This window comes from Frankia sp. BMG5.60, from assembly GCF_059428125.1.
Genome location: NZ_CM182091.1, coordinates 4086640 through 4317325, shown reverse-complemented (window position 1 = coordinate 4317325; position 230686 = coordinate 4086640). Strand labels below are relative to the sequence as shown.

The window sequence follows — 230686 nt, the reverse complement described above, 5'->3', positions numbered from 1 at the left end:
CGAGGGCGTTCAGCGTCCAAGCGCGACCGGGGTCGGCGTGCAGCGCGGTGAGGGCCGCGCTGACCGTGGGATCGTTCAACGCCCGCAGCCAGGAGCCTGCCGGCGCCGTGGGCTCGGTCCGCAGCCAGACCCGGAGAACCTGGATGAGCAGCACGTCAACGAGTCGGTCGAGCAGTGTGGTGGTGGCCGGACCGGGTTCGGCGAGCTCGCCCGAGAGCAGTCGGACGGTATCGGCGAGCGGACCAGCCCCGGCCGCCCCGGCGGGGACGTGAACCAACTCGGGCAGCACGGTGAAAAGCGGGGTGCTGACCGCGGGATCGTGCCGGTAGGAGGCGCACAGGATACTGGTCCGCGCTGGCGGGGGCCCGACGTCGAGCCGGCCGTCTGTGGCGAGCGCCCGTTTCGACGCGGCGTGATCGAACGGTTCCAGCGGGCCGTCCGGATCTCCGGCCAGTCCGTGCGCGGACCCGGTGGGCAGGAGGACGACGTCGCCGGGCATGAGTCGCACCGGGGGCTGGCCGGGCAGGCGTAGCCAGGCGGTGCCGGCGGTCACGGCGTGGAAGGCCGCCGCGGAGATCCGGAACAGCTGTAGCCCCCACGGATCGCCGGCATGGACCGTCGCCGCTACGGTTCCGCGCACGCCGGCGACGCTCAGCACGTCGGCAAGCAGATCCATGGCCGCAGCTTACCGATGAACATACAACGGGTCGGTAGCTGAGACGAACAGACAAGATTCTGAGACTATTCGGCATCGATTTTCGCACATGTGCGTCATACGGTTGATCTACTGAACGCGTCAACCGGAAGGCGAACCATGAATGTCAACGGCAGCATCGCTCTGGTGACCGGTGGAAATCGGGGTCTTGGCGCCCGCCTCGTGGACAATCTCCTCGACGCCGGTGCCGGCAAGGTCTACGTCACGGCCCGGGATCCCCATGGCGTCGCCTCGACGGTGAGCGCCGACCCGCGAGTGAGCGTCCTCGCACTGGATGTCACCGACCAGGCGAGCGTGGACGCCGCGGCCAAGGCGGCGAACGATGTCACCCTGCTGGTCAACAATGCCGGTGTGCTCGGGTTCGGCAGTGCCCTCGAAGGTGATCTGGACCTGTTCCAGCGCGACATGCTGACGAACCAGATTGGCCTGCTGCGGGTGAGCCGGGCCTTCGTCCCGGTCCTGACGGCGAACGCCCCGGGCGCGATCGTCAACGTACTCACCCTGATCGCGTTGGCGCCGGTGGTGGGAATGGCGGGGTACTGCGCATCAAAGGCCGCGGCGCATTCGGTCACTCAGTCCTTGCGGGCGGAGTTGCGTGACAAGGGCATCGAGGTCCTCGGTGCCTATCCCGGCGGTATCGACACCGACATGCTTGCCGGGGTCGACGCCGACAAGGCCGCCCCGGAGGTCGTCGCCGAGCGGATCGTCGCCGGCGTCGCCGCCGGACAGGCGGTCATCTGGCCAGACGACGCCTCCGCCGGTGCGAGTTCGGTGTACCTCGCCGATCCGGTGGGCCTCGAGCGCATGCTCGCGGGCTGAGCGATGGCCGCCACCGGCCCGGTGACCACGGCCCCTACCGGCGACGGCGAGTTGATCCACCGCCTGCTCGCGGCCGCGGGGAGTGGGAAGTGGGAGGAGCTGCCCGACATCCTGCACCCGGACTTCACCATCATTGAACCCCGGTCGCTGCCTTGGGGTGGGACGCACGTTGGCATCGACTCCTACGTCACGCTGATGACCACCATCGCAGCGACGTTCGCACTCGACTTCCGGACCGAATGGATTGTCCGGGACGGCGATCATCTCGCGCTGAGGGCTACCGTCACCTTCACCGATCGGGCAACGGGAAATGGGGTGGTGATGCCGACCGTGGAGCTGTTCACGGTCGCGGACGGTCGTCTACGCACTAGCGAGGTGTATTTCGCGGACCCGATGGCACTGCTCGCTGCCCTGCCGGCGGCGTGCTGACGGTGTGCTGACGGCGGGTCCATGTGCCCGGCGGGTCTCTCTGGACCCGCCGGGCACGCGTCAATCCTGCTGTCCGGCGGCGGCTGCGCCGGCGCGATGAGCGACGGGGAACGCGGGTCGGCGGGGAGACCAGCGGCGGGGCGTCCGCCGCTCCAGGCTGGATACGGTGTTCGCGTGGCACTTGACCTGAGCCAGATCGACGAGGCGGACGAGCTGCTGACGAACGATCCGTTGGCGCTGTTGATCGGTATGGTCCTGGACCAGCGGATAGCGGATATTCGGAAAGGACGAGTGAGACGTCAGCGTTCGGGCGTGGCCAGGATCTTGAAAAGCATGGTGTTGGCGTTGGTGAGCGTCTGGATGTCGACCTGGCGCAGGCACTTGTCTAGAGTGGCCTTGGCTACAAACGTGATCAGGCCCATCACGGCCCACTGACCCTCGCCGAGCCTGACACAGAATCCCTCGTCGGTGGCATGTTCCACGACCAGCGCGACCAGTACGGTCGGCTCGTCGGCGATCTCGTTGTAGACCGTGGAGCTGATGACCAGCACCGCCTGGGGGGCCGGTCCGGTGCGGGTGGTCCAGATCTCGCCGCGCCGCGGCGATCTCATTCTGCGGTGCCCGCCAGGTTGGGCAGCCCGGCTGTCCTAAGCGCCTGCTGGTTGGCCTCACCGAAGGCGAGGGCCGCGTGGGCGACCGCCGGGTTCGCTCGCACCCAGGTGGCGTGGGCGGCGCAGCGTCGGCGCATGTCCTCGGCGTCGAGCACGCCCTCGACCCAGGCGTTCATCGACGTGTCCTCGGCCTCGGCATACCGCTTGACCGCCTCGTAGGCCTCGTTCGAAAGCCGAAGCGTGATCGTCCGAGTCATGCACAACATGCTAGCAAGATCTGATAGCAGAACCAGCGGCAGGCCGGAACGCGTCTGGCTGCGCACCGGCGGTCAGCCACTCCTGCCCGGGTGGTTCGCATGGACCTGCTTGCGCGGTTCGACCGCCGCACCGCCCGAGCTGCTTGCCTGCCGCCGCGACGCGCTCGGTCCCGGCGATGCCACGCCTCCATCGACCAGCCGAATGGACGGTCGAGTGAGCCGTGCAGGTGCATCGTGCGGTTGGGGCGGGACTTGTTGCGTCGGGACGCCTATCCTCAGATGAAATCCGATGCGCAGGAGAAGGGCATCGACGTCGCGCTTGCCGTGGATTTCGTGCGTCTTGCCTGCGAGGGCGCGTACAAGGTCGGTGTCCTGTTCAGCCGCGACACGAATCTTGTGCCCGCGCTTGGACCGTTCGCGATCTCGGTGTTCAGGTGGAGATCGCGAGCTGGAAGGGCGCGGGCCGACTCCGCTTCCCCGACTCGCAGCTTCCGTGGTGCCGCTACCTGGACACCGGCGACTACGAAGCCTGCCGGGACTACACCGACTACACCGCAGTCTGACCGCCGGCCACGGCGGCCGGCCAACGCAGTCGGCTACGGTGATGGCGTGGGACCGCACCTGAGCCAGATCGCTGAGGCGGACGAGCTGCTGACGAACGATCCGTTGGCGTTGTTGATCGGGATGGTTCTGGACCAGCAAATCGGATAAACAAGGAACAAAGTCGGGCGTCTCGTCTTGCTGCTGGTGGTTCCGCTGCTGCAGGTCTGGTCAGAGTGTGCCGAATCCTTGTTGCAGCCGGGCCAGGGCGTCGTCGACCGCGGCGGCCGGGTCCCGATCCGGCGAGGACGGCGAGGGTCGCCTGGACAGGTCGAGTTGGGTGATCATCATGATGCCGATGATGGCGCCGCTGACCGCGACGATGTCAGGGTCGTCCGCGCTGCGCCCGGCACGTTCTGCCACGGCCAGAGTGAAGTCGTGCGCGGCGGACGTGAGGTGGTCCAGGTGCGCCGCGCGTACTTCGGGTATCGCGGCCATGAGCTCGGTGCGGTGCTGCTCCAGGGCGCGCTGCTCGGGACTCAGGGTGGCGTAGCCGGCGCGCAGCGCCTCGCGGAAGGCCGTGATGACGCCCTCGCCTGCCGGGCGGGCGCGGAAGTGGGCCAACATGTCGTAGTCGGCGGCGTCCCACAGGACCATGTCGGGCTTGGTCGGGAAGTGGCGGAAGCAGGTCCGCGTAGCCACGCCAACCTCTTCGGCGATCATGCTGACCGTAGTCTCGGCGTACCCCCGTTCGGTGAACAACCGCAGCGCGGTCGACTGGATCGCCTGCTTGAGCGCGATGGTCTGCGTCTGACTCCACGATGGCCGCTCCGGCGACAATTACTCGCTCCCTCCGACAACGGTGTCAGTGCGTGCTGTGTCGATCATTGCCTCGCCACCCGCCTGGCTGACAGGCGACGGCCGCGAGGCGCCCGCGGCAATGCTGTCGGTTTCAACAGCGTCGCCTTCATCGCCGGCGTCGGTCGTGTCTGGCAAGGCGATGGTTGCTCGGCGTGGGAACAGCGTCAGCGCCAGAAGCGCCCCGGTGAACGCTATCCCGCCGCAGACGAGCAAGGCGGTGTCGATGCCGTCGACGAACGCCGAGCGGACGTCGGCAAGCAGGGCTGGTGAGTGGAGCTGGTGGGCCAGCGCGGTGCCGTCGAAGACCCCGCCGCGCGCGACACCGGCCTGGGCCGGGGTGAGTCCGGTCATCGCCAGGGTGATATCGAGGTTGGCACGGTAGCTGGCGAGTGCGGCGGTGCCGAGTACCGCGGCACCGAACGGGCTACCGGCATCCTGCAACGCCTGGATGAGGGCCGAGGCGACACCGGCCCGGGCGACGGGGATGCGCCCGAGCGCGGCGGCGGTGGCCGTGGCGAGGACCGCACCGATCCCGGCGCCGGTGATCAAGGTCCAGACGGAGACGAACCCGAAACCGCTGCCGGTGCTCGTCTCGGACCCGAGTATCAGGCCGGCGCCCAGCACGGCGAAGCCGCCGACGAGTACCACCTTCGCGCCGATCGCCTTCGTGAGTGGTTCGGCACCGATCGCGCCGACGGCGAGCCCGCCGAGCAGCGGGAGGAGGCGTAGGCCGGAGCCGATGGTGTCCACGCCGAGCACGGCCTGGAAATACTGCGGCAGGGTGAATACCACCCCGATCATCACCAGCGAGCACAGGAAGGCCAGGACCGTGCCCCAGACGTAGGCGGGGATGCGGAACAGGCCGACGTCGACCAGCGGTTCCCGCGCCCGATTCGACATCGGCGTCGCGGGCAGGTCACGGCCGAGGCGACGTTGCCAGAGCGCGAAAACGATCAGCAGTAGGGCGCCGGCCAGCAGCGCGGAGATTACGACCGCCGAACCCCAACCACGGGTGCCCGCCTCGGCGAACCCGTAGACCAGCCCGGCCAGTCCGGCACCGAACAGAGTCATCCCCACGAGATCGAGCCGGCCCCGGTGTGACCCCCGGGACTCTGGCACGAGCGCCACCACCGCGACCAGCGCGATGACCACGACCGGCACGTTGATGAGGAAGACCCAGCCCCACCAGAACCGGTCGAGCAGCCAGCCGCCCAGGATCGGTCCGGTCGGCAGGGCCAGGAAGTTCACGGCCGCCCACACGCCAACCGCCCGGGAACGCTCGTCCTCGGCGAACATCACCGTGACCGCCGACATGGCCATCACCACGATGCCGGCCCCGGCGATTCCACCCACTGCGCGTGCGGCGATGAACATGCCCGCCGAATCCGACCAAGCGGCCCAGGCCGAGGCGGCACCAAAGGCGGCGAGGGAGGCGGTCATCACCCGGCGCCGCCCGTACCGGTCGCCCAGCGACCCCAGCGGCAGCATCGCCGCGGCCCAGGTCAGCAGATACGCCGAGGAGAACCACACCAGATCCGTGGCCGAGGCATGCAGCTTCGGCGCAAGCGTCGGCAGCGCCACCGCCAGCACCGTCCCGTCCACGCCGACGGCGAAGACGGCCACCGCGACGCCGGCCAGCGCCAACCACCTCCGATCCATCCCGACCCCCTTTGTCACTCGATGCGTGTATGTCAGCGAGTGACACTAACACAGTGAATGAAAGACGGGCAGAGGATGACGAATGATCATCTGTGATCGCGGCAGTCTGACCGGCGGCTTTCCGGCCGCCGCGATGCGGTCGGCTACGGTGATGCCGTGGGACTGCACCTGAGCCAGATCGACGAGGCGGACGAGCTGCTGACCGACGACCCGCTTGCGCTGCTGATCGGGATGGTGCTGGACCAGCAGATCCCGCTGGAGCGGGCGTTCGCGGCGCCGTTGGAGCTGACGCGTCGGCTTGGGCATGGGCTGGACGCGGCCGACTTGGCGGCGATGGACCCGGATGAGCTGGCGGGGGTCTTCTCGGTCCAGCCTGCGCTGCACCGGTTCCCGGCGGCGATGGCGCAGCGGACGCAGAAGCTGTGCCAGATCGTGCTTGACAGCTACGGCGGTGACGCTGCTGGGGTGTGGACGACCGCCGCCGACGGCCGGCAGCTGTTGAAGCAGGTCGCGGCGCTGCCCGGTTTCGGCACGCAGAAGGCCAAGATCTTCGTGGCGCTGCTTGGCAAGCAACTCGGCGTCACCCCACCCGGCTGGCGGGAGGCATGCGAGCCGTTTGGTGAGGACGGCAGCTACCGTTCCGTGGCCGACATCGTGAGCCCCGATTCCCGGGTCAAGGTCCGCGACTACAAGAAGGCGATGAAGGCCGCCGCCAAGGTAGCTTCACCCTGATCCGGGAGCGCCGGGGGCCGTGGGGTCGCGCGGGCGCGTCCGCCCATCCTCGCGACTTCCTCTCGACCAGACCGATCATCCATCACTGATCGACGCCATTTCGATGGCCGAACGGCGGTTTCTGTTATCGTCAGGCCCTGATGGACAAGATGGAAATCGGTCCTTTCTGGGTCGGGGTCGGCCTCGTCTGGAAGATGCTGGCGGCCGGAATGTTCTGCCTCGCCTGCGCGGGATATCTTTTCTCCGTGAACGTCGCGTTCACGGAACATGGGATCAGGGCCACCGCCGAGGTGCTGGACGCCGGCGGCCCACATGAGCAGCCGACAGCCCGTTTCATCACGCGCACCGGCGTGCCGACTGTCGCAAAGATCACCACCGACGGCAAGGACCTGCGGGTCGGGGAACGCCTGACGGTGGAGTACGACGAGCGTGACCCGAACCGGGCGCGTCAGCGCGGAAGTCGGTGGTACTGGGAACTTCCCGTGGGTGTGACTGTGCTTGGTCTCGGGATGCCTGGCGTCGCCGTCTGGACGTTCTTCCGGCGTCGTCGCGAGTATCCCGGCTGGGAGCCCTTGGCGACCGCCGAGGTCACCGACAGATTCGCCGGTCTTTCGGTGCCGTGGTGGCTGGCGCCGTTGTCCTCTGGTGCGGCCGGTGAGTCGCGGGATCGCGAGGAACGCCGTGTCCTGATGTTGCGCCGGGACCAGCAGGCGATCCATCGGGTGCTTCCGGGATGGGATCTCTGGGGAGTGGGCCCGGAGAGGGAACGTGTCCACTGGAAGTCCGGTCAACGGCTGAGCATGACGATCGACGAGGTGTGGTGCCGGCGTCGCCGAGGTGAACGGTGGCGGGTAAAGGTCGGCCTGCTGGAACAGCCGCCTCCTCCCGGGACGGGCAGCGTCGGCCGGCGCACGCCGTCGTCGGAATCGCGCTGATCCTGACCAGGAGCGGCGACCTCCTGCGGCGGTGGGCGGTGGGCGGTGGGCGTCCGGCGGCGGACGGAGACGATGGGCATCCGGCGGCGGACGGAGGCGACGGGCATCCGGATTTCGCCCAAAGTGGTTTCGATAGTTCGGGGTGACGTGATTAGCGTGGGCGACATGATCCCGATCGGGCTCGTCCTCGCGCCACCCGGACCCGAGGCGTCGAACGCCATCGACGTGTTGGTCGCCCAGGCCAGAGACGCCGCGGCGGCCGGCATCGGCTCGGTCTGGCTGGGCCAGTTGTACGACCTCGACGCGCTCACCGCCCTCGCCGTGCTGGCCGTCCATGTGCCCGGGATCGGGCTCGGCACCGCCGTCACCGTCACCCACAGCCGGCATCCGATCACCATGTCCAGCCAGGCGCAGACCGTTCAGGCGGCAAGTGCTGGTCGGCTCACCCTCGGCCTCGGCGTGCTGCACCGGCGGCAGGTCGCGCGGCGCTTCGGGATCGATCTCGACGGCCCCGCAACGTACATGCGGGAGTACCTCCGCGCCCTGCAGCCGCTGCTGCGCGACGGCACGGTCGCCTTCGAGGGAGACATGATTACCGCCGACACCAGCGGATTCTCCGGTCACGTCGCAGGGAGCACCCCGCCCGTCGTCCTTGTCGCCGCACTCGGCACGGCCATGTTGCGCGTCGCCGGCGAACTCGCCGACGGAGCAATGACCTGGATGGCCGGGCCCCGGACGATCGAGCACCACATCGTGCCCGCCATCACGGCCGCCGCTGCCGCAGGGGCGCCGCAGGTCGCGGTCAGCCTGCCGGTCTGCGTCACCGACCACCCCGAGGAGGCCCGCCGGCGCGCCGCCGCCCATCTCGCCTGCTATGCCGAGCTGCCCTCCTACCGGGCCATGCTCGACCACGAAGGCGCCGCCAACCCCGCCGAGGTCGCGATCATCGGCGACGAGCGACACCTCGAAGCGCAGCTCCGCCGCCTCGCCGCCGCCGGCGCCACCCGCTTCATCGCCAATCCCACGGGGGTCACCACCGCCGCCGAGCGCCATCGCACCCTCCAGGCCCTGGGCGGCCTGACAGGGTGAGCTCGACGGGCGACCGTGGCCGTCGGCAATCCGGATGCCTGCCATTGCTCACTGCCAGGCCGCCGAGAATCGGAGCGAGGCCAGGGGCGACCGGGGCAGGATACGAAGGGTCAGGGCTGGCCGCCTGGCCGGGTGTCCACTCCGCCGCGCAGGATGTGCAGCAACCGGATGGCGTCCGCGGAGTCGGCGCCGGCCAGAGCGGTGGCGTTGACGAGAGCCATCAGGTCGGCGGCGCTGAGGTCGCGGCGCACCGCGCCGACTTCCTGCGCCGGGGCCAGAAGAGCCGCCGCCGTCGAGCGCATCGCCGCGTGCCAGCCTCTCGCCAGTTCCCCGCGCCGTTCGTCGGGCTCCTGCGAGATCGCGGCCAGGGCGAGGGCGCGCCTGGTCGCGGCGTGCACGACGAACAGGTCCAGCCACGCGAACAGGGCCTCGCCTGGAGTGGCCGTCTCAAGGAGGGCGACGCCGCGCTCGCACAGGGCGTCGACCTCTTCGGAGTAGACGGCGACGAGCAGGTCGCCCCTCGTCGGGAAGTTGCGGTACAGGGTGGCGTTGCCGACGCCGGCGCGGCGGGCGATCTCGTCGAGGGGTACCTCGGTACCGCGTTCGTCGAACAACGCCCGCGCCGCCGTCACCAGCAACTCGACGTTGCGTGCCGCGTCCGACCGGAGCCGTCGCCCGGCCGCGCGCGTTCCCGAGGTGCGCGGCGGCAGGTCTTGCGTCACGGCGGCTCCTTGCGGACCAGGGGTGGCTCCCATTATCGTCGAGTGATAAGTGGGGACTCCACCACTTATCGAACGCCGGGTGCAAAGAGACGTGGGAGCCGACCGATGACGTTGACCGTTGAGGACCGGAATGCCGTCACCGACCTGATACACCGGTACGGCCATCTCGTTGACGCCGGAGAGCTCGACCGGTTGGAGGAGCTGTTCACCCGCGACGTGACCTATGACCTCGCCGACTTCGGGCAGGGGACGCTGGCCGGGGTGGCGGCCATCCGATCCGCGGCCGTCGCCCTCGGCGACGCGAACCCCGTCGGCCACCACGTCACCAACGTCGTGCTCACCGAGGGGGCCGACGGTCGGGTCCACGCCCGGTCGAAGGGCATCGGGATCATGGCCGACGGCACCTGCGGCAGCGTGGTCTACGACGACGTGATCGTCCGCGACGGTGACCGCTGGCGTATCGGCCACCGGAAGATCGTCGCCCGCCGTGCGCCGCTCGGCCGTGTGCCCCGCTGACAGCACGTCCACGGGTAGGGCCATCTCGTCGGGATTCGACTCCTGTGCGTCATGGCGTCGAACCTGCTTGTTCACCCTGATGGGTGAGGCTTACGCCGGCGTCGCCAACCGGATTCGCCGCCGCGGTGGTCTCCCTGAGTTCCCTGGAGGAAACGTGGTCGCCTCGTCGGTCGTCATTACGGGAGCGGCGTCCGGCATCGGGCGAGCGTGCGTGGAGTTGTTCGCTGCCCGGGGGTTCGGGGTCGTCGCGGTCGACCTGGACGAGGCCGGGCTGTCCGCCCTGATCGAACGGCCGGCATCGGAGCAGGTCGTGCCGCTCGTCGGGGACGTCTCCCGCGAGGAGACCGGCACGGCCATGGCACAGCTCGCGCTTGATCGGTTCGGGCGGCTGGACGTCGCGGTCCTCAACGCCGGGATCGGCGGGACCCTGCCGTGGGAGGACGCAGATGCGATCGATCGGCTCGACCGGATCTTCGCCGTCAATGTGCGAGGCGTCGCGATCGGGATACGTTCGGTCGTTCCGGCCATGCGCGCCGCCGGCGGTGGCGCGATCGTCGTGACCGCGTCCAGTGCTGGGCTTCAGGGTGAGCCGGGGAACTGGGCGTACAACGCATCCAAGGCGGCGGTGATCAACATGGTGCGCGCCGCGGCACTCGATCACGCGGCCCAGCACATCCGGATCAACGCGGTGGCGCCGGGCCTCAGCGAGACCCCTTTGACGGCGCGGCACCGGACCGAGCCGGAGTCCGCGGCGGCGGTAGGCCGGCGGATCCCGATGCAGCGCTGGGGACAGGCGCATGAGCACGCGGCGGCCATCTGGTTCCTCGCCTCGGCCGAGGCGTCCTACATCACCGGGACGACGCTGGTCGCCGACGGAGGGCTCACCGCCCACCACGGCGCGGCGCCCCTGCCGTCTCGCCCACAGCCCTGACCGGGGAATCCGGCCGGAACGGGCGGCGATCGGCGGCCTGAACGACAAGGTCCTCACCGAGGCGCTGCGCCGGCTGTGCGCCCACGGTCTGGTGGACCGTCGCTCCTTCGCGCAGGCCCCGCCCCGGGTCGAGTACGCGCTGACCCCGCTGGGGCACAGCCTGGTCGAGGGCCCGCTGAAGGCGCTCGGCGACTGGACCCGTGAGCACGGCGACGAGCTGCTCGACGCCCAGGAACACGCGGCCCGGACGCTGCCGGCGGCGCCCCGCCTTCGCTGAGTCAGGACGCGATCGCGCCGTCCTTCCTGCGGTGGCCGCCCGTTCGCCGTGCCGCGTCGCCCCTGTGCTCAGGACCGACGTTCGGCCTCCTGCCTGGCGAGCTCGGCGCGCAGCAGCGCAGCACCCGCGAGGATCGTCAGCGCGCACCACAACCTCCTGGTACGGCGCAGCCGACCGTCGACGTCCCCGAGCGTCGCCTCGAACTCCTCCGCGTAGCGCTCCTGCTGGCCGTCGGACGCCGCGATCGCGGCCGCCAGCCCGACCAGGCCGTGCGCGAACGTACCCGGCCGCAGCAGGCGCACCAGGCGGACCACCTGCCTCGCCGGCAACGACGACCGGAGTGCGGTGCTCCCGGCTGACGGGGCGTACGACGGTCCGAGTCCGCCGGCGGCCACGGCCGCTCCGACTGCTGCGCTGAGGACGAGCAGGAGGGCCGGAGAGACACCGAACAGCATCGCCGGGACCGGCGCCCCCGCGAAGACCCCCGCGAGCGCACCCAGCACGCGCCGCCCCTGGCGCGGCCAGCGTGCCGTGAGACCTGCCAGCAGGCCAAGCACGGCACCGGCGACGACGGCGGCGCAGACGTTGACGTAGACGGACATGGCGTCCGGTGGGTGCCAGTTCCCCTCAAGAAGGCCGTAGGCGTAGTCAGAACCGACGGTGAAACCCGCGAGGGCACCGAGAGCCAGCCCCAGCAAAGGGCGCGCGAGCCGGGATCGGTGGTTGGCGAGCGCGCCGAGCACCAGCCCTGCCGCGGCACCGGCCAGCAGACCCACGACCTCCGCCCAGCGGCTGTCAGATGGGTGGTTGTACGTGTAGTCGACGGCGAACAGGTACGTGTCCGCGGCCACGCCGGCTGCCGTTTGGCCGACGAGGGCGCCGAACACCAGGCCCAGCGTCGGCCTGACGAACCGGGGATACCGATCAGCGAACATGCCGGCGCCCAGCCCGACGACCACGCAGGCCAGCGCGAGGACAGCAATCCTGGTTCCAGGAACGTCGTCGCTTGGATACGAGGGCGCGCTGCCGAGCACGACGAAGTTGTAGTAGCCGGCGCTGACCGCGGAACCGGTCGAGATGGCCAGCGCCAGACCCGCCAGGGGCTTGAGGAGCCGAAGGCGACGGCCGGCGAGCAGGCCGGCGACGCCGCCCAGCACGACGCCGCCCAGCATGGCGACGACCTGGCCGTTGCCGTAGCTGAACCCGAACGACGTGGCCGTGCCGACGGGCTCGCTCCCTCCCGACCAGGTGAGCGAGTTGGGCCAGTCGGAGGACGTGCCGTAGGTGGCCCTCAACCCAGCACCGGCGATATGACCGACCACACCACCGACCGCAACTCCGAGCAGCGGTGACGCAAGCCGGTGCCAGCGCTCGGCGAGCAGGCCGAGCAGCAGGCCCATCGCCGCACCACCTGCCACGAGGGCCAGCCCGTGGCCAAGGTCAAGGTCGCCGAGATAGCCGACGCCGACGAACTTTCCGACGGAGTCGGGAGATCCCGTGCCGTCGATGATGATCGGGCTGGTGAACGCGGCGTACATGCTCCGGCCCGCGGCGACGCCGAGGCCGCCGAGGAGGGCGCCGAGCGCCAGCCCCAGCGCTGGGCGCGCGAGCCCACGACGACGCTCGGCCACCAGGCCGAGGAGCAACCCCAGCACCGCGCCACCCGCCACGAACACGGCCGAGGCGTATCCGTGGGCAAACCCGTACCCGGAGACGAGTACGTCGGCGTGACCGGCACCGTCGAGGAGGTCGAGACGCGGCCCGGTGCTGTCGGCGACGAAGCGACCCTCACCGGTCTTCGCGGCAAGACTGGCGAAGTGCCCGCCCAGGGCGCCCAGCGCCAGACCCGACACGGGCTTCGTGAACCGCGGACGGCGTTCGACGAGCTGGCCGAGGGCCGCCCCGAGCGCCGCGAGGGACACCAGGGTCACGACCGGCTGGTAGCCGTAGTCGACGGTCTCTGCGCTGAAGGAGGTCTGGGCGACCGCGACGGGGACGACGGGGTTGGCGACCAGGCTTGCGACCGCGCCCGCCGCCAGGCCCAGCGACGCCGGCGCGAGTCCGCGGCGGCGGACCGTCAGCAAGCCGAGGAGCAGCCCGAATAGCGAGCCGGCAGCGATCACCGGGTAGGCGGGGCTGCCGGGGAAGAACGCGGACAGGGCGTCGCCGAGATACGTCCCGATGACGATGCCGAGACCGATGCGGGCAGCGACCCGTCGCGGCGAGCCGGCCACGCGGGCACCGCCGGCGACTGCCGCACCTGTCGTCGGGGCGTTCACCACGCTCCCTCGGGCGCGATGAACGTGCCATGGCCCTGCCCGTACCCGCGACGTGGCCTGCGCTCGGCGAGCAGCGCGCGGGCGCCGGCCATCCCCTCGGGGGTGAACTGGTACAGCCGGCGGCGGGGGCCGGGGCGGTCGGACTCCTCCCAGTAGGAGTTCGCCCATGCGATGCGTTCCAGGCGGGCCAGGATCGGGAACACGCTGCCGGTCGCCAGTCCGGCCTTCTTGGCGATCGCCAGGCCGTACGGCTCGACATCGCCCTCGATGAGCACCTCGAGGACGTCGAGCGTCGCTGGCGTCACGCGGGACAAACCTGCCATGCGCCTAAATTATATATGTAGATTTAGACCGTCAAAGTCGATCATCCTGGCTCAAAAAATCAGATGGTGCCGCCGCCGCTGCCGAGATCATCGCGGCAACCGCCCGTCACCGGTCACCGCTCGCGAGTCAGCGTGCCGGTCGGGTTACCGGTGCCGGGGGCGTCGGCGGCGAAGCGGACCATGCCGTCGGCCTGCAGGAGCAGCGAGATCCGGCCGCCGTGGGAGCACGCGGAGATGCCAAGGATCTTCGGGTCCGAGCCCGTGCCGGGGATGTCCTGCAGGGTCAGGCCGGCGGAGACGCCGACGAGCCGCAGATCGGCGGTGCAGCGGATGAGCTGCCCGTCGGGCTGGGTCAGCCCGTCGACGGTGATCTCGGAATGTGCCACGGCCTGCCCGGTCAGCCCCGCACGCACCGTGACGACGGCGTTCTGCGCCAGGCCCGACGGGGTGGTGATCTCGCCGCGCCAGGTGCCGACGTAACCGACCGGCACGGCCGCTCCGGCGGTCGCGGCCGGGCTCGGCGACGAGTTCGTCCCGGTGAGCCGTTCGGCGCCGACTGATCCCGATCCCGACGTCGCGCCCGCGGTTGCGCCGGACGCGCTACCCGAGCGGGCACCGCCGGCAGTGGCGGTGCCGCCGTCGGAGCTGCCGCCGGAGCCACGATTGACGATCAGCACCATGGCCAGGGCGACCAAGACCAGACCGACGCCGGCCGCGCCCGCGAGGACCGCGAGAACGCGAGACCGCCGGTGTGGCGTCGCCGGCTGCCTGGGCGTGGCCGGCGGCCATGGCAGGTCCTGCCCCGGCCGGGGCCCGGGCGTCGAGTCGGTGCCGGGTGGCGGTAGGGCGCCGGGTGGTGGGAGGGCGCCGGGCGGTGGAAAGGCATCGGGCGGCGGGGTGGTGCCGAGCGGTCGGTACGCATCGGGTGGCGGGGTTGCGCCAGGAGGCGGATACGCGCGTGGGTCGGAGGGGACGTTCCGGGTGCGGCCGTGATCCGGCCGCGGTCCGTGGCTCGCGTCCGGGCCGGTGGTGGTGGTCGGCGGCTCGGGGTGGTTCGGAGCGCCAGCCTGCGGCGACCTGGTTCCGGACAGGTCCTGCGCAGGGGGCGGGCGGGTCGGGGCATCGAGGTCGAGCAGGGCGACGGCACGGCGGCTCAGGGCGGTGACGAGCGTCGCGGGCAGCCAGCCGGCGGCGATCAGCTCGGCCGCGCCACCGGCGGGCGCCAGCGCCGCCAGCACCGCGGTAGGGGAGGGACGCTCGCCGGGGGTCTTGCGCAGGCAGGCGCCGATCAACTCGCGCAGGTCGGCCGGCACGGCGGCCAGGTCCGGCTCCCGGGACAGGACGGCGTACATCATCGCCGGCACGGTGGGCGCCCGGAACGGGCCGGCGCCGCTCGCGGCGTGCACGAGCACCGCGCCGAGCGCGAAGATGTCGGTTGCCGGGCCGACCTCGCCGGCGGCGATCTGCTCCGGCGCCATGAACGCCGGTGAGCCGACCGCCGCCCCGGTGTGCGTCAGCGCGGTCGCGTCGACCGCCCGTGAGATGCCGAAGTCGATGACTCGCGGGCCGTCCAGGCTCAGCAGCACGTTGGACGGCTTGAGATCGCGGTGCACGAGGCCCGCGCCGTGCACGGCGATCAACGCCTCGGCCAGGCCCGCGCCGAGGGCCCGGACGGTACCGGCCGGCAGCGGGCCGTGGGTGCGGACGGCCTCGTGCAGCGACGGACCCGGCACGAAGGCGGTGACCAGCCAGGGCCGGTCGGCGTCGGGGTCGGCGTCGAGCACCGGGGCGGTCCACATCCCGCCCACCCGACGGGCCGCGTCGACCTCGCGCCGGAACCGCTGGCGGAACTGCGGGTCGTCGGCGAGCTCGGACCGGATCACCTTGATCGCCACGGTGCGTCCGCCCGGGCTGCGGCCGAGGTACACCCGGCCCATGCCGCCGGCGCCGAGCCGCTGCAACAGCCGGTAGTGGCCGATCAGCTCCGGATCGTCGGGACGCAGGGGTAACACCGCCGTGGCCCTCCCGATCCTGGTTCGACCCGCACTGAGGATACGGGCGTGCCCCGGCTCGGATCCCGGCCGGGCCGGCGACACCGGTTCGGGGGGCGGAAACTCCGTTGCCGGTTCGGACCGGCCGGCCTAGCCTGGCTCGCAGACCCGTCGGGCAACGGCCCGATGGCGAACATGGAGGATGCCATGGCTGCCCCGGGCCCCGTCCCGGGTCACCGGTGATCGCCCGGCCACCCCGGTCCGGCGGCGGTCACGCGCAGCACCGCGCCGGCCTCGGGCCGTTCCGCGGCGCACAGCCCGTCCGCGGCGTACTGCCGTCCGCGGAGCACTGCCCGTCCGCGGAGCACTGCCGTCCGCCGTCGGGCTGACCGTGCGCGGCTGTCCTTCTCCCGGTGCCCCGAGACAGCAACGTCCTGTCGAGGTACCTCATTCGGGAGCATCCTGCGTTGTCCGAGCACATCTCGTCCGAGCACATCTCGTCCGAGCACATCCCGTCCGCGTGGTACGCGGACTTCTTCACCGACCTTCCCAACGAGTTCTGGCGGCGCGCCGCCTCACCGGAATGGACCGCGGCCGACATCGACTTCGTCGAGGCCAGGCTCGGTCTGCCGGACGATTCGCGGATCCTGGACGTCCCGTGCGGCAGCGGCCGGCACAGCCTCGCCCTCGCCGCGCGCGGCCACCGGGTGACCGGGGTCGACCTGTCCACGGAGGCCATCGCCCACGCCCGGCGTGCGGCGCGGGTCGCCAGGCAGGCTGTGGCGTTCGAACACGGCGATATGCGTGACATCGGCCGGTTCGGCGTCTTCGACGCCGCGGTCTGCCTGGGCAACAGCTTCGGCTACCTGGACCTGGCCGGCACCCGCGCCTTCGCTGCAGCGCTCGGCCGGGCTGTCCGCCCGGGTGGCGGGCTGGTCGTCGACTTCGGTGCAACGGCCGAGTCGATCCTGCCCGGCTTCACCGGGGCGCCGCGCACCATGCGGACCGGCGACATCACCGTGGAGACGACCACCGAGTACGACGTCGCGGCGAGCCGGCTGATCAGCCGCTACCGCTTCAGCCAGGGGGCCCGGCGGCTCGACGCCACCGCCCTGCACCACATCTACACGAGCGCCCATCTGGGCGACCTGCTGACGGACGCCGGGTTCACCGACGTCCGACGCTACGCCGGCCCGGACGGCACGCCCTACACCCTGGGCGCCGACCGCCTCCTGCTCACGGCCCGGCGCGAGCCGGAGTGACGCCGATCGGCCCGGTGGTCGGGGCGGTCGGGGCCGTATAGCGGTGGGGAAGTGCTGGAGGTTGGTGACGGTCCCACGGGCTTGCCATCGTCATCAGCCTCCAGCAACTCCCCGTGCTTCGCCGATCTCGTCGCGGCGGACAGGACCGGCGGCGGCGCAGGTACATCGCGAGACCGTTGCAGTAGGCTAAATATTGTTGCGTTACAACTATCTGGGGCGTGGTCAGGCTCGGGCGCCGCGCAGTGCCGTCGGTGCCGGCCACGCCGCTCGCTGGGGAGCTGCCGATGTCCGACCTGACCCGGGGACGGCGACTACTCGTCCTGGCGATCTGCTGCATGAGCCTGTTCATCGTCGGGCTCGACAACACGATCGTGAACGTCGCGCTGCCGTCGTTGCGCCGTGACCTGCACGCCTCCGCCTCCGGTCTGCAATGGACGATCGACGCCTATACGCTGGTTCTGGCCAGCCTGCTCATGCTCGGCGGGTCGACGGGCGACCGGCTCGGCCGGCGCCGGGTCTTCCAGACCGGGCTGGTCCTGTTCACCATCGGGTCGCTGCTGTGCAGCCTCGCGCCGAGCCTGACCTGGCTGATCGTCTTCCGGATGGTGCAGGCGGTCGGCGGGTCGATGCTCAATCCGGTCGCCATGTCCATCATCAGCAACACCTTCACCGACTCGCGGGAACGGGCCCGGGCGATCGGGGTGTGGGGCGCGGTGATCGGCGTCAGCATGGCGCTGGGACCGGTGCTCGGCGGGACGCTCGTCGAGTCGGTGAGCTGGCGGGCGATCTTCTGGGTCAACGTCCCCGTCGGCGTCGCGGCCCTGGTGCTCGCGGGCCTGTTCGTCCCGGAGTCGCGGGCGGCCCGGGCCCGCCGGTTCGACCCGGTGGGGCAGGCCCTGGTGATCCTTGTCCTGGCCTCGCTCACCTACGGGATCATCGAGGCTCCGTCGGCGGGCTGGCTCGCCGCCCGGACGCTGGCACTGTTCGCGGTGTCGGCGGTGGCGGCGACGGTGCTCGTCCGCTACGAGGGCCGCCGCGCCGAGCCGTTGCTGGACGTCCGCTTCTTCCGGGCGGCGCCGTTCGCCGGGGCGACCGGCATCGCCGTGTTCGCCTTCGCCGCGCTGGCCGGCTTCCTGTTCCTCAACACGTTGTACCTGCAGGAGGTCCGGGGCTACTCGCCGCTGCTCGCCGGGATCACCACCCTGCCGATGGCGGGGATGACGGTGGTGTCCGCGCCGATCGCCGGGCGGCTCGTGGCAAGCCGTGGGGCCCGCACGCCGCTGCTCATCGCGGGCGTGACGATGACGGCTGGCAGCGTGATGCTGACCGAGCTGGGTGTGAGTACCTCGATACCCTGGCTCGTGTCGGCGTATGTGCTCGTCGGGCTAGGATTCGGCATGGTCAACGCGCCGATCACCAACACGGCCGTGACCGGCATGCCGCAGTCCCAGGCCGGGGTGGCCGCCGGCATCGCCTCGACGAGCCGCCAGGTCGGGCAGTCCCTCGGCGTCGCGGTCATCGGGTCGCTCGCCGCGGCGCGCGTCGCCGGCCGCGCCGGGGTCGTCGACCCGACCAGCGCCGTCGCCTGGTGGACCATCGCGCTGTGCGGAGCGGGCGTGCTGCTGCTCGGAGCCGCGAGCACCGGCACCTGGGCGCGCGGCACCGCGCAGCGCACCGCCGCCCGGCTCGCCGCCGACGCCGCCGACGCCGACGGTGCCGATGCCGATGCCGACGCCAGCCGGACCCCAGCCGCCCGGGCCGCCGCGTCGACGAGGCGGGCAGAGGGCGGCGGACCGGCCGCGGCCGGCGCGCGCCCCGGGGACACGGAGGGGGGCGGGCGGCACCGGCGATCGGTGCGGCCTGCGGCGGCAGGGATTGCCGCGCGCGACGAACACCGTGCCGGCCGCCCCGACGGGCGGCGGGGCGCTTTCCGGCGGCGGTCTGGGGCGGGGCGCGCCGGCGCCGCGGCCCGGTCTCGGTCCCACGGTTCCTCCGGGCAGGATGGTCACGATGAGTTCGCTCCCACGCGCTGACCGGCGCGATTCCACGCCGACCGCCACGGCGGTGGCCGACCCGCCGGAGCCCGTCGGCGTCCCCGGCGGGCAACCCGAGCCGGCTGTACCGGCCGACATGGTCGGGCCGTTCGATGCGCCCCAGCCGGCCCATGCACCCGGGCCGGCCGATACGCCTGGGCCGGCCAGCGCACCCGGGCCGGCCGATGCACCCGGACTCGCCGATGCAGCCGGACCCGCCGACGCGGGCGTGCGTTCCGCCGCGCCGGTGCTGTCCGGGCGGGCGGAGAGGTCGGCGCGAGCGGCTCGGGTGTGGCGGCGGATCCGGGCGGTCGTGGTCGATCGCAACGAGCGCCGGCGGGAGGTCTGCGAGGCGCTGGACCTCAGCTTCATCCGGGTCAAGGCGCTCCTGGCGCTACAGGCCGGGCCGCTGACGCTGGGCGAACTCGCCGCCGCCCTGTCGATCGACCGCCCCTACACCACCCTGACCGTGCACGAGCTGGAACGGCGCGGCCTGGCCGAACGCACCGTGCACCCGGACGACCGGCGCTCGAAGCTCGTCGAGCTGACCGCCTCGGGCCGGACGGCGGCCCGACTCGCCGACGACATGCTCAACCGGCCGCCCGCGGCACTCGTCGCGCTCAACGCGGCCGACCTCGCCACGCTCGATCGGATCACCGCGCTGTTGGCCGGAGAGGACGCCGGGCTGACGAACTGACCGGATGCTGGGACGGTAGCTCCATCTTCGTACTCGCCAGCTCTTCGCCGCGGTGGCCCAGCCGGCTGCTTCTGCACCTGGCCTGTGACGTCGGCAGCGTGGAGTCATGAGCTGCTGATCAGCATCCAGGGTCGATTGTTCGTGGAAACATGTAAAATCGAGAAGAACCTGTGCGAGTAGGGGATCCCGTGTCGTGGGTCCGGGCACCGGTAGGTCCTGTCGTGCTTTGGTGTCCGCCTCGGGTCCGGTCGGCGGCCGGAACCCGAGTGTGTCGATCCTGTCATAGGATCAGCGCGTGCCGCGGTCAACGGAGGATCACTTCGCCAGTGCTGGACGCCGTCACCATGAGGACGCTCTCTACCTCCACGACGACGGCCGGCTGGCCAACGCCTCCTATCACTATGGCTTCGCGGTGGAGTGCGCGCTCAAGAGCATCCTGCTGAGACATTTGCAGGCGACAGTCTCACATACTGCTCCCGATGGATCGTCGATAGGGAAGCCTACGATATCCGGGGTGGTCGGCAAGCAGAAGGCTTTTGGTCACCTTCCCGAGCTGTGGACGGAAGTGGCGCTGCTACTACATGGCCGTTCAGGTAGCAAGCTGCTTGGTCTGTTGAGTGGCGCGACGCCGTTCGGTGACTGGTCGGTCAGCCACCGGTACAACGATGGCAGCGTCATCACCGCGGCCGCGGTCGCCAGCCATCGTGAGGCGGCGGGCCGGATTCTGGCCTTGCACCAGCAGGCTGTTATGTCTGGGATTCTCCAATGACGACGCCGCAGGAGCGGGTCCGCTTCGACGCCGCTCACCCGCGGGCTCTCAGCGTCGCCCTTGACGTGGTTCGCACCGGCATCGACGTGCTGCTGGTGCGGGATATTCTCGGCCGGTTGTCACTGGTGCTCGATGATCGGCATTTCTCTGCTGATCGGCGCGACGCTCTCAGGTCAGACGCAATTGGCGGCTGGCGTAAACAAATGATCACACTTCTTGGGCGGTATGCCGCTGAACAACCCGTCCTCCTTGGATCCGACCTGTATCTTTCCGACGTTCTGCTTGCCTCGCCGCAGGTGATCGACGAGTTCGGCCATGTACCCGGTCGCGGTGAAGGGCGCCTTCGTTGGCTTGACAACGCTGTTGTGGGTGAGGATTGGGCGCGGGTACGAGTTCCAGATCCGCAGGGCGAAAGTACTGCGCGACGGGTGGCACTGTACGGATTCAAAGGCGGAGTAGGTCGCTCGACCGCAACCCTGTTGCTGGCCAAACATCTTGCCGACCTCGGCCGATGCGTTCTGGTGGTCGACCTCGATCTTGAATCGCCAGGTGCTGGGACGATGCTTCTCCCCTCCGACCGGCTTCCCCGATTCGGTCTAGTGGATCAATTTGTTGAATCGGCGGTGAACAATGACGCCGGTCTCGATCTGGTGGCTCGCGTGACCGATATGGTGCAACGCGGCAACGGTGAGCTCTGGGTGGCTCCCGCGCGTGGCCGTGGCTTGGACGATCTTCCGTACTCCTACGTGGAAAAACTCAACCGGGTCTATGTGCAGCATCCTGATGGGCGAGACTTCGGTGATCGGCTGCAGGCGGCGGTGGATGCGGGGGAACAGGCAGTAGGCCGGCTCAGCAGGCGCCCTGACGTCGTGCTTCTTGATAGCCGGGCAGGCATACATGATCTCGCGGCAGTCACGATTTCACGGATCAGCGATCTAGTCCTGCTTTTCGGAGTCAATAATCACTCGACCTGGACGGGCTATGGAGATCTCTTCTCGACATGGAGATTGACCGGGCAGGCTGCGAAAATCCGAGAGAAATTGCATATGGTGGCGGCAATGGTTCCTGATGCTGGTGGCAGGCCACGGAATACTTATTTGGATTCTTTTCGGGAACAGGCATGGAACTGCTTCTCGGTACTCTATGACGACCTCACTTCGGACGATCCTGAGGGTTTCAACCCCGGTCCGGAAGATGATGCTGCTCCGCACACTCCGATCCCTATTCTTTTCACACAAGAGCTCGTAGGTCTGGACGTCACCACAAGCTCGGGATGGTACGATCGGACCTTCATCCAGGCTGCATACCGCAATTTTCTTGACATCTCTACCAGACTGATCGTCGAGGGTTGATGATGGCCGACCGGGCATTTGGGGTCGAGGACTACAGGGGCCTGTTGGCCACCGCTTTGCCTCCGGCCGAGGATGCTGACACGGTACAGCCGTCGCTGAGTAGGCTGTTTACTCCAGATAGTCACCGTCTGGCATTGGACGTCGATGCGACCGTCGTGCGGGGCGGCCGTGGGGTCGGCAAGACCTTCTGGTACCTTTCCCTCCTCAAGTCCGAACTGCGCCTAGTGGCAGCGACGGAGTACCGCATGGACCAACTTGGCCGGGCGGACGTCGCCGCCGGATTCGGGGCCAAGCTCGATACCAGCCGATATCCAGGGGCCGGCGAACTTCGTCAGCTCATCGATGCGGGTACTGACCCCTACGACCTCTGGAACGCTGTTCTTCTCGCCGCACTGAAGCAGCCAGATCTTCAACGCATTCGGACCTGGGCCGACCGCGTCTCGTGGATTCGAGGCCATGCCGCCATTCGGGACCAATGGATCGAGCAGGAGGATCAGCGGGCGGGGCGAGACGGCCTCGTCCGACTCATCCTCTTCGACGCGCTGGAACACCTGCATGCCGACCGCCGTCTCGCGGATCGCTGGGTGGCGGGAATTCTTCAGCTTGCCCTGGAACTCCGCCTCCGCACCAACAATATCAGGTTCAAGATCTTTATTCGTCCCGACATGTTCGACGGGGCCGTACTCCGCTTCCCTGACGCATCCAAGCTCGGAGCGAACGCGGCCAGTCTCAAGTGGTCGACCACAAATCTGTACGGTCTGTTCTTCCATTATCTGGGCAACTCTTCCGGCGAGGCCGCTAAGAACTTCCGCGAACTGCATGCAGGTTGGGGAGAGCCGACGCCGAGGCGTTATCTTCCACCGCCGTCGCTACTTGGAGATGCCGCTGTGCAGACGGAGGCATTCAAGGCGATTGCGGGCCCATACATGGGCGGCAACTATCGCAAGGGAATAACCTACACCTGGCTTCCTAACCATCTGATGGACGGCGCCGAACAGGTTAGTCCCCGAAGTTTTCTCAATGCGCTGCGCAAGGCTCTACAGGAGACCGTCGAGGAGTATGCGACGCATACCTATCCACTCCACCACGAGGGAATACGCCGTGGTGTCCAGTCTGCCTCACTTACGAGGGTAGCGGAGATCAAAGAAGACCTTCCATGGGTGGACACCGCCATCAGGCCGCTGGCCGGCCTGCAAGTCCCGATGGAGGAGAGCGTAGTGCTCGAGCGATGGGAAGACCAATCCCTCACAGCACAGCTCCAGCGGATGGCCGACCGCATCGGTATCGGGGACGAGACAGATGTCCGGACAGGTCCACGGTATGCGGACGACTATCCTCGGCTCATGGAGGAACTCGTCGAACTCGGTGTCATGCGGCGTCGCAGGGACAAACGCATAGACCTGCCTGACGTCTACCGCATTGCATTCTCAATCGGTCGACGAGGTGGGGTTCCCAAGGTCACGGTCTGAAATTTCGGAGCCCTGCCGAGACGGCCCTTCGGCCCTTCGGCCCTTCGGCCCTTCGGCCCTTCGGGCCTGACGGCACTGTCGCGGGACTGCCGCCGCGCGGGTGCACGACGGCAATCTCCGTTATGGCATCAGACCGAGTGAACCGGGCCTGCCGCCGATCAGGTCAGCGCGCGGAGAAGGACATCGCGTTGATCGGTGGAGAGCCGGCGGGCGAAGGACCGCAGGACGCTGTCGGGATTCTCGCCGCGAAGCAGGAAGTCGAGCATCTGCCCCGCCGCGTGGTCGGCGGCTCGCCGCAGGGGGCGGTAGGCGAAGCCCCTTCCGCGCGGCGACCGCTGGACCATCCCCTTGTTCACCAGCCGCAACAGGGTCGTCGCGATCGTGCTCTGCGCGAGACCGGCGCCGAGGCGTTGCTGGACCTGGAAGGGCATCAACGGCTCGGCGGCCGACCACAGCAGGGTCAGGACGGCCCGTTCCAGATCCCCGGCGGCCCTCTTGGGCTGGGGCATGGCGGAGGTGGCCGGCGCTGCCATGACCGTTCCAGCCGTCCTGGCGGTCCGCCGCGCCATGGTGGGGGCGACGGTCGATCTGACCGCTCCTACCGTCGCCTGGACGGCTGTGCCTGCTGTGCCTGCTGTGGTCGCTGGATCGAAGGTGGGTGCCGGGCCGATTGTGGTCGCCGGGCTGATCGTGGTTGCCCGGCCGATGCGGCTCATCGGGGGGCGTGCCGCCGGCAGTGGCGGATTCGATGCGGAAAGTGCCGGAAATGAGCGTGACATAGTTGCTCCGAGTCCTGGAGACCGGTGCTACGAATCGGATCCTCTGCGCCGCGACGGGCGGCGGTTCGTCAGGCCGCGAAGCGTGGCGGCCCGCGCCGCACCACCACATGCCGAAGCCACAGCGAGCACGCCGTGTCGGGCGGCCCGGAGGTGGCGGGAAACCGCCGACTCGCGACCGTCGCGGGCACACCGCCGGCCGAGCGAGGGCGGTGCAGCCGGTCCACCGCGCGGCGGGCCACCCGTGCCGCGCCACGAGCGGCCTGCCAGACCAGGCGCTCGCCGAGTGCCAGCCACCCGGCGAGGAGCAGCGCGGCGGCCAGGTGCAGGCCGAGCATCGCCGCACCGCCGGGCACCAGGTCCGCCGGCGACGCCGCCGCGAGCCCCGCGTGGCCTCCCCCGCCCGTCATGCCGGCATGGCCGGCGGGAGCGGACAGCCCGAAGGCCACGTGCAGGCATCCCTGGACGGCGAGCACCAGTCCGACCAGCCGGGGCATTGACACCCTGCGTTCCGACACGCCCCAGCAGATGCGCATCACCAGGACGATCCCCACCAGCGCGACCGCGACGGCCGGCGCCCTGCCGCAGGCGAGGACATGCGCGGCCACCGCCAACCCGACGGTCAGCAGTGATGCCACCGCGGTCCGGGCGATCCGTCCGCTGCGGGTCGTGGCCCATCCGGCCGGCGGGCGTGGCACGGCGCCCGCGCAGGCGGCGGTGCCGGCGCCGGTCGTGGGGTTGAGGTCCTCGGGCGGTGGCATGGCCGCCGGAGCCCCTCCCGTACCCCGCGGACCGACCTGACCCGTCACGGCATCAAAGTCTAGTGCGGGGACGGCGATGATCCGCCGCATTCGGAGCCGCCTCGTACCCGTCTGATCACTCGGACGGCGCGGCGGCCGATCGTCCGGCCGATCCATCATCCGGGCGATTCGCCCGATGGTGGTTTCTGCGCGGGCGGCCGTAGAGAAGGCGGCGTGGTGCGGGCCGGGCGCACGGCACCGTCAGTGGGTGCCCGCCGCGAGGCCGTCCACGCCCAGCTCGGCGAGCAGTGTGGCGCGCAGCCGGTCGAAGGCTGGGTCGGTCCGGCGGGGTGAAGCCACGTCCACCGGGACGTCCAGGGAGAACCGGCCCTCGGTGAGCACGAGCACCCGGTCGGCGAGCAGGATCGCCTCGTCGACGTCGTGCGTCACGAACAGCACCGCCGGCTGGTGGCGCCGGCACAGGTGCTGGAGCAGGGCATGCATCCGGATCCGGGTCAGGGCGTCGAGGGCGCCGAACGGCTCGTCGAGCATGAGCAGCTCCGGTTCCCGCACCAGCGCCCGCGCCAGCGCCACCCGCTGCGCCTCGCCACCGGACAGCGCCGCCGGCCACGACCGCTCCCGGCCGGCCAGACCGACCTCCGCGAGCGCCACGCGGCCGCGTTCGGCGACGTCCCGGCCGGACAGGCCGAGCGTGACGTTCGGCAGGACCCGCTTCCACGGCAGCAGCCGCGCCTCCTGGAAGACGACCGAGCGCCGCCGGGCGGCCAGCACCTCGCCCTCGACACCGCCGTCGAAGCCGCCCAGAATCCGGATCAGCGTGCTCTTCCCCGACCCGCTGCGGCCGAGCAGGGCGACGAACTCGCCCGGTGTGATCGTCAGATCGAGCCCGTCGAGCACCACGTGCTCGCCGAAGGCGCGTCGCAGCCCGCGGACGCGTACCGCGGCCCCGGCTGCGGCCACGCCGACGGCGTCATCGGTGCCGGCTCGAGCGAGGACGGCGACCCCGCCACCCACTCCCGGCGCCGGGTCCGCCCCCGCCGCAGACGCCGGGTGCTGCGGGTCCTGCGTGCTCACGTTCCGTCGAAGCCGCGACGCCATGACAGCAGTGTCCTTTCCAGGAGGCGGACCAGGCCGTCGCTGACCAGCCCGAGGATTCCGTAGACGACCAGGCAGAGCACGATGATGTCGGTGCGGTTCCAGGACTGCGCGCTGTTGAGCAGGTAGCCGAGGCCGGAGTCGGTGTTGACCTGCTCGGCGAACACCAGCAGCAGCCAGGCGACGCCGAGCGCCCAGCGCAGCCCGACGAGGAAGCCCGGCGCGGCCCCCGGGACGATGACCGAGCGCACCAGCCCGAACCGGCCCAGTCCGAAGGTCTGCCCGGCCTCCACGAGCCTGGCGTCGACGCCGCGGATCGCCGCGTAGGTGTTCATATAGATGGGGAACGCGACGCCGACGGTAATGAGGAAGATCTTGGCGCTCTCGCCGATCCCGATCCACACGATGATCAGCGGCAACAGGGCGACGACCGGAATCGTGCGCAGAAAGTTCATCGCCGAGTCGACGACGTCCGAGGCCGCCCGGAAGAAGCCGGCGACTACGGCGAGTGCCAGCCCGATGCCGACGCCGAACAGCACGCCGGCCCCCACCCGGTACAGGGAGGCACCGAGACTGTCGAGGAGGTCGCCGCTGCGCCACAGCTCACGGGCCGCGTCGAGGACGGCCGCGGGCGAGGCCAGCGCGCGATCGCTGACGAGGCCGAGCCCCGTCACGGCCCACCACAGCGCGAACAGCAGCGCCGGGCCGAGGAAGCGGCGCACCTCCGGCGGCACCCGACGCCGCCTGGTGGTGCGGCGCCGCCCGGCGGTGGGGTCCACCAGGACGACCGGGGGCCGCCCCGGCGTCGTGACCACGGCCGCCGCCGGCTCGGCCGCAAGCGGACCTGGGGACGCCGTGCGCGACCGGGCGACATCGCGGTGCGAGATCAGTTCGGTCATGTCGATCCTTCCGTCGCGGGCGGGCCCGCTCAGGTCGCCGGGAACGCCTTCGCGAAGGCCGCGGTCAGCTCGCCGTTGAACGCGGGGTCGAGCTCGTTGTCGACGTCGAGGGACTTCGGCAGCTCACCGACGCCGCCCAGCAGCCGGGCCTGTCCCCGCTGGCTGTCCACGAAGGCGGGGGAGACCGGCCGGTAGCGGGTCTCAGGCAGCGAGTCGAAGTACTTCCGCGAGGCGACCGGATCCTGTTTGAGCTGGTCGACGTAGTACTGCTGGACCCAGGTGGCGGCGTTCGCCTTCGGCCAGGACGACGCCCGCGCCAGCCGCAGGACGAAGTCGCGCACCGCGGTGCGCTTCGCCGGGTCCTTCAACGCCGACTTCGAGGCGAGCAGCACCGAGTACTGCGGCAGCGGACGGGTCTGGATCTCGTAGGAGCCGGGGGTCTGCCTGGCGACGGTGGCCGCGTTCTGCCGGACATAGACGATCGCGTCGACCTTGCCGGAGGCCAGCGTCGAGGTCAGGCTGGTGACGGGCACGTTGACCGTGCTGACGTCCCCCTGGCCCAGGCCGACGAGGTCGAGCTGGTTGAGCAGGTAGCCGTGCAGCGACGTGCCGAGGGTGAACGCGACCCGTTTGCCGCGCAGATCGGCCGGCGTCCGGATCCCGGAGCCGGCTCTCGCAATGATCGTCTGGCCGTTCACGGGGTTCTCGGCGACGGAGATCGCCACGACACCGGCGTTCGCGGCGTTCGCGAACAGCACCGGCGTGTCACCCATGTAGCCGACGTCGAGCCGCCCCGCGCTGAAGGCGGCATTCATGTGCGGCCCGTCGGCGAACGTGCTGTAGGTCAGGCCGTACGGGGCGCCCCTGGCCGCACCGGACAGCGTCAGCGGCAGCTCGAGGGTCTTGCTCTGGTCACCGATCCGCAGCGTCACCCGCCGGTCGCCAGCCGCCGCCCGCGCGCCGTCCCCGCCGCCGCTGCCGCAGGCGGCCAGGAGCACCGCGATGAGCGCGGCGAGTCCGGCGGTCAGGAGGGAAGGACGCCGCGCCCACGGTTGTCGATGATGCATCGAAGATCTCCCTGTTGGTCATGGAATCTCGGCCGCTGGTGCGATTCCGGCCGGTGGTCGGCGGCCGTCCGGCGTGCGCCGAGAGCCGCGAGGGAGATGGCCCTCGCGGCTCTCGGCGGATTTCTCGGCCCTCGGTTCGGGGCCGTCGGTGGGGCTCTGCGGGCCCGCTGGGCGGGATCCCGTCAGGTCCCGAGGAAGGGCTCGCCGGTGACGAGTTCCGACTCCCGACCGTCCACGCCGACCGGGATGTCGCCCTCAATGGTCACCCGGTACAGCACCCGATCGAAGTCGAGGTGGCCGAGGTCGGACGGCCCCAGATGAGCGGTCGCCCGGTTGTCCCAGAACGCGATGTCGCCCGGGTTCCACTTGAACCGCACGGTGAACTCGGAGCGGGAGATCTGGTCGTAGAAGACGTCGAGGATCTGCCGGCTCTGCTTCGGCGAGAAGCCGATGATCTCGCCGTCCTTCGCGGTGAAGCTCGGGCTGACGAACAGCGCCCGCTCGCCGGTCTCGGGGTGCACCCGCACCACCGGGTGGATCGCCACCAGCGGGTTGGCAGCCACCCTGCGGCCGTACTCGCTGTCGCTGGGGAAGTTCCCGAAACTGTGCCGGGCGCGCAGGCCGTCCGCCAGGTTCCGCAGCGGCTCGGGCAGCCCCTGGTAGGCCGCCACCAGATTCGTCCACGCCGTGTCCCCGCCGTACGGGGGGATGACCTCGCCGCGCAGGATCGACGCGGTGGGCGGGTTCACCAGGGCGGTGACGTCGGTGTGCCAGCCGTTGTCATAGGTGGCCTTCCGCCTGCCGAAGACTTTCGCGTACCGGCGGCTGTCGATCGGCAGGATCTCGGGGAAGCCGGCCGGCGGCGCCTCCTCGTGCGGGTGCGCCGGCGTCAGCCGGCCGAACCGGCGCCCGAAGGCGACCTGCTGGGCGTGGTCGATGTTCTGGTCCCGGAAGAAGACCACCTTCCACTGGTGCAGCGCCGAGCGGATCTCCGCCACGGTCGCGTCGTCGAGCTCCTCGCGCAGGTCGATCCCGTGGATCTCGGCCCCCGTGTGGCCGGAGAGCGGGCGGACGTCGATGCCCAGGGCGGTGGGCGTGGTGCTGGTCATCCTGCAGTTCCTCCAAGGGACGGAAAAAGGGATGGGTGGAGCCGGAAAGGGGGTGTCCGATGCTTTCGCGCACTGCCGCGTCAGGCTTTTGGCCGCATGCCGTCAGTGCAGCCGGGATCAGTCGGGATCAGTCGGGATCGCCGACGGTCGAGTTGGCAGCCTTGGCCCAGGGTCAGCCGAGGGTGCAGCCTGGAATGCGGGCGAGAATGGCAGGATCGGCGACTTCGCCGCGTGCATGCCTCTTTTTCCGCTCGGCGGGGATGCGGCGTAGAGAGGGCTTCAGCCCGCCGAGACGTGGCGGTGGATATCCCGCATCAACATCGACGACAACACCGGTCGTGAGGCGGAGAAATACCCTCGCCGTCGCGTCCGGTGTTGTTCACAGATCAATCTTCGGTGATGACCGGTGGGCCGTCAATATTTTGCGTTCCGTTGAAATTAATTGCGTCGGCGGGCGAGCGGGGTGGCCGGTTGGCGAGTAGAGGCCGCCCCCGCGGCCGGGGCGGGCCGGGGCGGCGCCAGGTCGGCGGGCAGGCTGTGCGGGCGGCGGTGCACCGCGTCGAGCACCGTCGCGCCCGCGGCGACCGCGAGCACGTCGGGGCCGAAGCTGCTTGGCAGCACCATCCGTTCGGGTTCGGCACATACCCGGGAGTGCGCGGAGATCTCGGCGAACAGGTCGCCCCGCAGGGCTGGCAGGAACAGGGTGGCGGCCTCGGTGAGAACGACGATCTCCGGATCCATCATGTCGACGAGCAGGGCGATCAGGCGTCCCACCACCCGCAGCCGGTCGCGGAAGAGCGCCACGGCGCGACGGTCGCCGCCGAGGGCGGCGGCCAGCAGGTTCTGCAGGTCCGGCCGGGAGATGATCCCCTCGCTGGCGGCGTGCCGCAGCAGCGTGCGCTCGGACAGGGTGGCCTGCACGCAACCGGACCGGCCGCACCGGCAGGGCGCGTCGCTGTCGGCGAGCCGCAGGTGGGCGATGCCGCCGGCGGCGGAGTTCGGGCCGATGTGCACCGAGCCGTCAGTGGCGAACGCGGCGTCGGCGACGTTGCCCACGAACAGGTGCAGCAGGCTGCGCCGGGCCCGCGGGTCGCCGAAGAGGATCTCCGCCTGTGCCAGTGCCCGGGCGTGCCCGTCGACGTGCACCGGCAACCCGGTGGCCGCGGCCAGCACGTCGCGCACCGGGACGTCCCGCCAGTCCAGCGGCTCGTGCTCGACCACCAGGCCGAGCTCGGGGTCGACCCGACCACCGGTGACCACGCCCAGCCCCAGCACCCGGCTTCCGCCGGCGTGCCGAGCGAGGAACCCGGGTAGGTGCCGGATGATCATCTGGAGGACGGCCGTGGCGTCTCCCTCACGCGGCCGCTGCTCCCGCGCGACCACCTGGCCGCGAAGGTCGACCACGCTGAAGGTCACGAACGGGACCGCGATGTGCACGCCGCAGGCGAGATGGCGCCGGGTGTCGACGTCGAGCGGCACGTGCGGGCGCCCCGCCCGCGGGGACAGCGAGCTCGCCGGGAGCTCGCGCAGCAGGCCCAGCGAGATCAGCCCCGCGGTCTGCCGCGACACCGCCGCCGGGCTGAGCCCCGTGGCCCGGCCGATCGCCGTGCGGGCGACCGGCCCGTGGTCGAGCACCGTCCGCAGGATCGCCGCCGCGGCGCCGGAGCCGACGCCACCACCGCCGGTCGAACCGGCCCCTGCCGGGCCGGCTGGCGGCGCTGTGGCCAATCCGGGGGCGCCCCCGCGTCCGGGGGGACGGGTGCGCGGGGGGCGGGTCGTCGGCGGCTCGCCGCGCAGACCTACCTCGTTGCGGACTGACACGCTGTGCTGGACGGACACGCTGTGCTGTACGGACACGGGGAACCTCCTCGCGTCACAGCCGGGCCACGTGCGGCTGCTCCGCGGCGCGGGCGTGAGGCGTGCCGAGGCGCACGCCGTGGCGGCGTCTCGGGTGGATGACCGGGGCGGGATCCCACTGGCAGCCCGGGGGTGCCATGACCGGACACGTCGTGACCGCGGCGCGTGGCGGTGACCGTGGTCGCCGGCCATGATCGGCGGACCGGGTGGGAGGGGAGTCGTACCGGACCTCGTGCCCCGCGACGGTAGCCGGATCGGTGGGAGCGCCCCCGACCAGCGCGGCGATCGGCGACGCTCGGACCGGTCGGGCTGCCTCAACGGCAGGAGCCGCCCCGCCCTTCCCGACTGTTCCGGCTCACGCGGCCGACCCCGGCGCGCGGCGTTGCCCTGAGACTCGGAAGGATCAGCGGCCAGGTCGACAGAGCGCGCTTGCGACGCGATGGAGGTCGATGTGGGCACGGCATACCAGGAGAAGGCGCCGGCTCATGCATCCGACGGTAGATAGGGTCCAACAGTTTGTCAACCAAGACAATTGAGAAGCTGTGAAAGGGCGGTCCGGTCCGGTTCGGCGGCCGGCCTACGGATGGTCAGCCGGTGTTGCGCAGGCCGGCGGCGATGCCGTTGATCGTCAGCAGCAGCGCCCGGCGCAGCAGGGGATCGGCGCCCTCCCCGGCGGCCCGGGCGCGCGCGAGCAGGGAGACCTGCAGGGCGTGCAGCGGGGCGAGGTAGGCGTCGCGGACCTCGAGGGTGTGGCGCAGCGTCGGGGCGTTCTCCAGCAGCTCGGCCTGGCCGGTGACCGCGAGGACCTCGGCGACCGTGCGGGCGTGTTCGGCGCGGATCGCCTCGAAGATCGAGCCACCGTCGTCGCCGGCGAGGGTCGAGACGTACCGCTGGGCGATCGTGAGGTCCGACTTGGCCAGGGTCATCTGCACGTTGCCGAGGAAGGTCCGGAAGAAGTGCCACGACCGGTACATCTCGGCGAGGGTGTCGCCGGCCCCCGCGGCCCGGGCCGCGGCCAGGCCGGTGCCCACGCCGAACCAGCCGGGCAGGATGATCCGCGACTGCGTCCAGCCGAACACCCAGGGGATCGCGCGCAGATCGGCGAGCCCGCCGGTTCCGCCGGGCCGCCGAGACGGCCGTGAGCCGATGTTGAGGTTGCCGAGCTCCTCCACCGGGGTGGCGGCGAGGAAGAACGGCACGAGCGCCGGATCGCCGACGAACGCCTGGTAGGCGATTCGGGCCGAGTCCGCGACGGCCTGCATGGTCTCGTTCCACCCGGCGAGGACGGTCGGGCTCAGCCGGGAGGATCGGTGCAGGATCGACGCCTCGACCACGGCCGCGAGGGTGATCTCCAGGTTGTGCCGGGCGAGCTGGGGCAGCGTGTACTTGTCCGAGATCACCTCGCCCTGCTCGGTGACCTTGATCGAGCCGTCCAGCGTGCCGAACGGCTGCGCCATGATCGCTTCGCCGCTCGGGCCGCCGCCGCGGCCGACGGAGCCGCCGCGGCCGTGGAACAGCCGCAGCACGACGCCGTGGCGGCGGGCGACGTCGCGTAGTTCCCGCTGTGCCTTGTGGATCTCCCACTGGGACGCGGTGATCCCTGCGTCCTTGGACGAGTCCGAGTAGCCGAGCATGACTTCCTGCACGTCGGCGCGGGCACGCACCAGCGAGCGGTAGGAGGGGTCGGACAGCATGCCGTCGAGCAGCGAGCCGGCCGCGCGCAGCTCGGCCACCGTCTCGAACAGCGGGACGAAGCCGATGCGAGCCCAGGCGGGGCGGTCGGCGAAGCCGAGCCCGACCAGGCCGGCCTCCCGAGCGAGTACCACCACGGCCAGGATGTCGTCGACGTCGCGGGTCATCGAGACGATGTAGCTCTCGATGACATCCCCGCCGAAGCGGTCCAGCGCCTCCCGGACGGTGCGCATCAGCTCCAGCGTGCCCAGCACCGCCGGGGGCAGCGGCGGCGGCCCGGCGCCGAGCAGCGGCCGACGACGGGCGAGCTCCGCGGACAACAGGGTGCGCCGCCCGGGCCGGTCGAGCTGGGCGTAGGGGACGTCGAGCTCCCCGACCTGGTCATACACCGCGGCCAGGGCCGCATGGTGCTTGTCGGCATGCTCGCGGATGTCGAGGGTGGCCAACGACAGCCCCATCGCGCGCGCGGTGCGGATGACGCGCAGCAGCGGGCCGTCCGCGACGAGAGTTCCGTCGCCGGCAGCGAGCGAGGCGCGCATCACCTCCAGGTCGTCGAGCACCTCGGCGACGCCGCCGTAGTCCCGCCCGGGCACGTGCGGCGCGCCGGCGGCCAGCCGTTCCCGGGTGCCGGCGAGCCTCGCGAGGATGTAGCTGCACTTGAGCCGGTACGGCTCCTCGGCGTTGAGCCGGATGTAGCGGTCGTGGACCTCGGGCAGCGCCTGGCGGTCCGCGGCCAGCGAGGACAGCAGCTCGTCGCCGACCCCCACCACCCGGGTGGACGCCGTCAGCTCCTGGATGAGCCGTTCGACCTGGGAGGTCAGCAACCGGATACCGAACTCGTGCTGGAGGGTGAGCACCTCCAGGGTGACCGCCGGGGTCACGTTCGGGTTGCCGTCCCGGTCGCCGCCCGCCCACGAGCCGAACCGCAACGGGTGCGCCCCGGCCGGCAGCGCGAGCCCCACCCGGGCGAGCGCCAGGTCGAGTTCCTCCAGCAGGTCGGGCAGGACCTCGGTGGCGATCAGCTCCAGGTAGTAGGCCGCCGAGCGGGCCTCGTCCGCCGGCTTCGGCCGCTCCACCCGCAGCTCGTCGGTCTGCCACAGCACGTCGACCATCTCGGCGAGGCGCCGCTGGGTGCGGTCCCGGTCGGCGGCCGGCGCCGCGCCGTCCGGGCTGTCCGCGTCGAGCAGGTCGGCGATGCGGCGCAGCGTGTCGAGCACCGAGCGGCGGCTGGCCTCGGTCGGATGGGCGGTGAAGACCGGGCGCAGCTCCAGGCGCCGCGCGATCGACTCGGCCAGCGACCGGTCGAGGGTGCCGGTGTCGAGCGCGGCGGCCATCCGGTCGAAGGTCTCCGCCAGCGGGCCCTTCGCCCGGTCGGACAGCTCCCGGGACCGGTGTAGCTGCTCGGTGATGTTGGCGAGCTGGAAGTAGGCGGTGAAGGCGCGGGCGAGCACGATGGCCGTCTGGTCGTCCACGGTGGCGAGCAGCCGACCGAGTTCGGCGCCGTTGTCGGGCCGGCGGGCCAGCGCGCGGACCTGCTCGACGAGCGCGAGCGTCGCCGCGCCCTCGTGCCGGGTCAGGGCCTGGCCGAGCAGATCCCCGAGACGGCGGACCCCCGCCCGCACGGCCGCGTGGCGGGCGTCGGAGGAGACCCCACCGGCGAAGGCGCCGGGATCCGCGGCCAGCTCGTCGAGGGCCGTACTCGCGCTCCGCTCGGTCGTCACGCCGCCTCCGGTGGTTCGCCTGGGTCTGCCGTCTGCCTTGGCCCGAATGGGTCTGCCTGGGTTCGCCGAGATGCCGGACACGGCGACTGCGATGTCGCCGGGGGCCGGCGAGACCGTTCTGCGCCGACGCGGCCTAGTCTGCCGACTTGCCTGCGCCTTGCCTATGGGCGAGATGGCGGGAGAGAGATAAATCGTCTCTTGCGTGCTCCGCCGGCCCTTGCCGAGCCGGCGCCTACGGTCGCGAACCGCCGGTGACCTGCGCGATCAGCCGATGAGGACGATCATCGGGGGGGCCGCGAGGACGGCCGCGGCGGCCAGGTAGGCCCCGGCGGGCAGCCACCAACGGACCCCCGGCGGGTCGAGCAGCCGGGCGATGCGCGAGATGACCGGATTGGCCGTCCCGAGCCGGAGGCCGGGGGTGTCCGGTGCCGCCGCGGCGGCACCGGCCCCCGGGCTGCCACCAAGGCCGCCACCCGGGCCGCCGCCGAACCGGACTGCCGCCCGGGCCGCCGTGGCCGGCAGCGGATCCTCGGCGCCGAGGGCGGGCAGCACGGCGGCCGGGTGCCCGGTGATGCTGAGCGCCCCCGCGGGGACCGGGGCCCGCGCCACGCCGAGTCGGGCCAGCGCCCGGGCGAGCGAGCGGCGGCTGGTCTCGCGGGCGGCGGCGTCGTCGGCAAGCATCTCGACGAGTAAAGACACGGCCGCCGTCGCCTCCCGGGCCGGCCGTAGGAAGGGGAAGGTGCGCTCCCAGGCGACGAACGGCTGGATCACCAGATCGTGCCGCCCGGCGACGTGCGCCGCCTCGTGGGCGAGCACCGCGTCCAGCTCGGCGGCGTCGAGGGTGTTCAGCAGACCCTTGGAGACCACCACCCGGGCGTGGCGGACCCCCGGGACGCAGTAGGCGACCGCGATCGGATGATCGAGGATCCGCAGCAGGATGCCGGCCCGGTCGCGGTGTTCGCACAGGCAGCAGGTGGTGGGATCGGCGCTGCTTTCGCCAACGCCGCTCCCGCCAACGCTGCTCCCACCGCCGCCGCTTGGGCTCAGGCCGTCGCCGTCGCCGTCGCCGTCGCCGGGGTCGGCGTCGCCGTCGGCGGCAGTGGTGGGCGGGTGGAGGTGCGTGTGGTCGGCCGACTCCCGCGCGCCGTGCCCGCGATGGCGGCGGCCGGCGAGGTCGACCAGGTGCCGGTGCCGGTGCCGCTCGCGCAGGGTCGCCGCGGTGGAGGCGCAGAGCACCCCGAACAGCCGGCAGGCCAGGGCCGTCGCCGTGGCGAGCCCGACGAGGTTGACCCAGCGCAGGCCGGTGAGGGGGGATCCGGCCGCGATGTTGCCGAGATGGTCGTTGATCGCGGTCGGGGTGTTCGACGACAGCGGGGAGACGGTGAACGCGATCGCGGCCAGCAGCGCCGAGACGCCACCAGCCAGCCCGATCGCCTGCCACAGCACGATCGCCGCCCGCGGGCAGCGGTGCGGCCAGCGCGCGGCGGCCAGCAGGCGTGGTACCGGCCAGGCCAGCACGCCCGCGAACAGGGCGAGGAGGGCCGCGGTCGTCATCTCGCCGGCAACGCTACCGCCCGTCCGGTGGAATCTGAACCGTTCGATCCGAGTCGGTGGTCACCGCGTCCGGTCCGTCCGGCCCGTCGGTGGCCGTCTCGAGTGGGGGCGGGATGGCTGGATCCGGGGCCTCGGCGGCCGGATCGCCGCCCAGAGGTTCCAGCGCCCTACGTAGGATCTCCGCTTCCTCGGCCGAGACCGATCCGACGAAGCGGACCAGCGCCGAACCGCGGTCGTCCGCGGTGCCCAGCGCCTCCATCATCGCCTCGGCGACGACGGCCTCCCGGCTGTCGGACGCGGCGTAGCGGTGGGCCCGCGCGGCCCGCTGCCGGCGGACGAAACCCTTGCGTTCCAGTCGTTCGAGCACGGTCAGCACGGTGGTGTACGCGAGATCGCGCTCGTGGTCGAGGCGGGCCGCGACCTCGCGGGCCGTGAGCCAGCCGTCGCTCGACCACAACACGTCCATGACCGACCGTTCGAGGTCACCCAGGCGCGCCATACGTCGATCCTACGTCCCGTAGAAGTTCAGGGCGGCGGAACGCTCTCGTTCGCGTCGCCTCCTACGTCACACAGCCGCGCGACCTCGGCGTTCGCCTCGCGACGGCGGGTGCGGGCGGCCTCGCACCGCCGGCAGCCGGCCCGGGCCGGCGCCGCGGACGTCACAACTCGCCCGTGGCCCGAAGGTCGCACCGCCCGGCCGGCCGCCGGCCGGCGCCGCCCACGCGGCGTCGGGACCTTCTTCCCGGCCCGATTCGGCGCGACGCCGGCACATTCCTCCCACGCCGCCCCCGGCCGGGCGCACCTCGGGGACCGTCCCGGCGCACCCGCGTCCGGCCGGGCCCGACGGCGGCGTCGGCAATTGCATTCGCCGCCGTTCCCGGCGGCCTTGTCGCGGGTTACCCGCTTGGCGGCGTCGATGTGTTATCCGAAAGTTATTTTTTCGGTGGAGCCGACCGGCCCGGCCCGGGGGTGAACTTGTTCCGGCCCGCCATGACCAGTTGCGCGGAATGCGCGGGACGGGCCCTTTGGTGCCGCGGTGAACGCGGCGAATGCCAAGGTCCGCGGCTGACGGGCACGTCACACGGTGTTTGCGGGGGGGAAGTGGCCGGAAGACGGCGTATGCAGGTGAAGGGGACGCGCGATGCACCGCCCCGCCGGCCGGCGTCGCGCATGTCGTGGACCTCACGGAGGCCCGACCGCCGACCGGATCACCCCGCTACGTACCTTAGGACCTTCTACTTTGGGTAGAAGGTCGACTGAATCCCGGTCGATTTCTTCCCGCGGTCCTTCGAAGGAGCCGTGCGCATGGTTCTCGCCGCCGACGCCGTCGACCTCGCTCGTGCCCAGACGGCGTTCTCCCTCGCGTTCCACATCTGCTTCGCCGTGTTCGGTGTCGGTTTGCCATGGCTGCTGATCTACACCGAGCGACGTTGGCTCAAGACCGGCGATCCGGTCTGGCTGGCGCTGACGAAGAAGTGGTCGCGTGCCTTCGCCGTTCTCTTCGCGGTGGGGGCCGTCTCGGGAACAGTGTTGTCGTTCGAGTTCGGGCTGCTCTGGCCCGCGTTCATGTCCAAATACGGGGGCGCCCTCGGGCTGTCGTTCACCCTGGAGGGCTTTGCGTTCTTCACCGAGGCGATCTTCGTCGGCATGTACCTGTACGGCTGGAAGCGCCTCTCGCCGCGGGCCCACTGGCTGACGCTGTGGCCGATCGCGATCTCCGGCACCCTGTCGACGGCGTTCATCATCACGGTCAACGCCTGGATGAACGTGCCGCGGGGGATCGTGGAGCAGAACGGCAAGCTCCTCGAGGCCAAGCCGTACGCCCCGTTCATCAGCCCAGGTACCCCGCCGCAGCTCGTCCACATGCTGCTCGCGGCACTGATGTGTGCCGGCGGCGTGGTCGCCGCCATCTACGCGGTGGGCATGCTGCGCGGCCGTCGCGACACCTACCACCAGCGCGGCCTGAAGATCGGGCTCGCGGTCGTGCTGGCCTGCGCGCCCCTGCAGCTCATCGTCGGGGACTGGGCGGCCCGCGTCGCCGGCGCCAACCAGCCGTTCAAGCTCGCGGCGATGGAGGGTCTGTACCACACCGGGTCGCATGCCCCCTTCGCCCTCGGCGGGATCTACGACAACAAGACCGGCGAGATCCGCTACGGCCTGGAGATCCCCGGCGGGCTGTCCCTGCTCGAGGGCTTCAGCACCGGCCATGTGATCAAGGGCCTGGACGGTGCGCCGCCGGACGAGCGACCGAACGGCACGCTGGTGCACGGTGCGTTCACCACAATGGTCGGGGCGGGTTCCGCCCTGATCGGCCTGTCGTTGATCACGGGCCTCGTCGTCCTGCGGCGGCGCCGTCGCGGGGAGCGCCCGCTGCTACCCACCAGCAGGCCGTGGCTGATCGCCGCGGCGTGCACCGGGCCGGCGGCGATGCTGGCGATGCTCACCGGCTGGGAGGTCACCGAGGGCGGCCGCCAGCCGTGGATCGTCGGCGACCACATGCGGGTCGTCGAGGGCGTCACCGGCGGCGACGCGGTCGCGCCGATGTTCGCCGGCACCCTGGTGCTGTACCTGGGGCTCGCCGGCGCCCTGCTGCTCATCCTGCGGCGGATGGCCACCGGCGGCCCCAGCGGCGAGCAGCTTCGCCCCGGCCAGCCCGCCGGTCCCTCGGCCCCCACCGCCCCCCGGCCGCGCGACGGCGGGTCCGGTAGCGGCGGCTCGGGCCCGGCCGGCTCCGGACCGGAGCAGGGCAGCGGCGGCGACGAGTCCGGCTCGAAGGAGTCCGTCCCCGCCGCGCAGCACGTCCCCGCCGCGCAGTACGTCCCGGCCGCGCAGTACGTCCCAGCAGCCAGGGGAGTACACGCCGGCGAGGGAGTGCCGCCCGCCAGGTCCTTTCCTGCCGCCGAGTCCGTCCCTGCGGTCAGGTACGTTCCGGCCGCCAGGTCCTTCCCTGCGGCCGAGTCCGTCCCTGCGGTCAGGTACGTTCCGGCCGCCAAGCACGTTCTCGCCGCCCGGTACGTTCCGGCCGCCGAGTACGACCCGGCCGCCGAGCCGGTCGCCTGGTACACGCCCCGGACGGACCTGCTCTCTGAGCGTGACCAGACGGGCATGCCGGTGGCGGTGCTCCTCCCCGGCCGCCTCCCCATGACCTCCGCCGGCGCACCCGCTCCCGCCGGCGGCACCATGGTCACCGGGGTCCGCGACCCGTCCGATGGATCCGACCCGGCCAAGGGGCCCGACCCGGCCAAGGGGCCCGATCCATCCATTGGGCCCGATCCATCCATTGGGCCCGATCCATCCAGGGGGCCGGAACCATCCAGTGGGTCCGAACCGTCCACCGGGTCCGAACCGCCGACCGAAACTGAGCCGTCCCCAGAGGCCGAGCCGTTGACCGGCGCCGAGCCCGGCGTGGACCCGAGCCTCAACCCGCCGCCGACCATCAGCCCGCGGCCGGGCGGCGCCGAGCCGCCCGCGCCGTCCGCGACGCCGGCTCCCGCGTCGCCCACCATCCCGCGGCCCCGGCCCGAGCCGCACCCCACCGGATCCTTCGGGGGCGGGCGGCCCGCGCCGTCGAACCGGCGTGGCGCGCCCGGCTGGTACAGCCTGCTGGGCCGGCGCTCCACCGGGGGCCGGCACGCCTCCACCAGCCGCCGTCCCGACACCGGCGCGCGCACCGCCGGCCGCACCGACCGGGGAGAGACCCGATGACCTCCGCCGACCTGCTCCTCGTCGTCATGGTGATCGGCCTGACCGCCTACGCGCTGCTCGGCGGCGCGGACTTCGGCGGCGGCGTGTGGGATCTGCTCGCCCGAGGACGGGACGCGCGGGCCCAGCGCAAGCTGATCTCGAACGCGATCGGGCCGGTGTGGGAGGCCAACCACGTCTGGCTCGTGTTCATCGTCGTCGCCCTGTTCAGCGGGTTCCCGCCCGCCTACGGGGTGGTTGGCTCCTCGTTGGAGGTCCCGCTGTCGGCCGCGCTGGTCGGCATCGTGCTGCGTGGCGCGGCCTACGTCTACCGCGCGTACGGCGCCGGCGCGGCGGGTCCCGACCACTGGTGGGGGCACGTCTTCGCGGTGTCGTCCACGATCACCCCGTTCGCGCTCGGGGTGGCCGGGGCGGCGCTGGCCACCGGGGACATGTCGCCCGACGACCCGTTCGCCCCGGTCCGCAGCTCGTTCGGCCTCGTCTGCGGGCTGTTCGCGGTGGCCGCGACGGCCTTTCTCGCCGCGGTCTACCTGTGCAAGGACGCGGCGGCCTCGCCGGCCACCGAGCACCTGGTGGCCGACTTCCGCCGCCGCGCCGTCGGCGGGGCCGTGGTCTGCGGCATCCTCGCGCTGATCCTGCTGCCGCTGTTCTGGGACCAGGCTCCCGTGGTGGCTCACCGGTTCGCCGACCGTTCGCTGCTGCTGGTGGTGCTCTCCGCGGTCGGCGGGATCGGCTCGCTGGTCGCGCTGGCGCGTAACCAGTTCGTCGCCGCCCGGCTGGCGGCGGGTCTCGCGGTCGCCGCCATGCTCTGGGGCTGGGCGATCGCCCAGTACCCCGACCTGATCGTGGGGCAGGTGACGGTCGACGACGCCGCGGCCCCGTCGACCAACATCCACGCGATGCTCTACGCGGTCGTCGGTGGTCTCGTGATCGTGCTGCCGCCGATGATCGTGCTGTACCGGCTGTTCACCCGGCCCGAGCCGGTGGACTGACCGGACGATCCGATCGGCGGCCCTGGATCGGCCCGGCGGTGCGTCACCGCCGGGCCGATCCGTGGTCGTACCGCCCATCCGGGTGGGCTACGGTCGACCGGTGACGGATGCCCCCGCGCAGGCGCCGGTCACGGCCGAACCGCTCACCCGGCGGGTTCTGGCCACCGAGGTCTGGCTCGTGCTCGGGGTCTCCTTCGCCGCCTCCGCGCTCTACGCGCTCATCCGCTACGTCGGCGTGCTCACCCGGCCGGGACCGGTCCGTTCCCAGGTCGCCCGGCTGAACACCTCGGCCGCGCCGGGCCGCCCGTGGCTCGACCTCGCCCTGCAACTGGCCGACGTCGCCACCGGCGTGGTACCCGTGCTGCTGGCCGTGCACCTGCTGGCCCGCCACGGCGGCGGGCGGCGCGTGATCGGCCTCGACGGCCGGCGACCCGGCCCGGATCTCGCCCAGGGCGCCCTGCTCGCGGCCGGGATCGGCGGTCTCGGCCTCGGTTTCTACCTGCTGGCCTGGCACAGCGGCGCCAACCTCACCGTCGCGCCGTCGAGCCTGCCCGACGTGTGGTGGCGGGTGCCGGTCCTCGTCCTGAGCGCCTGCCAGAACGGCCTCGCCGAGGAGGTCATCGTCACCGGCTACCTGCTGGTGCGGCTGCGCGAGCTCGACGTCACGCCGGGGCGGGCGCTGGCGGCCGGCGCGCTGCTGCGCGGTTCCTACCACCTCTACCAGGGCCTGGGCGGGTTCGCGGGCAACCTCGCGATGGGGCTGCTGTTCGCCCGGCTGTTCCAGCGCAACGGCCGGGTGCTGCCGCTGGTGATCGCCCACTCGCTCATCGACACGGTGGCCTTCGTCGGCTATGTGCTCCTGGTCGGGAAGGTCTCCTGGATTCCCGCCCCGCGCTAAGGTTAACGGCAGGGAAACACAAATCGTCCATCAGGTGTCCGAAGCTATCCTTCCCGGTGCTCCGACGGACCATCGGACAACCACGGGGGACTGCACCGGCTGCCCGGGTGCGCCGCGGGCGGTGTGAGTGAAGTGACGGTGTGAGCGAAGTGACGGTGTGGGCGAGTGACGAGGAGGGCGGGGCGGATGGCCACCGGGGTCCGTGAGATCGAACGCAAGTACGCTGTCGAGCCGACCTTCGTGCTGCCGAAGCTGGGCGGCGTGCCCGGGGTCGCGACCGCGCGGACCCGCCGCGCGATCAGCCTCGAGGCCGTGTACTTCGACACCGACGATCTGCGCCTTGCCCGCAACCGGATCACGCTGCGCCGGCGCACCGGCGGCTCCGACGCCGGCTGGCACCTGAAGCTGCCGGTCCGCGTCGGTGAGCGCGACGAGCTGCAGCTCCCGCTCGACGCCGCCGACGGCGTGGTCGACGTGGCCGCGGGCGCGCGGCACACCCCGCCGGCGGAGTTCGTCGACCTGGTGACGGTGCACCTACGCGGTGGCGAGCTGCGTCCGGTCGCCCGGCTGCGCACCCTGCGCACCGCCCGGCGGCTGCGCGACGCCGCCGGAGTCGATCTTGCGGAGGTCGTCGACGACCAGGTCTCCGCCCAGACGCTCGGCGAGGCGACGGTCGTGAGCACTTGGCGGGAGATCGAGGTCGAGCTCGTCGACGGCAAGCGCGGCCTGCTCGACGACGTCGGCGAGCTGCTGCTGGCGGCCGGCGCGGTCGCGGCGGCGGACTCCTCGAAGCTCGGCCGGCTGCTCGGGCCCGCGCTCGCCGCCGGACCTGGGCCGGACGTGCCCCCGCTGCCGCGCCGCCCGCGCCGGCGGGCCCCGGCCGGCGAGGTCGTGCGCGCCTACCTCATCGAGCAGGTCCGCGCCCTGCTCGCCGCCGATCCGCGGGTGCGTCTCGACGAGCCCGAGGCCGTCCACCGGATGCGGGTGGCCTGCCGGCGGGCCCGCAGCACGCTGCGGACCTTCGCGCCGCTGTTCCCGGCCGACACGGTGACGCTGCTCGACGGGGAGCTGCGCGACCTGGCCGGCGCGCTGTCCGGTGCCCGCGACGCCGAGGTGCAGATCGCCTACTTCGACGGCCGGCTGGCCGAGCTGCCCGCGGACCTGGTCGCCGGGCCGGTCCACGAGACGGTCAGCGCCCACCTCTCCACCGGGATGGCCGCCGCCCGCGAGGAGGCGCTGGCGATGCTGCGCAGCGACCGGTACTTCGCCCTCGTGGCCAGCCTGCTCACCCTGGTCCGCGCGCCGCTGACCGGCGCGGCGCGGCGCCCGGCCGGCAAGGTCCTGCCCGACCTCGTCCGCGGCGCCGACCGGCGGCTGGCCAAGAAGGTGACCGCCGCAGCCGGGCTTCCGGTCGGCCACGACCGGGACGAGCTGCTGCACTCCGCGCGCAAGCAGGCCAAGCGGCTGCGGTACGCCGTCGAGGCGGTGACCCCGCTGTACGGCCAGGACGCGACGGCACTCGTCGGCCAGGCGGAGCGGGCGCAGGAGCTGCTCGGCACCCATCAGGACGCCACCGTCGCGCGCGACCTCCTGCGTGGCTGGGGCGTCGCCGCCCAGGCCCAGGGCGAGCCCACCGCGTTCACGCTCGGGGTGCTGCTCGGGCTGGAGGAGTGCCGCGGGCGGCTGGCCGAACGGGACTTCTTCGACGCCTGGCCACGGATCTCCGCCGCGAAGTACCGCCGCTGGCTCGACTGAGCGGCCGCCGCGCGCCGGGGCGTCGGCCGGCCGGGGGAGGGTAGCCTCCGGTCGACTCCGCCTTCGTCCCCGGTGCCGCAGGAGGCTCGCGATGACCACCTCGACCACGCTCCCGACGACGCCGCTGGGCCCGACGGGCATGCAGATCACCCGGGTGGGTTTCGGCGCCTGGGCGATCGGCGGAGCAGGCTGGGCCTTCGGCTGGGGTGCCCAGGACGACGCCGAGGCGGTCGCGGCGATCCGCCACGCGGTCGCGGCGGGGATCAACTGGATCGACACCGCCGCCGTCTACGGGCTCGGGCATTCCGAGGAACTCGTCGCCCGGGCGCTCGCCGACATCCCCGCGGCGGAGCGGCCCTACGTGTTCACCAAATGCGGCCTGGTCTGGGATGACGCCGACCGGACCGTCCCGCCGGCCCGGGTGGGCGCCCCGGCCTCGATCCGGGCCGAGGTCGACGCCTCGCTGCGCCGGCTCGGCGTCGAGCGCATCGACCTGTACCAGCTCCACTGGCCGCCGCAGGACGGCACGCCGATCGCCGACGCCGTCGGGACGCTGCACGAGCTGCGCGCCGCCGGCAAGATCCGTTCGGTGGGCGTGTCCAACTTCTCCGTCGACCAGCTCGACCAGGCCGCGACGGCCGGCGGGGTGGACGTGCTGCAGCCACCCTTCTCCCTGATCGACCGTGCCGTCGCGGCCGAGATCCTGCCGTATGCCGCCGCCCACGGCATCGGCACGATCGTCTACAGCCCGATGCAGTCCGGGTTGCTCTCCGGGCGCTGGAGCGCGACGCGGACCGCCGAACTGCCGGCCGACGACTGGCGGCGCCAGGCCCCGGAGTTCAACCCGCCGGCCTTGGAGCGCAACCTCGCGCTCGTCGACGTGCTCACCGAGGTGGCCCGTCGGCACGCGACCACGGTCGCCGCCGTCGCGGTCGCCTGGACGCTGGCCTTCCCCGGGGTGAGCGGCGCCATCGTCGGGGCCCGCCGCCCGGATCAGCTCGACGGCTGGCTGCCAGCCGGCTCGCTGACCCTCACCGGCGCCGATCTCGGCGAGATCGCCGCGGCGGCCGAGCGGCTCTCGGCCGGCCGCGGTCCGCTGCGGCCTGCCGGCTGACCTCACCCTGCGACCGCTCACCGGCAGCGGCCGGTGGCGGGGGGCGTTGCGGTGCGATGTGCACGGTGCTCGGCTGGGAGCCGGACCGGCCATCGGCGGTGTGGGCCCGATTGTGGGCCGAGATGTGGTCTAGGGCGTGGTCGGATCGAAAGGCCCGTCGGTCACCCGTCCGAGTTGCCACGTCTGGGCCATCTACCGCCCGGTCGGCGCCGCACGCTGCCCACGCTGGGAAATCCCTGTCAGCGCGACGGATTGCGGGACGGCCCGGGCGTACTAGCCCGTGGTCGGACCAGCGGTGTTGTTCTGTTACCGGGGCATGAAGTGGACTTCCTTGCTCGGAGGACTCCCGCGAAGCCCTCCGTCCGTGTAGCGTCGTCCCTGGCCGGAGTTCGCCGGTTCGCGTCTCAACCGAGACGCGGCGGAACAGCGCCAGGAACTCTTGTGGCTTCCTGGCGTTCGGTCCGGGGCCCGCGCGGTGCGGGTCCTGACTGCACCAGCAGGGAGAACGGCACGTGGCTCAGGGCACGGTGAAGTGGTTCAACTCGGAGAAGGGCTTCGGCTTCATCTCCGTGGACGGCGGCGGCTCCGACGTCTTCGTTCACTACAGCGCGATTGACATGGACGGCTACAAGGCACTAGAGGAGGGCCAGCGGGTCGAGTTCCAGGTGACCCAGGGTCAGAAGGGTCCGCAGGCCGACGCCGTCCGCGTCGTCTGAGCCACGAGAGACTTCACGGTCAGCCCGCCCATCGGGTGCTCCGCCGGGCGGGCTGACCGCTTCTCCGCGTCGTTCGTCACGTGGCGGAGTCGATTGCACGACTGCCCGATCGTGCCGGAGGGCTTCGTTTCCCCGGCCCTGTCGGGTGTGTCGCCTCGGTCGGAGCCTCGATCGGACAGTTCTCCAGAAGGCGCCTTTCCCCTGGCCCAGCGGGAATGGAACGGCCTTCGGCGTCCCACCCTCGGGACCGGTTGATCCGCGTTCCAGTGGGTCGTCGCACTTTTGCCGATCGGCGTGATTTCGGTGACGGATCGCCGCCGGGGCGATGGCTGTTCGTGCAAAGCCGGGTAACCGCATCCCGGTTCTCCGACCGCTCGTTCTCGGTCTTCGCTTGCGGCTCCTCTCGGCGACCAAAGCTTAAAGGTTGCTGAGAAACGCACGGAAAGCGAATGTATCGCTGTCGCGACCCGACCAATCACGGCTCGGCGCGGATGGCGTGCGGGGTTCGTGACAGGCCGGCCGCGCGTCAGCGCGCCGGCCGGCCCACCACTCGCGGAGTCCGGCCCCGCTTCAGCCGGTCGTCAGCCGGTCGTCGACGCCGCCTGCTCGGCCTGCCCGGCGACGAGCAGTTCGGCGATCTGCAGCGTGTTCAGCGCCGCTCCCTTGCGCAGGTTGTCGCCGCAGAGGAACAGCGCGATCTCGTGCGGGTCGTCCGGCGACTGCCGAATCCGTCCGACCCAGGTGGGATCGGTGCCCACCACGTCCGAAGGGGTGGGGAACTCGCCGGCGGCCGGGTCGTCCACCACCGCGACCCCGGGGGCGCCGAGCAGCACCGCGCGGGCCTCGTCGCCGGTGACGGGACGCGCGAAGCGGGCGTGCACCGCGACGGCATGGGTGGTGATCACCGGCACCCGCACGCAGGTCGCGGACACCCGCAGGTCCGGCAGGCCCAGGATCTTGCGGGACTCGTTGCGGACCTTGAACTCCTCGGACGACCAGCCGCCGTCGCGCAGCGACCCGGCCCACGGCACGACGTTGAGAGCCAGCGGCGCGGGGAACGGGCCGAGGCCCTCCTCGCCGATCGCCTTGCGCACGTCGCCGGCGGTCTGGCCGAGCTCCCGCGTCCCACCGACCGTGGCGAGCTGGTCGTAGAGGGTGTCGATGCCGGCCTGCCCGGCGCCGCTGGCGGCCTGGTAGGAGGCGGCGAACATCGACTCCAGGCCGAACGCCCGGTGCAGCGCGCCGAGCGCGACGATCATCGACAGCGTCGTGCAGTTCGGGTTGGCGATGATGCCCCGCGGGCGGGCGGCGATTTGGTCGGCGTTGACCTCGGGGACGACCAGCGGCACGTCGTCGTCCATCCGGAAGGCGCCCGAGTTGTCGACCGCGACCGCGCCGCGCGCCGCCGCGACCGGCGCCCACTGCGCCGACACGTCGTCGGGGACGTCGAACACGGCGACGTCGACGCCGTCGAAGACCTCCGGCGAGAGCACCTGCACGGCGACGTCCGCGCCGCGCACCCGCACGGTGCGCCCGGCCGAGCGGGCCGAGGCCACGGGCCGGATCTCCCCCCAGACGTCCGGACGCTCGGCGAGCATCGACAGCATCACCGTGCCGACCGCGCCGGTCGCGCCCACCACCGCGAGCGTCGGCCGCCGGCCGGCCTCGTTGCCCGTCATGCCCCATCCTCCAGGTGAGCCGTGATCAGTGCCGCGCGTTCTGCGATCGGAGCCGTGCTGTCCGCGATCAGTGCCGCGCTGCCGGCGGTCGGTGTGCTCATCGGCCGGTGCCCGCGTAGACGACCGCCCCGCCGTCGGGGTCGCCGAGCTCGAAGGCGCCGTGCACGGCGCGCACCGCGCCCGGCAGGTCGGTGTCGCGGACCACCACCGAGATCCGGATCTCCGAGGTGGAGATGATCTCCACGTTGACGCCGGCGTCGGCGAGCGCGCCGAAGAACCGCGCCGACACCCCGGGGTGCGACTTCATCCCGGCGCCGATCAGCGACAGCTTGCCGATGTGGTCGTCGTAGAGGGTCCGCTCGAAGCCGATCTCGCCCTGCACCTTCGCCAGCGCGGTCAGCGCGGTCCGCCCGTCGGCCTTGGGCAGGGTGAAGGAGATGTCGGTGCGGCCGGAACCCGCGACCGAGCCGACCTGGACGATCATGTCGAGGTTGACGTCCGCGTCCGCGACGGCCCGGAACACCGCCGCCGCCACCCCCGGCTTGTCCGGGCAGCCGACGACCGTCACCTTCGCCTCGCTGACGTCGTGCGCGACGCCGCGGATGATGGCCTGTTCCACGAGCTGTGCCTCCGGAATCTCGGTGACCCACGTGCCCGGCTTCGAGGAGAACGACGAGCGGACATGCACGGGGACGCTGTAGCGGCGCGCGTACTCGACGCAGCGCAGCATGAGGACCTTCGCGCCGCAGGCCGCCATCTCCAGCATCTCCTCGTAGGAGATCGTGTCGATGCGGCGGGCGTCGGGGACGATGCGCGGATCGGCGCTGAACACGCCGTCGACGTCGGTGTAGATCTCGCACGCGTCGGCGTGCAGCGCCGCGGCGAGCGCGACCGCGGTCGTGTCCGAGCCGCCCCGACCCAGGGTGGTGATGTCCTTGGTGTCCTGGCTGACGCCCTGGAAGCCGGCGACGATCGCGATCGCGCCCTCGTCCAGGGCCGCCCGGATCCGGCCCGGCGTGACGTCGATGATGCGGGCCTTGCCGTGCACCGAGTCGGTGATGACGCCGGCCTGGGAGCCGGTGAACGACCGGGCCTCGGCGCCGAGAGTGGTGATCGCCATCGCCAGCAGGGCCATCGAGATCCGCTCGCCGGCGGTGAGGAGCATGTCGAGCTCGCGGGCCGGCGGCAGCGGTGACACCTGCTCGGCGAGGTCGAGCAGCTCGTCGGTCGTGTCACCCATGGCGCTCACCACGACCACCACGTCGTTGCCGTCGCGCCGCGCCTCGACGACCCGCTCGGCGACTCGTTTGATGCGGTCCGCGTCGGCAACGGAGGATCCACCGAACTTCGCGACCAGGAGCGCCATGGCAGCCAGGTTACCGAGCGCCGACACCTGCCCGCTCCGCTCGCCGGGGATTGCTCCGATGTGACCTGGGCGCACGTCTGCGCAGCGTGCCCGGGGTCCGACCGGAGGCGACCCCGCCCCGACGCAACGCTGTCGTCCCGCCGACGGCACGCTGGGCGGATCCGATCCGTTGTGCCAGGGTGACGGCACCGACCGCGTCATATCGACCGCGTCCCGCGCGGTTTCATGCGATGGTCCCCGACGCATCAGTCCAGGAAGGACGATCCGCAATGGCAGTCAGCCTCGCCAAGGGTGGCAACGTAAGCCTCACGAAGCAGGCCGCGGAGGCCGGCACCGCCCAGCTCACCGCGCTGAACGTCGGGCTCGGCTGGGATGCCCGCACCACCACCGGCACCGACTTCGACCTCGACGCCTCGGCCATCGGCCTGCGGGCGGACGGCAAGGCCCTCAACGACAGCTACTTCATCTTCTTCAACAACCTCGCCTCGCCCGAGGGTGCGATCACCCTGACCGGCGACAACAAGACCGGCCAGGGCGAGGGTGACGACGAGTCCATCATCATCAACCTGCCCGCGGTGCCCGCCGAGATCGACCGGATCGTCGTCCCGGTCTCCATCTACGACGCGGTGAGCCGCAGCCAGAACTTCGGCCAGGTGCGCAACGCCTACATCCGGGTCGTCGACCAGGGCGGCAACGAGCTGGTTCGGTACGACCTGTCCGAGGACTACTCCACCGAGACGGTCGTGATCTTCGGTGAGGTCTACCGCAACGGCGCCGACTGGAAGTTCCGGGCCGTGGGCCAGGGCCACAACGACCTCGGCGGCCTGGCCCGCGACCACGGCGTCAGCGTCTGAGCCGCGGGCCAGGGCGGGGCGGGCCATGCGGGCCTGGCAGGTCGTGACGCCGGGACCGATGGGCACCGGGCCGCTGCGCGCGGCCGAGCTGCCCGTGCCCGAACCGGGGCCCGGGCAGGTCCGGCTGCGCGTCGACGCGTGCGGCGTGTGCCGGACCGACCTGCATCTCGCCGAGGGTGACCTCGTGCCGCACCGGCCGCGCACCGTGCCGGGGCACGAGGTCGTCGGCCGGGTCGACGCGATCGGCCCCGGGGTGGCGCTGGCCCCGGACACGGATGCCGCCACACTCCCGAGCGCCGAGCCCGGCGACGAGGGGCCGGGCGGTGCCGTCGGCGTCGGAGTCGGAGTCGGCGTCGGCGTCGGGCCGCGCGGGGTTCGCCTGGGTGACCGGCTGGGCGTGGCCTGGCTTGCCTCGACCGACGGGACCTGCGTCTACTGCGCCCGCGGCGCGGAGAATCTCTGCCCCGCGTCGACCTACACCGGCTGGGATGCCGACGGCGGGTACGCCGAGTACGTCTGCGTCCGCGCCGACTACGCCTACCGGCTGCCCGCCGGCTACAGCGACGCGGAGCTCGCCCCGCTGCTGTGTGCCGGCATCGTCGGCTACCGGGCGCTGCGGCGCGCGGAGCTGCCCCCCGGTGGCCGGCTGGGCATCTACGGCTTCGGCGCGTCCGCCCATCTCGCCGCCCAGGTGGCGATCGCCCAGGGCGCGCGGGTTCATGTGCTGACCCGCTCGGCCCGTGCTCAGGCCCTGGCCCTCGACCTCGGCGCCGCATCCGCGACCGGGGCGTACGACGCGCCGCCCGAGCCGCTGGACGCGGCGGTGCTGTTCGCGCCGGTGGGCGAGCTGGTGCCGGTGGCGCTCGCGGCGCTCGACCGCGGCGGCACCCTGTCCGTGGCGGGCATCCACCTCAGCGACATCCCGCCCCTCGTCTACGCCGACCACCTGTTCCAGGAACGCGACCTGCGCAGCACGACCGCGAACACCCGGGCCGACGGCGCGGAGTTCCTCGCGATCGCCGCCGAGCACCGGCTGGCGGTGACGGTGTCGCCCTACCCGCTCGCCGCGGCCGACCGGGCCCTCCGCGACCTCGCCGCCGACCGGGTCACCGGAGCGGCCGTCCTGCTGCCCTGACGGCGCGGCCGAGCCGGGACCGGCCGGTCAGGACGCGCGGGCGGGCAGCCGGCGCAGCAGCACCGTGCCCGCGACGGTGAGGGCCGCGGCCGTAGCCACCTCGCGGGGCAGCCGGTGGCGGGCCTCGTTCTGGATCTTCTCGTGGAAGCGGTCGAACCGGCTCGGCCAGGGACTGGAGCCGACGAAGTATCGGCCCACCTTGTCGGTGTCGGGCAGGCAGGCACCGGTCATGCCGGCGAGGACGGCCAGGCGCCGCCCGGCCGGGGCCGACGCGGTCAGCAGGGCCATGGCGGCGAGCCCGGCGACCCCGTCCCGGCGCGCGATCGGCAGCCACTCCGACTCGGTGTTCGGGCCGGTGCCCCAGTGCGGCAGTGCGTCCATGGCGAGATGCGAGAGGAATCCCGCGGCCAGGGCGGGTACGGGATGCCGGATCGCCATACCCACGAAGGCGCCCGCGCCGACATGCGAGCTGATGATCATACGAAGGACCTCCTGGTGGACGGTGCGGACCGGCCGGCGATGCCGGTCGGTCCCGGTGGTCGGCGAGCGGCGTGTCGGGTGCGGCGTGCGGGCCGTGCGGGCCGTGCGGGGTGTGCGGGGTGTGCGGGGTGTGGGCGGGGCCATGCCACAGCCGACCGCCTCTAACCATGCCGCCCGGCTCCGCGTCCGCTGACCGCGGGGGTCGCATCGGGCCTGGCGACGGCCCTTGCCGTGGTCGTTGCGTGGTCCGTGGAAGCGGTCGGACAGGCGGACGTATCGGGCATATGCACGTGCGAACGCTCCGCTGGATGAACGTTCCAAGGCGATCGCCGACGCCCGTTCGGACGCCGGTGCCGACGCGCGTCCGAAAGCGTAGGCGGACGGGATCGCGAAAGCGCGCGCACATGCTCGCGCGAGTGCACATGATGGGCACATGGGCGCGCGGCGTAGCATCTGGGCGCATAGCGCAGCGAGGCGTTGCAGATCCACGCATGGTCGGCTGTCGGCAGCCGGGTCGGATAGCGGAACGTGACCGTATGTGCGGACGGTGACCGGGGGCAGTGGGGAGGTGTCGGATGATCTCCAGGGGGAAGCTCGGTCCACCCGGAGGCGGGCTGGGCCCCAGGGGGGCGGCCCCGGGGCGTGCGCGGGCGCGACGGCACCTGAGCGGCCTGGATGGATAGGTGGATCCGAGGCGTGCGGACCTGTCCCTTACGTCATGCCGGTGATCTCGGCGCCGCGCTGCCACCGGGCGTCGTCATCTCGGTGGCCTGGCGGTTGGACGGCGCCGGACGGATCATCGGGGGAATGCTGCCCCGCGGGCATCCGCAGGGCGGCCCGCAGGGCAAGCGGGTCCTGCACGGGGAGGGCGTCTGGGCGGCCGAGATGTTCCCCCAGGACCGGGAGATCACCACGGAGCTTGACCTGGTCGAGCCCGGTTCCGCGGCCCGCCCCGCCCGGCTCGTCGTGCATGGCCCGGAGCGGGACATCGTCGGCTACGTGGACCAGCCGCGGCTGCCCGTGGACCGGTTCACCCGGGTGACGACCGGAATGCGGCGCGACGCCCGCCAGATCCGGGTCCGGGCCGCCGGCCGGATCTGGTGGATCAGGGCGACGAAGGTCTTCGGCGTGCGGGTCATCCGCGACCACGGTGTGGACGTCTACCGCACCCGTGGCCTGCACGCCGTGTTCAGCGCCGAGGCGGACCACCTCGATGTCAGCGTCGTCCTGCTGACCCTCGCCTCGATCCCCAGCTCGACGTACGCGCCCATCCTCGGCTTCTGACCGGCCGGCCCCCGCCCGGTGGGTCAGGCGTTGACGACCCGGCGTCCCTCGAAGGCGCGGCCGAGGGTCACCTCGTCGGCCCACTCCAGGTCGCCGCCCATCGGCAGGCCGCTGGCCAGCCGGGTGACCCGCAGCCCCATCGGCCCGATCTGGCGGGCGAGGTAGGAGGCGGTGACCTCACCCTCGGTGTTCGGGTCGGTGGCGAGGATCAGCTCGGTCACGGTGCCGTCGGCCAGCCGCGCGACGAGTTCGCGGATGTGCAGGTCGTCGGGCCCGACCCCGCCGATCGGGTTGATCGCCCCGCCGAGCACGTGGTACCGCCCGCGGAACTCCCGCGTGCGCTCGATCGCGACGACGTCCTTGGGCTCCTCGACCACGCAGATCAGGGCCTGGTCGCGGCGGGGATCGGCGCAGATCCGGCACAGCTCCGACTGGGCGACGTTGAAGCAGCTCCGGCAGAACCGGACCTTGTCCTTGACCTCGGTCAGCGCGGTCGCCAGCCGGCGGACGTCCACCGGGTCGGCGGCCAGCAGGTGGAACGCGATCCGCTGGGCACTCTTGGGGCCGATGCCGGGCAGCCGCCCGAGTTCGTCGATCAGGTCCTGGACAATGCCCTCATACATCGGTGCTCCCGCCCGTCAGCCCAGTCCGGGACGACCGGGACCGCGCGGCGCCGCGCCGCCGCCGGCCAGCAGGCCACCGAGATCACCCAGCCCGCCGAGCGCCCCACCGGCAGCGGCGGCCCCACCAAGCCCGCCGGCGCCCAGCCCGCCGGCGCCCAGCCCACCCGCGCCCAGCCCACCCGCGCCCAGCCCACCCGTGAGCGAGCCCATCCGTTCCGCGGCTAGCCGGTGCGCGTTGGTGGTCGCGTCGCGGACCGCCGCGAGGATCAGATCGGCGAGCGTCTCGGTGTCCTCCGGATCGACCGCCTCCGGGCTGATCGTGAGGTCGACGAGCTCGCCGCCACCGTTGACGGTGGCCCTGACCAGGCCGCCGCCGGCCGTGCCGTCCACCCGGGCGGAGGCGAGCTCCTCCTGGGCCGACAGGAGCGCGGCCTGCATCTTCTGCGCCTGCTGGAGGATCTGCCCCAGGTGGGCCCCACCCCCGGCGGGCAGTCCACCGCCGGCCGGGGTCCCATCGCCGGCGGAGGTCTGCGAGTTCGACATATCGACGAGCCTACTTTCCCGTCAGCTTGTCGGGATCTGTTCGATGACCGTGGCGCCGAGCCCGGTTCGCAGCAGGGACATCGCCGCCTCCGCACCGCCGCGGGCTCCGCCCGCCTGCCCCGGGGCATCGTCGTCGTCGAGGGACGGCTCGTCGTTGACCGGCGGTGCAGCGGCCGTGCCACCACTACCCGGCGTGCCGCCACTACCCCCCGTGCCACTGCCCGCCGAATCGCGCCCACCGGCTCCGGCCGGGCCGGTGCTGTTCTGCCCGGTGCTGTTCTGCCCGGCGTTGTACTGCCCGGCGTTGTCCGGGCCGGCGTTGTTCTGGTCGGCGGCGTGCGCACCGGCGTCGCGCTGTCCGACGATGCCGTGGGCAGCGCCGGACCCCTGGCTGCGGTCGCCGAAGTGGGTACCGCTGCCGCCGTCCCCGATCTGATCGTGGGTTGGCGTGGTGGGCTCGGGGAATCGGGGGTTGTCGCCCCCACGGCCCGGGTGATGATCATCGCCCGGCCCCCCGCCGGGGCCGCGCCAGCCGCCGTCGACTCCGCCTCGCCCGGGCCCGCCCGCGGGACCGTATGCGCCTGCCGCCCGGCCGGCGCCCCCATCGTCGGCGCGCGGCACGGGACCGCCCGGACCGGGTGCCCAGCCCGCCGTGGCGGGCGGCCGACCGCCGCCGTCCACGCCGCCAGGTCCCTCACCGTTGGGCGCATAACCCGAATGGTCCTGGTGGTCGGGGTAATTTGCGCCGCCCGGCCCCTGCCAGTGTCCCGCCACGGGTTGCCCTGGGCCGGATTGCCCTGGGCCGGATTGGCCTGGTGTGGGCCCGCCGGCTCGGCCGCCCGCCGCCGGGGCCGGCCTACCGCCACCGGCGCGCTGATCAGGACCGGCCCAGGCTGGTCCTGATCCCGGCTGGCCAGCGAAGCCACCGCCGGGCGGTGGCGGTCCCCCGGCCGGCCGGCCGCCGCCACCACCCCGCCCAGGACCGGAGCCTCCCGCGGGTCCCACGCTGACCCGCCAGGTCCCGCCGATCTTCTCCGCCAACGCGGTGCAGAATATTTCGGCGTTGTTGCCCTGCCCGAACATCCGTCCCATCGTCGGGCTGGCGAAGGCGAGCACCACCTCGTCACCGCGCACGTCGGCGACGGTCGCATGGTCCTTCAGGATCGCGTGCGTCTTGCGACTGCGACGGCCGGCGAGCACGAGGACCTCGTCCCACAGCATCCGCAGGCCAGCGGCGTCGATCCGCCCACCGCCCGGCCCGGCCCCGCCGCGTTGCCCAGCCCCACCGCCTTGCCCAGCTCGGGGGCCTTGCCCAGCTCCGGCGCCCTGCCCGGCTCCCGGGCCCTGCCTGGCTCCGGGGCCGCCGCCGGCTCCCGGCTGCGGCCCGAAGCCGGCGCCTGCCTGCGGCGGCCCGTAGCCGACACCACCGGTCGGGGCACCCGCTCCCATTCCGGCGGCCGCCGGGGCCGCGTCCCACGATCCGCCGGCCGGACCCTGGGACGTGGGAGCCGCGGCGGCGCGCGCCGGGTGGGCGGGTGCCGACCGGGCGGGCGCCGCTTCCCGCGCGCGACCCGCCGCATCGTCGGGGCCATGCGGGCCATCCGGGTCCTCGGCACCGCCGAACGGGGAACTGCCCGCCACCGGGCCCGCGCCGAAGCCGGGCGCCGAGGCCGGGTGACCGGCGGCCGGATCGGGAGCGGCGAGCACGGAACGCCGTTCCAGTCGTTCCAGCCGGGTCAGCAGCGCCGCCGGGTCCGCCGAGGCCGCGGGCAGCAGCGCGCGGGCGAGGATCAGCTCGAGCATCAGCCGTGGGCTCGTCGTGCCCCGCATCTCGACCAGGCCGCCGTGCAGCACGTCCGCCGTGCGGGACAGCTCCGCGGGGCCGACCGCGGCGGCCTGCGCGCGCATCCGGTCGATCTGGTCGGGGGAGAAGGACTCCAGCAGGCCGCGGGCGTCGGCGTCCGGGACGGCCGCCATGATGATCAGGTCGCGGAACCGGTCAAGGAGGTCGGTGGCGAACCGCCGCGGGTCGTGCCCGGCGGAGACGACCTTGTCGACGACGGTGAACAGGGCGGCGCCGTCGCGCTGCGCGAGCGCGTCGACGGTCTCGTCGAGCAGGACCCCGTCGGTCACGCCGAGAAGGGCCACCGCGCGGTCGTAGTGCAGGCCGTCGTCGTCCGCCCCGGCGAGGAGCTGGTCGAGGACGGACAGCGAGTCCCGGACCGATCCCGCTCCGGCCCGCACGACCAGCGGCAGCACCGCCGGATCGACGGTGACGCCCTCCTGCTCGCAGATCGACGCCAGGTGCGTGCGCAGCACGCCCGGCGGGACGAGCCGGAAGGCGTAGTGGTGGGTGCGGGACCGGATCGTCGGGATGACCTTGTCCGGCTCGGTGGTGGCGAAGACGAACTTCAGGTACGGCGGCGGCTCCTCGACGACCTTCAGCAGGGCGTTGAACGCCGCGGCCGTCACCATGTGCGCCTCGTCGACCACGAACACCTTGAAGCGGGCCGACGCGGGGGCGAAGAAGGCCCGTTCGCGCAGGTCCCGGGCATCGTCGACGAGGCCGTGCGAGGCCGCGTCGATCTCGGTGACGTCCATCGAGGCGCCGGTGCGGATGCCGACGCACTCGTCGCACACGCCGCAGGGCTCGGGGGTGGGCCCCCGCTCGCAGTTCAGCGAGGCGGCGAGGATCCGGGCCGAGGACGTCTTGCCGCAGCCCCGCGGGCCGCTGAACAGGTACGCGTGGTGCAGCCGGCCGGTTCGCAGAGCCTTGCGCAGCGCGTCGGTCACGTGTTCCTGGCCGACGACCTGGGCGAAAGTCGCAGGACGGTACCGGTTGTACAACGCTGCGCTCACTGGCCTGCTCCGCGTGCTCGACGAGACGATCGGCGAAACGAGAGGACCCCCCGCACACCCGTCAGAGCCCGCTTACCCTTGCTGCCTTCCGGCCCTGGGGGGTTTCACGAGGGTAACGCCGCACGAGGGGTCTGCTCCGCAGTCTAGCCCGTCCCGGACGATCATGAATCCGGAGGTCCGCCGCCCCGCCCGAACCGGCCGCCACCCCGCCCCGGCGGTCGTCCGCACCCGACCGCCCTCCGCGCTGGCGCCGGGCCAGTGTCGCTCCCCCTTCAGGCCCGACCCACGCCGGTTACGGCAGCACGGGACGGTCCGGCGGCCGATGCCCCAACGGCCGGGGCCGGTACGGGCCGAGCCCAGGCGGACCAGAGTGACCCGAGGGGCGCGCTGGGCCTGACTGCGCGCGGCTGGGCGACCCCGCGTCCACGGACCGGCGACGATCAGATAGTCTCATCGACGGAGGATTCGCCTAGTGGCCTAGGGCGCACGCTTGGAAAGCGTGTTGGGGGCAACCCCTCGAGAGTTCGAATCTCTCATCCTCCGCCGTGATCGCTTCAGGCGCTTCCCTTCGCTACCAGCGGGAATCTCGCCCTTGTCAGCCGAAACGACCCCCTCCGCGGGTTCGGTGCCCACTTGGTGCCCGCGGCGCGCGGAGCGGGGCACCGCCGCCGCCACCGCTTCGGCCGCCTTCTGGCCGGACGAGCGCAGCAGGTGGACGTACAGGTTCCCGGTGATCGACGTCGAGCTGTGCCGCATCCGCTTCGACACGAGAGCGAGATCCATGCCTTCGGCGAGCTGAATCGACGCCGACGAGTGCCGCAGATCGTGCAGCCGGCGGCGGGACAGCAACGACCAGCCGAGCTCCGCACCCACCCCGACGTCGACCGGCAGGGGAGCGGAGAGCGTCAGCCGGGCCCGGGTGCCGCTCATCCGGACGGCGGACACGACCGTGACCTCTCCGACCGGTTCCCGGTCGACGTACAGCGTCCAGGTCCCCACCGGCTCCCGGTAGCGCATCCCGACCACGATCTCGACGGCACCGGCCGCCGCTGGCGCCCGCACCGTCGTGCACAACCCCGCGCGGCGGGCGATCTGCCACATGCGACGAGCGACCCACTGCGGATCGAGGTACCGCCCATCCGGGCGGGTGAACATCAGCTCCTTGAGCTGCACTGGCTTGCCGTGCTCGTTGGGCAGGATGCCGTTGTCCCACCCGGCGCCGACCTCTTCCCGCTCGGTGTCCTGCGCGAGCTTGTGCGCGAGCAGCGAACCGAGCGTGGTCCCGTCCAAGTCCAGCTTCGCCTTACTGCTCGACGTCTTCGGAGGCCACACCCCGGCCGTGTCGCCGACTTCGGTGATCTGCTGGGTGATCCTGAGAACCGCCTGTTCTTCATCCAGGGCCGGCCAGGACGCGCCGCACGCCTCACCGCGGCGAAGACCGTGCAGGGCGATCAGCTCCCACATCGCGGCGAGCCGGTCGGCCGCCGCCGCCTCGTCCAGGAACACGCCGACGTCCTCGGCTGCCCACGGCTCCACCTCGGGCCGGTTGTACGAGGGCAGTTCGACGCCGTCAGCCGGGTTGAACGGTCATCCGCTGCCTGACCGCGTCGCCGAGTGCGCTCTTGAGCGTCGCGTGGGCGTCGGCGATCGTCGACAGGCCGACCTTGCGCCGCCGGGTGGCGCTGTCGGCCTGGACGCGTTGGTACGCCTGGCTGATCTGGTGGGCCCGCAGGGAGGCGAGCGGGATTTCGCCGAGGTAGGACCGCACGGTCAGGCCGCCGATGTCCTGCTGTCCGGCGTGGACGCGGGCGACGGCCTTCTCCGCCTCATCTTCGGCGAGCTTCTTCGTAGTGAACCCGGAGTCGCTGATCTCCGTCTTCCCGACCAGGGGGACGAGCGCCTGTGTCGACGACCTTCCGGGTCCACGGTGACCATGAGCCGGTGGCGCAGGCTGGGCTTTGTGGCTGGACGTTTCCCGAGTTCGGGAGCCGGCCGCTGCTCCTGCCGCTTCGAGGTGTGCGCAGTCCGAGTAGTCCCTCGGCGAAGACTTCGGCGTGTATGGGACGACTCGGCGTTCCCAGTTGGCTTGATGATCTTGGAGACGTTTACATTGTTACCGTCTTCGGTCATCTCTGTAGAACCCGGCAGAGCCTGATCGAACAGGTCGCGGAGGCGGCGCGCCGCAGTACATCCAGCCGAACGCCAACCGCCGCCCCACCCGGAACCCCGGGCAGGACGGCGGCACACCCTGGCCGGCTAACCCTTGGCCGCCACCGTCCACGCACACTCGGAGATGATCTGCAGGTGGAAGGTGCCCTTGTCGTAGAAATGCTCGGTGGACGCGCCCTTCGCACCCAGTTGGTTCACATTGTCCGTGGTCAGCTTGTCACCGGAGTCCTTGGTGACGATAACCGCGAAGTTCCCCTGGCTGCCGAACGCCGAGCAGTCGTAGGTCCAGTCGAACGTCCACGCCCCGCCCGTCGTGAACTGCGCGGTCGTCTTGGTGCCGTTGCCCTGTTCCTGCAGGAGAACAGCCGGCGCGGCGGCGGTGGTCGCCGGGGCCTGCTGCGCTGCTGCCCCCGCAGTGCTGCCCGCCGCACCGCCGGTGCCTGCTGCCGTGCCTCCGCCCGAGCTGGTGTTGCAGCCGGCGAGGGCCGCGGCTGCGGTCAGCATCAGGGCAGGGATGATCCGCTTGTGCATAGTGTTCCCCCCATGTTCTGTTCCGTGAGGGATGCACCTTATCGTGCTGTCACACAGTGGATCGGGTGGCCTGTCGTCTAGCGACGCGGCCGGTCAGCCAGCCGACTGCCAGCCGGTCAGATCCTCCCCGGCTGCGGCGATCGCCTTCACCGCCGCCACGCGCAGCGGGCGTTCCGCGCTCATCGGGTCCTATCTCTGAACCAGCGTCTACCATCACGCCCTCGACACAGAGATGGCCGCGGAACATGCCCGGATTCGGCCGCTGTAGACCTCGCCGGGAATCCCCTACGACACGGCCGACTGCGCCGGACAGCTCTACGGGGTGGAGGCCATCCCCTCCCCGGCCTCGCCGGACAAACCGGGAGACGACCGCTACGCGCACATCGCTCGTTGGGTCCGCGACTATCGTTCGTGGCTGAGCGGTTTCCCGGCTCGCGCCGCCACCCATCTTATGCGGATCAGGATCCGATGGTTGATGCTGCTCGTGAGACCCACTCGGCGCGGGTGATCGCGTAGATCGAGTACTCGCCGCCCTGGATCGTCTCGGTGCGGTCGAACGTGAAGCCGAGTTTCGTGGCGACGCTGATTGAAGCGGTGTTCTCCGCGGTCATGATGGAGATCAGGTCGTCTCGTTTGACGACGTCGAACGCGAACTCCAGCGCGGCGCGGCCCGCCTCGGTCGCCAACCCCTGGTTCCACCGGTCGCGGCGGATGGTCCAGGCGATCTCGCAGCCGGGCCAGCCGAGCGCCTCGTAGAGGCCCGCGCGGCCGAGGAGCTGCCCGGTGGCCCGGTCCTCGACGGCCCACATGCCGTAGCCGCGCAGCGCCCAGTGTCCGATCTGGAAGGCGGTCTGCGACCAGGCCGCGGCCTCGGTGCGCGGCTGCGGGGTGTGCGCGGCCATCCCTTCCTCGGAGACGATCTCCAGATATGCGGGCACGTCCTCGGGTCGCCAGCCGCGCAGTACCAGCCGGGGGGTGAGCACGGTGGGGACGCCCTGGTCGTTGGGGGTGCCGTAGTCGAGGGTCATCCGCCGCTCCCTGCTGGTAGTGCCTGCCGGTGCACCTGGAGTCGTTCGCCGAGTTCGACGACGGCCCGCTGGCCTTCCCAGCGTGCGCCGAGTTCCTGCCAGAGCTGGCCGGTTCGCTGAATCACGGTCCTGGTCGGCCTGCCCTCCAGCGCGGCGAGGGCGCGCGACGCCGCGTCGGCCGCCTGTTCGGGATCTGGTCGGCGGCGGCGTAGGAATGCCTGCGCGAGCGCGTTGTAGGTGCCGCCGATGTCCTCGTATCCGCCGCCGGTCGCCTGCAGGATCGCCAGCGAGCGACGCGCGTGCGGCTCGGCGAGTTCGCCGTCTCCGAGCCGGCCGGAGACCACGGCCAGAAAGCAGTGGATCATCTCTTCGCCGAACGGTTCGGTGCCGACCATCGGCTCACCGAGCCAGACGGCGTCCTGCATGTCGCGCAGGGCTTGGCGGGCCTGGTCGTGCTGGCCGGCGGCGGCGCGGGCCCGCGCTTCGTAGGCGGCGAGCCGTGCGCGCAGGTAGGGGTGGGCGCCGGCGCGGGCCTGGCCGGCGATGTCCGCGGCGGCGGTGTGCCGGCCGGTGTAGTAGGCGATCGACGTCTTCAACGTTGCCACCGAGCCGCTGAGTAGCGGGTCGTCGACGTCGCGGGCGTAGAGCTCGGCGAGGGAGGCGAAGCGGCGGGCGGCCGCGTCATCGCCGAGGTTGAAGGCGAGCCGGCCGGCGGTGAACGAGAACAGGCCCGCCATCACCGTCACCCGGGTACGGACCCGCGCTGACAGCCGGCTGTCGAGGAGCCGTTCGGCGTCCCGCCATCCGCCGAGGACCAGCGGGGTCAGGGTCGCGTGCGGCATCGTGGTGTACCTGCTGCCGATGTCGTCGAGCCGTTCGTCGAGCTCGTCGAGGGTCAGCGGATCCGGGTCGGCGGAGGCGACCCGCCGGGATACCTCGGCGGCGATCCCCGCGGCGACCGTCAACGCGCCGGCCTGGACGAACTCTCGTCGGTCCGTGGTCGTCTCCTCCTCGGCCTCTCGGGCCGGACCGTCCTGGTCCTGGCCGCCGCCAGCCTCCGCGCGGGCTCGCAGTTCACCGAGTCGCAGCGCCTGTTCCGCCGCGCGGATCCGATCACCCAGCCCGGTCAGCTCTCCGCCGGTGCCGAACACGTCGTCATAAGCCTGGAGAACATGCCGGGCCGGGAGCCGGCCGTTGTTCCGGATCGCGGAGGCGTTCTTGCGGTCGTAGCGGGTGCGTGCTTCCAGTTGGACACCGGACAGATCGTGCCGCTCCTGAAGCTGTCGGAACCGGGCCGCGAGCTGCTGCTTCAGACCCTCGACGTCGTCAGCATCCACGGCGGTTCCCCTCAGCCGTCGGTGGGTGTCGGGTGGGACATCGTCTCCCACCCCCCGGGCGAACGATCTCACCGTTCCAGCGTCGAGTCACCCGCTGTGTCATGGGTCGTGCACGGCGGGAAACAGTCCGGCCACTTCCCCACACGGACCGGTCAGCGCCCTGCCTGCGAAGCCCCCACCCGCGGCGCCCTCGTCGTGTCCACACGCCGCGGGTGGGGAGCCTCAACCCACACCATCGAAAAGGAGACCCGGTCATGAACCACGAGAACACGGCCACGACCGCCCCGGCTCCGCCTCAGGGCGCCGTGGCACTCGTCGACCTGCCGAGCCCGCACACTGCCGGCGAGCGTGCCGCGGTGATCCTCGACGCGATCGAGGCGCACCCGGAGTTCGGTCGGCTGCGGGCGAGCACCCTGCAGTACCCGACGTGCTGGGCGACGTTCACCGGCTACCCGCTGATCGCCGAATGGGACCTCGACGCCGACGGGTCGCACCTGTTCGTCGAGGCGCTGCGCACGATGGCGATGAAGGCCGCCGTGTTTGAGCTCACCCAGGACGAGCGGGCCGCGGAGTTGGACGTGTCCGCGCCGGTCGACGAGATGGTCCACGCGCTGACCGCGCAGTTCACGATCCTGTCCCGGATTCAGCAGGACCTCACCGTCACCTTCATCCACAGCACGGACAATGAGCGGTTCCGCTACGACGAGGACGGTTACACCGACGAGGTGTACCGGGCCGCCGGCTGGGGTGAGCTGCCACGCCGCTACTGGATCGGCAAGGACGAAGCCCACCGCCGCCTGGACATCCTCTTCGAGCACTACGAGTCGATCGGCGTGCAGAGCGGCGGCCGGTCGCACTTCATCACCTTCGGCCGCTAGACCTCGGCCAGCGCGGCCCGCAGAGCGTCCACCACCAGATCGGCCGGGAACCGCTGCGCCGCGGATCGTTCGGCCGCGGCCAGCACCTCAGCCACCGCGTCGACGTCGGCGTGCCGGACCAGCGCCACCATCCACCCAGCCAGCGCATCCGGATCGTCCGGCATCGGCCCCGGGTGCGGTGCCGGTTCGACCTCCGCGGGCCAGAGTTGCCCCGCGGAGGCGTACCGGCCCGGGGGAAATCCGAGCTTGTCAGGGTGGATGCACACCGGCACCCCGCTGGCCGTGTCCCGCCGGTAGCCGGCCGTCATGTCGTACCGGCTGCCGGGACCCGGCCCATCGACGATGTCGAACCTGCCCGGATCATGGACCTGTCCCGGGCAGACCGCGCACAGCGCGTCCACGTCCCAAGGATGATCCATGTCGGAAGTCACCCGCCCATCATCACCATCCACCGGCCCGACCCGACGATCTGTCCTCACCGCGCCCCGCCCGCGGATCGTCGCCGCCGCGCTCGACATCGCCCGCCGCTGGTGCGCCGGACAGATCATCGACGGGGCGCCGGCGCTCGGGCACGCCGTCCGGGTGGCGCTCACCCTGGGCCGGCACATGCCCGACGTGCCGCCCGAGCTGCTCGCCGCGGTGCTGCTGCACGACGTTCCCGACTACGCCCGGGCCGACGTCGTCGACGCCGAAGTCGGCGGCCGATGCGGCACCAACACCCTGATCACACTGTGGGCAATCCACGACGAGCACACCACCATGAACCTCTACCGCACCGGCCCGGCCAGTGCCGTCCGCCGGCTGTCCCGACTCTCCGACGGGGTCGCTGCCGCCCTTGCCGCCGACAAGACCGTCAGCCTGCGGTACGTCCTCGCCGGTGCCCGCAACGCGCCCGACCTCGCCGCCTTTTGGGCGACTCGCCACGCATTCCTCACGCTGGTGCCCTACCTGCGTGCCTTCCATGCCGCGACCGCGCACCGCCTACCCGAAAGCCTCGCCCGAGACCTGGACCAGCTCGTCACCGACGCGGAACAGGTCTCCGCGGCCGTCTGACCGCCTACCCGCCCGGGAGGCCGCCCGCGACGGCGGCGGGCAGGCACCCAACCCCACGGAGAGATCATGTCCTGGACGGCTACAGCACAAGCCACCCCGCAGGCGCCGGCCGTCCAGGTCGCCCGCTCCGGCGCCGAGATCGTCATCCGCTACCGCACCACCGACCGCCACGATGACCTCCGGCTGCCGCTGGTGGTCTGGTTGGGCTTGGCTAACGCCACGCGGGCGGGCCGGCTCGACCGGCTCGGCGAGGCGTGGTTCTCGTGGACGTCGTCGGGTGGTCGTACCCGGCTCGACGGTGACCACGTTGTGCTCGGCTTCGGCTACCTGCACCAGCGGGAGGCGCGCCTTCCCGAGCCGGTCTGGCGGGCACTTGCCGCCGCTCTCCGCGCCGGCACCCTCGATCTTCTCCCCGCCGCGGACCAGGGTGAGCTCGGAGACATCGGGACAGCGGACGCCGAGCGGTGAGCGCGAGACTCCGGCCCATCGACACGGTCGACCCGGCCGAGTTACATCGCGTCCTCCTGTGGGCGCATGCTCGCTCGGGCTCCGCTGATCGGATGTTCACCGCGCAGCGGGTTGCCGATCGGGTTCGCGTGTCGGCCGTGGAGATGGGGATTGCGCTGGACGTGCTCGCCGTCGTCGGACTGCTCCGCGGCCAGCGCACCCAGGTTGGGCTCACCATCTACAACCGGGGCGGTCTCGCCGACCTCGGCGGTGTCGAGCAGTGCCGGCCGGGGGTGGCCGCGATCAGCCGGCGGGAGCTGTGGGCCGCCATCAGCTTGGCCTGGCAGCGTGCCGGGGCAGCGTCCACGGACGACATCGCCGCCGGGCTGGACGCCCCCGCCGGACGGGTCGACCGGACCTGGCTACACCTGCGGCTGGCCACGTGGACAGCCGCGGAACTGCTGGTCCTGACCAGCGGCCCGGCGTGGGCGCTCACCGCGCGCGGCCTCGACCAGCACGAGCAGATCCGCCGGACGCGGCTGACCGACCCGCAGGTGTGGGCGGCGATCGCCGCCGAGCAGGCCCAGCGGCGCCCCCACAGCGGCCTGAATCTGGGCGCCGTCGCCGACCGTCTCGGGGCGCCGATGCCATGGCTGAATGTCTGGGCGGATGAGGCCGCCCAAGCGGGGCTCCTGGCTCGAACCGACGGCGGATTGCTGCCCAGTGCGGCCGGATGGCAGCGAGTCGACGACTTTGTCGAGCTCCCTCCTGGACGAGAAGGAGACAGTGCGCAAGCAGGTCGAGGCCGCGCGTCTGACCCGGGTCACGGAGGAAACAACTCATGATCGAGGGATGGCAGCTCCACGCCCGCGCCCTGGCCAACGAGGTCACCCATCCCGGCTCCCGCTGGTACCCGATCGTCGCCGACACCCCGCGGCACGAGTTCGTACCCGCCTGGTGGACGCCTACCAGCGGCGGGTGGGCGCTGCGCCGTGGGCCGCTCGGGGACGCCTACTCGAACCAGTCGCTGATCACCCGCGTCGGCCGCGCCCACGCCGATCACGCGATCGAGGGCGAACAGCGGCAGGGACGACCGACGTCGTCCGCGACCCTGCCGGCACTGCTCCTGCGCATGTACCAGCACGCCCAGTTGGCCGAGGGTCTGAACATCCTCGACGTCGGTACCGGGTCCGGGTACGGCGCCGCGCTGCTCGCACGGCGCTACGGTGACGTCCGCGTCACCACCATCGATATCGACCGGTACCTGGTCACCGCGGCCGCGGAACGCCTCGCTGACCGCGGCCTGCATCCCGCCGCCCTGGAGGCGGACGCAACCGGCCCGCTGCCCGGCCTGTTCGACCGGATCGTCTCCACGGTCTCGGTCCGATCGATTCCGCCGAGCTGGTTGGCCGCGTTGCCTCCCGGCGGCCGGCTGGTCACGACCATCACCGGAACGTGGATGGTCCTCACCGCGACCCGGACCCCGACCGGGGTCGTCGGCCGCATCGCCCGGGACTGGGCCGGGTTCATGGCCACCCGCACCGGCCCCGACTACCCGCCGGCGGCGGTCGATTTCGGCGTGCTCGCCGTGCTCGACGGCGAACAGATCGGAACCGGCCGGGGGCCGGTCATCGACGTCGCGGAGACGTGGGAGCTCGGCACGCTGTTCGCGTTGGCGGTCCCGGACGTACAGCACCGCTACCGACGTGGACGCGACGGCCAGCACACCGCGATCATGGCCCACCCGGACGGGTCATGGGCACGGGCCACCGCGTTCGGCAGCGAGGCCCCGACGGTCCACCAGGGCGGGCCCCGCCGGCTGTGGGACCTGTTCGAGACCGTGCGTGACGACTGGGCCTGGCGGGGATGGACACCCTGGCTCGGCGCCCGCGCGAAGGTCGACGACGACGGCACGATCCGACTCGCCTCCGGAACCTGGAAGGCCACCATCCCCGCCGCGGAGCCCTGACCGCGGCTGGCCATCCCTGTTCCTCTCGCCACCCGGCCGGCGACGTCCCGCGCGGCGATCCCGCGCGCCCCCGCCGGGTGGCGAGGGCTACCACTCCCTGACCGGGGATAGGGGGGCGCGGGACCGGGCGCGACCCCGGTCCCGCGTGCTGGCTCGCCGGGCTCAGAGCTCCGCCCCCGCGCAGGTGAGGGCAAGCCCAGCCACCTGGTGAAAATCTGGGGTTCACCCGGTTATCCCAGGTGATCGCCAAGGGTGGCAAGCTCTCCCCCTGCACGATCTCAGGGGGGATCTGATGAAGAAGATCATGGCGGCCGTGCCGCTTGCGTTGGCGCTGGCCGGATGCGGAGGCAGCGACACAGCGCCGACGCCCGCCACCGGAGCGGCCGCGACGCCGGCCACGCACGCCGGGATGCCGACCGCCGAGCAGGTGGTGAACGCGCTACGTACGGCCGGGGCGCCGCTGGCCGCGGTGACGGTCTACACGGCCGAGTCCGACCCGAAGAAGCTGCTCGGCCGGCCGGGGGCTACGCATCCAAGGCGACGTTCAGCGACACCCGGATTCCGCCCGCCGACCTCGCTGAGGGCCTGGCCCCCGACTCGGTCGACCGTGGCGGCGTCGTCGAGGTGTTCCCGACCGCCGAGGGTGCCACCGCCCGGTCGACGTTCATCCAGGCGACTCTGCAGGGCGCTCAGGGTGTCCTGGGCACCGAGTACGACTACACGGACGGCCCGGTGCTCGTCCGGGTGACCGGCAATCTCAGCCCGGCCCAGGCCGCGGTGTACCAACGGGCGACGGCGGGCACCACCAGGTGACCGACTGCCCGCCAACCCGGTGCTGCGGGGTTGGCGGGTCGGCCACGGGTCCTCATTCCACGCACCCCATCGTCATCGTCGGGTAGATGGTTGGGTCTAACGGCAGAGGCTGCGATCGTGGAGACGCTTATCGCCTGCTGGCGCAGCAAGGAGCGGCGCTGTGTGCTCCGGCGACCACCGGAGAGAAAACGCCCGATTGGTATCTCCCGGCGGCCATCGATCCTGCGCCAGGTCCGCCGAGTCTACCAGCCTCGTGGTTGCTGCCGGGCCTGCTGCGCCATCTGGTTCAGCATGTCCCGGACCCGAGCGGGTTCGGACACGGACTGTAGGACAACAGCCTCCTGGCCCCAGCCGCGACGGACGTGGACGATGACATCCCCGACGCTTCGGGCCCGTTGAACGAGGGTCTGCCGGATGTCGATGTCGAACAGCCAGCCGAGCTCGTACTGTTCGGTTTTCGTGGTGGCGATGCCTTCGGTGACGTACAGCCGGATGTTCGTGAGCCGGTAGCGGCCTGCAGCCCGCCCGCCGGATGCCATGCCTGCCAGGGTCTGGCTGGTGGTTTCCCACAGGGTCTGCTCGCCGCCCGAGGCGGGTCCCGTCGGAGCCGGGGGAGGCGGGTAGTCACCGTACCGGGGGTCTCGCTGCCCTTGGTAAGGGGGCGGATACGGATGGTTGTAGGGCTCTGGCGGTCCTTGCCGGTTCATGATGATCCCCCCTGCGGTCGAAAGGGGGACGCTAGTAGCTGTCTCCTAGGCAAATGGGAAGAAGGGGTAACGGTTGCCGGGTCGTTGCCCTGCCCGTGGGCGTCGGCGGGCATCCCGCGACTCGCCCGTGGACCTCTCGCGGCGCCCGGCGGGCCGGAAGTCTCAGGCCGGGGCGGTGGCCGAAGGCATGCCGAGCCGACCGGCCCCAAAGTCGCCGTCCCGCGGCGCTGGTGCCCGCGTGGTGCCCACACTGCGCGGCGAAACTTCCGTTTCCGGCCGATCATCAGCGATCTTCCGTGTTCCAGGAACCACTGTGGCATAGAGGATTCCGGCAATCACTGATCCCCTCCGACTGTCAGTCCGGAGAGTTCGAATCTCTCATCCTCCGCAACGATCTTCCCGGGATCGCCGGACTGTCCAGGCTTCTGACCAGGACAACGCGATCGCCCCCGATCTCTCCCGAGACGTCTCCCGCTTCCGTGCGGACATGGTGCGGACGTCGCGTCGCGCGAGGCACAGCCGCCGCGACCGTCTCGGCCGCCTTCTGGCCCGCCGATTCCTCGGAGGATGAGCCCCCGACATGAGCACCTGCCAGGGCTTCACGGTCCTCGGAGCACCCTGCCAGCGCCCGGCGCCCCGAGGCCTCCGACCCGACGTTCGATGACTACCGCGCTGCGGATGCGGTAGAGCGTGAGCGGTTGCGTGGGGCAGCGCCCTACCGTCTAAGGAAGGCAAGATCCGCTTCTTGCTGCGTCGGCTTGTCCACAGGTCGCGATGCACGTCGGCGTACATGGTCGTCCGCCGACGACGCGCCCGTTGCTACGGGCGCTGCTACCCCCGGCCGGGCGGGCATGGCGCCAGACAGGACAGAGCCCACGTGGCGAGCATCACCCATCAGGGGTGGGCGACGGAGCTCGCTGCGTGGACCGATCAGAGAATATTGCGGGTCGTGTCCGTTCCCATGCATGTAGGAGCAGGAGGCCGTGGAGTGTCCACCGTCGAGGAGCGCGTAAAGAACGTGGTCGTGGGGCAGTTGAACGTCAAGCCGGACGAGGTGACGAACAACGCGTCATTCGTCGAGGACCTGGGAGCGGACTCCCTGGACCTTGTCGAGCTGGGCGTGGCCCTGGAAGAGGAGTTCTCCATCGGTATATCCGACGAGGACGCCGAGGAGATCAACACCGTGCAGGATGCCATCGACTGGATCAACGCGCGCCGGCGGTAGGGCGCGCTGTCGGGCTGTCCACGCGATCCGCGCGCCGTGGGACGACGGCTACTCGGTCCTGATGGAGGAGATCCTGCTGCCGCCTGCGGGCCGCGAGGGACTGTGCCGGCGCCGGCCAGAGCCTGTCACGATTTCGGCTCTGTCGCACATCCGGTGGTAGCTAACGTGACCTTCTATGTCACTATCCGTCATGGTTGGCGTGGACTGTCTGGTTGCGTTGGTGTTTTCCGGGTTGGCGCCGCTGGTCGTAGAGGACATGGCGGACGAGGGTGACCGCATCCGGGTCACGGCGCGGACCCCGGACAGGCCGGCCGCCTGCCCACGGTGCGGCGCGCTGTCGGCGCGAGTGCACAGCTACCATGTGCGGACCCTGGCGGATGTGGCGCTCGATGCGCGCCGCGTGCTCCTGGCCGTGCGGGTCCGTCGGCTCCTGTGTCCGACCCGGGGCTGTCTGCGGACGTTCCGGGAGCAGGTCCCGGGCGTGCTGGAGCGTTACCAGCGGCGCACCGTCCGGTTGGCGGCCCAGGTCGGCGTGGTGGTCCGGGAACTGGCCGGCCGCGCCGGGGCCCGGGTCCTGACCGCATTGTCGGTGGGGGTGTCGCGGCACACCGCGCTGCGCTGCCTGCTGCGCCTGCCCCTGCCGCCGTTCGAGGTCCCGCGGGTTTTGGGGGTGGACGACTTCGCGCTGCGCCGCCGCCACCGCTACGCCACGATCCTGATCGACGCGCAGACCCGCCGCCGCGTCGACGTCCTGCCCGGCCGAGGCGCTGACGCCCTGGAGGCCTGGCTGCGGGCCCATCCCGGAGTTGAGGTCGTCTGCAGGGATGGCTCGGGTGCCTACGCCGAGGGTATCCGCCGTGTCCTACCTGACGCCCGGCAGGTAGGAGACCGGTGGCACCTGTGGCACAACCTCGCCGAGGCCGTCCGCCAGGAGATAGCCGCGCACAGCGCCTGCTGGGCGAAGGCCGGCCCGCCGCCCACCGACGGGCCCCGCGCCCAGACCACCCGGGAACGCTGGCACCAGGTCCACGACCTGCTCGACCAGGGCGTCGGCCTGCTCGACTGCGCACGAAGACTCAACCTCGCCCTCAACACCGTCAAGCGCTACGCCCGCGTCCCCGAGCCCGAACGCCTGATCCGCGCGCCGGCCTTCCGCCCGACGCTGGTCGACCCCTACCGCGACCACCTCAAGCGCCGCCGGGCCGAGGAACCCGCCGTCCCGGTCCTGCGCCTGTTCCGCGAGATCAGAGAGCAGGGCTACACGGGCAGCCACAACCTGCTCGTCCGCTACATCAACCAGGGGCGCCTCGACGGCGACCAGCCCGCGATCTCCCCACGCGCCCTGACCCGCCTTCTGCTCACCAGGCCCGACACCCTCACCGACCCTCAGCGCGACCGGCTCGACGCGCTCACCGCCGCCTGCCCCGAGATGACCACCCTCGCGGACCTGGTCCGCGGCTTCGCCGCGCTGCTCGACCCAGCCGACGGCAACAACGATCTCCTCACCGCATGGATCACCACCGCGCAGGCCGCCGACCTGCCCCACCTGCACGCCTACACCCGCGGTCTCGACCTCGACCGGGACGCCGTGAACAACGCGCTCACCCTGCCTTACAGCAACGGCGGCACCGAAGGCGTCAACACCAAGACCAAGAAGATCATGCGCCAGATGCACGGCCGAGCGGGCTTCCCGCTTCTCCGCCACCGGATCCTGCTCGGTTAACTCTCAGTCACCACCGGATGTGCGACAGAGCCGTCGTCATGACACGCCCGCCGGCCATCCCGCCGGTGAAGCCGACCACGGCGCCCAAACGACTGCAATTCTTCGCCGAACGGTTCGGTGCCGACCATCGGCTCGCCGAGCCACACCGCGTCCTGCATGTCCCGCCCAGGGTCGTCGTCGACGTTCTGCCCGTCTTGTCCTTCCCCGCCGCCCCCTTTTTCCGGGTCTTCTCCTCCTCGGCAGCGGCCTGTTCCAACACGTCGATCACGTCGGCGGCCAGATGCATCCCCGCGGCGTCGTGATGCGCCCGGGCGGTCGTGGAGTCCACGCTGACCAAGGACAGATCCACCTCACCCCGGCGCGCAGCCTCGGCGATCATGCCTTCTAGCAGGGTTGTGAACACCCCGGCGTCCCGGCACTGCCGGAACCGGTTGGACACCATCGGCCACGCCCCGAACTCGACCGGCATCTCCCGCCACGGGCTGCCCGTCCGAAACCGCCACAGCACACCGGCGAACTGCGCCCGCAACCCCGCCGGGTACGGATCGAACTCGCCGATCGGCAGATACGGCTCGATGAACTCCCACTCGGCATCCGTCAACTGCACCCGCGTCATACAAGACGATCTACCGGCCCGGCACCCGAAACCACGGCAAAACCGGCAGAGAGATCACAACAAGATACACACCCTAGACCCCAGCTCAGACGGCGTGCTCGCGGCCCACGCTCGGCCGCTGTCCGCCCTGGACGGCATCGCCGAGCTACGCGCCAGACTCCCGCGACCCCATCAACGCATCGTCAACCATCGAACGCCTTGAGCGTCCGCTCCAGGGCCGATCGCTAGCATGCGCCCTCGGACGTACGAAACGGGGGAATCGCACTATGAGTTACGGCTATGACGACCGGGGCTATCCGCCCAACGATCGTGCCGGCTGGCGTGATCCGCGCTACGACTATCCGCCACCGGCCCGCGATCAGTATGCCGGCCACCGCCCGTCCACATCGCCCCCGCCGCCAGAGAAGAGGGGCCTTTCCCGCAACGCGAAGATCGGAATCGGCGCGGGCGTCGCGATCCTCCTCATCGTGATCGGCGTCGCCGCCGGCGGGGGAAACGGAACCTCTACCGCTCCGGCCGCGGCCGCCGCGGTGGTCGCCAATTCTCCCGCAGCCACAGCACCCGCAGCCACAGCACCCGCAGGCTCCGCGCCGGCAGCAGCGGTCACTGCAGCTCCGGCCGCACAGAAGGCCGTGCCGAACTTGGTCGGGCTGAACCATCAGACCGCCCAGGACACCCTCCAAGCGGCCGGCTTCTACAACCTGGCGGAAGAGGACGCGACCGGCCAGGGGCGGTTCCTGGTATTGGACCGGAACTGGCATGTCGTTTCCCAGCAACCCGCAGCCGGAACAGTTATCAGCACCGACGCGCAGGTGATGCTGCGGTCGAAGAAGTACACCGACCCGTGAGCCCCCACCGCTGACGCGGCGAAGCCCCGGCCCTTGACGAGCCGGTGAGTTTCTGGCAGGACCGTGCGTATCGGCCAACGAGCCGCGCGCCGAGGTTCTCGCTGGCCGGCTGTCCGCCCACGCCGCAATGGTGCGCGCAGGCTTTCGGCCCCGGACCGTCTCGGTGACTGTCCCCGACATCCGGGTGGGACGCCAGCCGGCGGCTGTAGGTGCCCCAGCTACCCTGACCCCTTTCATCGAGGGGGGCAGATGAGGACACGACGCGCATCATTGGCGCTTCTGGTCGCGGTGGCGGCCGCCGGCTGCGGGAGCCGGGCCCACGATCCGAGAGACGTCCAACCAACGCGGTCCGCTGAGGCGATCCAGCGAACTCCCGCACCGCCGAGCCCGACCCCGGTCCTCGACGCCAAGGCCGGGGATGCCTGCACGCTTGTTGACGCGGTCGTCGGCGGCCGAGACGCCCCGGGGTGGTCTGGAGACCCCTCGGAGCGGTTCGGCGCCTGGAGCGCGATGTTCACGGGATGGCTGCAGGCCCAGACCGCAGCCATGGAATCCGAGAACGAGGAGATCAAGCAGATGGCCCTGTCGTGGGTGGGCAAACACAACCAGGCGCCTCCGTCCACCCCGGACAGCGCGGCGAACCCGGGGCAGGTGGAGCAGCTTGTCTCGTGGTGTCTGGCCCACGGCTTCGCGCAGCCCCACTCACGCGGCGGGAGCGCGTAACGCTGAGGCCGCCGAACCGGCCGACGACAGACTGTAGGCGCTTCCCGGATCCGGGAAGCGTACTCTCGTCGGTGTCCTGGCCGGTGAGGCCGAACCGCCAGGAGCACGGCCGTACGCTGATCTATGCCACCCGGGGCCGCCGAGCCGGGAGATGGGGACCCGGACCCAACCGCGGGACGCGAACGCTCACCGGCGCGTCCCCCAGCAGGGCACGCGCCACAACGAGAAGGGCGTCCACACCGTGGACACCTGGCGGCCGACCCGCGACGTGCCAGCCCAGACAGCAACCATCCCGCCGTGTGGCTCGAACCGGGCCAGGTCACGGAGCGTCACGCCGACGAGGGAACGCCCGGTGCGGACACCCGGCCCACTTTCAGCCCCTCGACGGCCATCGTCCACACCCGTCCGCGACGCGAAACCCTTTACGTTGCAGGTACTTCCGCCTACTCGCACTCGCGGCCACTCGGCCGATGGGAAAGTTCGAATCTCTCATCCTCCGCCAGAGATCTTGACGCCCGGTCAGGGCGTTTGTTGTGGCTTGGTCTGGGGGCTCAGACTAAGCCACGATCGGGCGGTCTCAATCTTGGTCTCATTCCTTCCTTCTGGGGCGTTCCGTCGAGCCTCGCGCCTCCTCCAGAGCCGCGGGCCGAGCCTGGTGGTCGTCGCCGGGGACCAGCACGCCGACAACGTCCGGTCGAGGCGGGGTGGTCCGATAGCGGCTCGGACGGCGCGTGCGGGTGCCGTCGACCTTGCTGGTGGGCCATGATGTTGGGGTGACCGTCAGGGTGGTGGACCGCGAGGTCTACTCGATGAGCGAGGCGGCTCGCCTGCTCGCGGTGAGCCCGGCCCGCCTGAGAGGGTGGATCGACGGCTACACCCGCGGCGAGATCCACTATGACCCGGTGATCCGACCGGAGCGGACCGGGAACGAGGCGGTCACCTGGGGCGAGTTCGTCGAAGCCGGTTACCTCCGGGAATACCGCGTCAAGGGGATCTCCCTGCAGAAGATGCGGATCGTCGTGCAGCGCCTGCGCGAGCGGTTCGGCGTGTCCTACCCTCTCGCCCACGCCAAGCCCTACGTGTTCGGGATGGACGTCGTGCTCGCGGTCCAGGAAGAGGTCGCCCTCGGCAGCTCGCTGTCCATGGTCCGGATCAGCGACGGGCAGCTGGTGCTCGCTCCGAAGGCACAGCACTTCTTCGACATGGTCGAGTTCGCGCCGGGTGCTGGCGTCGGCGAGGATGAGGCATTGCGCTTGTTTCCGGACAGCACCGCCCGGCAGGTCGTCCTCGATCCGCTGCGGCAGTTCGGTTCCCCGGTGGTGCGCAGCACTCGCACGGCGAACCTGTACGAGCTGTGGGCTGCCGGTGAGTCCATCGCGGAGATCGCCGAAGCCTATGAGCTGCCAGATGCGGACGTCGAGGCTGCGGTGCGCTACGAGAGTCGCCTCCGCGGGCAGGAGATCGCAGCCTGAGCATGGACGCCGGTGCCGCATTACGGCCGCGCTTCTTCGTTGACGAGAACACCCTCCCGCTGGGCAAGGCACTCGCCGCGGTGAGGCCTGACGTTCTCCACCCAGGCCACCGGCGTTGCTGACACGCGCAGGCATCGGCGAACTGAAGCTGCCCACGTTGCCCGCCGCCGAGGGCTGACCGACCCGATCGATCGTCGATCTTCAAGGGGGGTCTCACTGATCCGTTCTCCGCGGATCTGGACCGCTCGCTCAGGATGACTCCGGCTGCGCGGCGGGATCGGGTTCCGGCCGGTGTGAGCCCAGAGTGAGGGCGAGCGCGTGCACGTCCTGGTGCCAGCGGCGCAGTTCGGTGGCGGTCGGTGAGAGCTCGTACGGGTGGTGGTGAACCGCGCGGGACAGGGATTCCCAGAGGTACTCCGCCGCGGCGGGAGGCTCGGGGCCCAGCGCGCGAATGCGGGTTCGGCTGATCGAGGCCGGTCACGCGCCGGCGGAGGCTGAGGCGTGGGCGGTGACGCGGGCAGGGTGGGCCGTGGCGGATCACGCGTTGTCCGCCTTTGCCGCCTTCGTCGTTGGCCTGTGGTCGTACCGGTCGGTCACCGATCACAACCGTGGCGTGCGCCGGGCTCGGGTCGCCCGCGAGTACGCGGCCTGGCGGGCCGGCATCACCGGCGCATAGAGAGGCGGTGAGCCTGGGCGCGCTCGCTTGTTCGTCCGGCCTTGGGGGTGCGCAGCGTCAGCTTCGTCCGGTGCCGGGATGTCCGCCGAGCCGGCCGGGCGCGGGCCACCAGCTCGCGGATGCGGGTGCTGACCTCGTGCGGGCGTTCCAGGATGACCGCGTGTCCGGCGCCCTCCTCGACCGAGAGCTGAGCCCTGGGCAGGGCCTCGGCCAGCGTCCGGCTGTGCGCCAGCGGGGTCATGACGTCGGCGTCGCCGACGAGCAGCAGGGTGGGGACGTCGCGCAACGCACCGGCGGCGGCGAGCCGGTCGTGGTCGAGCAGGGTGGGCAGGAAGGCACCCACCACGGGAATCGGGGTACTCGCGATCATCTCCTCCAGGGAGTCGACGACCGGCTCCGGCACCTGGGTCGCGCCGAACCCGAGCCGCCGGGTCAGTGCCCGCGACACGCCGCTGCCCCGCCAGCGGATTCGTTCCAGCAGCGACGGGGCGTGCTGCATCCCGACGGCCACCCCGGGCAGGACCCGCCGTGCGGCCGCGGTGACGGTCGCCGGCAGCCCGAACGCCAGGCGGGCCAGTTCGCCCGCGCTCGTGGACAGCAGGGCCACCGCGATGATCCGGTCGCCGAACAGCTCCGGGTGCGTCTCGGCCAGGCCGAGGATGGTCATGCCGCCCATCGAGTGGCCGATGAGCACGACCGGGCCGGTCGGCACCCGGTCGTCGAGGACCCGGTGCAGGTCGTCGGCGAGCTGGGCGATGGTGCAGTGCTCGACGTCGGACGGGCCGGACCGGCCGTGCGCGCGCTGGTCGTAGCAGACCGTGCGGCCCAGGTCGGCGAGGTCCCGGCGCTGGAAGTGCCAGGCGTCCGAGGTCATGCAGAACCCGTGGACGAAGACCAGGGTCAGCGCGGCGTCCGACGGCCCGGCCTCGGTGACGTGCAGCCGCACCCCGTCGGACGCGGTCACCGTCGTCTCCCGGTTGGCGTGCGCGTCGGCCACCGCGGACTTCGTCGCCCGCCGTGCTCGCCTCGGGCGCTGTGCCTGCTCCGGGCGCTGTGCCTGCTCTGAACGCTGTGCCTGCTCTGAACGTCGTGCTCGGGGGCGTCGTGGGCGCTGTTTCCCGGGCGGCTCGGCCGCGCCTCGCTCGCTCTGAGCCACCAGACCCACCCTCGCCATCTCCTCGCCACCTGCTCACGCCACTTGCCGCCTGCTCACGCCACTTCATGCCCGTTAAAGGGTGGATTAACGGGTCATCGCCGGTAAGGGAGGAAGGCCGCCCGGCCCGTGAGTCGGCCGCGGACCGGGCGGGGGCGGCGCTCAGCCTTCGGAGCGCAGCCAGTGGGCGGCGTAGGCGTCGAGGTCCAGACGCAGGCTGCCGTCGTCGTCCACGGCCCGGACGGCACCGGCCTGTTCGCCGAGCAGCTCGACGAACCGGGCGCCCGCGCCGACCTCCGGGAGCCTGAGCGTGACGTGCGCCGATGAGGCGGCGAAGTTGTGCAGGGTGAGGACGGCCCGTCCGTCGTGCTCCGTCCAGTGCGCCAGCACGGACGCGGTGTCGTGGTCGAGGGTCGCCCCGGCGCCCCAGGCCAGCTCGGGACACTGCCGGTAGCGGCGTACCAGCGCGGCCACCCAGGAGAACAGCGAGGTGGGATCGTGGCGCTGGGTCGCCACGTTGACCTTGGCCGGGCCGTACTCCCCCTGGACGACGGGGGCGGGCAGGCGGTCGGAGTCCGCGTCCGGGTCCACGGTCGAGAAGCCGCCGTTCGGGCCGTCGGACCACTGCATCGGCACCCGGACAGCCTCCCGGCCGGGGATGTCGAGGTTCTCGCCCATCCCGATCTCCTCGCCGTAGAACAGCGTCGGCGTGCCGGGCAGGGCGAACAGCAGGCTGTAGACCATGCGGATGCGGGCGGGATCGCCGTCGAGCATCGGGGGCAGGCGCCGGCGCAGACCTCGGCCGAAGAGCTGCATGTCCTCCCGCGGACCGAAGGCGGCGAACACCTCCTGGCGCTCGTCGTCGTCGAGTTTGTCGAGGGTGAGCTCGTCGTGGTTGCGGACGAAGGTCGCCCAGTGACCGTCCTTCGGCGCGGGCGGACGTTCGCGCAGCGCCTCGAGCAGCGGTGTCGCGTCGTGGCGGGCCAGCGCCAGGTAGAGCCGCTGCATGCCGGGGAAGTCGAAGCACATCGTGAGTTCGTCGCCGTCCTCGTCACCGAAGAACCGGCGGGTGTCGTCGTAAGGCAGGTTGACCTCGCCGAGCAGGATCACCTCCCCGTCGCGTCGGGAGATGAAGGCGCGCAGATCGCGCAGGTACTCGTGCGGGTCGGGCAGCTCGACGGCGTCGGCGGCGCCGTCGGTCTCCAGCAGGAACGGCACCGCGTCCACCCGGAAACCGGACAGGCCGAGCTCGATCCAGAAGCCCATGATCCGCGCGATCTCGTCGCGCACCGCGGGGTTCGCCACGTCCAGGTCGGGCTGGTGCCTGTAGAAACGGTGCAGGTAGTACTGACCTGCCTGGTCGTCGTACTGCCAGACGCTGTCCTCCTGGTCGGGGAAGACGACGTCGGACGGGCCGTCCGCCGGGGGCTCGTCCCGCCAGACGTAGTAGCCGCGGTACGGGGAGTCCCGGCTGCCGCGGGCGCTGACGAACCAGGGGTGCTGGTCGGAGGTGTGGTTGACGACCAGGTCGGCGATCACCCGGATGCCCCGGTCGCGGGCGACCAGGAGGAACTCCACCAGGTCGCCGTGGGTGCCCAGCCGGGGGTCGACGCCGTAGAAGTCGGTGATGTCGTAGCCGTCGTCCCGGTCGGGCGTCGGGTAGAAGGGCATCAGCCAGATGCAGGTGACCCCGAGTTCGTGCAGATAGTCGACCCGCTGGGTGAGACCGCGGAAGTCGCCGCAGCCGTCGCCGTTGCCGTCGGCGAAGGTCTCCACGTCCAGGCAGTAGATGACGGCGTTCTTCCACCACAGGTCGGCCGTCCGGCTCAGTCGCATTTCGCCGTACTGCCCCGCGATCAGCGGTGTATCCCCTTCGACGGAATCTTGTCGTCGTCGCCGCCGCCGCCGTCGTCGCCGTCTCTCAGTCCCGAGTGACCCGGATCGTGGCGAGCGCGGATGAGCGGCGGGGAGAAACCGGTGTGACCCGCTCGCGGCGTTACCCGAGTACTCCGGTCGCGCCGTCGGTCAGTTCCCGGACGACGTCGGCGTGGCCGGTGTGCCGGGCTGTCTCCTCAATGAGGTGGAGGTAGATCCAGCGCAATGACACCCGGCCCAGGTGGGGATGAGTGAAGTCGTCGTCGAGCGCGAACCGGGCCGCGGTCGTCCGGGACACCTCGCATGCCTGGTCGTACTCCGCCAGCAGGGTGTCGAGGGCGTCGGCGTCGGTGACAACCCAGCTCGCGTCGTCCTCACCGGCTGGGGAGGCATCGGGACCGTCCTCGGGCAGTGGGTGAAACTGCCGCCAGGACAGCCCGATCGCCGTCCCCTGTTCGCGGCCATCGCCGCCGGCCAGAAGTTGTCGGACCCTCGTCGTAGCCTCGCCGCGAGCGGAGGGATGGCGGATGACACGGAACGAGGGCGGCTCGGCGACGGCGGCCGATGCGGGTTTCGAGCGGGTCTGGCGGGTGCCGGATGGGCAGGTGGCATCCGGACGGATACCCGGGTACGTCGGCGCGCTGCGGATCGGTGGGCGGGTCGAGGTGCGTGCGGGTGGGCGGATGTCGCTCGGGTCGGCGAGCGCGCCGATGGCGGCGGACACGCGCTTCCGGCTCGCCTCGCTGACCAAGCTGACTTCGGGGGTGCTCGCGCTCGGCCTCGAGCACGACGGGCTGCTCGGCCTCGACGATCCGGTGGCCCGCTGGCTGCCGGAGGCGGCGGCCCCGCGGGTGCTGGTGGCCCCGGACGCGCCGCTCGACCGCACCGTCGAGGCGCGCCGGCCGATCACCGTCCGGCACCTGCTGACCCTGACCTGCGGCTGGGGCGCGGTGCTGGCGCAGACCCCGCTACAGGCGGAGATGCTGCGGCGGGGGGTCTTCCCTGGGCCGCTGACGCCGCGGATGTCCGCCGACGAGTTCGTCGCCAGGGTCGCCGGGCTGCCGCTGGCGTTCCAGCCGGGCGAGGGCTGGCTGTACGACACCGGCATCGACCTGCTCGGTGTGCTGCTCGCCCGCTGCGCCGGGCGCCCGCTGTCCGAGCTGGTCGCTGAGCGGATCACCGGCCCGCTCGCCATGGCGTCCACCGGGTTCTGGGAGCCGGCCCCGAGCCGGCTCGCGACGGCCTACCGGCCCGGACCCGACGGGCTGGAGGTGTTGGACGCGGCCGACGGAGAGTTCGCCCGCCCGCCCGCCTTCGAGGAGCTCAGCTCCGGGCTGGTGTCCACCGCGCCCGACGTCCTGCGGTTCCTGTGCGCGCTCGCGGACGGCGGCAGCCCGGTGCTGCCGGCCGGCGCGGTGGCGCGGATGACCGCCGATGCGCTGACCGACGCCCAACGCGGCCAGGCCCGGCCGATCGTCGGTCCCGGCGGGTCGTGGGGCCTGGGCACCGGGCTGGACGTCGAGCCCGCCGAGCCGTGGATGGCCCCCGGGCGCTGGGGTTGGGACGGCGGGACGGGAACGACCGGCCACGTCGACCCGACCCGCGACACCGTCGGCGTCCTGCTCACCCAGCGGGCGATGACCGGCCCCCTGGACGGCTTCGGTGAGTTCTGGACGGCGGTCGCCGCCACCCGATGACGCCGCTGGGCGGGTCGCTTCGTGCAGCAGGACGGCGGCCTCCAACGCGGCCAGAATCAGTCTCACCGAGCCGGGGAGCGGGAGGAACGGCACCAGGAGAGTCAGCAGCCGGATGAGACGGTGCACCCGTCTTCCACGGTTTGGCTGGTCGCTCGTGATCCGGGTCCACCCGATTCTTGTGAACAATGGCCTGGTCATGGCACCTCCGGTGGGAATAGGCAGTCCCTTTGTGGGCCCTTCGATTGGTATCACCGGGGGTGATTGGCGGAATGTGCGTTGCGTGGTTGTGAGCGCGCAGGACGATGCGCCGCAGATTTTTTGCGCGAGCGGCGCACAATCCGTTGGCGGCATGATTCCCGGGTGGCCGTCGGTCGGTCTATGATCTGCCCAGTCCGGGAGATGTGAGGCGAGCGCGTCCGGCGGAAATGCGGGGGGTGGCCGTGGCCAGACAGCATCCGGCCAGGTGCGGGCGGGACATCCGTTCGCGGCTGGCGAAGGCAGGCGTGGGCGTGCCGGAGACGGCCGACGCCGTTCATCGTCATTGCGGGGTGAGCCGGTTGCGGGCATACCGGCTGGCCTACGGCTGGACGCAACAGGAACTCGTGCGGCGGATCCGCGAGCACGAGACCGAGGCAGGGCGCAGCGATCCGCCGCTCGGGCATCAGCGGATATCGAGATGGGAACGCGGCGAACGGCCATCACCCCGGTATCTCGACGCGCTGTGCGCCGTGCTGCGCACGCGCCCGGATCGGCTCGGTTTCGGATTGGACGGCTCCGCCCACGACATCGGCCCCGCCCCGGCCGGATCGTTCTGGGCGGATTCGGTCGTGCCGGCTCAGGTCCGGTACGGGCATGCCGCGGGGCCTGATGCGCCGCCACCGGCGGTGGGAACCACCGACCTGGAAGCGCCGTGGTCCGCCGTTCCGCTTCCCGATCCCGGTAGGTCGGCGGCGGCCGTGCTGGCGCGTGCTTTGGAGCTTCGGGATGCTCTGGACCGGTCGCTGTGGGTCGAGGTGCCGGCCGAGCAGGTCGACCGTCTCGACGAGATGGTGCGTGACCAGGGATTCCGGTACCGCATGGAGCCGGTGGTCGGGATGATCGGTGACCTGTCCGTCGACCTGGCCGAGGTCGGCCGGCTGCTGGGCCGGCGCCAGCCCCTTTACCAGCAGCGCAGGCTGCGCGGCGTCGCCGCGAAGCTGGCCGGCATCACCGCCCTGTCGTTCTCCGACCTGGGGCACCGGGCCGAGATGCGCGGCTGGTTCGAGACGGCGTACCGCAACGCGAGCGAGCACGGCGCCGCGGAACTGCTCGCCTGGGTGGTGGCGAAACGGGCCAAGTCCGAGCTGGAGAACGGCGCGTCCGCCCAGCTCGTGCTCACGATCGCCGCGCGGGCGGAGGCGCTCGCCGGCCGCACTCCGAGCGCCGGAAAGCTGATCGCCGTCACGATGCAGGCCCGGGCGTTGGGCGTGCAGAAAAAGCTGCCCGACGTCCTGCGGCAAGCCCGGCAGGCGCTGGATCTGTTCGACCGACTCGACCCGGAGGCCACCAGCAGCAGCGTGCTGGCGATGAGCGAACAGCAGCTCCACCTCTACATAGCCGACGCGCTGCTCGCCGCCGGCGACTGGCGCCGCAGCCTGCCGCACTTCGACCGTGCGGTGCGCCTGTTCCCGCCGGGTGAGCCACGCGACCCGGTGCTCACCCGGATCAGCCAGGCCGGAGCGCTGATCCTCGGCGCGCAGGTCGACACCGGCTGCGAGCAGATCATCCGGGAACTGACCGGAATCGCGGAACACTGGCGCAGCCCGCTCGTGCTGCGCTGGGCCATCGACGGGCTACGACGCGTGCCCGAGCGGTACCGCGGCCAGTCCACCGTCCGCGAGCTGCGGGACCTGATCGCGACCCTCACGCCGATCGGGTCGATGGGGCCGATCGGACCGGTGGCGGCGATCGAGTTGTGAGCTCGGCGTCCCGCTGGATCTCGCCGGCTAGCCGACGGACCGGGCGCTGTCCGAGCTGCGCGCGGCGGGGCTGTCCCGCTCCCTGGGTAAGGCCCGGTCGGCGGTCGCGGTCCGGGCGTACCATTCCTGCCGGCTCATCGCGTAGACGTTGCTGGCCAGCCACGGGCCGACGTCGGCGATCCCGCGGAAGGTCATCCCGAGCCGGTGGGCGATCGCGTTCATGCCGGCGTTGTCCCGGTGCGTCGAGGTGATCAGCTCGTCCACCGTGAGCCGTTCGAAGCCGAATTCCAGCGACGCCCGGACCGCCTCCGTACCGAGCCCCTGACCCCAGTGGTCCCGGCGGATGGACACGGCGACCTCGATCCCCGGCCAACCGTCGGCGAAATAGGCTCCGGCCCGGCCGAGGAACTCCCCGCTGCCCCGTTCCTCGACCGCCCACATGCCGTGACCGTGGATCGTCCACATGCCGATGAGATGGGTGACGAGACGCTCCGTGCCGGCCAACCCGAACGGGCCGTCGAGATAACGCATCGTCTCCGGGTCGGCGTTCATCGCGGCGTACGGGTGCAGATCCTCGGGACGCCAGCCGCGCAGGATCAACCGGGAGGTGATGACGGTCGGTATCTCGATCCGGGTGGGCAGGCCGTATGTCAACGTCATGTAAATGATGGTCCGCTGACGGGCACCGGTCGGGAAGCACCCGGTGCGACCGATTCACCGCGCCCTGTCGCTGATTTTGTCCGGTATGGGCTGGATCGGTATTGGCGGTTGGTCGAAAGAGGGAGGTCCCGGTCCCGCGGCCGGTCAGGTTCGGCGCCGGCGCGACGGATCGCGAATCGGCGGGTCATCGCGCGCAGGTGGGGCGGTAGGGGACACCGGGCAGGTAGAACTGCCAGGACGAGGCGTCCAGCCCGCCCCCGGCCTCGGCGCAGGCAGCGGTGACCACCTGTTGCCGGGAGGCGTTCACGGTGGACACCCGCCACAGCCGGAGCATCCCGTCGTTGCCGCCCGAGGCCAGCACCCCGCCGCCTCGGGAGAAGGCGAGCGAGAACACCGCGTGGGTGTGTCCCGTCAGTGGCAGCCCGATGGGGCGCAGGCTGGGCGCCGGCAGATCGCGGCCGTCGCGGGCGGAGGTGTCCGCCCCGTCGCCGGCCCGTCCTTCCCGTCCCTCCCGTCCTTCCCGCGCCGGGTGAACCTGGGTTTTCTCGTTCTCGCTCGCGCAGGCGTCGAGGTCCGCGCGGCCGATGCGGTCCGCGATGTCGGCGGTGGCGGGAGGAAGCCGGGCGGCGGTGCGGGCGTCCCACAGGCGCACGCCGCGCCCGGAGCCGACGGCGAGGATGCTGCCGTCGGGGGAGAACCTGACCGCCCGCGCCTCCCCGGGGCCGGCGGGCAGCCAGCCCAGAAGGCGGCGGTTGCCGGTCCCGTCGCCGACGGACCACAGGCTGACTCCGCCGAGCTCCTCGCCGACCGCCTCGACGGGGGCGACGGGGGACCGGTCGACGCAGGTGTCGACCGGTCCGAGGGCGGGGGCCGTCCGGCCGTCCGGCTGCGGCCGCGCCGAGTCGCCGATGTCCCAGGCCATCCGGGTACGGTCGAAGCCGGTCGCGACCAGCCGCCGCCCGTCCGCCGAGAACGTCACCGCGGTCACCAGGCTGTGCAGGCCGGTCAGCGGCGGCCCGACGCGCCGAGGCTGATCCGGGCCGGCCGCGACCGACCACAGCAGCACCGATGCGTCCGCGCCGCCGGTGGCCAGCAGCTTCCCGTCGGGGGAGAACGTCACGGCGGTGACGGGGCTGCCGTTGGCCAGCGCCGTGCGGCCGCTGGCGAGGGTCTGGAGGCGTTCCTGGCTGGCGGCGTCCGGATGCACCGCCCAGGCGGCGAGCGACAGCCGCAGCGCGCGGATCCGGTCCGTCGCGCTCACGTCGTCCGCCCTGGTCAGCAGGGCCTGGGCGATCACCGCCTGCTGGGCGCGCTCGGCGGCGTGCTGCGCCTGCCGGGCGGAGACGCCCTGCCAGCCGGCGGTCGCGGCGCCGGCGAGCGTCACCGCGAGCAGGCCGGCCAGCACCGCGATCGTCCGGCGCCGGCGGCGGCGCTCCCGACGGCGCGCCGCCTCGACGCGGCGGTTGCACTCGGCGAGGAACCTGCGTCCGATGTTGTTGAGGTTCACGACCGGCCGGCCGCCTGCACGGAAGCGGTCGTAGGACCCCCACAGGATGGTCGTGGCGGCGGTGAGCCGGTCGACGTCCCACAGCGGGCCGCCGTGTTCCCAGGCCGCGGCGGCCCGCTCGACCTGCCCCTCGCTGAGCAGCGCGGCCTCCCGCTCGCGGATCGCCGAGTCCAGCGGCTGCCAGACGGAGAGCAGCGCCTCGTGGACGACGCCCACGCCGGCGCCGCCGAGGCTGTCGCTGGCCGTCGACAGCAACCGCTGCTCCACGAAGACGCCGAACGCGGTGCGCATGGCCTCCGACGGCAGCTCCGCCACCTCTATGCGGCGCCGGGTACGCCGGCCCCCCTCGTCCAGGGTGGCGAGCTCCGCCATGCCGGCGAGGATCTCCTCCCGGGGCAGGCGGGCGGCGGCCACCGCCTCGTCGAGCACGGCGTCCGCCCGGCGCGCCAGCGCCCCGCGCACCCCGCCGAGCTCCTCGTAGCGCTGCGCGGACAGCCGTCCGCCGCGGGTCTGGTTGCGGGCCAGCTCGTGCAGGGTGAAGGCCAGCAGCGGCAGCGCCTCGCCGCCGTCGGTGTCGGCGACCATCTGGCTGACCAGCTCCGGCTCCACCGACAGCCCGGCGACCCGGGCCGGCTCGGTGATCACGACGCTGAGCATGTCGCGCGCGAGCGGCCGCAGCGGGAAGGCGTGCAGGTGGGTGCCGTGCAGCTCGGGCAGCGCGAACAACTGGTCCTGGAACTCCGACCGGACCGCGATGACGACCCGGATGGGGCCGTCGAGCCCGCGGGAGAGCACCCCGGCGAACTGGGCCCGCTCGGCGGCGTCCGCGCGGGTGAACAGCTCCTCGCCCTGATCGACGACGAGCAGCAGCCGGTCCCGGTGCTGGCCGTAGCCCGCGCTCAGAAGTTCCTCGGCGAGCCCGACCAGGGCGCGGTCGTCAGCGGCCAGCCGCTGGTGCACCTCGGCCGGATCCCAGCGCAGCCCGACGCGGATCGCCGTCTGCGCCAGCGCCAGCGCCAGCTTGCGGGTCGGGTCGCGGCCCGGCAGGAACGGATCGGCTACCTCCCAGCCGGGCTCGGCCCCCAGCCGCGCCGTCAACCCCGCGGTGACCAGCGACGACTTGCCGCACCCGGACCCGCCGACGACGAGCAGCAGCCGCCGGTCGCTCAGCGCGCGCAGCCGGTGGGCCAGCCGCCGAAGCTCGTCGGCGCGCCCGTAGAAGACGCGCGCCATGTCCCGGGTGAACGGCCGCAGCCCCGGGAACGGCGAGCGGTCCCACGCCCAGCCCAGGCCCCCGGCGGCGTCCACCCGCCGCAGCGGGCCATCCAGATCGCCGATCCACCCGCTGTTGTCGACGACGGCGACGTGCTGGCGGTCGTCGAGCAGGGGCGAGGCCACCCCTGCCTGGGCCCGCAGCGGCAGCAGCAGGCTCCCGACCTCGTGAGCGATCCCGATTTCGTAGGCGCACCAGGGGGAGGTGTTGTATGCCTCGGTCACGACACAGATGACGGCGTCCGCGGCCCGCAACTCCTGGTGCAGGCGCTCCTTCCAGACCTCGCCCGGCCGGATTCCCGTCCGGATGTCGCGGGCCAGGAATGCTCGATGGCCGAGATCGGCCAGCGTGCGGTAGATCCGGTCGGCCAACTCCGCGTCCGAGCTGGCGTGGCTGACGAAGACGCGCGCCACTCTCATCCCCAGTAATCGCCGCGCACATTGCCGTGCAAACGCGGTAGGGCGTCGATACTACCGCCCCCGAGTACCGCACGGCCGGTACAAATACGGGTTCGCGGCAGGCGGCGGCCAACCGGTCGCGGGGAAAATCTCGGAATCGACCCGCCGGCGGCGGAGTATTAACTTAAGCGCGGATGAACAGATGGTGGAGCTCGGGGAAATGATGGATAACGGGACGCCGGGGTCGGTTATCCGTCGCCGAGCCGGCCCGCCCGCGAGCCATCTCCACCGCCATGCCCGCCGCCTCGCCGCCTCGCCGCCTCGCCCGCCGTTGCCGCTGTCGCCGCCGTCCCGGGCGGCGAACGTGGTCAGCGAGAGGGTGTTGCCGTCTGGGTCCGTGAACCCCGCCGTGCCGCCCCGCCCCGCCGTGCCTGCCTCGCCGTGCCGCCCCGCAGTGCCGCGCGCCGCCGGATGCGGCGTGCGGTGAGCCGGCGGCCGCGTAGTGGTGGCCGTCACCTGATCTCACGACGCCGCCGCACCCGGGCATGGCGCGGGCCACCCGACGCCCACCCCCGTGCGGGCGCGCCGCGAAATCGCCTTCGCGGCGGCGCCTCCTACGAAGATTGCCCCGCCATACGGCACCTGTCCCTGCCCCGCACGGGGGACGCGGCCGATAATCCGGCGGCCCGGCCGCACACCCGGGCACCGTTCATGGCATGCTCGGTTTCCGACGGCAGAGGCAAGCGCCAGCCGGCCCGGATCGGGTCGATCGGTGGGGCTTCTCGCCGGTTACGGTCCGCCGTCGTGGATGTTGCCGGTTTTGCCGTCGTGTTGACGTGAGTCCTCATCGTGGAGGTTTGTTGTGAAGCGTGTCGGAGCGATTGTTCTGCTGGTTGCACTCGTCGGTGGCGGCTTCCTCTTCCGTCGGCAGCGCGGCAAGCAGGACGCATAGGTCCGCGCCGCGTCGGCGCCGATCGGCGGAATCCACCGCGCGCCTCGATGAGGCACGGCAATCGGTCCCGCCGGGTTCGGTTGTGATCGGATCGCCGTTTCGGCGGTTGCCTGTCGAGCAACGTGGCGTGGGACGGTCCGTACGTGCATCAGTTTGACGCCGAGACGGCCGATCTCCTGCAGGCGATCTTCGACTTCACCGGGGTCCGCCTCGGATTCGATCCGGTTCCCCTGGACGGTCCGGCGACGCCGGCGGAACTGACCGCCAGGGCCGGCCGGACGATCACGGCGGACGGGATCGGCGGTCGCCGAGCCCTGGAGACCTTCGACGAGGTGCTCTCGCGCGCCTGTATCTCGGCGGACCATCCGCGCAACCTCGCCTTCATCCCCGCCGCCCCGACCCGGTTGTCGGTGCTGTTCGACGTGGTGGTCGGCGCGTCGTCCATCTATGCCGGAAGCTGGATGGAGGGTGCGGGCGCGGTCCACGCCGAGAACGAGACGCTGCGTTGGCTGGCCGACCTCGCGGGCCTGCCCGCCACGGCCGGTGGCGTGTTCGTGCCCGGTGGCACGGTCGGCAACCTGTCCGCGCTCGTCGCCGCCCGCCAGGCCGCCCGGGCGAGGCTGGTCGCCGAGAGCCGGCCGGTGCCGGCGCGCTGGCGCTTCGTCTGCGGGGCGGAGGCCCACTCGTCGCTCTACCAGGCGGCAACCGTGCTCGACGCGGACATCGTGGCCGTGCCGACGGGGGAGGAGGGCCGGCTCACCGGCCCGCTGCTCGCCGCTGCGCTCGACGACCTCGCCGGACAGGGCGAACCTGGCGCGCCCGACGGGGTCTTCGCCGTCGTGGCGACTGCGGGGACGACCCAGTTCGGCATCGTCGACGATCTGCGGGGCGTGGTCGACGTCGGTCGCGACCGCGGTCTGTGGGTGCACGCGGACGGTGCCTACGGCCTGGCGGCGCTCGCCGCGCCCTCGGCCCGGCCGCTGTTCGACGGGATCGCCGACGTGGACTCGTTCATCGTCGATCCGCACAAGTGGCTGTTCGCGCCGTTCGACGCCTGCGCGCTGATCTACCGCGATCCCGCCCTGGCCCGGGCGGCGCACGGTCCGCAGCGGGCCGGCTATCTCGACGTGCTCGACTCGGCCGCCAACTGGAATCCGTCCGACTACGCCATCGGGCTGTCCCGACGGGCTCGTGGGCTGCCGTTGTGGTTCTCCCTGGCGGCGCACGGCACCCGGGCCTACGCCGAGGCGATCGAGACCACGCTGACCACGACGCGGGCGGCGGCGGCGCAGATCGCGGCGCGACCCGAGCTGGAACTCGTCCGCCCGGCGGAGCTTTCCGTGGTGGTGTTCCGCCGGCTCGGCTGGCGGGACGCCGACTATCACCGGTGGAGCGACAACCTGCTCCGCGAGGGATTCGCCTTCGTGCCGCCCACCCGGCACGACGGGGAGACCGTCGCCCGCTTCGCCGTCGTCAATCCGCGCACCACCCCGGCCGACATTGAGGCCATTCTGAACACGATGGCCTGACCGCGATCGCGAGTTGCGGTGTTCGGCGCCGGAAACCGTCTGCGGTATGCGGTGCCGGAAACCCGCGGCTTGTGCTCCGCGATCCCGTGGCCCACGTCTGCACCGGGCCTGCACCGGGCCTGCACCGGGCCTGCACCGGGCCTGCACCGGGCCTGCACCGGGCCTGCACCGGGCAGAGTCGGGCGGCGCGAGTCCTTTCGACCCGCGCCGCCCAGGCGTGGCGACCGGCGGGCAGCCGTCGCCTTCCACCGCCCGGCATCGTCGGCGGTCCGGCGTCGGCGGCGGTGAGCCGGCCGGTGCCACGCTTCAACCCTGGCTTCGCCCGGGCTGCCTTTCAGTCGGGAAGGTCAGTTGCCCACCGTGAAACGACGGTTGCGGTTACGCGGCTTCTCGACCTCGTCGACGACGGCGATCGCGAAGTCCTCGTGGGAGATGCCCATCTCGCCCTGAGCGTCCACCACGGGCCGGTCGTTACCGGTGCGGTAGGCGCCCCGACGCTGCCCCTGGCCCAGGTTGCGCGGCGGCGGAGCGATGGCCGCCCAGCGCACGTTGCGCGCACCCCGGTACACGTCGAGCGCGTCCACCTGGTCGAGCGCGTCCTTGCGCTCGGCGGCGGGGAAGTCCGGGCTGTCCACGAGCCGCTGGCCGTTGTCGTCCTCCAGAGTGCCGCCGCTGGAGACGTGCAGGACGGCCGGAGCCTGGTCGCCGATGCGGGGCAGGACGTCGACGAGGGTACGCGCGGCGTTCGCGTGCACCGGACGGTCGACACCACCCACCGCCACGACGATGGCGTCCGCCTCCTGCGCCAGGCGCTGCACGGAGTCGCGCGACGTGACGTCGCCCTCGACCCCGTTGGCCTTGCGCGGAAGCTTCTTCACGCGGGCCGCGTCGACCTCGACCGCGGTGACCTCGTGTCCCCGTCGAATTGCTTCGTCGGTGATGCGGCGCCCGATCTGACCACCGGCACCAAAAATGACGATCCTCGCCATGCCATTGCCTCCGACTCACCGGTCGTGCAACTGATGGATAGTCGTGCGTGTGATGAATGACGTCGTCGCCCCATCGCGCCGGCGCCATGGTCAGTAAGTGAATTACTGTCCGCGCTGACTATTTCACGCTCCGCAGCCGCTGCAAGTTGACGTCGACCGACGCAGCCCTGAGGTCGCCCGAGTCGGGTGGGCGAAAAGGGATCGGGCCGCGCGCCTCGCATTCAGGGCGCCGCGATGGAGCGTTCCGACACCTCCGGGACATGACCCGCATTGCACTCAGGGTGTCGCATCGGTTCGGGGGTGTTGGGCTGCGCTCGGAGGGCAGCCGAGAGCAGAAGTGAGATCAAGACGACGAAGCCGGGCCGACGTGGTGAGCGTCGGACCCGGCGTTCTGCCTGGCACACGGGCGGTGGAGGTGGGATTTGAACCCACGGAGGGGTTGCCCCCTCACACGCTTTCGAGGCGTGCGCCCTCGGCCACTAGGCGACTCCACCGTAGGCGAGCTTACCGGACGTCTCGTCGGTCCGGTTCGCGGGGGTCGTCAGGCCGGTCCCAGGGACTCGCCGCCGCCGGCTGGGCGTCGGCGTGCGGTTCCGCGGAACCGCGCCACGCGGGGCCGACGGCTCGCGCGTCAGCGGCGGATGCGTGGGAGAGCGCCCACCTGGTTCTTCCACAGGGTTCGGCGTCCGATTTATCCCTGTGGAAGAGACAGGAGGCGCCGCTCCCATGCACACCGCCGACGGGCCGACGGGCCGACGGGTCGACGGGTCGACGGGCTAACGGGCTAACGGGCGGGTGGGCGGCGGCGGGCGGCGAAGAAGTCGGCGAGCAGGGCGGCGCACTCGGCGGCGCGGACGCCGGAGATGACCTCGGGGCGGTGGTTGAGGCGGCGGTCGCGCACGACGTCCCACAGCGAGCCGACCGCGCCGGCCTTGTCGTCGACGGCGCCGTAGACGAGCCGGTCCACCCGGGCGAGCACGAGGGCGCCCGCGCACATCGTGCACGGCTCCAGGGTGACCACGAGGGTGGCGCCGGACAGCCGCCAGGAACCGACCCGCGCCGCCGCCGCCCGCAGCGCGATCACCTCGGCGTGGGCGGTCGGGTCGCCGTCGCGTTCGCGGGCGTTGCGGCCCTCCCCGAGCACCGCGCCGTCCCGGGCGATCACGACCGCGCCGACCGGGACGTCACTGTGCTCCGGCGCCAACCGTGCCTGGGCCAGCGCGAGGCCCATCGCCGCCCCGTGGTCGGGCCCGCCCGCCGGGCCATGGCCGTTCGCTGTGTCGTGGCCGTTCGCTGCGCCGCGTTCGGTGGCTGTGCTGTGGTCGGGCCCGCCCGGTGGGGCGGGATCAGCCACGGGCGTCGTCGAGGATCTCGCCGGCGCCGGCGCGCTCGCTCAGGGCGCTGATCAGGTCGGCGGGCAGCATGCCCTCCTCGCCGATCAACTCCAGCAGCGCCTCCTCGGAGGTGCCCAGGTCGACGAGCACGTCGAGGTCGCCGACCGGGGCCGCCTGGGTCAGCGCGGAGGTGTCGTCGTCCTCGTCGTCCTCCGTGGCCAGGCCCGCCATCGACGGCAGGGCGTCGGCGAACAGGCGCTCGGCGAGCTCGGAGGTGATCAGGACCCGGCGGTCGGAGAGGAAGACCTTGGGGTCGGGTTCGTCGGCGCCGACCCGGACGATCGCGAGGTACTCGTCGTCCTCCTCCAGGAAGGCCACGATGGTGTCGTCACCGAAGTCGCGCATCGTGTCGGTGAGGGCGTCCAGATCCTCGGCGCCCGCCGGGTCCAGATCGTGCACCGACCAGCGGCCGTGGTCCCGTGCGATCGCGATTGCCTTCGTCGTCACTGTGCGCCCTCACGTCCCTTCTGCAACCGCGTGGTCCCTGGCGCCCGGCCGCTGCCCGGCCGGGGTCCCGGGCCCCGCGCGGCCCCGGCCGGATCGGTGGCCGGCCGTGCGTCGCCTGTGATTCTCGTCCCGAGGGCCGGCCTTGGGTATTCCGGTTCACCCCGTCGGGTGAGTTCTACCGCGACGCCGGGTTGATTCCCCCATGGTGGTCCGGTTGGCACTCGTTCGCACACCGGGCGGTAACACGGAAGTTCCGTCGGCGCCGGCCGGACGGTCACGCGGTTTGACCTGCGGCGACGGCGTCAGGCGTGCAGACTCGGCCACGACGGGGGCGACGGTGGTTCGCCGCCGGCGGCAGCGGCGCCGATCGGGATGTAACCGAACGGAAGCGGGGGTGGTCTTCGTCTCCCGGCACCCTCGTGGCACTGTAGAAAGCGCGATGACGACATCATTCCCGCGCAGGTTCACCGCCCGGACCCAGGCCGCGCTCGCCGTCGAACGCCTGGCGGCCGAGGCGTCACGCCGTCTCGGCCGCGGTTCGGGGGAGATGATCGGCGGCAAGCTCGCCCTGCGGGTCTCCCCGGGGGCGCTGGCCGAGGTCGGTTCCCACCGCCGCACCGCCTGCGTGTCGGGCACCAACGGCAAGACGACCACCACCCGGCTGCTCGCCCGCGCGCTGGGCACCCTCGGGCCGGTGAAGTCGAACAGCGGGGGGGCGAACATGGCGCCCGGCGTCCTCGCCGCGCTCTCGCGACCCCCGTTCGACGCCGCCGCCGCCCTGGAGGTCGACGAGATCTGGCTGCCGAAGGTGGCCAGGGAGATCCTGCCGCGGGTCGTGCTGCTGCTCAACATCAGCCGCGACCAGCTCGACCGGTCCAACGAGACCCGGCGCATCGCGTCGATGTGGCGGGAGCTCGGCGCCGAGCTGCCGGACGCCACGGTGGTCGCGAACGTCGACGACCCGCTGGTCGCCTGGGCGGCGGCCGGCTGGCGGCGGCAGGTGTGGGTGTCGGCCGGCCAGAACTGGACCGCCGACGCGATGGTCTGCCCCCAGTGCGCCCGCCTGCTGCACCGCAACGAGGCCGGCTGGTGGTCCGAGTGCGGGCTGGCCCGGCCCGAGCCGATCGTCGCGGTCACCGGGCCCCGGGAGCTGCTCTGGTACGGCCGTGCCATCTCGGCTCACCTCGACCTGCCCGGCCGGGTCAACCTCGGCAACGCGGCGATGGCTGCCGCCGCGGCCCGCGAGCTCGGCGTCGAGGTCGAGGCGGCGCTGGCCGCCATGGCCGGCCTCGGCGACGTACAGGGCCGCTACCAGGAGGTCGTCCTCGGCGAGCAGGGCCGTCGCGGCCGGCTGCTGCTGGCGAAGAACCCCGCCGGCTGGGTGGAGATGATGGAGCTGCTCGCCGACGCGCCGCCCCGGCCCGTCGTCATCGACTTCAACTCGCAGACCGCCGACGGCCGGGATCCGTCCTGGATCTGGGACGTCCCCTTCGAGCGCCTCGCCGGCCGGCAGGTGCTCGTCACCGGCGGGCGCAAGGAGGACATGAGCGTGCGGCTGGCCTACGCGGAGGTGCCGCACAGCGTGCACGCCAGCGCCGAGGACGCGGCGCTGGCGGCCAACGAGAAGGTGGTCGACGTGGTCGCCAACTACACGGCGTTCCGGGATCTGCTGGTCCGGAGTTCCCGGTGAGGCGCGGCTCGGCGACCCGGATCGCGCTGATCTACCCCGAGCTGCTCGGCACCTACGGGGACGGCGGCAACGCGATCGTCCTCGAGCAGCGGCTGCGCTGGCGGGGTCTGCCGGTCGAGGTGGTCAGCGTCCCCGCCGGCTCGCCGGTGCCGGAGAGCTGCGACATCTACCTGCTCGGCGGGGGGAGGACGCCCCGCAGGTCCTCGCCGCCGACGGCATCCGCCAGAACCGGGCGATCGTGCGCGCGGTGGGATCGGGGGCGGCCGTGCTCGCGGTCTGCGCCGGCTACCAGGTGATCGGCGCGACGTTCCCGTCGGGCGGGGAGATCCACGAGGGGCTGAACCTCGTCGACATCGAGACCCGTCGCTCGTTCGCGCCACCCGAGACGCCGCCGCCCGGACGGGCCGTCGGTGACATCGTCGTCGAGCCCGATCCGCGCCTCGGCCTACCCACCCTGTACGGCTACGAGAACCACGCGGGGCGCACGAGGCGGCTGCCCGGGGCCGGCGGCTTCCCGCTGGGGGTGGTGCGCCGCGGGATCGGCGACGGCGACGGCGGTACTGACGGTGGTGGTGGCGGTACTGGTGGTAGCGCCGGCGGCGGCACCGATGGCATCGTCGACGGCCGGGTCATCGGCACCTACCTGCATGGGCCGGTCCTGGCGCAGAACCCGGCGCTCGCCGACCTCCTGCTGACCTGGATCCACGGCGAGCTCCCGCCGCTGGACGCCCCCCGGGAGGCGCAGGTGTTGCGCGAGGCCCGCAGTCGCGCGCTCGCCACCCCCTGACCCGGACGCCGGTCCCATGACCCGCTCGGTCACGTGGCCGCCTCGGACGAAGGAGTAGGTCCGAGCGTCATCTGGTCGCCCGTTTTCGGCGTTTCCCGGCTACCGGTGTGGTTCGGTTGGATCGTGGCGTCGAATCCCCTTGCCGGCTGGTGGGGCAAGAACAAGCGAACCGTACTCATCGTCGGGGTCGTCATCGTCGTGCTCTGGGTTTTCGTCGAGCGCGGCAACGGCCCGAAGACCAAGCGCGTCAGCATGCCCAAGGACTACGGCTCGGCCGACCGGGAACTGCTCGTGCACGCCCCGTCGAACCCGAAGGATCCGATCCCGCTGGTGCTGATCCTGCACGACGACAACGTCGACGCCAAGACCCTCGACCATGACAGCGCCGCCGGCTCGGTGGCGAACGCCCGCGACTTCGCGGTCGCCTATCCCGAGGCGGTCGGCGGCACCTGGCGGATCGACTCCCCGGACGGCGCCGACGCGAAGTATCTGCGCGACGTGGTCAGCTACGTCTCCGCGAAGAAGACCAAGGTCGACCCCAACCGGATCTACGTGTGGGGCGTCGGCGAGGGAGCGCGGCTCGCGTTGAGCGTCGTCTGCGGCGGCGCCAAGCCGATCTTCGCGGCCGTCGGCGTGGTGGGCCAGTTCACGCAGGAGCCGCAGTCCGCCTGCCCAGGTCGGGCACCGGAGGCGAGGGTCGCCGAGACCAAGTGGAACAAGAAGGTCAGCGAGACGCTGTGGACGGCCTCCGCCAAGCACCACCTGGGAGCCTGAGCCCGAGAACCTGAGCCCGAGAAACTGAGCCCGAGTCCGAGAACCTGAAGCGGGGCCCGGGCCCGCCGATCGACCGACCGCTGGCCGCCGAGGCCGGGCCCGGGCCCGGGCCCGCCTGACGAGGCGTCCGGTGGCGGCCCTCCACGGCCTCCAGCGGCCGCGTACGCGCCCGGGACGGGTGGGTAGAAGCACAGAAGGGAAGAAGCCCGCCGATGCCACCGGGAGGGGGGTAGCGGCATCGGCGGACCTCAGCGGCCGGATGGAACCCGAGGGCCCGCCGGCCTCCCGCTGCGGATGGGGGGGGAATCCGAGGGAAGGCCGGCGGGGTCGGGGGCCTTCCGGCCGGACGGACGTCAGATGGGGGGGAGATCTGACGTCCGTCCGGCCGGAAGGAGGCGTTGCCCGGCTGGCGCTGAAGCGAGGTCGGGTCGGTGCTGCCGCGAGCGGTGTCAGGGCCCGCGTACTGGAGCTGGTCCCGGCTCGGCCGGGACCACGACGCCACAGGATTTCGGACGCGCGGAGCGGGTGCAGGTGCGGGTGGTCCGGCGTTATCTCGGCGTCAGCCGCGTCGTGGAACTGCGTCCGGGGCAGCGGCGATGGTGACCCGGACGGGTCGGCGATGCGCGCCTTCCGCCTGCCGGGGGGAGCAGGCCCGGCGGGGCGGGCATGACGGGATGCGGAACGCTGGGTCGACCGATGACTGCCCAGCAGTCTGACCGCACGCGCGACCGGAGGGGGAGGCCGCGTCGCGGTCGGCTCGAGGCTGGACGGGCTTCGTCGCTCTTCCAGCCGAACGAGGTGACCACCGGATGGCCGGCGCCTGCGCCGCAGGGCACGATGCGCTGGCGTGGACGCTCTTAGACGCGTCCGACGTAGTAGGAGGTGGTGTAGATCGACTGGAGCTTCACGACGCTGCCGGTGTGCGGGGCGACCCACATCTTGCCGTTGCCGGCGTAGATGCCGACGTGGTAGATGTCCCCGGGCGAGCCGAGGAAGATCAGGTCGCCGGGCTGCTTGTTGTACTGCGACACCCGGGTGGTGGCGGCGAACTGGGCGTCCGTGGTCCGCGGCAGGCTCTTGCCGAGCTGCTTGAAGACGTACTGGACCAGCCCGGAGCAGTCGAACGAGCTCGGGCCGTCGGCGCCGTAGACGTACGGCTTGCCCGCCTGCAGGGAGGCCAGGTAGACGGCCTTCGCGCCGATCGAGCTGGACGGAACCGGCACGGACACCTGGGTGGAACCGACAGAGACGCCGCCGGCGAGGCTGCCCAGGCGGGAGGCGACGCCGGCGAGCTGGGCGGTCCGCTGCGGGCGCACGTTCAGGGTCGCGTCGTTCACCGAGTGGGCGGACTGCAGGGCGTCGGTGCCGTCGAAGATCGCCGTGACGTTCGTCGTGGTGAGCACCCGCGCCGTGTAGGACGCGTACCCCTGCGCGTTCGTCTGCAGGTGCTTGAAGGTGGCCCACCCGGTGGGGAGCTTCACCTGCACCTTGACGAGCTGGTTCGCCAGCGGCTCGTGGGTGGCCTCGTTGTACAGCGAGAAGCCGATGTCGACCGGCTCGTCCGCGTTCACGGTCACGTTGGGGTTCGTCACCCGCAGGCCGACCTGGACCTTGCCGGCCAGGGGCGGGGCGTCGAGGCCGTTCGTCGCGCCGAGAGTGATGCCCGAGGAGCTGTGCTCGCTGACCGCCGCCGCGGCGATGCTGCCACCGAGGGCGGCATGCGAGCCGATCTGCGCGGCGAGGGTGATCGGGGCGGTGTTCGGCGACTCTTCCAACGCCGTGTCGGCGTGGACATCGGTGGCGCAGCCGGCCAGGGCCACTCCGGAGACAGCGACGGTCCCGGTGGTCATCGCGGCGAAGGCGCGAGCACGGGCCCGGCTACGGGCGACCGGCGGCACGGACTGGGCGCGGTGACGGCCGCGACCGGCGACGCGCGAATCTTCGTCGAGCTGCACGCTTTGCGCGGACAACGGTGTATTCCTTCCCGTACGCCTGCGAAGTGAGCTGTCGGGTTCGGGCTGGGCTGCCCGGTCCGAGGCGTGGCCTTCACGCACATCGGACTTGACCCCGAGGCCAGCACCGCGGGTCGGTGTCGGCCGGTGGAGGTGGGTCCCCCGCTCCTGCCCCAGATGACGACTCGGAGGGGACACCGTGGCCGGGGGCAGGATTCGGCGTTCGGCCCGGTGTTGTCGTGACGTCGGCGTGAGACTAGTCCACATTGACCGGGTGGGTAAACACTAGTCCTTCCCAACTACAGCGAGTGTGCACCGAAGTGCCCCTTGGCATGGCACTCGGTCCGACCCGTACCGGAGGCCACCGCGGCGGCCTCATCGGCCGCCGGAACCGGGTATGGCCTGCGGTTCCGCCCTCGCCGCGAGGGTCGGTGCGGAAGGCCGGCCCGACGCCGACGGAAGCCCCGGCCCGCCCCGGTCGCTCCGGTCGAGCACCATTCGATTACGTCATGTAGTCGAACGGGTGGGGGTACCGGTATCCCCGGTCGGACGCGGGCTCACCGGGCCCGGCCGCGCCGGGTCAGGAATCCGGCCGCGTCGAGCACCTGGAGTTCGACGGCGAGCTCGTGGACCTCGCGGGGCAGGGAGCGGTGGTGGGCCAGAGCGGCCACGGCGGCGCGGGCGTGATCGGCGAGTTCGTCCAGCGCGTGCTGGCGCTGACGCATGCGGGCCCGCTCCTCCTGGATCGTGCGGACGGTGTCCTCCTGCCAGCGCCGGGTCCGGATGAGGTGCTCGCTGGCGTCGGCGGCCTGGCGCTCGGCGTCCTCGAGCCGGTTCAGCAGCGCGTCGAGGGCTTCGAGTCGCCCGGCGAGCTCGGCGATCAGGTCGCCCCGCTCGGGCAGGATGGCGGTCTCTCGCCGCTGGGGGTCAGACGAGGGCATGTACTCCCCTGACGGGTGGGGGATCGGGGAACCGCTCCGAGCGGTGGGCACAAGACCCGGTTGCTCCGACACGGTTGGTTACGGTAACCGACGGGGAGGGCCGGGTGTAACCCATCGTACGGATACGTCATGGCAGTCAACTGATAGCGAAAATGAGCTATGGACCGGCTACCCTTGCCAGGTTTTCGAGTGCATAGCACGCCCTGTGTTGTTTGTGGGCCCTTTCGCCCGATTCGGGGACCCCTGTCACCCAACGGATCGGCGCCGTCGGGGTAGGAGTCGCCGGCCGCCCCGTTCGGGTCGTCCTCGCGTCCAGGGTGTGATGGCCGGCCGGGCGCCAGCCGGCCCCACAACTTCTGTGACGTTGAGTAACGGCAGGGCTGGCGTCGAGGGAAAGTACGGCGGCCGTCGGCGGCGCTAGAGCCAGCCGTTGCGTTTGAATGCCCGGTACAGAAACAGGCATGCCGTCGCCATCACGGCAAGGACCGCCGGGTAACCCCAGGTCTGGCGCAGTTCGGGCATGTGCTCGAAGTTCATTCCGTAGATCCCGGCCAGGGCCGTGGGAACGGCGGCGATCGCGACCCAGGCGCTGATCCGCCGCATGTCCTCGTTCTGGGCGATCGTCACCTGGGTCAGGGTGGCCTGCAGCACCGACGACAGCAGCTCGTCGAAGTGTTCGATGCGCTCGCTGACCTGCTCGAGATGGTCGGCGACGTCCCGGAAGTACCGCCGCATCGCCGCGTCGACCAGCCGCAGGCCGTCCGTCGTGAGCGTGCGCAGCGGGCCGGCCAGCGGCTGGACGGCGTGCTTGAGCTCCAGCAGCTCGCGCTTCAACTGGTAGGCGCTTTCCGTGGACGGGATCTGGTCGCGCCGGAACACGCCGGCCTCGATCTGGTCGACGTCGACCTGGATCTTCTCCACCGTGTCGACGTAGTTGTCGACGACGCTGTCGCAGATGGCATGCAGCACCGAGGTCGGCCCGTGCCGAAGCATCTCCGGGGCGGCCTCGAGCCGGCCCCGCAGCCTGGTCATCTCCCCGTGCTGGCCATGCCGCACCGTCACCACGAAGTCCTCGCCGAGGAAGATCATGATCTCGCCGGTGGTGACCACCTCGGAGGTACCCGTCACCTCGGTGTGCGCCACGTAGCTGGCGGTCTTGAGCACCACGAACAGGTGGTTCTCGTACTGCTCCAGCTTGGGCCGCTGGCCGCCGGTGACCGCGTCCTCCACGGCGAGCTTGTCCAGGCCGTACTCCTGCGCGATGGCGGCGAGCTGGTCGTAGCTGGGCTCGAACAGGCCCAGCCAGGCGAAGCCGTCGCGTTCGGTCCGCGCCACCCGCAGGGCGTCAGAATGATCGACCTCCATCGTCACGCACCGTCCGTGGCTGTAGACCCCGCACGCCATCACCCGGCCGTCGGGCGTCACCGGCAGCTCGACCCGCCGCGCCCGGCGGCGCTTGCGGCCGACCCGGACCAGCGACACCGGCCGGCTCAGCGCGCCGGCGAGCCGGTGCGCGTTCGCCGACGCCTGCCCCAGGGCGTCCTCCAGGGCGTCGAGCACCGGATGCTCGCCGCCCACCTGGCCGGGCACGCCCGGCTGGTCGGATCGCCCCCTGCCGGTCCCGGCCGTTCCGCCGCTGCCCCTGCCGCCGCCAACCGTGCCGCCGCCGGCCGCTGCACCGCCGGCCGTCCTTCCATCGCCTGGCCCGCCACCGGCTGTCCCGCGGCCGCCTGATCCCGGGTGATCGCCCGGTTCCGCGCGCATCGGCTCCGCGCTTGCCGCGTCGTCTCGCACCATCGCCTCTTTTCCCGTCGCCCACGTTGCCAGTTGCCCTCGTTCCCGAGTTGCCTCGTTCCCGAGTTGCCCTCGTTCCCGAGTTGCCTCGTTCCGAGTGCCCACGTTCCGGGGTGCTCACGTCCTCGGGCGCTCAGGTGACCCGTCGCCGGTCTTCGGCCGCTCGAGCGCCCGGCCGCCCACAGTCGGTGGTCGCCGAGCGTCGCCGCGATGCGCCGGGCGGCCCGCGCGCCGCGGGGTCTCTCCCTCCATGGTGACAAGCCGGACCCGGCCGCCGGACGTGAGCCGCGGCTCGGCCCCGGACGCGGCGGCGCGGGGACTGTGCCAGCGTGAGCACGAGGGCCGGCATCGGACGACGAGGGCCGGCACCGGGCGACGAAGGCCGCACCGGGACGACGAAGGCCGGCACCGGATGGACACCGACGGCCTCGCCGGCCGACCCACGGGAGGAACAGGTGAACGAGCTCGAGGTTCGCGTGCTGCGGGTGTTCGCCGACGAGACCGGAGCCGGGGGGAGCCTGCTCGCGGTCATCCTCGACGCCGGAAAGCTGCTCGCGGACCCCCGTGATCGCGCCCTGACCGCGCACCGCCTGGGCACCCCGGCCACGGTCTTCGTCGACGACCCGGAGCAGGCGGACCTCGCCGTCTACACCCCTGATCGGCAGCTACCGACCGCCGGCGATGCGCTGGTGGGTGTGGCCTGGCTGTTGGGCCGGCTGCTCGGCGGACATCCCGAGACCCTGCGGCCGGCGGGCGGCGACGCGGTGAGCTGGCAGGAGGACGGTCGGGTGTGGATTCGCGGCGCGCTCGCCGCCGTTCCCCCCTGGGCGCACCGCCAGCTCGCGGACGCGGCCGAGGTCGACGCGATCGACCTGCCACGCCCACCCGGCGACGACCTGATGCAGGTCTGGGCCTGGCTGGACGAGACCGCCGGGATCGTCCGGGCCCGCGCCTTCGCCGAACGCCACGGAGTGGCGCAGGACGAGGCATGCGGCTCGGCGTCCATGCTGCTGGCCGTCGCGCTCGGGCGGCGGCTGACGATCCGGCACGGCGCCGGTTCGATCGTGCTGGCCCACCCCGGCCCGCCGGGGTTCGCCGACGTGGGCGGCCTCGTGGTCGAGGACGAGACCCGCGTCGTGTCCGATCTTGACGAGTTCCTCGCCGTACCAGGCTGATCCGCGGCACGGCAGGGGCGGTCCGCGCACTAGGCTGATCGGTCATGGTGACCGACGACCTGCCGCAGCCCGTGCGACTCGACGCGCCGATCGCCGCGGTCGCCATCCACCCCCGGGGGGCCCGGATCACCCGGCGGGGCCGGATCAGGCTGCCCGCTACTGCCGGCGACGGGTCCGCGGGGGCGGGCGTCCGGGTGGAGCTGGACGGCCTGCCCTGGGAGCTCGCGCCGGACTCGGTCCGCGTCGGCGGCCGGGGACCGGGCCGGGTGCTCGGGGTCGACGTGGTCGCCCGTACGCACCCGGAGCCCGCCGACACCGCCGGCGCGGATCTCGCCGCGCGTCGGCTCGCGCTGGCCGCCGAGCTGTCCATCGTCGCCGACGAGGATGACGCCGAGCAGGCACGGCGGGGCTTCCTCGACATCGCGGCGCGCACCGGAGCCGCCGCCCTGGCGCGGTCCTGGGCCTCGACCTCCGGTGCCGCCGAGGGGTTGGCCGCTGCCGAGGACCTGCTCGCGGCCCGGATCGGCGAGGTTCACGCCCGCCGCCGCGCCCTCGCCGAGCGCCGGGCCGACCTCGAACGGCGGATAGCGGCGCTCGAGCGGACGATCGAGGCCCGGCAGGCCCCCCGTGTCCCGGACACCCGCTCCGTCGTCGTCGACCTCGATCTCGACGCCGATGCCGATACCGGCGCGGATATCAACACCGGCGCGGACATCGATACCGGCGCGGACATCGACACCGGCGCGGACATCGACACTGACGCGGACATCGATCTCGACGCTGGCGACGAGGCCGCCGGCGAGGGGGCCGAAGTCGAGCTGGAGGTGTCGTATCTGGTCCCGACCGCGGGCTGGCGGGCCGGCTACGACGCTCGCCTCGACGGGGAGCGGGTCACGTTGACCTGGTTCGCCTTGATCACCCAGCGCAGCGGCGAGGACTGGCCGGCTACGGCCGATCTCGTGCTCTCGACGGCCCGCCCGGCCGCACACGCGGAACTGCCCGAGCTCACCCCCCAGTTCGTGGACCTGAGCCAACCGCCGCCGCCCCCGCCACCGGCCGCGGCCCCGACGACGGCGATCTTCGCCGCCGGTGGGACGCCGCAGGGCGGGTCCCGAGGCCGGGCGAAGGCGAAGCAGGTGAAGGTCCTGAGGACGGCGGTGGCCGACGAACCGGAGATCGACTTCGCCGGGTCCGCGACGTACCGGCCGCCCCGGCGGGTCGCGATCCCGGCCGACGGCGACCGGCACCGCCTCACCGTCGCGGAGATCGAGTTCGACGCCGCCCTCGATCATCTGACCGTCCCCAGGATCTCTCCCGACGCCTACCTGCGGGCCACCATCACCAACACCTCGCCGCACACCCTGCTGCCCGGCAAGGTCTCGATCTTCCACGGCGGGGACTTCGCCGGCAGCGGCACCATCGGCACGGTGCCACCAGGGGCCGAGGTCGAGCTGCATCTCGGCGTCGACGACCGGGTGCGGGTCGAGCGCGAGCTGGTCCACCGCGCCACGGGACGCCGCGTGGTCGGCGGCAACCGGCGGATCGAGGCCGGCTACCGCATCGAGGTGACCAACCACACCCCCCGGCCGGTCCGGACGGTGGTGCGCGACCAGATCCCGGTCTCCCGGCACGAGAGTGTCACCGTCCGGGACTTCCAGGCACGGCCCGAACCGGACGAGCGGACCGACGTCGGCCTGCTGTCGTGGACGCTTGCGCTCGGTCCCGGCGCGACCGGGCGGGTGGAGTTCTCGTTCCGGCTGGAGCATCCTCGCGGGGCGGAACTGACCGGCTGGCGCGACTGAGCCGCCAGACGGGCAAGGCCGCCCCGAGAGGCAGTGCCAGTCGGAGAAGGCGATGCCGGTCGGAGAAGGCGATGCCGGTCGGAGAAGGCGATGCCGGTCGGAGAAGGCGATGCCGGTCGGAGAAGGCGATGCCGGTCGGAGAGGCGATGCCGCTCAGGCGGTCGTGTCCGCCGGGGCGCGCAGCCGGCGGGTCCACGCGCCCTCGACGATCTCGCCGCGGGCATCGATGATCGCCCAGTCGACGACGTCGGCGCTGCGGATGCGCAGGGGCCGGCCCATCCGGATGTGCGCCACCGACGGGTGCGCGCCGTCGTTCAGGCTGCGCCCGCCCAGCAGGGCCCCGTGCTGCCAGTTGGACACCAGGGCCCAGGGCCATTCAGCCCCGTCCGGGACCGCCACCTGATGGCGGACGATCAGGTTCCCAAGGGGCGGAAGGTCATGGCCGAGAAACCGGCGCCGGACGTCGGCGAGGCGCGAGCGGGCGGCGAAGACGGCCTGGTCCCGGGCCATGGGGACATTACTGCCTACCATGCCCGCAATAGTAGTGGAATCCTTCCTTACGGTAGGCATCGGTGTGGGCGACCGGCACCTTTTGTGACGCTCTCGGTCCCGTTGCGTGAGGACCGTCGGGATGCGGCCCCGGTCGTGAAGGCGTAGCTTCACAGTGCCGGTAACTCTCCGCTACGTTTCGACCCATCATGGGTGAGGTGATCATGGCTGAGACGTTGACGACCCTGGTGGACGCGGCGCACGAGGATGCCGTCCATCTCCTTGAACTGTCCCGCGACGACCGCGACGCGGCAGACCCCCCGGACGCGACCACCGATCCGCGCCAGGCGCTGCACGCCAGCGACGCGGCGGTGGCGGCCGTCTCGGCCCACCTCAGTGCGATGGAGGCAGTCGTCTACCCGGAGATGGCCCGCCGGGTGCCGGGAGGCCGGGCGCGGGTCGCGGAGCTGGGCCGGCTGGCCCGCCGGTGCTCGTCGGTGATGCGCGGCATCGAGCAGTACGTGCAGGGGGACCTCAATCGCCCGGCGGGCAGTGTCGCCAGTCTGCGGCGAGACCTCGCGGCGCTGCTCGCCGAACACGCGAAGGCGGAGGACGGGCTGCTGCGTGAGCTCACCGAACGGCTCTCCGACGCGGACCGCCAGCACCTGCTCGACCGCTTCGCCGACGCCATGCGCCACGCCCCGACCCGGCCCCACCCGCATCTCGGCCACGGTGGGATCTTCGGCGGCAGCCTGGCGGTCCGGCTGCTCGGCAGCTTCGATCACCTGCTCGACGTGATGGATTCGCGCGAGGTGGCCGGCGCCCCGGTGCGGGCCCCCGCGCCCGCCGGGTTGTGGGGCTGGTATCTGCTCGGCCGGCCCACCTCGCCCGCCCCGGAGTGGCCACCGGCGGATCAGCCCGCGCCGCCAGCCGACCAGTCCCAGTCGGAGTCCCGGACCGCGTCCGCGTCCGCATCCGAGACCGCGTCCGGGCCCGAGACCGCGTCCGGGCGCTCCCCCGCCCGCGGGACCGGCCCGCGGCGCTGAGCCCGGCGGCGCTCGCCCATCCCGGGGCCCGGTGTGGTCGGCCCCCGGCTCTCCGGCGGATCGAGCACCGCATGGCCTAACTCGATGGTGAAATAGTCCTAACCTCGCTCAGGTGGCGGCCGTGGCGCACGGCGCGTTCGGCGTTCCGCTGCGCGCGTTCGCCCATGGACATGCCATGCTTCGGGTCCAGGATGGGCCTAAATGGCCCGCGTGTCGTGCACTGCCGAGGAGATGTGTCAGGAACCGAGAGCACCGCGGTCCGGGTGCCAGGAACGGAACCGGCGGATGTGGTCTGGCCGATACTCCTCGTCGAGGACGATGATGCGGACGCCTTCCTGGTGTCCGAGCTGCTCGACGAGGTTGCGGCGCCGGTCGAGTTGACCCGGGTGCGCACCGTGGCCGAGGCGGTCCGCCGTAGCGAGCAGGTCGCCTGCGTGCTGTTGGACCTCGGGTTGCCGGACAGCGAGGGTCTCTCGGCGCTGCGCCGGCTGCTGGCCGTGGAAGCGGGCGCGCCGGTCGTCGTGCTCACCGGCCTGGTCGACGAGTACCGGGGCGCCCAGGCGGTCGCCGCCGGCGCCCAGGACTACCTCGTCAAGGGCCAGGTCGACGGGCGGAACCTGGTGCGCGCCGTGCGTTACGCGATAGAGCGCAAGCGGGCCGACACGGCGGCGCAGGCGCTGCGCGAGTCGGAGCTGCGAGCCGACGAGCGGGCCCGGCTCGAACGCGGGCTGCTGCCCCGTCCGCTCTACGACGACCGCCGGCTGCGCCACGCCGCCCGCTACCGGCCCGGTCGACAGCAGTCGCTGCTCGGCGGTGACTTCTACGACATGGTTTCCACCCCCGACGGGACGGTCCACGTGCTGCTCGGCGACGTCTGCGGGCACGGCCCGGACGAGGCCGCCCTCGGGGTCAGCCTGCGCATCGCCTGGCGCACCCTCGTACTGGCCGGAGTGGCGGAGGCCGACCGGCTCGGGTATCTCCAGCGGGTGCTGGTCAGTGAACGCGAACACGAGGAGATCTTCGCCACCGTCTGTGCCCTCTCGATCGCATCCGACCGGGGCTCGATGCGGATGCGGCTGGCCGGCCACCCGCCGCCCGCGCTGCTGCACCCCCGTCTTGCCGCGCTGCCCGGTGACGTCGTCGGGCCGGCGCTGGGCATCCTCGACGAGGATCTCACCGAGGAGGTGCTGGTCGAGCTCGGCCCGCGGTGGGTACTGCTGCTGGCGACCGACGGCCTGCTCGAGGGCCGGGAGGGGCCGGGCGGGGAGCCCCTCGGCTGGGAGGGTGTGCTGCCCGAGATCGCTCAGCTCTGGCCCCCGGACGGGCCGGACGGCCTGCTCAACAGCCTCATCGACCGGGTCGAGGCCCGCAACGGCGGCCCACTCACCGACGACGTCGCCCTGCTGCTGCTGATGTGGGGGGCCGACTGATGACAGTGCCCAGTGGGCCTTCCGGCCCGGACGGCTCTTCCGAGCCGAACGGGCCTTCCGACTCGAACGGCCCTTCCGACTCGAACGGCCCTTCCGACCCGAACGGCCCTTCCGGCCCGAACGGGGCGTCCGGGCGGACCGGGTTCGGGTTCGGGTTCGCTCGGAGCTGGCCGTTGCGGCGCCGGCTCGGGGTGACCTACGCGGTCGCGGCGGCGGCGCTGCTCATCATCGTGGGGCTGGTCGTGTCGTCGCTGGTGCGGCTGGACAACGCCATCCACACCCGCAGCGACATCATGGCCCCGGCCCTGCTGGGCTCCGCGCAGCTCGTCAGCAGCCTGGTCGACCAGGAGACCGGCATGCGCGGCTACCTGCTCCAGGCCCGCGAGGAGTTCCTCGAGCCCTACGACTCCGGCCGCCGCGACGAGAGCGTCCAGCTCGCCGACCTGCGACGCCGCCTCGCCGACCGGCCCGACCTGTTCGGGAAGCTCACCACCCTTCAGGACCGGATCCGGGCCTGGCACCGCGACTACGCCGACCCGGCCATCACCGCCGTCCGCAACCGGGGGCCGAAGGCGGCGACGCTGCTGTCGCCGGAGCTCGGCAAGCAGCGCTTCGACGCGGTTCGCGCCGCGTCCGACGACCTGGAGTCGGCGCTGCGGGCGAAGGCGATCAAGGCCCGGGGCAACGTCGGCGAGGCGCTGCGCTTCCTTGTCCTCTCCCTGGCGATCGGCGCGCTGGTCCTGATCGTCCTGCTGGCGGCGATCGCGCGGGCGTTGCGGGTGTGGGTCACCCGGCCGATCGAGCAGGTGGCCGGCGACGCGCGCATCGTGGCCTCCGGCCGGCTGGACCACGTGGTCGAACCCGCGGGGCCGCCCGACATGGTCGCGCTGGCCAGCGACGTGGAGTCGATGCGCCAGCAGCTCCTGGGCGAGCTGGGGGTCGCGCGGGCGGCGCGCATCGCGGTGGAGACGCAGGCCGAGGTGCTGCAGCGGTCCAACCGTGACCTGGAGCAGTTCGCCTACGTCGCCTCGCACGACCTGCAGGAGCCGCTGCGGAAGGTGGCCAGCTTCTGCCAGCTTCTGGAGCGGCGCTACGGCGACAAGCTCGACGAGCGGGGGACGCAGTACATCGCCTTCGCCGTCGACGGCGCCAAGCGGATGCAGCAGCTCATCAACGACCTGCTCGCCTTCTCCCGGGTCGGTCGGACCACCGAGGGCTTCGTCGACATCCCGCTCGGCGACGTCCTCGGTCGGGCCACGACCACCCTTTCCCTGTCGATCGAGAGCCTGCAGGCCGAGGTCACCGCGGACGAGCTGCCCGTCGTGCGGGGTGATCCGGTGCTGCTCACCCAGTTGCTGACGAACCTGATCGGCAACGCGCTGAAGTTCCGCGGCGACGAGGTCCCGCGCGTGCATGTCAGCGCCGTCGAGCGGGCAGAGGACTGGGAGTTCGCCTGCGCGGACAACGGCATCGGCATCGACTCGGAGTACGCCGAGAAGATCTTCGTGATCTTCCAGCGCCTGCACGGCCGGGACGTGTACGAAGGCACGGGCATCGGGCTGGCCCTGTGCCGCAAGATCGTCGAGTTCCACGGTGGCAGGATTTGGCTGGACGCGACCGTGGATCACGGCACGACCTTCCGGTTCACCCTGCCGAAGCGGTCCCTGTTGGTCTCGTCCGAGCCGGCCGCGCTGGTCGGCGCCGTCGAGGCCGCCGGCCTGTCGTCGCCGTCCGCGTCGTCGCCGTCCGCGTCTCCGCCGTCGGCGGCACCGCCGTCGGCGGCACCGGCGTCCGCGGCACCGGCGTCCGCGCAGGAACCGCCCGCACCCGCCCCGTCCACCCCTGACCCCGACCCCAGCAGCGCAAGGCCGACCGGAGGATCATCGTGAGCGAATCGCTCGTCCCTGTCGAGGTGCTTCTCGTCGAGGATGATCCCGGCGACGTGCTGATGACCCGGGAGGCGTTCGAGGACCACAAGCTGCGCAACCACCTCAACGTGGTCAGCGACGGCGTCGAGGCGCTGGCCTACCTGCGTGGCGAGGGGGAGTACGCGGGCGCGCCCCGCCCCGACCTCATCCTGCTCGACCTGAACCTGCCGCGCCGAGACGGGCGGGAGGTGTTGCGCGAGGTCAAGGGCGACGAGCGGCTACGGCGGATCCCGGTGGTGGTGCTCACGACCTCCGAGGCGGAGGAGGACGTGCTGCGCAGCTACGACCTGCACGCCAACGCCTACATCACCAAGCCCGTCGACTTCGAGCGGTTCGTGGCTGTGGTGCGCCACATCGACGACTTCTTCGTCACGGTCGCCCGCCTGCCCGGGCAGTAGGTCCGCCCCGCCCGCCGCCCGCGGCCGCACCGCCGGGCGGCACGGCGCTGGTGGGACATCTCACCGGTGACGCCGGTGGCATCGGTGCGGTGGCCGGCCGCGAGGTGGATGACCTGCCGGGCGGCGCTTCTCCCGCCGCTCCCGGGCGGTCCCGCACGGGGCAATGGTCGGGGAATCGGTGTGCGGCGCCAGTCGCGGTGCGCCCCGCCACGGCCGGTGTCGCCTAGAGTGCGGCTCATGGCGACCGGACCGGAACCCGCCCAGCGCCGCGCCCGCGCGCAGCGGCAGGCGCTCGCGGATCTGCTCACCGACCTCGGCCCGGGTCATCCCACCCTCTGCACCGGGTGGACCAACCACGATCTGGCCGCGCATCTCGTCACCCGGGAGCGGGTGCCCTGGGCCGCACCCGGCCTGGTCATCGGCAGCCTGCACGGCATCACCGAGCGGGCCGAGCGTTCCACCATGCGGGCCCACTCCTATCCCGAGCTGGTGGAGACCTTCCGGGCCGGGCCACCGTGGTGGCAGCCGACCCGCCTCGGGCTGATCGACGATGCGGCGAACTTCGTCGAGTTCTTCGTCCACGCCGAGGACATCCGCCGCGCCGACGCCGGCTGGGAGCCGCGGAAGCTGGACGACACGAGCCGCGACGCGATGTGGATGGCCCTGCGGCTGATCGGATGCGCCGGGTTCCGCCGGGCCGGTGTCGGCGTCGTCGCCGAGCGCACCGACCGGCCGGGCCGGCGCACCCTGCACGCCGGCGAACCGACCGTGGAGATCATGGGGCCGCCGGAGGAACTCGTCCTCTACGCGTTCGGGCGGGCCGAGGCCGCACGGGTCGAACTGCGCGGCGCCGACGACGACGTCGAGCTCCTGCGCGCCACCCCCGTCGGCATCTAGCCCGCTCCCGGCGGTAGGTGGCCGGCGGCGATTCGCGCCACATCGAGGGGTCGGGGCGTCGATGGGAGCTCGTGCGGGGGTTCGGGCTGCGAGGCTGGCGGGATGGCCCCGCAAACCCGCCTGGCCGCGCGGGTCGTGCTCGTCGACCCCTCCGACGCGGTACTCCTGCTCCGGTCGCACGATCCGACCCTCGACGACGCGCCGCAGTGGTGGCACGTGCCCGGCGGCGGCCTCGACGCGGGGGAGAGCGCCGAACAGGCCGCGGTGCGGGAGGTGTTCGAGGAGGTCGGTTACCGCCTCACCGACCCGGGCCCGGCGGTCGCCACCCGCCGGGCGTCGTTCACCTTCCTGGGCCGCACGTTCCAGCAGTTCGACACGTTCTTCGTCGCTCGGGTCCCGAACCGCTTCGAACTCGACTCGTCGTTCTGGACGGAGACCGAACGCGGGTCCATCCTCGGCTGGGCCTGGTGGACCGTGCCCGAGCTGCGGGCGACGGAGCAGACGGTGTATCCGACGCGCCTGGTCGGCCTCGTCGAGGGCTGGCTGCGCTCGGGACCGCCGGCGACGCCGATCCGACTGTGACGGGCGGCGTCGGGTGACGGCGCGGCGCGGGGTCACCGCGGCGCGCCGCCACCCGTTTCACCACAGCGAGGCGTAGGCGGCGGCGCCGCTCGGGTTCTCGTTCGGGCCGACCAGGGACGAGTGCACGTTGCCGGCCTCGGAGTTGTTGAAGTACGTCTCGTAGGCGAGCACGTCCCGGTTCGCGGCGAACGTCTGGTACATGTTGCGGATGTAGACGGGGTTGTCCCCGCCGGCCTGCCCGGCCCGGCCCGCGCCCGTGTCGGACCTGGCGACCAGGCCCCACTCCGGGACCGAGAACTGCTTGCCGTGCGTCCGCGCGAACGCGATCACAGAGCACAGGCCGGTCGGGTCGGCGCACTGCTGTGCGAAGGCCGCGTCGGTGGTGCTCGCCGGCCACTGGTCGTAGCTGTCGATGCCGATGATGTCGACGTACTGGTCACCCGGGTACACCGACCAGGCGCCGCCGCTGTGGGCGTTGAGCGCCCAGTCGATGCGGGCCTGCGGGTCCGTCGAGCGGATCGCGCCGACGACCTGCCGGAAGCAGTTCACCCAGGTGGTGGCGCTCGTCTTGGACACCGACCAGGGGAACCAGTTGCCGTTGAACTCCCAGGCGAGCCGGATGATGCTCGCCGGGCGGCCCTTGTTGACCAGCCAGCGGCCGAAGTCGGCCCAGTGGCCGGAGTAGGCGCCGCTCGCGCACGAGTTCATGTCGCCGCCGCCGGTCGGAAAGAAGGGCTGCGAGATGATCCACGTGCCGTTGAACGTCGAGAACTTCTCCGGCCCGCTGCCGACCCAGGGGTTGGTGATGGTCTGCCAGCTCGACCGGTCGGCGAAGGTGAGCACGGCGTTGACGGGCGAGCCGCGGAAGCTCTCCCACGCTCGCACCTGGGTCATCGAGCCGGCGGAGACGCCGCTCATGCCGCCGGGCACGGAGCCGCCCCCGCCGCCGACGGGCACGACGGGTACCTGGGCGGCCGGTGGCTTCGTCGTCGGCTTCGTGGCCGGGACCGCCGGCTTGGTGAGGGCCGGTACCACCGGCTTCGCGATGGTCGTGCCGGCCGGCGCGCCCGCGACCGATCGACTTGGAGACGGCGAGGCGACCGTGACGTGACTGTGGCCCGTGCCGCTCGGCCGCGCCGACGCGCTGGGCGTCGCCTTCGGGTTGCCGCCGCGATGGCCCGAGTTCACGTGGACGGCGGCGGCCTCGACGGTGGTGGAGCCGTCATCGCCGGCCGAGTCGTTTCCGGGGGCGATGTTCCAGCCGAGGGCGGCTGCCAGCAGGGCCAGTACGCCGAGTGAGGCGATCCAGGCGGGATGGTATGGGCGGCGGCGTCGACGTCGGGATCCGGCTCGGGCTCTGGGCGGGCTGGGGTTGCCCTCCGATCGGTGTTTCACCGCGGGTATCCCTCCGTGCGTGGCGGTGGCGTCGTCAGAACCCCCCCGGGTCCCTGCTTCGGCGTCGAAGCTGATGACCTCCGTGTCGCGCAGCGGCCTGAGATGTGTGGATTGCCGCCGGGTTACCCCCTCGGTGCCCCGGCTGGGTGCCTAGTTAGATAGGACGAGACCCTACACGGACGGAATCCGGGGCGTTGTCCCAGGTCGGGCGCTATGGGCTATTCGTCCGGGCTGGTAGCTCTCGAGCCATGTGTACTCCTTGTGTGAGCCGTGGGTTTGATGGGTTCGGTGGTTGCCCGGGGACCCCCGACCGCTCGCCGGCCGGCGGCCCGGTGCCCGGGTCGTTCCGATCACGCCGTGTGGTGTGGAACGTATGGCGGGCAGAGGTTCCGGTTGTGTCACAATGTGCGCGCGGACAGGGGTGCCGTGGTGGTTCACGTCGGTGACCCACGGATTCCGCAGGGATCGGGAGTCATGGCCGGCGCGCGCCGGCGACTGCTGGTCTGGTGCCCCGTGGTCATGGCAGCCAGGCGCGGCGGCGGCCGGGTTTCGGCCTGGGCGCCCCGCCGACATCAGGAGCGCACCGTATGTCCCAGCCACCCGAGTACCCGCCGGGCGGGTACCCGCAGGGCGGTCACGACCAGGGTGGCCACGGCCAGGGCCAAGGCGGCTACGGCCAGGGCCAGGGTGGCCATGGTCAGGGCCAGGGCGGCTATGACCAGGGCCAAGGTGGCTACGAGCAGGGCCAAGGTGGCTACGAGCAGGGCGGCTATGGCCAAGGCCAGGGCGGCTACGGGCAGGGTCAGGGCGGCTATGGCCAGGGTCAGGGCGGCTACGAGCAGGGCGGCTACGGTCAGGGGCAGGGTGGCTACGGCCAGGGCCAGGGCGGCTATGGCCAAGGCGGCTACGGGGCCCCAGCGCCTGGCTACGGACCGCCGCCCGGTGGGTACGGGGCGCCGCAGGGCTTCGGCAGCCCGGAGGGCTACGGAGCGCCGCCCGGCTATGGGGCTCCCGGCGGTTTCGGCGGCCCCGGCGGATTCGGCCCGCCGCCGCCGTATGGCCGGCCGATCTCGAACTACCTGTGGCAGTCGATCGTCGTGACCGTCCTGTGCTGCCTGCCTGCAGGGGTCGTGGCGATCGTCTATGCGACCAAGGTCGACGGTCGCCGGCAGATGGGCGACGTCAACGGGGCGCTTGACGCCTCGAAGAAGGCGCGGATGTGGTGCATCATCTCGGCGCTCGCCGGTGTGGCGTCGTTCGTCATCTTTCTCATCGTGGCCCTGGTCGGCGGTTTCGACAGCAGCTCGAGCACGTCGTACTCGACGCTCGGGCCGGCCGCGGTCTGAGGGCGCCCCGCGGTGTCCAGTCCGCCCGGTGGTGAACGTCCGGATCCCGCCGGCGTCGGCCCGTCCTCGCCGTGGGACCAACCCGCCGGCGACCCGCGCCACTCCGGCGACTCCGGCCATCCCCGCCACCCCGACGACTCCCGCCACCCCGACGACTCCCGCCACCCCGACGACCCGGGCCATCTCCACTACGCCGACGGTCCAGGGACCGTCGGCTGGCCGGACGGGCCCGGTCAGCCGGGCGGCTGGCCACAGCCACTGCCGGAGCCGGGCGGCGCCGTCGCGACGCCCGCCGCGGACCGGCCCATCCGGACCTACCTGTGGCAGTCGCTCGTCGCGACGCTGCTGTGCTGCCTGCCCACGGGGATCGTGGCGATCGTCTACGCCACCCAGACCCAGACCCGGCTGCAGGCCGGCGATCTCGCGGGTGCCCGAGAGGCGTCGGGCCGGGCCAGACGCTGGTGCATCATCTCGCTCATCGCCTTCGTGGTGGTTCTGCTGGTCTACGTCGTCGCCATCGTGATCATCGTGGCGATCGTGTCGCGCAACGACTGATCTCGCCGCTGTCGCCGTCCCGGTCCCTGGTCTCGCCCACCGGCGCGGCGCGGGGCGGGACGGCCGCCCCCGGCGACCAGGCGGGATGCTCCCGGGCGGCCCACCAGACGGGCACCGTGCCGGTGCGCATCCCGACCCGTGCGACCGGGTCGTGGGCCGCCATCCACAGGTGCCCGACGACGCCGAAGAACAGGCCGTAGGCCAGCAGATCGTGCACGAAAGTGGCGCCGGTGCGGTAGCCGACCGGAATCGGGCCCAGCGGCCCGGCCCCCCACTGCATGATCACGCCGGTGCCCAGCATCACGAGGGCACCTCCCGCGACGAAGGCGGCGAACAGCTTCTGCCCGGCGTTGAACTTGCCGACGCCGGCCGCGATCCGGGCGCGGGCGGCGGCCCGCCGCCAGGAGCCGAACCGCAGGCTGGCACGCAGCCAGGCGCGGTCGGCGGCGGTGAACCGGTTGAGCGCCCGCAGGTCGCGGCGGTAGCCGGCCGAGGCGGCGGCCGCGAACATGGGCACCGGCAGGGCGAGCCCGGCATAGAGGTGAACGGTCTCGACGAGCGGGCGGCGACCGACCAGGCGGCCCAGCGGCGGCAGGTAGAGCGTGGCGCCGGTGAGCAGGCAGCAGCCCATCAGGGCCGCCGTCCACCAGTGCACCCACCGGGGCACCCGGCCGAACCGGCGGACCAGGCCCGACGCGGACGTGATCTGCCCCGATCCGGGTGCCGGGAAGGACGCGGGTGCCGGGGAGGCGGCGGGCGCGGGCAGGTCGGCGGGCGCGGGCAGGTCGGCGGACGGCGCCGGATCAGACGGCTTCATCGGCCCGACCGTTCGACCGGCCGACCCAGCCGTCGACGTCGTACCCCTGGCGCTCCCAGTAGCCCGGAGTGACCGTGTCGACCACCTCGATCTCACCCAGCCATTTGATCGACTTGTAGCCGTACATCGGCGCCACGTACAGCCGGACCGGTCCGCCGTGGTCGTGTGTCACCGGTGCGCCGAGCATGGTCAGGGCTACCAGGACGTCCGGTCGGGTGGCCTGGGCGAGGGTGAGGCTCTCGGTGTAAAGGCCGTCGAAGGACCGGAAGGTCAGCGCGGTGGCGGCGGGCTGTGAGCCGGCCGCCGCGAGCAGGTCGCGCAGCAGCACGCCCGACCAGTGCACCGCCCCGACCCGCCAGCCCGTCACGCACTGGAAATCGCGCACGAGGGTCGTCTGCCGCATCCGGCCGAGGTCGGCCAGCGTCAGCGTCAGCGGCCGATCGACCAGGCCGTGCACGCGAAGCCGGTAGTCGTCCGGGCCGAGCCTGGGGACGCTGGAGGTCACCGTGTAGTAGCGGAAGCCACCGACGGGCACCAGGTCGGACAGCCCCGTCGGGTCCTTCTCCCGGATCGGGGTGACCACCCGCTCGACGGCGCGCTCCACCGGCGCCCCGAACGCGACCCCCGCGGCACCAAGGGTGATCATGCCGAGGACGACCCGTCGTCCCACCGGCGAGCCATCGGATGCCACACCGTCCAGTGAACACCGCCACCGGTCCGGCCGGCCGCCGCGCCCAAGATCGACAGCGTTCCGTAAGGTTCGGGCCGCCGTCCGCCGGGCCGCCGTCAGCCCGGGCCGTTGCGTCCCCCGACGGCGGCCAGGACGCTCAGCAGGACGACGCCGGCGGCGGTCGCAGCCAGGCACCAGGCGCGGCAGCGCCGAGAGGCCAGCCGCGCCCCGGCCACGTCGCCCCGGGCGAGCCGGTCGCTGGTCCGCAGCGAGTACACCAGCCCGAACGCCCCGACCGGCGCGCACAGGATGGTCGCCACGATGGACAGCCCGAGGTGGTTGCGGACCCGCACGGCCCGGTGGCTGGGCGCCCGCCGCTGCGGCAGCCGATCCCCGCCGCTTGCTCGCGTGCGGGTCGGCGGCCAGGCTCGAGGATCTCGCGAATCGGGGCGCGGATCCGGCGCGCCCCGGGGCCCGCCCTCGGCATGGACGCCGTTCTCGCCTCGGGTACTGCTCGTGCCTCGGGTACTGCTCTCGGTGCGGACGTCGAAGCCGGTGCGGATGTCGGTGCCGATGCCGGAGTCAGTGCCGATGCCGGAGTCGGTGCCGATGCCGGAACCGGTGCGGAGATCGGAGCCCGCGGGGGCGGCGGCTGCGCCGGCCGGCCGAACCGGCGGGTACGCCGACCAGGCCGCCCGGCGGTGGGGGTGGGTGCCCGGCCCCTGAGACCGGCTCGTCGGGTAGCCGGTCGAGTAGTGGTGGCCGCTGGAGAAGAAGTGGTGGCCGGTGGTGTCCCCGCCGCCCGCTACCCGGTGGGTGGAGCGCCGGGCCCGGACGTCCGTGGTTGGCGGGGTCGATGCGGTTGGCGGGGTGGATGCGGCTGGTGGGGTGGATGTGGTTGGCGGGGTGGTCGCAGGTCGCGGGGTGGCGCGTGCGTCCCGGTGCGGGCGGCCGAGGCGGCCGGTGCGGGCGTCGTAGTCGTCGCGCCACTTCTCGAGCAGCTCGTGCGATGCGACGATGAGCTGCATCGCGCGGATCGAGCCGGGATGCCGGCTGGCCGGGTTGTCGGGGTGGTGGGCGCGGACCCGGGCCCGGTAGGCGCGGCGGATCTCGGCGCGGTCGGCGGAGCGGCTCACGCCGAGGACGGCGTAGGCGTCGGTCCCGTCGAGTTCGCGCAGGAGCCGGTCGAACGGGCTCACCGGGCAGGGCGATCGCCGCCGGCGGAGCACCGCTGGCGTGACGGAGGCGCCATCCGATCCCCTGTCGTCGTCGGCCGGGCACGTTAGGTGGTAATCATAGGCTTTTGTCTGGCCCGCCGTCTGCTCCCGAGGCATATGCGTGATCAGGCGGTGACATCTCCGTGCGACAGGGTGATCGCGCCCAGCAGGGCGGCCCCGACCGCGTAGGCCGTCCCGACGAGCAGCGCGGTCCCGTGGCCGGTGTCGCTGACGCCGCCCCGGCCGATCGCGTCGAACACGAGGCCGGGCAACACCCGGTTCGAGCCTGCTGCTCGGCGTCCCCAGAGCCCGCGGCGGCGTGCCATCCGTCCACGGGCGTACTGCCATCCGTCTGTGGGAGTACATGGCGTACCGATCGCGGCGTACCCACCGCGACCCGCCCGTCTTGTTACGCTCCCGACCGGATCCGGTCGCCGCCGGGCCGGCCGTAGACTGCGCCCGCGGCGGCGACCGGATCCGGTGAACGTCGTCGACGGGGAGGCCGCATGCTCGTGTCGGGAACGCCGCCGACGTTGCTGTCGCTGTGGTATCTGGCGGCCTGCCTGGCCGAGCGGGGCGACCGGCTGGAGTACCGGCACCCCCTGGTCGCGGTCCGCAACGCGAACAACCTGGTCGTCGGCGGCCTGGACGTGGTGCGGGGCGAGCCGGCGGCGTCGGCGGTCATCCGCGGGGATGGCTGGTGGTCGCGCGCGGTGCTCGGCACCGCCGCCGCGGCCCTTCCGCCGATCGATGGCCGGGCGCTCACCGGGCTGTGGGCGACCTTCCAGGGCAAGGCGGGCGCGGTCGCGCTGCTGCCGTCCGAGCTGCGCTACGCCCGGATCGAGGCGGCGGCGGCTCGGGCGGGCATCCCCGCCACCCTCGCCGGCCGGCTGTTGAGCTGGTCCGACGCGGTCGTGGAGCACTTCCGCCGGCAGCCGGTGATCGGATGATCATCGCCATCGAAGGCGTCGACGGGGCGGGCAAGAACACGCTGACCGGCAGGCTCGTCGCCCGGCTCACCGACTCCGGGCGCAGCGTGGCGACCCTCGCCTACCCGCGCTACGCCGCCGAGCCCCTCGGCCCGGCCATGCGCGGGCTGCTCGGAGGCGATGCGCGGCTCGCCCCGCTGGCCGCGGCCCCCCGCGCCACGGCGATGATGTTCGCGCTCGACCGGGCGGCGTCGCGGCCCGAGCTCGACGCCCTGACCGACGCCAACGACGTGGTCATCCTCGACCGGTACATCGCGTCGAACGCCGCCTACGGCGCGGCGCGGCTGCCGGCGGCCGAGCGGGCCGGCTTCCCCGCCTGGGTCGCCGATCTCGAACTCGGCTCGCTGGCCCTGCCGGCCCCCGACCTGCAGGTGCTGTTGCGGGTGCCGGTCGCCAAGGCGCGGGCGGGCGCGGCGGCGCGGGCCGGCGACGACCCGGACCGGCCGCTGGACGCCTTCGAGACCGACGGCGGCCTGCAGGCCCGGTGCGCGCGGATGTACGAGGATCTGGCGGCCCGGAACTGGGTCTCACCGTGGTTGATCGTCGACCGGGACAGCGCTGTCGGCATCATCGAGGGATGGCTCGGCGCGCTGCTGCGCTGATCGCGTCGCGGGTCGGCGAGTCAGCAGTCGACGAGGCAGTCCGGCAGGACGATCGGCGGCACCCGCACGACGACGACGGAATCGGCGCGTGAGCCGCGTCCGCGCGGCGCGGGTGTCGGAGCGTGGATCGACCCGGACGGTGCCGCCGCGGTCGTGGTCGGCCGGCCGGCGCCCGCGGGGCTGCCGGCACTCGGGCCGACCGAGACCGGATTCGTCGCCGACGCGTGCCGGACGGTGGCGGGCCGAGGCGGGGACACCGGGTCCTTGCGCCCGCCCGACGGCGATGTGGTGCCTCCGCCGGCCGCGACCGAAGCGGCGGCGGAGGGGCGGCCCGCGAGAGACCGGCCGGGAAGGGGCGCGGCGGTGGCCACCGGTGGCGGAGGGGAGCGGCTCCCTGGCGCCGACCGCGTCGTCCGGCGCGGCGGCGCCGCGCTGCCCGATCAGCACCGCGACGGCCACGGCGGCGATGGCCACGATCCCCAGCCCGAGCTGCGGGAAGGTGATCCGGTGGATGCTCCCTCGGTGCACGCTCACGCGGGCTCCATCCGTCGACGGCGGCGACGGCGACGGCGACGGCGACGGCGACGGCCGGACCGTAGCACGTACCTCCCAGATCGGGACACTACCTCCTGATCGGGGCACTACGGACACTCGGTGAAGCCGGCTCGGACGTCCCGGTCAGACGGAGGTCAACGCCTCCGCGCGCCGCGCCAACCGGGCCTGGGTCTGTTCGAACTTCGCCTGCTGCTGCGCGGCGGCCGCGTCGAGGCCGGTAAGGAAGGTGGCGACCTCATCGCGGGCCTGTTCGCCCGCGGCGTCCAGTCCCGTCAGGTCGAAGAAGCGCCACTGGCGCAGGACCGGCGTCACCACGTCGTCGTGGTGGATGCGCAGGTTGTAGATGCCGGCTCGGGCGATCTGGATGGCCTTGCGGCCGAAGTCGCGGATGCCGGCGCCGGGCATCTCGAAGTTGAGGATCTCGTCCCGGATGGCCTCCACCGTCCGGGACGGAGCGATCTCCAACGCGGCGGCCACGAGGTTCCGGTAGAAGATCATATGCAGGTTCTCGTCGGCGGCGACGCGGGCGAGCAGCTTCTCGGCGATCGGCTCCGCGCAGAAGCGACCCGTGTTGCGGTGGCTGACCCGGGTCGCCAGCTCCTGGAAGGACACGTACGCCATCGACTGCAGCGGCGTGATGCCGGGCCGGTCGAAGCCGCGACCCATCTGGTACATGCGGTCACGTTCGAGGGCGACCGGGTCGACCCCCCGGGTGACCATCAGGTAGTCGCGCATCGCGATCGCGTGGCGGCCCTCCTCGGCCGTCCACCGGTGCACCCAGGTGCCCCAGGCGCCGTCCCGGCCGAAACCGTCCGCGATGAGCCGGTGATAGCTCGGGAGGTTGTCCTCCGTGAGCAGATTGACCTCGAAGGCGATCTGCGCCGCCTTCGAGAGGGATGACTGGCCGGGCTCCCAGGGAACGGTGTCGAAATCCCGGCCCAGGCTCCAGGGGACGTACTCGTGCGGCATCCACTCGGTGGCGATGCCGAGATGGCGGTTCACGTTCGCCTCGGCGACGGGCTCAAGCTCGCGAATCAGCTCGGTGTCCGTGAGTGATCTCATTGGGAGACTGTTCCAGACTGGACGCCCGTCAACCATGTCCCACGGGTGTGGATTCCCGCTCGCGAGACTGTTCCGGCCGGCCAGTTCGCCTGCGCGACCAGGACTTTCACCACCGGCCGAGGGCGGCCCGGCCGACGTGCGTTTCCGGTCCCTTCACATGAAACTCTCACGATGCTCCGATGAACTCGGCATCCGGACCAGGCTTGGTCCGCACCCGGACCCGGGCCGGCCGGCGGGTCGCCGGGCCCCTGCCACGAGACATCGAGGGAGCCGGACATGGTCGTAGCCCCGCGGGTGCTGGTCGTCGACGACGAGCCCAACATCGTCGACCTGCTCCGGATGGCCCTGCGCTTCCACGGCTTCGACGTCCTGACCGCGGCGACCGGGCGGGCCGCGCTGGAGCTCGCGGCCCAGGCCCGTCCGGACCTGATGATCCTCGACGTGATGCTGCCCGACCTCGACGGCTTCGAGGTCTGCCGGACCCTGCGGGCCGGCGGCCAGAGCGTGCCCGTCGTCTACCTCACCGCCCGGGACGCCCACCGAGACAAGATCGCCGGCCTGACCTACGGCGGGGACGACTACGTCACCAAGCCGTTCGCGGTGGACGAGCTGGTCGCCCGGGTGCGGGCCGTGCTGCGCCGGACGTCTCCGCCGCGGCCCGAGCCCGCGCCCGACCCGCCGGCCACCCTTCGCTTCGCCGACGTCGAACTCGACCCGGACACCCACGTCGTCCGCCGAGCCGGCGAGCCGATCGAGCTGTCGCCGACCGAGTTCTCCCTGTTGCGGTACTTCCTGACCAACCCCAACCGGGTGCTGTCACGGGCGCAGATCCTCGACGCGGTGTGGACCTACGACTTCGCGGGCGAGCCGACCGTGGTCGACCAGTACGTCAGCTACCTGCGGCGCAAGCTGGGTCGGCACGGGCCGTCGCTCATCCACACGCAGCGCGGCTTCGGCTACGCGCTGCGCCTGCCCGCAGCGGGGAGCGGCCGGTGACCCTGCGACTGAAGCTGATGGCCGGGCTGGTGGCGCTGTGCGCCCTCGGCCTGACCATCGCGGGCACGGCGAGCGCGTTCGCGCTGCGTTCCTACCTCTACGACCGCGTCGACCAGCAGCTCGGCCGCGCCGAGGTGCTCGGCCGGCTGCAGATCGGGACCCTGCTGACCCGCCCGTCGATGCTGGACCGGGCCGGGGTGCAGCGGGCCGTCGGCCCCACCGACTACCTGGTGGAGATCCGCCGTCCCAACGGCACGGTGCTGCGGGTGGCCGGCTCCGCGAGCCCCCCGCCGCCGGCCACCCCGCTGCTGGACGTCGTCGGACGGTCCGGCGTCGGACGGTCCGGCGCCGGCGATGCGGGCGGCGCGGGCGGCGCGGGCGGCGCTGCCGGGACCGGTCCGGGCTCGTCGCGGCGCCCGGCCCCCTTCACCGTCGTCTCCGACCGCGAGCGCTACCGGGCGGTGCAGCGCGCCTTCCCGGGCGGCACCCGGGTGCTCGTCGCGCTGCCGCTACGGCCGGTCGCGGACACGGTGCGCCGGCTGGTGCGCATCGAGCTGGCGGTCGGGGCGGCCGTGCTCGCCGCGGTGGCCGCCCTGGCCTGGCTGTGGCTCACCCGCGGCCTGCGCCCGCTGCGGCAGATGGTCGGCACCGCGGCGGCGATCGCCGGCGGCGACCTCGACCGGCGAGTGCCGGCCGGGCCGCCCAGCTCCGAGACCGGGCAGCTCGCCGCGGCGCTCAACGCGATGCTCGGCCAGATCCAGGCCGCGTTCGCCGCGCGGGTCGCCTCCCAGGAGCAGGTGCGCCGGTTCGCCGCGGAGGCCTCGCACGAGCTGCGGACGCCGCTGACGTCCATCCGCGGCTACGCCGACCTGCTGCGCGCCGGGATGGTGCCGGCGGACGAGGCCGACCAGGCGCTGCGCCGCATCCAGCAGGAGGCGGCGCGGATGGGCGACCTCGTCGACGACCTGCTTTACCTCGCCCACCTCGACGAGCAGCGGCCGATGCGGCGGGTCGAGCTCGACCTCGCCGACCTCGTCCGCGACGCCGTCGCCGACCTGCGCGCCGCCGCCCCCGACCGCCCGGTGCGCGCCGAGCTCCCGGCGAGCTGCCCCCTCCTCGGCGACCCGGACGCGCTGCGCCAGCTCGTCGGCAACCTGCTCACCAACGCCCGCGTCCACACCCCGCCCGACGCGGCCATCGAGGTGCGCCTGCGCGACGTGCCCCCACCGGCCGCCGGGTCCGCAGGATCACCCCACCCGGCCGGGCCGGGCGGATCGGGGGGCCGTCCCGCACCTCCGCCCGGTTCCGGCGGGCCGATGCCGCCCGGCGGCGCCGTGCTCGACGTGATCGACCACGGGCCGGGCCTGCCGCCCGAGGTCGCCGACCACGTCTTCGACCGTTTCTACCGGGCCGCGGACAGCCGGGCCCAGGGCCGGGGCGGCAGCGGGCTGGGCCTGTCGATCGTCGCGGCGACGGCGCAGGCCCACGGCGGCCGGGTCGAGGTCACCAGCGCCGTCGGCGCCGGCAGCACCTTCCGCCTGATGCTGCCTCCGCCCCGGGTCAGCAGCCTCCGGGTGGCGCCGTCGGCCTGACCTCGCCGGGTGGTACCGGGGCCGCGACGTCGTAGAGGCGGGCGAGGGCGGCCGCCGCGCGAGCCAGGGTGGCGCGTAGCTCGGGCGGATCGAGCACCTCCAGCTCGGGGCCGAGCGCCAGCAGCTCGCCCTGCGCGTGGCGGACCGACTCGATCGGCAGCCGCGCGCGGACCCACCCGTCCCCCTCCGGCGGCCCGGCGCTGTCCCGGATGCTCCGGCTGACGGCCGGTGGCAACCGGTACGGCGCCATCGCGAACCCGGCCGGCGACAGGCGCACCGTCGCCGTCGCCCGGTAGACCTCCGCCTCGTAGCGGGCCGTCCAGGCGGCCCAGTAGGCGGCGAGGTCGAAGTCGGGCGGCCGGTCGAAGCCCTCCCCTGTCGGCGTCAACGAAAGGATCTTCCCGACCCGGTACACCCGCGGCCCGGCCGGGCTGTCCGGCTCGGCCGATCTCTCCCGCTCGGCCGATCTCTCCCGCTCGGCCGGAGCCTCGGAACCTGCCGGAGAGGCGGGTGCGGAGCGCGAGGCGACGGCCGCGACCAGGTACCAGACGCCGCTCTTGAGGACGACGCCGAGCGGGTCGAGGACGCGGTCGACCTCCCGGGGGGCCCGCCAGCGCCGGTAGGTGACCCGCAGGCGGCGCTGCGCCCAGACCGCGTCGGCGACCTCGGCGAGCAGTGGCGTGTCCTCGGTCGCCCGGAACCAGCCGGGCGCGTCGAGGTGGAAACGCTCGCGCACCCGGCCGGCCCGCTCGCGCAGCGGCTCCGGGAGCGCCGCCAGCAGCTTCAGCTCGGCCGCCGCGAGCATCGCGCCGAGGCCCAGCTCGGCGGCGGCCCCCGGCATCCCGGCGAGGAAGAGCGAGTCGGCCTCGTCCGCGGTCAGTCCCGTCAGCCGGGTCCGGTAGCCGGCGAGCAGCCGGTAGCCGCCGGTGACGCCGCGTTCGGCCAGCACCGGGATGCCGGCCTGCGCGAGGGAGTCCAGATCCCGGTGGACGGTCCGGACGGACACCTCCAGCTCGTCGGCGAGCTGGCGCGCCGTCAGCTTGCCGCGCGTCTGCAACAGCATCAGGACGGACAGCAGCCGGCTGGCACGCACCCCCGCATTCTCGCCCGCCAATCCTGACAGAGGAAGTCAGGTATCCGGCCCAGGATGGGTAGAGCAGGCAACACACCAGGCCCGATGGGAGACGATCATGACGGGAACGGAGACGGCCGGCGGCACCGTGGCCGAGGACGCAGCGGCCTCGGCGAGCGTCGCGCCGGCGGCGTGGGCAGGGTTGATGCTCGACTGTCCGGACGCCAAGGAGCTCGCGACCTTCTACGGAGAACTGACCGGCTGGGGCGTCGGCGGCGCGGACGACGCGGGCGCCTGGGCCTACCTGAGCCCGCCGGGCACCGAGATCATGATCGGGTTCCAGCAGGTGGCGGACTACCGCCCGCCGCGTTGGCCAGATCAGGAGGCGCCGCAGCAGTTCCACCTCGACTTCCGGGTCGCGGACCTGCCCGCCGCTGTCGGCCGCGCCGAGGAACTCGGCGCCACCCAGGCGGAGTTCCAGCCCGGCGGCGAGCGCTGGCGGGTACTGCTCGACCCCGCCGGGCACCCCTTCTGCCTGTGCCCGCCGGCTCCCGCCGAGGCAGGCTGACGTCGAGCCCGGTCTGATGCCGCCGCCGCGCCGCCGGCTGACGGAGGGCCGGCCCACAGCGCGGGATACGGCGAGTCAGCCCATGGTGCGGGCGCCGTCGAGTGACTCGCGCAGGATGTCGGCGTGCCCGCAGTGGTGGGCGGTCTCGGCGATGAGGTGCAGCAGGACCTGCCGCACCGACCAGCTCGCGCCGGGCTCGAACCAGGGCGCCGCGGGCAGCGGGTGGGCGTCGTCGAGGTCCGCGACCTCGGCGACGATCCGCTCGGTGCGGCGGGCGACCTCGTCGAAGCGGTCGAGCATGCCGGCCAGCGTCTCCCCGGGCAGCAGCCGGAAGCCGTCGCGGAACTCCTCCTCGCGGGCCGTCATGTCGCCGTCGAACGCCGCGGCGCCGACGAGGACGAAGTCCAGCCACCGGTGTTCCATGGTGGCAACATGCTTGACCAGGCCGGCGAGGGTCAGCTCGCTGACCGTGGTGCGCCGCGAGGCCTGCTCGTCGTCGAGGTTCTGCACGGTGAACCGGAGGAAGGAGCGGCGCCGGGCCAGGTTCGCCAGCAGGTCGGCGCGCTCGCCGGTGAGCGCGGGCGGGGCCGTGTCCGCCCCCTGCCCACCGCTCGAGGTGGCGGTGGTCGTTTCGGTGGCGGTGGTCGTTTCGGTGGCCGTGGTCGCGTCGGTGCTCGTGGTGGTCATCGTCTGCCGCCTTTCGTCGTCGGTCCGATGACGTCGACGTTAGGGGCTATTGCGGTCAGGATCCGACCTCAATCGCCGGGTCGGATGCCAGCGGTGGTCGGCTGTCGGCGTCAGCACCGGCCCGCGGCTAGGGCAGGGCGTAGACCCGGCGGGCGTTGTCGAAGCAGACGAGCCGGGCGATCCGGGCGGCGTCGGCGGCGGTCCAGGCGTCGTCGTCGATGCCGTCGGTGAGGAAGGCGGCCAGGCCGCGGCGGAACAGCGTCGCGCCGAGCAGGAACAGCTCGCCGAGGGCGTAGGCGTCGGTGGAGAACAGGAACTTGCCGAACGGGGCGAGTTCGAGGGCCTGCGCGATCAGGCCGATGGAGCCGCGACCCGTGTTGTTGATCGCGAGCCCCAGGTCGAGGTGGACGTTGGCGAACACCTGGGCGAGGTAGGCGGCCTCGCGGTGGAACGGGTAGCAGTGCAGCAGCAGGACGGCGACCTCGGTCGGCGCGATCGCCCGCAGCAGGCCGGTGAGCAGCAGCGGGTTGCCGCGGGCGAGGTCCAGATCGGCGTCACCGTAACCGACGTGGATCTGCACCGGCAGCCGCGCCTCGACCCCGCACCAGATCAGGAACGAATGCAGGACGGGGTCGTGCAGCCGGATCGCGGCGCCACCCCGGATCTCGTTGATCCAGGTGCGGGTGGCGGCGGCGACCTCCCGATCGGTGGGTCGCCGCGCCGGCAGGGCCAGTCCGGCACGGTAGGCGGCGACTGACTTCACCGCGACCGTCGACGGGGTGCGCTCCGCCAGCCGGGCGCGCACCGTGTCGGCGAGGTGGGCGACCCCGATCTGCCCGGTGAGCACGTCGACGGCGGCCCGTTCCGCGATCCGTTCGAGGCGCACGACGTCGAGACCCCGTCCGCCGGCGAACGCGGCGAGGTCCTCGGCGCAGGTCAGCGGCTCGGGCTGGAAGCCGGTGTCGACGCAGAAGGTGCTGATTCCGGACGCGCCGAGCAGCCGCCGGTGCACCTCGGTGTGGCCGAGCTCGGCCCGCCGCTCCAGGTAGGTCTCGGGCTCGGCGTGCGGCGGAAGGTCGAGCGCCGGGGCGCACCAGCGCCGTAGGGCGAGGCCGATCTGGCTGTCGAACAGAGTCGTTCCGAGTGGACCGGGCCGATCGGCCTCGGTGAGCATGCTCTCGAACTCCGGGCGGGTAAGGTCACGCCGGACGAGGCCGTGGCAGTGATGGTCGACGAGCTCGAGGTCGACGAGCTCGAGGTCGGCGAGTCTGTGATCGACGAGGTCGGGTCCGCCGACGCCTCCGGAGCGCCCCATCCCTGACTGGTCCCCGCGGGGCGGCGCGGTCATGCCTGGCCACGGTAATCACCTTGCGTAACCATGCTCTGTGCACAGCGCCTGTGGATAACTTGTGGATTACTTCGGGCCTCCTGGGGACAGTCGAGCCGAACATCGGTGATGTTGGCGTGTTTTCAGATCTTCTTGCCGGGGCGAAAGCTGTGGACAACTCCTCGAGCGGCCGACGGATGCACGGTGGGCATCCCGGCGAGATCGCGATTCGATCTTACCGTCCGTGACATTCTGACTGGTGTGGGAGGGGTCTCGTCCGGTGTCTCACCCGACATCGGGCCCGCCGGCGCGCGAGCATGGTGCCAGGCGAGACCCACCCGGGGTGGGATCCGTGGGGAAGGCGACATCCGTGGGACAGCGATATCCATGCCGCACGCGGCATCCGCGGGAGGGCCGATCATGAACGACCCTGGGTGGGACCGGGCCGCGCCGCGGATCGGCGTCACCGGCGGCCACGAGCGCGACCGGCTTGCCGCGGCGGCCCGGCATGCGGCGACGAACCTGGAGGTCCGCGGCGTCGTCTGCGTCGCCTGCACCTTCGTCGACAACAGCGGCATCACTCGGATGAAGGGCGTGCCGGTCGGCCGGCTGGACGCGGCGGTGGTGTGGGGCGTCGGCGCGTCCCCGGTGTTCGACGCGTTCGGCGCCGACGACGAGATCATCGCCGGCCGCGTCGCCGGCGGCCCGGTCGGCGACCTGCGGCTGCATCCGGACCTGGACCGGCTGACCGCGCTCGCCGCCCAACCCGGGTGGGCGTGGGCGCCGGTGGACCGCCGCGAGCAGAGCGGCGCGCCCCATCCCCAGGACGCCCGGGAGCTCGTCCGGGTCGAGGCGGCGCGCCTGGCCGCACGCGGGCTACGGGTCGCGATGGCCTTCGAGATCGAATGGGCCGTCGCGCCGGCCGGTGCCGACGGGTTCACCCCCGCCGCCGGCGGCCCCGCCTACGGGATGACCCGGGTCGCCGAGCTCGGCGACTACCTCCGCGACGTGGTCGCGGCGCTGACCGAGGAGGGGCTCGTCGTCGAGCAGATCCATCCCGAATACGCGGCCGGCCAGTTCGAGGTCTCGGTCGCCGCGCAGGACCCGCTCGCCGCCGCCGATACCTGCGTGCTGGTGAAGGAGACTGTGCGCGCGGTCAGCGGGCGTCACGGTCTGCGCGCCTCGTTCGCGCCGAAGGTCCTCGCCGACGGCGTCGGCAACGGCGGGCACGTCCATCTGAGCCTGTGGGGCGATGGCGGTGGCGATGGCGGCGATGGCGGCGATGGCGGCGGTAGCGGCGGGGGCGCGGGCGCCGGGTGGAACAGCGGTGGTCGGGTCAACCTGATGGGGGGCGGGGACGGCCCGGGCGGCCTGACCGCGACCGGCGAGGCGTTCACCGCCGGGATCCTCGCCCGGCTGCCCGCGTTGCTGGCGCTCGGCGCGCCGAGCGTGGCCTCCTACCTGCGGCTGGTGCCGTCCCAGTGGGCGAGTGCCTACGCCTGCTGGGGACTGGAGAACCGGGAGGCTGCGCTGCGGATGATCCCCGGCCCGCCGGCGGCCGCGGGCCGGGCGGCGAACCTGGAGATCAAGTGCTTCGATCTCGCCGCCAACCCCTACCTCGTCGCGGCCGGGCTGCTCGCCGCCGGGCACGCCGGGCTGGACGGCGAGGCGCGGCTCCCCCCGCCCGTCGACGTCGACCCGGCCTCGCTCGACCCCGCCGAGCGGGCCCGGCGCGGCATCGCCCGGCTGCCGACCCACCTCGGCCTGGCCGTCGCCGCCTTCGCGGCCGACGACGTGCTGCGCCGCGCCTGCGGTCCGGCGCTGCACGACACCATCGCCACCGTCCGGCGCGCGGAGGTCGCCCGGTTCGCCGACGTCGACGCGGCCACCGTCGTGGCCGCCACCCGCTGGCGCTACTGATCCCCCCGCCTGATCCCTCCGTCGTCGCCGTCGCCGCCGCCGCTGCGGGGTCGGCCGGCGCTCAGGTGACGCGGTGCAGCCCGGCCGCCTGGACGGCCCGCTCCAGGTCGTCCACGCCGAACGCCTCGACCGGGCCGAGCGCGCCGACGTGACGGACCGTGCCCGCGGCGAGGTGCCCCGCCATCCAGGCCATGATCCGCCCGGTGAACGTGTACGGGTCGTGGCCGGCCAGCGCGACGGTGGCGAGCTCCCGGCCGGCGCCGTCGCGGGCGCAGGCGATCACCCGAACCTCGGCCTGTGCCCGGCTCGTGGCGTCCGGGCCTCGCCCGCTGGTCGACCGGGCGGCGCGGGCCAGCGCGCCGAGCGCCGCCCGCGTCGGCGGCAGGCGCCGCAGGCCGGCCAGCGGGAACGACAGCGCCTGCGCGGCTCGGGCGCCGCTACCGCCCCCGAAGTAGGTCGAGACGTCGGTCAGCGACGGTGCCAGGCGGGGCAGCGTGATCGCCTCCCCACCGGACCACAGCGCGGCGCGCCGGGCGCGCCGTGCCGCCCGGCCGGCGCGCCCGGCCCGGTCGTCGGGGGTCGAGAACGCGCGCACCTCCCGGGCGAGGGGACGCTGCACGAGCCGGCCGCCGCGCAGGGCGAGGACGCCGTCGCCGAGCGCGGCCAGCAGCGTCGCCCGCGTTCCGCTGCTCATCCCCGACCGGCCGGTGACGAGGTAGCCGACGTCGAGCCGACGGGCCGCGCCGCCGGCCGTGTGCAGGGCCAGCGCGCCGGCCAGGTTGCCCGGCACGAACTCGAAGCCGGCGCCGGGGAGCAGCGCGCCCCCGGCCGCCGCCGCCCGCCGCCCGACGTCGGCGAAGACGTGGCGCAGGAACGCCCCCTCGCCGGAGCAGTCGACGTAGTGGGCCCCCGCCGCGGCGGCGGCCGCCACCGCCGGGCGGCCGAGCTGGTCGAACGGGCCGACCGTGGAGACGAGCACGTCGCCCGCGTGCAGCAGCCGGCGCAGCGCCGCACCGTCCCCGGCGTCGGCGACGGCGGTCGGCAGCCCGTCGTGGGCTGCGGCGAGCGCGGCGACCCGCTGGCCGGCGCGGCCGGCCAGCACCGGCCGGTGCCCGGCCGCGACGAGCTCGGCGGTGACCAGCCGGCCCGTGTAGCCGGTCGCCCCGAACACCACGATGGTCCCCGGCGGACTCCCCGCGCGGCCGGGCGGGGGCGCGGAGTCCGGCGATTGCATGAAGTTCTCCGGCCGGGTGGGGGCACCACCCGCCGCGGCCGCCGCCGCGCCTTGGTTCTCCATAGCGCCGTCCTTGTGGTGACGTTAGTCCGAACAGTCGATCGTGACCCCCGACACGTTGCTTTGGCGCGTGGGAGCGTCGGCCCCTCACAATGATGCGCACCCCGTCCGAGGAGGCGCGCGTGCGTAAGGTTCTGGTCGCAAACCGCAGTGAGATAGCCGTCCGCGTCTTCCGAGCCGCCCAGGAACTGGGGCTGCGCACCGTCGCGGTCTACACCCCGGAGGACGTCTCCGCGCTGCACCGGACGAAGGCGTCCGAAGCCTACGAGCTCGGCGGGCCGGGCCATCCGGTGCGGGGCTACCTCGACATCGACGCGCTGCTCACGGTGGCCAAGCAGGCGGAGGCGGACGCGCTGCACCCCGGCTACGGCTTCCTGTCGGAGTCGGCGGTGCTGGCCGAGGCGTGCGCGGCGGCGGGGGTGACCTTCGTCGGGCCGCCGCCGGCGGTGCTGCGGCTGACGGGGGACAAGGTCGCCGCGCGCAACGCGGCGATGGCGGCCGGGCTGCCGGTGCTGCGCGCGTCGACGCCGCTGCCGGACGGGCAGGGCGCGGCGCAGGCGGCCGAGGAGGTCGGGTTCCCGCTGTTCGTGAAGGCCTCGGCAGGCGGCGGCGGGCGGGGCCTGCGCCGGGTGGAGCGGGCGGCGGACCTCGCCGACGCGGTGGCCAGCGCCTCCCGGGAGGCCGCGGCGGCGTTCGGCGACGGGACCGTGTTCCTGGAGCAGGCGGTCGATCGTCCCCGCCACATCGAGGTGCAGGTCTTCGCCGACTCCTACGGCAACATCATCCACCTGTACGAGCGGGACTGCTCGGTGCAGCGCCGCCACCAGAAGGTCGTCGAGATCGCCCCGGCGCCGATGCTGGACGAGGCGATCCGGGCGAGCATCTGCGCGGACGCGGTCCGCTTCGCCCGGCACGTCGGCTACGTCAACGCCGGCACCGTCGAGTTCCTCCTCGGCGCCGACGGCCAGTACACGTTCATGGAGATGAACCCGCGCATCCAGGTCGAGCACACGGTCACCGAGGAGGTCACCGGCGTCGACCTGGTCGCGGCCCAGCTGCGCATCGCCGACGGGGAGAGCCTCGCCGACCTCAACCTCGGCCAGGAGCAGATCGCGCTGCGCGGCACCGCGATCCAGTGCCGGGTCACCACGGAGGACCCGGCGGACGGCTTCCGGCCCGACACCGGGACGATCAGCTTCTACCAGTCCCCGGGCGGCCCCGGCGTCCGCCTCGATGGCGCGACCTACGCCGGCGCCGAGGTCAGCCCCTACTTCGACTCGCTGCTGGTGAAGCTGACCGCGCGGGGCAGCACGCTGGAGAAGGCGGCCCGCCGCGCGCGCCGGGCGCTGAACGAGTTCCGGGTCCGCGGCGTCCGGACCAACATCGACTTCCTGGGGCGGGTGCTCACCGACCCCGACTTCCTCGCCGGCGGGGTGACGACGTCGTTCATCGACGAGCGTCCGGAGCTGCTTCTGCCCGGCCGGGGCACCGACCAGACCAGCCGGACGCTCGCCCGCCTCGCCGAGAGCACCGTCAACGGGTTCCGGCGACCGGCGCACGCCCTGGTCGACCCGCGCATCCGGCTGCCCGAGCTGCCGCTGCTGCCCGACGGCCAGGGGGTGGCGATCGGCCCCGGCTCGCCCGCCTGCCTCGGCACCGGCACTGGTGGCGGCAGTGGTCAGGGGCTGTCCGGCGCGGGCCTCACCGGCGTCGCGGTGCCCGCCGGCTCGCGGCAGCTGCTCACCGAGCTCGGCCCCGCCGGCTGGGCGGCGCGGCTGCGCGCCCAGGAGGCGCTGGCCGTCACCGACACCACCCTGCGTGACGCCCACCAGTCGCTGCTGGCCACCCGGCTGCGCAGTTTCGACATCCTCGCGGCGGCGCCGTCGTTCGCCGCCCTGACGCCGAACCTGCTCAGCCTGGAGGCGTGGGGCGGGGCGACGTACGACGTGGCGCTGCGCTTCCTGGCCGAGGACCCGTGGGAGCGGCTCGCGGCGCTGCGGTCCACCGCGCCGAACCAGTGCCTGCAGATGCTGCTGCGCGGCCGCAACGCGGTCGGTTACACGCCGTACCCGGACGACGTGGTGCGGGCGTTCGTCGCCGAGGCCGCCGCGACCGGCGTCGACATCTTCCGGATCTTCGACGCGCTCAACGACATGGAACAGATGCGCCCGGCGATCGAGGCGGTCCTGCAGACCGGCACGGCGATCGCCGAGGGCACCCTGTGCTACACCGGCGACCTGTCCGACCCCGGCGAGCAGATCTACACCCTCGACTACTACCTGCGTCTCGCCGACCAGCTCGTCGCGGCCGGCGTGCACGTGCTGGCGATCAAGGACATGGCCGGGCTGCTGCGCCCCGCCGCGGCGGCCACGCTGGTCACCGCCCTGCGCGAGCGGTTCGACCTGCCCGTCCACCTGCACACCCACGACACCGCCGGCGGCCAGCTCGCCACCCTGCTCGCCGCCTCCGCGGCCGGGGTGGACGCCGTCGACGCCGCCGCCGCGCCGATGTCCGGCGGCACCAGCCAGGTGAACATGTCGGCGCTGGTCGCCGCGACCGACCACACCCCGCGGGCGACGGGGATCGCGCTGTCGGCGCTGTCGTCGATGGAGGCCTACTGGGAGGCGGTCCGCGACCTGTACGCGCCGTTCGAGGCAGGGCTGCGGGCGCCGACCGGGGCGGTGTACCGGCACGAGATCCCCGGCGGGCAGCTCACCAACCTGCGCCAGCAGGCGATCGCGCTGGGGCTCGGGGAACGCTGGCCGGCCGTGCAGGAGGCGTACGCGGTCGCCAACGAGCTGCTCGGCAAGCCGATCAAGGTGACGCCGACCAGCAAGGTCGTCGGCGATCTGGCGCTGTTCCTCGTCGGCGGCGGGGTGGACGTCGCCACGCTGCGGGAGCATCCGGAGCGCTTCGACCTGCCCGCGAGCGTGCTGGGCTACCTCGCCGGGGAGCTCGGCACGCCGCCGGCCGGGTTCGCCGAGCCGTTCCGGGAGCGGGCGCTGGCCGGCCGCCACCCGGCGGCGCCGTCCGCCGACCTCGACCCCGCCGACGCCGCCGAGCTCGCCGTCCCCGGCGCCCGGCGCCGCGCGGCGCTGTCCCGGCTGCTGTTCCCCGGCCCGTGGAAGGACTACCTGGCCGCCGCCGACAGCTACGGCGACTCCTCGCTGGTCCCGACCGAGCCCTACCTGTACGGGCTGCGGCCGGGCGCGCCGGTGGCCGTCACGCTGGAGCCCGGCGTCGAGATCATCATCGAGCTGGAGACGCTGTCCGAGCCGGACGACGCCGCGATGCGGACCCTCTACCTGCGGGTCAACGGCCAGCCCCGGCCGGTCCGGGTCCGCGACAACTCCATCACGGCGACGACGGCCTCGGCGCGGCGCGCCGACCCGGCCGACGCGAACCAGATCGGCGCCGGGCTGCCCGGCATCGTCACCTTCACCGTCGCCGCCGGGGACACCGTCACCCCGGGCCAGAAGCTCGCGGTGGTCGAGGCGATGAAGATGGAGGCCGCCGTCACCAGCCCCGTGGCCGGCACCGTCGGCGAGCTCGTCCGCGCCAACGGCGACTCCGTCGAGGTCGGCGACCTGCTGCTCGTCGTCCGCCCCTGACCGACGGGCTCGACTTCGCACGCGCATGGCCCGCCGCGCGATCCCGGCGGCGGGCCCTGCGGGTCGAATCCTGCGGGTCGAATCCTGCGGGTCGTGCGGCCCGTGGGGGGCCTTTGGTCGGTTGCGCCCGGACCTCAGCCTCAGGGGGCCCCGGGCGTCGCCGGGCGCGGGCGGAACACCCAGGCGCGCAGCAGCAGGAACCGGATGACGGTGGACAGCAGGTTCGCCAACACGAGGACCGTCACCTCCAGGCCGCGGCCGGGATGGTCGCTCGCCGCATGCAACGTCGCGAGTGAGCCGCTGGTCAGCCCCAGCCCGATGGCGAACACCACCAGGCCCTGCAGGTGGTGGCGGCCGGCCTGGGCCGCACCGGAGAGCCCGAAGGTGAGCCGCCGGTTCGCCGCCGTGTTCGCCACCGCCGTGATGAGCAGCGCCAACAGGTTCGCCGCCTGCGCGCCGGTGGCCGTCCGCAGCAGGACGAACAACACCAGGTAGGCCAGCGTGCTGGCCACGCCGATGACGGCGAAGCGGACGAGCTGACCCGGCAGCCCCCGCGGCACTCCCGGCACCTGCACCCCTCCCACCGCCGCCCCGCCGCTACCGTCCACACGGCTACCGTCCACACCGCCGCCATCCACACCGCCGCCGCGACCATCCGTGCCGCCGCCTACGCCCACACCGAGGCCGGCCATCGCGGTCAGCGGGCCGCGGCCGAACTCCCGGCGCAGCTCGGCCAGCGGCAGCGCCCCGGTGCCCAGCGCCCGCAACAGCCGGACGACCCCCTTGAGGTCCGCGATCGCCGTGGCGAGCACGTCGACCCGGCTGTCCGGATCGTCGATCCAGTCGACGGGCACCTCGTGGATGCGCATCCCGGCCCGTTCGGCGAGGACGAGCAGCTCGGTGTCGAAGAACCAGCCGGTGTCCTCCACCAGGGGCAGCAGCGCCGCGGCGGCGTCGGCGCGGATCGCCTTGAAACCGCACTGCGCGTCGGAGAACCGAGCGGCGAGCGTCCCGCGCAGGATCAGGTTGTAGCAGCGGGAGATCACCTCCCGGCGCGGCCCGCGCACCACCCGGGAGGTACGGGCGAGCCGGGTACCGATCGCAAGGTCCGAATGCCCGCTGATGAGCGGCGCGACCAGCGGCAGCAGCGCGGCGAGGTCGGTGGACAGATCGACGTCCATGTAGGCGAGCACCGGCGCGGGCGACATCGCCCAGGCGGTGTGCAGCGCCCGGCCGCGTCCCTTCGCGTCGAGGTGCACCGTGCGCACCCCGGGCAGCTCCTCCTCCAGCGCCAGCGCGATCCCGAGGGTGCCGTCGGTGCTGGCGTTGTCGGCGATCGTGAGCTGGAACGGATAGGGGAACGTGTCCCGCAGGTGCGCGTGCAGCCGGCGCACGCAGGGGCCGAGGTCGTCCTCCTCGTTGTAGACCGGGATGACGACATCGAGCACCGGGAGCGGTCGGCCGTCGTCCTCCACTGCCGTGCTGGCGGGCGTCTGCTCCACGGGAACGCGCTGCGCGGGGGCACCGGTTCCGGTCGCCGAGGAAGGCATCCACGTCGTCATGCTCCTCACCCTCGGTCGGCGAGCTGTGCCGCCCGTGTGCCCATGCTGTGCGCCGCCTGTGAGACTCCAGGTCGCGCCCCGAGCGCAGAGACTTGCGGGCGAGGGTCCCTCTCACGACGATCTGAGGCCCTCGATCGCCCACACTCGGACACCGCACAGCGCGGTCGAGTCCACTTCGCCCACCTGATAATGATCGTGTGGCCTTCGAACGCATCACCGTCGATCCCGAACGCATGGGCGGTCTTCCGTGCGTTCGGGATCTACGTGTGACGGTCAGTGCCGTCGTCGGGCAGCTTGCTGCCGGTAGATCCGTCGACGAGGCCCTTGCCGACTATCCCTACCTTGAACGAGCCGATGTCCTGGCCGCGCTCGCCTACGCGGCAGCGGCCGTCAGCGAGCGAGAGCTACCCATCCGTTCTCCGCAGTGAGTTGCGGCGGCCGTGTGCTCCGGGCCTGGGGAAGGACCCGGAGCACACGGCCGGCCTGACGATCGCGGTGGATCAGGTGGTGCGAGCGGTGGTGTTGGTGGCCGAGGTGCTGGTGCTCGCCTTGGGGGCGGTCAGGTCGTAGAGGGTGACCCCGCCGACCGTCTTCTCGGTGAAGTTCTCCGTGATCCAGGTGGCGATCTCCTGCGAGGAGTTGCTGCCGCCGTTGGCCTGGCCGAAGCCGCCGCCACCGATGAAGTAGTGAATCTTTCCTTCGGTCACGTACTTCTTGAACTGCGCCAGGGTCGGCGACGGGTCGCTGCCGTTGAAGCCACCGATCGGCATGACCGGTTCGCGGGTCGCGAGCTGGTAGCCGGCGGCGCTGTTCGAGCCCACCGCCGCCGCGACCCAGGTGTAGGAGTCGGCGTTCTGCTTGAACAGCTTCACGATGGCGTCGCTGGGCTTCGCGGCGTCGAGCAGGCCGCCCATGCCGCCGCGCATGCCGCCCCGGCCCTGGGTGGTGCCCGGGCTGCCCGTCGCGCCGTTGCCGGTGCCGCCGCCGGTCGTGCCGCCGGCGCCGCCGGTCGTGCCGCCGGGGAATCCGGGGAATCCGCCGGTCTGGCCGCCGCCGGGGAAGCCGCCCTGGCCGCCGCCCGGGATTCCGCCGGTCTGGCCACCGCCCGGGAAGGTGCCCTGGCCGCCGCCTGGGAGGGTGCCGGTCTGGCCGCCGCCCGGGAAGGCGCCGCCTGCCTGGTTGCGGCCTGTGCCGCCCGGCTGGCCGTTCAGGCGGCGCATGAAGCCGCCCGGGCCGCCCGGGCCGCCGAAGCCGGCGCCGGCCGGGCCGGCCGAGGGGATCGAGCCGGTGTGCGGCGTTCCGGCGGTGGCCACCGCGTACGCGCCCGGACCGAGCAGGCCGGCGACGAGGGCCACCGCGGCGACCCCGATGGAGGCCCGGCGGGGCAGCCGGACGGTGGCGAGGAAGCCGAGCGTGGCGATGATGCCCGCGACCAGCACGGCGTAGCGGATCCACGGGTGCCAGTCGGCGGTGCGGTGCAGCAGGGTCCACGACCAGGCGGTGGTCGCGGCGATCGTCGCCGCGCCGGCCAGCGCGGCGGCGGGGTGATGCCGGTGCCGCCACAGCAGGACGGCTCCCATGCCCACCAGGGCGCCGACCGCCGGGGCCAAGGCCACCGTGTAGTAGGCGTGGAAGATGCCCTTCATCTGGCTGAAGATGATCCCGGTCACGAGCAACCAGCCGCCCCAGAGGGCGAACGCGGCCCGCAGCCGGTCGGTGCGCGGCGCCCGTCGCGTGATCCACAGCCCGGCGACCAGCAGGATCAGCGCGGCCGGCAGCAGCCAGGAGATCTGACCGCCGACCTCCGAGCCGAACATCCGGGTCCAGCCGGTCGAGCCCCACATGCCGCCGCCGCGGCCGCCGCCGGGGCCACCACCACCCGGGAACGGCATCCCGCCGGCGGCGCCGTTCGCCAGCCCGGCCGCACCGCCGGCGCCCGTGCCGGTGCCGCCGCCCGGCAGCGCCGCGGCCGCGCCGTTCTGGAGCAGGCCGAGGCGGCGGCCGCCGGCTCCACCGCCGCCGACGCTACCGGTCTCGTTGCCGGTGAGCCGGCCGAGCCCGTTGTAACCGAGGGTGAGCTCCAGCAGGCTGTTGTGCTGGGAGCCGCCGATGTACGGCCGTGACGAGTCGGGGACCAGCTCCACGATCGCGATGAACAGCCCGGCGGGGATCAGCAGCCCGAGGCCGCCGGCCAGCGTCTGGCGGACCCGGCGCCAGAACGACGTCGGCGCGCAGGCCAGGTAGACCAGCGCGAAGATCGGCACCACGACCAGCGCCTGCAGCAGCTTCGTCAGGAACGCGAAGCTGACGAAGACGCCGGCCAGCACCATCCAGCGGGTGCTGGCCTGCTCCACCGCGCGCAGCGTCGCGTACGCGCCGGCGACGAGCAGGAGGACCAGCAGCGCGTCCGGGTTGTTGAACCGGAACATCAGCGCCGCCACCGGGGTGAGTGCGAGCACCGCGCCGGCGAGCAGCCCCGCCCCGGCGGAGACCTGGCGGCGCACCGTCGCGTAGAGCAGCCCGACGGTGCCCACACCCATCAGCGCCTGCGGGACGAGCAGGCTCCACGAGTTCAACCCGAAGATGCGCGCCGACAGCGCCATCACCCACAGGGAGGCCGGTGGCTTGTCGACGGTGATCGAGTTGCCGGCGTCCGAGGAGCCGTAGAAGAACGCCTTCCAGCTCACCGAGCCCGCCTGGACCGCGGCCGAGTAGAAGGCGTTGTTGCGTCACGAACACGGAGAGGAGTCGGTCGGTAGGTAGCGACTACTCGATGTGATGCTGTGCAGGAGATGGAGGATTGTGGCCCTCCGGCGTCGCCCTGCGGGGGGAGATGTCAAATCACCTTGAGCTGCGTTAGTTGACGACTGTCGTGGTGAGCGTCGAGGAAAAGGCGGTGTAAGAGCCGTCAGATGGGGACCAGAAAGCCGAACGTGAGTGAACCGCTGATGACGTGTCGAGATTTAGGAAACGGCGTCGAAACCGGGGTGTCAATGCGACTCCGGGATGAGCCTGGCGGGTGCCCGTCTATTGGCCAGGTGGCGTCCGGCATGCAGGCGGCGGGATTCTGGTCTGCTGCTCCTGTACGGAACGTGAGAAGGCGCGCGTCGATACAGGGTCCACCGGGCAAAGATGACGGTGGCTCCGAGAGGGAGTGCGTCGAGCGGCGGGAACCGTGAGGCGTTGAGTACCGATGCGATGCGCGCTGGCGGACCGACTCGTAGTAGTGATGAAGCTTCTGTAATGGGAGCGGAGCGAAGGGGTCGGCTCACCTGTGGTTTGCGCACACGAGCAACCGGAGGGGCTCCCTCCGGGAGGACGAGCAACCAGAATATTCTTCTGGGAGGACACGAGTGGGCAAGTTGGATCCGGAAAGTAAACCGTTCGATATATCGAAGCGACTGGTGTGGGAGGCGTACGAGAACGTCAGGGACAACAAGGGTGCCGCCGGGGTGGACGGGTGGTCCGTCGAGGACTTCGAGAAGGATCTGAAGAACAACCTGTACCGAATTTGGAACAGGATGTCCTCGGGGACCTACTTTCCGCCTCCGGTTCGGGCGGTCGAGATACCAAAACCGCACGGCGGAGGGACAAGGATGCTAGGTGTTCCCACCGTCGCCGACAGAATCGCACAGACAGTGGTGGCCCGGCACCTGGAACCCCGTACCGAGTCGATCTTTCATGAGGACTCGTACGGGTACCGGCCAGGGCGGTCGCCGCTGATGGCGGTGGAGAAGTGCCGCCAGCGGTGCTGGGAGAAGAACTGGGTGATCGATCTTGACATCCAGAGCTTCTTCGATTCGGTTGATCATGATCTGGTGGTCAAGGCGGTGAAGGCCAACACCGATCAAAAGTGGGTGGTGTTGTATGTGGAGCGGTGGCTGAAAGCGCCGATCCGGATGCCCGATGGCAGGCTGGTGGAACGGGATCGCGGTACTCCCCAGGGATCGGCCGTGTCACCCGTGCTCGCTAATCTGTTCTTGCACTATGCGTTGGACCTGTGGATGGTCCGGGAGTATCCGGCTGTCCCGTTCGAGAGGTTCGCGGACGACGTTGTGGCGCACTGCGCGACCGAGCGGCAGGCCAGGCAGCTGCTGGGGGAACTGACCGAAAGGTTGGCCAGTGTCGGGCTGCGAGTGCATCCCGACAAGACGCGAATAGTGTACTGCAAGGATCGGAAACGGCGTCAGAACCATGAACAGACGTCGTTCACGTTCCTGGGCTATACGTTCCGCCCCCGGAAGGCCCCGACGAAGGACGGCGGGAGCATGTTCACCGCGTTCCTGCCGGCGATGAGCGGGGAGGCCCTGAAAGACAAGGGCCGTACTGTCAGGCGCTGGCGGCTGCACCTGCGTACCACCTCGGACATCGGGGAAATCGCCGTGTGGATGAACCCTGTCATCCGTGGCTGGATGAACTACTACGGCAGATTCTACCGGACCGAGATGTATGTTCTTCTGCGACGCATCAACACCTACCTGGTGCGGTGGGCGCGGCGGAAGTTCCAACGGTTGAGGGCGTTCAAGCGCGCCAAGCGATGGTGGAACGGGCTCCTGCGAAGGCAGCCCCGGCTGTTCGCCCATTGGGCGTGGATGCCCGATTTCTGACGGATCAGGTGAGAAGAGCGGAGTGACGAGAGATCGTCATGCTCCGTTCTGTGGGAGCCCGGGGGTGAGATCCCCCCGGGCCACCCGGCGCCCAGCCCGAGGCGCTCAGGTCCCACAGGTAAAGCACGCCTGTGCCGACCAGCAGGACGATCAGCGCCGGGCGGACCCAACGTGGGTCCGGCTCGGCGGCGACGGGCGGTGCGGCGCCTTCGGCGGCGGGCCCGAGGACGGTGGGCGCGTCGTGGTCCGCCGGCACAGCGGGGTCTGTCGGCGCAGCGGGGCCCGCCGGCGCGGCGGGCTCCGTCCTGCTCCACGGCAGCCGGCGACGGTGTCCCTGAGCGCGCCGACCCCCGTCGCGCGGGATCGGGTCGGTGAGTGTGGGCGACATAGGGATCACCCTGGGCCAGCGACCTTTTGGGTCCTTGTGTTCCGCCTGTGCGCAACCTGTGAAGCTCGGCTGGGGACCCTCGCGGTGCCGCGGCCCCGGCCGCCGATCCCGGTCCAGGCGGCCCGTCCCGGCCGCCGATCCCGGTTCTTGCTCCGGTTCCGGGCCCGGTCCTTGCTCCGGCGCCGCCGGCGCGGTTGAGACGTGCTCAGGCGCGGCGTGTCGGCCCGATGAGGCCGGCCGCCGCCGTCGGTGCGGGTGGTGCTGCCGGCGACGGTCCCGGCAGTGCGGTCAGGACCGGGGTCGTGGTGGTCGGGATCGGGGTCGTGGTGGTCGGGATCGGGGTCGTGGTGGTCGGGATCGTGGTGGTCGGGGTCGCCGGCTCGCCCTGCGTCGAGACCGCGGCCGACCAGCGCGGCAGCGCGACGACGAAGGCCGTGCGCCCGGGTTGGCTGGTCGCCTCCACCCGGCCGTGGTGGGCCTCGACGACGGCGGCGACGATGGCGAGGCCGAGCCCGGTGCTGCCCGCGGCCCGGGATCGGGAGCTGTCCCCGCGGGCGAAGCGCTCGAAGACCTCGGGCAGCAGGTCGGGAGGGATGCCGGGGCCGTCGTCCACGATGGCGACGATGACCTCGTCGTCGGTGACGGCCAGGCTGGCCGTCACCCGGGTACCCGGCGGGGTGTGGGCGCGGGCGTTGGCCAGCAGGTTCGCGAGCACCTGGTGCAGCCGGGCCGCGTCGCCGGTGACGGTGACCGGCTCCTCGGGCAGGTCGAGCGCGAAGCGGTGGTCGGGGGCGGCGACGTGCGCGTCGCTGACGGCGTCGACGACCATCCGGGAGATGTCCACCGGCTCGTGCTCCAACGGCCGTCCGGAGTCGAGCCGCGCGAGCAGCAGCAGGTCCGAGACCAGGGCCGTCATCCGCGCGCTCTCCGACTCGACCCGGCTCATCGCGTAGGTGACGTCGGGTGGGACGGGTTCGCGGGTGCGCCGGGTGAGCTCCGCGTAGCCGCTGATCGCGGCGAGCGGGGTGCGCAGCTCGTGGCTGACGTCGGCGAGGAACTGCCGCATCCGCGTCTCGCTGGCATGCCGGGCCGCCAGGGCCGCCCCGATGTGGCCGAGCATCCGGTTGAGCGCCGAGCCCACCTGGCCGACCTCGGTTCCCGGGTCGGTGTCGACATCCGGCACGCGGATCGACAGCGCCACCTCGCCCCGGTCGAGCGGGATCTCCGCGACGCGGGACGCGGTCGCCGCGACCCGGCGCAGCGGGCGCAGGGTCACCCGGACGATCACCGTGCCGGCGAGCGCCGCCGCGGCCACCCCCGCCAGGGCGACCGCGCCGGCGATGGCGGCCATCTTCGTCAGGGTCGCGTTGACCTGCTTCATCGGCAGGCCGGTGACGACGGTGGTGCCGTCCGCCTGGGTGCGGCTGAGCAGCCGGTAGTCGCCGGCGTCCGCGAGACCGCGAGTGTGCGTTCCGTTGTCGCGCGGGACGGCCGCGACGGCGGCGGCCTGACTGGCGGAGAGCACCTGCGGGGAGTCGGCCGTGCCGATGTAGGCGCCGTAGATGCCGGAGTCGTCGATGACCGCGGCCAGCGTGCCGGGTTCGACCGGCCCGGTGAAGAAGCGGCTGAGCAGGGTGCCGCCGCTCACGCCGTACAGCGTCTGCGCCGCGGACGTCGTCGAGCTGGTCGTGGCGCGGATCGTGCTGGCCGTGGTCGTCGCGGAGGCCAAGGCGGCGCTGGTGGTCGCCGTTGTGATGGAAGGCCGCCAGGCGGTCGTCGTGCCCGACCCCGAGCCCGCGCCGTAGCCCGCCCCAGAGCCCGACCCCGACCCCGAGCCTGAACCCAAGCCGTAGCCCGAGCCCGAACCCGAGCCGTAGCCCGGCGCGGGAAGTGTGCCCGATCCGTCGCCGGGGAGCTGCTGCAGCGGGGGGGTGTCGAAGAACCGCGACGGGGCACGTTCCCACCGGCCGCTCGCGTCGTGCAGCCGGCGGTCGAGCTGGTCGAGTAGGACGCCGCGCAACGCCACCGCGGTGACGAACACGATCGCCAGCGACACCGTCGCGAGCAGCACCATGAGCAGGGCGAGCAGCCGTGTCCGCAACGACCAGCGGGACGGGGCGACCGGCCAGCCGTGGCCCGTACGGCGACGCCCGGGACCACCACGCCGGGATGGCTCGGCCTGGACGGCGCCCGGGGCGGTATGCCGTGCGGCGGCGGCCACGTCGATCAGCTCCGCCGGGCGCGGCGCAGGCCCCCGCCCGGCCTGCTCTGGTCCGGCCGGGCGGCCCCGGCGCCACCCAGCCCCGGCCCGAACTGCGCCGCCGAGCCGTAGTCCGCGCGCGACCGCGGCGCGGCGGCTGCGGCCGACGTGGCCGACGTGGCCGAAGTCGTGGCCGAGCCCATGGGCCCGCCCGAGCCGGCGCCGGTCGACCCGGGCGCCACTGCCGCCGCGGACCCGCCGGCCAGGCCGAACGCGCCGTCACGTGTCGGCGCAGGCGCCGGGGTGGCCGAGGCGCCATTCGACCGGGCGGGATGGTCGTACTCGGCCGGACGCAGCACGTAGCCGGCGCCCCGCATCGTGTGAATCATCGGCGGGCGGCCGGCGTCGATCTTCTTGCGCAGATAGGAGACGTACAGCTCGACGACGTTCGCCTGCCCGCCGAAGTCGTAGTTCCAGACCCGGTCGAGGATCTGCGCCTTGCTGAGCACCCGGCGCGGGTTGCGCATGAAGAAGCGCAGCAGCTCGAACTCGGTGGCGGTCAGGTGCACCGGGACGCCGCCGCGCGCCACCTCGCGGCTCTCCTCGTCCATGGTCAGGTCGCCGACGACGAGCCGCGCCCCCTGCAGCGCCTCGGTGGTCCGCGCCGCGCGGCGCATCAGCCCGCGCAGCCGGGCAACGAGCTCCTCCAGGCTGAACGGCTTCGTCACGTAGTCGTCACCGCCGGCGGTGAGCCCGGCCACCCGATCCTCGACGGCGTCGCGCGCGGTCAGGAACAGCACGGGGACGTCCGGGCTCTCGGCCCGCAGCCGCCGCAGCACCTCCAGCCCGTCCATGTCGGGCAGCATGATGTCGAGCACCACCGCATCGGGCCGGAACTCGCGCGCGAGCCGCAGCGCGCCGCGCCCGTCACCGGCGCTGCGCACCTCCCACCCCTCGTAGCGCAGCGCCATCGACAGCAGCTCCGCCAGCGTCGTCTCGTCGTCCACCACGAGTACCCGCACCGGTTGCATAGGGGACAGCTTCTCCCGAATGCCTAGCCGTAGCCTGAGACTCCCCTGTGAACTTCCTGTGAGCGGTCGAGACGACGCGGTTGGATCGGTAGGTGCAGCACCCCGGCCCAGACCCAGCGGGCGGCGGGAGCGCCGACCTTACCCCCGGTGGCCGCGGCTGCCAGCCGTTTGGCCGCGACGAGCTTTCCCTGAGATCTCGTGCAAATCGGACAGAGTGACCGTATCGTTGCCCAGTGCATCTAGATGACGCTTTAAGCGGTTTGACGATGCTCCGGAGCGCATCGTCTCGGGGCGTCCCGCTGCCGCACCAGTCGTTGACGCTGCTGTGGGCGGTGGAGCGCATCGCGGATGGAGTGCGGCTCCGTCGCTGGTCGGAAGTCCGCGACGACCTGGCGGCTGCGCTGGTCGCGGGCGGGGTCGAGAACCGTGGACGAGTAGCACCCGAGTATCCCGTGGTGGCGCTGAGGCATTCCCCGCTCTGGGAGATCCGCGCCAGCTCAGCAGCGCCTGCGGCACACAGCTCGCAGCCACGCCGGTGGCTGGATCGGGAGGATCCTGAGTTTGGGCTCTCCGCGCCCGCCTTTGAACTGCTGCGAGACGAGCGCAACCGTGAACAGTTCGCGGCGGCGCTGCACCGTCTCCTTGGCCAGGCGGTAGGCCCCGCATACCCGGGCACTGGCTTCTGGGAGATCCAGCCGGGGGTTGTGGTGGTCCGTCGTGATGTCCACGCGCAGTATGGCGGTCGACGGCAGGGCGGAATTGGCCCGTCCCGCGTCACTCCCAATGTGCTGCTCTTCACGGACCCGGTACGGGGGAGGTCGCACGGCTACTTCGATGGGTGGGGCGACGACGGATGTTTCCACTACACCGGGGAAGGGCAGCTCGGTGATCAGCGGATGGTGCAAGGGAATCTGGCCATCCTAGGTCACCGGAGGGACGGCCGCACCCTTCGTCTCTTTCGCGTCGTGCGGGATGGTGTTGAGTATCTCGGGGCGTTCGAGATCGATCCCGATCGCCCGTGGTACACGAGCGAAGCGCCAGAAACCAACGGTGGGCCGCTGCGGACAGTCATCATGTTTCGGCTACGTCCGCAGGGGCTGGTGCAGTCGATCGATGCAGACCTCCCGGAGACTCCCACGGCGATCAGCAGGGTCACCTCCGTCCCGGTGGAGGTGTCGAACGCTGAACAGTACGCAATGACCTCTCCGGCTGAGCCAACCACCGCCTTCCGGCGGGAAGCCGCGCTCGTCGGCGCCTACAGCGAGCATCTTCGGTCTCTCGGTCATGAGGTGTGTCGAAAGCAAATCCTGCCCCCCAACGAGCTTCGTCCCCTGTTCACCGATCTCTACGACGAGACGACTGGCGAGCTCATCGAAGCCAAAGGCACCGTCACGCGGGAGGCCGTTCGTATGGCCATCGGTCAGCTCATCGACTACCGCCGCTTTTTTGAACCACAGCCCCGCATGGTCCTCCTGGTGCCCACGAAGCCGCGTCCCGACCTCCTAGACCTGTGCTCCGCTGCAGACGTTTCGGTGGTATGGGGATCCGACGCCGGATCGACCCCGACCTGGACGATCAACTAACCGTCATCTCCGGGCCTGACCGCTGGCGAGGGTACGCGCGCATCACCCGAACGTCCTAGGCCAGTCCGACCTGACCAATGGCGCTGTCCGGTAGGTCGCGGGGCCCGACCGTGCCACCAGTCGGCGGACCGGTCTACGACGGTGTCGGCGGCGTCTCGCGGTGACGATCCCGACGTCACACGGCTGTCACCCAGGTGACGGTGGGTACCCCTGGGGAGCACGCTGTGATCTGTCGTGAGGACGACCAGGGAACTGCACCCCAAGGGGGGGTTCACCCGCGCAAACTGGGTACGTGCTCCGCATGGCTCGACACCGTCGTCCTCAGTCCGCCCGCCACGGCGTGCGCCCTCGCGTGGCGCGTCGGGTGGTACTGCCCACAGCCACTCTGGTCACCGCGGGAGTTGTCACGGTGGGAACTGCCTTCGCCTGTACCGGGTCCACTGCCGCCACCGCGAGCACCGGCGTGGTCGTGGCGCCCGTCCGCGACGCCGCCGCCGAGACCGTCGCCCCCTCCGCGCGCGATGCCGACGCCATCGACAAGGCGGTGCGCACCAGCCCGTACACGGCGCAGGTTCCGGCGAAGGACTACGAGGTCGCCGGCACCCGCCTCGCGAGCAGCGACCCGAGCTGGGCGTACACCGAGCTGCACCCGACGGTCGAGGACCTCGACCGGGCGGAGGGCGTGCTGCACCGCACCGACGGCGGCTGGAAGCTTGTCCAGCTCGGCACCTACGAAGTGGGCTGCGGCGTCGCGCCGACCGCCGTGCTCGACGACTTTGGCCTGGAGTGCCCGCCCGCGGACGCGACGGACCCCGCCGCCGCAGCGGACTCCGCGCGTCCCGCCTGAGCCTTCCGGCTCCGACGTCTCCGCCGCGTCCCGCCGCTTGACCCTGCGCGGGGACCACTCCCGCGCCGGGGCTGCGACTCCTGACGTCGCGCATCTCGGACAAGTCTGCGCCGAGTCGGTCGCCTGACGTGGTGGCGCGGGCGCCCACCGCAGCCGCGGGGGCCGTCTTTATCCTCTCGGCGCGGCATGGAGGATGCTGCTTGCCGCATGGCTGCGCCCGGCACGAGGCCGGGACGGTACCAGCGGGAGGCGAACCGAGTGCCCGTTACCGAACTCGATGTACGCACGGCCGACGGTGTGATGGACGTGTACCTGCACACCCCCGACGACGGCGGGGGCACGACGCCGCCGGTCGTCATCTTCTATCCGGACGCCGGTGGCGTCCGCCCGGTCATGCACGACATGGCCGCCCAGTTCGCCTCGCGCGGCTACGCGGTGGCGCTGGTGAACTTTTTCTACCGATCCGGCAAGATCTCGTTCGACGTGGGCAAGGTGTGGTCCGATCCTGATCTACGCGCCGAGTTGATGGCCGTGATGGGCAAGGCGGCCCCGGAGTTGGTCGTTCAGGACACCGCGGCGCTGCTCGCGGTGCTCGACGCCCGGTCCGACGTGCGGGCCGACAAGGTCGGCACCGTCGGCTACTGCCGGGGCGGGCTGATGGCCTTCACCGTGGCCGGCGCGATCCCGGACCGGGTCGCGGCCGCCGCGTCCATCCACGGCGGTGGCATCGCCACAGAGGAGCCGACCAGCCCGCACCTGCGGGCGGACGACATCAGCGCGGCGCTCTACTTCGGTGTCGCGGCCAACGACCAGTCCTGCACGCCGGAGCAGCAGGAGCTGCTCACCACGGCGCTGGACAAGGCCGGCGCCCGCTACGAGCTGGAGCACTACACCGCCGCCCACGGCTTCGCCGTCGCGGACAACCCCAGCCACGACGCCGCGGCCGAACAGCGGCACTGGGAGAAGGTCACGGCGCTGTTCGCCCGGGAGCTGCCCACCGGCTGACGCCCACCGCCCCGCTCACCGCCCCGCCCGGCCCACGCCGCCACCTGGTCGCGCGGGCCGGGCCGGGGAGGAGCACCGGTTACGGCGTGTAGATGATGTCCCAGAGGCGGGCGGTCATGTCCGTGCTGGTCGTGGCGAGCAGCAGGCCGAACGGGGCGAAGGCGCAGCTCATCACGGTGCTGCTGTGCCCGGTGAGGGTGGCGATCGCCGCGCCGGTCGAGACGTCCCACAGCAGGGCCGTGTCGTCGGTGCTCGCCGTCGCCAGTAGCCGCCCGTCGGGGGAGAAGGCGCAGCTCTGGGCCGAGCCGGGCAGGGTCGCGACGGTGCTGCCGCTGCCCGCGTCGGTCAGCCGGGTGCCCTCGTTGCCGGCGGTCGCCAGCAGGCTGCCGTCGGGGGAGAACGCGCAGCCGCCGGCGAAGTTCGTGTGTCCCGGCAGGTTCATGAGGGCCTCCCCGACGGAGACGTCCCACAGCAGCGTGGACTCGGCGCCCGCGGAGACCAGCAGCCGGCCGTCCGGGGAGAACGCGCAGCCGTAGACGGTGCCGCGGTGCCCGTTGAGGGTGGCGATGTTCTTGCCGGTCGACGAGCCCCACAGCCGCACGGTGCGGTCGGTGCCGGTCGTCGCCAGCAGACTGCCGTCGGGGGAGAACGCGCAGCCGTAGACGGGCCCCCGGTGCCCGGTCAGCGTCACCGTCTGCCGGCCGGAGGCGACGTCCCAGATCCGGGCGGTCTTGTCGCTGCCGGTAGTGGCCAGCAGCTTGCCGTCGGGGGAGAACGCGCAGCCGTGCACGACCAGGCTCTTGCGCCCGCTCAGAGTCAGCGACGTGCGGCCGGTCGCCACGTCCCACAACCGGGTGCCGTCCTTGCTGGTGGTGGCGAGCAGCGCGCCGTCGGGGGAGAAGGCGGCGGAGGTGACGTCGCGTTCGTGGCCCTTGAGCGTGGCCCGCGCGGTGACCTCCACGCGCAGCGACGGGCGGCTGCTGCGCTCGAAGCCGCGCAGGTCCGCGGCGCCCGCCGACCCCAGCGGCGCCGGCCCCGAGGGCAGGGTGGTCGCGAGCCAGTCGGCGTCGCGGACCGGCGTGCCCGGCTCGGCGTGGGTGTGGACCAGGCTGCCCGGCCCCTCGACGGCCAGGTCGAACAGGGAGCCGTCGGTCAGCCGGACGCGGGCCAGCACGGCGCCCGCGTCGAAACGTTCGCCCGGTTCGACCAGCCAGCGGACCATCGTCGCCCGCCCACCGGGGATGTCCCAGCGGGCCGGCTGCTCCACGGGGTTCGGCCGCGCGGCGGTAGTCCGCCGGGTCGACACCGACGACGCCCAGGCCGCCGCACCGAGCACCACGGCGAGCTCCGGGTCGACCGAGGAGAACAACTGCTGACCGGGCCAGTCGGTACCGACCCCGAGCCGCCCCTCCAGGACGTCGGTGACCACCGGGATGCGTGAGCTGCCGCCGACGAGGAGCACCCCCCCGAGCTTGTCCGGCCCGTACCCGGCGCTTTCCAGCAGGTGCTGGCAGCAGGCCATCGTGCGGGCCAGGGTCGGCGAGGCGAGCTGGGTGAACCGGTCGCGCTGCATGCTGACCAGCAGGCCGGCCGGGCTGAACACGTCCTCGACGACGGCGATGTCGGTGAGCTGGTGCTTGACCGCGCGGGCGAAGTCGAGCAGCTCGTGGCGGGTACGGCTGGCCGTGGTCTGGTACATGTCGCCGGGGCCCGGCGGGTTGAGCAGCGGCTCCAGCCCCGGGCCGTAGAGGCCGAGGATCTCGTCGTAGAGGATCTGGTCGAGGTCACGCCCGCCGCAGTCGTGCAGCGCCGCGTGCGCGATCATCTCGTGCCGGCCGCTCTCGCCGACCGAGACCAGCGCCCCCTCGAACGTCCCGCCGCCGAGGTCGTAGACGAGCATCAGCGAACCGGGCTCCGGCTCGGCGCCGACCAGCGGCGACCAGGCCGCGGCGACCGGCTCGGCGAGCAGGTCCACGTCGACGAAGCCGGCGGCCTCCGCCGCCGAGATCATCATCCTGCGCAGCGGGCCGGCCGGGTCGTAGCTCGCCGGCACGGTGACGACGGCCCGGGTCAGCGACTGCCCGCCGAGCTGCTGCTCAGCCTCCGCCTTCAGGGCGCCGAGCACGGCGGTGACCAGCACGTGCGCGGGGTAACCGCGGCCGTCCAGGGGGACGGCGCCGTCGCGGGCCAGGTCGCGCTTGATCTCGCCGCGGTAGGCGGCGGGCCAGATCCGCTTGCGGCGTTCGGCGAGGGTACCGACGATCAGGTTGCCCCCGTCGGCGAACACCGACGCCGGCCAGCTCACCGAGCCGCTGGCGGGTTCCCGGACCGGTTCGATGCGGCCTTCGACGGCAAGAGCCGCCCGGGCACTGCAGGTACCGTAGTCGATCGCGAGGATCGGCTCGCCCACGGCACCCCCTGTCCTCGATTCCGGTGGGCAGATCGTAGCGGCGCCGACCGGAGCACCGTCGACACCCTCGTCAAACGGCAGGATAACGGGACCGACCGTCCGTATGCGGTCGCCGCCCGTGGTTGCGCTGGGTCGTGGGCCGTCGGGCGCCGGGTGGCCCGGCCGCGGCCGGTCGGGTGCCGGCGGCGGCGCGGTGAACCGGGACGCGGCGACTGGGCGCGGGACGCGGCGACTGGGTGCGGGACGCGACGACTGGGTGCGGGCCGGGGCGACTGGGTGCGGGGCCGGGGCGACTGGGACGCGGCGACTGGGTGCGGGGCGACTGGGTGCGGGGCGACTGGGGCGGGGAACGAGCGGCGGGCTGCCGGCCTCCCCCGAAAAGGCCGGCAGCCCGCGGAACCACGCCGGTGCGCCCCCGATTCGGCACCCGGCCGTCTCGTCCCCCCGACGAACTGGCCTGACCCGTCGCACCGGCGTGGTCCCTGAACCCATCGTGCGGGATGCCGACGGCGCCCGCCATCCCCGATTCATCGGGGGAAAAACGCCGGCGCAAGCCGTCGAAGGCTGGTTTCTCCGCGGATTTTCCCCCGTCGTCAACGGCCCGGTCGGGAAATCCACCGGGCGGGGTGCCAGGCAGGCCGGCGCAGATCCAGAGCCGCGCCGTCCAGCGCCGAGATCTGGCGCGCGACCAGCCGTCCGAGGTCGGCGGCGAGGCCGGCTGGCAGCGCCGAACCCTCGCCAGGGACGGCCTGGAGCCGCGCCACCACGGGCCCGGACTGGAGAACGCTCACGTGGCCGTCGCCCGGGGTGTCGCGGACGACGTGCAGCCGGACCTGTCCCGAGCCCCTCCCGCCGGTACTCGGCCCAGCGCCACCCACCCCGGCCACCGCCGGGTCGTCGCCCCCGCGCGCACGGAGTGGGTCGTCCGTCGCACCTGCGAGCGGCGCGGTGGTCGGCGGTCCGAGCAGCTCCCGGGCGAGCTCGCCTGCCCGGCGCGGGCTCGGCAGCAGCCAGCGCGTGTCGTCGAGCCGGTAGAGCTCCGCGTCGGGCGCGCCCAGCCAGATGGCCTGGCCCTGGTGCACCGTCCGGCCGCCGGACGACGGGGCCGCGGCGTCGGGCGGCCTGATCCGGCACATGCCGGGCGGCAGCGCCGCCGCGTCGAGGAAGGAGGCGAGGAACACCGCACGCAGTCGATCCGCCCGCGTCCGGTCCCCCTCCTCGCCGCCGCCCCCCATCCTGACGAGGGTGTGGGCGCAGGAGACGTCGGGCAATCCCACGAAAACCGGGGGCGGGCGGGGATCTAACGGTTCGGGCGCGGATCGGACGGTTCGGGCGGGAATCGGACGGTTCGAGCGGGGGGAGGTGGCGCTCAGTCGAAGCCGAGCTCGCGGGCCCAGATCGCGGCGGCGGCGCTCGGGGGGATCGTCGGCGGGGCGTCGGGATGACTCGCGATGTACTTGGCCCGCACCGTGCGCAGGTAGTCGGCGACGACGCTGGCCTTGACGTTCATCGCCCGGGCCGCCTCCTTGTGGGACAGCCCCCGGCACCCGACGAGGACCATCACCTCGGCCTCCCGCGGCGAGGGCCGGTGCAGGCGGCGCCGGCGGCGGGCGGCGTCGAAGATCCGGGCGAGGAGGCCGTGCGCGTCGGGCGCCGCGAGCCCCCACTCGGCGCACAGCTCGTCGAGATGATCCCCCTGGGCGAGGCCGCGCAGCAGGTTGCGTTCGTCGGCGCCGATCTCGCCGCGCGACAGCGGCCGCCGCTGCGCGTCCTCCAGCAGGAAGCCGGCGAGGCGGGCGGAGACGTGGTATCCGCCCGCGGCGACGGCGGTCACCGCGGCCACGAACTGCTGCGCCGGCGCCGTCTTGTCGACGAACCCGCGGGCCTGCGCGGCGATCGCGTCGAGCACCTCGTCGGGCGTCGCGACCCCGGACGTCGTCAGGACGGGCAGGCCGCGGGCATAGAGGTCGGCCACGGCCGCAGCGCCGGAGATCCCGGGCAGATGCAGGTCGCAGACGACGACGCCGGGCGCGGCGCTGCGGTCGAACGCCTCCAGGCTCGGGGCCGGCGCGAGAACCGAGAACCCGGCGCCGGCGAAGCGGGCGGCCAGCGACTCGGTGGCGATCGGATGGTCGTCGATGATTGCCACCGAGATCGGCCGGCGCTCGGCGCTCACCGCGGGCCTGTCTGCCCGGGCGCCGAGGACGGCGCGTCGTCACCGGACGGGGAGGAGGACGTCCCACCATCGGGCGAGGAGGACGATGCACCGCCGTCGGGCGAGGAGGGCGGTGCCCCGCCGTCGGGCGCGCGGGATGGTGCGGCGCCGTCGGGTGGCGTGGGCGGGGCCGGCCAGCGCAGCGTCACTTTGACGCCGTCGCCCGGTCGGGCGGTGACGAGCGCCTGCCCGCCGTGCCGGCGCACGGCCTGGTAGCTGCCGCTCATCCCGCCGCCCGGACGGACAGTCGCCGGGTCGAACCCGACGCCCCGGTCGCGGACGACCACGAGAACCGCGTCGGCGTCGCCCTCGACGAACAGGCTGACCTCGTCCACCCCGCCGGCATGCCGCACGACGTTGCGCAGTGCCTCCCGGGTCGCGGCGACCAGCGCCTCGCGCACCGGCGCGGGCGGCTCGCCCTGGATCGCCACGAAGGGGACGAGCGCGAGGCCCTCGTCGGCGAACACGTCGACGACCGCCGACATCATCGCCTCGAGCCCGGTCTCGCCCGGCTCGGACGTCCGGCCGCCGTCGCCGTCGCCGTCGCCGTCGCCGTCGCCGTCGCTGTCGCTGTCGCTGTCGCTGTCGCCGTCGAGGACCCGCGGGTCCAGCCCGCGCGGGTCCATGATGATCCGTCGGGCCCGCTGCGCCCCGCGGCGGGCCTCCCGGACCAACGCGGGCGAGGGCATGCCGCCGCCGGCGACGTGGTCGACGATGGGCAGCAGGTAGTCGTGGATCTCCCGGTGGGTGATCTCGCGCTGGCGCAGGCTCTCGGCCTCCCGTTCCTGCTCCACGGCGAGCCGGCCGGCGACCCTGGCCGCATCCTGGGCGGCCGCGGTCGCCCCGGACAGCGTCCGCAGCTCCCGAGCGATGAGCATCGCGACCACATACCACAGCGCGAAGCCCAGCAGGTCCGAGCCGAGCTTGAGGGAGACGTCCGGCAGCACCGCCAGGCTCCACGCCGTCATCAGGATCACCACCGCGGCCACCGCGAGCAGCCCGAGCCCCAGGCCGAACCCCACGCCGGCCGAGGCCACCAGGCTGAACGGCACCAGCTCGGTCATCAGCTTGTTGCGCTCGTGCGGCTGCGCCGCGCGGGAGCCGACCAGCATCAGCGCCACGCAGAAGGTGACGTCGGTGAGCACCAGCCGCCGGGACAGCCGGTCCGGCCCGTGCCACGCCCGCCAGGCGAACCAGCTCGCCTCGCCGGCGGCGGCGGCCACGATCAGCACGGCGAGCCAGGGGTGACGCAGCCGGTCCCACCCGAACAGCGGGATGACCACGAACGTCGCGCAGGCGGCCCGCGCATACCCGACCATCCGCGACATGCGCTGCTCGGTGCGGTGGACGACGGCCCAGGGCGGACCCGCGGATCCGTCCAACCCGGTCATACGTTGCAACGGTAGTGATCGAGCGGTGGCGCGGCCACCCCCCGCGTCCGATCGGTCGTGTGCGGTGTGCGCCGGGCGTCGCGTGGGCACCGCCACGAGATGGACACCATCTGCCTCATCCCCGCTCCGGGGCCGGGCCAGCGCGCGGAAGGGGGCACGGCGGTCCTGCCGCCGCCCGGCCCTGGCCCGCTTCCGACGCCGCCGGACCCCGTCCCGCCGACCCCCGTCCCCGACCCGGTGCCACCCGGCCCGGGACCGGATCCGGTCCCGCCCGGCCCCGGTCCGGATCCGGTCCCGCCCGGTCCGGGGCCCGATCCCGTTCCGCCGGGCCCCGAGCCGGATCCCGTCCCGCAGCCCGGCCCCCCGTCGGTTCCGCCCCCGATGTGACCACGGGCCGGCTGTCACCGTGGGTCGGTTGCGCCCACGGGCCGGGGATCGGCGCGAAAGCTGGTGGCAGAGCGGGTACACCCAGGTCATGACGCACCGACCCGAGGGCATCCCCGCCCCCAACCTGGCCGACGACGACCTCGTCCGCGAGCTGCGGCACCTGCACCGCACCCGGCACGACGCCTTCATCGCCGGCAGCGAGGACGCGTTCGAGACCCATACGGCACGCATGCTGGAGCTCGAACGCGAGTACCTGCGCCGCTTCCCCCAGGCCGCCAGCCCCGACCCGCGGCGCACCCGGGCCGGCCGGCGCCGCGCGGCCGGCGTCGCGGGCTGAGCCGTCGGCGCGTTGGCTGAGCCGCCGGCGTCGCGGGCTGAGCCGTCGGCGTCGTGGGCTGACCGCGATGCGTCGCGGGGCGGTTCGGTTCGGGCTAGGCGCCGGTCAGCGTGTCGACGTAGATGTCGAACAGGCCGTCCGCGTCCGGGGCGAGGTACGCGTGGCCGCCCGTGGCTCCGGCCAGACGCTGCAGGCTGGCGAGATCCGCGCCGGGATCGCAGGCGATGACGATGAGCTGGACGGGACGGTGCGGATCGGCGGCGGCCCGCAGCGCGGAGATGGCCTGGTCGAGCGTCGGCTCGCGGCTCGTCGCCGCGGGCCGCCCCGACTGCTCGCCGTCGGCGTGATCGTCGCCGCCCGTGCCCGCGTCGCCGTCGGTGAACAGGACGACCTGGTTGAGCCGGTCGGGGGCAAACCTGGCGGTCAGCTCGCGCACGGCCGCGACGGCGGTCGAGTACAGGTCGGTGCTGCCGGTGGGTTTCAGGTCCGCCGGCGCCGAGGTCAGGTCGTCGCGCTGGGTGCCGGCGTGGCCCGCAGCGTCCAGCCGGGCAAGCGGGGCGAGCTCCCGGTGGCCACCTGGCAGTTCGGCGGAGGACTGCCAGAGGCCGACCTCGCTGTCCGGCGCGAACAGCCGCAGGCCGGTCAGCGCCGCGTCCGTGGCCGCCTGGAGGCGCGTGCGACCGGCGTCGCCGGTCTGCGGCAGCGCCATCGAGCCGGACGTGTCGAGCACGGCGAGGGTGGCCCCGCGTTCACGGCTGTGCCGGAAGAAACGGCGCGCGGTTCCGAGCACGCTGTCCGAGGCGTCCGTACTGGCGATTCTCGGCGGGGTGGAGCGCACGCCGTCGGTCGCGTTGAGGGTCGCCGACAGCCCGCCCGGGTCGTCGCGGCCCTCCAGTTCCGCCGGGGTGCGGAAGCCGGCCGCGGTCAGGGCCCGCCGCCCGGCGTCGCCGCGCAGGTAGGCCGCGAAAGCGTCCGCCGCGGCGCGCCTGGGCACCGAATCCGTCGTCCGCTTCAGGACGATGTAGGGCACCGTCGCCGTGAACGCGCCGTCGGCGGGATAGGAGGCGACCAGGGTCGTCGCGGACATGGGTCCTGTCTGGGCCGCCAGCGCCCGGTTGTAGGCGATGACGTCGGACTCCAGGGCGGGGAAGGCGGACGGCGCGCTACCGGCGGCGCCGTTCTCCGTGCCGCCGTCGCGGACCGAGTCGAAGAGCTGGTGGTCGTACTGCGGCAGCCAGTCGATCGAACGTTCCAGGTGCAGCACCGTGGTCTGGGCCGCGCGGTCCTGGTCGAAGGTGCCCGGCGTCATGTCCGCGGGAGCCAACCGCCGCGCCGCGCCGACCGTGCCGATGACCGCCCGCAGCGCCGCCGCCGAGTTCTCGGGGTTGGCCATGGCGAGCCGGAACTCCCCCCAGCGGGGCTCCCCGCGGCCCGGCCAGAAAGCGGTCCCGTCCGCGTCAGCCGCGAGATCGGCCCAGGTCAGGTGATGTTCGGGCCAGCCGAGCCGCTGTGCCATCAGCCGGGGCATCGCGATGACGACGGGAGAGCCGGCGATCGTCGTCGCCCGCGCCGGCAACTGCTGTGCCGCGGTGTTCGACTCCTGCCCCAGCTCCAGCCAGTCCGCCGACTCCGGGATCCACACGTCCGGAACGGTCGAACCGGGCGCGTTTGCCCGCGACAACGCGTCGAGTGCCCGGTCGGATGGCGCGGCGGACACCTCGAAGGCCACGCAGGGCCCGTCCCGGTCGGAGTGCGCCCGGCTGAACTCGGTGGCCAGCCGGCTGATCGGCGCGGTGAGGGTCGGGGCGGTGGTGATCGTCAGCGTGGTCCGGGTGGTGCCGTCGGCACACTCGTCCGGCGAGCCGCCGTGCCAGACGGACGCCGCCGCGAACCCGATGCCGGTGACCGTGAGGCCGCCGAGGACGAGCAGCGCGGCACTGCTGACCGCGCCGAGCCCGACCCCGCGGGCCCGCCAGCCCCGGCGTCGCCCGTCGGCGCCGACCCGTCCGGGCCGCGCGGACCGCCCACGCGGTGACCTGCGGACGCGCCGGTCAGGCCGGCGCGGCCCGGCGCCGCGACTGCCTCCACCTGGGGACCGATGACGGGCGCCGGACACACAGACGTCCTTTCACGGGAGGCGCCGCGCCTGTTTCGAACCCGCCGCCACCACGATGATGTGACTACTTCTCCCGCCGAGCCCACCGCGCAACGGTCGACCGCGCTCCCCGTCGTCCCCCGCCGATTCGGGAATCGGGAGCGTTGTGCCTCGTATCGGTTTTCGTGCCGCCGATACTGCCCAGCCGCGGGCCGGTCGTCAGCTCATCTTGGAATGCCGGGGCTCGGCGTTGTTCCTCCGTTTCTCGCGTCGTTGGCATGGTGTCCTACCAGCCCTGACGTTCGCTCTGCGGCGGACGGCCGCGGCTCATGCGTCGGCGGCGACGAGATCGGCGTAGGCCGGATGGCGTTCGATGAACGCGCGGATGTAGGGGCACTGCGGGACCACGGCGAGGCCCTGCCGGCGAACATCATCCAGCGCCGCGGTGGCGAGAGCGGAGCCCACTCCCTGACCGGAGAACTCCGGACTCACCTCGGTGTGGATGAAGATGATCCGATCCGGCCGCTTCTGGTACTGGACGAAACCGGCGACCTCGCCGGTGGGCGTGAGTGCCTCGTAGCGGAAGCGTTCCGGATTATCGGTGACAGACAGGTCCATGGGGGCATCCTCCTCGATACCGGCGAGGTCGGCAGGGGTGTCGACGTCCGCGGGGGTGCCGAGGCCGTCGCAGGCGACCCGGCCGACGGCGTCGGGATGTGCACGCAGCCAGGCCCGCGCGCCGACCTCCCCGCGGGCGAGGCCGGCGACCTCGGCCCAGACCGCCCGGCGCAGCAGGACGGGATGGCCCGGCCGCCCGCGGTAGGTGGCGGTCAGCGCCGCGCACCGCCGGTATTCGCCAGCCGGCGCGGCGGCGTCGACCAGGCGGCGGACCGCCGCCGCGGTCAGGCCGGGCTGGTCGACCAGCGTCACGACGGCGGCGTGCGCGCCGGTACCGGCGAGGGCTTCGAGCCCGGCCCGCAGAGAGGCACCGATCCCCTCGGCCCAGCCCTCCGCCCGCACCAGGCGCGGACCCACCCACCCGGGCCGCCCCGCCGCCCCGCCGGGAGGCTGCCCGGCCCCGCCGGGAGGCTGCCCGGCCGGGCCGGGAGGGGCGCCCGACCCGCGGTCCGCGGCGGCGAGACCGGCCAGGGCCGCGCCGACCTCGTCCGCGGCGGCGCCGACGACGACCACGACCGGCGCGCACCCGCCGGCGGCAAGCATCCGGACACCCCGCGCGGCGAGGGTCTCACCGCCGAGCTCCACCAGCGCCTTGGCGCGCCCCATCCGCCGCCCCGCCCCGGCCGCCAGCAGCAGGCCGGCGACCGCGGGCGGGCCAGCATCCTCGGCTGGGGTCGCGTCCGGTGCGGCGTCCATCGAGTGCAGGCATACCCCACCGGGTGGGGGACGCCGGTCAGCCGGTGGGACCCAGCACCAGGCGGGGCCGGATCCGGCGCTGGAGGAAATCGAGGATCCGCACGTCGAAGACGGCGTTGTCGTCGCCGGCCACCATGTGGTGCGCCCCGGCGACGTCGCAGTACTCCGCGTGCGGGGCGAGGTCGAGAAACCGGCGGGCGTCGTCCTCGCCGAGCACGTCGGACTGGCCGCCCCGCACGAGCATGGTCGGAATCCGTAGCCTCGTCACGATGGCGGACAGCTCCTCCAGCGGCGTGCGCAGCCGCAGCCGCGGGTCGTGGCCCTCCGGTGGGAAGACGAACGCCGGATCCCAGTGCCAGTACCAGCGTCCGTCGGCGAAGCGGAGATTCTTGCGCAGCCCGGCCGGGTCGCGCGGGCGCTCCCGGTGCGGCAGGTAGGCGGCGACCGCGTCGGCGGCGTCCTCCACGGAGGCGAAGCCGTCCGGCGCGGCCCGCATGAATTCCATGATCCGTCCGGTGCCCCGGGGCTGCAGGAACGGCGACACGTCGACGAGGACCAGACCGCGCGCGACGTCGGGGTCCCGGCCGACGGCGGCGAGGGAGGCGATCCCGCCCAGCGAGGCGCCGATGAGCACCGGCGGCCGGCCGAGGGCGCGGCGCAAAGCGAGCACGTCGTCGGCGAAGGCGTCGAGGGCGTAGTCGCCCTCGGGGGACCAGTCAGAGTCGCCGTGGCCGCGCAGGTCCACCGTGAGGGTGTACCAGCCGTCCGCACCGAGCCGGCGGGCGGTGCGCCGCCAGGAGTGACGGGTCTGGCCGCCACCGTGGAGTAACACCACCGGAGGATCGGTGTCGTCGCCGTAGGCGTCCGCGGCGAGGGTCAGCCCGCCGCTCGGGATGCGCAGGGACGGGCCGGACGTCGCCGCGGCCAGCCGTCCACTGTCGGAGTTCGTAGGCACGTAGGTCAGTATGAGCACACTCTTCGGCCGGGCGCCCCCGTGTCGTACCCGTGCCGCACCCGGCGGTGGGTGCTGGGCGGTGTGCTCAGACCTGGGTCGACTCCGCCGGCTTGCGCTCCGGCCGCCAGGCGGTCACCAGCAGCAGGGCGGCCCCGCCGACGCCGAGCAGGATCGCGATCAGGCCGCCGGCCCAGCCGTCGAGCTCGATGCCGATCGCGTGGTCCAGCGACGCCTTGCCGGGGCCGAGGATGCCGATTGCCGCGCAGACAACCGCGATCATCAGGACGTACTCGTAACCCTGGCCCGGCTTGAAGATGAAGAAGCCGTTGTTGCGGTGCGCCGTGATGCCCGCGACGACCATCGTGCCGATGATGCCGCCGGCGCTGAACGGCGTGAGGAAGCCGAAGACCAGCCCGAATCCCGCGGCGAGCTCGACGAGCCCGGAGGCCCAGGCGTGCACGATGCCCGGACGCAGCCCCATGCTCTGGAACCACCCGGCCGTGCCCTTGATCCCGCCCGGCCCCCAGACGTGGTTGTAGCCATGGGCGACCAGAGTGAGACCCACGATGACCCGGAGCACCAGGGCCGCGGTGTCAGGCGATGTCACGTGTCTCCTCCTTGGGGCGGGCTACCTGGGTGGACGGCGTGGCGTCACACCGCTGCCGCAGCGCAGACAGTATCGGGTCGACGGCGAAGACACGCTAATTGCACTAGGTTCGATCTATTGTCACTCGTTCGGCCAGGGCGGACTGGGTCCGTGGCAGTTCCCCGACGGGCGGGAGCTCTGCGGATGGCCCGGCCGACGGCCGCCGCGATCCCGTGCGTCCGCGGCCGCCGGCGGCTTATCCGGCCCGATCCGTGCCATCGCGTCGGCCCCCTGCCGGTCGCCCGGCCGGACTCCGGGCGCTGGCAGGCCCGCCAGGGCGGTCCGGGGGTGGATCGCGGGGAACCCGGTCGACCCGGACGCCGTCGGTCGAGCCGAGCGCCCCGACGGCCGTGATCGTGCGCCGCCAGGAGGCAGCCAACGGCGCCTGATCCTGCGCGGGCGTGCCGCGGTCGTCCAGTCTGTCCGCGATCGGCCAGGCTGCGGCGCCGGAGGGATCCGCCCAGGTCGGCGTGTAGGTGAGGCCGGCCACCGTCCAGCCCAGGGCCGTGCGCCGGACCTGGATGGAGAGCAGCACGCCGTCGCGGCCCGGCCCGGGCGATCCGCCGGCCGCCGGCCTGTCCGCCGTGGCGCCCGGGCGGCCGCCGGACGCCTGCGCGCCGATCAGGGTGCCCAGGTCGTAGGCGACGTAGCGGCCGGCGATCCGCTCGATCGGCAGCGGGCTCCCGCCGCCGGTGCCGAGGATCAGGTCCACGTCGGACGACGTGAGCAGCGCGCGGGCCAGGTCGCGCTGGTGCGGCGTCACAGCCTGCTGGCCGGGCCGGCCCCAGGCGAGCTGCGCGACGACGAGATCCGCGCCGTCGGAGCGGGCGCGGGCGGCGTCCTGGCCGATCCGCTCGGCGGTGAGAGCGGTCGTGCCGGCGGGGACGAGGTAGGAAAGCAGAGCGATCCGCATTCCCCGGACCGTCTCGGTCCCGATCGGCGCCCGGGCGCCTGCGTCCGCCGGGACGGACGCGACGATGCCCACGCGGTCGAGGGCCGCACTGGTGCGCTGCTGCGCCGCGCTGCCGGGCGGTCCGACGCCGCCCGTGTCGCACCGGTCGAAACCGGCGCCGGCGAGGGCGCCGGCGGCGCCATCCCCGCCGTCGGGCCGGCGATCCGGGGCGTCCCCGGTGCTCGCGGCGTCCCTGGTGCTCGCGGTGCTCGGAGTGCTCGGAGTGCTCGGGGTGCTCGCGGTGCCCGGGGCGTTCGCGGTGCCCGGGGCGTTCGCGGTGGTCGGGGCGTCGGGGGACGCGGGCAGGGGCGCCGCCAGCCGGCAGAGGGCGAGATCGGCCGCGGTGCCATAGCCGCGCAGCGGTATCACGGCCGCCCGCGGGTCGACCGCCCGGGTCAGGTCGATCTCGCCCGCCGCGACGACGGTGATGGCAGTGGCCTCGGGACCGAACGAGGCACTGGCTCCATGCGGCCGAGTCTGACCCGGCCGAACGTCGTGCGGCGAGCCCCCGCCGGTCGGGTCACGATCGGCGGGCAGGTCGGGGCCGGCGGCGTGCGTACCGCCGTCGGGCTCACCGCGGTCGGGACGGCCCGCCGGGATGGAGCTGGCGGGCCTGGCGGCCTCGCGCCCGTGGAGCGGGGACGAGGCGGTGATGCCGACGGTGCCGACCGCGAGACCGGCGAGCCCGACGACAGCGAGTCGCCGAAGTGCGGACTGACCCGGGAGCGGGGCGCCAGTGGAACGGGTACGACGCCGCGCGTCGGGCCGACGGAGTCGCAGCATCGTCCTCGGTGCCGGTCGGATCGAATCGAATCGACGTCCTAGCGTTACCGAATGTAAACGATGGGTGGCGATCTTGCTAGCGCGGGCCGCCCTGGTCGACGATCCGCGTCAGCATGGAGAGCAGCGTGCCCTGTTCCTCCCGGGACAGGGGGGCCAGCAGCTTGTCGTTCATCTGTTCGATGCGGTCTGCCACCTGGCCGTGGGTCGACTCGCCTCGCTTGGTCAGCCGTAGCACGTTGCGGCGGCCGTCACGCGGGTCGCGGACCCGGCGGATGAGACCTCGCTGGACGAGCCTCGCCACCACATCGGCGACCGTGGATCTGTCGAGCGACGCCCGTTCGCCGAGCGTGCGCTGATCGATGTCGGGATCGGCGAGGAGGCTGTTGAGGACCACGAACTGCGGCGGGGTGGTCTCGGTGGAGACGGTTGTCGTCCATAGCTGGTAGGTCACCTGCTGCAGCCGACGAGCGAGCTGGCCTGGATGGCTGGACATGTCCACCACGCCGCTGGTGCTGGGCGGCTCGGCCGGCTGCGGGGACAGGGTGGCCGTCCCGGTGGCGCGTTGCCCGGGTAGGCGCTCGCCGGAATGTTCCAGCACGCCGGTGTCTTCACCGACACCCCTGGGCAACTGGTCGGATCGTGTGCGCGCGTTCAGGGTTCGCTTCCAATCCGGTGTCGAAGTGGGCGGCCGACGAGTTCGCCGCAAAGGTCATCATCGCTCATGCCGACGCTCGTTGTCGCCAGGGTGTGAGAATCGGGTGGCGCTCCGACGTCGAAGCCGTAACTCCTGTGGCATGTAGTGAAATTATAACTACGGATAGCCGGACATCCCGGCACTTGCGTAGTACTCTTGTCACCGCTTTGGGGTAGCCATTCCGGGATGTCGCGATCGTGACAGGGGCACCCGCGACCACCCGGCGCCGCGCGCGAGGTGCATCACAGGGCACAGGCGGGTACGGGCTGCGGTATGGAGGATGCGCCCAGAGGTCTGCGGGAGAGTCTGAAACGGGTTGCCGTGACCCTGAAGGAGGCGGACATCCCGTTCGCCCTCGGGGGGAGCTACGCGTGCTGGGCCCGCGGTGGCCCCGAACCCGTTCACGACGTCGATTTCATGCTGCGGGAAGAGGATGTGCCGCGGGCGGTCGAGGTTCTGGCCGCGACAGGACTGCGTCCGGTGGATCCGCCGGAGGACTGGCTCACCAAGGTGTTCGACGGCGAGGTGCTCGTCGATCTCATCCATCATCCGGTCGGTCGGGCGGTCACCCCGGAGATGCTGGAACGGTCCAGCGAGATGTCGGTGGACTCGGTTCGGATGCCCGTCCTGGACGCCACGGACTGGTTCGAGATGACCCTGCTGGCCCTGGAGGAGCGCTACTGCGATCTGGCCCGGGTCCTGCCGATGATCCGGGCGATGCGCGAGCAGGTCGACTGGGACCAGGTTCGCCGATCCACCGCCGCCTCGCCCTTCGCCGAGGCCGCGTTGCTGGTCGCCGCCCGGCTCAATCTCATTCCGCCGGTCGATGCCGACCAGGTCGCCGCCCGGCCCGGCGAGATTACCGCGTCGGGTGGCGGGATTGCGCTGTCCGGGGCGGCGCAGCGCGGAACGAAAGCCGGCAAGGCGGAGGGCGGCAAGGCGGAAGGAGGCAAGGCGGAAGGACGCGCGCCGGAAGGCATTGGATTGCGGGTCGGCAAGAAAGAAGACGGCCGCGAACCGGAGGGACAGTTGCACCTGGCGGGGGAGTTGGACCTGGCCGAGGCCGACGAATACCTCGCCGGGGAGCTGCACGAACGCCTTGCCGAGGATGCGCGGGTCGCGGAGCTCGGGCTCGAGGTGGTGGTCGCCGACGGGTGCATCCTCGTCGAGGGCGAGGTCGCCACCGATGCCCGTCGCCGGGCGGTCGCGGACGTGCTGGCCGAGGCCGCCCCCGGCCGGCTGGTCCGCAACGAGGTCACGATCACCGGTCGCACCACGGCGGCCGATGAGACTGCGAAGGTGGAGACCATTTCATGATGCGCATCGCCGCGGTCGGCGACATCCACCTGGGAACGGACAGCGGCGGAACCTTCGCGCCGGTCGTCCGTGGCCTCGCCGGGCGCGCCGACGTGCTGCTGCTGGCGGGCGATCTCACCCAGCACGGGCTGCCCGCCGAGGCCGAGGTTGTCGCGGCCGAGGTGGCGGGCGCGCCGCTGCCCGTCATCGCCGTGCTCGGCAACCACGACTATCACAGCAATGCGGAGCGGGAGATCACCGCCATCCTCACCGCGGCCGGCGTGACGGTGCTCGAGGGCACCGGAACGGTGGTGGACATCGACGGTGCGCGGCTCGGGATCGCCGGCGTCAAGGGATTCGGTGGCGGCTTTGCCGGGGCCAGCGGAACCGACTTCGGTGAACCGCTGATGAAGGCCTTCGTCCGGCATACGAGGGAGGTCGCCACTCGGCTCCGGTACGCCTTGGAGGCGCTCGACTGCGATACCCGTGTCGCTTTGACCCATTACGCCCCGATTCCGGACACTCTGATCGGTGAGCGGGCCGAGATCTATCCCTTTCTCGGCAGCTATCACCTCGCCGAGGCGATGGATGCCGGGGGCGCCGCCCTCGCCCTGCACGGACACGCCCATGCGGGCTCGGAACGCGGGTCGACGGCGGGCGGAGTGCCGGTCCGCAATGTTGCCCGGCCCGTGATCGGAAAGCCCTGCGCGCTCTATGCGGTCGACTCCGGGGCGACCGTCGACGGGGCACGGATGGGGGCGCCGTCGCCGTCGCCGTCGGTTGATCTCGCGGCCCCGACGGCGCTGTGACCGCCGTTCGACGGCCCCGTCGACAGCCGGTCCTCCGCCGCCCGATTGTCGGTCCGCCGGCCTGCCGCGACGACCGGAGAGGCGTCGGCGGATCTGAATAGTCAGAGTGGGGGGCTCCCCCATGGCACAGGTGGGGGATGCACTCCCGTGTTGCTCGAGCGGGTGTGGGTGGGGAGCACCCGCCCGAACGGGCCCGCCGCCCGGGCGGCCACCGCCCGCGTGGGCCCCCCGCGCGGACATGGTCCGTCCGGGCGCGTCACCAAGGCCGTCGATGGTCCGATCCGGGGCTTTCTGCCCCTCCCGGGCGTGCCCGGTCGGGCCATCCACTCCCCCGCGCGGGGCAGACCGGCCACCATGGCGAGTCACCGGGCGTCTGACTCGACCGGACCATTTACTGGCCGAACGTATGGCCCGCCCGTGGTGCCCCCGGATCGTCCATACGGGGCATGCGGTGCACTCGCCCGACGGGCCCGGAGCGTCCAGCGCCCGCGGCGGACGTCTCGGGGCCCCGGTGGACGTCACGAGACTCCGGCGTCGGACAGTCGCACCTCGACGTCGCCGTGGGAGACCGCCACCTCCAGGCGGGGCTGCCCGGCGGTCGCGGGGCCGTGCGCGACCGCCCCGTCGGCCAGCCGGAACGTGCTGCCGTGCCAGGGGCAGCGTATGCAGGTGACGCCGTCGTCGATCACGACTCTCCCCTCGTGCAGTGGTCCCGCCAGGTGGCTGCACCGGTCCGCGAGGACGTCGACGTGATCCCCCTGCCGGAGCAGCAACAGCGGCACCTCGCCGAGCAGCCGGACCGCCGGGCGGCCCGGGGCGAGCTCGTCCAGCCGGGCGACCCGGTGCCAGCCGGGCGGCAGCAGGTGGGCGACCTCCTCGGCGTGATTGACCCCCGACGCCTGCCGGTAGGCGAGATGACCTCCTAGATAGGCCGACATTCCCGCGACGGCGAGCCCGGCCAGTCCCAGCCGTCGGCCCAGCCCGTCGTGCCCGCCCCAGCGGGCCAGCAACGACGCGAGGTAGCAGCCGGCCGCCAGGCTGTTGGCGCCGGCATGGGCCACGCCGACACGCAGTTGACGTTGGCGCAGCTCGGAGTAGTCGGCGAGGCCCGCGGCCGCAGCCGCCCCGGCGGCGATCAGGCCCGAGCCGATCAGGACCCGCACCGCCCGTTCGGACCGTTCGTCGCGCCCGCCAAGCAGGTCCACGATCCCCGCGGACAGCCAGGTCCCCAGCGGGAGCTGGGCCAGGGCGGGGTGCAGCGGATGCCCGAGCGGCACCCCGTTGAGGAGGTCGCGCGCAGCACCGGGCCCCAGGCTGTGCCGGACGCGGTCGCGGACCTTCGTTGCCACCGGATCGAGGGCTTCGGCCCGCTCCAGGCGCTCGGCCGGTCCGACGAGGACATCGTGCGGTGTCCGCCTCATGTCTCTGGGTGTTCCCGTCCGGGCTTGCCGGTGAACCGCGCTGCCCGCGGAGGGTTTGTTTCGTGCCTCAGCGTGTACATCCACTGCGCGACGCGGATCCGGCGGGACGAACGGGGTGACCGCCCCTCCCGCGCGCAGTCCGCCGCGCGGGCCGTCGGTTTCTCGACCACCCGTCGCCGTCCGCGATGGCGACGGAGGGAAGGAACGAGACATGGCAGTGGATCGGGGAAGCTCCAAGCACGGTCCGTGGCGGGACGACGCCATGGCGCACGAGGTCTCCGGGTTCGTGCGCAGCGGCCGGGACACCCGGGCGGAGGAGTGGCGGTCCGTCGAACCGACGGACGAGTTGCCCGGCGACGCGCAGTTCCCGGACCCCGCCCAGTCCCGGACCGGGGCGGCAGCCGGCATGACGCTGGCCGACGTCGAGGAGCGGTCCGAGCTTGCCCGCTGGCTCGGCCGGGCGGTCTTTCCCGCCGAGCGGGAGGAGATCATGGATCATCTCCGCCACCAGCACGCCCCGGACCGGGTGATCGAGGAGGTCGCCCCGGCGCCGCCCGGCGTACAGTTCACCTCTGTCGGCGAGCTGTGGCGGATGCTGCGGCAGGGGACCGACGCCCAGTCGCTGCGGCGCTGACGGACCGCGTTCGGCCGGGATTCGGACCGCGGTGCGGGGTACGGGGCTGCGATCCGCTCCGCGCGACAGGCGCGGGTGTCCGCTATCCGACACCGCGGCGCCGTCCGGTGGGAAAACCGTTGAGTGGCAGGGGAATGTGGCGGTCGTCATGAGGACGATTGCATGACGCCGGCACCACCGGGGCACAGAGCAGCCATGGGACGCACCGTGCTGGATCGACGGCCACGCACAGCTACCACCCGCGGCTCCGCAACCCGGGATTCCCGAGGGGTAGCCCGGGACCCGGCGGCATCCCGGGCTCCCTCGCCCGGCTCAACCCGGGCTGCCCGGCCCGTCTCGGCCGGGGCGGCCGCGTCCCGCCCTGCCGCCCCGCCCGCTCCGGCCCGGACCGCTGGGCCCATGTCAACCCGGGCTTCCGGGGGCGCCGGACCGGTCGCGGTGGGTGGTTCGGCCGCTGGCCGGGACCTGAGGTCCCCCGCCGCGCGGGCGGCGCGCCCGGCGTCGGTCCGGGCGGCGGCATCCGCGTCGGCCAGGCCGCCCGCTGCTCGGCGGGGACCGGCGGAGCCGATCAGCCTTGGCCGCCTGATCGGCTGGGGGTTGACCGCGAGCGTCGCGTTCCTGGTGTTCTTCGCACTGTTGGGTGGCTTCGGAGCTCTGGCGTTCGGAGCCCTGGCCGGCCTGTGGGCGCTCGGTGTCGCCTGGATCATGATCTTCGGGCCGCCCACCTTCGACCGGCGTGTCGTGCACACCTACAGCCAGTCGGCGCGGGCCTCGCTGGGCGACGCGGGTTCGGCTGCGCTGACGTTCCTGCGCTCGTCACACCGCTCGCTCGGCTCGTCCGTCCGCTCGGCCCGCAGGCCGGCGCGCCCGCAGCGGGCAGAGCAGTCGACGCCGGCAGGGCAGTCGACGCCGGCAGGGCAGTCGACGCCGGCAGCGGGGGCGGCGCAAGCAGCGAGGCCGACGCCGGCAGCGAAGCCGACGCTGGCAGCGGGGGCGGCGCCGGCGACGAGGCCGACCTCAGCAGGTCAGGCGACGAAGACGGGGCTGGCGACGAAGACGGGGCTGGCGACGCGGACGAGGCTGGCGGTGCGGACGGCCGGAGGATTTGGCGCGGCGAGCGTGTTGCGGGCGACCGGGCGGTGGCCGGCCGATCGTTCGCGGCGGGCCGCCGCCTTGGGCGGGCGGGCCGATCGTCCGGGGGCGTCGGGCTGATCCGCGGCCCCGGACGCGGCGGCGGTGACCGGCCCGGTCCGGCCAGGCTGCGGGCCGGCGCGCGGCCCGTCACCTCACGCGGGTTCCGGACGGTGCCGCGTGACGTGTCACACCCGTGGGTAGGAGTGAGTTCATGGGTACGCGTGGGCGCGGTAACCGTGACCGACAACCCGGATCGGGCGGCCTGTTGCAGACCCTCGTCTCCGGCCTGAACCAGACCGAACGGGACGAGACCCTGCGGCTGCTTCGCCGACGCCTGGTCGAGGACCGGGCGGCGGCGTCAGGCGGCCAGCGCGACCGCCAGGTGGACGTCGGTCCCCGCAGCCGGGCGGCCCGTGGGCCGACGAAGAGCCGCGGCGCAGGCCGCCAGCGGTGAGACGGGGCGGCGTCAGCCGCAGCAACCCCCGCCGCAGCACGCTCCGCCGCCGCCCGTCGGCGCCGCCATGGCCGGGGCGGCCGCGCCGCGGCTGACGGCCACCGCGGAGAAGACCCGCGAGGTCTCGGCGTGCCCGGACGGGCAGCTCACCCCGTCGGTCGGGGTGGAATCGGTGATGCTCCGACGAACCTCGAAGGAGGCGTCGCACACCCGGCAGCGGTAGTCGTAGGCAGGCACGTCATCAGGGTATGCGGCCCGGTCACGTCCGGGTAGCGGTTCGACTGGCGCGGGGAGTGGCCGTTTTCGCCGGATGTGGGGGATGTGGCATGGTGCCTGCCCCGGCGGCAGCGCCGTCGTACCCTGACAGCCATGGAGCCACCGGAGGGTCCGCAGGTGGTCGCCGAGGTCGTCCGGGGGTTGCGCAGCGGCGCGCCGTTCGTCGAGAGCCTGCATCACGGCACCGTCGTGGGTCTCGGCCGCGATGGTGCCGTCGCCCTGCGGGTGGGCGCGCCCGACCGGCCGGTGTTCCCCCGTTCGGCCGCCAAGCCCTTCCAGGCCGCCGCGATGCTGCGGGCCGGTCTCGATGGGGTCTTCCTGAGCCGGGACATCCCGGGCGACCTGCTCGCCGTGGTCGCGAGTTCACATAGTGGCGAGCCGGCCCACCTGGCCCGGGTGCTGGAAATCCTCTCCGTCGCCGGCTTTTCCGCGGACGCCCTGCGCTGCCCCGCCGACCTGCCGCTGGGCACCACCGCAGCCGAGGCTCACCTGCGCGCCGGCGGGCGCGCCGAACCGGTCCTGATGAACTGTTCGGGCAAGCACGCCGGAATGATCGCCTGCTGTGTGGCCGCCGGCTGGCCGGTGCGGAACTACACCGAACCGGACCATCCGTTGCAGCAGGTGATCCGCCGCACGGTCGAGGACCTGACCGGCGAGGAGATCGCCGGCACGACGGTGGACGGCTGCGGCGCGCCGCTGTTCGCGTTCTCGCTCACCGGGCTTGCCCGCGGGCTGCGGGCGATGGTCCAGGCGGCGCCGGGCAGCCCGGAGCGGCGCGTCGTCGACGCCATGCGCGCCCATCCCGAGCTGGTCGGCGGGGTCGGGCGCCCCGACACCGACCTGATGCGTGCGGCGCCGGGCGTGCTGGCGAAGAACGGCGCCGAGGGCGTCACCCTGGTCGCGACGCTCGACGGGCACACCGTCGCCATCAAGATCGCAGACGGGGCCGGGCGGGCGGGCATCCCGGTCGCGCTGGCCGCGCTGAACCGCCTGGGTGCGCTGCCCGGGGTGGACACCCCGGGACATCTCGAGCTGGACATGGCGCAGCTCGCCGTGCTTGGGGCGCCGACGGTGCTCGGCGGCGGGCGTCCCGTCGGCTCCCTGCGGGTGCGCCTGCCCGGCTGACCAGCCTCGGGAGCCGGGCCGCCGACCGGGATCGCGTCTCTGGCCACCCGCCGGCTGCGGCGCCGGCGGAAGAGGGCTTGTGAGCGGCTGCGCTAGCCTCCCCGCCCTGGCCGGTGGTGATGGGTCGGGCCCGGGGGTTGGCGGGGACGGCCCGCGACGGTGACGGCCACCGGCGGGATGATCGCCGCGATCACCATCATGATCATGGCGGCCGGGAGGGAGTAAAGCCGGACCACCGTGCCACCCGCGATGAACAGGGCGAGTGCGATCGACATCATGATCAGGTAGCGCCGCCGCACCACCGGGTCGGCGCCGGGCCGCGGCGCGGGCGGATCGGCTCCCGGCCGCGGCCGGGGCGCTCCAGCAGCCCCCGGACTGCCGCCACTCGGGGCCTGCGGCCCGCCGGGGGTGTACGGCGCGCCTGGGGGATAGGCCCCGGTGCGGGGATACGCCCCGGTGCGGGGATTCGCCCCGGTCTGGGGATTCGACTCGGCGTGGGGATGGGGCCCGGTGTGGGGATGGGGCGGCCCGGGCCGAGGATGGCCCGGTCCGGTGGTGCGCGGCCGGCCCTCGTCGGTGAGCCGTAGGTCGTAGCGGCGGCGCAGGCCGGGGTCGCTGAGGATCCGGTAGGCCACGTTGACCCGGGCGAAGGCCGGCGACGAGCCGCCGGCGTCCGGATGGGTGCGCCGCGCGGCGACCCGGTAGGCGTGGCGGATCTGGTCCGCGGTGGCGCCCGGCGCCAACCCCAGGACCTCGTACAGCGAGGGCTTCGCACCCACGGGCGCCTCCCCGGCCGTCCTCGACCACCCGATCGGGTGGTCCGGCGGCACCGCGTCATGGCGAAAGTTCGGGCACGTGACCAGAATGAGCGCCGAACCGCCCGAAGGCGAGCGCGAGACCGGCAACCCGACCGACGCTCAAAGTAACATTCTACGCACTCTGCGATTTGAGTGATCGTTTCTTGCTCGCGACTAGCCCCCTACGTGCGGGGCCGGTCACGCCCCCGGCTCCAGCCGGTGGCGCGCCGCCAGGGCCGGCGCGGAGCGTGCGCACGGGTAACACGGGATGGGGACATGGCGCAGGTCGCGAAGATCGTCGATGAGGTCGCGTCGCTGGTGGGGGAGCCTGACATCGCGGACCGGCTGACCGTCACCGGGCCAGCAGACGTCCTGCCCAGCCTCTACCGGGTGACGATGGTCGCGACCGCCTCGGTGGCGGCCGCGGCGGTCGGGGCCGGGCGGCTGCTGGCCGCCCGCACCGGCGGCGGCCCCCCGGACATCACCCTCGACACCCGCCACGCCGGTGCCGCCTTCCGCAGCGAGCGCCACCTGCGCATCGACGGGAAGGCGCCGCCCGGCCCGTGGGACCCGATCTCGGGCTACTACCTCACGGCCGACGGCCGCTGGATCCAGCTTCACTGCAACTTCCCGCACCACCGCAACGGGGTGCTGGATCTGCTCGGAGCGCCGAACGACCGCGCCGCCGTCGAGCGGGTGATCCGGCGCGTCGAGGCCGCGCCGCTGGAGCTTGAGCTGCAGGCCATGGGGCTGTGCGCCAGCATGGCGCGCGCGGAGCCGGAGTGGGCCGAGCACCGGCAGGCCGGGGCGGTCGCCGAACTGCCGCTGATCGAGGTGACCCGGCTCGGCGACGCCCCACCGGCGCGGTTCGCGCCGACGGAGACGCCGGCCGCCGGCCTGCGGGTGCTGGACCTGACCCGGGTCATCGCCGGCCCCATCGCCGGGCGCACGCTCGCCGCCTACGGCGCGGACGTGCTGCGGGTCGGCGCCGCCCACCTGCCGGAGGTGCACAGCCTGCTGGTCGACACGGGGTTCGGCAAACGCAATGCGTTCCTCAACCTGCGGGTCGCCGCCGACGCCCGCCGGCTGCGGGAGCTGATCGCGTCCGCGGACGTGGTCCTGCAGGCCTACCGGCCGAGCGCGCTGGACCGGCTCGGGTTCGGCCCGGACGCTGTCGCCCGGATGCGACCGGGCATCGTCTACGCCAGCATCAGCGCCTACGGACGGCAGGGGCCGTGGAGCGGGCTGCGCGGCTTCGACAGCCTGGTCCAGACCGCCTCGGGGATCGTCCTCGCCACGGCCGAGGCGGCCGGCGCGTCAAGCCCGGTGCCGCTGCCGGCGCAGGCACTCGATCACGGCACCGGCTACCTCGCCGCGTTCGGGGTGCTCGACGCGCTCGCCCGGCGGGTGAGCGAGGGCGGGAGCTGGCACGTGCGGGTCTCCCTGGCCCGGACCGGGCGGTGGTTGCAGGATCTCGGCCATCACGACACCCTGGCCCACCCCGACCCGACCGCGGACGACGTCGACGCCTACCGCTCCTGCCTGAGCAGCGAGTTCGGTGAGCTTTCCTACATCCGGCCGGCGGCGACCGTCGCCGGGGTGGCCCCGCGCTGGCTCTCGGCGCCGGCCCCCCTCGGCACCAGCCAGGCGGTGTGGTCGGCACCGCGCTGACCACGGCAGGAGCAGTTTCGGCGCGGCGCTCGCAAGGTTGCGGCACGCGGACGACCCGCGCGGACTGTAAACAGCGAACGCGTCTGGGCACCACTTTTGTGTCAACCAGGTAACAACCTGATATGAGTACTTTCGGTCGATCTGCCCGGGGACTACGTTTCCGCCATCTCGGCGGAGAGTGCGTGCGGGTCGGCCGGATCATCCCGCCGGTCCGGGCGGATTTCCGGGGGGCGGTCGGGGGCGGCGCGGGGGGGCGCGTCATCCTCTAGGCGGTGGCGCGCCGGTTCGACGTCGGTGGCGCCGGGGGTAGCTCGTAGCTGGGTCGGTCGTGGCATCGGGCTTGCGATCGGCGGACCGGAGGAGGAAATGCATGCGTAGGCGCCCGCTCCTGGGAGCGATAGCCATCGCCGCGGCCGTGACGATGACCGCCGCGGCCTGTGGGAGCGACAGTGGCGGTGGTTCTTCCGGGGACGGGAAGAAAACGATCACCATCGGCTTTCAGGGCGTTCTCTCGGGCGACAATCAGCAGCTCGGACTGAACGCCCTTTATGGCGTCCGGACCGCGATCGCGGAGGTGAACGCCGACACGAGCTCGCCGTTCCAGCTCAAGCTCGTCGAGTCCGACGACGGCGGTTCCCCGGACCAGGGTCCGACGGCCGCGCAGAAACTGATCGACGACTCCAAGGTCGTCGCGGTCGTCGGCCCGATGTTCTCCGGCGCCACCAAGGCCAGCGAGCCCGCCTACACCCAGGCCGGCCTGCTGTCGGTCAGCCCGTCCGCGACGAACCCGGCGTTGACGACGCTGGGCTTCAAGACCTTCTACCGGGTCATCGCGCCGGACACGGTGCAGGGTAAGGCCGCCGCCGATTATGTGGCCTCCGTCCTGCAGGCGAAGAAGGTCTATTCGCTGGACGACAAGAGCGAGTACGGCACCGGCCTGTCCGGCGCGCTGGAGCCCGAGCTCACGGCCAAGGGCGTGCAGGTCATCCACGACGGCATCAACCCGACCAAGGACTACACCTCCGAGGCCACGAAGATCATCGCTGCGGCGCCGGACGTCCTGTACTACTCGGGCTACTACGCCGAGCTCGCCCTGCTGTCCAAGGCGCTCAAGGACAAGGGCTTCACCGGCAAGATCGCCAGTGGGGACGGCTCGCTCGACCCGCAGTACGTCGCGCAGGCCGGCGCCGCCGCGGCCGAGGGCACCTACCTCACCTGCCCCTGCGGCGACGCGAACACCGACCCGAAGGCCGCCGCGTTCGTCGCCTCCTTCAAGAAGGTCAACAAGGGCGCGAAGCCCGGGACCTACTCCGGTGAGGCGTACGACGCCACGCTCGCGCTCGCGGACGTCTTCAAGAAGCTCGGCGACGACGTCAGCCGGGAGTCGGTCGCGAAGGCTTTCGGCGACGTGAACTTCCAGGGCATCACGAAGACCGTCGCCTTCGAGTCCACCGGCGAGGTCAAGGGTTCCAACGTGTTCGTCTACCAGGTCAAGAACGGCGCGATCACCGTTCTCGGGAACACCGCGGATCTGATCAAGTCCTGACACCGTTGCGGGCGGTGGCCGGGTGCGTGCACACCCGGCCACCGCTTCGCTGCGTCGGGCGAAACATCCGCCTGGCAAAACAGACGTACCAGTACCAGAATCAACATCCATCACCGGAACGCGCATCTTCCACCGGCACGAAACTTCTGCCAGGCGAACGAGCCACGCGACGAACGAGGCACACGTATGGGTTTCCTCGACCAGTTCTGGCAGTTGACCATCGACGGACTGATGGTCGGCTCGCTGTACGCGGTCATAGCACTCGGGTACACGCTCGTGTACGGGGTTCTCCAGCTCATCAACTTCGCCCACAGCGAGGTGTTCATGCTGGGATCCTTCGGCGGCCTGTTCGTCGCCCGAGCCCTGCTGCCCGATGACGGGTCGGTGCCCGGGGGGCTCGCGTCGGTGGGGCTGGTGGCCGTCGGCCTCGGCGCCGGCGCGATCTGCGGGGGGCTCGCCGCGTTCACCCTCGAACGCGTGGCCTACCGGCCGCTGCGGCGCCGCTCCGCGCCCCGGCTGGCCTACCTGATCAGCGCGATCGGGGCGTCGCTGTTCGCCGTCAACCTGGCCGGCAAGGAGTTCGGCCGGCAGAACGTCGACCTGCCCGACCTGTTCCACAACGGCACGGTCTTCACGGTCTTCGGCGCCGACGTCTCCACCCAGTCGCTGGTCATCTTCGCCGTCGCGGTCGCGATGCTCGTCGGGCTGGACCGCCTCGTCGCCGGCACCCGCCTCGGCCAGGGCATCCGGGCCGTGGCCCAGGACGCCGACACCGCCGTCCTGATGGGGGTGAACGTCGAGCGGATCATCATCGTCACGTTCGTCGTCGGTGGCCTGCTCGCCGGCGCCGGCGGCTTCCTGTACGCGATGACGTTCAACGCCTCGTACAGCATGGGGTTCGTCCCCGGGGTGAAGGCGTTCACCGCGGCGGTCCTCGGCGGCATCGGCAACGTGCGCGGCGCGATGCTCGGCGGCCTGCTGCTCGGACTCGTCGAGAGCTATGGTGGCTACCTGTTCCAGGCGTCCTACAAGGACGTCATCGCCTTCCTCGTCCTGGTGGCGATTCTGATGATCAGACCGTCCGGCCTGCTCGGCGAGCGGCTGGGGCGGGCGGCATGAGCACGCCACCCGCCGCCGGCCCACCTGGCCCGACCGACCCGGCGGGCTCCGGCAGTGGGGCCGCCACCATGCCGCTGCGCGTCGCCGGGAGTCGATCCGGCCCCAGCGGCTCGGGCGCGCCCACCGGCGCCGCTGATCCCCTCGCCTCCGCCGGCCCAGGCGGCCCCGGCCCCGGCCCCGGCGGCGGCCCGGCGCTGCCCACGTGGCATCCCGCGGTGCTGTTCGCCCCGGCCCGGCTGCGCCAGCTCGGTGCGCTGCTGCTGGTCGGCGTGCTCGCCGCGATCGTCACCGGCCCGACCGGCAACTCCGACAAGCCGCTGCAGGCGGCGAAGGACTCGATCGTCGACGTCCGGATCGTGCTCTACCTGGGGCTCGCCGTCGCGCTGTGGGTGCTGCTGGTGCTCGGCGCGCAGCTGCGCGGCACCCTGGAGCGGGCGAGCGCCCCGGTGCGCGCGCCGATCGGCGCGGCCTACGGCCGACGCGGCGGTCCGATCGCGCTGAACCTGGCGCTGCTCGCCATCGCGGTCGTCGCGCCCCTGGTCGTCTCGACGGCCGCGCAGCAGTCGATGGTCAACGACATCGGCATCTACGCACTGCTCGCCCTCGGCCTCAACGTCGTCGTCGGCTACGCCGGCCTGCTCGACCTCGGCTACATCGCGTTCTTCGCCATCGGCGCCTACGCGACGGCCTACTTCACCTCGCAGACCGCGATGCCGTGGCACGCGCCGTTCGTGCTCAACCCGTTCTTCGTCTTCCCGATCGCCCTGGTCCTCGCCGCGCTCGCCGGGGTCATCCTCGGCGCCCCCACGCTGCGGCTGCGCGGGGACTATCTGGCGATCGTCACCCTCGGCTTCGGCGAGATCATCCACCTGGTGGCGAACAACGCCGACGGCATCACCAACGGGGCCCGCGGTGCCTTCGGCGTGCCGCACCTGTCGATCGACCTGCTCGGCATCGACTACAAGTGGGGCATCGACCCGCTGCCGTACTACTACCTGCTGCTCGCCATCGTCGTCGGGGTGATGATCGCCTTCGGTCGGCTGGAACGCTCCCGGATCGGGCGGTCCTGGGCCGCGATCCGGGAGGACGAGATCGCCGCCGAGGCGACCGGCGTGGCGACGCTGCGCATGAAGCTGCTCGCCTTCGCGATCGGCGCGTCGGTGTCGGGCTTCGCCGGCGTGCTGTTCGCGTCCAAGCAGTTCTTCAACCCGCAGAGCTTCAGCCTCCAGGCGTCGTTCTTCGTCGTCGCGGTGGTGATCTTCGGCGGGATGGGCTCCCGGCTCGGCGTGGTCGTCGGCGCCGTCGTCCTGCAGGGCCTCGCCTTCTATCTGCGGGACAAGGTGCAGCCCGCGGACCGGTACATCTACTTCGGGGCCGTCATCGTGATCATGATGATCTTCCGTCCGCAGGGGCTCGTACCCTCGCGCCGCCGCCGGCGCGAGATCGAGCTGGCGGAGGAGGGCATCGGCGCCGCCGACTCCCTCGGCGCCGCGCCGACGGGAGGGCAGCGGTGAGCCGGGCCGGTGCCCACCGCGGGGTGCCCGGCGCCCGCCGCCCGCGCGCCGACGAGACCGCACCCGGCGACCTGGTCGTCGAGGCCCGCGACCTGGCGTTGCGCTTCGGCGGGGTGACCAGCCTCGACGGCGTGTCGCTGCGTCAGCGCCGCGGGGAGATCCTCGCGGTGATCGGCCCGAACGGGGCCGGCAAGACGTCGCTGTTCAACTGCCTGACCGGGGCGTACCGGCCGCAGGAGGGCTCGGTCACCTTCTGGCCGCGCCCGGACGGCCCGACCGAGCTCGTCGGCCGCCGCCCGCACGCGATCACCCGCCTCGGGGTGGCCCGCACCTTCCAGAACATCCGGCTGTTCCCCGCCCTGTCGGCCCTGGAGAACGTGCAGATCGGCACCGAGGTGCGCCAGCGGTACGGGCCGGTCGGCGCGATCCTCGGCCTGCCGCACGCCCGGCGCGCCGAGCGTGACGGGGTGCGCCACGCGCTGAGCCTGCTCGACCTGGTCGGGCTGTCCCACCGCACGCACGAGCTGGCGGCCTCGCTGCCATACGGCGAGCAGCGCCGGCTGGAGATCGCCCGGGCCCTGGGCACCGGGCCCAGCCTGCTGCTGCTCGACGAGCCGGCCGCCGGCACCAACCCGGCGGAGAAGCGCGACCTCGCCGCGCTCATCACCCGCATCGCCGGCACCGGCGTGTCCGTGCTGCTCATCGAGCACGACATGCGGTTGGTGATGTCCGTGGCCACCTCGGTGGTCGTGCTGAACTTCGGCCGGGTGATCGCCCACGGCACACCGGGAGAGGTCCAGCGCGATCCGGCGGTCATCGAGGCGTACCTCGGCGTCACCGACGCCGAGGCCACCGGTGGCGATGCTGGCGTCACCGCCGGGCCCGGCGCCGTCGTGCGGAAGGACGCGCGTTGATGCTGCTGACACTGAGTGACGTCGAGGTCGCCTACGGCGCGGTGACCGCCCTGCGCGGGGTCAGCCTGGAGGTCGCCGAGGGCGAGATCGTCACCCTGCTCGGCGCCAACGGCGCCGGCAAGACGACGACCCTTCGGACCATCTCCGGCCTGCTGCGGCCCCGGGCCGGCGAGGTGCGCCTCGACGGCCGGCCGCTGTCGTCCATCCCGGCACACGGCCTCGTCGGCGCCGGCGTCAGCCATGTGCCCGAGGGCCGGCGGGTCTTCCCCAGCATGAGCGTCCGCGAGAACCTGCTGATGGGCGCCTATCATGATCGTCGGCATGCGCGGGGGGACCTGGATCGGGTCGTCGCGCTGTTCCCGCGCCTGGCCGAGCGGATCGGCCAGGCGGGCGGCACGCTGTCGGGCGGCGAGCAGCAGATGCTCGCGATCGGCCGGGCGCTGATGAGCCGGCCGCGGCTGATCCTGCTCGACGAGCCGTCGATGGGGTTGGCGCCGATGATCGTCCAGACCATCTTCGAGGTGATCGCCGAGATCAACCGGGAGGGGGTGGCGGTGCTGCTCGTCGAGCAGAACGCGGCCTCGGCGCTGCGGATCGCGGGGCGGGGGTACGTGCTGGAGACCGGCCGGGTCGTCCTCGCGGACGCGGCCGCGGCCCTGCTCGCCGACGACCGGGTCCGTCAGGCGTACCTCGGCGAGGACGTCGCCGGCGGGCCGGAGGGGGCGGACGGGCCCGCGCCGACCCGCGGCGGCGCGGCGGCGGGCCCGGCTCACGGCGCCGCGATCCGCGCCGACTCCGCCTGAGCCTCCCGCTCGGCGCCCCCTCGGTCGTTCCCTCCTCGCGGGCCGAAGCCGCTGCCCGGTCCGAAGCCGATTCCTGGACTGATCCCGGCGTTGCGGCGGGCCCAGTCCAGCCCGTCGCGGGTGTCGGGTCCCCAAAGCCAGGCGGCGAGGCCCAGCAGCACGGCCCCGCCCGTCACGATCACGTACATCATGATCCCTAGGATCCGGGTAGGCGCCTTTGCAGTCCATCTAATTTTTCTGCGGTCCACAGCTAAGATTTCCTACATGATCGACGTGCGCCGCCTGCGCATCCTGCGAGAGCTCGACAGCCGGGGGACGGTCGTGGCCACGGCCGCGGCGCTGCACCTGACGCCGTCGGCGGTCAGCCAGCAGCTCGCCGTCCTGGCGAAGGAGACCGGTGTGCGGCTGCTCGATCCGGCGGGCCGGCGGGTCCGGCTCACCCCGGCCGCCCGGGTGCTGGTGGGGCATGCCGACGTCCTGTTCGCCCAGCTCGAGCGGGCCGAGGCGGACCTCGCCGCCTTCGACGAGGGCCGGGTCGGGTCGGTGGCCGTGGCCGCCTTCACCACGGCGATCTCCGGCATCGTCGTGCCGGCGCTGGCGGCGCTGCGGGAGAGCCGGCCGCGGCTGCGGATGTCGGTGTCCGACGTGGCCGAGCCCGAGTGCTTCGACCTGTTGCTGGCGGGCGACCTGGATCTGGCGGTCTGTATCACCCACCCGGGAGCCCAGCCCCTCGACGAGCGGCTGCTACCGATCCCGCTGCTCGACGACCCGCTCGACGTGGCGCTGCCCGCCGGCCACCCCTACGCCGCCGCCGCGGCCGTGCCGCTGGAGGTGCTCGGCGGGGAGGACTTCATCTCCAGCCGCCCCGGCACCCCCTGCCACGAGGTCACCCACGCGGCGTGCGCCGCGGCCGGGTTCGTTCCCCGGGTGCGCCACCGCGCCGACGACTACACCGCGGTCCTCGGCCTGATCGCCGCGGGTTGCGGGGTCGGCCTCATCCCGCGGCTGGCGAACCTGTCCAGCACCCCGCAGGTCGCCCTGCGACCGATCGCCGGCATCCCACCGATCCGGCCCGTCTTCGCCGCCGTCCGCCGCGGCTCCCAGCAGGCCCCGCACCTGTCCGCCACCCTCGCCGCCATCGTCGCCGCCGCCCGGTCCCCCGACCTCTACCGCGCCTTCCCCCAGGGACTGCGGCGCGGTGCTGATTCGGGTGGTCTACAGGCGGGCGTGGCGGATCGACTGGACCTTGTTGAAGATCAGGTTGTCCAGTAGGGTCTTCCCGAGAACGCCGCCGGTGCCGAGGTTCCACAGCGAGAGAACCTCGATGTTGCGCAGATTGGCCTGGTCCGGCCTGGCCGCGACCACGATGTGGTCGAAATCCGCGCCGGAGGACTTGATCATGATCGCGTCACCCGCCTGGATCTGGTTCGCCACGGCGAAATCCGAGCGGCCGTCGTTCTGGATGTCGACCCGGCCGTGGGAGCTGAACAGGGCGAAGGTGCCGGCGCATTTGTTCCCCGCGTAGGCGGTGCGCAGTTGCGCGATGGAGTAGATGCCGACGCTTGCGGCGGCGAGGAGAACGATCTCCCAGCAGATCAGCCGGGTATCGGGGCCGGGCGGATTCGCAAGAGGGGGCGGGCCGGCGAGCCAGGCCTGGTAGTCACTGATCCCGCCAAGCTGGTTCTGTTCGGGCTCGCCCTGCCAGGCGAAGTCACCCCGGTGCGCCTCCAGCCAGTCGATCAGACGCTCGACCTGGGTCGCCGGGACGGGTCGGGGGTGGTCCGTGTTCACCATTCCGAGCACCGCCTCGGCCTGGGACAGCTCGTTCGTGACGACCGCCCGCGTGATCCGCGCATGCAGATTGATCGCCGTGAGCGACGCGGCGAGCAATTCGGAGGTCAGCGTCCGGTTGTGCTGGTAGTTCGGATAGCGTCGGTCAAGCTCCTCGAGGAAAAGGTGCGTGTGCTCGCGGTCCAGGAGTTTCTTCGGCTCGTGCTGGCCTAGTGGCGCCAGTTTGACCCCGTCGAAGATGTGAGCGTTGAGTTCGGATTCACTGATGGGAATTTCTGGCCTCCGGGCACACGGGAACGACGCCGACGACGATCAGCCGGGATGAAACGGCAGGAGAACCCGTGGTGACGATTCGGATGACGCCGGCGTCGTGAGCGGAGATGCCACGCTACCAGTCATACTGCGCCACAAGTACCGGAACGGTTTACGAAACCGCAGGTCCTGGGGGCGGGCCGAGGACGCGGTCGAGGTGGGCGTTGGCGAACACGCCGGCCGGGTCGACCGCGTCGCGGACGGCCAGGAAGTCGTCGAAGCGTGGGTAGCGTTCGCGAAGCTGCGCCGCGGCCAGCGTGTGCAGGGTGCCCCAGTGGGGCCGTCCGCCGGCCGCCAGCATGATTTGTTCAGCGCGGCCGAAGTAGTCCTCGTGCGGGCCGCGACGGTCGGTGCGCACGGCGATGTAGGCGGTGTCGCGGCCGAAGGCGGGGGACAGCGGGATCTCGTCCGCGGCCGCGCAGCGGACCTCGACGGGGAAGGCGGTGCGCACCCCGGATCGGGTCACGGCGGCGGTGAGCTCGCCCATGGCGGCGGCCAGCTCGGCGCGGGGGACGGCGTACTCGATCTCCTTGTACCGGATCGCCGGGTGGCCCGCGATCGCCGGGCGGCCCGCGGCGAACACCCGGTAGCAGAGGTCGAGTGACGCTCGACCGCCCGCTGGCGGAGCGCCGACGCGGGCGGCGAGCTGGGCGGCGGGGCGGTCCGCGGCCGGCAGCCGCCGGGCGGCCACCATCAGGGCTTCGAAGACGCCGCCGGACACCGGACCGCCGGTCAGCCGGTCGCGTCGCCGGGACGGTGGGGCCAGCTCGTCCTCGACCGGGCGACGGTCATCCCAGCGGACCAGCGCGGTCGCGGTGTGTGGGAACCAGGCGAAGCGGACGTGGTCGGCCTGCTCGACGAGTGCGCCGTAGCCGTCGAGCACCTCGGCCAGCGGCAGCCGACTCTCCCGTACGTGCAGGGCGAACAGCGGCACGGCCTGCAGCGTCACCGAGGTCACGACGCCGACGGCGCCGAGGCCGAGGCGGGCGGCCGCGAACAGCTCGGGGCGCTCCCCGCGCGAGCAGGTGACCACCTCGCCGTCGGCGAGCACCACCTCCAGCGCCCGCACCTGCGTGGACAGCCCGCCATAGCGGGCACCCGTGCCGTGGGTTCCCGTGGCGATCGCCCCGGCGATCGTCGCCTGTTCGCCGTGGCCCTGGTTGGTCAGGGCCAATCCCGCCTCGGCGAGCAGCCGGTTAAGCCGGCGCAGGGTCATCCCGCCGCGCACCGTCACCAGCCCGCTGCCACCGTCGAGCGCGACCAGATCGGCACAGCGGTCCAGGGCGATCTGCACGCCGCCGTCGTCCGGCCGGCCGATCGCGTTCATCGCGTGACCGGCGCCGGCGGCCCGGACCCGCCGGCCGTCCCGCACGGCGGCGGTCACCACCGCCGACGCCTCTTCGGCGGTGCGGGGTCGGGCGAGCCGGACCGCCCGGGCGGTCTCGTTGCCCGCCCAGTTCCGCCACGCCGCGGGTTCACCGAGGGGCGAGCTCATGTGCACCTCCGTCCGGGGGAGCCGACGACCGGCGGCGCGAGTGGGCGACCCACCGGCGCGGCCGGTCCCCATCGTGGACCGCCGAGCCGGCGTCCTGCCCGGCGGGTCCGTCCGACGGTCCGCGAGGGACCACGCCTCGCCCCCGTAGTCGGACGCGTACGGTGCGCTGTCGGCCCCGCCATCCGTGTTCCCGGCGTGTTCCGTAGGCCGTGCCCGAGGTGTGGCGAGCGGGCCGCCGATCACCCGGTGAGGTGAGATGCTTCACATGCGCGAGCGGGCCGGAGCCGCCGGCTCGCCGACGCGCCGGCGGAAGGCGACGTGCGGATGGTGAGTGCAGCCGGCTCCCGGCCGACCGGGATCAGCCTGGGCAGGCTCGCGGAGCTCGCCGTGGAACGCACCGGCGGCACCGAGGAACTGATCTTCGAGGGTCGGGTCGAGTCCGGCGCGGCCCGCTTCGTCCGATCCTGCCGGTTCAGCGCCGGCCTGCGCGGCGCGGGGCTGGTCGCCGGCGACCGGGTGGTCGTCCACATGGCCAACTGCCCGGAGGTCGGCATCGCCTACCACGGGGTGTGGCGGGCCGGCGGGGTCGTGACGCCGACGCTGTTCCTGCTCGACGAGGCCGAGCTGCGCCACGTGCTGGTCGACAGCGGCGCCCGGTTCGTCGTCACGACCCCCGAGTTCCTGGCCAAGGTCCGCGCGGTGGCGAGCGGCTGCCCGCAGGTGCGGGCGATGATCGTGGCGGACGATTCGCCTGGTGCTGGTGCTGGTGCTGGTGCTGGTGCTGGTGCTGGTGCTGGTGCTGGTGCTGGTGCTGGTGGCGGTGGCGATCTGGCCGGCCGGCGCGACCTGGACGGGGCGGCGGCGGCGCGGGCGCCGGTGCCGGTGCTGCGTTTCGCCGACCTCGCTGCGGGCGACGAAGGTCCCCTCGCGCCGGCCGACCCGGACGCCATGGCCGCGCTGCTCTACACCGGCGGCACCACCGGGCGGGCACGGGGAGTGGTGCTGTCCCACGACGCGCTGTCCGCCGGGGCCTTCGCGGCCTTGTCGGGAAGCGCGGACGAGGAACTCGTCGGCCTGCTGCCGCTGCCGTTGTCGCACGTCTACGGCCTGACGATCAGCGTGATGACGCTGCATGCGCGCAAGCCGGGCCCGGCGGTCCTGATGCGCTGGTTCGATCCCCGCCAGTGGCTGCGCCTGGTGGCCGAACACCGGGTGGCCCTCAGCGCGCTGGTGCCGTCCATGATCGACCAGTTGCTCGCGGAGCCGTTGCACCTGGCCGACACGTCGTCGCTGCGCCGGATCACCAGCGGCGGCGCGCCGCTGCCGAGGGAGATCGCGCTCGAATGGCGGCGGCGCCTGCCCGGCGTCGAGCTGGTCGAGGGGTACGGCTGCACCGAGAGCGCGGGGATCATCGCCACCTCGCCGCCGGGTGCGGCGCGGCTGGGCAGCGTCGGTCTGCCCGCACCCGGGGTCGAGGTGCGCGTCGAGTTGCCCGACGGCGCGCCGGCCGGCCCCGAGCAGGACGGGGAGATCTGCGTGCGGGGCCCGATGCTGATGACGGGGTACTGGCAGGCGGCGCGGGCCACCGCCGACGCGTTGCGCGACGGCTGGCTGCGCACCGGCGACGTGGGGCGGCGCGACGGCGACGGCTACCTGTTCGTCGTCGACCGGATCAAGGATCTGATCATCCGCGGCGGGGTCAACGTCTACCCGCGCGACGTCGAGGACGGCCTGCTCGGCCACCCCGACGTCGCCTCGTGCGGGGTCGTCGGGCGGGCCGACCACCGCCACGGCGAGGAGGTGGTCGCCTACGTGCAGCTCGTCGGCGGCGGCACCGTCTCCCCGGAGGAGCTGGTGCGCTGGGGCCGGGCCCGGCTCGGGCCCCTGCGCTACCCGCGCGAGGTGCACATCATCGAGTCGGTGCCGCTCACCAGCGCGCTGAAGACCGACCGCCGGGCACTGCGGTCGCTGACCGCCGCCTCCTCGGCGTCCCCGCGCCCCACGCCCGGCGGTGGGGCTCTCGGCGAGGGGGCTCCCGGCGGCGAGTCTCCCGGCGGCGAGGATCAGAGTGTCGAGTGAACCCCGTGGCTCTGGACCGCGCCCCGGGCCAGGCTCAGCGCCCCGGGCGAGGCGATGTTGGACGCGTCCATGAAACTGAACGCGAACAGGCCGTCCAGGCTGAGCTGGCGCACCGCGTCCCCAGCCAGCAGCGCGTGCATGTCCGCCTCCCACGTCGTCTGCGACTCGGACTTGAAGTGGGCCAGCATGACCGGACCGTACTGGCCGAGGGCTCGCGTCATGTCCCGCACGTCCGCGGCGTTCGAGTCGGTGCCCATCGCCTGGAAGCTCTCGAAGTCCGAGGCGCGCAGCACGTCCGCGAAATGGGTGATCAGCGATCGGCCGCCGCCGGCGACCGGATCGTCCCAGCGGCTCTGCCAACCGCCCCAGCCGAGCGACACCCGCGCGTTCGGCGCGCCGGAATGGAAGATGTCCAACGCCGCCAGGTACTGGTCCTGCAGCGTGAGGTAGTAGTTGGTGGTGTCCGGCGTGGTGGCCCACGCGTTCGGGTGGCACGGGTACGTCTGGAACTCGGTGAACAGCGTGACGTAGAGCGCGGGACCGTTCGCGGGACCGGAGAAGATCGAAGCGAGTTCCCGCGCGTCGTTGAGGAAGCCGCTCGACAGCGGGTACTCGCGCCCGCACGCCGGGCCGTGCGCGGTCTGGACGGTGCCGACCTCGCCGGTGCCGTCGAGCCAGACGATGAGGTGGATGCCGTGCCCCGAACGGTAGACCTCGGGAATCAGGTCGGCCTTCCACCTGCGCAGGAAGCTCAGATCGTTCGGCCCGTTGTACCAGGTGCTGAGGAAGTCCAGGTCGGGCGCCAGCGGGGAGGTGTGGGCGCTGTCGAGCCCGGGCCCCAACCCGAAGCGCAGCTTGCCCGCCGGGGTGGCCGGGACGGCCCTGGCCGCGGCGGTCAGCGGCCGGCGCGTCGGCTCGGCGAGTCCGAGCCGCCCAGCCGGGCCGCCTGCCTTCTGGTCGCCGACCACCGGACTGGCCGAGTGGGCGCCATCCCCGTCGGCGGCGTCACCCCCGCCGCGGCCGAGGAACGGGAGCGCGATGGCGGTCGCGGCGAGCAGGGCGACAAGGGGAACCGCGAGATGTCGGAAACTCCGGCTACGCATTGATACATTCCTCCTGCGGCGACCATCCGATAGGAGTGAAACTGTAGCCGGTCAGATACTTTTCGGAGTCGAATGTGCTCCGTGAGTCGGCCGGTACGGCAGGCCTGCGCGGGCGGGCGGCGGTTCGCAGGGGCGAGAGTTTGTCGGTCGGTGTCGAAATGGCGGGGAGTGGGCTGGCGAAGGTTGTCCCCTTCGTGGTCGTTCGAGGGTGGGGGTCCGTGGTGAGTGGGTACGCCCAGCGGCACCATGAGCCGTCGTGATCAGACCACCAGACTGCTGACTGCCTGGATCCGGGGTCGGCGCCGCCCTGCGCCCGCCGCCGGTGCCACCGAGGCACGGGCGCGGACGCCCTCCGAGTCGGGCCGGCGCCGGTCGCCGGGCACCGCCCCGCAGCCGGATGTTTCCCGCGAACCGGCGGCGACCCCCCGGCCGAGCATGGGGCCGGAACCGAGCATGGGGCCGGAACCGAGCATGGGGCCGGAACCGGGCACGTCGGTGGAAGTGGGCGGGCCGGAGGAGTCCGCGGTGGCGGGGCCGGGTGCCGAGCCGGGTGCCGGGGGCGACGACGAGCTGGGCGACCTGATCCGGTTGGTCGCCCAGGAGGGGTTCGGCTTCACGGAGCTGCGGGACGGTCAGCTCGACGCCATGCGGGCCGTCGTCGAGGGCCGGGACACGCTGTGCGTGCTACCGACCGGCCGGGGCAAGTCGGCGGTCTACCAGATCCCGGCGCTGGTGCTGGCCGGCCCGACCATCGTGGTCTCGCCGTTGATCGCGTTGCAACGCGACCAGGTGCGCGGGCTGACCGAGCGGCTGGCGGGCCTGCTGGGCGACGATGACCCGGCGGCGGCCGCGGCGAACTCGGACGCCGGGCGGGCGGCCCGGCAGGCCGCCTTCGACGCGGTCCGGCAGGGGCGCACCGAGTTCCTCTTCCTGGCGCCGGAGCAGTTGGCCTGCGACGACGTCCGGGCGGCGCTGCGCGAGGCGCGACCGTCCCTGTTCGTCGTGGACGAAGCCCATTGCATCGCATCCTGGGGGCACGACTTCCGGCCCGACTACGCCCAGCTCGGGCAGGTCATCGAGGACCTCGGGCATCCGACGGTCGTGGCGCTGACGGCCACCGCGGCCCCGCCGGTGCGCCGGGAGATCCGCGAGCGGCTACGGCTGCGCGACCCGGTCGAGGTCGTGCGGGGATTCGACCGGCCCGAGATCTTCCTTTCCGTGGTGCCGTTCACCGATGAGGAGGCCAAGCGGGCGAGCCTGATCGAACGCATCGCGGGGGAGGCCAAGCCGGCGCTGGTCTACGCGGCCACCCGGCGGGCCACCGAGGAGCTGGCCGACGAGCTCGCCGGCCTCGGGCTGACGGTGCACCCGTACCATGCCGGCCTGAAGGCCGCGCGCCGACGCGAGGTCGAGGCGGACTTCATGGCTGACCGGTGCGACGTGGTGGTCGCCACGACCGCGTTCGGCATGGGCATCGACAAGCCCAACGTCCGCACCGTCATCCACGCCGAGGTGGCCGACTCCCTCGACTCCTACTACCAGGAGATCGGCCGCTCGGGGCGGGACGGCGAGCCCGCGGTGGCCTGCCTGTTCTACCGGCCGGAGGATCTCGGGCTGCGGCGCTTCTTCGCCTCCGGCCGGGTCGACGAGACGGCGTTACGGCGCGTCGCGGTGCTGCTGGGACACGCCGACGCGCCGGTGACGGCGCGAGAGCTGGCCAAGGCGGCGGGGCTGCGGGACACCGCGCTGACCCGGCTGGTGGATCTACTGGCCAGCGCGGACGTGGTGGCGGTGGGCGACGATGGGCGCATCGCCGCGCGGGCCGACGCCCCGGACCCGGAGGAGGCGGCTCGGCGCGCGCTCGGGGTGGCCGAGGCGCGGGTCGAGGTCGACCGTTCCCGCGTCGAGATGATGCGCGGCTACGCCGAGACCCGGGACTGCCGGCGGGCGTTCCTGCTGGCCTACTTCGGGGAGACGACCGGCGGCCCGTGCGGGCGCTGTGACAACTGCCTGGCCGGCCTGCCGGCCCAGCGGCGGGCCGAACCCGCCGGCGGCGAGGCGCCGTTCCCCGCCGGCGCCGCGGTGCGCCACGTCTCGTGGGGCCGGGGGCAGGTCGTCAAGGAGGATGGCGATCGCATCACCGTGCTGTTCGATGATGTCGGCTACCGCACCCTGTCGGTGGGGGCGGTCCGGGAGCGTCACCTGCTCGACCGGACCTGAAGGACCTGCGCCGCAGGGCATCCCCCCACCGAAGGGCCCGCACCTACAGGTACGACCGCCGTTACAGCGACTGCCCGGTCCGTCCCGAGATGTCCGATGATGTCGTTTCCTGACATCGTCGCGTGCCGTGCGTTGGACCCAAGCATGGTCACGCGCCCGGCAGAGCAGGGAGGACCATGACCGCGCAAGCGGATCTCAAGATGAGCACCGCCCTGGTCACAGGGGCGTCGTCAGGCATCGGCGCGGCCTTCGCGCAGGCGTTTGCGGCCCGGGGTGCCACGCTCGTCCTAGTGGCGCCGGCGGAGCCCAGACTGAGCGAGGTCGCGGAGCGGCTGAGCACCCGCTACGGGGTCGACGTGCACGCCGTGCCCATCGACCTCGCCGAGGAGAGCGGCCCCGATCAGCTCGCCAAGGCGGTCGCCGAAACCGGCCTGGAGATCGACATCCTCGTCAACAACGCCGGCTTCGGGACCCGTGGGCCGTACCACGAGCTGTCCGCGGACCGGGACCACCGCGAGGTGATGGTGAACGTCGTGGCGGTGGAGCGGGTCGCGCACCTGTTCCTGCCCGCCATGATCGCCCGCGGCTCCGGCACCATCATCAACGTGTCGTCGACCTCGGGCTTCCAGGCCGTCCCCTACATGGCGGTCTACGGGGCCTCCAAGGCCTTCGTCCTGTCGTTCTCCATCGGCCTGTGGGCCGAGTGCCGGCCGCGTGGGGTGCGCGTGCTCGCCCTGTGCCCGGGGCCGACCGACACCGACTTCTTCGAGGTGCTGGGCTCGCGGATGTCCGCCGGCGGCCGGTTGCGGACCACCGACGAGGTGGTGGCGGCGGCCTTCCGCGCCCTCGACCGGGGCCAGGCGTACGTCATCGACGGCCGGTTGAACTACCTGACGTCCAACGCCTCCCGGCTGCTGCCCCGCGGCCTGGTCGCGCGGATCACCGAGCGGGTGCTGCGGTCCGGGTCGCTGGCCGCGCTGCCGGGCGCGGCGCCCACCAAGCGTCGCGTCGCCTGATCGGGCCACCCCTGCCCGCCGTTCCGTGCGGTCCGATCGGACCACCCCGGCCGCCCACCGTCGTGAGGGTTCGCGGCGCGGCGCGGCCGTCCGGCGGCCGACGGAGCCATCCCCCGACCGGGCGACCCCGCAGTGGCCCGGTCGGGGGGCGACCGGCGGCGGGCCGGCTGCCGCTGAGCACCGCCGGCTGCCGCCGAGCACCGCCGGCGGGCCCAGCCATGCGTGGGCGCGCCCGGTCAGGCGCGGGTGGCCCGGTCAGGCGCGGGTGGCCCGGTCAGTGTGAGCCGGACGCTCCCACCGGGGCGAACGCCGCAGCGACCGGGTCGGCCGGGGTCAGCCCGCCGAGCTCGGCGACCAGCTCGTAGGAGCGGATCCGGTCCGCCAGCCGGTGGACGTTCGTGGTGATCATGATCTCGTCGGCACCGGTCACGTCGAGCAGGGCGTCGATCCCGGCGCGGACGGTCGACGGGGAGCCGACGATGTGCGACGCCGTCGCGTTCTCGGCCGCGGCCCGCTCCTGCGGGGTCCAGGTGTGCGCGGCGGCCTCCTCGGGGGAGGGGAAGACGCCGGGACGGCCGCCGCGTATCCGCAGCATCGCCAGCCGGACGGGCGCGGCGAGCCATTCGGCGCGCTCGTCGTCCTCGGCGCAGACCACGGCGGCGGCCACGATCGCGTACGGCTGCTCCCGACCGGGCGAGGGGCGGAACGACCGGCGGTACAGATCGAGCGCCGGCACCGTGTTCGCCGAGCTGAAGTGGTGTGCGAAGGCGAACGGCAGGCCCAGCATCCCGGCCACCTGGGCGCTGTAGCCGCTGGACCCCAACAGCCAGATCGGCGGCACCGGGGACTGCGGGAACGCGTGCACGCCGCGCATCGGATGGTCGGCGGCGAAGTCGCCGCCGGCAAGGAACGTGGTCAGCTCGGCGAGCTGCTCGGGAAAGTCGTCGACGGCGAGCAGCCCTGCGGTGCGCCGCAGCGCCCGGGCGGTGGCGGGATCCGTGCCGGGGGCCCGGCCGATCCCCAGGTCGATCCGGTCGGGGAACAGGGCACCGAGCGTGCCGAACTGCTCGGCGACGGCCAGCGGCGCGTGGTTGGGCAGCATCACGCCGCCGGAACCCACCCGGATCGTGCTGGTGGCCGCGGCGACCTGGCCGATGAGGATCGAGGTCGCCGAACTGGCGATGCCGGGCATGCCATGGTGCTCCGCCAGCCAGTATCGGGTGAATCCGAGCCGTTCGGCGTGTCGGGCGAGCTCGAGCGACCCGCGGACCGCATCGGTGGGGGTCGTCCCGGTGCCGACCGGCACGAGGTCCAGCACGGACAGGGGGACGCTTCGGGTCGGTTTCACGACGTGGTGCAACGACGTGGCGGGGCCGCTGTCTTCCCCGCCCGCCACGTCGGAGCCGGTTGCGGTCACGTCTCTGCCGGCCACGGTCACGCCTCAGCCGCCCACGGTCTCCATGTAGTCCTCGGCGACCTCGTCGAGGGCGTCGCTGGGATGGCCGAGCGCCACGCGCACCCGGCGGCGTCCGACGAGCAGAAGATCGAGCAGGAAGTCCGGCACCGGGGCCCGCTCGCAGCGGTGGTAACCCATCGTGAACCAGGTGTGGGCGTCGTCGAGCTGGCCGACCGCCTCCAGGCTCTCGGCCACCGCCTCGTACACGCCCGGATCGGCCGACTTCGCCGCCTTCAGGTCCGCCCGCAGCGCGCCGGCCTCCTCGGCCTGCCCGTCGCGCAGCAGCCCGTCGTGCAGCCAGACGCGGGGATCGACGGGGCAGGCGCTGCCGTCGGCCACGGCGGCGCGGTAGCAGCGGATCGCCTCGCTCCAGTCCTGGGCGAGCCCGTACTGGCTGCCCGCGTCGACCAGCAGGGAGGCCCGAGTGATCGTCTCGCTGTGGGTGTCGGGCCGCTCGGCCAGCGTCTCCAGGGTGCCCGCCGCGCCACGGTGATCGCCGCTGCCCGCCGCGCTGAAGACGATCTCATCCACGTCGTCGTCCGAAAGCATGCCGCTCATTCTCCCTGCCCGGGGTCGATCCCTGGCGGACGGGCACCGGTGGCGTGGCTGCGCGGAGGGGATGCCGGCCGTCCGCCCGGGCGGAGGGGATGCCGGCGGTGTGGAGGGATGCCGGTGACGTGGCCGCGCGGAGGGGATGCCGGCCGTGCGCCCGTGGCGCCAGGGGGTGCCGGCCGACGATCCGGATCCGGACGGGTCGGCCGACCCGGATCGGGGAAGGAGGTGATCGATCGCCGCCACGGACCGCGAGCGGTCGCCGCAGGACTGGACGGTTCGGTGGAGGCGAGCGGTTCGGTGGAGGCGAGGGGTTCGGTGGATAAGGGCGGTTCGGCGGATGGGGTGTGGGTGGACGCGACATCGGCGGGTCGGGATGAGCGGCCAGGGCTCCGGCCCGGGCGGGCGGTGGGCCTGCAGACGGATGCGGCCGGCGGGGCAGGGGTGGCCGGCGGGGCGGGGGTGGCCTTCGTCCTCGGCGGGGGCGGCATCCTCGGCGCGAGCGAGGTCGGCATGCTCGCCGCCCTGTTCGATGCCGGCATCCTGCCCGACCTGGTGGTCGGCACCTCGGTCGGCGCGATCAACGGGGCCGCGGTGGCGGCCGAACCCGCGCCCGCGACGATCGACCGGCTGACCGATCTGTGGTCGCAGCTCGGCATCTCCGACGTGTTCGCGGGGGGCCCGGCCCGGCGGTTGGCCACCGTCGTCCAACACGGCCACCTCCACTCCAACGCCCCGCTGCGCGCGCTGCTGCGCACGCACCTGCCGGCCGAGCCGATCGAGGACCTGCCGGTGCGGTTCCAGTGCGTCGCGGCGAGCATCGAACGGGCCGCCGCGCACTGGTTCGACCGCGGGCCGCTCGTCGAGGCGGTGCTGGCCTCCTGCGCGGTCCCGGCGCTGTTGCCGCCGGTGCGCATCGGCGAGGAGCACTTCATCGACGGCGGGATCGTCGACAGCAATCCGGTCGGGCGGGCGGTGGAGCTCGGGGCCCACACGGTCTACGTCCTGCACGTCGGCCGGATCGAACGGCCGCTACGGCCGCCGCGCTGGCCGTGGGAGGCAGGTCTGGTCGCCTTCGAGATCGCCCGCCGACGCGGCTTCACCGAGGCGATGGCCCGGCTGCCCAGCGGTGTCGCCGTCCACGTGCTGCCGGTCGGGGAGCGCGGCGCCCCGCTCGTGCCGCTGCGCTACCGCTCCACCTCGGGTCTGAACCGGCGCATCCAGCAGGCCCGGCAGGCCACCGCCGCCTATCTCGATCTCACCGCCGGCGGCCGCACCCGGTCGCTGGACGTGTCCTGACGTGAAGGGTTGACGCCGTGGGCGTTCCACCGTGGGCGATCCGCCGGTTCCTGGTCGACCCGTTGTTCGTGCCGCTGGCGGCGGCGCTGGCCCTGGTCGGGATGGTGGTCGCCGCGCTCGGCCTGCTGGGCGCGCCGGTCGACCGCCGGCTGCGGCTGCCGCGGGCGGCCCTGCTCGCCGCGGTCTACCTGACCGCCGAGGTGGTGCTGATCGTCGCCCTGCTCGGGCTGTGGCTGGCCCGGCCGGCCCTCGGCAGGCGGTGGGAGGCCGCGCACCTGTGGCTGTTGCGCCGAACGCTCGCCACGCTGGTCGCGGCCGCGCGGCGGCTCGTCGGGCTGCGCCTGGAGGTCACCGAGCCGCCCGCGGGGACGGTCGACGCCGGCGCGGCGCCCATCCTCGTGCTCAGCCGGCACGCCGGGCCGGGGGACTCGTTCGTGCTCATCCACCTGCTGCTCAGCCGCTACCACCGGATCCCGCGGGTGGTGCTGATCGACCGGCTCCAGCTCGACCCGGCGATCGACATCCTGCTCGGCCGACTCGGCGCCTGCTTCCTGCGCAACGACGGATCGGACGGCCACGCAACCACCCGGGTCGGCGGGCTCGCTCGGGGGCTGGCCGCCGGCGAGGCCTTGGTGATCTTTCCGGAGGGTGCGAACTTCACGCCGTCGCGCCGACGTCGGCTGATCGCCCGGTTGCGGGCGCGCGGCCAGTGGGAACGGGCGGCGGTCGCCGAGGACCTCGACGCCGTCCTGCCGCCGCGGCCCGCCGGGGTGCTCGCCGCGCTCGCCACCGGCCGGATCGCCGCCACGATGATCGTCGCGCATGCCGGCCTGGACGAGTTCAGCGCGCCCGGCGAGGTCTGGCAGGCGCTGCCGTTCGCGGCGCCGCTGCTGGTGCGCTGGTGGTGGGTGCCGGCAGCGGAGATCCCGGGCTCGGAACGGGCCCGGCGGCAGTGGCTGATGATGCACTGGGCAGTGGTGAACGCCTGGATCGGCGCTCAGCGCACCGTCGGCGTCGGCGTCGGCGCGAGCCAGCCACCGGCCGGCGACTCGCCGTCGCCGGCAGACCCGGTCAACCCCGTGAGGTAGGCGGGGGCCGAGCCGGCCGACTGTCAGCTGACGGTGGCCAGGAGGTCGGGTGGGTGGGTGTAGGGGTTTTGGCGTGGTGTTTGGTGGGGGTCGATGTGCCAGGGTGGGATGTAGGCGGGGTGTCCGTCGTCGGTGAAGGTGATGGTCCAGCCGTGGTGGTGGAGGAAACGGTGGTGAGTCGGCGGCGGGATTTTCACCCGCCGCCGCTCGCAGAACCGTGCGTGACAGTCTCCCGTCACACGGCTCCCGTTGCCGCGCCGCTCGGGAGCGCTCCGTGACGCCAGTGTGCGAACAGGTCCGGGATGTTGCTGGCGATCTGGGCGAGTCGCCTCCGGGCCTTTGCTGGCGCGCGGTGCAGGTGCTTGTATTTCCGGCATGCCCACTTGACGAGATGCGGATTGATCCGATCCGCCAGGAAGCTGGTCAACAGGGATTTGTAGAAGTGCCCGTAGTAGTTGATCCAGCCCGTCACGATGGGGTTGATCCACGCGGCGAGCTGCCTGAAGTCCAGGCTGGGGCGACCTCAACAGGTCAGTGCATCAACCGCTATGCGATAGTAACAGCTGATCTAGCCTTTCGGCGGGCGTTTCCCACTCCAATGTCTGACGCGGCCGCCGGTTGAGGAGATCGGCTACGCGGTCGAGCTCCGCCTGTGTGTGCTCCGACAGATCAGTGCCTTTCGGAAAGTACTGGCGGAGCAGCCCGTTGGTGTTCTCGTTGCTCCCTCGCTGCCACGGAGAATGCGGGTCGCAGAAGTAGACCGGAACGCCGGTGGCGACGGTGAAACGGGCGTGGTCGGCCATCTCTGTGCCCTGGTCCCAGGTGAGCGACCGGAAAAGTTCCTCGGGTAGCGTCCGGACCTTCTGGGAGAGGATGAGCGCGACCCGGTCGGCATATCGGTCGTACGGCACGCGGGCGAGCATGACGAAACGCGTCTGGCGTTCGACCAGCGTGACGATCTGACTCTTCCCGCCCTTTCCGATGATCAGGTCGCCTTCCCAGTGCCCGGGCACCGCACGGTCGGCGACCTCGGCCGGGCGCTCGGAGATGCCGACCATGCCGGCGATCCTGGCCTGCTTCGGCCGGGTCGACCCCCGCGGCCGGCGCTCCGCTCGGCCCGACCGCAGCGCGAGCTTCAGCTGCGTGTTCAGCTCGCCGCGCGCCTGGACAAAAAGCGTCTGGTAGATCGTCTCGTGCGACACGCGCATCTCCGGGTCGTCCGGGAAGTCCTTCTTCAGCCGATTCGACACCTGTTCCGGCGAGAAGTCAGCCGCCAGCCGCTCGGCCACCACGTCGTGCAGCCGGACGTGCGTCTCCAGCTTGAACGCCTTCGGTCGCCGACGCTGCCCGTCGGCGCGTTTCTGCGCGTCCGCGGCGCGGTACCCGGCATTGCCTCCGTTGCGCGAGACCTCACGGCTGATCACCGACTGGTTCCGGTCCAGCCGCACCGCGATCATCCGGTGTGACAGTTTCTCGGCCAAGCCCCTGGAGATCGACTCCCGCTCCTCCAAGGTCAACTCGACGCCGCGCACTCAGCCCTCCGATCGGTGGATCACCTTTCTACCAGGACTGATGCACTGATCATCTGAGACCGCCTGGTGCAGCGGCCGAGTCTCCATCCTCGGACTAGCCGGGACATTGCTTTCCCGGCTGCCTTGCTGAACGCGGGAAGGAAGCCGAGTTTCCATCTTCCGTCCCTGAGTCGCGCGCAGCGTGGCCGGAACGTGTACCCGAGGAAGGTGAATTCCACGGGGCTGCCTGGGCGGCGCTCACGGCCGTCCTGATGGCAGTACACGACCCTGGTCTTGTCCTGGTTGGTCTTGAGGCCGAACTTCCACAGCCTCGCGGCGATGACGTTGCGAATGTACTTCGCTTGCTTCTCGCTGCGACAGTGGACGACCACATCGTCGCTGTACCTTTCGAACCTGACCGTGGGTTGCGTCCGGGCCATCCAGGCATCGAACGCGTAGTGCATGAACAGGTTCGTGAGCACGGGAGAGACGGGAGACCCCTGTGGGGTTCCTTTGTCTCGTTCCCGTAGGGAGCCGTCGGACATCTGGACCGGTGCGGTGAGCCACCGTTGGACGTAGAGCGTTACCCATCGGTGGTTGGTGTGGCGTTCCACGGCCAGCAGGATTTCCTGGTGCGGCACGGTGTCGAAGAACTTGTGGATGTCGAGGTCGACGACCCACGCTTGTTCCCAGCACCGTTTCCGGCAGGTCGCCACCGCGTCCAGCGCCGAGCGTCGGGGCCGGTAGGCGTAGGAGTCCGGGTGGAAGATCTTCTCTCCCTGGGGCTCCAGCACCATCGCGACCACGGTCTGCGCGACGCGGTCGGCCACGGTGGTTATGCCGAGCGTCCGCGTTCCTCCTGCTGGTCTCGGGATCTCCACAGCCCTCACCGGCGCCGGGAAGTAGCTTCCCGACGACATCCGGTTCCAGACGCGGTAGAGGTTGTTCTTCTCGTCCCGCGCGAACTCCGCCAACGACTGCTCGTCGACGCCGGCGGCACCCTTGTTCGCCTTGACTTTCTGGTATGCCTCCCAGACGAGCTGTTTCGGAATGTCAAACGACTTTCCCGAGGACGCCGCCTCGACCATCCGGTTCCTCCCGTTCCCGGTTGACCTTCGATCGGAAGCCTGACAACCCGCCCCCTTCGCTCCGCCCCCATTACAGGAGCTTCGTCGCTACTACGGGGCGGTCCGCCCCCCTGCCCCGTGACCGGTACTCTGCCCCTCACGGCTCTTCACCGTTCGGAGTCCTCCCTCTCGCCGACCACGTCAACCCGCGGCCGTCGTTTCCGGGGCGAGGGGTTCTACCGTTCCGTGCTGAAGCCTGGACCGGGCTCACGCCACCTAAACGCCGGACACCGCCAGGGCAGTAGACAGGCACCTCCCTGACTGCTCCCGGGATAAACACCAGACCCCGGTTTTGATGTCGTCTTATGCGTTACGACGCTTCGTCGGTGGTTCACGGTCGTTCGTCTTCCCGGCCCGTACCTGCCGCCTCTCGGGCGACGTTTCCGTGTCGCTCACCACCCCGCCTCATTCAACGGAGCGGCACCCGGTGGTTTGAGACCTTCTCCTGTAAGACGATCCCGAAGGGCCTACCTTCATCTTCAGCACAGCACCACAACGTCGAGGATCCGCTTCTACATCATTACCTCTCAGTCATGTTCGGTATCGCACGGTGGTGGCCGCAGAGCAGGACGAGGTTGTGGAGGGCGGTGACCCCGCCGTGTGTCCAATAGGTCACGTGGTGTGCTTCGCGCCAGGAGGGTGGCCGGTCGCAGCCGGGGAAGGTGCAGCCTCGGTCGCGGGCGGCGAGCGCGCGGCGTAGCTGGGGCGGCACGACGCGGGTTGATCGTCCGACGTCGAGGGGGACGCCGGCGGGATCGAGGATGATCCGGCTGATTTCGGCGTCGCAGGACAGTCGGGCGAGGGTGCTGTGGGGTAGGGGAAGTCCCCGGCTGGTCAGGGCGGGGGTGGCGCCGCTGGCGAGCAGGGTGTTCCAGTGGATGGTGACGGTCAGGTGTGGGCGTACCCCGCCGCTGTCGGGAACGGCTGCGGCGTTCAACGCGCGGGTGATCAGGTTGATGAGGGCGTCGGCGCGGCGGCGGGTGGGGGTGCGCCGGTCGGGGGTGCCGTCGGTGGTGGGCTGGGGGGCGGCGAGGCTGTCCAGTGCGGTGCGCAGCAGGGCGGCGGCTTCGGCGTCGAGTTCCCCGTTGATCACGGTGGTGCCGGTCGGGGTGTCGGTGAGGGTCAACCGGCGGATGTCGGCCGGGTCCGGGCTCGGCTTGTCCCGGCCGTTGTTCCCGCCACCGGCACCGCCTGCTCTGCCACCGCTGCCGGTCTTGCCGCCATCGCCACCGCCACCAACGCCGCCGCCGCGGCTGCCGCTGCCGGTGCTGGGGTTGGTGTGTTTGTCGGTGTGGGGGTCGTCGCCGCCGGGGGAGGTGTCGGTGGTGGTGAGTGTTTCGCGGAGGCGGGCGGCGAGTTTGACCAGGTGGATGGGGTCGAACTGGTCGGCGAAGCGTAGGAGGGCCTGTTCGGCGGCGGCCCGCTGGTCGGGGGTGACTTCGGTGGGTAGGGTGCGCATGGCCTCGCCGATGACCACGGCCTGTTCGGCGGTGATGGTCCCGTCGGCCAGGGCCGCGCCGGTGGCGGTGCAGGCGGTGGTGTCGCGGGCGAGGGTGACCTGGCGTCGCGGGTGGTCAGCCGCAGCCGGTCGCGTAGCCAACCCGCGAGATCGGTGGCGCCGTGGCGCACGGCGAAACCACGATCCTGGGCCTCCACGAACAGCCGGCCCCGCACGGCGGCGACCCGGCCGGTCGGCCGGCTCACCCCCTCGATCAGTCCTTCCGGTTCCCCGTCCGACAGCTGCCATGCCTGCGCGGTCAGCAGCCCGTCGACCTGCCGGGAGATCGTGGCGAGGCGGGCTGGCGGGTCAGGGCCGTCTCCGAGGTCGTCGTCGAAAACCATGGGTCAACGGTAGAACAACACAGGCCGGATGTCGAACATATGTTCGTACGCTGTGGGCGGAGACGACACGGGAACCAACCCGCACCCCGCACGCCCGGGCAGCTCCGGTCGGGCCCGGATCCCGACCTCGACCTCCTGCCCAGGGACGACCGCGCCCCCTTGGAAACCGCACCCCCTGGACGGGGCCGCACCTGACCGGCTGCGGACGGCATCCCTTGCTCCACGGGGTCGGGACGAGGGGCTCCGAAGGCCGCCCGGTCACCGTGGTCTGGGGTGAGGCTGGCTAGGACCGGCGGGCCATCTTGATGGTCTTCTCCAACTGGTCGCGATCCACCTCGGCGACCCGCCCGTTCGTCGGCACGGTCGGGATGTGGCCGCCACCGAGCACCAGGTCGGTGGTGTGGCGTAGGCCCATGTCCTTCTGCTCGACGTCGAGGATGGCCTCCTCGACCCGGTAGAGCTTCTCGATCTGCGACACCTTCGCCTCGACCTGGGCGGCGACGATGCGCAGCCGGCGTTCGGCCTTGGCCAGGCGCCGCTCCAGCCGCCGGTCGACGATGTTCGGCATCGGCTCGTCGCGCTCCGTCGGGTCGTGCAGGTACAGCTCGACCGCCACGGCGACCAGCGGGATCAGCGCCTGGAACAGGATCACCGCGCCGCCGGTGCTCTCGCCGGCCGTGCCCTGCGTGCGCACGAGCACCCCGGCGATCGACAGCAGCAGGAAGATCGCCGTGGTCAGGCTCAGTGCCAGCGGGGACGACTTCGACTCGACGAGCTGCTCGCGGATGTCCAGCTCGATCTTGAAGCGGCCGGCGTCGGCGTCGGCGAGCATCTGCTTCTGGGCGCGGGCGAGGATGGACGCCTTGATCCCGTGCGCGAGCGCCACCCCGGCGATGAAGACGGCGACGCCGAGCAGGCCGCCGAGCCACCACTCCGGGCCGTAGCCGCCGACGTCGGCGAGCACCGCGTAGGACTGTGCGAACACGTAGAAGTCCAGCGCCGCGAGCAACGTCAGGACGACCGTGCGGGCCGGCCCCGCCAACGCCATCTGCGGGATGCGCTCCTGCACCCCGACGCTGCGCCACAACCGGCCCTGCTCGACCTTGTTCTTGATCAGCTCGGTCCGCCGCTCGCGGCGCTCGGCCCGGGAGTCGATCTCCATCCGGAGCTCGGCGATCAGCTCCTCCAGAGTCCGCCCGTCGGCCCGGACGGAGGCCCGGACCTCCTGGACCTCCGCGTCCTCGAGGCTCTTGAGGACCTTGGGGCGGGTCTCCGCGCCCGCCAGCGCGATGTCGGCGTCTCCCACCCGGCGGATGAGCTGCTTGGCCAGACGCCCTGGCTGGTTTCCCCTGCGCAGCACCGTTTCAGGCTCCTACTTTTCCGATGTCGGTCCCGGTGGGCGGTTTAGTCGATGGGGGATGAGCGGTGAGTCGAGGGGATGAGCGGTCAGTCAATGGGGATGAGCGGTCAGTCAATGGGGATGAGCGGTCAGTCAATCGGGCGAGCGAAGGTGCCGCCGACGAAGCAGAGCATGGCGCAGACGATGCCGAGCACCGAGGCGACCATGGCCTCCCGCGCCCCCTGCTGTTCGTCGCCGGAGAAGACCATGGTCAGCACGAGGGTGCCGACGCCGACCACGGCGCCGACGGCGCCGAGCATGAAGCGGCGGGCGATCGTCTCCCGCGGCGGCAGGGTGGACAACGCGTCGATCGGGGCGATCCGGCCGGCCCGAGCTCGGTTGCCCACCCGGCGCCGGATGTCGCGCAGTCGGAAGGTGTTGCCGGTGATGAAGAAGCTGAGCGCCGTCACGATCATCGATCCAGTGACGGAGACCTTCGCGAACGGGGACGACAGGGTCAACCAGACCCAGATCTCCAGCACCGCGAGCATGACCAGGCAGCCGGTGATCACGACCGTCGATCGCATCAGTGCCGGGCTGAAATGCTGGTCCTCGGGCTCGTGTAGAACGCCCATCGGTCGTCTCCTCGGCTTGAGTTCCACCGGCGCCGTCGTGGCCAGCAGCGGTTCGGATGGATCGGCGTGGTGTGTGCCGCGGCGGTTGCGGACGGGATGCTCCGGGAGCTCGGGGACTGCCGCGACGAACGTGGGCGGACGGGCGGCTGGGACGGTCGGGTCGGTCGGGTCGGTGGGGATGGTCGGGATGGCCTGGTCGGTGGGGATGGCGGGGTCGGCGGGGTCGGTGGGGATGGCGGGGTCGGCCGTGATGGTGGAGCTAGCTGCAGTCACTGCTGATCCGTCGACACAGCTCGCCCTTGAGGTAACGGGCGAGATCCTGCTGCGGCCGATCCGCCGCGCCCTCGTTGACCCCGAGGAACCGGACCTTGTCGTTGCCCACCGCGGTGATCTGCTGGGTTTCGAAGCACCGCTTCACCAGCGCCTCGGCGATGGACGCGGACGCCTTCTTACCGTCGACATTGAGGCAGTCGGAGTCCTGACCGGTGCCGAGCAGGTCGCTCCAGACGAGGACGGTCACGTCGGTGACCTTCACGTCGGGTGTGGAGCGGACGGTGTTGAGCTCATCGTTGATGCCGGCGAGCAGACCCGTGGCGCTGCCCTTCGTGCTGATCCGCTCGGTCTGGACGACGTGGTCGATCTCCGTGCCGAGGGCCTTGGCGGCGGCGACCCGATCCTTCTCCTCGCGCCGGTTGTTGTTCCGTTTGATCTGGAACATCCGGTCGCCATGGAAGCAGTCCGAATACGTCATGGCCGTCCCGCCGCTGGCGACGAGCCGGATGTAGGCGCCGTTCTTCAGCGCCGTGTCGAGGTAGGGCTGGACCCGGGTCGCGACGCGCTGCGCGGTAGCGGCCGAGTTGTCGGTCACGTCGAGCAGTACCAGCAGCAGCGGTGCGCCGGCCGCGGGCGTGGACTCCTGGTACTTGGAGCAGTCGAGCGGGCCGTCCGCCTTGGACGTGCCGAGCAGGCCGCCGTCGCAGGCGGCGAGCATCGGCGTCGCCAGCATGGCCGCCGCCACCAGCCCGGCCAACCGGCCGCGCAGGCGGCGGCCCCGGCGCCGGGCCGCGGCTTCACCCGTCCCGGCCGCGCCCGGGGTCACCGGCGGACCGGCGGAAACGTCGCACGTCATCGAAGCACGATCTCCACTCGGCGTCGGCTCGCGTCGGCGACGCCGTCCTGCGCGCCTTGTTCGCCCCTGCCCTCGACATCCAGCACGGAGCTGGGGATGTTCTGCGTTGCCAGCCACGCCTCGACGGACTTCGCCCGTTCCAGCGACAGCTTCTGGTTGTCCTCGGTCCGCCCCAGCCCGTCGCTGTAGCCGATCACCGAGATGGGGCCGGGATGCTCCCGGATCGCGGGCAGGACCTGCTGCAACGCGGTCATCGCCTCCCCCCGCAGCTTGCTGCTGTTCGAGTCGAACAGGTAGTCGGCGCTGACCGTCGTCACCTGGCTGCCGTCCGGCCGGGTGATGAACTTGCTCAGCGGCGGCAGCGGGTCGGCCTCGACGGTGGGCGCGACCCGCGTGGCGTGCGGCGCCGGGGTGAACGCGGCGGTGTCACTGGCGGAGCACCCGGCCGCGAGGCCGACCAGCGCCAGCGCGAGCGCCACACCAGTGCACGCGCGAACCCCCGGAATGCCGCGCCTGAACGTGGCATCTCCGGGTGTGGAGTGAGCGTGATACACGGTCTGCCCCCAACGGCGAATGCGGGGCTCACCATAACGGGGGCGATCGGGGTACCTCCCCGCGCCCTGGGGCGTTGTGTGCACCGTGGGACAAAGCGGCGTCGCGTTGAGCGGAGCGTTCCTCGCTCGCCGCGTCCGTGCCGACCGGTGTTCGTGTTCGCCGGCTGCGGCGGTTCGCCGGTGGGAGACCTTCAGACGGCAGACGACCCCGGGGTTCTGGACGGGCGCCCGTCCAGAACCCCGGGGTCGCCCGGGTCCGTCGCCGCGACTGCGATCAGCAGCGGGTGTCGATCAGCGATGAGTGCCGATCAGTGGTGAGTGCCGATCAGTAGCGGGTGCCGGTGGTCGTGGTGGTGGAGGCGGTCCGGCTGCGCCGGCGGCGCAGGCGTCGCAGCCCGCGGGCGGCGGAGCGGTCCGCCTGATTGACGTCGTGCCGAACCCCGTGTCGCATGCGACGCAGAATCTTCATGGTGATGCCTCCCCTTCGTCGGTTTCCGGGCCGGTCTTCGAGCCATTTCCGGCTTATCCGGTGACGCCTGAGGAGGGTTTGCCCGGGATCGATGCCCTAACACCAGCCGGGTGGCGAAAACTAGCGGGCCGGTGGCCGGCTCGTGACGAAGATGGAGGTCGAGGGCACGTACCCGCCGCGCATCGGCCCCCACTGCCCCCAGGTTCGCTCCTGGCCGGCCGGCCATTCCGGCTCGATGATGTCGTGCAGGATCAGCCCGGCCGCGACGATCTCACGGACCCGGTCGCCGATCGTGCGATGCGTCTCCGTGTAAATCGCCTGGCCCTGTTCGTCGTGTTCGGTGTAGGCGCGCCGGTCGAAGTAGCTGTGGAACACCCGCAGCCCGTTCTCGTCCGGGTCGTCCGGCAGGCACCACACGAACGGGTGGGTCGTCGAGAACACCCAGCGCCCGCCGGGCCGCAGCACCCGGGCGACCTCCCGCATCACCGCCCCGCTGTCGGCCACGAACGGGACCGCGCCGAACGCGGAGCAGGCCACGTCGACGCTCTCGTCCGCGAACGGGAGCGCGACCGCGTCGGCCTGGACCAGCGCCACCTCGATGCCGGTGCGGGCCGCGTAGGCGCGGGCCTGGGCGAGCTGCCCGCCGGACAGGTCGAAGCCGACCACCCGGGCTCCCTGGCGCCGCAGCCACCGCGCGCACTGGGCGCCGCCGCAGCCGACCTCCAGGACGGTGCGGCCGGCCACGTCCCCGAGCAGGCGCAGCTCGGACTCACGCAGCCCCTCGGGGCTCCAGCAGAAGTCGCTGTCACCGAGGAAGGCGCCGTGTTCGGCCTGGTAGTCCGCGGCCGCGTCGTCCCAGTAGATGCGGCTGGCCCGCCGGGCGGTCTCGGGATCTATGTCGAGGTATCCGTAGGCGGGTGGCTGCTCACCGCTGCCGGTGCCATCGATCGTGCCCACGCTGTCGACCGTGCCCACATTGTTGTTCGTGTCTGCCCTGTCGATCAGGTCTGCGCTGTCGATCGTGCCGCTGGTCGCGGCGTCGTCTTCTGGACTGCCCACGGTGGTTCATGCTGGCATCCGGGCGCGCGGCGGCGCCCGCCGGGGCGGTCCCCGCTGGCGTGGCCCCTCGCCGCGGGGCGGCCCGCGTGCGCCCGGACGCTCCTCCGGCGGCTGGCCCGGCCGGCCCGGTCGGGGGATGATCCCGGTCATCCCGCAACATCACTGACGATGGGGAGGTCCGCTGGTGGCGGTCGAGGTCGGAGCGGTCGAGGTCGGCGCGATGGCTGCGGGTGCGATGACTGCGGGTGCGATGGCTGTGGATGGGGTGGCTGCGGATGGGGTGGCTGTGGGTGGGGCGCGTACGGGTGGGGTTGCCGTGGCGGCCGGCGCCGCGGTGGTGAGGTCGTCACGGTGGCGGTGAAGCCGTCCGGGTCCGCGGCCCGGGTCGGCCGCCTGCTGAGTTTTCTCGGCGGCCACGGCGAGTCCGGTTACTCGCTCTCGGAGCTGGCCCGGGCCGTCGGCATGGACAAGAGCACCTGCCAGGCGATGCTGCTCGCCCTGGTCGAGCAGGGGTTCGTCCACCGCGACGATGGGCACCGTACGTACGCCCTGGGCCCGTCGGCGCTGGCGGTCGCCGCCGCCGACGGGGACCGGGCGCGGCTGGCGCGGCTGGCCCGCGCGGAGCTGGAGTCGCTGACCGCGGACCTCGACCTCGAGACGTTCGCGACCACGACCTTCGCCGGCAACCTGCTCGTCCTGGCCCGTGTCCCCCGCTCCGCCCTGTTCGGGCTGTCCATGCGGGTCGGCCAGACCCTGCCGCTACGCCCGCCGGTCGGCGCCGTGCACCTGGCCTGGGCGCCCCCGGCCGCCGTCGATGCCTGGCTCGCCGCGGACGGGATGCCGGCGGGCGCGTTCGCGGTGGACGTCGTGCCAGTGGACCTGGCCCGGGCGGGGGGGCCGGCGTGCCGGCATCGGCGGGTGATCGAGGTGGTGCGGGAACGGGGCTACTCGGTGACGGCGGAGGAGGCGTTGCGATGGCGACTGCGCGACGTGGTCGACCAGGTCGCGGACGCGCCGACCGACCCGGACCCGCGCCGGGAGCGGGACGAGCTGCTGCGGACCCTCGCCGAGCGGGACTACGAGATCCTGGACCCGGACGAGGCGAAGTCGTGGCCCGTGGGGGAGGTCTGTGCGCCCGTGTTCGACCGGGACGGTCGCGTCACCGTGGCCCTCGGCCTGGTCGCCGCGCAGACCCTGGACACGGCCCGGCGCGCGGCCGTGGTCGACCGGCTGCTGTCCGCGACGACTCGGCTCACGGCGCTGACCGGCGGCCGCCGGCCGGACTGACGTCGGCCTCGGTGGCGGTCAGACCTCGCTGTGGCTGACCGCCGCGCCGATCACGGCCCGGTCCTCGGCGATCGTGATCGGCGTGTAGACGACCGTGCCGGTCGCCTGCGGGTCGACGAGGCGTCCGCGGCGGCTCTGCCCGACCAGCCGGGCCCGGCCCTCCAACGAGCCCACACCGACCTCGTGGTCGGCTGGTCCGAACGGGCCAGTTCCGGCCAGTCCGGCCTGCTCGGGAGCCTCCGTCGCGTAGATCCGGACGATGGCTCCGGGCACGGTCGTCCACCCCAGCACGGTCCCGCCGAGCGTGCTGCGCGCCTCCAGGTCCAGCACCGGCCGCGGGCGGGCGACAACCCGGACCACCACCTCCGCCGCCCCGGAGGGGGCCAGCGCGTCCGAGCCGTCCGGCCCGGCCGCCCAGACCCGGTAGCGATAGACCGCGCCGGGCGCGGTGTCCTCGTCGAGGAAGTAGCCGCCGGCGCCGCGGAAGCGGCGCTTCGCCCCCGACAGCGGAGAGGTCTCGGCGAACGTCCGCTCGATCATCACCTCGTCGCACTCCGGCATGGGCCGCCAGGACAGCGCGACCGCATTGTCGGACATGCCGGCCCGCAGCGCGGTGACCGGCGGCAGCAGCGTGCGGGTCGGCGTGCGGACCGGCGTCGAGCGCAGCCGGCCCGAGGCGCCGGCGACCATGGCGACCACCTCGTGCCAGTGCGGGACGCCCCGGGGCGCCCCGGCGTCGAACAGCTCGGTGCCGGTGGTGATGCCCAGGCTGCGTTCGCGGCGGCCGTTGGGCGCGGACGGGTCCGCCAGCACCCGCGACACCCGGTATGACGCCCCCGGGGTGACCGACGGCGCCCAGCGCAGCAGCACCGCGCCGTCCTGCTCCACCGCGGTGAGCTCCGCCGGTGCCGCCGGGCGATCCGCGATCGCCGGCTCGGCCGCTGGCCCCGGCTCGGCTGCCCTCCCTGGTTCGGCTGCCCTCCCCGGTCCGGCGGCTCGTGCCGGTTCGGCGGGCCGGGGCGGCGCATCCGCAGCGGCGGGCTGCGGCGCGACGGCCGACGCCGTTCGTGGGCCGGCGGCGGCGGGGGTGGCCGGCGGCTCGGGGAACCGCGTCGGCGGCAGGTCGGGGGGCGGCTGGTGGCTGGTGCGGCCCGCCACCCGGGTCGCCTCGTCGCAGTCGTCGACTCCGCCGGCCGGCCCGCTCGCGCCGGTGGGGCTCGCAGCGCGGAGCGAGCCGGGAGCCGCCGAGGCTTCCGGTAGCGAAGCGGCGAACCGGGCCGGCGCGTCGCCGTCCCCGCCGGGCGGCACGGAATACCGCAGGTGCCAGGACAGGGCGTCCACGCGGCTCACCCCGGGTTGCGGCCGGGATCGGGCGGCCTGCTCGAGCAGCTCCCAGGCCCGGGCCGGAGTCAGCCGCCGGGCGGGGTCCTTCGCCAGCAGGCCGTCGAGCACCGGGTCGAGGGCGCCGGCCCGCCGAGTCGGGGCGGGCGGGTGGAGCAGGATGGCGGCCAGCATCGCGCCGAAGCTGTCCCGCTCGAACGGCGGGTGCCCCTCCACGGCGTAGTACAGCGTGCCCCCCAGGCTGAACAGGTCCGCCTCGAAGGTCGCCGGCCGGTTGTCGAGCCGTTCCGGGGCCATGTAGAGGGGGGTCCCCAGCACGCCGGTGACCGTGAGTGTCGGATCGCCGTCGCCGGTGGCGATGCCGAAGTCGGTGAGCACGACCCGGCCGTCCGTCCCGATCAGCACGTTGGACGGCTTGACGTCGCGGTGGACGATGCCGTGATCGCGGGCGGCGACAAGCGCGTCGAGCATCGCGATCCCGATCCGGGCGACCTCGGTGGCGGGCAACGGGCCGTCGTCGCGCACGACCTCGAACAGGGACCGGGACGGCACGAGCTCCATCACGATCCAGGGCAGGCCGTGTTCGAGGACGACATCGAGGATCGTGACGACGTGGGGGTGGCCGCGCAGCTTGGCGGCGTGCCGCGCCTCGCGCAACGCCCGCTCGACCCGGTCCGCCCGCTCGGCGTCCGCGACGCCGCCGGCGAACTCGATCTCCTTGAGCGCCGCCTCGGTCTCCAGGACGGAATCGAAGGCGCGCCAGACCGTCCCCATCGCACCCGCACCCAGACGCGCGACGAGTCGGTATCGGCCCGCCACCACGCGGTTGCCTACCGGAACGGCAGCCACGACACCCCCTTGGCTTCGTTCATTGTCGCAGGCCAGCTTCCCAGGTGAACCGAAATATCACGACCGGCGCCGGGTCGCCGCCTCGCGCCGACCGGCGCGCCCATACTGATCTGCGACTTCGTCGTGTCGTCATGGTGTTGGTCACCCGCGGCGCGGCCGCGGGCGGCGCCCGTCCCCGGCCGGCCGCCGGCAGTCAGGGCGCCGGGCGCAGCAGGGAGCGCCCGGCGTCGTCAGCGTCCTGCCCCGACGCCCTCGGATCGGGCGCCGGACCCGCGACGGTCGGGTTTGCGGCCACATCCGGGCGGGCGCCGGTGGTGGCCGGTCGGGGCGGCAGCATGGCGAACGCGCCGGCCGCGGCCACGACCAGGGCGACCGCCACGCACAGCAGCACCCGGCCGGGCTCGTCGACGTCCAGGGCCCGGGCCAGCAGCACCCCACCGCCGGACCCGGCGAAGGCGGCCAGGACCGTGACCGCCGCACCGATCGCCCGGTTACTCAGGAACAGCATCTGGGCGCAGATCGCCCCGGTGACGGTGGCCGCCGCGGGGCCGAGGACCGCGTGGCCCGGCCGGGCGGTACCCGCCGCCCAGATCCCGAACGCGCCGACGAGCCCGCCGGCGGCGAGCAGCGCGACCAGCATCCCGCTCGGCACGGCCGGCGGCCGGACCATCGTGAGCGCGGCCGGTGGGGCGGGAAGATCACCGTTCGCCTGGTCGTCGGCGGGGGATCCGGCGGGGGTCGGCGAGCGGGCCGGTGGCGGCAACGGGGTGGATGGTGGTGGCGGCGGCGGGGTTGGTGGCGGCCCGGGTTGCGCCAACCGGGTCTCGTCGTGATCCTCACGGTCGCGGTCCTCGGCGCCTTGCGGGCGGGGCTTCAGGGCATCGGGCGTCAGGGGATCGGGCGTCGGCGTATCGGGCGTCGAGGGAGGGGCCGGCGGAGAATCGGGCGTCGGCCGATCTGTCGGCGGGGGAGTGGCCAGCGTTCCGTGGCCGTTGGTCGCGGGCCGGGAGAGCCGCCGGCTGAGCAACCGGACGAGCTCGCCGGCCGGGGGGCGCTGAGCGGGATCCTTCGCCAGACAGCGGGATACCGCGTCGAGCAACCGGTCGGGGGTGCCGTCGAGATCCGGTTCGGCCGCCCCGATCCGCAGCGCGACGATCTCCTGGGTCTCGCCGCGGAACGGGCGACGCCCGGTCGCGGCGAACACCACGCAGCAGGCCCACGCGAAGATGTCCGCGGCGGGGCTCGCGGTCTGCCCGTCGAGCTGCTCGGGGGACATCCACGCGATCGTGCCGACCAGCTCGCCGGCCTGGGTGTAGCCGGTGTACTCGGCCGAGCGGGCGACACCGAAGTCGATGACCTTCGGCCCGGCCCAGGACATGACGATGTTTGCCGGTTTCAGGTCGCGGTGCACCACCCCGGCGTCGTGGATGGCCTCCAGGGCGGCGGCGAGCCCGATCGTGAGGTTGTCGAGATGCCGGTCGACGAGCGGCCCGTGCTCCAGCACGGCGGCGTGCAGCGTCGGGCCCGGTACGTACTCCGTCGCCAGCCAGGGACGCGAGCCCTCCACCTCGGCGTCGATCACCCTGGCGACGGTGCTGGCCTCGACGTGCCGCGCGGCCGTGACCTCCGAGCGGAACCGCGCGCGAAACTCCGGATCGCTGGCGTACGCCTCGTGCGGCACCTTCACCGCGACCGGCCGATCCTCGTCCGCGAACCCGAGGTAGACGACGCCCATGCCGCCGGCGCCGATGCGGTTGTGCAGGCGGTACGGCCCCATCATCCGGGGGTCGGTGTCGGTCAGTGGTCTCAGCACGGTGTGTCCTCTAGCCCCAGTCTCCGGCGGCCCCGCCTTCGGGCACCATGCTTTTGCGGGTTCCGGTCACGTCAGGTCGTGCCGCAGCTCGGTACCCGCCGGAATTCTCGAAGGTAGTATTCCGCGGCTGCCGGATGCAGCGGTATATAGCAGAAAAGTGGCCCTTCGTAAATAGACAGGGCGTCCGGGATACGCCGGTGCGCGGGGTTGGTACCCCAGAGCGCCGCCTCGTAGTCGCCCTGGTCCCGGTACAACTCGGCGGTCGCCCGGCGGACCAGGGCCGGGTCGGTGTCGGTGCGGGCGATCAGGCCGTTGGGAATCGTGACGGTCTGGATCTGGCGGATCCCGGCGTAGTCCGCGGGGCCCAGGGTGCCGGCGCCGAACACCTCGCCGGCGTAGAAGTGCTGCCGGTTGCCGTAGAACGTGTTCCAGTCCTTCGTGATCGGGGCCCGGAACTCGGAAAGATCGAGCAGGCGCAGCCGGGCGCCGGCGGCGATGGCGGTCCTGATCTGGCGGGTGCCCGCGCCGCCGGCCCAGATGACCGCGTCCACCGTGCCCCCCGACAGCCGCCGCAGCGCGTCGTCGACGGACGAGTCGTCGAGATCGGGGTGGCAGTCGGGCAACCCGACCCGTAGCAGGACGTCGCCGATCTGGCGGACGCCCGAGCCCGGGCGGCCCGCCGCGATGGTCCGGTGGCACAGGTCGGCCAGCTTGTCGACCCGCTGGTCGTCGGGGCCGAGCGGGCGGTCGCGGACGATCATGTGCAGCAGGTCCCGGTGCACCGGCCCCAGGGTGCGCAGGCCCGCCACCGGGTGACCGCCGCGGGTCGGGTCGAACTGGTTCACCCCCTCGGTGGCGTCCACGGTGGTGTTGAGCTGGGCGATCGCCAGTCCGCAGCGGGGCGGCTCGGGGGATTCCAGGTCGTAGATGTTTTCCGTCGAACCGGCCGTCTCCACCACGTCGACGTCGAAGTGTTCCGGCGCCGCCTCCAGCCGGGCACGGAGCACCCGGGCAAACTGGTTGTACGGGGAACCGACGCTGCCGGTGAAGATCTGCACGGATCTGCATGCCGAGTGGCCGGCGGGCGGCCAGCCGTCCGCCACCGAGGAACGCGTGGATGTCGCGGCGAGGACGGCGGCGACGGCGACGGCGAGCACGACGACGCCGCCCGCGCCGGCACGTTGGCGTCGGGTCAGCCGTTCCGGCCGGCGGCCCGCCGGTTGATCCGTCGACACCGCGCGTCCTCCGCTCTGGACTGTTGGCCGGCGACAACCGTGGTCGCGGAATGCGGGAAATCGTAGAGGAATCGTCGTCGCAGGTTCCCGGCCGGGCGGCGCGATTGTCCGTCCTTCGGTCAGCTTCTCGCCAAAACCTTCCGGACGGCGATTCTTCCCGGCGGCTCGGCTTGTCCGCTGGGCGACATCGGTGCGGTCGGCATCGGTGCGGCTGGCGTCCGTGCGGTCGGCGTCGGTGTGGTCGGCGACGGGGTCGGTGCGGTCGACATCGGTGTGGTCGGCGTCGGTGTGGTCGGCGTCGCGGCGGGTGGCCCCGGTGCGTGGCGTGCGTGCGGGCGGTGCCCGCGGCAGGTCACCCCGCGGGCAACCACAGGTCGACCCCGCCGACGTGCCGTGGCGGGTGGCCGACGAGACTGCCCAGCAGCGCGCGCAGCTCGGCCGGCCGGCGGGCCGGTCCCAGCACGACCGCGTCCGGGGACAGCCGCTCGTACGCATCGCGGATCTGGGGCGATCCGGAGACGGCCGCCGCCGTCGTCGTGCCGTTGTCGATGTCGATGAGGGCGGAGGTCAGGGCGTCGCCGGGGCCGTGGAACGAGGCCCGGCCGGTCGGCCCCGGCACGGTGCAGTAGCAGCCGGGCATGACGAAGCGGAAGTCCGCCTCGGCCTGCCACAGCATCGCCTCCGCCTGCTGGGGATGCGGGTAGGGGACGACGAGGGCGGTGGCGTCCGCCGGAATCTGCCGCACCCCGTCACCGGTGAAGAACGCGGGCGTGTGGGCCGGCGTGGTGAGCAACGGGGCGGGCACGAGCGTGGCCAGCGCCCCGGCGGTCACCAGGGCGGTGACCGATCGCGCGAGCCGGCCGCGCCATCCACCCGGCCCCCCGGCCTGCCCCAGCCGGCTGGCAGCCTGATGCCGGCCGCGACCGCCGACGGGGCTGCCGACGGGGCTGCCGCGACCGCCGACGGGGCTGTACAGGTCCGGGAACGTGCCGTCCACCGGCGGGACACCCGCCGCGTCGATGGTGCGCCGGCCCCGCTCGGCCACCCGGTCCAGGCCGACGGCCGTCACGGCGGCCGCGCACATCATCACGTACAGCGCGAACCGCGAGGGCAGCGCGTTGTGGAGCACGGGCACCCGTTCGAGCACCAGCCAGGGCAGCGGGATCGCCGTGGCGCGGCCGTCGACGTGTAGGTGATCCCCCAGCGAGAGGACCGCCATCACCAGGCCGACGGGGGCGAGGACGCCGACGAGCGGGTGGCGGCGCGCGCGGACCGCCGCGGCCAGCGCCAGCAGGATCAGGGGAATCCCCAGGTAGCCACCCACCTCCACGGCGTTGCCGGTGAACCGCAGACTGTGCCGCAGGGCGAGGTCCGGGGCGATCTCCTGCAGCGGCGTCGGCGTGACGAAGCTCCACAGGTCGGTCACGGCGATGCCGGACGGTTGGATCGAGCCGTGGACCCGCTGCCCGCCGAAGAACTGCACGCCCAGCGGCCAGGCGAGCAGGGCGGCAGCCACCAGCGCGGCCGTCGCGAGGCCGCGCAGCACGGGGCCCAGCCGTTCGCGGGCCACCGCGCGGTTGCGCCCGGCGAGGACCGCGAGCCCGACCGCCGCCGTCAGCGCCGAGGTCGCGAGGATCTCCTCGCCGATGAGGGCCTGGGCGGCGACCGCGAGCCCCAGCAGGATCCCCGTGCGCCGCGGGCTGCGGCCGCGGACGACCAGGTCGTCAAGCAGCAGCAGCACCAGCGGCGGGAACGGGGCGAATGCCAGGTGCAGGTGGCCGTAGGAGCTGCCGATCAGGTACGGCCCGAAGCCGTAGAGCAGGCCGGCGAGGGCGGCGGGGCCGTCGCGGACCCAGCGGCGCAGCACCCAGAACAGGGCGAGGCCGCTGACCACGGGGGCGAGCGTGAGCAGCACCGCCAGCGTGGTCACCGGGCCGCCGAGCAGGGTGATCGGCGCCGCGAGCAGGCCGAGCAGTACCACCGGCGTGCTCCAGAGGATGTTCGCACCGGCGGGCGAGTTGATGTGGTGGGTCAGGAACGGGTCGAGCCCGCTGCCGAAGGCATGCGGCGTCCAACCGAGGAACCACGAGAACAGGTAGGCGTCATTGCCGCCGTAGGTGACCTCCCCGAGATGTCGCCAACTTGCGCGGAAGATCCAGACGGACAGGACCAGGTAGCCGAGCGCCACCGCGAGCGGCACCAGCCGGCGCCCCCGGTCGCGGGCGTCCGGCGTGGAGAGCTTCCGCTGCCCGGCGGGCGTGACCATCGGATACGCGCCGGCAGCCGCGGTCCGCGGGCTGCCGGTCTTCGGAACTCCACTTCGCGGGGTTCCGGTACTGCTGATCTCGGAGCTGGTCACGACGGTCCCCCCCTCGCGTGCCCCGCGGCCCGACGCGCTGCCCGCACTCGTCGGGATGCGTGACGTTGCCGACGATATCCGCCCCGGATACCTCCATTGGGAGCAAAACACACCGAATGTGGTGCGCAGTGTGACCGGCGTTGGTGGGAGTGGTCCCGCAGGAGATACCCGTTCCTGGGCGCGTCCCGACCGGCTGGCGGCACATCGGCCGCGGTGGCGCGTTATTTGGCCGGATTCATCCCGCGATTCGATCGATGCCCGTCGCCTCGGGCCCGGATGGCGTCCACTCGGCGACGAGGGCGGAAAAAGTGCGATATCTCGCGACGGCGTAGCCGGTGGACACGACGCCGTGGCGGTCGAGCACGGCGACGGGATAGCCGCGTTCCGCGCGGAAACCCCGCTCGCCGATGATGATCCGCCCGCCCAACCGGACCACGCCGACCACGCAGGGCAGCGCGGTCCAGCGAGGCCGCCGCGCCGCGGCGAGGATCTCCGGGGTGCGCCAGGCGTACAGGCCGCACAGGCAGTGCTCGTCCGGCACCTGGTGCTCGTCCGGCACCCGGTCGTGCCCCGGCCGCCGTTCGCTGGCGGTGGTTGAGTCGGGCCGCTTCGTCCGCAGGCAGCGTGCCTGCGTGATGCCGTCGGCCCGCCACAGCAGCATGCCCGGCGGGAACGGCGACCACGGCGTCCAGGCCGGGCGTAGCTGCCCCTGGCCGTCCACCGCCCACTGGCGCCAGCCGAGCAGGCTCACCCGGGCACCGGCTCCGGTTCAGGTTCCGGCGCGGGGGCGGCCGGGACGACCGGGATCGTCAACGGCTCGGCATCAGGGAAGCTGATCGGCTCGTCCTCGACGATCCGTTCGGGTTTGCCCACATCACCCACGTGTCCACGGTGAACGCCGAGGCCCGCCGGCGTCAATGGCAACTCGGGACCGGGCGGCCCGCCGCACCGGCCCGCCGCACCGGGGCGCCGGGGTCGTCCCGGCCGAGCGGGACCGGTCGCCTGCTGGTCGCGGGGTCGCGGGGGCCGGTCGCGCACGGCTGCGCGGCGCGGGGAACGCCGGTGCACCGGACGGCACCGACGGGTGCGTCGGGCTAGTTCGGCACTGGTGTTCAATGTGGCCTTCGCATAGTCCTGTGGGGTGATGTCGTTGCTGGGCACGTCCGCGGCCGATCGGCTGCCCGATTCCTCGTCACCGAGTCCGGACCGCGCCGATGTCGGCACGGCTCGCGCGGACATCCCGGCTTCCGAGGTCGTCCCGGCTTCCGAGGTCGTCCCGGCTTCCGAGGTCGTCCCGGCGTCCGCACGTTCCACCGACCCCGTCCCGGCCGTCGACCCGGCGGGGGATGGCCCGTATGAGATGGCCGCGACGCTGCTGTGGGCCCGCGTGCTCGGGGTCGCCGCCACCGGCCCGCACGACGACGTCGTGGGAACCCCTGGCGGGCAGGCGGCCGCGGGCGAGCTCGCGGCGATCCTGCGCGACGAGTTCGGGGTGGTGCTGGACGTGTCGGAGATCGTGGCGGCCCGCACGCCGGCCGGGTTCGCCGCCGTCTGGGCCGCCCAGCAGGGTGAGGCGGACCGCCATCCCACCGTGGTGTCCCTGTCCGCCGCCGCGCCCGGCACCCCGCTGTTCTGCTTCCCTGAGGCCGGCGCACCCGCCATCGCCCTGCTGCCGTTCGCCCGGCACTTCGCCGCCGAACGCCGCGTTTACGGCCTGCAGGCGCGCGCCCTCGAACAGCGCGGCATTCCGGACTGGTCGGTGGCGGCCGCGGCCCGCCGGCATGTGGCCGAGCTCCGGCTGCTGCAGCCGACCGGCCCGTACCTGCTGGTCGGGCACTCGTTCGGCGGCCTGATCGCGCTCGAGGTCGCTCGGCTGCTGCGGCGGGCGGGCCACGAGGTCGGCCTGCTGGCGTTGATCGACACCTACCTGCCGGGCACCGCCCGGCTGACCCGCACCGGCGCGATTATCCCGACGAGCCAGTTGGAGGGCCGGCACCCGGACCGGCCGGCCGACGTCCCGAGCTCGGCCGGCCCCGGGCCGCTTGCCGCCGACGACGGCCCCGCGCTGAGCCCGCGGGTGGTGGCCGACCGGCTGCGGCAGCTCGTCGAGCTCCCGCTCGCCGGGGTCGTCCGCTTCCGCGGGACGCACCGCTACGACATCTTCCACAACCAGGGTCGCATTCTCACGATGGCCTACCGCCCGCATACCTACGAGGGGCGCACGGTCGTCTGGCTCGCCGACGACCACGACGAGATCGAGGCCTGGCGCGGGGTGCTCACCGGTCCCGCGTCGATTCGGAGCATCCCCGGAGACCATCGGGCGGTCCTTCGCCAGCCTCTGATCACCGAGGTGGTCGCCGGTCTGCGCGCGGATCTCGCCGCCGTGCCGGGCATCGACACCACCGCTCGCTGAGCGTCTGCTGCCCGACACGAAGCGCGCGGGCAGCGGGATCGCGGCCGCTCGGTGCCGGCTGGCGGGCATCGTCGGAGGGACTCGGGGCCCGCGCGGTGCCCGCGGCGGCGACACATGGTCGCAGGTAGTGCCCACGCCCGCAAAGGTGGCCACGCCCGCAAAGGTGGCCACGCCCGGAAAGGTGGCCCACGCCCGCAAAGGTGACCAACGCCCGCAAAGGCGGCCGACGCGCGCAAAGGTGACCCACGTCGCTCGTTCAGCGCCCACTATGGAGCGGGGGCTCGGGCGTCGACGGATCCCGGGCCGGGATGGAGAGCTGATGAAGGTCCGGATCGGCATTGGCTTCGGCAGCGTGGCGCCGGCCGGGTTCGCGGCCCTGGTGGACCGGCTCGAGAAGCTCGAGATCGACTCGCTGTGGCTGTCCGAGCAGCTCTCCACCCCCGCCGTGGACCCGCTCGCCGGGATGGCCTTCGCTCTGGGCCGCACCAGCCGGCTGAAGATCGGTACCGGGGTGGCGGTGCTGCCGGGCCGCAATCCGGTGCTGCTCGCCAAGCAGTTGGCGTCGCTGGCGCTGCTCGCCCCGCGTCGGGTGCTGCCGGTGCTCGGCCTCGCCCCGGGCCGGCCGGTCGACCGGCCGGCCTACCCGCTCCCCCCGGGGCGGACCGGGGCCCAGGCCGGGCCGCCGGCCGGCCGCGGTGAGCCGCAGCCCGCGGGGAGCACGGGCCGCCGAGGCGAGGTGTTCGACGAGGCACTGGATGTCCTACGCCGGCTGCTGCGCGAGCCGCGGGTGACCTTCCACGGCGAGTTCTTCGACTTCACCGACGTCGGCATCGGGGAGCTGCCGACCCGACCGCTGGACATCTGGCTCGGCGGCGCGGCCCCGGCCGCCCTGCGTCGGATCGGCCGCTTCGGCGACGGCTGGCTGGCGAGCATGGTCAGCCCCGAGCAGGCGGCGGCCGGCATCGCCGAGATCAACGCGGCCGCCGCGGCGGCGGGCCGGCGGATCGACGACGATCACTTCGGGCTGAGCCTGCGCGTCGCCTTCGCGCCGCCGGCCGCGGACTCGCTGGCGGCGCTGCGGGGGCGCTACCCCGATGTCGATCCGGCGCGGCTCATGCCGGTCGGGTGGGCGGCGGCGCGAGAGCTGATCGGCGAGTACCTCGCCGCCGGGGTGAGCAAGTTCGTCATCCACCCGATGACGACGCCGGACGGCTGGCCGAGCTTCCTTGATTCCTTCGCGGCCGAACTGATGCCACTTGAGAACTGAGGCCATCCGGGGAACTGAGGCCAAGCCGAGAATTGAGGCTGTCCGGAGAACTGGTGCCACCACCCAGAGACCGCGACGCCATCCGGGACCGCCACGCCATCCGGGAGACGCCATCCAGGACCGCGACGCCATCCAGAAAATGCGACTCAGTCCGGAGAACGGACTGCGTGCCAAGAACGCGAGGCCGTCCCGAGGAAGGCGACCCGGAGAACCTCGCCCACGGACGATCCGGGCTTGCCGGACAACCCGGACGGTTCCTGGCCCGGTTGGCGGTTATCGGTCCGGACTCCGATCGGCGGTACACGGATGGTTTGACGGACGCGATCCGGGGGCGGTGCATCACGTGATGCTGAAACCGCCGTCCACCACGAGTGTCTGCCCGGTGACAAAACTGCCGGCGTCCGAGGCCAGGAAGAGCAGCGCGGCGGTCAGTTCCGCCGGCTCCCCGAAGCGGCCGTCCAGGACCCGCGTCAACTGCGTCTCGATGTAGCCGGGCTGGTACTCGTCCGTCATCTCGCTGCGGAAGAAGCCGGGGGCGAGCGCATTCACCCGGATGCCCTGGCGGCCGGTCCACTGCTGGGCCAGATCCCGGGTGAGCCCGAACAGCCCGGCCTTGCTGGCCGTGTAGGCGGCCTGCGGCAGCCCGGCGGTCGTCAGGCCCAGCACGCTGGAGATGTTGACGATGCTGCTGCCCGGCCGCATCACCCGGGCGGCGGCCTGCGCCATCCAGTAGCAGCCGCTGAGGTTGACGTCCAGGACGGAGCGGAACTGTGCGGGTGTCTCCTTCAGGGCCGGCACGGCCGTCCCGATCCCGGCGTTGTTGACCAGGACGTCCACCCGGCCGAAGGCCTCCATCGCAGCCGCGGTGATCCGCTCGGCGCTGGCCGGGTCGGCCACGTCGGCGGCGACGGCGAGGGCCCGCCGGCCGGCCGCCTCCACCAGCTTCGCGGTGGCCTCGAGCCGCTCGACCCGCCGGGCGCCGAGGACCACGTCCGCGCCGGCCTCGGCGAGACCGCGGGCGAAGTCCACCCCGAGACCGGAGGACGCCCCGGTGACGATCGCGACCCGACCGTCCAGCCGGAACCGGTCCAACACCGACATCTGCTGCTCCTTCGTGCCGAGGGTGCCACCGCCGTGCCGGCGGCGGTCGTCACGCGACCCGTGGCCCGCCGGTGCGGACCCGCCGCGAACCGCCGACGGACCCGGTCCCGCCATGGTGGAAGCGTCGCAGGTGAGGCGCATCGACGCGCCGGGAGTACCGGAGGTGATCGCCTGCGTCTCCTGGGTCACGGTCGGTCGGTTCGGCCCACTGGTGGGAGCACTCCAGGGCCCATTGGTACCGCCAAGGTCTTCCCCTTTCCGGTCTCGCCCGCCACAATCAACCGGGAACGGTGAGCGGCTGACGGGCGGTGCGGATCCGGCATCTGGCGGTATTACCCCGCCGGAGCGGCCGGCGTCGTGCCCAAACGCGATCCGGAACAGATGATCTGCGGGTAGAGGGGGTACTGACGATGAGTCGGTTACCCCGACATCGCAGGCCGTGAAGCGAGACAATCCCGTTCACACCGACAGTCGATCGACGACGCTGGGGAAAGCCTCGCGGGAGGAAACGTGGAACGGGCAGAGCGAACGGAAGTCACCCCTCGGGTTCGGACCGAACGTCATGTGGTGGTCGGCGTTCGCTTCGGAGACGTGTCAGATATGGCCGATGTATTGCTGGCCGCCGACCTCGCCGCGCGGCTCGACGCCCATCTCGTGCTCATCGCGACGATGGACCGCTGGTCCCGCTGGGCGAGGTGGACGGCGGGGGTGTACTGCGCCTTCGGCGTCGAGACGGTCATGTGCGCCGCTCGGATCGCGGAGGAGGAGACTCGCGAGGAGCTCGAACGCCGGCTGCGTTCGCTGCTCGACCTCGTCGGCGTCGACTGGAGCGTCCAGTGGGCCACCGGCTCCCCTCGTCGGGCCGCCGTGCGCTACACCCGCCGCCACCCCGACGCGATGGTGATCCTGCGCCCCGAGCGCGCCCGCTGAGCCCACCGCGGTGCCGGCGGCCCGGTCACCGTCCACCGCTCACGTCCAGCACGGCCCCGGTCACGTAGGACGCCTGCGCCGTGCAGAGCCAGGCCACCGCGGCCGCCACCTCCTCGGCCCGGCCCGGCCGGCCCAGTGGCACGGCCGCGCCCAGCCGCCGCGCCCGATCCGGATCCCCGCCCGAGGCGTGGATCTCGGTGTCGATGTATCCCGGGCGAACGCCGTTCACCCTGATGCCCTCCGCGGCGACCTCCTGGGCGAGCCCCAGCGTCATCGTGTCGAGGGCCCCCTTGCTCGCCGCGTAGTCGACGTACGTCCCCGGGCTGCCGAGTCGCGCGGCCGCGGAGGAGACGTTCACGATCGAGCCGCCCGGCCCGCCGTGGCGCGTCGACATCCGGCGCACCGCGGCCCCCGCGCACAGGAAGGCGGCGGTGACGTTGACGGTGAACATCGTGTGCAGCCGCGCGTGGTCCATCTCGTCGATCCTGGCCGCGGGGGCGACCACGCCCGCGTTGTTGACCAAAGCCGTCACCGGGCCGAGCCGGTCCGCGGCGGCGAACAGGTCGGTGACGGCGGTGGGGTGCGCGAGGTCGGCGGCGGCCGACGCGGCGGCGGCGCCGAGTTCCCGGCACGCCCGCGCCACCCGTTCGGCGGCGGCGGAGTCGTTCCGGTAGCCCACGCAGACGTCCCAGCCGAGCCGGGCGAGCGCGACCGAGCAGGCCGCGCCGATGCCGCGGCCACCACCCGTGACGACCGCCACGCCGCGCGTGCGCGGTTCCGACATACCCATCACTCCTCGTGCTTATCGAATGACTTCCAGGCTCGCGGTCGCCTGCGCGCCGCCCGGCGAAGCCGTGGGGATGCCCGAAGTGTCGTGGTCCGGTAGTCCCCCCGGCAGACAGAGGAGCTACCACTACCGCGCCCGAGCGTTGAACATCCGACACTGACGGTGTCAAATCGCGGTGGAGCCGTCACATTGCCCCCCTCCGATGCGTCCCTCAGGTGCGTCGGTGCCGTGACGCGACCGGCTCCGTCGTGGCTCGACCGTTCATGTGACGGATGTCTGACAGCGCATATCGCGTGGCGTGAAGGCGGTTCGGAGGAGCACAGTCGTCATCGACACGGTGACCGGTGGGCTCGCGTCGGCCGATGGTCTGCCCGTAGGTCCAGGGCATACCGGACGGTTCGCGATGGTTGTCGGTCTCGGGCGGGTGGCGGGACCGGTGTGGCCGGGGGTTGGGCCCACCATCCACCGAGGATCGATCGGCGTGGCGCGTCGTGGTGGCCGCGGGACGTTGGGAGGAACACCGATGAGCTGGGCCCCATCCACGGACTCGGCCGATGGCCGCCGCCCGGCGGTGAGCTCGCCCCTGGTCCGGCACGGTCTGGGGACGCTGGGCTGCCCGCTGCCGCGAACCTCCAGCGCGACGCCCGACCACCTCGGCGGGATCGGCCCGGGCGCCCCCGCGCCGGCGCGGCCGCTTGCCCAGGCGCGCCGGGTGGCCGGGGCGGTGGCGTACGCCGTCAGCCAGCTCCTGCTCATCGCCGTGCTCTACGGGACGTACAGCTTCAGCCGCCACCTCGCCAGCGGGCGGGAACCGGCGGCGCTGGCCGCCGCGAAGGACGTCTGGCGACTCGAACGATTCCTGCACCTGCCCAGCGAGGTCGCCGTCCAGCGGCTGGCGCTGCACTCGCACCTGCTGATCCGGGCCGCGGACTGGTTCTACATCCTCGTCCACTTCCCGTCGGTCATCATGCTACTGCTGTGGGTGTTCATCCGGCACCGCCGGCACTGGACGCGCATCCGCAACGTTCTGATCATGACCACGGGCCTGGCGCTGATCATCCATCTGCTGTACCCGTTGGCGCCGCCCCGCTTCCTGCCGTCGGTGCTGCACGTTCCGCTCGTCGACACCGGCGCCGTCTACGGCCCCTCTCCCTACGGGGAGGGCAGCGGTGGGATCGCCAACGAGTACGCGGCGATGCCGAGCCTGCACGTCGGGTGGTCGCTGCTCGAGGCCTGGGCGGTCATCACGATCCTGCACCACCGCGCCCGGTGGCTGATGGTGCTGCACCCGATCCTCACCATCATGGTCGTGGTCGTCACCGCCAACCACTACTGGCTCGACGGCATCGTGGGTTCCTCGCTGGTGGTGCTCTCGATCGCCGTGCTCGACCAGGTCAACCGCATGTGGGCCCGGCGCGGGCTGAACCGGCACGAGACACCCCTGCGGATCCCCGCACCGGCGCCGTCACCGGATGTGCTGGCGTCGACCGTGCCGGCGTCGACCGTGCCGGCGTCGACCGTGCCGGCGTCGACCGTGCCGGCGTCGACCGTGAACGTATCGGCCGTGACGGCATCAGCGGTGCCGACGGCCGTGTCGCCGAACCAGCCGGCGGCTTCGTCGCCGGAGGCGGGGGCTGTGCCGGAACCGCGTCCGGAGCCCGGCGGCGGGACAGGACCGTAGCCGGGGGTACGTAGAGCGGTGGGAGCACCGCGACCGCGGGCCCACGGACACGGGGTGGTGGCCATGCAGACGGCCGATGTGGCGATCGTGGGGGCGGGGCTCGCTGGGCTTTCGGCCGCCACGCTGCTCGCCGACCAGGGTCTCGGCGTGGTGGTCTGGGAGGCGGCCGACGACGTCGGCGGGCGCGTCCGCACCGATGAGGTCGATGGGTTCCACCTGGATCGCGGCTTTCAGGTGCTATTGCCGTCCTACCCCGAGGTCCGGCGCCAGATCGACCTGCCGGCGCTGCGCCCGCGGCCGTTCCTGCGCGGGCTGGTGCTGCGCGACGGCGTGCGGTCGGTGGTGCTCGGCGATCCGACCGGCGACGCGGACGCGCTCGCGGGCCTGATCCCGGGCCGGGCACTGCGGGCCGCGGACCTGGCCCGGCTGGCGGCCCTCACGGCGCGCGACCGCCTGCGGCCGCCGTCGACGCTGGTCGCCGGACCCGAGCGCAGCACCCGCGAGGATCTGCGGGCCCGCGGTCTGTCCGTCCACGCGATCGACGGGGTGCTCGCGCCGCTGCTGCGCGGCATCTTCCTGGAGGAGGACCTTGCGACCTCGGCTCGGTTCTTCCACCTCGTCTGGCGCAGCTTCGCCAGCCAGGCGCCGGTGCTGCCGGCCGAGGGCATGGCGGCGCTGCCCCGCCAGCTCGCGGCCCGGCTGCGGCCGGGCACGGTGCGGCTGAACTGCCCCGCCGACATCGTCACCCGCGGCGGCGTGCGTTCCCGCGACGGGGAGTCGCTGCGGGCCCGGGCGGTGATCGTCGCCACCGACGGCTCCACCGCCGCCCGGCTGGTGCCGGGGATCGCCGAACCCGCCTGGCACGGCGTGACCACCTACTATTTCCGGGCGGACGAACCGCCGCTGCGCCGCGGCGCGCTCGTCGTCGAGGGGGCCGTCGACGCCCGGCGGCCGGCGCGCCCGTCCCGGACCGGACCGGTGATCAACACGGTGGTTCTCAGCGAGGTGGCGCCCTCGTACGCGCCGCCGGGGTCCGCGCTGATCGCCGCCTCGGTGCTGGGCGTGCCCGAGGACGCCCCGGCCGCCGCGGCGCCGCCCGGTCCGCTCGACCTCACCGACCCGTTGCGCGCGACGGGTCCGCTCAGCCTGACCGGCCCGAACGCGGCGGCCGCGGCACCGTCCGGCAGCGAACGGGCCGTGCGCGCCCACCTCGGTGCCCTCTACGGCGCCGACACCGCCGGTTGGACGCTGCTGGCCACCTACCCGGTGGCGCGGGCGCTGCCCGACATGACCAGCCCCCGGGTGCTGCGCCGGCCGGTGCGCACACCGTCCGGCGTCTACGTGTGCGGCGACCACCGGGACACCAGCTCGATCCAGGGCGCCCTGTATTCCGGCCGGCGCGCCGCCGAGGCCGTCCTGGCCGATCTCGGCGTCGCCCACCCCGGCCCCTCCGCGGCCAGCACCAGCAGATGGACCGAGGTCAGTGACGCCGACGCGAGCATCTACGCCGCCGCCCGGAACCGATGACGGCCGGCCCTCGGCCACTCCCCATCACCAAGGCGGCGGTCTAGCTGGACCTTTGGTGCAGTTTGGGTCGAGTTCTACCCGCGTGGGTGATGATGAAGCCCGGCATCGGCGCTACGATCTGTCCGTCTGTAGCACGATGTTCACCCCGTGGGGTGGTTCACCTGGATGAGAGCACGAATTCCCTGGCCCGCGGCCTGCTGGACGCCGCGCCGGACGCGATCGTGGGCGTCCGGGCGGACGGCCGGATCGCCCTGGTCAACGCCCAGGCCGAGCGCCTGTTCGGCTACTCCCGAGAGGAACTGCACGGCGAGCCCGTCGAGATCCTGATCCCCGAGTCCGGCCGCCGCCTCCACCCGTACCACCGCAATTCCTACCTGCACGACCCGCAGCCGCGGCCGATGGGCGCGGGGATGGAGCTCGCCGGCCGTCGCCGCGACGGCAGCGAGTTCCCGGCGGAGATCTCCCTGTCGGCCATCGAGAGCGAGGACGGCCTCCTCATCACGGCGGCGGTCCGGGACGTCACCGACCGCAAACGGACCGAGGCCAAGTTCCGCGGCCTGCTCGACTCGGCGCCGGACGCCATCGTCGCCGTCCTGTCCGACGGCCGGATCGCGCTGGTCAACACCCAGGCCGAGCGCCTGTTCGGGTACAGCCGCGACGAGCTGCACGGCCAGTTGGTGGAGATCCTCGTGCCGGAGGTCGGCCGGGGTCACCATCCGCAGCACCGCGAGCGTTACTTCCACGATCCGCGGCCGCGGCCGATGGGCGCCCAGATGCAGCTCGCCGCCCGCCGCCGCGACGGCAGCGAGTTCCCGGCGGAGATCTCGCTGTCCGCCCTGGAGACCGAGGACGGCCTGCTCGTCTCGGCGGCGATCCGGGACGTGACCGACCGGCTGGAGGCGCAGGCGGAGCGGGAACGCCTGCGCGCGCAGGCCGAGCGCAAGCGGATCGAGGCCCAGCTCCACCAGTCACAGCGGCTGGAGAGCCTCGGCCAGCTCGCCGGCGGCGTCGCGCACGACTTCAACAACCTGCTCGGCGTGATCATCAACTACACCGCCTTCGTCGGCGAGGTGGTGGCGACGGCGGCCGAACGCGACGGCGGCCAGTGGGAGGCGGCGCGCCGCGACATCGAGCAGGTCCAGCGGGCCGCCGAACGGGCCACCCAGCTCACCCACCAGCTACTCGCCTTCGGCCGCCGGGAGGTCGTCCAACCGCGGGTGCTCAACCTCAACGACGTCGTGCACGACATCGAGGAGATGCTGCGGCGCACCCTCGGGGAGCACGTCGAGCTGATCACCCTGCCGACCGCCGATCCCTGGCCGGTCTTCGCCGACGCCGGTCAGCTCGAACAGGTGCTGGTCAACCTGGCCGTGAACGCGCGCGACGCGATGCCCGGCGGCGGCAAGCTCACGATCGACACCTCGAACATCCTCGTCCACGAGGACATCGCCGGCGACCGGCCCGGCCTGAAGGCCGGCCGGCACGTCAACCTGCGCATCAGTGACAGCGGCAGCGGCATGGCCGCGGAGACGGTCAGCCGCGCCTTCGAGCCGTTCTTCACCACCAAGCGCAAGGGGGAGGGCTCCGGCCTCGGCCTGGCCACCGTGTACGGCATCATCACCCAGGCCGGCGGCCACGCGGAGATCTTCTCCGACGTGGGTCTGGGGACCACGGTGAGCATCCTGCTGCCGGCGGTGGACAGCGTCGCCGCGACTCCCGAACCGATCTCCGACGGGGTCATCCTCACCGGCGGCGAGACCATCCTCCTCGTCGAGGACGAGCGGGCGATGCGCGAGGTCACCCGGCGTCTGCTGGCCCGCAACGGCTACCAGGTCATCACCGCCGCGGACGGGCACCGCGCCGTCGAACTCGCCGTGAGCCACCCCACCGAGATCCATCTGCTGCTGACCGACGTCGTCATGCCGCAGGTCCTCGGCCGGACCGTGGCCACGCTCGTCCGCCGGCACCGGCCGGGCATCCGCGTGTTGTTCATGTCCGGGTACGCCTACCCGGTGCTGGCGCACAACGGGACCCTCGATCCGGGACTGACGCTGCTGGGTAAGCCGTTCTCCGAGCAGATGCTGCTGGCGAAGGTGCGGGACGTCCTCGACAACCCGGTCGAGAACTGAGTTGCATCACGATCCGGGCGGCGGGCCGGTTTGGGGCCTGGTGTAGCCGCTCGCCTGTTCCTTCCCAGTGTTCTTCCTTCCCACTGTTCGGTGACGGCCTGTGTTCTCGGACGGCGCTCGCCTCGCCGCCGGCCGGTCGGCCGGCACCGCCCCGCGACAGAGGTGCAGGGGAACGCGGGGAAGCTCGGCTACGTGCTGGGGCGGCCGAGGCGGAGCGCGGCGCTCCAGCCGCCGGTGGCGGGGTCGTGGCGCAGCTCGACGCCGAGCAGGTCGGCGACCGGGAGCAGCCGCTCGGCCCGCGCCGCGTCCGTGGGCGGCTCGTACCCGGCGGGCCGGACCCGCAGCCGCAGGTCGACCGCGGCCGGCGAGGAGCGCACCGCGAGCCAGGCGTGCTCGCCGGTGCCCACCGGATCGCTCGCCATCAGCAGTAACTGCGCGGCGGCCAGCACCACCGAGATCTCCGCGCGGGTGGGCGGATGGTCGTCGACCTGGAGGTCGATGTCCAGGCGGGTGACCAGCAGGCCGGCGATCCGCAGGGCGAACCCCGCCGTCAGGGACCGGCGTGCGTCGTAGCCGAGTCGGAAGGCGCCCGGCGGGAGCTGTAACGCACTCGTCGTGGACCGCAGGTGGTGCTCGATCCCGGCGACGCGGTCGGCGAGGTCGGCGAGGTCGGAGAGATCGGAGAGGTCGCCGGACAGCCGCCGCCGGACGCTGGCCAGTTCGAGCAGGACGGCGGTGAAGTCCTGCATCGGGCCGTCGTGTAGCCGCTCGGCCAGCGCCCGGTGGCCGCGCTCCTGCAGGGCGACCATCAGGTGGAGCAGGTCGAGCGCCGGAGCGGGCGGGGAGCCGTCCGGTCCCGGCGAACGGGGGACGGGGCAGGCCGGGGTCCGCGCCGGAGCGGTCTGCGTCGCGGTCGCCGGTTCGTCGCCGTCGGTCTGCGCCGTCACCCCCCGTCGACTCCGTGTTCCTGGTCGGTGCCGTGTTCCTGGTCGGTGCCGCGCGGCCGGTCCGCGCGGAGGACCTCGCGAACCGCGGCGACCAGCTCGTCGGCGGTGAACGGTTTGGTCACCACCGGGAGACCGGCCGGCACCGGATCCAACCCGGCGGCACCGGTCAGGACCAGGCAGCGCGCCGTGACGGCCGGGTCGATCCGGCGCAGCTCGTCGATGAGATCCGCGCCCGAGCGGCCACCGAGACGCAGATCGATGAGCAGCACGTCGTGGGCGGCGGCGTCGAGCAGCAACGCCTCCTCGACGGAGCCCGCGGCGCTCACCCGGAACCCCTCCGCGCACAGGATCCGGCCCAGCAGCACGCGCAGCATCTCGTTGTCGTCGACGACGAGCGCCCTCGGAGCGTCCATTTCCCCACCAGCCTCAGCCGCCGCATCCGCCCAGCACACGTCCCCTCCGCCGCAACGGTACCGGTAACCGGTCGGGCACCAGGGGCTCCCGCCGACACTCGCCGGCAGTTGGGCCGGCCGGCTGCGCAGTAGCCGCGACCGTGGACGGCGGGTGAGCCGCATCACCCCTGCACCGGCCGGTCCTTATGGGCCGCCGCCGGTCAACAGGTCGTCGAGCTCCGCCCAGGTCGGCATCGCGGGGCCGGCGCCCGGACGCTGCACGGCGATGGTGGCGGCGAGGTTCGCGTGGAACAGCGCCGTGGCCGCGGGCAGACCGCCGGCGAGGCCGGCGCCGAACGCCCCGCAGAAGCAGTCGTCGGCCCCGGCCGTGTCGACGACCGGGACGCGCCGCGCGGCGAGGGTGACGACCGTCCCGGCGATCCGCGCGCACACCCCGGCGCCGCCGAGCGTGACGACGATGTTGTCGTTCGGTCCGGCGCCGTCGGCGAGCAGGCCGCGCACCTCGACCAGGGCCCGCGGTCCGGGCAGCGAGCCGACGCCGACGGCGGCCGGGACCAGGCCCGCGAACTCGTGCTCGTTGACCATGAGCACGTCGGCCTCGGCGAGCAGGTCGGCCTCGGCGAGCAGGTCGGCGGCGGCGAGCAGGCCGGCCGCGGAGGACCGGTGCGGGGCCGCGTTCAGCAGCGTCCGGGCGCCCGCGGCGCGGGCGCGGTCGAGCGCGGCCGCATTCACCGACGCGGGGATCTCGTTCTGCAACAGCACCACGTCACCCGGGCCCAGCCGCAGCGCATCCAGGCCACTCGCCGACACGGTGGCGTTGGCGCCCGGCACGACGACGATCACACTGTCGCCGGCCTCGTCGACCGTTGTCACGGCCGTGCCGCTGGGCCCGGCGACGACCGCCAGCGGGGTGACGTCGACCGCCTCGCCGCGCAGGAACTCCCGCAGCGCCGAGCCGAAACCGTCGGAGCCGACGGCGCCCACCATGACCGTCTCGGCGCCCAGCCGGCGGGCCGCCACGGCCTGGTTGGCCCCCCTGCCGCCGGGGGACAGCGTCACGGAGTTCCCCGTCACCGTCTCGCCCGGCCCGGGGATGCGATCCACCCGGGCCGTCACGTCCATGCTGGTCGAGCCGACCACCACGACCCGTCCCACCGCGCGCCTCCCGCGACCTGGTCACCGGCGTGCCGCCTGGGTGTCGCCGACGGCCGGGCCAGCCCATCGTGGCAGAGCCGAGCCGCGGCCGGGGGCCGGACGGCCGGGTACCGTTCGGACCAGGCACCCGGCCGCTCTGTGGTCGGCCGCTCTGTGATGGCCGCTCTGTGATGGCCGCTCTGTGGTGGCCGATCAGTGGGTGGCGGGGAACATCTCCTGCTGGGCCCGGGCGGCGCGCTTCGCCGCGTACATGTCCGCGTCGGCGTGGCGGACGACGAGATCGGGATCGCGCGGTTCGGCCCCGTCGCAGACGGTGCGTGAGGATGCCAGCCCCACGGTCGCCCCGACGACGATGGCGTGGCCGGCGGAGAGGATCGGGGCCGCGACGGTCTCGCGTACCCGCTGGGCGATGTGCCGCAGGGCGTCGGCGTCGACGTCGGGCAGCACCATGACGAACTCGTCGCCGCCGAGACGGAACACCGTGCCGTCCGGCGGTTGCGCCCGTAGCACCTCGGTCAGCCGGGCCGCGATGATGCGCAGCACGTCGTCGCCCGTCTGGTGGCCGAAGGTGTCGTTCACGGGCTTGAAGCGGTCGAGGTCGACGAGCAGGATCGCGAAGGGCGACCGCTGCTCGGCGAGGTGGTCGAGCAGTTCGGTGAGTGCCACCCGGTTCGCCAGTCCCGTCAGCGGGTCGCGGGTCGCCCGTTGCCGCAGTTGTTCCTGGAGCTGGCGCCGCTCCCCGACCTCGTGGCAGGTCAGCAGCAGGCCGCCGTCCAGGTAGCCCGGCCCGGAGGCGGCCCGCCAGGCAGTGGCCTCGATGTCGAACCACCGGTACCCCCCGTCGGCCGTGCACAGCCGGACGTCCAGCAACGACGCCGGGTTACCCCGAAGCCGTTCGTCGAGGAAGCCCCGCATCCAGTCCCGGTCCTCGGGATGGACGAGCTCGAGCAGGGGCAGCCCGATCCTGGTCTGGACCGGGTAACCCAGCAGGCTCTCGATCGCGGAGCTGATGAAGGTCGGGGAACCGGCCCGGTTGAGGTTGATGATGATGTCGTGCGACTCGTGCAGCAGGGTCTGCAGCCGCGCGCCGTCGCGCCGAATCGCCTGGTCCTCCCGCAGGATCGCGCGCATCAGCCCCGCCACGGTGACGACGACGATCGCGACGAGCAGCAGGTCGCTAAGGGCATGGTTGGGCCGCGGCCCCTCCGCCGCCCCGCGGCCGTCGCGCCGCACGACGAGGTACGCCGGCACGGGACTGGCGGGGATCCTGGTGGCCACCGCGACGCGACCGCCGCCGCGGCTGTCCCGCACCGTCACGCGCCGGCTGTGCCCGGGCGTGATCGGGCGCAGCTCACCGGGGTCGACGACGGTCCGCCCGACCGTGGCGGCGTCGTTCGACATCGCCGCCCGGCCGTGCTCGTCGACGACACTGATCGTCATGCCGAGGTCCAGGGCGCCCGTGCCGGCGGCCGCCGCGGTTGTTCCCCGACCGAGGGTGCGGGCCATCTCCGCGGCCGGCGACCCGTGCAGCGTCCGGCCCAGCACCAGGAACGCGGCGCTGCGACCGGCTCGCCGGACGGGCACGATGCTGTAGATCCGGGCCCCGCCGGCCTCGTCGAGGACCGGGAGGCTCAGGCCGCCGGCGCGAGCGGACGTCCAGATCCGGCTGTGCGCCGGGAACGGCACCGCCGCCCCGGGCGGCTGGACCGCCCGGGAGTGGCCGTCGAGGTCGACGAGGGCGAGCAGGGTGCCGGGCGTCGACAGGCTCGGCCCGGCGACGGCGGCCAGTGTCCGGGCATCGGCCGCGGGGTCCGTCAGCGACCAGGGCAGTCGGGAGACCGGGTCGATGAGATGCCGGGGCTGGCTCAGGTCCGCCGCGAACCCGGCGAGACGGACGGAGAGGGCGTCGCTGTCGGCCACCCGCTGGGCCTCGGCCCGCCGCCGGTTGGCGTTCTCGATCCCCAGGGTGACCATGGTGGTGGTGAGGATCACCGCGCCCAGGACCAGCAGCGGGAACGCCCGGGAAAGGTGGGCGCGGACGCTGGTCCGCCGCTGCCGGGACAGCCGCCGCGGATGCAACCTGCCCCGCGGCCCGAGCTGGAACGGCGCCGCCGCGCCGTCGGCCATCTCCCCGGGCTCGATTCCGGGGCGGGGTCCGGCCGACTCGGCCGGGCCCGGGGCCGCAGCGGGCGCCGGCCCCGCCGTCGCGGGATCGACGTCGTCCGCGGTGCCGTCGAGGAGCTCGACCAGGAGCGGCTCGGAGATCGCGAATTCCGCGGCGTCCGCCCCGACCACTCCGGGCTCTCCGCCGACCTCGCGCTCTCCGCCGACCTCGCGTTCTGGGCCGATCTCGGGCTCTGGGCCGATCTCGCGTTCTGGGCCGATCTCGCGTTCTGGGCCGATCTCGCGTTCTGGGCCGATCTCGCGTTCTGGGCCGATCTCGGGCTCTGCGACCGAGCCGGGCGGGCTCGGCATCGCCACCGCGTATCGCCCGGGGCCGGCCTGCTTCGCCCGGTACATCGCCTGGTCGGCAGCCCGCAGCAGCCGCTCGGGTCGGCACGGACCGGAACCCGCCAGGGCCAGCCCCACGCTCGCGCCGACCCGCACCTCGTCCCCGTCGACGAGGATCGGCTGGCCCACCGCCCGGATGATCCGGGCGGCGACCACCCGGGCGGCGGGCTCGTCGGTGCCGCGCAGCAGTATGCCGAACTCGTCGCCGCCGAAGCGCCCACCGGCGTCCGACGCGCCGAGCTCGGACCGGATCCGCGCGCCCACCGTCTGCAGCACCTGGTCGCCGGCGGCGTGCCCGAAGGTGTCGTTGACCTGCTTGAACCGGTCGAGGTCGACGAACAGGACCGCGATCGACTCGGCCGGGCACGGGGACGCCGCAGAGGTGGCAGAGGCTGTGGTGGCGAAGGTGGCGGTGGCGGCGGCGGTGGTGGCGGTGGCGAGCTCCTCCTCGAAGGTCGACCGGTTGAGCAGCCCGGTCAGCACGTCGTGGCCCGCCTGGTAGCCGAGCTGGTCGAGCAGCCGCTTGCGTCTGCCGACGGCGTGGCAGGTGATGAGGACCTCGGGGGCGCCGGCCCGCTGCGGCAGCCGGCGCGCGGCGACGTCGAACCAGCGGTCGGTGCCGGCGGCCCGCGTGAGCCGGACGTCGAGCAGTGATCCCGCGGTCGGATTCTCGACCAGGCGCAGCAACCGCGCGGCATCGTCGGGATGGGCCAGCTCGGTCACCAGCCGTCCCAGCCAGGGTTCGTCCGGGTGGCCGAGCAGGGGGACGATGGCCGGGCTGACGAAGGTGAGCCGGCCGGCCGGGTCGGTGACGAGGACGATGTCGTGCGCCGCCGCGAACAACGCCCGCAGCCCCGTCCGGCTCCGCTGGGCGGCGGCCTCGCGCAGCAGCCCGAGAAAGACGATGCACAGCACGCCGGTCAGCGCGACTGCCAGCAGCGTCAGGTTGCGCCGGTCGCCCTTGGCCCGCAGGTCGGCGTAGAGCGACTCGGTGGGCTGTTGGAAGTAGGTGAGATACCCGGTCGCCGGCTGCTGTGCGGTGATGTGGGTGATCGTCCCGCCGGGGCCGGATGTGCGCCAGATCCGCGGGCCGCCGCCGGGGGCAGGGGAGGGGCGCAGCTCCGCGGCCGACAGGATCCGCCGGCCGGGCAGCGCCGGGTCGGTGGAGGCGATCGGGACGCCGTTCTGGTCGATCGTCGAGACACTGCCGCTGCCGGCTCCGAGCGTGGTCGCGATGCCGCTCGAGAGCCGAAGGTTGATCTCCTGGGTGGAGACGGCCACCAGGACGGCCCATGGCCGCGGCGACCCGACCGGCACCACGGTGGCGCGGACCGGGGCGCCCGCGAGCGTGAAGACGGGGGAGACGGCGCCCCTGCCGGCCCACGCCGACGACAGGGCCGGGCCGAGGTCGCGGGGAGCCACCGCGCTGCCCCACGGGTACGCGGCGGTGACGGTGCCGGCCCGGTCGAGCAGGGCCAGCAGCCGGGTGACGTCGCCAGACGGCGAGAGCTGCAGGCCGGGGAGGAGACCCGCGTTGGTGGCGCGGTCGTTGGTGGCGCGGTCGTCCGGCCGAAAGGGGACGCGCGCGACCGCGGCCGACAGCCCCGCGGGGGCGTCGGCGTCGGACTCCCACTGCGCGAGGCGTTCGACGAGCCCTGCCCGGGCCGCCAGCCGCGACGCCTCCTCCCGGTGCAGCAGGTCGGCGCCCACGTGGAGGGCCAGGGTTCCGAGCACCAGGATGGCCAGCAGGATGGCCAGCGGCGAGAGGAATCGCCGCCGGTGAGCCGGCTTGCGGCGGGCCGGCCTGCGGTGGGGCCCGATCGCGGCCATGACGCGGCCGAGTGATCGTCGCCCGCCGATCCGGCCACCTCTGATCATCTTTCGCGCCCCGCCCGACAACGCTGCCCGGACTCGACGGATCTCACCGTGAGTAAACGTATTCTGATTTCCGGGCGGCGAATCCTCCCGGTTGTGGGTGAGCATACGAGTATCCGCGCCGCGAGTTTCATCGGCCGCCGCGCATCCGGTATCGGCCGCGCCCGCGCGTGTGCGGCGCGCAGCAATGGGATGCGTGTCCGCGCACGCCGGTCCGTTGGTTCGGATTCTCTGCCGGCAGAATGGCGGATACCGAGAGTCGTCGCACCGATACCTGTCGTCGATCCCGGCGGGAGTCGCTCCTGGTAGCGTCAACCTTGGGTGTTTGATCGTGACGTAAAGTATTGCCCTGGCGGCGAATTGTTGTCGTGATGCTGCCACCGCTCGCGATCGTGCTGGCGGGGCCACTGTTACTTTCGGTGTTCCTCGGGACTCTCCGTAGCACCCGGGAGGTCTAGCCCGTTCGAGCATCGCACAGCATGATCAAAGGATCACGGCGTGCTCTGAGCCTCCGTCGGGGATCCGTTCGGGCCCGGCGACCTCGTTCCGCGACGGACCCGTGCCGGCGGGCGGGTGCCCTGGTCCGCGCGCACCGTGCGGGCGACGCCGGAGTGGACCGCCCGGCTGGCCGCGTCCGTTCCCGGCGGTTCGATCCATCGCGGTCCGGTCGTCCTGCAAATGCGCGATCTGCCCCCCGAAGATGGGTCGCGAATTGTCCGGAAGGCGGTTATAACCCGCCGGGAGGACGGTTTCCCTGGTAGCCGTCGGTCGCCGGCAACCAATATGTTGTTCTCGTTTACGGGATCGGGTAGACCCGCCGCCAGAGGGCGCGCCGGCCGCCGGGTCTCCCGTCGCCGGTCTGCCGCCGCCGATGGCGCCCCGCAGCGGAGCGCGAGATGAGGAGTGGCGATGAGCTCGTCGATCGAGGCGCAGCGGCCCACCGTGGCCCCGCGGTCGTCTCCCGGCCGGACGCATGAGGTGACGAACCAGCCGCCGCCGCTGGTCGGCCACGACGCGTCCGCGGATCCGGCGCTGCTGGCGGCACTGGTCCGGGAGGACGCCGGCTGGCACGCGGACGCCCTGCGCCGCCTGGGCCGGCTGGCGGGCACCGAACAGGCCCGGCGCTGGGCGGAGGAGGCCGACCGGTTTCCGCCCGAGCTGCGCACGCACGACCGCTACGGCAACCGCGTCGACGAGGTCGACTTCCACCCGTCCTGGCACGCGTTGCTCGAGGTGGCAGTGCGGGAGGGGCTGACCGGGGCGCCGTGGACGGACCCGCGCCCGGGCGCGCACGTCGCGCGGGCGGCGAACATCCTCGTCTGGGGCACCGTCGAGCAGGGCCACCTGTGCCCCGTGTCGATGACCTACGCCGTGGTCCCGGCGCTGCGGGCCGCGCCCGATCTCGCGGCCAGCTACGAGCCGTTGCTCGCCAGCCGGATCTACGACCCGGGGCTGCGCCCGCCGGAGGGCAAGGCGGGGCTGCTCGCGGGCATGGGCATGACCGAGAAGCAGGGCGGTTCCGACGTCCGGGCGAACACGACGACGGCGACGCCGGCCGCCGATGGCACCTACCGGCTACGGGGCCACAAGTGGTTCACCAGCGCGCCGATGAACGACGTCTTTCTGGTCCTGGCGCAGGCACCCGGCGGATTGTCCTGTTTCTGGGTGCCGCGGGTGCTTCCCGATGGCAGCCGTAACACGTTTCGCATTCAACGGCTGAAGGACAAGCTCGGCAACCGCAGCAATGCCAGCAGCGAACCGGAGTTCGACGACACCGTGGCCTGGCTGGTCGGTGCGGAGGGGCGTGGGGTCCGCGTCATCATCGAAATGGTGGCCATGACCCGGCTCGACGCCAGCCTCGGGTCCGCGGCCGGGATGCGGGCCGCGGTCACGGCGGCCGCGCATCACGTGCGCCACCGGCGGGCCTTCGGGACCCGATTGATCGACGCCCCGCTGATGCGCAATGTGCTGGCCGATCTGGCCCTGGAATCCGAGGCGGCGACCACCTTGGTGTTGCGGGTCGCGGGAGCCGTCGACCGGGCGGCTCGCGGCGACCGCGATGAGCAGGCGTTCAAACGCCTCGCGACGGCCGTGGCGAAGTACTGGGTGTGCAAACGGGCGCCGGGCGTGGCCGCGGAGGCCCTCGAATGCCTCGGCGGAAACGGTTACGTGGAGGAGTCGGGCATGCCCCGGCTCTACCGGGAGGCGCCCCTCAACGGGATCTGGGAGGGCTCCGGCAACGTCAATGCGCTCGACGTGCTCCGGGCGCTCGACCGGGAACCGGACGGCCTCGACGCGCTGTCCGTGCAGATCGAGGCGGCCCGCGGCGCGGACGCCCGGCTCGATCGGGCCTGGGACCGGCTGCGCGCGGAATTGCCGAGCGCGGCGGCCGATCCCTTCGCCGCGCGCCGTGTGGTCGAGCGGTTGGCACTCGTTATGCAGGGTTCTCTGCTTGTCCGGCATGCGCCGCCCGCCGTTGCGGATGCGTTCTGCGCGAGCCGGGTGGCCGGTGACGGGGGTCTCGCTTTCGGTACGTTGCCGTCGGGGGTTGATGTCGCAGGTATCCTCGACCGGATTGCTTCGGTGGATACCACTACCGATTCGGTTGGTGATATCCGTCACGGGCAGGATGATGACAGAATCTCTTTGTAATTCCCTTGCGACAAATAGCGATGGATCGCCCCTAGCCTGGTAGGCGACTGCGCCCGGGGGGTTTCCATGATGTACTTCTGCCTGGCGGTTGCCGGGCTGATACTGATTGCAGGAGTTCTCGGTCTGCTCCGCGGACGGGCCGAGTGGGCATGGATCCCCGATCGCCGTCGGGCCGGGATTGTCACCGGCGCCGGATCGGTGGCTCTCGTTGCGTTCGGGCTGCTCGCGACGCACGGCGTCGGGACCGGCGACGGCGGCGATCGCGATCCAGCCTCGAACAGCGTCTTCCTGGTCCCGCCCCGGCCCGGCTCGTCCTCGGCCACGCCCGGCCGCGGCGGCCAGCCGGGCGCCCCGGTGCAGCAGGACGCGACGAATGGTGACAAGGCGTATGCCGAGCCCACCGATGACGTGACGAACGGTCGCGCGCCGGGCGGCTCGAACTACCCGCGGGCCACTTCGTCCAGCCGGGCGCGGACCGGAACCCCGGGTCTGGTGGCGGGTGTGCCCCGCGCGCCCGCCGGGCCCCAGCGCGCGGGCGGCGCGAGCACGCCGCAGCGAGGGACCACCCGCCAGCCCCCGAAGACGGATCGGCCGCCGGCCGCCTCTCCCGCACGCCCAGGGGGCGCGGTCGTCCGGACCACATCGCCGCCGCGCGGCGGCGGGGCGGGGACCGCACCCTCGACGCCCACCGGGCCCAAGGGCGGCCAGACCCCGACCGGCAACGGCAACACCGCCGGGTCCGGCGGTTCCGGATCCGGCGGTTCCGGAAGCGGTGGTTCCGGTGGTTCGGGTGGCTCTGGATCCGGCGGTGGTACGGGTGGTTCTGGATCCGGTGGTTCGGGTGGTTCGGGTGGGTCCGGCGGGTCCGGCGGCGCGGGCGAGTCCGAGGGCCCCGACAAACCCGTGCCGGGTAGACCTACGCCGAGAAGGCCCGTAACGAGCAGACCTGCGCCGAACAAACCTGCGCCGAGTAAGCCCGTGAGCAAGCCCGCACCGAGCAAACCTGCATCGAGCAAACCTGCATCGAGCAAACCTGCACCGAGTAAACCTGCATCGAGCAAACCTGCACCGAGTAAGCCCGCACCGGGTAAGCCTGCACCGAGTAAGCCCGCGACGGGGAGACCTGCAGCAGGACGGCCCCCGACGGCAAAGCCTGCGACGGGCAGTTCCGAGGCGGGCAAGCCCGTAGCGGGGTCTTCCGGCGGGACGAGTCGCCCCACCGCCAGCTCGTCCATACCTCGCGCCTCGGCGCGCCCCCAGCCGATCCCGCCGACCAGAAACGGTTCCCCGCCCGGCCGGTTCGATGACGAGACCGACGATCCGTCCACCACGAGGTCCTCGGGCGGAACCTCGCGTCGCGACGGCAACCGCCCCACCTACACCGCCCGCCCGACGCCCCCGCCTGCGCCGACCGGCGCGGGTGAGGTCGACGGGGACAGCGGATCTGGCGGCGCGGGCGGGTCCGGCGGCGCGGGCAGGTCCGGCCGCGCGGGTGGGTCTGGTGGCGTCGGCGGTGGATCCGATGACGGCACCGGAGGCTCCTTCGGCGGGGGAACCGGCACGGCCGCCGGCGCGTCCGCCGATTCCGAAAGTGTGGGCTTGATCGTGCGGCGTTAGAGCGCACAGCTGGTCGTGATCAAGAGGTTCGTTCGCGACCCCTGATCCGGCTGGCTCGGGCGCCCAGTAGGACACGCCACTCGCTTTCACGCTCGCAGCTGACCGCCAGCGACTCGCCAGTCTCGGCAGGGGTCCGCCCGCCGTCCGGCTGCTGCGGATCGCGCCGCGTCGCGTCCACGGGCCGTCGGCCGGTGCGCCGGCACACCGACACGACGTTCACGGTATCGGATCTACTACTCTGGGTGAGTTAGGGTTCGGGCTCCCGTGGAGACGATGCGACCTGGGGGCCTGATGCCGGTGTTTGCCATGGCCATGGCGCTGTTCGCCGTCGCGGTGATGCTCGTGGGCATCGCCGGCACCCTACGCGGGCGGGTGGGTTGGGCCCGCATCTTCGGCCGGCGCCGCGGGTTGACCGTCGCGGCCGGCGGCTTCACGGTCGCCGTGACCGCCTTCGGCTTCTCCGCCCCCGCCGGTTCGGGCGGGGACGACGCCCGGCTCCGGACGACCAGCGCCGCCGACACCCGGCTCGGGCTCGGCGACCAGCCGCAGCGCGACAACCCGCCCTGGCAGCCGGGCGGTGCGCCGGTCTCCCCCCTGCCGACGCTGCCACCGTTCCCCGCGTCGATCTACGGTTCCCCCGACACCGCAGGCGGTGCCGCCGCCGCGGACGGCCTCGGACGGGCGGCGCCGACGTATCCCGCCTCGTCCCGTGATGGTGCGCCCGACGGGAACGGCCTGGCCGCCGGCGATCCCGCCCGCGTCGGCCGGGGCGGGGACGCCGACCAGGACGAGGACGGGGAGCGCTTCGCCGCGGACCCGGCCGGGGGGGACCTCGACGGGTGGGACGACCGGTCTGGTCGCGGACGCTCCGGGTCCGGCCGGGGCGGGTGGTCGGCCGGTGACGACCCGGACGGCAATACCTACCGGGACAACACCCACGCCGGCGCCGCCGCCGGCCCCGGGGCCGCCGGCCACCGCGGGGCCGGCGGATATCCCGGGGCCGGTGGGTACTCCGGAACAGGCGAGTATTCGGGGGCCGGTGGGTCTCCGGGAACAGGCGGGTACGTGGGAGCCGGCGGGTATTCGGGCGCCGCAGCCTATCCGGCCGATGGCGGCGCCCCCGCCGGCGCCGCGGCGCGGGGAGCCGCGCCGCGCGCCGGGTCTCGGGGGTCGGCCACGACCGGGGGAGCGTCGGCGGCGGGCGCGGGCACCGCATCGAGCGATTCGGCCGGCGTCACCCCGCGCACGCGGGGGCAGGGCCGGCCCACCGCGGGTCCCGGGTCGACGTCCGCCGCGAGGTCCGGCTCAGGCCCCGACAGCCCTGGTGCCTCCGACAGTCGTGGTGTTCCCGACAGTCGTGGTGTTCCCGATGGGCGGGGCGCCGCGGGCTCTCGCGGGGGCTCCGCCGGGAACGGTGCCGGGGCGCGGCCTGCGGGCCCGGCGGCGCCGGGCGCCGGTCGGGCGTCCGCGCAGCCCGGCGTGGTGATCGGGCCACTGCCGCAGGTCCGGGTGGACCCCGAGATCGCGGGAGTCGGTTAGGGCTGCTCCGCGGACGTTTCCGCGCCGATGGTCGTGGTCGGCGCCGACGCCGCGAGGTGCTGATCGACGGCCCGGCCGGGACCGGTGGTCAGGCGGACGGCGCCGCCACCGCGCGTCGGGCCGCGACGAGGGCGCTCACCGCCGGGAGGTTCACCGAGCCCCAGGCGTCGAGCTGCGTGGGGAGCTCGGCGAGTGCCGAGTCGAGGACGAACAGCCCGGTGGTCGGGCAGGCCGCGCCGATCTCGACGAGCACGGGGCGCAGGTGCACCTCCACCGCCAGGGCATGCTGCGGCGCGGCGGCCACCTGGACCGGGATGGCCGGCAGGCCGGCGAGCTCACCGCCGCCGATCTGGTCGAGGAGCAGCTTGAGCAGCCCGGTGTAGGTCGCCTTGTAGGTGGGC

193 protein-coding genes, 2 tRNA genes, 1 other RNA gene, 4 pseudogenes and 1 riboswitch (2 of these 201 running past the window's edge) are annotated in these 230686 nt (G+C 72.7%); of the genes and pseudogenes, 96 read left to right on the top strand and 104 right to left on the bottom strand.

The window, feature by feature from the left end:
• Positions 1-676: the 5' portion of an AraC family transcriptional regulator gene (locus AC5R91_RS17635; protein WP_495392447.1), read on the bottom strand. The gene continues 284 nt to the left of window position 1, outside the view; 676 of the gene's 960 nt are visible here — the first part of the coding sequence; its start codon is at positions 674-676; its stop codon lies off the left edge, out of view.
• A 138-nt stretch (positions 677-814) separates the two neighbouring features.
• Here AC5R91_RS17635 and AC5R91_RS17630 point away from each other — a divergent pair, with 138 nt between their 5' ends.
• The 3 genes and pseudogenes from AC5R91_RS17630 to AC5R91_RS17620 form a co-directional block, all read left to right on the top strand.
• Positions 815-1534: an SDR family NAD(P)-dependent oxidoreductase gene (locus AC5R91_RS17630; RefSeq protein WP_495392446.1), complete on the top strand. Its 720-nt coding sequence runs from the start codon at positions 815-817 to the stop codon at positions 1532-1534.
• A 21-nt stretch (positions 1535-1555) separates the two neighbouring features.
• On the top strand, positions 1556-1963 hold the full coding sequence (locus tag AC5R91_RS17625) for a nuclear transport factor 2 family protein (protein WP_495392445.1): 408 nt from the start codon (positions 1556-1558) through the stop codon (positions 1961-1963).
• Between the two features lie 174 nt (positions 1964-2137).
• Positions 2138-2233 (top strand): annotated as a pseudogene (locus AC5R91_RS17620) (HhH-GPD-type base excision DNA repair protein); the annotation flags it as partial.
• Positions 2234-2262: 29 nt separating this feature from the next.
• On the opposite strand, the gene AC5R91_RS17615 reads toward AC5R91_RS17620, so the two are convergent.
• Entirely contained in the window at positions 2263-2574 is a 312-nt protein-coding gene (locus AC5R91_RS17615) for a type II toxin-antitoxin system PemK/MazF family toxin (protein WP_495392444.1), read from the bottom strand.
• The gene (locus tag AC5R91_RS17610; protein ID WP_250640560.1) at positions 2571-2831 is read right to left on the bottom strand and encodes a toxin-antitoxin system HicB family antitoxin; all 261 of its coding nucleotides are present in this window, start codon (positions 2829-2831) and stop codon (positions 2571-2573) included. Before AC5R91_RS17610 ends, AC5R91_RS17615 begins: the two co-directional genes overlap by 4 nt.
• A 434-nt stretch (positions 2832-3265) precedes the next feature.
• Between AC5R91_RS17610 and AC5R91_RS17605 the strand changes: the two genes are divergently transcribed.
• On the top strand, positions 3266-3394 hold the full coding sequence (locus AC5R91_RS17605) for a hypothetical protein (RefSeq protein WP_495392443.1): 129 nt from the start codon (positions 3266-3268) through the stop codon (positions 3392-3394).
• 46 nt (positions 3395-3440) lie between these two features.
• Positions 3441-3536: pseudogene (locus AC5R91_RS17600) on the top strand (HhH-GPD-type base excision DNA repair protein); the annotation flags it as partial.
• A gap of 66 nt (positions 3537-3602) precedes the next feature.
• On the opposite strand, the gene AC5R91_RS17595 reads toward AC5R91_RS17600, so the two are convergent.
• A complete protein-coding gene (locus AC5R91_RS17595; protein ID WP_495392442.1) occupies positions 3603-4211 on the bottom strand; it encodes a TetR/AcrR family transcriptional regulator in 609 nt (202 codons plus the stop codon).
• On the bottom strand, positions 4212-5891 hold the full coding sequence (locus AC5R91_RS17590; protein ID WP_495392441.1) for an MFS transporter: 1680 nt from the start codon (positions 5889-5891) through the stop codon (positions 4212-4214). It lies immediately after the preceding gene.
• A gap of 156 nt (positions 5892-6047) precedes the next feature.
• Here AC5R91_RS17590 and AC5R91_RS17585 point away from each other — a divergent pair, with 156 nt between their 5' ends.
• The 3 genes from AC5R91_RS17585 to AC5R91_RS17575 all read left to right on the top strand — a co-directional run bounded on the left by AC5R91_RS17585 (position 6048) and on the right by AC5R91_RS17575 (position 8647).
• A complete protein-coding gene (locus tag AC5R91_RS17585) occupies positions 6048-6623 on the top strand; it encodes an HhH-GPD-type base excision DNA repair protein (protein WP_495392440.1) in 576 nt (191 codons plus the stop codon).
• A gap of 149 nt (positions 6624-6772) precedes the next feature.
• Entirely contained in the window at positions 6773-7558 is a 786-nt protein-coding gene (locus AC5R91_RS17580) for a DUF3592 domain-containing protein (RefSeq protein WP_495392439.1), read from the top strand.
• 165 nt (positions 7559-7723) lie between these two features.
• On the top strand, positions 7724-8647 hold the full coding sequence (locus AC5R91_RS17575; protein WP_495392438.1) for a TIGR03564 family F420-dependent LLM class oxidoreductase: 924 nt from the start codon (positions 7724-7726) through the stop codon (positions 8645-8647).
• Positions 8648-8757: 110 nt separating this feature from the next.
• Here the strand turns inward: AC5R91_RS17575 and AC5R91_RS17570 are convergent, their stop codons facing one another.
• Entirely contained in the window at positions 8758-9369 is a 612-nt protein-coding gene (locus AC5R91_RS17570; RefSeq protein ID WP_495392437.1) for a TetR/AcrR family transcriptional regulator, read from the bottom strand.
• 105 nt (positions 9370-9474) lie between these two features.
• On the opposite strand from AC5R91_RS17570, the gene AC5R91_RS17565 reads away from it, so the two are divergent.
• From AC5R91_RS17565 to AC5R91_RS17555, 3 genes are all read left to right on the top strand, one after another.
• Positions 9475-9885: a nuclear transport factor 2 family protein gene (locus AC5R91_RS17565; protein WP_495392436.1), complete on the top strand. Its 411-nt coding sequence runs from the start codon at positions 9475-9477 to the stop codon at positions 9883-9885.
• A gap of 154 nt (positions 9886-10039) precedes the next feature.
• Positions 10040-10816 carry an SDR family NAD(P)-dependent oxidoreductase gene (locus AC5R91_RS17560; RefSeq protein ID WP_495392435.1) on the top strand — a complete coding sequence of 259 codons (777 nt, stop codon included), beginning with the start codon at positions 10040-10042 and terminating at the stop codon, positions 10814-10816.
• A 7-nt stretch (positions 10817-10823) separates the two neighbouring features.
• Positions 10824-11093, top strand: coding sequence for a winged helix-turn-helix transcriptional regulator (locus tag AC5R91_RS17555; RefSeq protein WP_495397996.1), 270 nt, complete (start codon positions 10824-10826; stop codon positions 11091-11093).
• Positions 11094-11161: 68 nt separating this feature from the next.
• On the opposite strand, the gene AC5R91_RS17550 is transcribed toward AC5R91_RS17555, so the two are convergent.
• From AC5R91_RS17550 to AC5R91_RS17540, 3 genes are all read right to left on the bottom strand, one after another.
• Entirely contained in the window at positions 11162-13372 is a 2211-nt protein-coding gene (locus tag AC5R91_RS17550; RefSeq protein WP_495392434.1) for a hypothetical protein, read from the bottom strand.
• On the bottom strand, positions 13369-13677 hold the full coding sequence (locus AC5R91_RS17545) for a PadR family transcriptional regulator (RefSeq protein WP_495392433.1): 309 nt from the start codon (positions 13675-13677) through the stop codon (positions 13369-13371). The genes AC5R91_RS17550 and AC5R91_RS17545 overlap by 4 nt, the downstream gene beginning before the upstream one ends.
• A 131-nt stretch (positions 13678-13808) precedes the next feature.
• Positions 13809-15707, bottom strand: a complete 1899-nt coding sequence (locus tag AC5R91_RS17540) for a serine/threonine-protein kinase (RefSeq protein ID WP_495392432.1) — start codon at positions 15705-15707, stop codon at positions 13809-13811.
• A 446-nt stretch (positions 15708-16153) separates the two neighbouring features.
• Between AC5R91_RS17540 and AC5R91_RS17535 the strand changes: the two genes are divergently transcribed.
• From AC5R91_RS17535 to AC5R91_RS17510, 6 genes are all read left to right on the top strand, one after another.
• Entirely contained in the window at positions 16154-16948 is a 795-nt protein-coding gene (locus AC5R91_RS17535; RefSeq protein ID WP_495392431.1) for an SAM-dependent methyltransferase, read from the top strand.
• 284 nt (positions 16949-17232) lie between these two features.
• A complete protein-coding gene (locus tag AC5R91_RS17530) occupies positions 17233-18981 on the top strand; it encodes an MFS transporter (protein WP_495392430.1) in 1749 nt (582 codons plus the stop codon).
• A 229-nt stretch (positions 18982-19210) separates the two neighbouring features.
• Positions 19211-19678, top strand: coding sequence for a MarR family winged helix-turn-helix transcriptional regulator (locus tag AC5R91_RS17525; RefSeq protein ID WP_495392429.1), 468 nt, complete (start codon positions 19211-19213; stop codon positions 19676-19678).
• A 295-nt stretch (positions 19679-19973) separates the two neighbouring features.
• Positions 19974-20447: a hypothetical protein gene (locus AC5R91_RS17520; protein ID WP_495392428.1), complete on the top strand. Its 474-nt coding sequence runs from the start codon at positions 19974-19976 to the stop codon at positions 20445-20447.
• Positions 20444-21799, top strand: a complete 1356-nt coding sequence (locus tag AC5R91_RS17515) for a ParA family protein (RefSeq protein ID WP_495392427.1) — start codon at positions 20444-20446, stop codon at positions 21797-21799. The genes AC5R91_RS17520 and AC5R91_RS17515 overlap by 4 nt, the downstream gene beginning before the upstream one ends.
• 2 nt (positions 21800-21801) lie before the next feature.
• Positions 21802-23268, top strand: a complete 1467-nt coding sequence (locus AC5R91_RS17510; protein ID WP_495392426.1) for a hypothetical protein — start codon at positions 21802-21804, stop codon at positions 23266-23268.
• A gap of 158 nt (positions 23269-23426) precedes the next feature.
• Here the strand turns inward: AC5R91_RS17510 and AC5R91_RS17505 are convergent, their stop codons facing one another.
• From AC5R91_RS17505 to AC5R91_RS17460, 10 genes are all read right to left on the bottom strand, one after another.
• A complete protein-coding gene (locus tag AC5R91_RS17505; protein WP_495392425.1) occupies positions 23427-23801 on the bottom strand; it encodes a BlaI/MecI/CopY family transcriptional regulator in 375 nt (124 codons plus the stop codon).
• A gap of 314 nt (positions 23802-24115) precedes the next feature.
• Positions 24116-24805: a hypothetical protein gene (locus tag AC5R91_RS17500; protein WP_495392424.1), complete on the bottom strand. Its 690-nt coding sequence runs from the start codon at positions 24803-24805 to the stop codon at positions 24116-24118.
• A 240-nt stretch (positions 24806-25045) separates the two neighbouring features.
• The gene (locus tag AC5R91_RS17495; RefSeq protein ID WP_495392423.1) at positions 25046-25903 is read right to left on the bottom strand and encodes an ABC transporter ATP-binding protein; all 858 of its coding nucleotides are present in this window, start codon (positions 25901-25903) and stop codon (positions 25046-25048) included.
• Positions 25876-26799, bottom strand: coding sequence for an ABC transporter permease (locus AC5R91_RS17490; protein WP_495392422.1), 924 nt, complete (start codon positions 26797-26799; stop codon positions 25876-25878). Before AC5R91_RS17490 ends, AC5R91_RS17495 begins: the two co-directional genes overlap by 28 nt.
• 29 nt (positions 26800-26828) lie before the next feature.
• Positions 26829-27866: a PhnD/SsuA/transferrin family substrate-binding protein gene (locus AC5R91_RS17485; RefSeq protein ID WP_495392421.1), complete on the bottom strand. Its 1038-nt coding sequence runs from the start codon at positions 27864-27866 to the stop codon at positions 26829-26831.
• A gap of 182 nt (positions 27867-28048) precedes the next feature.
• Complete coding sequence (locus AC5R91_RS17480) at positions 28049-28975, bottom strand: TauD/TfdA dioxygenase family protein (RefSeq protein WP_495392420.1); 927 nt, start codon at positions 28973-28975, stop codon at positions 28049-28051.
• Positions 28976-29413: 438 nt separating this feature from the next.
• Positions 29414-30832 (bottom strand): ROK family protein, encoded by a 1419-nt coding sequence (locus AC5R91_RS17475; RefSeq protein ID WP_495392419.1) that lies wholly within the window; start codon positions 30830-30832, stop codon positions 29414-29416.
• A 587-nt stretch (positions 30833-31419) separates the two neighbouring features.
• Positions 31420-34245, bottom strand: coding sequence for a phosphoenolpyruvate carboxylase (ppc, locus tag AC5R91_RS17470; RefSeq protein WP_495392418.1), 2826 nt, complete (start codon positions 34243-34245; stop codon positions 31420-31422).
• Between the two features lie 264 nt (positions 34246-34509).
• Positions 34510-35799: a M56 family metallopeptidase gene (locus AC5R91_RS17465; RefSeq protein WP_495392417.1), complete on the bottom strand. Its 1290-nt coding sequence runs from the start codon at positions 35797-35799 to the stop codon at positions 34510-34512.
• 13 nt (positions 35800-35812) lie between these two features.
• Positions 35813-36298 carry a BlaI/MecI/CopY family transcriptional regulator gene (locus tag AC5R91_RS17460; protein WP_495392416.1) on the bottom strand — a complete coding sequence of 162 codons (486 nt, stop codon included), beginning with the start codon at positions 36296-36298 and terminating at the stop codon, positions 35813-35815.
• 806 nt (positions 36299-37104) lie between these two features.
• Here AC5R91_RS17460 and AC5R91_RS17455 point away from each other — a divergent pair.
• From AC5R91_RS17455 to AC5R91_RS17430, 6 genes are all read left to right on the top strand, one after another.
• Positions 37105-39504 (top strand): cytochrome ubiquinol oxidase subunit I, encoded by a 2400-nt coding sequence (locus tag AC5R91_RS17455; RefSeq protein WP_495392415.1) that lies wholly within the window; start codon positions 37105-37107, stop codon positions 39502-39504.
• On the top strand, positions 39501-40493 hold the full coding sequence (locus AC5R91_RS17450) for a cytochrome d ubiquinol oxidase subunit II (protein ID WP_495392414.1): 993 nt from the start codon (positions 39501-39503) through the stop codon (positions 40491-40493). Before AC5R91_RS17455 ends, AC5R91_RS17450 begins: the two co-directional genes overlap by 4 nt.
• 100 nt (positions 40494-40593) lie before the next feature.
• A complete protein-coding gene (locus AC5R91_RS17445; protein WP_495392413.1) occupies positions 40594-41391 on the top strand; it encodes a CPBP family intramembrane glutamic endopeptidase in 798 nt (265 codons plus the stop codon).
• A gap of 186 nt (positions 41392-41577) precedes the next feature.
• Complete coding sequence (locus tag AC5R91_RS17440) at positions 41578-43146, top strand: CYTH and CHAD domain-containing protein (RefSeq protein ID WP_495392412.1); 1569 nt, start codon at positions 41578-41580, stop codon at positions 43144-43146.
• A 91-nt stretch (positions 43147-43237) separates the two neighbouring features.
• On the top strand, positions 43238-44260 hold the full coding sequence (locus AC5R91_RS17435) for an aldo/keto reductase (protein ID WP_495392411.1): 1023 nt from the start codon (positions 43238-43240) through the stop codon (positions 44258-44260).
• A gap of 512 nt (positions 44261-44772) precedes the next feature.
• On the top strand, positions 44773-44976 hold the full coding sequence (locus tag AC5R91_RS17430; protein WP_018500469.1) for a cold-shock protein: 204 nt from the start codon (positions 44773-44775) through the stop codon (positions 44974-44976).
• Positions 44977-45557: 581 nt separating this feature from the next.
• On the opposite strand, the gene AC5R91_RS17425 is transcribed toward AC5R91_RS17430, so the two are convergent.
• Together AC5R91_RS17425 and AC5R91_RS17420 are read right to left on the bottom strand one after the other, a co-directional pair.
• The gene (locus AC5R91_RS17425) at positions 45558-46655 is read right to left on the bottom strand and encodes an aspartate-semialdehyde dehydrogenase (protein ID WP_495392410.1); all 1098 of its coding nucleotides are present in this window, start codon (positions 46653-46655) and stop codon (positions 45558-45560) included.
• A 97-nt stretch (positions 46656-46752) separates the two neighbouring features.
• Positions 46753-48021: an aspartate kinase gene (locus tag AC5R91_RS17420; protein WP_044888248.1), complete on the bottom strand. Its 1269-nt coding sequence runs from the start codon at positions 48019-48021 to the stop codon at positions 46753-46755.
• A gap of 269 nt (positions 48022-48290) precedes the next feature.
• Between AC5R91_RS17420 and AC5R91_RS17415 the strand changes: the two genes are divergently transcribed.
• Both AC5R91_RS17415 and AC5R91_RS17410 read left to right on the top strand, forming a co-directional pair.
• The gene (locus AC5R91_RS17415; RefSeq protein WP_495392409.1) at positions 48291-48875 is read left to right on the top strand and encodes a TerD family protein; all 585 of its coding nucleotides are present in this window, start codon (positions 48291-48293) and stop codon (positions 48873-48875) included.
• A 25-nt stretch (positions 48876-48900) separates the two neighbouring features.
• The gene (locus tag AC5R91_RS17410; RefSeq protein ID WP_495392408.1) at positions 48901-50010 is read left to right on the top strand and encodes a zinc-dependent alcohol dehydrogenase family protein; all 1110 of its coding nucleotides are present in this window, start codon (positions 48901-48903) and stop codon (positions 50008-50010) included.
• A 27-nt stretch (positions 50011-50037) separates the two neighbouring features.
• Here the strand turns inward: AC5R91_RS17410 and AC5R91_RS17405 are convergent, their stop codons facing one another.
• Positions 50038-50490, bottom strand: coding sequence for a hypothetical protein (locus AC5R91_RS17405; protein WP_495392407.1), 453 nt, complete (start codon positions 50488-50490; stop codon positions 50038-50040).
• 675 nt (positions 50491-51165) lie between these two features.
• Between AC5R91_RS17405 and AC5R91_RS17400 the strand changes: the two genes are divergently transcribed.
• Entirely contained in the window at positions 51166-51774 is a 609-nt protein-coding gene (locus tag AC5R91_RS17400) for a hypothetical protein (protein WP_495392406.1), read from the top strand.
• Positions 51775-51797: 23 nt separating this feature from the next.
• Here AC5R91_RS17400 and recR read toward each other — a convergent pair whose 3' ends face one another.
• From recR to ffs, 4 genes are all read right to left on the bottom strand, one after another.
• The gene (gene recR / locus AC5R91_RS17395; protein ID WP_011601859.1) at positions 51798-52397 is read right to left on the bottom strand and encodes a recombination mediator RecR; all 600 of its coding nucleotides are present in this window, start codon (positions 52395-52397) and stop codon (positions 51798-51800) included.
• Between the two features lie 15 nt (positions 52398-52412).
• Positions 52413-52940: a YbaB/EbfC family nucleoid-associated protein gene (locus AC5R91_RS17390; protein WP_495392405.1), complete on the bottom strand. Its 528-nt coding sequence runs from the start codon at positions 52938-52940 to the stop codon at positions 52413-52415.
• Positions 52941-52961: 21 nt separating this feature from the next.
• A complete protein-coding gene (locus AC5R91_RS17385; RefSeq protein ID WP_495392404.1) occupies positions 52962-55799 on the bottom strand; it encodes a DNA polymerase III subunit gamma and tau in 2838 nt (945 codons plus the stop codon).
• A gap of 38 nt (positions 55800-55837) precedes the next feature.
• Positions 55838-55934: signal recognition particle sRNA small type (gene ffs, locus AC5R91_RS17380), an RNA gene on the bottom strand.
• Between the two features lie 323 nt (positions 55935-56257).
• Here ffs and AC5R91_RS17375 point away from each other — a divergent pair.
• Positions 56258-56342: transfer RNA gene (locus AC5R91_RS17375), tRNA-Ser, on the top strand.
• A gap of 1027 nt (positions 56343-57369) precedes the next feature.
• On the opposite strand, the gene AC5R91_RS17370 is transcribed toward AC5R91_RS17375, so the two are convergent.
• The 4 genes from AC5R91_RS17370 to AC5R91_RS17355 all read right to left on the bottom strand — a co-directional run bounded on the left by AC5R91_RS17370 (position 57370) and on the right by AC5R91_RS17355 (position 60864).
• Entirely contained in the window at positions 57370-57567 is a 198-nt protein-coding gene (locus tag AC5R91_RS17370) for a hypothetical protein (protein WP_495392403.1), read from the bottom strand.
• Between the two features lie 488 nt (positions 57568-58055).
• On the bottom strand, positions 58056-58499 hold the full coding sequence (locus AC5R91_RS17365; protein WP_495392402.1) for a hypothetical protein: 444 nt from the start codon (positions 58497-58499) through the stop codon (positions 58056-58058).
• A gap of 458 nt (positions 58500-58957) precedes the next feature.
• A complete protein-coding gene (locus tag AC5R91_RS17360; RefSeq protein ID WP_495392401.1) occupies positions 58958-59527 on the bottom strand; it encodes a GNAT family N-acetyltransferase in 570 nt (189 codons plus the stop codon).
• Positions 59524-60864, bottom strand: coding sequence for an NsdA family TPR-like regulatory protein (locus AC5R91_RS17355; protein WP_495392400.1), 1341 nt, complete (start codon positions 60862-60864; stop codon positions 59524-59526). Before AC5R91_RS17355 ends, AC5R91_RS17360 begins: the two co-directional genes overlap by 4 nt.
• Before the next feature lie 254 nt (positions 60865-61118).
• Here AC5R91_RS17355 and AC5R91_RS17350 point away from each other — a divergent pair, with 254 nt between their 5' ends.
• Positions 61119-61742: a hypothetical protein gene (locus tag AC5R91_RS17350; protein ID WP_495392399.1), complete on the top strand. Its 624-nt coding sequence runs from the start codon at positions 61119-61121 to the stop codon at positions 61740-61742.
• On the opposite strand, the gene AC5R91_RS17345 is transcribed toward AC5R91_RS17350, so the two are convergent.
• Positions 61739-62173, bottom strand: a complete 435-nt coding sequence (locus tag AC5R91_RS17345; RefSeq protein ID WP_495392398.1) for a hypothetical protein — start codon at positions 62171-62173, stop codon at positions 61739-61741. The two genes, AC5R91_RS17350 and AC5R91_RS17345, sit on opposite strands and share 4 nt — an antisense overlap.
• Here AC5R91_RS17345 and AC5R91_RS17340 point away from each other — a divergent pair.
• The 5 genes from AC5R91_RS17340 to AC5R91_RS17320 all read left to right on the top strand — a co-directional run bounded on the left by AC5R91_RS17340 (position 62160) and on the right by AC5R91_RS17320 (position 66024).
• A complete protein-coding gene (locus AC5R91_RS17340; protein WP_495392397.1) occupies positions 62160-62795 on the top strand; it encodes a hypothetical protein in 636 nt (211 codons plus the stop codon). The genes AC5R91_RS17345 and AC5R91_RS17340 overlap by 14 nt on opposite strands.
• Before the next feature lie 66 nt (positions 62796-62861).
• Positions 62862-63263 (top strand): hypothetical protein, encoded by a 402-nt coding sequence (locus AC5R91_RS17335; RefSeq protein ID WP_495392396.1) that lies wholly within the window; start codon positions 62862-62864, stop codon positions 63261-63263.
• Between the two features lie 137 nt (positions 63264-63400).
• Positions 63401-64087, top strand: coding sequence for a hypothetical protein (locus AC5R91_RS17330; RefSeq protein ID WP_495392395.1), 687 nt, complete (start codon positions 63401-63403; stop codon positions 64085-64087).
• Positions 64084-65211, top strand: coding sequence for a methyltransferase domain-containing protein (locus tag AC5R91_RS17325; protein WP_495392394.1), 1128 nt, complete (start codon positions 64084-64086; stop codon positions 65209-65211). Before AC5R91_RS17330 ends, AC5R91_RS17325 begins: the two co-directional genes overlap by 4 nt.
• 339 nt (positions 65212-65550) lie before the next feature.
• Complete coding sequence (locus AC5R91_RS17320; RefSeq protein ID WP_495392393.1) at positions 65551-66024, top strand: hypothetical protein; 474 nt, start codon at positions 65551-65553, stop codon at positions 66022-66024.
• Between the two features lie 242 nt (positions 66025-66266).
• Here AC5R91_RS17320 and AC5R91_RS17315 read toward each other — a convergent pair whose 3' ends face one another.
• Positions 66267-66731 carry a PH domain-containing protein gene (locus AC5R91_RS17315; protein WP_495392392.1) on the bottom strand — a complete coding sequence of 155 codons (465 nt, stop codon included), beginning with the start codon at positions 66729-66731 and terminating at the stop codon, positions 66267-66269.
• 988 nt (positions 66732-67719) lie between these two features.
• On the opposite strand from AC5R91_RS17315, the gene acpP reads away from it, so the two are divergent.
• Together acpP and AC5R91_RS17305 are read left to right on the top strand one after the other, a co-directional pair.
• The gene (gene acpP, locus AC5R91_RS17310; protein ID WP_495392391.1) at positions 67720-67956 is read left to right on the top strand and encodes an acyl carrier protein; all 237 of its coding nucleotides are present in this window, start codon (positions 67720-67722) and stop codon (positions 67954-67956) included.
• Between the two features lie 190 nt (positions 67957-68146).
• Positions 68147-69679, top strand: coding sequence for an ISL3 family transposase (locus tag AC5R91_RS17305; protein WP_495397995.1), 1533 nt, complete (start codon positions 68147-68149; stop codon positions 69677-69679).
• A 7-nt stretch (positions 69680-69686) separates the two neighbouring features.
• On the opposite strand, the gene AC5R91_RS17300 is transcribed toward AC5R91_RS17305, so the two are convergent.
• Entirely contained in the window at positions 69687-70286 is a 600-nt protein-coding gene (locus tag AC5R91_RS17300; protein WP_495392390.1) for a transposase, read from the bottom strand.
• Positions 70287-70561: 275 nt separating this feature from the next.
• Here AC5R91_RS17300 and AC5R91_RS17295 point away from each other — a divergent pair, with 275 nt between their 5' ends.
• The 4 genes from AC5R91_RS17295 (at position 70562) to AC5R91_RS17280 (ending at position 74014) form a co-directional block, all read left to right on the top strand.
• On the top strand, positions 70562-71143 hold the full coding sequence (locus AC5R91_RS17295) for a PASTA domain-containing protein (protein ID WP_495392389.1): 582 nt from the start codon (positions 70562-70564) through the stop codon (positions 71141-71143).
• Positions 71144-71653: 510 nt separating this feature from the next.
• Positions 71654-71866 carry a hypothetical protein gene (locus tag AC5R91_RS17290; protein WP_495392388.1) on the top strand — a complete coding sequence of 71 codons (213 nt, stop codon included), beginning with the start codon at positions 71654-71656 and terminating at the stop codon, positions 71864-71866.
• Between the two features lie 773 nt (positions 71867-72639).
• Positions 72640-73338, top strand: a complete 699-nt coding sequence (locus AC5R91_RS17285) for a DUF433 domain-containing protein (protein WP_495392387.1) — start codon at positions 72640-72642, stop codon at positions 73336-73338.
• A 544-nt stretch (positions 73339-73882) separates the two neighbouring features.
• On the top strand, positions 73883-74014 hold the full coding sequence (locus tag AC5R91_RS17280; protein WP_495392386.1) for a hypothetical protein: 132 nt from the start codon (positions 73883-73885) through the stop codon (positions 74012-74014).
• On the opposite strand, the gene AC5R91_RS17275 is transcribed toward AC5R91_RS17280, so the two are convergent.
• The 3 genes from AC5R91_RS17275 to AC5R91_RS17265 all read right to left on the bottom strand — a co-directional run bounded on the left by AC5R91_RS17275 (position 74001) and on the right by AC5R91_RS17265 (position 77664).
• Entirely contained in the window at positions 74001-75011 is a 1011-nt protein-coding gene (locus AC5R91_RS17275) for an alpha/beta fold hydrolase (RefSeq protein WP_495392385.1), read from the bottom strand. The genes AC5R91_RS17280 and AC5R91_RS17275 overlap by 14 nt on opposite strands.
• Positions 75012-75329: 318 nt before the next feature.
• Positions 75330-77003 (bottom strand): alpha-amylase family protein, encoded by a 1674-nt coding sequence (locus AC5R91_RS17270; RefSeq protein ID WP_495392384.1) that lies wholly within the window; start codon positions 77001-77003, stop codon positions 75330-75332.
• A 160-nt stretch (positions 77004-77163) separates the two neighbouring features.
• Complete coding sequence (locus AC5R91_RS17265; protein WP_495397994.1) at positions 77164-77664, bottom strand: mycothiol transferase; 501 nt, start codon at positions 77662-77664, stop codon at positions 77164-77166.
• Here AC5R91_RS17265 and AC5R91_RS17260 point away from each other — a divergent pair.
• Both AC5R91_RS17260 and AC5R91_RS17255 read left to right on the top strand, forming a co-directional pair.
• A complete protein-coding gene (locus AC5R91_RS17260; RefSeq protein WP_495392383.1) occupies positions 77570-78739 on the top strand; it encodes a serine hydrolase domain-containing protein in 1170 nt (389 codons plus the stop codon). The genes AC5R91_RS17265 and AC5R91_RS17260 overlap by 95 nt on opposite strands.
• Before the next feature lie 548 nt (positions 78740-79287).
• Positions 79288-80697, top strand: coding sequence for a helix-turn-helix domain-containing protein (locus tag AC5R91_RS17255; protein WP_495397993.1), 1410 nt, complete (start codon positions 79288-79290; stop codon positions 80695-80697).
• Between the two features lie 27 nt (positions 80698-80724).
• Here AC5R91_RS17255 and AC5R91_RS17250 read toward each other — a convergent pair whose 3' ends face one another.
• Both AC5R91_RS17250 and AC5R91_RS17245 read right to left on the bottom strand, forming a co-directional pair.
• Complete coding sequence (locus AC5R91_RS17250; protein WP_495392382.1) at positions 80725-81357, bottom strand: GNAT family N-acetyltransferase; 633 nt, start codon at positions 81355-81357, stop codon at positions 80725-80727.
• 184 nt (positions 81358-81541) lie between these two features.
• On the bottom strand, positions 81542-84556 hold the full coding sequence (locus AC5R91_RS17245; protein ID WP_495392381.1) for an nSTAND1 domain-containing NTPase: 3015 nt from the start codon (positions 84554-84556) through the stop codon (positions 81542-81544).
• Between the two features lie 1074 nt (positions 84557-85630).
• Here AC5R91_RS17245 and AC5R91_RS17240 point away from each other — a divergent pair.
• Positions 85631-87016 carry a pyridoxal phosphate-dependent decarboxylase family protein gene (locus AC5R91_RS17240; protein ID WP_495392380.1) on the top strand — a complete coding sequence of 462 codons (1386 nt, stop codon included), beginning with the start codon at positions 85631-85633 and terminating at the stop codon, positions 87014-87016.
• Positions 87017-87363: 347 nt separating this feature from the next.
• Here the strand turns inward: AC5R91_RS17240 and AC5R91_RS17235 are convergent, their stop codons facing one another.
• The 4 genes from AC5R91_RS17235 to AC5R91_RS17220 all read right to left on the bottom strand — a co-directional run bounded on the left by AC5R91_RS17235 (position 87364) and on the right by AC5R91_RS17220 (position 89846).
• Complete coding sequence (locus AC5R91_RS17235) at positions 87364-88005, bottom strand: NAD(P)-dependent oxidoreductase (RefSeq protein ID WP_495392379.1); 642 nt, start codon at positions 88003-88005, stop codon at positions 87364-87366.
• A 407-nt stretch (positions 88006-88412) separates the two neighbouring features.
• Positions 88413-88499: transfer RNA gene (locus AC5R91_RS17230), tRNA-Ser, on the bottom strand.
• 290 nt (positions 88500-88789) lie between these two features.
• Positions 88790-89359, bottom strand: a complete 570-nt coding sequence (gene tadA, locus AC5R91_RS17225; protein ID WP_495392378.1) for a tRNA adenosine(34) deaminase TadA — start codon at positions 89357-89359, stop codon at positions 88790-88792.
• Positions 89352-89846: a tRNA adenosine deaminase-associated protein gene (locus AC5R91_RS17220; RefSeq protein ID WP_495392377.1), complete on the bottom strand. Its 495-nt coding sequence runs from the start codon at positions 89844-89846 to the stop codon at positions 89352-89354. Before AC5R91_RS17220 ends, tadA begins: the two co-directional genes overlap by 8 nt.
• 439 nt (positions 89847-90285) lie before the next feature.
• On the opposite strand from AC5R91_RS17220, the gene AC5R91_RS17215 reads away from it, so the two are divergent.
• The 3 genes and pseudogenes from AC5R91_RS17215 to AC5R91_RS17205 all read left to right on the top strand — a co-directional run bounded on the left by AC5R91_RS17215 (position 90286) and on the right by AC5R91_RS17205 (position 93097).
• Positions 90286-91536 (top strand): MurT ligase domain-containing protein, encoded by a 1251-nt coding sequence (locus tag AC5R91_RS17215; RefSeq protein WP_495392376.1) that lies wholly within the window; start codon positions 90286-90288, stop codon positions 91534-91536.
• Positions 91533-92323 (top strand): annotated as a pseudogene (locus AC5R91_RS17210) (type 1 glutamine amidotransferase). Before AC5R91_RS17215 ends, AC5R91_RS17210 begins: the two are co-directional and overlap by 4 nt.
• Positions 92324-92428: 105 nt before the next feature.
• Positions 92429-93097 carry a PHB depolymerase family esterase gene (locus tag AC5R91_RS17205; RefSeq protein ID WP_495392375.1) on the top strand — a complete coding sequence of 223 codons (669 nt, stop codon included), beginning with the start codon at positions 92429-92431 and terminating at the stop codon, positions 93095-93097.
• 857 nt (positions 93098-93954) lie between these two features.
• On the opposite strand, the gene AC5R91_RS17200 is transcribed toward AC5R91_RS17205, so the two are convergent.
• From AC5R91_RS17200 to corA, 3 genes are all read right to left on the bottom strand, one after another.
• Positions 93955-95067, bottom strand: a complete 1113-nt coding sequence (locus AC5R91_RS17200) for a C40 family peptidase (protein ID WP_495392374.1) — start codon at positions 95065-95067, stop codon at positions 93955-93957.
• A gap of 5 nt (positions 95068-95072) precedes the next feature.
• A riboswitch (cyclic di-AMP (ydaO/yuaA leader) is annotated at positions 95073-95250 on the bottom strand.
• A gap of 356 nt (positions 95251-95606) precedes the next feature.
• Positions 95607-95990 carry a hypothetical protein gene (locus tag AC5R91_RS17195; RefSeq protein WP_011601890.1) on the bottom strand — a complete coding sequence of 128 codons (384 nt, stop codon included), beginning with the start codon at positions 95988-95990 and terminating at the stop codon, positions 95607-95609.
• A 417-nt stretch (positions 95991-96407) separates the two neighbouring features.
• On the bottom strand, positions 96408-97580 hold the full coding sequence (gene corA / locus AC5R91_RS17190; protein WP_495392373.1) for a magnesium/cobalt transporter CorA: 1173 nt from the start codon (positions 97578-97580) through the stop codon (positions 96408-96410).
• A 659-nt stretch (positions 97581-98239) separates the two neighbouring features.
• Here corA and AC5R91_RS17185 point away from each other — a divergent pair.
• Together AC5R91_RS17185 and AC5R91_RS17180 are read left to right on the top strand one after the other, a co-directional pair.
• Complete coding sequence (locus AC5R91_RS17185; RefSeq protein ID WP_495392372.1) at positions 98240-98959, top strand: PhzF family phenazine biosynthesis protein; 720 nt, start codon at positions 98240-98242, stop codon at positions 98957-98959.
• Between the two features lie 44 nt (positions 98960-99003).
• Positions 99004-100761: a DUF4139 domain-containing protein gene (locus tag AC5R91_RS17180; RefSeq protein ID WP_495392371.1), complete on the top strand. Its 1758-nt coding sequence runs from the start codon at positions 99004-99006 to the stop codon at positions 100759-100761.
• Between the two features lie 153 nt (positions 100762-100914).
• Here the strand turns inward: AC5R91_RS17180 and AC5R91_RS17175 are convergent, their stop codons facing one another.
• Positions 100915-101271: a hypothetical protein gene (locus tag AC5R91_RS17175; protein ID WP_495392370.1), complete on the bottom strand. Its 357-nt coding sequence runs from the start codon at positions 101269-101271 to the stop codon at positions 100915-100917.
• 203 nt (positions 101272-101474) lie between these two features.
• On the opposite strand from AC5R91_RS17175, the gene AC5R91_RS17170 reads away from it, so the two are divergent.
• The 6 genes from AC5R91_RS17170 (at position 101475) to AC5R91_RS17145 (ending at position 107531) form a co-directional block, all read left to right on the top strand.
• On the top strand, positions 101475-102296 hold the full coding sequence (locus AC5R91_RS17170) for a hemerythrin domain-containing protein (RefSeq protein WP_495392369.1): 822 nt from the start codon (positions 101475-101477) through the stop codon (positions 102294-102296).
• 191 nt (positions 102297-102487) lie between these two features.
• A complete protein-coding gene (locus tag AC5R91_RS17165) occupies positions 102488-103726 on the top strand; it encodes a PP2C family protein-serine/threonine phosphatase (protein ID WP_495392368.1) in 1239 nt (412 codons plus the stop codon).
• Positions 103727-103899: 173 nt separating this feature from the next.
• Positions 103900-105615 (top strand): sensor histidine kinase, encoded by a 1716-nt coding sequence (locus tag AC5R91_RS17160; protein WP_495392367.1) that lies wholly within the window; start codon positions 103900-103902, stop codon positions 105613-105615.
• Complete coding sequence (locus tag AC5R91_RS17155) at positions 105612-106052, top strand: response regulator (RefSeq protein ID WP_495392366.1); 441 nt, start codon at positions 105612-105614, stop codon at positions 106050-106052. The genes AC5R91_RS17160 and AC5R91_RS17155 overlap by 4 nt, the downstream gene beginning before the upstream one ends.
• Before the next feature lie 237 nt (positions 106053-106289).
• Positions 106290-106949, top strand: coding sequence for a TIGR03085 family metal-binding protein (locus AC5R91_RS17150; protein WP_495392365.1), 660 nt, complete (start codon positions 106290-106292; stop codon positions 106947-106949).
• A gap of 102 nt (positions 106950-107051) precedes the next feature.
• The gene (locus tag AC5R91_RS17145) at positions 107052-107531 is read left to right on the top strand and encodes an NUDIX hydrolase (protein WP_495392364.1); all 480 of its coding nucleotides are present in this window, start codon (positions 107052-107054) and stop codon (positions 107529-107531) included.
• A gap of 57 nt (positions 107532-107588) precedes the next feature.
• On the opposite strand, the gene AC5R91_RS17140 is transcribed toward AC5R91_RS17145, so the two are convergent.
• Positions 107589-108926 (bottom strand): glycoside hydrolase family 26 protein, encoded by a 1338-nt coding sequence (locus AC5R91_RS17140; RefSeq protein WP_495392363.1) that lies wholly within the window; start codon positions 108924-108926, stop codon positions 107589-107591.
• A gap of 587 nt (positions 108927-109513) precedes the next feature.
• Between AC5R91_RS17140 and AC5R91_RS17135 the strand changes: the two genes are divergently transcribed.
• On the top strand, positions 109514-110272 hold the full coding sequence (locus AC5R91_RS17135; protein ID WP_495392362.1) for a CD225/dispanin family protein: 759 nt from the start codon (positions 109514-109516) through the stop codon (positions 110270-110272).
• A 12-nt stretch (positions 110273-110284) separates the two neighbouring features.
• The gene (locus AC5R91_RS17130) at positions 110285-110827 is read left to right on the top strand and encodes a CD225/dispanin family protein (RefSeq protein WP_495392361.1); all 543 of its coding nucleotides are present in this window, start codon (positions 110285-110287) and stop codon (positions 110825-110827) included.
• Here AC5R91_RS17130 and AC5R91_RS17125 read toward each other — a convergent pair.
• The 4 genes from AC5R91_RS17125 to AC5R91_RS17110 form a co-directional block, all read right to left on the bottom strand.
• The gene (locus AC5R91_RS17125; protein ID WP_495392360.1) at positions 110796-111644 is read right to left on the bottom strand and encodes a cytochrome b/b6 domain-containing protein; all 849 of its coding nucleotides are present in this window, start codon (positions 111642-111644) and stop codon (positions 110796-110798) included. The genes AC5R91_RS17130 and AC5R91_RS17125 overlap by 32 nt on opposite strands.
• A complete protein-coding gene (locus tag AC5R91_RS17120; protein ID WP_495397992.1) occupies positions 111631-112290 on the bottom strand; it encodes a molybdopterin-dependent oxidoreductase in 660 nt (219 codons plus the stop codon). The genes AC5R91_RS17125 and AC5R91_RS17120 overlap by 14 nt, the downstream gene beginning before the upstream one ends.
• Before the next feature lie 140 nt (positions 112291-112430).
• Positions 112431-113513: a CD225/dispanin family protein gene (locus tag AC5R91_RS17115; protein ID WP_495392359.1), complete on the bottom strand. Its 1083-nt coding sequence runs from the start codon at positions 113511-113513 to the stop codon at positions 112431-112433.
• A gap of 143 nt (positions 113514-113656) precedes the next feature.
• A complete protein-coding gene (locus AC5R91_RS17110) occupies positions 113657-113857 on the bottom strand; it encodes a hypothetical protein (protein ID WP_495392358.1) in 201 nt (66 codons plus the stop codon).
• 180 nt (positions 113858-114037) lie between these two features.
• On the opposite strand from AC5R91_RS17110, the gene AC5R91_RS17105 reads away from it, so the two are divergent.
• Complete coding sequence (locus AC5R91_RS17105; RefSeq protein WP_495392357.1) at positions 114038-114481, top strand: hypothetical protein; 444 nt, start codon at positions 114038-114040, stop codon at positions 114479-114481.
• A complete protein-coding gene (locus tag AC5R91_RS17100; protein ID WP_495392356.1) occupies positions 114478-115122 on the top strand; it encodes a dTMP kinase in 645 nt (214 codons plus the stop codon). Before AC5R91_RS17105 ends, AC5R91_RS17100 begins: the two co-directional genes overlap by 4 nt.
• Before the next feature lie 20 nt (positions 115123-115142).
• On the opposite strand, the gene AC5R91_RS17095 is transcribed toward AC5R91_RS17100, so the two are convergent.
• The gene (locus AC5R91_RS17095) at positions 115143-115379 is read right to left on the bottom strand and encodes a hypothetical protein (RefSeq protein ID WP_495392355.1); all 237 of its coding nucleotides are present in this window, start codon (positions 115377-115379) and stop codon (positions 115143-115145) included.
• Positions 115380-115800: 421 nt separating this feature from the next.
• Entirely contained in the window at positions 115801-116739 is a 939-nt protein-coding gene (locus AC5R91_RS17090; protein ID WP_495392354.1) for an acyl-ACP desaturase, read from the bottom strand.
• Between the two features lie 276 nt (positions 116740-117015).
• On the opposite strand from AC5R91_RS17090, the gene AC5R91_RS17085 reads away from it, so the two are divergent.
• Positions 117016-117735, top strand: coding sequence for a response regulator transcription factor (locus AC5R91_RS17085; RefSeq protein WP_495392353.1), 720 nt, complete (start codon positions 117016-117018; stop codon positions 117733-117735).
• Positions 117732-119327, top strand: coding sequence for a sensor histidine kinase (locus tag AC5R91_RS17080; protein ID WP_495392352.1), 1596 nt, complete (start codon positions 117732-117734; stop codon positions 119325-119327). The genes AC5R91_RS17085 and AC5R91_RS17080 overlap by 4 nt, the downstream gene beginning before the upstream one ends.
• Here AC5R91_RS17080 and AC5R91_RS17075 read toward each other — a convergent pair.
• On the bottom strand, positions 119296-120420 hold the full coding sequence (locus tag AC5R91_RS17075) for a helix-turn-helix transcriptional regulator (protein ID WP_495392351.1): 1125 nt from the start codon (positions 120418-120420) through the stop codon (positions 119296-119298). The two genes, AC5R91_RS17080 and AC5R91_RS17075, sit on opposite strands and share 32 nt — an antisense overlap.
• 97 nt (positions 120421-120517) lie before the next feature.
• Between AC5R91_RS17075 and AC5R91_RS17070 the strand changes: the two genes are divergently transcribed.
• A complete protein-coding gene (locus tag AC5R91_RS17070; RefSeq protein WP_495392350.1) occupies positions 120518-120967 on the top strand; it encodes a VOC family protein in 450 nt (149 codons plus the stop codon).
• Positions 120968-121042: 75 nt separating this feature from the next.
• Here AC5R91_RS17070 and AC5R91_RS17065 read toward each other — a convergent pair whose 3' ends face one another.
• A complete protein-coding gene (locus AC5R91_RS17065) occupies positions 121043-121654 on the bottom strand; it encodes a DinB family protein (RefSeq protein WP_495392349.1) in 612 nt (203 codons plus the stop codon).
• Positions 121655-121781: 127 nt separating this feature from the next.
• Positions 121782-122969 (bottom strand): amidohydrolase family protein, encoded by a 1188-nt coding sequence (locus AC5R91_RS17060; RefSeq protein WP_495392348.1) that lies wholly within the window; start codon positions 122967-122969, stop codon positions 121782-121784.
• A gap of 432 nt (positions 122970-123401) precedes the next feature.
• Here AC5R91_RS17060 and AC5R91_RS17055 point away from each other — a divergent pair, with 432 nt between their 5' ends.
• Positions 123402-124901 (top strand): type I glutamate--ammonia ligase, encoded by a 1500-nt coding sequence (locus AC5R91_RS17055; protein WP_495392347.1) that lies wholly within the window; start codon positions 123402-123404, stop codon positions 124899-124901.
• A 61-nt stretch (positions 124902-124962) separates the two neighbouring features.
• Here AC5R91_RS17055 and AC5R91_RS17050 read toward each other — a convergent pair whose 3' ends face one another.
• A complete protein-coding gene (locus AC5R91_RS17050) occupies positions 124963-126198 on the bottom strand; it encodes a saccharopine dehydrogenase NADP-binding domain-containing protein (protein ID WP_495392346.1) in 1236 nt (411 codons plus the stop codon).
• Positions 126199-126317: 119 nt separating this feature from the next.
• Here AC5R91_RS17050 and AC5R91_RS17045 point away from each other — a divergent pair, with 119 nt between their 5' ends.
• Positions 126318-129806, top strand: a complete 3489-nt coding sequence (locus AC5R91_RS17045) for a pyruvate carboxylase (RefSeq protein ID WP_495392345.1) — start codon at positions 126318-126320, stop codon at positions 129804-129806.
• A gap of 140 nt (positions 129807-129946) precedes the next feature.
• On the opposite strand, the gene AC5R91_RS17040 is transcribed toward AC5R91_RS17045, so the two are convergent.
• Entirely contained in the window at positions 129947-131368 is a 1422-nt protein-coding gene (locus tag AC5R91_RS17040) for a bifunctional glycosyltransferase family 2/GtrA family protein (RefSeq protein WP_495392344.1), read from the bottom strand.
• A 197-nt stretch (positions 131369-131565) separates the two neighbouring features.
• On the opposite strand from AC5R91_RS17040, the gene AC5R91_RS17035 reads away from it, so the two are divergent.
• Positions 131566-131796: a DUF433 domain-containing protein gene (locus AC5R91_RS17035; RefSeq protein WP_495392343.1), complete on the top strand. Its 231-nt coding sequence runs from the start codon at positions 131566-131568 to the stop codon at positions 131794-131796.
• Positions 131797-131868: 72 nt separating this feature from the next.
• Here AC5R91_RS17035 and AC5R91_RS17030 read toward each other — a convergent pair whose 3' ends face one another.
• On the bottom strand, positions 131869-134055 hold the full coding sequence (locus AC5R91_RS17030; RefSeq protein WP_495392342.1) for an ArnT family glycosyltransferase: 2187 nt from the start codon (positions 134053-134055) through the stop codon (positions 131869-131871).
• Between the two features lie 666 nt (positions 134056-134721).
• On the opposite strand from AC5R91_RS17030, the gene ltrA (AC5R91_RS17025) reads away from it, so the two are divergent.
• On the top strand, positions 134722-135975 hold the full coding sequence (gene ltrA / locus AC5R91_RS17025; protein WP_495392341.1) for a group II intron reverse transcriptase/maturase: 1254 nt from the start codon (positions 134722-134724) through the stop codon (positions 135973-135975).
• Between the two features lie 593 nt (positions 135976-136568).
• Here the strand turns inward: ltrA (AC5R91_RS17025) and AC5R91_RS17020 are convergent.
• Positions 136569-138584: a sensor histidine kinase gene (locus AC5R91_RS17020; RefSeq protein ID WP_495392340.1), complete on the bottom strand. Its 2016-nt coding sequence runs from the start codon at positions 138582-138584 to the stop codon at positions 136569-136571.
• A gap of 323 nt (positions 138585-138907) precedes the next feature.
• Positions 138908-139594, bottom strand: a pseudogene (locus AC5R91_RS17015) (response regulator transcription factor); the annotation flags it as partial.
• Positions 139595-139827: 233 nt separating this feature from the next.
• Between AC5R91_RS17015 and AC5R91_RS17010 the strand changes: the two are divergent.
• From AC5R91_RS17010 to AC5R91_RS17000, 3 genes are all read left to right on the top strand, one after another.
• Positions 139828-141177: a phosphorothioated DNA-binding restriction endonuclease family protein gene (locus tag AC5R91_RS17010; RefSeq protein ID WP_495392339.1), complete on the top strand. Its 1350-nt coding sequence runs from the start codon at positions 139828-139830 to the stop codon at positions 141175-141177.
• A gap of 409 nt (positions 141178-141586) precedes the next feature.
• Positions 141587-142024, top strand: a complete 438-nt coding sequence (locus AC5R91_RS17005; protein ID WP_495392338.1) for a hypothetical protein — start codon at positions 141587-141589, stop codon at positions 142022-142024.
• Between the two features lie 258 nt (positions 142025-142282).
• A complete protein-coding gene (locus AC5R91_RS17000) occupies positions 142283-143029 on the top strand; it encodes a dienelactone hydrolase family protein (protein WP_495392337.1) in 747 nt (248 codons plus the stop codon).
• A 79-nt stretch (positions 143030-143108) separates the two neighbouring features.
• Here the strand turns inward: AC5R91_RS17000 and AC5R91_RS16995 are convergent, their stop codons facing one another.
• The 4 genes from AC5R91_RS16995 to AC5R91_RS16980 form a co-directional block, all read right to left on the bottom strand.
• The gene (locus AC5R91_RS16995; protein ID WP_495392336.1) at positions 143109-145439 is read right to left on the bottom strand and encodes an Hsp70 family protein; all 2331 of its coding nucleotides are present in this window, start codon (positions 145437-145439) and stop codon (positions 143109-143111) included.
• 593 nt (positions 145440-146032) lie between these two features.
• Positions 146033-146716 (bottom strand): hypothetical protein, encoded by a 684-nt coding sequence (locus tag AC5R91_RS16990; protein ID WP_495392335.1) that lies wholly within the window; start codon positions 146714-146716, stop codon positions 146033-146035.
• Positions 146717-146808: 92 nt separating this feature from the next.
• Positions 146809-147615: a response regulator gene (locus AC5R91_RS16985; RefSeq protein WP_495392334.1), complete on the bottom strand. Its 807-nt coding sequence runs from the start codon at positions 147613-147615 to the stop codon at positions 146809-146811.
• The gene (locus AC5R91_RS16980) at positions 147612-149045 is read right to left on the bottom strand and encodes a sensor histidine kinase (RefSeq protein WP_495392333.1); all 1434 of its coding nucleotides are present in this window, start codon (positions 149043-149045) and stop codon (positions 147612-147614) included. The genes AC5R91_RS16985 and AC5R91_RS16980 overlap by 4 nt, the downstream gene beginning before the upstream one ends.
• 475 nt (positions 149046-149520) lie before the next feature.
• Here AC5R91_RS16980 and AC5R91_RS16975 point away from each other — a divergent pair, with 475 nt between their 5' ends.
• Positions 149521-149769, top strand: a complete 249-nt coding sequence (locus AC5R91_RS16975) for a DUF6158 family protein (protein ID WP_011601946.1) — start codon at positions 149521-149523, stop codon at positions 149767-149769.
• A 94-nt stretch (positions 149770-149863) separates the two neighbouring features.
• Here the strand turns inward: AC5R91_RS16975 and AC5R91_RS16970 are convergent, their stop codons facing one another.
• From AC5R91_RS16970 to AC5R91_RS16945, 6 genes are all read right to left on the bottom strand, one after another.
• Positions 149864-151885 carry a substrate-binding domain-containing protein gene (locus AC5R91_RS16970; RefSeq protein WP_495392332.1) on the bottom strand — a complete coding sequence of 674 codons (2022 nt, stop codon included), beginning with the start codon at positions 151883-151885 and terminating at the stop codon, positions 149864-149866.
• A gap of 306 nt (positions 151886-152191) precedes the next feature.
• A complete protein-coding gene (locus tag AC5R91_RS16965) occupies positions 152192-153238 on the bottom strand; it encodes a GNAT family N-acetyltransferase (protein WP_495392331.1) in 1047 nt (348 codons plus the stop codon).
• A gap of 37 nt (positions 153239-153275) precedes the next feature.
• On the bottom strand, positions 153276-154193 hold the full coding sequence (locus AC5R91_RS16960; RefSeq protein WP_495392330.1) for an alpha/beta fold hydrolase: 918 nt from the start codon (positions 154191-154193) through the stop codon (positions 153276-153278).
• An 85-nt stretch (positions 154194-154278) separates the two neighbouring features.
• On the bottom strand, positions 154279-154800 hold the full coding sequence (locus tag AC5R91_RS16955; protein WP_495392329.1) for a DoxX family protein: 522 nt from the start codon (positions 154798-154800) through the stop codon (positions 154279-154281).
• A gap of 235 nt (positions 154801-155035) precedes the next feature.
• Entirely contained in the window at positions 155036-156574 is a 1539-nt protein-coding gene (locus AC5R91_RS16950; protein ID WP_495392328.1) for a CapA family protein, read from the bottom strand.
• A gap of 76 nt (positions 156575-156650) precedes the next feature.
• Positions 156651-157172 carry a MarR family winged helix-turn-helix transcriptional regulator gene (locus AC5R91_RS16945; protein WP_495392327.1) on the bottom strand — a complete coding sequence of 174 codons (522 nt, stop codon included), beginning with the start codon at positions 157170-157172 and terminating at the stop codon, positions 156651-156653.
• Positions 157173-157589: 417 nt separating this feature from the next.
• Here AC5R91_RS16945 and AC5R91_RS16940 point away from each other — a divergent pair, with 417 nt between their 5' ends.
• Complete coding sequence (locus AC5R91_RS16940) at positions 157590-158585, top strand: BON domain-containing protein (protein WP_495392326.1); 996 nt, start codon at positions 157590-157592, stop codon at positions 158583-158585.
• On the top strand, positions 158582-159373 hold the full coding sequence (locus AC5R91_RS16935) for a metallophosphoesterase family protein (RefSeq protein ID WP_495392325.1): 792 nt from the start codon (positions 158582-158584) through the stop codon (positions 159371-159373). Before AC5R91_RS16940 ends, AC5R91_RS16935 begins: the two co-directional genes overlap by 4 nt.
• A gap of 518 nt (positions 159374-159891) precedes the next feature.
• Here AC5R91_RS16935 and AC5R91_RS16930 read toward each other — a convergent pair.
• Positions 159892-160794 carry a Rieske (2Fe-2S) protein gene (locus tag AC5R91_RS16930; RefSeq protein ID WP_495392324.1) on the bottom strand — a complete coding sequence of 301 codons (903 nt, stop codon included), beginning with the start codon at positions 160792-160794 and terminating at the stop codon, positions 159892-159894.
• A gap of 211 nt (positions 160795-161005) precedes the next feature.
• Here AC5R91_RS16930 and AC5R91_RS16925 point away from each other — a divergent pair, with 211 nt between their 5' ends.
• The 3 genes from AC5R91_RS16925 to AC5R91_RS16915 all read left to right on the top strand — a co-directional run bounded on the left by AC5R91_RS16925 (position 161006) and on the right by AC5R91_RS16915 (position 163016).
• Positions 161006-161428 (top strand): DUF2795 domain-containing protein, encoded by a 423-nt coding sequence (locus AC5R91_RS16925; RefSeq protein ID WP_495392323.1) that lies wholly within the window; start codon positions 161006-161008, stop codon positions 161426-161428.
• A gap of 597 nt (positions 161429-162025) precedes the next feature.
• Positions 162026-162640, top strand: a complete 615-nt coding sequence (locus AC5R91_RS16920; RefSeq protein ID WP_495392322.1) for a hypothetical protein — start codon at positions 162026-162028, stop codon at positions 162638-162640.
• Positions 162641-162773: 133 nt separating this feature from the next.
• Complete coding sequence (locus AC5R91_RS16915; protein WP_495392321.1) at positions 162774-163016, top strand: hypothetical protein; 243 nt, start codon at positions 162774-162776, stop codon at positions 163014-163016.
• A gap of 12 nt (positions 163017-163028) precedes the next feature.
• Here AC5R91_RS16915 and AC5R91_RS16910 read toward each other — a convergent pair whose 3' ends face one another.
• Positions 163029-163253, bottom strand: coding sequence for an FmdB family zinc ribbon protein (locus AC5R91_RS16910; RefSeq protein WP_495392320.1), 225 nt, complete (start codon positions 163251-163253; stop codon positions 163029-163031).
• A 132-nt stretch (positions 163254-163385) separates the two neighbouring features.
• Here AC5R91_RS16910 and AC5R91_RS16905 point away from each other — a divergent pair, with 132 nt between their 5' ends.
• A complete protein-coding gene (locus AC5R91_RS16905) occupies positions 163386-164417 on the top strand; it encodes an asparaginase (protein ID WP_495392319.1) in 1032 nt (343 codons plus the stop codon).
• A gap of 92 nt (positions 164418-164509) precedes the next feature.
• On the opposite strand, the gene AC5R91_RS16900 is transcribed toward AC5R91_RS16905, so the two are convergent.
• Positions 164510-165196 carry a DnaJ domain-containing protein gene (locus AC5R91_RS16900; RefSeq protein WP_495392318.1) on the bottom strand — a complete coding sequence of 229 codons (687 nt, stop codon included), beginning with the start codon at positions 165194-165196 and terminating at the stop codon, positions 164510-164512.
• Between the two features lie 294 nt (positions 165197-165490).
• Here AC5R91_RS16900 and AC5R91_RS16895 point away from each other — a divergent pair, with 294 nt between their 5' ends.
• The 6 genes from AC5R91_RS16895 (at position 165491) to AC5R91_RS16870 (ending at position 172781) form a co-directional block, all read left to right on the top strand.
• The gene (locus tag AC5R91_RS16895; protein ID WP_495392317.1) at positions 165491-166885 is read left to right on the top strand and encodes a CoA transferase; all 1395 of its coding nucleotides are present in this window, start codon (positions 165491-165493) and stop codon (positions 166883-166885) included.
• Positions 166886-167255: 370 nt separating this feature from the next.
• A complete protein-coding gene (locus tag AC5R91_RS16890; RefSeq protein WP_495392316.1) occupies positions 167256-168431 on the top strand; it encodes a branched-chain amino acid ABC transporter substrate-binding protein in 1176 nt (391 codons plus the stop codon).
• 186 nt (positions 168432-168617) lie between these two features.
• Positions 168618-169550 carry a branched-chain amino acid ABC transporter permease gene (locus AC5R91_RS16885; protein ID WP_495392315.1) on the top strand — a complete coding sequence of 311 codons (933 nt, stop codon included), beginning with the start codon at positions 168618-168620 and terminating at the stop codon, positions 169548-169550.
• On the top strand, positions 169547-171064 hold the full coding sequence (locus tag AC5R91_RS16880; protein ID WP_495392314.1) for a branched-chain amino acid ABC transporter permease: 1518 nt from the start codon (positions 169547-169549) through the stop codon (positions 171062-171064). The genes AC5R91_RS16885 and AC5R91_RS16880 overlap by 4 nt, the downstream gene beginning before the upstream one ends.
• Before the next feature lie 23 nt (positions 171065-171087).
• Positions 171088-171978 carry an ABC transporter ATP-binding protein gene (locus tag AC5R91_RS16875; RefSeq protein ID WP_495397991.1) on the top strand — a complete coding sequence of 297 codons (891 nt, stop codon included), beginning with the start codon at positions 171088-171090 and terminating at the stop codon, positions 171976-171978.
• Entirely contained in the window at positions 171978-172781 is an 804-nt protein-coding gene (locus AC5R91_RS16870; protein ID WP_495392313.1) for an ABC transporter ATP-binding protein, read from the top strand. Before AC5R91_RS16875 ends, AC5R91_RS16870 begins: the two co-directional genes overlap by 1 nt.
• On the opposite strand, the gene AC5R91_RS16865 is transcribed toward AC5R91_RS16870, so the two are convergent.
• Positions 172748-172969, bottom strand: a complete 222-nt coding sequence (locus AC5R91_RS16865) for a hypothetical protein (protein WP_495392312.1) — start codon at positions 172967-172969, stop codon at positions 172748-172750. The genes AC5R91_RS16870 and AC5R91_RS16865 overlap by 34 nt on opposite strands.
• Positions 172970-173045: 76 nt before the next feature.
• Here AC5R91_RS16865 and AC5R91_RS16860 point away from each other — a divergent pair, with 76 nt between their 5' ends.
• A complete protein-coding gene (locus AC5R91_RS16860) occupies positions 173046-174053 on the top strand; it encodes a LysR family transcriptional regulator (RefSeq protein ID WP_495392311.1) in 1008 nt (335 codons plus the stop codon).
• Here the strand turns inward: AC5R91_RS16860 and AC5R91_RS16855 are convergent.
• Together AC5R91_RS16855 and AC5R91_RS16850 are read right to left on the bottom strand one after the other, a co-directional pair.
• Positions 173997-174671, bottom strand: a complete 675-nt coding sequence (locus AC5R91_RS16855) for a hypothetical protein (protein ID WP_495392310.1) — start codon at positions 174669-174671, stop codon at positions 173997-173999. The two genes, AC5R91_RS16860 and AC5R91_RS16855, sit on opposite strands and share 57 nt — an antisense overlap.
• Before the next feature lie 325 nt (positions 174672-174996).
• On the bottom strand, positions 174997-176379 hold the full coding sequence (locus tag AC5R91_RS16850) for a D-arabinono-1,4-lactone oxidase (RefSeq protein WP_495392309.1): 1383 nt from the start codon (positions 176377-176379) through the stop codon (positions 174997-174999).
• A gap of 324 nt (positions 176380-176703) precedes the next feature.
• On the opposite strand from AC5R91_RS16850, the gene AC5R91_RS16845 reads away from it, so the two are divergent.
• A complete protein-coding gene (locus AC5R91_RS16845) occupies positions 176704-178458 on the top strand; it encodes a class I adenylate-forming enzyme family protein (protein ID WP_495392308.1) in 1755 nt (584 codons plus the stop codon).
• Here the strand turns inward: AC5R91_RS16845 and AC5R91_RS16840 are convergent.
• On the bottom strand, positions 178443-179561 hold the full coding sequence (locus AC5R91_RS16840) for a hypothetical protein (RefSeq protein WP_495392307.1): 1119 nt from the start codon (positions 179559-179561) through the stop codon (positions 178443-178445). The two genes, AC5R91_RS16845 and AC5R91_RS16840, sit on opposite strands and share 16 nt — an antisense overlap.
• 525 nt (positions 179562-180086) lie before the next feature.
• Between AC5R91_RS16840 and AC5R91_RS16835 the strand changes: the two genes are divergently transcribed.
• Together AC5R91_RS16835 and AC5R91_RS16830 are read left to right on the top strand one after the other, a co-directional pair.
• A complete protein-coding gene (locus AC5R91_RS16835; protein ID WP_495392306.1) occupies positions 180087-181781 on the top strand; it encodes a RecQ family ATP-dependent DNA helicase in 1695 nt (564 codons plus the stop codon).
• A 176-nt stretch (positions 181782-181957) separates the two neighbouring features.
• Positions 181958-182797 (top strand): SDR family NAD(P)-dependent oxidoreductase, encoded by an 840-nt coding sequence (locus tag AC5R91_RS16830; protein ID WP_495392305.1) that lies wholly within the window; start codon positions 181958-181960, stop codon positions 182795-182797.
• A 274-nt stretch (positions 182798-183071) separates the two neighbouring features.
• Here AC5R91_RS16830 and AC5R91_RS16825 read toward each other — a convergent pair whose 3' ends face one another.
• Both AC5R91_RS16825 and AC5R91_RS16820 read right to left on the bottom strand, forming a co-directional pair.
• A complete protein-coding gene (locus AC5R91_RS16825; protein ID WP_495397990.1) occupies positions 183072-184145 on the bottom strand; it encodes an LLM class flavin-dependent oxidoreductase in 1074 nt (357 codons plus the stop codon).
• Between the two features lie 93 nt (positions 184146-184238).
• A complete protein-coding gene (locus AC5R91_RS16820) occupies positions 184239-184802 on the bottom strand; it encodes a tetratricopeptide repeat protein (RefSeq protein WP_495392304.1) in 564 nt (187 codons plus the stop codon).
• A 465-nt stretch (positions 184803-185267) separates the two neighbouring features.
• Here AC5R91_RS16820 and AC5R91_RS16815 point away from each other — a divergent pair, with 465 nt between their 5' ends.
• Together AC5R91_RS16815 and AC5R91_RS16810 are read left to right on the top strand one after the other, a co-directional pair.
• Positions 185268-186104 carry a patatin-like phospholipase family protein gene (locus AC5R91_RS16815; protein ID WP_495397989.1) on the top strand — a complete coding sequence of 279 codons (837 nt, stop codon included), beginning with the start codon at positions 185268-185270 and terminating at the stop codon, positions 186102-186104.
• A gap of 17 nt (positions 186105-186121) precedes the next feature.
• The gene (locus AC5R91_RS16810; protein ID WP_495392303.1) at positions 186122-187192 is read left to right on the top strand and encodes a 1-acyl-sn-glycerol-3-phosphate acyltransferase; all 1071 of its coding nucleotides are present in this window, start codon (positions 186122-186124) and stop codon (positions 187190-187192) included.
• A 23-nt stretch (positions 187193-187215) separates the two neighbouring features.
• Here AC5R91_RS16810 and AC5R91_RS16805 read toward each other — a convergent pair whose 3' ends face one another.
• The 11 genes from AC5R91_RS16805 to AC5R91_RS16755 all read right to left on the bottom strand — a co-directional run bounded on the left by AC5R91_RS16805 (position 187216) and on the right by AC5R91_RS16755 (position 196857).
• On the bottom strand, positions 187216-187431 hold the full coding sequence (locus AC5R91_RS16805; RefSeq protein ID WP_495392302.1) for a hypothetical protein: 216 nt from the start codon (positions 187429-187431) through the stop codon (positions 187216-187218).
• Positions 187428-187703 carry a group II intron maturase-specific domain-containing protein gene (locus AC5R91_RS16800; protein WP_495397988.1) on the bottom strand — a complete coding sequence of 92 codons (276 nt, stop codon included), beginning with the start codon at positions 187701-187703 and terminating at the stop codon, positions 187428-187430. The genes AC5R91_RS16805 and AC5R91_RS16800 overlap by 4 nt, the downstream gene beginning before the upstream one ends.
• A gap of 28 nt (positions 187704-187731) precedes the next feature.
• On the bottom strand, positions 187732-188724 hold the full coding sequence (locus tag AC5R91_RS16795; RefSeq protein WP_495392249.1) for an IS30 family transposase: 993 nt from the start codon (positions 188722-188724) through the stop codon (positions 187732-187734).
• Between the two features lie 20 nt (positions 188725-188744).
• A complete protein-coding gene (ltrA, locus tag AC5R91_RS16790) occupies positions 188745-189791 on the bottom strand; it encodes a group II intron reverse transcriptase/maturase (RefSeq protein ID WP_495392301.1) in 1047 nt (348 codons plus the stop codon).
• 559 nt (positions 189792-190350) lie between these two features.
• Complete coding sequence (locus AC5R91_RS16785; RefSeq protein WP_495392300.1) at positions 190351-191430, bottom strand: HNH endonuclease signature motif containing protein; 1080 nt, start codon at positions 191428-191430, stop codon at positions 190351-190353.
• 525 nt (positions 191431-191955) lie between these two features.
• The gene (locus tag AC5R91_RS16780; RefSeq protein WP_495392299.1) at positions 191956-193032 is read right to left on the bottom strand and encodes a hypothetical protein; all 1077 of its coding nucleotides are present in this window, start codon (positions 193030-193032) and stop codon (positions 191956-191958) included.
• A gap of 128 nt (positions 193033-193160) precedes the next feature.
• Complete coding sequence (locus AC5R91_RS16775) at positions 193161-193646, bottom strand: hypothetical protein (RefSeq protein WP_011601988.1); 486 nt, start codon at positions 193644-193646, stop codon at positions 193161-193163.
• Between the two features lie 259 nt (positions 193647-193905).
• The gene (locus tag AC5R91_RS16770) at positions 193906-194775 is read right to left on the bottom strand and encodes a hypothetical protein (RefSeq protein ID WP_495392298.1); all 870 of its coding nucleotides are present in this window, start codon (positions 194773-194775) and stop codon (positions 193906-193908) included.
• Complete coding sequence (locus AC5R91_RS16765; protein ID WP_495392297.1) at positions 194772-195254, bottom strand: OmpA family protein; 483 nt, start codon at positions 195252-195254, stop codon at positions 194772-194774. The genes AC5R91_RS16770 and AC5R91_RS16765 overlap by 4 nt, the downstream gene beginning before the upstream one ends.
• A gap of 400 nt (positions 195255-195654) precedes the next feature.
• Positions 195655-195798: a hypothetical protein gene (locus AC5R91_RS16760; protein WP_495392296.1), complete on the bottom strand. Its 144-nt coding sequence runs from the start codon at positions 195796-195798 to the stop codon at positions 195655-195657.
• A 120-nt stretch (positions 195799-195918) separates the two neighbouring features.
• Complete coding sequence (locus AC5R91_RS16755; protein WP_495392295.1) at positions 195919-196857, bottom strand: class I SAM-dependent methyltransferase; 939 nt, start codon at positions 196855-196857, stop codon at positions 195919-195921.
• Positions 196858-197208: 351 nt separating this feature from the next.
• Here AC5R91_RS16755 and AC5R91_RS16750 point away from each other — a divergent pair, with 351 nt between their 5' ends.
• Positions 197209-198144, top strand: coding sequence for a helix-turn-helix domain-containing protein (locus AC5R91_RS16750; protein ID WP_495392294.1), 936 nt, complete (start codon positions 197209-197211; stop codon positions 198142-198144).
• 18 nt (positions 198145-198162) lie between these two features.
• Here the strand turns inward: AC5R91_RS16750 and AC5R91_RS16745 are convergent, their stop codons facing one another.
• The 6 genes from AC5R91_RS16745 to AC5R91_RS16720 form a co-directional block, all read right to left on the bottom strand.
• Complete coding sequence (locus AC5R91_RS16745; RefSeq protein WP_495392293.1) at positions 198163-200334, bottom strand: protein kinase domain-containing protein; 2172 nt, start codon at positions 200332-200334, stop codon at positions 198163-198165.
• Between the two features lie 193 nt (positions 200335-200527).
• The gene (locus AC5R91_RS16740) at positions 200528-202147 is read right to left on the bottom strand and encodes a serine/threonine-protein kinase (protein WP_495392292.1); all 1620 of its coding nucleotides are present in this window, start codon (positions 202145-202147) and stop codon (positions 200528-200530) included.
• A 71-nt stretch (positions 202148-202218) separates the two neighbouring features.
• Positions 202219-203382: a TAXI family TRAP transporter solute-binding subunit gene (locus AC5R91_RS16735; protein ID WP_495392291.1), complete on the bottom strand. Its 1164-nt coding sequence runs from the start codon at positions 203380-203382 to the stop codon at positions 202219-202221.
• Positions 203383-203734: 352 nt separating this feature from the next.
• Positions 203735-205741, bottom strand: a complete 2007-nt coding sequence (locus AC5R91_RS16730) for a glycosyltransferase family protein (RefSeq protein ID WP_495392290.1) — start codon at positions 205739-205741, stop codon at positions 203735-203737.
• A gap of 235 nt (positions 205742-205976) precedes the next feature.
• A complete protein-coding gene (locus tag AC5R91_RS16725; protein WP_495392289.1) occupies positions 205977-206492 on the bottom strand; it encodes a hypothetical protein in 516 nt (171 codons plus the stop codon).
• A complete protein-coding gene (locus tag AC5R91_RS16720; protein ID WP_495392288.1) occupies positions 206489-206623 on the bottom strand; it encodes a hypothetical protein in 135 nt (44 codons plus the stop codon). The genes AC5R91_RS16725 and AC5R91_RS16720 overlap by 4 nt, the downstream gene beginning before the upstream one ends.
• A gap of 262 nt (positions 206624-206885) precedes the next feature.
• Between AC5R91_RS16720 and AC5R91_RS16715 the strand changes: the two genes are divergently transcribed.
• Positions 206886-208154 (top strand): thioesterase domain-containing protein, encoded by a 1269-nt coding sequence (locus tag AC5R91_RS16715; protein ID WP_495392287.1) that lies wholly within the window; start codon positions 206886-206888, stop codon positions 208152-208154.
• Between the two features lie 319 nt (positions 208155-208473).
• Positions 208474-209421 (top strand): TIGR03854 family LLM class F420-dependent oxidoreductase, encoded by a 948-nt coding sequence (locus AC5R91_RS16710; protein WP_495392286.1) that lies wholly within the window; start codon positions 208474-208476, stop codon positions 209419-209421.
• Positions 209422-209760: 339 nt separating this feature from the next.
• Here AC5R91_RS16710 and AC5R91_RS16705 read toward each other — a convergent pair whose 3' ends face one another.
• The gene (locus AC5R91_RS16705) at positions 209761-210522 is read right to left on the bottom strand and encodes an SDR family NAD(P)-dependent oxidoreductase (RefSeq protein WP_495397987.1); all 762 of its coding nucleotides are present in this window, start codon (positions 210520-210522) and stop codon (positions 209761-209763) included.
• A 600-nt stretch (positions 210523-211122) separates the two neighbouring features.
• On the opposite strand from AC5R91_RS16705, the gene AC5R91_RS16700 reads away from it, so the two are divergent.
• Complete coding sequence (locus tag AC5R91_RS16700) at positions 211123-211452, top strand: hypothetical protein (RefSeq protein WP_242419218.1); 330 nt, start codon at positions 211123-211125, stop codon at positions 211450-211452.
• 25 nt (positions 211453-211477) lie between these two features.
• Here the strand turns inward: AC5R91_RS16700 and AC5R91_RS16695 are convergent, their stop codons facing one another.
• Entirely contained in the window at positions 211478-212236 is a 759-nt protein-coding gene (locus AC5R91_RS16695; RefSeq protein WP_495392285.1) for an SDR family oxidoreductase, read from the bottom strand.
• 526 nt (positions 212237-212762) lie between these two features.
• On the opposite strand from AC5R91_RS16695, the gene AC5R91_RS16690 reads away from it, so the two are divergent.
• The 3 genes from AC5R91_RS16690 (at position 212763) to AC5R91_RS16680 (ending at position 217576) form a co-directional block, all read left to right on the top strand.
• Positions 212763-213920, top strand: a complete 1158-nt coding sequence (locus tag AC5R91_RS16690; RefSeq protein WP_495392284.1) for a phosphatase PAP2 family protein — start codon at positions 212763-212765, stop codon at positions 213918-213920.
• 63 nt (positions 213921-213983) lie between these two features.
• Positions 213984-215447 (top strand): NAD(P)/FAD-dependent oxidoreductase, encoded by a 1464-nt coding sequence (locus AC5R91_RS16685; RefSeq protein WP_495392283.1) that lies wholly within the window; start codon positions 213984-213986, stop codon positions 215445-215447.
• 86 nt (positions 215448-215533) lie between these two features.
• Complete coding sequence (locus AC5R91_RS16680) at positions 215534-217576, top strand: hybrid sensor histidine kinase/response regulator (protein ID WP_495397986.1); 2043 nt, start codon at positions 215534-215536, stop codon at positions 217574-217576.
• Positions 217577-217764: 188 nt separating this feature from the next.
• On the opposite strand, the gene AC5R91_RS16675 is transcribed toward AC5R91_RS16680, so the two are convergent.
• The 4 genes from AC5R91_RS16675 to AC5R91_RS16660 form a co-directional block, all read right to left on the bottom strand.
• The gene (locus tag AC5R91_RS16675) at positions 217765-218523 is read right to left on the bottom strand and encodes a histidine kinase (protein ID WP_495392282.1); all 759 of its coding nucleotides are present in this window, start codon (positions 218521-218523) and stop codon (positions 217765-217767) included.
• On the bottom strand, positions 218520-218936 hold the full coding sequence (locus AC5R91_RS16670) for a response regulator (RefSeq protein WP_495392281.1): 417 nt from the start codon (positions 218934-218936) through the stop codon (positions 218520-218522). The genes AC5R91_RS16675 and AC5R91_RS16670 overlap by 4 nt, the downstream gene beginning before the upstream one ends.
• Positions 218937-219119: 183 nt before the next feature.
• Positions 219120-220091 (bottom strand): ribokinase, encoded by a 972-nt coding sequence (locus tag AC5R91_RS16665; protein WP_495392280.1) that lies wholly within the window; start codon positions 220089-220091, stop codon positions 219120-219122.
• A gap of 192 nt (positions 220092-220283) precedes the next feature.
• Positions 220284-224480 carry a diguanylate cyclase domain-containing protein gene (locus tag AC5R91_RS16660; RefSeq protein ID WP_495392279.1) on the bottom strand — a complete coding sequence of 1399 codons (4197 nt, stop codon included), beginning with the start codon at positions 224478-224480 and terminating at the stop codon, positions 220284-220286.
• Positions 224481-225386: 906 nt separating this feature from the next.
• Between AC5R91_RS16660 and AC5R91_RS16655 the strand changes: the two genes are divergently transcribed.
• The 3 genes from AC5R91_RS16655 (at position 225387) to AC5R91_RS16645 (ending at position 230285) form a co-directional block, all read left to right on the top strand.
• Positions 225387-227129: an isovaleryl-CoA dehydrogenase gene (locus AC5R91_RS16655; protein ID WP_495392278.1), complete on the top strand. Its 1743-nt coding sequence runs from the start codon at positions 225387-225389 to the stop codon at positions 227127-227129.
• Positions 227130-228132: 1003 nt separating this feature from the next.
• The gene (locus AC5R91_RS16650; RefSeq protein ID WP_495397985.1) at positions 228133-228318 is read left to right on the top strand and encodes a pentapeptide repeat-containing protein; all 186 of its coding nucleotides are present in this window, start codon (positions 228133-228135) and stop codon (positions 228316-228318) included.
• A gap of 719 nt (positions 228319-229037) precedes the next feature.
• The gene (locus tag AC5R91_RS16645; protein ID WP_495392277.1) at positions 229038-230285 is read left to right on the top strand and encodes a hypothetical protein; all 1248 of its coding nucleotides are present in this window, start codon (positions 229038-229040) and stop codon (positions 230283-230285) included.
• An 88-nt stretch (positions 230286-230373) separates the two neighbouring features.
• On the opposite strand, the gene AC5R91_RS16640 is transcribed toward AC5R91_RS16645, so the two are convergent.
• Positions 230374-230686, bottom strand: the 3' portion of a protein-coding gene (locus tag AC5R91_RS16640) for an NADPH-dependent FMN reductase (protein ID WP_495392276.1). Its footprint extends 239 nt past the window's final position; 313 of the gene's 552 nt are visible here — the last part of the coding sequence; the start codon falls outside the window, past its right edge; it ends in the stop codon at positions 230374-230376.

What these genes read in the sequence shown, in the direction of transcription:
- AC5R91_RS17630 (WP_495392446.1), top strand. Translation starts at nt 815, where the DNA reads ATGAATGTCAACGGCAGCATCGCTCTGGTGACCGGTGGAAATCGGGGT.
- AC5R91_RS17615 (WP_495392444.1), bottom strand. Translation starts at nt 2,574, where the DNA reads ATGAGATCGCCGCGGCGCGGCGAGATCTGGACCACCCGCACCGGACCG.
- AC5R91_RS17610 (WP_250640560.1), bottom strand. Translation starts at nt 2,831, where the DNA reads ATGACTCGGACGATCACGCTTCGGCTTTCGAACGAGGCCTACGAGGCG.
- AC5R91_RS17590 (WP_495392441.1), bottom strand. Translation starts at nt 5,891, where the DNA reads ATGGATCGGAGGTGGTTGGCGCTGGCCGGCGTCGCGGTGGCCGTCTTC.
- AC5R91_RS17580 (WP_495392439.1), top strand. Translation starts at nt 6,773, where the DNA reads ATGGAAATCGGTCCTTTCTGGGTCGGGGTCGGCCTCGTCTGGAAGATG.
- AC5R91_RS17575 (WP_495392438.1), top strand. Translation starts at nt 7,724, where the DNA reads ATGATCCCGATCGGGCTCGTCCTCGCGCCACCCGGACCCGAGGCGTCG.
- AC5R91_RS17565 (WP_495392436.1), top strand. Translation starts at nt 9,475, where the DNA reads ATGACGTTGACCGTTGAGGACCGGAATGCCGTCACCGACCTGATACAC.
- AC5R91_RS17530 (WP_495392430.1), top strand. Translation starts at nt 17,233, where the DNA reads ATGTCCGACCTGACCCGGGGACGGCGACTACTCGTCCTGGCGATCTGC.
- AC5R91_RS17515 (WP_495392427.1), top strand. Translation starts at nt 20,444, where the DNA reads ATGACGACGCCGCAGGAGCGGGTCCGCTTCGACGCCGCTCACCCGCGG.
- AC5R91_RS17510 (WP_495392426.1), top strand. Translation starts at nt 21,802, where the DNA reads ATGGCCGACCGGGCATTTGGGGTCGAGGACTACAGGGGCCTGTTGGCC.
- AC5R91_RS17505 (WP_495392425.1), bottom strand. Translation starts at nt 23,801, where the DNA reads ATGGCAGCGCCGGCCACCTCCGCCATGCCCCAGCCCAAGAGGGCCGCC.
- AC5R91_RS17500 (WP_495392424.1), bottom strand. Translation starts at nt 24,805, where the DNA reads ATGCCACCGCCCGAGGACCTCAACCCCACGACCGGCGCCGGCACCGCC.
- AC5R91_RS17495 (WP_495392423.1), bottom strand. Translation starts at nt 25,903, where the DNA reads ATGGCGTCGCGGCTTCGACGGAACGTGAGCACGCAGGACCCGCAGCAC.
- AC5R91_RS17490 (WP_495392422.1), bottom strand. Translation starts at nt 26,799, where the DNA reads ATGACCGAACTGATCTCGCACCGCGATGTCGCCCGGTCGCGCACGGCG.
- AC5R91_RS17485 (WP_495392421.1), bottom strand. Translation starts at nt 27,866, where the DNA reads ATGCATCATCGACAACCGTGGGCGCGGCGTCCTTCCCTCCTGACCGCC.
- AC5R91_RS17480 (WP_495392420.1), bottom strand. Translation starts at nt 28,975, where the DNA reads ATGACCAGCACCACGCCCACCGCCCTGGGCATCGACGTCCGCCCGCTC.
- AC5R91_RS17465 (WP_495392417.1), bottom strand. Translation starts at nt 35,799, where the DNA reads ATGACGACCGCGGCCCTCCTCGCCCTGTTCGCGGGCGTGCTGGCCTGG.
- AC5R91_RS17460 (WP_495392416.1), bottom strand. Translation starts at nt 36,298, where the DNA reads ATGGCGCGCCTGGGTGACCTCGAACGGTCGGTCATGGACGTGTTGTGG.
- AC5R91_RS17455 (WP_495392415.1), top strand. Translation starts at nt 37,105, where the DNA reads ATGGTTCTCGCCGCCGACGCCGTCGACCTCGCTCGTGCCCAGACGGCG.
- AC5R91_RS17450 (WP_495392414.1), top strand. Translation starts at nt 39,501, where the DNA reads ATGACCTCCGCCGACCTGCTCCTCGTCGTCATGGTGATCGGCCTGACC.
- AC5R91_RS17440 (WP_495392412.1), top strand. Translation starts at nt 41,578, where the DNA reads ATGGCCACCGGGGTCCGTGAGATCGAACGCAAGTACGCTGTCGAGCCG.
- AC5R91_RS17435 (WP_495392411.1), top strand. Translation starts at nt 43,238, where the DNA reads ATGACCACCTCGACCACGCTCCCGACGACGCCGCTGGGCCCGACGGGC.
- AC5R91_RS17425 (WP_495392410.1), bottom strand. Translation starts at nt 46,655, where the DNA reads ATGACGGGCAACGAGGCCGGCCGGCGGCCGACGCTCGCGGTGGTGGGC.
- AC5R91_RS17420 (WP_044888248.1), bottom strand. Translation starts at nt 48,021, where the DNA reads ATGGCGCTCCTGGTCGCGAAGTTCGGTGGATCCTCCGTTGCCGACGCG.
- AC5R91_RS17415 (WP_495392409.1), top strand. Translation starts at nt 48,291, where the DNA reads ATGGCAGTCAGCCTCGCCAAGGGTGGCAACGTAAGCCTCACGAAGCAG.
- AC5R91_RS17410 (WP_495392408.1), top strand. Translation starts at nt 48,901, where the DNA reads ATGCGGGCCTGGCAGGTCGTGACGCCGGGACCGATGGGCACCGGGCCG.
- AC5R91_RS17405 (WP_495392407.1), bottom strand. Translation starts at nt 50,490, where the DNA reads ATGATCATCAGCTCGCATGTCGGCGCGGGCGCCTTCGTGGGTATGGCG.
- AC5R91_RS17400 (WP_495392406.1), top strand. Translation starts at nt 51,166, where the DNA reads ATGGATAGGTGGATCCGAGGCGTGCGGACCTGTCCCTTACGTCATGCC.
- recR (WP_011601859.1), bottom strand. Translation starts at nt 52,397, where the DNA reads ATGTATGAGGGCATTGTCCAGGACCTGATCGACGAACTCGGGCGGCTG.
- AC5R91_RS17390 (WP_495392405.1), bottom strand. Translation starts at nt 52,940, where the DNA reads ATGTCGAACTCGCAGACCTCCGCCGGCGATGGGACCCCGGCCGGCGGT.
- AC5R91_RS17365 (WP_495392402.1), bottom strand. Translation starts at nt 58,499, where the DNA reads ATGCACAAGCGGATCATCCCTGCCCTGATGCTGACCGCAGCCGCGGCC.
- AC5R91_RS17360 (WP_495392401.1), bottom strand. Translation starts at nt 59,527, where the DNA reads ATGACCCTCGACTACGGCACCCCCAACGACCAGGGCGTCCCCACCGTG.
- AC5R91_RS17350 (WP_495392399.1), top strand. Translation starts at nt 61,119, where the DNA reads ATGAACCACGAGAACACGGCCACGACCGCCCCGGCTCCGCCTCAGGGC.
- AC5R91_RS17340 (WP_495392397.1), top strand. Translation starts at nt 62,160, where the DNA reads ATGTCGGAAGTCACCCGCCCATCATCACCATCCACCGGCCCGACCCGA.
- AC5R91_RS17335 (WP_495392396.1), top strand. Translation starts at nt 62,862, where the DNA reads ATGTCCTGGACGGCTACAGCACAAGCCACCCCGCAGGCGCCGGCCGTC.
- AC5R91_RS17325 (WP_495392394.1), top strand. Translation starts at nt 64,084, where the DNA reads ATGATCGAGGGATGGCAGCTCCACGCCCGCGCCCTGGCCAACGAGGTC.
- AC5R91_RS17320 (WP_495392393.1), top strand. Translation starts at nt 65,551, where the DNA reads ATGCGGAGGCAGCGACACAGCGCCGACGCCCGCCACCGGAGCGGCCGC.
- AC5R91_RS17315 (WP_495392392.1), bottom strand. Translation starts at nt 66,731, where the DNA reads ATGAACCGGCAAGGACCGCCAGAGCCCTACAACCATCCGTATCCGCCC.
- AC5R91_RS17305 (WP_495397995.1), top strand. Translation starts at nt 68,147, where the DNA reads ATGGTTGGCGTGGACTGTCTGGTTGCGTTGGTGTTTTCCGGGTTGGCG.
- AC5R91_RS17295 (WP_495392389.1), top strand. Translation starts at nt 70,562, where the DNA reads ATGAGTTACGGCTATGACGACCGGGGCTATCCGCCCAACGATCGTGCC.
- AC5R91_RS17290 (WP_495392388.1), top strand. Translation starts at nt 71,654, where the DNA reads ATGTTCACGGGATGGCTGCAGGCCCAGACCGCAGCCATGGAATCCGAG.
- AC5R91_RS17270 (WP_495392384.1), bottom strand. Translation starts at nt 77,003, where the DNA reads ATGCGACTGAGCCGGACGGCCGACCTGTGGTGGAAGAACGCCGTCATC.
- AC5R91_RS17260 (WP_495392383.1), top strand. Translation starts at nt 77,570, where the DNA reads ATGACACGGAACGAGGGCGGCTCGGCGACGGCGGCCGATGCGGGTTTC.
- AC5R91_RS17250 (WP_495392382.1), bottom strand. Translation starts at nt 81,357, where the DNA reads ATGACGTTGACATACGGCCTGCCCACCCGGATCGAGATACCGACCGTC.
- AC5R91_RS17245 (WP_495392381.1), bottom strand. Translation starts at nt 84,556, where the DNA reads ATGAGAGTGGCGCGCGTCTTCGTCAGCCACGCCAGCTCGGACGCGGAG.
- AC5R91_RS17235 (WP_495392379.1), bottom strand. Translation starts at nt 88,005, where the DNA reads ATGGCGAGGATCGTCATTTTTGGTGCCGGTGGTCAGATCGGGCGCCGC.
- AC5R91_RS17215 (WP_495392376.1), top strand. Translation starts at nt 90,286, where the DNA reads ATGACGACATCATTCCCGCGCAGGTTCACCGCCCGGACCCAGGCCGCG.
- AC5R91_RS17195 (WP_011601890.1), bottom strand. Translation starts at nt 95,990, where the DNA reads ATGCCCTCGTCTGACCCCCAGCGGCGAGAGACCGCCATCCTGCCCGAG.
- AC5R91_RS17180 (WP_495392371.1), top strand. Translation starts at nt 99,004, where the DNA reads ATGGTGACCGACGACCTGCCGCAGCCCGTGCGACTCGACGCGCCGATC.
- AC5R91_RS17175 (WP_495392370.1), bottom strand. Translation starts at nt 101,271, where the DNA reads ATGGCCCGGGACCAGGCCGTCTTCGCCGCCCGCTCGCGCCTCGCCGAC.
- AC5R91_RS17170 (WP_495392369.1), top strand. Translation starts at nt 101,475, where the DNA reads ATGGCTGAGACGTTGACGACCCTGGTGGACGCGGCGCACGAGGATGCC.
- AC5R91_RS17165 (WP_495392368.1), top strand. Translation starts at nt 102,488, where the DNA reads ATGGGCCTAAATGGCCCGCGTGTCGTGCACTGCCGAGGAGATGTGTCA.
- AC5R91_RS17150 (WP_495392365.1), top strand. Translation starts at nt 106,290, where the DNA reads ATGGCGACCGGACCGGAACCCGCCCAGCGCCGCGCCCGCGCGCAGCGG.
- AC5R91_RS17145 (WP_495392364.1), top strand. Translation starts at nt 107,052, where the DNA reads ATGGCCCCGCAAACCCGCCTGGCCGCGCGGGTCGTGCTCGTCGACCCC.
- AC5R91_RS17135 (WP_495392362.1), top strand. Translation starts at nt 109,514, where the DNA reads ATGTCCCAGCCACCCGAGTACCCGCCGGGCGGGTACCCGCAGGGCGGT.
- AC5R91_RS17125 (WP_495392360.1), bottom strand. Translation starts at nt 111,644, where the DNA reads ATGAAGCCGTCTGATCCGGCGCCGTCCGCCGACCTGCCCGCGCCCGCC.
- AC5R91_RS17120 (WP_495397992.1), bottom strand. Translation starts at nt 112,290, where the DNA reads ATGATCACCCTTGGTGCCGCGGGGGTCGCGTTCGGGGCGCCGGTGGAG.
- AC5R91_RS17110 (WP_495392358.1), bottom strand. Translation starts at nt 113,857, where the DNA reads ATGGCACGCCGCCGCGGGCTCTGGGGACGCCGAGCAGCAGGCTCGAAC.
- AC5R91_RS17105 (WP_495392357.1), top strand. Translation starts at nt 114,038, where the DNA reads ATGCTCGTGTCGGGAACGCCGCCGACGTTGCTGTCGCTGTGGTATCTG.
- AC5R91_RS17100 (WP_495392356.1), top strand. Translation starts at nt 114,478, where the DNA reads ATGATCATCGCCATCGAAGGCGTCGACGGGGCGGGCAAGAACACGCTG.
- AC5R91_RS17090 (WP_495392354.1), bottom strand. Translation starts at nt 116,739, where the DNA reads ATGAGATCACTCACGGACACCGAGCTGATTCGCGAGCTTGAGCCCGTC.
- AC5R91_RS17085 (WP_495392353.1), top strand. Translation starts at nt 117,016, where the DNA reads ATGGTCGTAGCCCCGCGGGTGCTGGTCGTCGACGACGAGCCCAACATC.
- AC5R91_RS17070 (WP_495392350.1), top strand. Translation starts at nt 120,518, where the DNA reads ATGACGGGAACGGAGACGGCCGGCGGCACCGTGGCCGAGGACGCAGCG.
- AC5R91_RS17065 (WP_495392349.1), bottom strand. Translation starts at nt 121,654, where the DNA reads ATGACCACCACGAGCACCGACGCGACCACGGCCACCGAAACGACCACC.
- AC5R91_RS17060 (WP_495392348.1), bottom strand. Translation starts at nt 122,969, where the DNA reads ATGGGGCGCTCCGGAGGCGTCGGCGGACCCGACCTCGTCGATCACAGA.
- AC5R91_RS17055 (WP_495392347.1), top strand. Translation starts at nt 123,402, where the DNA reads ATGAACGACCCTGGGTGGGACCGGGCCGCGCCGCGGATCGGCGTCACC.
- AC5R91_RS17050 (WP_495392346.1), bottom strand. Translation starts at nt 126,198, where the DNA reads ATGGAGAACCAAGGCGCGGCGGCGGCCGCGGCGGGTGGTGCCCCCACC.
- AC5R91_RS17040 (WP_495392344.1), bottom strand. Translation starts at nt 131,368, where the DNA reads ATGACGACGTGGATGCCTTCCTCGGCGACCGGAACCGGTGCCCCCGCG.
- AC5R91_RS16980 (WP_495392333.1), bottom strand. Translation starts at nt 149,045, where the DNA reads ATGACCGGGTTGGACGGATCCGCGGGTCCGCCCTGGGCCGTCGTCCAC.
- AC5R91_RS16975 (WP_011601946.1), top strand. Translation starts at nt 149,521, where the DNA reads ATGACGCACCGACCCGAGGGCATCCCCGCCCCCAACCTGGCCGACGAC.
- AC5R91_RS16965 (WP_495392331.1), bottom strand. Translation starts at nt 153,238, where the DNA reads ATGGACGCCGCACCGGACGCGACCCCAGCCGAGGATGCTGGCCCGCCC.
- AC5R91_RS16950 (WP_495392328.1), bottom strand. Translation starts at nt 156,574, where the DNA reads ATGCTGCGACTCCGTCGGCCCGACGCGCGGCGTCGTACCCGTTCCACT.
- AC5R91_RS16935 (WP_495392325.1), top strand. Translation starts at nt 158,582, where the DNA reads ATGATGCGCATCGCCGCGGTCGGCGACATCCACCTGGGAACGGACAGC.
- AC5R91_RS16930 (WP_495392324.1), bottom strand. Translation starts at nt 160,794, where the DNA reads ATGAGGCGGACACCGCACGATGTCCTCGTCGGACCGGCCGAGCGCCTG.
- AC5R91_RS16925 (WP_495392323.1), top strand. Translation starts at nt 161,006, where the DNA reads ATGGCAGTGGATCGGGGAAGCTCCAAGCACGGTCCGTGGCGGGACGAC.
- AC5R91_RS16915 (WP_495392321.1), top strand. Translation starts at nt 162,774, where the DNA reads ATGGGTACGCGTGGGCGCGGTAACCGTGACCGACAACCCGGATCGGGC.
- AC5R91_RS16905 (WP_495392319.1), top strand. Translation starts at nt 163,386, where the DNA reads ATGGAGCCACCGGAGGGTCCGCAGGTGGTCGCCGAGGTCGTCCGGGGG.
- AC5R91_RS16895 (WP_495392317.1), top strand. Translation starts at nt 165,491, where the DNA reads ATGGCGCAGGTCGCGAAGATCGTCGATGAGGTCGCGTCGCTGGTGGGG.
- AC5R91_RS16890 (WP_495392316.1), top strand. Translation starts at nt 167,256, where the DNA reads ATGCGTAGGCGCCCGCTCCTGGGAGCGATAGCCATCGCCGCGGCCGTG.
- AC5R91_RS16885 (WP_495392315.1), top strand. Translation starts at nt 168,618, where the DNA reads ATGGGTTTCCTCGACCAGTTCTGGCAGTTGACCATCGACGGACTGATG.
- AC5R91_RS16880 (WP_495392314.1), top strand. Translation starts at nt 169,547, where the DNA reads ATGAGCACGCCACCCGCCGCCGGCCCACCTGGCCCGACCGACCCGGCG.
- AC5R91_RS16870 (WP_495392313.1), top strand. Translation starts at nt 171,978, where the DNA reads ATGCTGCTGACACTGAGTGACGTCGAGGTCGCCTACGGCGCGGTGACC.
- AC5R91_RS16865 (WP_495392312.1), bottom strand. Translation starts at nt 172,969, where the DNA reads ATGTACGTGATCGTGACGGGCGGGGCCGTGCTGCTGGGCCTCGCCGCC.
- AC5R91_RS16860 (WP_495392311.1), top strand. Translation starts at nt 173,046, where the DNA reads ATGATCGACGTGCGCCGCCTGCGCATCCTGCGAGAGCTCGACAGCCGG.
- AC5R91_RS16850 (WP_495392309.1), bottom strand. Translation starts at nt 176,379, where the DNA reads ATGAGCTCGCCCCTCGGTGAACCCGCGGCGTGGCGGAACTGGGCGGGC.
- AC5R91_RS16845 (WP_495392308.1), top strand. Translation starts at nt 176,704, where the DNA reads ATGGTGAGTGCAGCCGGCTCCCGGCCGACCGGGATCAGCCTGGGCAGG.
- AC5R91_RS16840 (WP_495392307.1), bottom strand. Translation starts at nt 179,561, where the DNA reads ATGCGTAGCCGGAGTTTCCGACATCTCGCGGTTCCCCTTGTCGCCCTG.
- AC5R91_RS16830 (WP_495392305.1), top strand. Translation starts at nt 181,958, where the DNA reads ATGACCGCGCAAGCGGATCTCAAGATGAGCACCGCCCTGGTCACAGGG.
- AC5R91_RS16820 (WP_495392304.1), bottom strand. Translation starts at nt 184,802, where the DNA reads ATGCTTTCGGACGACGACGTGGATGAGATCGTCTTCAGCGCGGCGGGC.
- ltrA (WP_495392301.1), bottom strand. Translation starts at nt 189,791, where the DNA reads ATGGTCGAGGCGGCGTCCTCGGGAAAGTCGTTTGACATTCCGAAACAG.
- AC5R91_RS16775 (WP_011601988.1), bottom strand. Translation starts at nt 193,646, where the DNA reads ATGGGCGTTCTACACGAGCCCGAGGACCAGCATTTCAGCCCGGCACTG.
- AC5R91_RS16770 (WP_495392298.1), bottom strand. Translation starts at nt 194,775, where the DNA reads ATGACGTGCGACGTTTCCGCCGGTCCGCCGGTGACCCCGGGCGCGGCC.
- AC5R91_RS16760 (WP_495392296.1), bottom strand. Translation starts at nt 195,798, where the DNA reads ATGAAGATTCTGCGTCGCATGCGACACGGGGTTCGGCACGACGTCAAT.
- AC5R91_RS16715 (WP_495392287.1), top strand. Translation starts at nt 206,886, where the DNA reads ATGTCGTTGCTGGGCACGTCCGCGGCCGATCGGCTGCCCGATTCCTCG.
- AC5R91_RS16710 (WP_495392286.1), top strand. Translation starts at nt 208,474, where the DNA reads ATGAAGGTCCGGATCGGCATTGGCTTCGGCAGCGTGGCGCCGGCCGGG.
- AC5R91_RS16705 (WP_495397987.1), bottom strand. Translation starts at nt 210,522, where the DNA reads ATGTCGGTGTTGGACCGGTTCCGGCTGGACGGTCGGGTCGCGATCGTC.
- AC5R91_RS16700 (WP_242419218.1), top strand. Translation starts at nt 211,123, where the DNA reads ATGGCCGATGTATTGCTGGCCGCCGACCTCGCCGCGCGGCTCGACGCC.
- AC5R91_RS16695 (WP_495392285.1), bottom strand. Translation starts at nt 212,236, where the DNA reads ATGTCGGAACCGCGCACGCGCGGCGTGGCGGTCGTCACGGGTGGTGGC.
- AC5R91_RS16690 (WP_495392284.1), top strand. Translation starts at nt 212,763, where the DNA reads ATGAGCTGGGCCCCATCCACGGACTCGGCCGATGGCCGCCGCCCGGCG.
- AC5R91_RS16685 (WP_495392283.1), top strand. Translation starts at nt 213,984, where the DNA reads ATGCAGACGGCCGATGTGGCGATCGTGGGGGCGGGGCTCGCTGGGCTT.
- AC5R91_RS16670 (WP_495392281.1), bottom strand. Translation starts at nt 218,936, where the DNA reads ATGGACGCTCCGAGGGCGCTCGTCGTCGACGACAACGAGATGCTGCGC.
- AC5R91_RS16660 (WP_495392279.1), bottom strand. Translation starts at nt 224,480, where the DNA reads ATGATCAGAGGTGGCCGGATCGGCGGGCGACGATCACTCGGCCGCGTC.
- AC5R91_RS16655 (WP_495392278.1), top strand. Translation starts at nt 225,387, where the DNA reads ATGAGCTCGTCGATCGAGGCGCAGCGGCCCACCGTGGCCCCGCGGTCG.
- AC5R91_RS16645 (WP_495392277.1), top strand. Translation starts at nt 229,038, where the DNA reads ATGCCGGTGTTTGCCATGGCCATGGCGCTGTTCGCCGTCGCGGTGATG.